Annotated in this window: 192 protein-coding genes, 1 pseudogene and 1 riboswitch (2 of these 194 only partly in view); of the genes and pseudogenes, 91 read left to right on the top strand and 102 right to left on the bottom strand. The window is 61.1% G+C overall.

Going from position 1 to position 230,686, the window contains the following annotated elements:
* Window positions 1-235: the final stretch of a hypothetical protein gene (locus tag ACPQ6D_RS11000; protein ID WP_423224372.1), read on the top strand. 266 nt of this gene lie to the left of the window's left edge; 235 of the gene's 501 nt are visible here — the last part of the coding sequence; the start codon falls outside the window, past its left edge; its stop codon occupies window positions 233-235.
* A 103-nt stretch (window positions 236-338) separates the two neighbouring features.
* Here the strand turns inward: ACPQ6D_RS11000 and ACPQ6D_RS10995 are convergent, their stop codons facing one another.
* From ACPQ6D_RS10995 to ACPQ6D_RS10960, 8 genes are all read right to left on the bottom strand, one after another.
* A complete protein-coding gene (locus ACPQ6D_RS10995; RefSeq protein WP_423224371.1) occupies window positions 339-1,223 on the bottom strand; it encodes an alpha/beta fold hydrolase in 885 nt (294 codons plus the stop codon).
* Window positions 1,224-1,252: 29 nt separating this feature from the next.
* The gene (locus tag ACPQ6D_RS10990; RefSeq protein WP_423224370.1) at window positions 1,253-1,957 is read right to left on the bottom strand and encodes a dioxygenase family protein; all 705 of its coding nucleotides are present in this window, start codon (window positions 1,955-1,957) and stop codon (window positions 1,253-1,255) included.
* Window positions 1,958-2,033: 76 nt separating this feature from the next.
* Window positions 2,034-4,733 (bottom strand): pyruvate, phosphate dikinase, encoded by a 2,700-nt coding sequence (ppdK, locus tag ACPQ6D_RS10985; protein WP_423224369.1) that lies wholly within the window; start codon window positions 4,731-4,733, stop codon window positions 2,034-2,036.
* 143 nt (window positions 4,734-4,876) lie between these two features.
* Window positions 4,877-5,506, bottom strand: coding sequence for a DUF624 domain-containing protein (locus ACPQ6D_RS10980; protein ID WP_423224368.1), 630 nt, complete (start codon window positions 5,504-5,506; stop codon window positions 4,877-4,879).
* A complete protein-coding gene (locus ACPQ6D_RS10975) occupies window positions 5,503-6,408 on the bottom strand; it encodes a phosphatase PAP2 family protein (protein WP_423224367.1) in 906 nt (301 codons plus the stop codon). The genes ACPQ6D_RS10980 and ACPQ6D_RS10975 overlap by 4 nt, the downstream gene beginning before the upstream one ends.
* Window positions 6,409-6,582: 174 nt before the next feature.
* Window positions 6,583-8,007 carry an aspartate ammonia-lyase gene (locus ACPQ6D_RS10970; protein WP_423224366.1) on the bottom strand — a complete coding sequence of 475 codons (1,425 nt, stop codon included), beginning with the start codon at window positions 8,005-8,007 and terminating at the stop codon, window positions 6,583-6,585.
* Window positions 8,008-8,080: 73 nt separating this feature from the next.
* On the bottom strand, window positions 8,081-8,788 hold the full coding sequence (locus ACPQ6D_RS10965) for a PIG-L deacetylase family protein (protein ID WP_423224365.1): 708 nt from the start codon (window positions 8,786-8,788) through the stop codon (window positions 8,081-8,083).
* Window positions 8,789-8,889: 101 nt separating this feature from the next.
* Window positions 8,890-9,156, bottom strand: a complete 267-nt coding sequence (locus tag ACPQ6D_RS10960) for a 4Fe-4S dicluster domain-containing protein (protein WP_423224364.1) — start codon at window positions 9,154-9,156, stop codon at window positions 8,890-8,892.
* Between the two features lie 829 nt (window positions 9,157-9,985).
* On the opposite strand from ACPQ6D_RS10960, the gene ACPQ6D_RS10955 reads away from it, so the two are divergent.
* The 11 genes from ACPQ6D_RS10955 (at window position 9,986) to ACPQ6D_RS10905 (ending at window position 18,537) form a co-directional block, all read left to right on the top strand.
* Window positions 9,986-11,593, top strand: coding sequence for a SagB/ThcOx family dehydrogenase (locus ACPQ6D_RS10955; RefSeq protein ID WP_423224363.1), 1,608 nt, complete (start codon window positions 9,986-9,988; stop codon window positions 11,591-11,593).
* A gap of 26 nt (window positions 11,594-11,619) precedes the next feature.
* Window positions 11,620-12,966 (top strand): PIG-L family deacetylase, encoded by a 1,347-nt coding sequence (locus ACPQ6D_RS10950; protein ID WP_423224362.1) that lies wholly within the window; start codon window positions 11,620-11,622, stop codon window positions 12,964-12,966.
* A gap of 340 nt (window positions 12,967-13,306) precedes the next feature.
* A complete protein-coding gene (locus ACPQ6D_RS10945) occupies window positions 13,307-13,708 on the top strand; it encodes a hypothetical protein (protein WP_423224361.1) in 402 nt (133 codons plus the stop codon).
* A gap of 16 nt (window positions 13,709-13,724) precedes the next feature.
* Window positions 13,725-14,126, top strand: coding sequence for a hypothetical protein (locus ACPQ6D_RS10940; RefSeq protein WP_423224360.1), 402 nt, complete (start codon window positions 13,725-13,727; stop codon window positions 14,124-14,126).
* Window positions 14,127-14,305: 179 nt separating this feature from the next.
* Complete coding sequence (locus ACPQ6D_RS10935; protein WP_423224359.1) at window positions 14,306-14,722, top strand: ester cyclase; 417 nt, start codon at window positions 14,306-14,308, stop codon at window positions 14,720-14,722.
* A 10-nt stretch (window positions 14,723-14,732) separates the two neighbouring features.
* Entirely contained in the window at window positions 14,733-15,119 is a 387-nt protein-coding gene (locus ACPQ6D_RS10930; protein WP_423224358.1) for a nuclear transport factor 2 family protein, read from the top strand.
* A 67-nt stretch (window positions 15,120-15,186) separates the two neighbouring features.
* The gene (locus tag ACPQ6D_RS10925) at window positions 15,187-15,471 is read left to right on the top strand and encodes an antibiotic biosynthesis monooxygenase (protein WP_423224357.1); all 285 of its coding nucleotides are present in this window, start codon (window positions 15,187-15,189) and stop codon (window positions 15,469-15,471) included.
* Between the two features lie 136 nt (window positions 15,472-15,607).
* Complete coding sequence (locus ACPQ6D_RS10920; protein WP_423224356.1) at window positions 15,608-16,252, top strand: hypothetical protein; 645 nt, start codon at window positions 15,608-15,610, stop codon at window positions 16,250-16,252.
* Window positions 16,253-16,290: 38 nt separating this feature from the next.
* Window positions 16,291-16,575, top strand: a complete 285-nt coding sequence (locus ACPQ6D_RS10915; RefSeq protein ID WP_423224355.1) for a putative quinol monooxygenase — start codon at window positions 16,291-16,293, stop codon at window positions 16,573-16,575.
* A 99-nt stretch (window positions 16,576-16,674) separates the two neighbouring features.
* The gene (locus ACPQ6D_RS10910; RefSeq protein ID WP_423224354.1) at window positions 16,675-17,274 is read left to right on the top strand and encodes a hypothetical protein; all 600 of its coding nucleotides are present in this window, start codon (window positions 16,675-16,677) and stop codon (window positions 17,272-17,274) included.
* Between the two features lie 18 nt (window positions 17,275-17,292).
* Entirely contained in the window at window positions 17,293-18,537 is a 1,245-nt protein-coding gene (locus ACPQ6D_RS10905; protein ID WP_423224353.1) for an NAD(P)-binding domain-containing protein, read from the top strand.
* Window positions 18,538-18,548: 11 nt separating this feature from the next.
* Here the strand turns inward: ACPQ6D_RS10905 and aroE are convergent, their stop codons facing one another.
* The 3 genes from aroE to ACPQ6D_RS10890 all read right to left on the bottom strand — a co-directional run bounded on the left by aroE (window position 18,549) and on the right by ACPQ6D_RS10890 (window position 23,209).
* Window positions 18,549-19,415, bottom strand: coding sequence for a shikimate dehydrogenase (gene aroE / locus ACPQ6D_RS10900; protein ID WP_423224352.1), 867 nt, complete (start codon window positions 19,413-19,415; stop codon window positions 18,549-18,551).
* Window positions 19,416-19,582: 167 nt separating this feature from the next.
* Entirely contained in the window at window positions 19,583-19,933 is a 351-nt protein-coding gene (locus ACPQ6D_RS10895) for an LIM domain-containing protein (RefSeq protein ID WP_423224351.1), read from the bottom strand.
* A 294-nt stretch (window positions 19,934-20,227) separates the two neighbouring features.
* Window positions 20,228-23,209 (bottom strand): ExeM/NucH family extracellular endonuclease, encoded by a 2,982-nt coding sequence (locus ACPQ6D_RS10890; RefSeq protein ID WP_423224350.1) that lies wholly within the window; start codon window positions 23,207-23,209, stop codon window positions 20,228-20,230.
* Window positions 23,210-23,388: 179 nt separating this feature from the next.
* On the opposite strand from ACPQ6D_RS10890, the gene ACPQ6D_RS10885 reads away from it, so the two are divergent.
* Window positions 23,389-24,180 carry a TrmB family transcriptional regulator gene (locus ACPQ6D_RS10885; RefSeq protein ID WP_423224349.1) on the top strand — a complete coding sequence of 264 codons (792 nt, stop codon included), beginning with the start codon at window positions 23,389-23,391 and terminating at the stop codon, window positions 24,178-24,180.
* A gap of 20 nt (window positions 24,181-24,200) precedes the next feature.
* Window positions 24,201-24,917 carry a VIT1/CCC1 transporter family protein gene (locus ACPQ6D_RS10880; RefSeq protein ID WP_423224348.1) on the top strand — a complete coding sequence of 239 codons (717 nt, stop codon included), beginning with the start codon at window positions 24,201-24,203 and terminating at the stop codon, window positions 24,915-24,917.
* Between the two features lie 142 nt (window positions 24,918-25,059).
* Here the strand turns inward: ACPQ6D_RS10880 and ACPQ6D_RS10875 are convergent, their stop codons facing one another.
* Entirely contained in the window at window positions 25,060-25,413 is a 354-nt protein-coding gene (locus ACPQ6D_RS10875; protein WP_423224347.1) for a gamma-butyrobetaine hydroxylase-like domain-containing protein, read from the bottom strand.
* Window positions 25,414-25,485: 72 nt separating this feature from the next.
* Here ACPQ6D_RS10875 and ACPQ6D_RS10870 point away from each other — a divergent pair, with 72 nt between their 5' ends.
* The gene (locus tag ACPQ6D_RS10870; protein ID WP_423224346.1) at window positions 25,486-26,538 is read left to right on the top strand and encodes a histone deacetylase family protein; all 1,053 of its coding nucleotides are present in this window, start codon (window positions 25,486-25,488) and stop codon (window positions 26,536-26,538) included.
* Here the strand turns inward: ACPQ6D_RS10870 and ACPQ6D_RS10865 are convergent.
* The 4 genes from ACPQ6D_RS10865 to ACPQ6D_RS10850 all read right to left on the bottom strand — a co-directional run bounded on the left by ACPQ6D_RS10865 (window position 26,529) and on the right by ACPQ6D_RS10850 (window position 29,885).
* Window positions 26,529-27,404, bottom strand: a complete 876-nt coding sequence (locus tag ACPQ6D_RS10865) for a DNA-3-methyladenine glycosylase family protein (RefSeq protein WP_423224345.1) — start codon at window positions 27,402-27,404, stop codon at window positions 26,529-26,531. The genes ACPQ6D_RS10870 and ACPQ6D_RS10865 overlap by 10 nt on opposite strands.
* Before the next feature lie 188 nt (window positions 27,405-27,592).
* A complete protein-coding gene (locus ACPQ6D_RS10860) occupies window positions 27,593-29,155 on the bottom strand; it encodes an amidase family protein (protein WP_423224344.1) in 1,563 nt (520 codons plus the stop codon).
* 98 nt (window positions 29,156-29,253) lie between these two features.
* Window positions 29,254-29,646 carry a type II toxin-antitoxin system death-on-curing family toxin gene (locus ACPQ6D_RS10855; protein WP_423224343.1) on the bottom strand — a complete coding sequence of 131 codons (393 nt, stop codon included), beginning with the start codon at window positions 29,644-29,646 and terminating at the stop codon, window positions 29,254-29,256.
* A complete protein-coding gene (locus ACPQ6D_RS10850; protein WP_423224342.1) occupies window positions 29,643-29,885 on the bottom strand; it encodes an AbrB/MazE/SpoVT family DNA-binding domain-containing protein in 243 nt (80 codons plus the stop codon). The genes ACPQ6D_RS10855 and ACPQ6D_RS10850 overlap by 4 nt, the downstream gene beginning before the upstream one ends.
* A gap of 206 nt (window positions 29,886-30,091) precedes the next feature.
* Between ACPQ6D_RS10850 and ACPQ6D_RS10845 the strand changes: the two genes are divergently transcribed.
* Complete coding sequence (locus tag ACPQ6D_RS10845) at window positions 30,092-32,386, top strand: AAA family ATPase (RefSeq protein WP_423224341.1); 2,295 nt, start codon at window positions 30,092-30,094, stop codon at window positions 32,384-32,386.
* A gap of 10 nt (window positions 32,387-32,396) precedes the next feature.
* Here ACPQ6D_RS10845 and ACPQ6D_RS10840 read toward each other — a convergent pair whose 3' ends face one another.
* The 16 genes from ACPQ6D_RS10840 to ACPQ6D_RS10765 all read right to left on the bottom strand — a co-directional run bounded on the left by ACPQ6D_RS10840 (window position 32,397) and on the right by ACPQ6D_RS10765 (window position 45,779).
* Window positions 32,397-32,804, bottom strand: a complete 408-nt coding sequence (locus ACPQ6D_RS10840) for a retroviral-like aspartic protease family protein (RefSeq protein ID WP_423224340.1) — start codon at window positions 32,802-32,804, stop codon at window positions 32,397-32,399.
* On the bottom strand, window positions 32,801-33,181 hold the full coding sequence (locus tag ACPQ6D_RS10835; protein ID WP_423224339.1) for a DUF5678 domain-containing protein: 381 nt from the start codon (window positions 33,179-33,181) through the stop codon (window positions 32,801-32,803). The genes ACPQ6D_RS10840 and ACPQ6D_RS10835 overlap by 4 nt, the downstream gene beginning before the upstream one ends.
* Window positions 33,182-33,478: 297 nt before the next feature.
* Window positions 33,479-33,844, bottom strand: a complete 366-nt coding sequence (locus ACPQ6D_RS10830; RefSeq protein ID WP_423224338.1) for a hypothetical protein — start codon at window positions 33,842-33,844, stop codon at window positions 33,479-33,481.
* Between the two features lie 483 nt (window positions 33,845-34,327).
* Window positions 34,328-35,083, bottom strand: a complete 756-nt coding sequence (istB, locus tag ACPQ6D_RS10825) for an IS21-like element helper ATPase IstB (RefSeq protein ID WP_423222637.1) — start codon at window positions 35,081-35,083, stop codon at window positions 34,328-34,330.
* Window positions 35,074-36,621: an IS21 family transposase gene (gene istA / locus ACPQ6D_RS10820; RefSeq protein WP_423224337.1), complete on the bottom strand. Its 1,548-nt coding sequence runs from the start codon at window positions 36,619-36,621 to the stop codon at window positions 35,074-35,076. The genes istB and istA overlap by 10 nt, the downstream gene beginning before the upstream one ends.
* Before the next feature lie 262 nt (window positions 36,622-36,883).
* The gene (locus ACPQ6D_RS10815) at window positions 36,884-37,648 is read right to left on the bottom strand and encodes a hypothetical protein (protein WP_423224336.1); all 765 of its coding nucleotides are present in this window, start codon (window positions 37,646-37,648) and stop codon (window positions 36,884-36,886) included.
* A gap of 143 nt (window positions 37,649-37,791) precedes the next feature.
* Window positions 37,792-38,007 (bottom strand): hypothetical protein, encoded by a 216-nt coding sequence (locus ACPQ6D_RS10810; protein WP_423224335.1) that lies wholly within the window; start codon window positions 38,005-38,007, stop codon window positions 37,792-37,794.
* A 300-nt stretch (window positions 38,008-38,307) separates the two neighbouring features.
* Window positions 38,308-38,799 carry a hypothetical protein gene (locus tag ACPQ6D_RS10805; protein ID WP_423224334.1) on the bottom strand — a complete coding sequence of 164 codons (492 nt, stop codon included), beginning with the start codon at window positions 38,797-38,799 and terminating at the stop codon, window positions 38,308-38,310.
* Window positions 38,800-38,857: 58 nt separating this feature from the next.
* Window positions 38,858-40,429 (bottom strand): hypothetical protein, encoded by a 1,572-nt coding sequence (locus ACPQ6D_RS10800; RefSeq protein WP_423224333.1) that lies wholly within the window; start codon window positions 40,427-40,429, stop codon window positions 38,858-38,860.
* A 156-nt stretch (window positions 40,430-40,585) separates the two neighbouring features.
* Entirely contained in the window at window positions 40,586-41,137 is a 552-nt protein-coding gene (thyX, locus tag ACPQ6D_RS10795; RefSeq protein WP_423224332.1) for an FAD-dependent thymidylate synthase, read from the bottom strand.
* On the bottom strand, window positions 41,134-41,598 hold the full coding sequence (locus ACPQ6D_RS10790; protein ID WP_423224331.1) for a hypothetical protein: 465 nt from the start codon (window positions 41,596-41,598) through the stop codon (window positions 41,134-41,136). The genes thyX and ACPQ6D_RS10790 overlap by 4 nt, the downstream gene beginning before the upstream one ends.
* A 93-nt stretch (window positions 41,599-41,691) precedes the next feature.
* On the bottom strand, window positions 41,692-42,336 hold the full coding sequence (locus ACPQ6D_RS10785) for a CBS domain-containing protein (protein ID WP_423224330.1): 645 nt from the start codon (window positions 42,334-42,336) through the stop codon (window positions 41,692-41,694).
* Window positions 42,337-42,578: 242 nt separating this feature from the next.
* The gene (locus ACPQ6D_RS10780) at window positions 42,579-43,469 is read right to left on the bottom strand and encodes a glycerophosphodiester phosphodiesterase family protein (protein ID WP_423224329.1); all 891 of its coding nucleotides are present in this window, start codon (window positions 43,467-43,469) and stop codon (window positions 42,579-42,581) included.
* Between the two features lie 89 nt (window positions 43,470-43,558).
* Complete coding sequence (era, locus tag ACPQ6D_RS10775; RefSeq protein ID WP_423224328.1) at window positions 43,559-44,539, bottom strand: GTPase Era; 981 nt, start codon at window positions 44,537-44,539, stop codon at window positions 43,559-43,561.
* A gap of 13 nt (window positions 44,540-44,552) precedes the next feature.
* The gene (locus ACPQ6D_RS10770) at window positions 44,553-45,254 is read right to left on the bottom strand and encodes a queuosine precursor transporter (protein ID WP_423224327.1); all 702 of its coding nucleotides are present in this window, start codon (window positions 45,252-45,254) and stop codon (window positions 44,553-44,555) included.
* Window positions 45,255-45,329: 75 nt separating this feature from the next.
* A complete protein-coding gene (locus ACPQ6D_RS10765; protein WP_423224326.1) occupies window positions 45,330-45,779 on the bottom strand; it encodes a phosphopantetheine adenylyltransferase in 450 nt (149 codons plus the stop codon).
* A 302-nt stretch (window positions 45,780-46,081) separates the two neighbouring features.
* On the opposite strand from ACPQ6D_RS10765, the gene ACPQ6D_RS10760 reads away from it, so the two are divergent.
* From ACPQ6D_RS10760 to mnhG, 8 genes are all read left to right on the top strand, one after another.
* Window positions 46,082-47,452 (top strand): endo-1,4-beta-xylanase, encoded by a 1,371-nt coding sequence (locus ACPQ6D_RS10760; protein ID WP_423224325.1) that lies wholly within the window; start codon window positions 46,082-46,084, stop codon window positions 47,450-47,452.
* 16 nt (window positions 47,453-47,468) lie between these two features.
* Window positions 47,469-48,041: a hypothetical protein gene (locus ACPQ6D_RS10755; RefSeq protein WP_423224324.1), complete on the top strand. Its 573-nt coding sequence runs from the start codon at window positions 47,469-47,471 to the stop codon at window positions 48,039-48,041.
* 51 nt (window positions 48,042-48,092) lie between these two features.
* Window positions 48,093-51,041, top strand: coding sequence for a hydrogen gas-evolving membrane-bound hydrogenase subunit E (gene mbhE, locus ACPQ6D_RS10750; protein ID WP_423224323.1), 2,949 nt, complete (start codon window positions 48,093-48,095; stop codon window positions 51,039-51,041).
* A gap of 405 nt (window positions 51,042-51,446) precedes the next feature.
* Complete coding sequence (locus ACPQ6D_RS10745; protein ID WP_423224322.1) at window positions 51,447-51,779, top strand: sodium:proton antiporter; 333 nt, start codon at window positions 51,447-51,449, stop codon at window positions 51,777-51,779.
* A gap of 88 nt (window positions 51,780-51,867) precedes the next feature.
* Complete coding sequence (locus tag ACPQ6D_RS10740) at window positions 51,868-53,367, top strand: complex I subunit 5 family protein (RefSeq protein WP_423224321.1); 1,500 nt, start codon at window positions 51,868-51,870, stop codon at window positions 53,365-53,367.
* 105 nt (window positions 53,368-53,472) lie between these two features.
* A complete protein-coding gene (locus ACPQ6D_RS10735) occupies window positions 53,473-53,952 on the top strand; it encodes a Na+/H+ antiporter subunit E (RefSeq protein ID WP_423224320.1) in 480 nt (159 codons plus the stop codon).
* Entirely contained in the window at window positions 53,949-54,224 is a 276-nt protein-coding gene (locus ACPQ6D_RS10730; RefSeq protein WP_423224319.1) for an MrpF/PhaF family protein, read from the top strand. The genes ACPQ6D_RS10735 and ACPQ6D_RS10730 overlap by 4 nt, the downstream gene beginning before the upstream one ends.
* A gap of 79 nt (window positions 54,225-54,303) precedes the next feature.
* On the top strand, window positions 54,304-54,669 hold the full coding sequence (mnhG, locus tag ACPQ6D_RS10725; protein WP_423224318.1) for a monovalent cation/H(+) antiporter subunit G: 366 nt from the start codon (window positions 54,304-54,306) through the stop codon (window positions 54,667-54,669).
* Between the two features lie 34 nt (window positions 54,670-54,703).
* Here the strand turns inward: mnhG and ACPQ6D_RS10720 are convergent, their stop codons facing one another.
* Window positions 54,704-58,525, bottom strand: coding sequence for a protein kinase domain-containing protein (locus tag ACPQ6D_RS10720; RefSeq protein ID WP_423224317.1), 3,822 nt, complete (start codon window positions 58,523-58,525; stop codon window positions 54,704-54,706).
* A 30-nt stretch (window positions 58,526-58,555) separates the two neighbouring features.
* Window positions 58,556-59,806: a PP2C family protein-serine/threonine phosphatase gene (locus tag ACPQ6D_RS10715; protein ID WP_423224316.1), complete on the bottom strand. Its 1,251-nt coding sequence runs from the start codon at window positions 59,804-59,806 to the stop codon at window positions 58,556-58,558.
* Window positions 59,807-59,994: 188 nt separating this feature from the next.
* On the opposite strand from ACPQ6D_RS10715, the gene ACPQ6D_RS10710 reads away from it, so the two are divergent.
* Window positions 59,995-62,346, top strand: coding sequence for a M28 family metallopeptidase (locus tag ACPQ6D_RS10710; protein WP_423224315.1), 2,352 nt, complete (start codon window positions 59,995-59,997; stop codon window positions 62,344-62,346).
* A gap of 2 nt (window positions 62,347-62,348) precedes the next feature.
* On the opposite strand, the gene ACPQ6D_RS10705 is transcribed toward ACPQ6D_RS10710, so the two are convergent.
* The 5 genes from ACPQ6D_RS10705 to ACPQ6D_RS10685 are packed head-to-tail and all read right to left on the bottom strand — an operon-like array spanning window position 62,349 to window position 64,484.
* Window positions 62,349-62,990, bottom strand: coding sequence for a nucleotidyl transferase AbiEii/AbiGii toxin family protein (locus ACPQ6D_RS10705; protein ID WP_423224314.1), 642 nt, complete (start codon window positions 62,988-62,990; stop codon window positions 62,349-62,351).
* 28 nt (window positions 62,991-63,018) lie between these two features.
* On the bottom strand, window positions 63,019-63,372 hold the full coding sequence (locus ACPQ6D_RS10700; protein WP_423224313.1) for a hypothetical protein: 354 nt from the start codon (window positions 63,370-63,372) through the stop codon (window positions 63,019-63,021).
* 12 nt (window positions 63,373-63,384) lie between these two features.
* Entirely contained in the window at window positions 63,385-63,858 is a 474-nt protein-coding gene (locus ACPQ6D_RS10695) for a PaaI family thioesterase (RefSeq protein ID WP_423224312.1), read from the bottom strand.
* Between the two features lie 27 nt (window positions 63,859-63,885).
* Complete coding sequence (locus ACPQ6D_RS10690; protein WP_423224311.1) at window positions 63,886-64,260, bottom strand: DUF5615 family PIN-like protein; 375 nt, start codon at window positions 64,258-64,260, stop codon at window positions 63,886-63,888.
* The gene (locus ACPQ6D_RS10685) at window positions 64,260-64,484 is read right to left on the bottom strand and encodes a DUF433 domain-containing protein (protein WP_423224310.1); all 225 of its coding nucleotides are present in this window, start codon (window positions 64,482-64,484) and stop codon (window positions 64,260-64,262) included. Before ACPQ6D_RS10685 ends, ACPQ6D_RS10690 begins: the two co-directional genes overlap by 1 nt.
* Window positions 64,485-64,641: 157 nt before the next feature.
* Between ACPQ6D_RS10685 and nadC the strand changes: the two genes are divergently transcribed.
* From nadC to ACPQ6D_RS10665, 4 genes are read left to right on the top strand one after another with little or no spacing between them, the layout of a single operon-like run.
* Window positions 64,642-65,514, top strand: coding sequence for a carboxylating nicotinate-nucleotide diphosphorylase (gene nadC, locus ACPQ6D_RS10680; RefSeq protein WP_423224309.1), 873 nt, complete (start codon window positions 64,642-64,644; stop codon window positions 65,512-65,514).
* Complete coding sequence (gene nadA, locus ACPQ6D_RS10675; RefSeq protein WP_423224308.1) at window positions 65,511-66,587, top strand: quinolinate synthase NadA; 1,077 nt, start codon at window positions 65,511-65,513, stop codon at window positions 66,585-66,587. The genes nadC and nadA overlap by 4 nt, the downstream gene beginning before the upstream one ends.
* Window positions 66,588-66,590: 3 nt before the next feature.
* Window positions 66,591-68,159, top strand: coding sequence for an L-aspartate oxidase (nadB, locus tag ACPQ6D_RS10670; RefSeq protein ID WP_423224307.1), 1,569 nt, complete (start codon window positions 66,591-66,593; stop codon window positions 68,157-68,159).
* A gap of 2 nt (window positions 68,160-68,161) precedes the next feature.
* Window positions 68,162-68,743, top strand: coding sequence for an MgtC/SapB family protein (locus ACPQ6D_RS10665; protein WP_423224306.1), 582 nt, complete (start codon window positions 68,162-68,164; stop codon window positions 68,741-68,743).
* A gap of 83 nt (window positions 68,744-68,826) precedes the next feature.
* On the opposite strand, the gene ACPQ6D_RS10660 is transcribed toward ACPQ6D_RS10665, so the two are convergent.
* The gene (locus ACPQ6D_RS10660) at window positions 68,827-74,451 is read right to left on the bottom strand and encodes a hypothetical protein (RefSeq protein ID WP_423224305.1); all 5,625 of its coding nucleotides are present in this window, start codon (window positions 74,449-74,451) and stop codon (window positions 68,827-68,829) included.
* Window positions 74,452-74,648: 197 nt separating this feature from the next.
* On the opposite strand from ACPQ6D_RS10660, the gene ACPQ6D_RS10655 reads away from it, so the two are divergent.
* Both ACPQ6D_RS10655 and ACPQ6D_RS10650 read left to right on the top strand, forming a co-directional pair.
* A complete protein-coding gene (locus ACPQ6D_RS10655; protein WP_423224304.1) occupies window positions 74,649-75,791 on the top strand; it encodes an AAA family ATPase in 1,143 nt (380 codons plus the stop codon).
* 1 nt (window position 75,792) lies between these two features.
* Window positions 75,793-76,422, top strand: a complete 630-nt coding sequence (locus tag ACPQ6D_RS10650) for a DUF3226 domain-containing protein (RefSeq protein WP_423224303.1) — start codon at window positions 75,793-75,795, stop codon at window positions 76,420-76,422.
* 70 nt (window positions 76,423-76,492) lie between these two features.
* Here ACPQ6D_RS10650 and ACPQ6D_RS10645 read toward each other — a convergent pair whose 3' ends face one another.
* The 4 genes from ACPQ6D_RS10645 to ACPQ6D_RS10630 all read right to left on the bottom strand — a co-directional run bounded on the left by ACPQ6D_RS10645 (window position 76,493) and on the right by ACPQ6D_RS10630 (window position 81,654).
* Entirely contained in the window at window positions 76,493-78,532 is a 2,040-nt protein-coding gene (locus tag ACPQ6D_RS10645; RefSeq protein ID WP_423224302.1) for a (Fe-S)-binding protein, read from the bottom strand.
* A 159-nt stretch (window positions 78,533-78,691) separates the two neighbouring features.
* Window positions 78,692-79,384, bottom strand: coding sequence for a TVP38/TMEM64 family protein (locus ACPQ6D_RS10640; RefSeq protein ID WP_423224301.1), 693 nt, complete (start codon window positions 79,382-79,384; stop codon window positions 78,692-78,694).
* Window positions 79,385-79,387: 3 nt separating this feature from the next.
* Window positions 79,388-80,566 (bottom strand): hypothetical protein, encoded by a 1,179-nt coding sequence (locus ACPQ6D_RS10635; protein WP_423224300.1) that lies wholly within the window; start codon window positions 80,564-80,566, stop codon window positions 79,388-79,390.
* 248 nt (window positions 80,567-80,814) lie between these two features.
* On the bottom strand, window positions 80,815-81,654 hold the full coding sequence (locus ACPQ6D_RS10630) for a hypothetical protein (protein WP_423224299.1): 840 nt from the start codon (window positions 81,652-81,654) through the stop codon (window positions 80,815-80,817).
* 176 nt (window positions 81,655-81,830) lie between these two features.
* Here ACPQ6D_RS10630 and ACPQ6D_RS10625 point away from each other — a divergent pair, with 176 nt between their 5' ends.
* The 11 genes from ACPQ6D_RS10625 (at window position 81,831) to ACPQ6D_RS10575 (ending at window position 92,327) form a co-directional block, all read left to right on the top strand.
* A complete protein-coding gene (locus tag ACPQ6D_RS10625; RefSeq protein WP_423224298.1) occupies window positions 81,831-82,136 on the top strand; it encodes a hypothetical protein in 306 nt (101 codons plus the stop codon).
* Entirely contained in the window at window positions 82,090-82,662 is a 573-nt protein-coding gene (locus tag ACPQ6D_RS10620) for a hypothetical protein (protein ID WP_423224297.1), read from the top strand. Before ACPQ6D_RS10625 ends, ACPQ6D_RS10620 begins: the two co-directional genes overlap by 47 nt.
* Window positions 82,663-82,696: 34 nt before the next feature.
* Window positions 82,697-83,389: a winged helix-turn-helix domain-containing protein gene (locus ACPQ6D_RS10615; protein ID WP_423224296.1), complete on the top strand. Its 693-nt coding sequence runs from the start codon at window positions 82,697-82,699 to the stop codon at window positions 83,387-83,389.
* 5 nt (window positions 83,390-83,394) lie between these two features.
* Window positions 83,395-84,621, top strand: a complete 1,227-nt coding sequence (locus ACPQ6D_RS10610) for a sensor histidine kinase (RefSeq protein WP_423224295.1) — start codon at window positions 83,395-83,397, stop codon at window positions 84,619-84,621.
* Window positions 84,622-85,460: 839 nt separating this feature from the next.
* Entirely contained in the window at window positions 85,461-86,459 is a 999-nt protein-coding gene (locus tag ACPQ6D_RS10605; RefSeq protein WP_423224294.1) for a PstS family phosphate ABC transporter substrate-binding protein, read from the top strand.
* 252 nt (window positions 86,460-86,711) lie between these two features.
* Window positions 86,712-87,665, top strand: a complete 954-nt coding sequence (pstC, locus tag ACPQ6D_RS10600) for a phosphate ABC transporter permease subunit PstC (protein WP_423224293.1) — start codon at window positions 86,712-86,714, stop codon at window positions 87,663-87,665.
* 47 nt (window positions 87,666-87,712) lie between these two features.
* Complete coding sequence (gene pstA, locus ACPQ6D_RS10595) at window positions 87,713-88,597, top strand: phosphate ABC transporter permease PstA (protein ID WP_423224292.1); 885 nt, start codon at window positions 87,713-87,715, stop codon at window positions 88,595-88,597.
* Window positions 88,598-88,623: 26 nt separating this feature from the next.
* Window positions 88,624-89,430, top strand: coding sequence for a phosphate ABC transporter ATP-binding protein PstB (gene pstB / locus ACPQ6D_RS10590; RefSeq protein ID WP_423224393.1), 807 nt, complete (start codon window positions 88,624-88,626; stop codon window positions 89,428-89,430).
* Between the two features lie 55 nt (window positions 89,431-89,485).
* Window positions 89,486-90,211 (top strand): phosphate signaling complex protein PhoU, encoded by a 726-nt coding sequence (gene phoU / locus ACPQ6D_RS10585; protein WP_423224291.1) that lies wholly within the window; start codon window positions 89,486-89,488, stop codon window positions 90,209-90,211.
* Window positions 90,212-90,226: 15 nt separating this feature from the next.
* Window positions 90,227-91,894, top strand: coding sequence for a CYTH and CHAD domain-containing protein (locus ACPQ6D_RS10580; RefSeq protein ID WP_423224290.1), 1,668 nt, complete (start codon window positions 90,227-90,229; stop codon window positions 91,892-91,894).
* Window positions 91,895-91,907: 13 nt separating this feature from the next.
* Entirely contained in the window at window positions 91,908-92,327 is a 420-nt protein-coding gene (locus ACPQ6D_RS10575; protein ID WP_423224289.1) for an arsenate reductase ArsC, read from the top strand.
* 35 nt (window positions 92,328-92,362) lie between these two features.
* Here ACPQ6D_RS10575 and ACPQ6D_RS10570 read toward each other — a convergent pair whose 3' ends face one another.
* Genes ACPQ6D_RS10570 through ACPQ6D_RS10560 form a run of 3 tightly spaced genes read right to left on the bottom strand, consistent with a single transcriptional unit; the run spans window position 92,363 to window position 96,900 of the window.
* The gene (locus tag ACPQ6D_RS10570) at window positions 92,363-93,514 is read right to left on the bottom strand and encodes a lipocalin-like domain-containing protein (RefSeq protein WP_423224288.1); all 1,152 of its coding nucleotides are present in this window, start codon (window positions 93,512-93,514) and stop codon (window positions 92,363-92,365) included.
* A gap of 36 nt (window positions 93,515-93,550) precedes the next feature.
* The gene (locus ACPQ6D_RS10565) at window positions 93,551-96,136 is read right to left on the bottom strand and encodes an FtsX-like permease family protein (protein ID WP_423224287.1); all 2,586 of its coding nucleotides are present in this window, start codon (window positions 96,134-96,136) and stop codon (window positions 93,551-93,553) included.
* On the bottom strand, window positions 96,133-96,900 hold the full coding sequence (locus ACPQ6D_RS10560; RefSeq protein WP_423224286.1) for an ABC transporter ATP-binding protein: 768 nt from the start codon (window positions 96,898-96,900) through the stop codon (window positions 96,133-96,135). The genes ACPQ6D_RS10565 and ACPQ6D_RS10560 overlap by 4 nt, the downstream gene beginning before the upstream one ends.
* A gap of 336 nt (window positions 96,901-97,236) precedes the next feature.
* Here ACPQ6D_RS10560 and ACPQ6D_RS10555 point away from each other — a divergent pair, with 336 nt between their 5' ends.
* The 4 genes from ACPQ6D_RS10555 (at window position 97,237) to ACPQ6D_RS10540 (ending at window position 99,010) form a co-directional block, all read left to right on the top strand.
* Window positions 97,237-97,569 carry a hypothetical protein gene (locus ACPQ6D_RS10555; RefSeq protein WP_423224285.1) on the top strand — a complete coding sequence of 111 codons (333 nt, stop codon included), beginning with the start codon at window positions 97,237-97,239 and terminating at the stop codon, window positions 97,567-97,569.
* Window positions 97,566-97,949, top strand: a complete 384-nt coding sequence (locus ACPQ6D_RS10550; protein ID WP_423224284.1) for a toxin-antitoxin system TumE family protein — start codon at window positions 97,566-97,568, stop codon at window positions 97,947-97,949. Before ACPQ6D_RS10555 ends, ACPQ6D_RS10550 begins: the two co-directional genes overlap by 4 nt.
* A gap of 315 nt (window positions 97,950-98,264) precedes the next feature.
* Window positions 98,265-98,657, top strand: coding sequence for a DUF433 domain-containing protein (locus ACPQ6D_RS10545; protein ID WP_423224283.1), 393 nt, complete (start codon window positions 98,265-98,267; stop codon window positions 98,655-98,657).
* A complete protein-coding gene (locus ACPQ6D_RS10540) occupies window positions 98,654-99,010 on the top strand; it encodes a DUF5615 family PIN-like protein (protein ID WP_423224282.1) in 357 nt (118 codons plus the stop codon). Before ACPQ6D_RS10545 ends, ACPQ6D_RS10540 begins: the two co-directional genes overlap by 4 nt.
* A gap of 191 nt (window positions 99,011-99,201) precedes the next feature.
* Here the strand turns inward: ACPQ6D_RS10540 and ACPQ6D_RS10535 are convergent, their stop codons facing one another.
* A complete protein-coding gene (locus ACPQ6D_RS10535) occupies window positions 99,202-102,873 on the bottom strand; it encodes a WD40 domain-containing protein (RefSeq protein WP_423224281.1) in 3,672 nt (1,223 codons plus the stop codon).
* 296 nt (window positions 102,874-103,169) lie between these two features.
* On the opposite strand from ACPQ6D_RS10535, the gene ACPQ6D_RS10530 reads away from it, so the two are divergent.
* The 5 genes from ACPQ6D_RS10530 to ACPQ6D_RS10510 all read left to right on the top strand — a co-directional run bounded on the left by ACPQ6D_RS10530 (window position 103,170) and on the right by ACPQ6D_RS10510 (window position 107,646).
* Window positions 103,170-103,724: a DUF1269 domain-containing protein gene (locus ACPQ6D_RS10530; protein ID WP_423224280.1), complete on the top strand. Its 555-nt coding sequence runs from the start codon at window positions 103,170-103,172 to the stop codon at window positions 103,722-103,724.
* A gap of 88 nt (window positions 103,725-103,812) precedes the next feature.
* A complete protein-coding gene (locus tag ACPQ6D_RS10525) occupies window positions 103,813-104,481 on the top strand; it encodes a GumC domain-containing protein (RefSeq protein WP_423224279.1) in 669 nt (222 codons plus the stop codon).
* A 104-nt stretch (window positions 104,482-104,585) separates the two neighbouring features.
* Window positions 104,586-105,131 carry an HdeD family acid-resistance protein gene (locus ACPQ6D_RS10520; protein WP_423224278.1) on the top strand — a complete coding sequence of 182 codons (546 nt, stop codon included), beginning with the start codon at window positions 104,586-104,588 and terminating at the stop codon, window positions 105,129-105,131.
* 81 nt (window positions 105,132-105,212) lie between these two features.
* Entirely contained in the window at window positions 105,213-105,800 is a 588-nt protein-coding gene (locus ACPQ6D_RS10515) for a hypothetical protein (protein ID WP_423224277.1), read from the top strand.
* 172 nt (window positions 105,801-105,972) lie between these two features.
* Window positions 105,973-107,646: an ABC1 kinase family protein gene (locus ACPQ6D_RS10510; RefSeq protein WP_423224276.1), complete on the top strand. Its 1,674-nt coding sequence runs from the start codon at window positions 105,973-105,975 to the stop codon at window positions 107,644-107,646.
* Window positions 107,647-107,855: 209 nt separating this feature from the next.
* Here the strand turns inward: ACPQ6D_RS10510 and ACPQ6D_RS10505 are convergent, their stop codons facing one another.
* The 3 genes from ACPQ6D_RS10505 to ACPQ6D_RS10495 form a co-directional block, all read right to left on the bottom strand.
* Window positions 107,856-108,284: a MaoC/PaaZ C-terminal domain-containing protein gene (locus ACPQ6D_RS10505; RefSeq protein ID WP_423224275.1), complete on the bottom strand. Its 429-nt coding sequence runs from the start codon at window positions 108,282-108,284 to the stop codon at window positions 107,856-107,858.
* Between the two features lie 27 nt (window positions 108,285-108,311).
* Window positions 108,312-108,761: a MaoC family dehydratase N-terminal domain-containing protein gene (locus ACPQ6D_RS10500; protein ID WP_423224274.1), complete on the bottom strand. Its 450-nt coding sequence runs from the start codon at window positions 108,759-108,761 to the stop codon at window positions 108,312-108,314.
* Window positions 108,762-109,326: 565 nt separating this feature from the next.
* Entirely contained in the window at window positions 109,327-112,044 is a 2,718-nt protein-coding gene (locus ACPQ6D_RS10495; RefSeq protein WP_423224273.1) for a dockerin type I domain-containing protein, read from the bottom strand.
* Window positions 112,045-112,112: 68 nt separating this feature from the next.
* Here ACPQ6D_RS10495 and ACPQ6D_RS10490 point away from each other — a divergent pair, with 68 nt between their 5' ends.
* A complete protein-coding gene (locus tag ACPQ6D_RS10490; protein ID WP_423224272.1) occupies window positions 112,113-114,821 on the top strand; it encodes a CHAT domain-containing protein in 2,709 nt (902 codons plus the stop codon).
* Here ACPQ6D_RS10490 and ACPQ6D_RS10485 read toward each other — a convergent pair.
* Complete coding sequence (locus ACPQ6D_RS10485; protein ID WP_423224271.1) at window positions 114,726-115,526, bottom strand: hypothetical protein; 801 nt, start codon at window positions 115,524-115,526, stop codon at window positions 114,726-114,728. The two genes, ACPQ6D_RS10490 and ACPQ6D_RS10485, sit on opposite strands and share 96 nt — an antisense overlap.
* Before the next feature lie 103 nt (window positions 115,527-115,629).
* A complete protein-coding gene (locus ACPQ6D_RS10480; RefSeq protein ID WP_423224270.1) occupies window positions 115,630-116,412 on the bottom strand; it encodes an RNA polymerase sigma factor in 783 nt (260 codons plus the stop codon).
* 99 nt (window positions 116,413-116,511) lie between these two features.
* On the opposite strand from ACPQ6D_RS10480, the gene ACPQ6D_RS10475 reads away from it, so the two are divergent.
* A complete protein-coding gene (locus ACPQ6D_RS10475; protein ID WP_423224269.1) occupies window positions 116,512-118,437 on the top strand; it encodes a molybdopterin biosynthesis protein in 1,926 nt (641 codons plus the stop codon).
* Window positions 118,438-118,445: 8 nt separating this feature from the next.
* On the opposite strand, the gene ACPQ6D_RS10470 is transcribed toward ACPQ6D_RS10475, so the two are convergent.
* Window positions 118,446-118,889, bottom strand: coding sequence for a glycoside hydrolase family 18 protein (locus tag ACPQ6D_RS10470; RefSeq protein ID WP_423224268.1), 444 nt, complete (start codon window positions 118,887-118,889; stop codon window positions 118,446-118,448).
* 249 nt (window positions 118,890-119,138) lie between these two features.
* Here ACPQ6D_RS10470 and ACPQ6D_RS10465 point away from each other — a divergent pair, with 249 nt between their 5' ends.
* Window positions 119,139-119,501 (top strand): LysM peptidoglycan-binding domain-containing protein, encoded by a 363-nt coding sequence (locus tag ACPQ6D_RS10465; protein WP_423224267.1) that lies wholly within the window; start codon window positions 119,139-119,141, stop codon window positions 119,499-119,501.
* Window positions 119,502-119,600: 99 nt separating this feature from the next.
* Here ACPQ6D_RS10465 and ACPQ6D_RS10460 read toward each other — a convergent pair whose 3' ends face one another.
* Both ACPQ6D_RS10460 and ACPQ6D_RS10455 read right to left on the bottom strand, forming a co-directional pair.
* Entirely contained in the window at window positions 119,601-120,539 is a 939-nt protein-coding gene (locus ACPQ6D_RS10460) for a patatin-like phospholipase family protein (protein ID WP_423224266.1), read from the bottom strand.
* A gap of 10 nt (window positions 120,540-120,549) precedes the next feature.
* Window positions 120,550-121,740: a TerB N-terminal domain-containing protein gene (locus ACPQ6D_RS10455; RefSeq protein WP_423224265.1), complete on the bottom strand. Its 1,191-nt coding sequence runs from the start codon at window positions 121,738-121,740 to the stop codon at window positions 120,550-120,552.
* A gap of 182 nt (window positions 121,741-121,922) precedes the next feature.
* Between ACPQ6D_RS10455 and ACPQ6D_RS10450 the strand changes: the two genes are divergently transcribed.
* Entirely contained in the window at window positions 121,923-122,540 is a 618-nt protein-coding gene (locus ACPQ6D_RS10450; RefSeq protein ID WP_423224264.1) for a CBS domain-containing protein, read from the top strand.
* Window positions 122,541-122,589: 49 nt separating this feature from the next.
* Here ACPQ6D_RS10450 and ACPQ6D_RS10445 read toward each other — a convergent pair whose 3' ends face one another.
* Together ACPQ6D_RS10445 and glgB are read right to left on the bottom strand one after the other, a co-directional pair.
* Window positions 122,590-122,991 (bottom strand): hypothetical protein, encoded by a 402-nt coding sequence (locus ACPQ6D_RS10445; RefSeq protein ID WP_423224263.1) that lies wholly within the window; start codon window positions 122,989-122,991, stop codon window positions 122,590-122,592.
* 57 nt (window positions 122,992-123,048) lie between these two features.
* Window positions 123,049-125,277, bottom strand: a complete 2,229-nt coding sequence (glgB, locus tag ACPQ6D_RS10440; RefSeq protein ID WP_423224262.1) for a 1,4-alpha-glucan branching protein GlgB — start codon at window positions 125,275-125,277, stop codon at window positions 123,049-123,051.
* 754 nt (window positions 125,278-126,031) lie between these two features.
* Between glgB and ACPQ6D_RS10435 the strand changes: the two genes are divergently transcribed.
* A complete protein-coding gene (locus tag ACPQ6D_RS10435; RefSeq protein ID WP_423224261.1) occupies window positions 126,032-127,474 on the top strand; it encodes a DUF2142 domain-containing protein in 1,443 nt (480 codons plus the stop codon).
* A 28-nt stretch (window positions 127,475-127,502) separates the two neighbouring features.
* On the opposite strand, the gene ACPQ6D_RS10430 is transcribed toward ACPQ6D_RS10435, so the two are convergent.
* From ACPQ6D_RS10430 to ACPQ6D_RS10420, 3 genes are read right to left on the bottom strand one after another with little or no spacing between them, the layout of a single operon-like run.
* Window positions 127,503-128,198, bottom strand: a complete 696-nt coding sequence (locus ACPQ6D_RS10430; protein ID WP_423224260.1) for an acyltransferase — start codon at window positions 128,196-128,198, stop codon at window positions 127,503-127,505.
* Window positions 128,199-128,240: 42 nt separating this feature from the next.
* Complete coding sequence (locus ACPQ6D_RS10425) at window positions 128,241-129,212, bottom strand: NAD-dependent epimerase/dehydratase family protein (RefSeq protein ID WP_423224259.1); 972 nt, start codon at window positions 129,210-129,212, stop codon at window positions 128,241-128,243.
* Between the two features lie 44 nt (window positions 129,213-129,256).
* A complete protein-coding gene (locus ACPQ6D_RS10420; RefSeq protein ID WP_423224258.1) occupies window positions 129,257-130,624 on the bottom strand; it encodes a B12-binding domain-containing radical SAM protein in 1,368 nt (455 codons plus the stop codon).
* 255 nt (window positions 130,625-130,879) lie between these two features.
* Here ACPQ6D_RS10420 and rpsO point away from each other — a divergent pair, with 255 nt between their 5' ends.
* The 3 genes from rpsO (at window position 130,880) to lepB (ending at window position 134,372) form a co-directional block, all read left to right on the top strand.
* Window positions 130,880-131,149: a 30S ribosomal protein S15 gene (gene rpsO, locus ACPQ6D_RS10415; RefSeq protein ID WP_423224257.1), complete on the top strand. Its 270-nt coding sequence runs from the start codon at window positions 130,880-130,882 to the stop codon at window positions 131,147-131,149.
* 292 nt (window positions 131,150-131,441) lie between these two features.
* On the top strand, window positions 131,442-133,715 hold the full coding sequence (locus tag ACPQ6D_RS10410) for a polyribonucleotide nucleotidyltransferase (protein WP_423224256.1): 2,274 nt from the start codon (window positions 131,442-131,444) through the stop codon (window positions 133,713-133,715).
* Between the two features lie 93 nt (window positions 133,716-133,808).
* On the top strand, window positions 133,809-134,372 hold the full coding sequence (gene lepB / locus ACPQ6D_RS10405) for a signal peptidase I (protein WP_423224255.1): 564 nt from the start codon (window positions 133,809-133,811) through the stop codon (window positions 134,370-134,372).
* Window positions 134,373-134,458: 86 nt separating this feature from the next.
* Here lepB and def read toward each other — a convergent pair whose 3' ends face one another.
* The 5 genes from def to ACPQ6D_RS10380 form a co-directional block, all read right to left on the bottom strand.
* Entirely contained in the window at window positions 134,459-135,043 is a 585-nt protein-coding gene (gene def, locus ACPQ6D_RS10400; protein WP_423224254.1) for a peptide deformylase, read from the bottom strand.
* Between the two features lie 515 nt (window positions 135,044-135,558).
* On the bottom strand, window positions 135,559-137,568 hold the full coding sequence (locus ACPQ6D_RS10395) for a cytochrome c3 family protein (RefSeq protein WP_423224253.1): 2,010 nt from the start codon (window positions 137,566-137,568) through the stop codon (window positions 135,559-135,561).
* A 261-nt stretch (window positions 137,569-137,829) separates the two neighbouring features.
* Window positions 137,830-140,097 carry a hypothetical protein gene (locus ACPQ6D_RS10390; protein WP_423224252.1) on the bottom strand — a complete coding sequence of 756 codons (2,268 nt, stop codon included), beginning with the start codon at window positions 140,095-140,097 and terminating at the stop codon, window positions 137,830-137,832.
* 292 nt (window positions 140,098-140,389) lie between these two features.
* Entirely contained in the window at window positions 140,390-141,598 is a 1,209-nt protein-coding gene (locus ACPQ6D_RS10385; protein ID WP_423224251.1) for a cytochrome b/b6 domain-containing protein, read from the bottom strand.
* Complete coding sequence (locus ACPQ6D_RS10380) at window positions 141,595-142,797, bottom strand: cytochrome C (RefSeq protein ID WP_423224250.1); 1,203 nt, start codon at window positions 142,795-142,797, stop codon at window positions 141,595-141,597. The genes ACPQ6D_RS10385 and ACPQ6D_RS10380 overlap by 4 nt, the downstream gene beginning before the upstream one ends.
* A gap of 360 nt (window positions 142,798-143,157) precedes the next feature.
* Between ACPQ6D_RS10380 and ACPQ6D_RS10375 the strand changes: the two genes are divergently transcribed.
* Genes ACPQ6D_RS10375 through ACPQ6D_RS10365 form a run of 3 tightly spaced genes read left to right on the top strand, consistent with a single transcriptional unit; the run spans window position 143,158 to window position 147,540 of the window.
* Complete coding sequence (locus ACPQ6D_RS10375; RefSeq protein ID WP_423224249.1) at window positions 143,158-145,002, top strand: O-antigen ligase family protein; 1,845 nt, start codon at window positions 143,158-143,160, stop codon at window positions 145,000-145,002.
* Window positions 144,986-146,113 carry a glycosyltransferase family 4 protein gene (locus ACPQ6D_RS10370; protein ID WP_423224248.1) on the top strand — a complete coding sequence of 376 codons (1,128 nt, stop codon included), beginning with the start codon at window positions 144,986-144,988 and terminating at the stop codon, window positions 146,111-146,113. The genes ACPQ6D_RS10375 and ACPQ6D_RS10370 overlap by 17 nt, the downstream gene beginning before the upstream one ends.
* On the top strand, window positions 146,110-147,540 hold the full coding sequence (locus ACPQ6D_RS10365) for an O-antigen ligase family protein (RefSeq protein ID WP_423224247.1): 1,431 nt from the start codon (window positions 146,110-146,112) through the stop codon (window positions 147,538-147,540). Before ACPQ6D_RS10370 ends, ACPQ6D_RS10365 begins: the two co-directional genes overlap by 4 nt.
* Here the strand turns inward: ACPQ6D_RS10365 and ACPQ6D_RS10360 are convergent.
* The 6 genes from ACPQ6D_RS10360 to ACPQ6D_RS10335 all read right to left on the bottom strand — a co-directional run bounded on the left by ACPQ6D_RS10360 (window position 147,537) and on the right by ACPQ6D_RS10335 (window position 154,243).
* On the bottom strand, window positions 147,537-148,316 hold the full coding sequence (locus ACPQ6D_RS10360) for a formylglycine-generating enzyme family protein (protein WP_423224246.1): 780 nt from the start codon (window positions 148,314-148,316) through the stop codon (window positions 147,537-147,539). The genes ACPQ6D_RS10365 and ACPQ6D_RS10360 overlap by 4 nt on opposite strands.
* 42 nt (window positions 148,317-148,358) lie before the next feature.
* Window positions 148,359-149,801, bottom strand: a complete 1,443-nt coding sequence (locus ACPQ6D_RS10355) for an SH3 domain-containing protein (RefSeq protein WP_423224245.1) — start codon at window positions 149,799-149,801, stop codon at window positions 148,359-148,361.
* A gap of 71 nt (window positions 149,802-149,872) precedes the next feature.
* Window positions 149,873-151,120 carry an ABC transporter permease gene (locus tag ACPQ6D_RS10350; protein ID WP_423224244.1) on the bottom strand — a complete coding sequence of 416 codons (1,248 nt, stop codon included), beginning with the start codon at window positions 151,118-151,120 and terminating at the stop codon, window positions 149,873-149,875.
* Window positions 151,121-151,162: 42 nt separating this feature from the next.
* Window positions 151,163-151,966 (bottom strand): ABC transporter ATP-binding protein, encoded by an 804-nt coding sequence (locus ACPQ6D_RS10345; protein ID WP_423224243.1) that lies wholly within the window; start codon window positions 151,964-151,966, stop codon window positions 151,163-151,165.
* A gap of 27 nt (window positions 151,967-151,993) precedes the next feature.
* The gene (locus ACPQ6D_RS10340) at window positions 151,994-153,454 is read right to left on the bottom strand and encodes an efflux RND transporter periplasmic adaptor subunit (protein WP_423224242.1); all 1,461 of its coding nucleotides are present in this window, start codon (window positions 153,452-153,454) and stop codon (window positions 151,994-151,996) included.
* A 33-nt stretch (window positions 153,455-153,487) separates the two neighbouring features.
* Complete coding sequence (locus ACPQ6D_RS10335; protein WP_423224241.1) at window positions 153,488-154,243, bottom strand: YIP1 family protein; 756 nt, start codon at window positions 154,241-154,243, stop codon at window positions 153,488-153,490.
* A 407-nt stretch (window positions 154,244-154,650) separates the two neighbouring features.
* Between ACPQ6D_RS10335 and ACPQ6D_RS10330 the strand changes: the two genes are divergently transcribed.
* From ACPQ6D_RS10330 to ACPQ6D_RS10280, 11 genes are all read left to right on the top strand, one after another.
* On the top strand, window positions 154,651-155,268 hold the full coding sequence (locus ACPQ6D_RS10330) for a redox-sensing transcriptional repressor Rex (RefSeq protein WP_423224240.1): 618 nt from the start codon (window positions 154,651-154,653) through the stop codon (window positions 155,266-155,268).
* 347 nt (window positions 155,269-155,615) lie between these two features.
* The gene (locus ACPQ6D_RS10325; RefSeq protein WP_423224239.1) at window positions 155,616-156,053 is read left to right on the top strand and encodes a CBS domain-containing protein; all 438 of its coding nucleotides are present in this window, start codon (window positions 155,616-155,618) and stop codon (window positions 156,051-156,053) included.
* Window positions 156,054-156,095: 42 nt separating this feature from the next.
* Complete coding sequence (locus ACPQ6D_RS10320) at window positions 156,096-156,347, top strand: 4Fe-4S dicluster domain-containing protein (RefSeq protein WP_423224238.1); 252 nt, start codon at window positions 156,096-156,098, stop codon at window positions 156,345-156,347.
* 37 nt (window positions 156,348-156,384) lie between these two features.
* Window positions 156,385-157,566, top strand: coding sequence for a 3-methyl-2-oxobutanoate dehydrogenase subunit VorB (locus ACPQ6D_RS10315; protein WP_423224237.1), 1,182 nt, complete (start codon window positions 156,385-156,387; stop codon window positions 157,564-157,566).
* 26 nt (window positions 157,567-157,592) lie between these two features.
* Window positions 157,593-158,348 (top strand): thiamine pyrophosphate-dependent enzyme, encoded by a 756-nt coding sequence (locus ACPQ6D_RS10310; RefSeq protein ID WP_423224392.1) that lies wholly within the window; start codon window positions 157,593-157,595, stop codon window positions 158,346-158,348.
* Between the two features lie 57 nt (window positions 158,349-158,405).
* Complete coding sequence (locus ACPQ6D_RS10305; protein ID WP_423224236.1) at window positions 158,406-158,954, top strand: 2-oxoacid:acceptor oxidoreductase family protein; 549 nt, start codon at window positions 158,406-158,408, stop codon at window positions 158,952-158,954.
* Window positions 158,955-158,988: 34 nt separating this feature from the next.
* Window positions 158,989-159,432, top strand: coding sequence for a universal stress protein (locus tag ACPQ6D_RS10300; RefSeq protein WP_423224235.1), 444 nt, complete (start codon window positions 158,989-158,991; stop codon window positions 159,430-159,432).
* A 68-nt stretch (window positions 159,433-159,500) separates the two neighbouring features.
* Complete coding sequence (locus ACPQ6D_RS10295; RefSeq protein WP_423224234.1) at window positions 159,501-160,790, top strand: aminotransferase-like domain-containing protein; 1,290 nt, start codon at window positions 159,501-159,503, stop codon at window positions 160,788-160,790.
* A 218-nt stretch (window positions 160,791-161,008) separates the two neighbouring features.
* Entirely contained in the window at window positions 161,009-161,428 is a 420-nt protein-coding gene (locus ACPQ6D_RS10290; RefSeq protein ID WP_423224233.1) for a CBS domain-containing protein, read from the top strand.
* A 68-nt stretch (window positions 161,429-161,496) separates the two neighbouring features.
* Window positions 161,497-162,591 carry an alanine dehydrogenase gene (gene ald, locus ACPQ6D_RS10285; RefSeq protein ID WP_423224232.1) on the top strand — a complete coding sequence of 365 codons (1,095 nt, stop codon included), beginning with the start codon at window positions 161,497-161,499 and terminating at the stop codon, window positions 162,589-162,591.
* Between the two features lie 21 nt (window positions 162,592-162,612).
* The gene (locus tag ACPQ6D_RS10280; protein ID WP_423224231.1) at window positions 162,613-163,917 is read left to right on the top strand and encodes an acetyl-CoA hydrolase/transferase family protein; all 1,305 of its coding nucleotides are present in this window, start codon (window positions 162,613-162,615) and stop codon (window positions 163,915-163,917) included.
* A gap of 63 nt (window positions 163,918-163,980) precedes the next feature.
* Here ACPQ6D_RS10280 and ACPQ6D_RS10275 read toward each other — a convergent pair whose 3' ends face one another.
* The 6 genes from ACPQ6D_RS10275 to ACPQ6D_RS10250 all read right to left on the bottom strand — a co-directional run bounded on the left by ACPQ6D_RS10275 (window position 163,981) and on the right by ACPQ6D_RS10250 (window position 170,053).
* Window positions 163,981-164,784: an SDR family oxidoreductase gene (locus ACPQ6D_RS10275; RefSeq protein ID WP_423224230.1), complete on the bottom strand. Its 804-nt coding sequence runs from the start codon at window positions 164,782-164,784 to the stop codon at window positions 163,981-163,983.
* 66 nt (window positions 164,785-164,850) lie between these two features.
* A complete protein-coding gene (locus ACPQ6D_RS10270) occupies window positions 164,851-165,822 on the bottom strand; it encodes an RHS repeat-associated core domain-containing protein (RefSeq protein WP_423224229.1) in 972 nt (323 codons plus the stop codon).
* A 168-nt stretch (window positions 165,823-165,990) separates the two neighbouring features.
* Window positions 165,991-166,467, bottom strand: coding sequence for a hypothetical protein (locus ACPQ6D_RS10265; protein ID WP_423224228.1), 477 nt, complete (start codon window positions 166,465-166,467; stop codon window positions 165,991-165,993).
* On the bottom strand, window positions 166,467-168,326 hold the full coding sequence (locus tag ACPQ6D_RS10260; RefSeq protein WP_423224227.1) for an RHS repeat-associated core domain-containing protein: 1,860 nt from the start codon (window positions 168,324-168,326) through the stop codon (window positions 166,467-166,469). Before ACPQ6D_RS10260 ends, ACPQ6D_RS10265 begins: the two co-directional genes overlap by 1 nt.
* Window positions 168,327-168,518: 192 nt before the next feature.
* A complete protein-coding gene (locus tag ACPQ6D_RS10255) occupies window positions 168,519-168,833 on the bottom strand; it encodes a hypothetical protein (protein ID WP_423224226.1) in 315 nt (104 codons plus the stop codon).
* A complete protein-coding gene (locus tag ACPQ6D_RS10250) occupies window positions 168,830-170,053 on the bottom strand; it encodes an RHS repeat-associated core domain-containing protein (RefSeq protein WP_423224225.1) in 1,224 nt (407 codons plus the stop codon). Before ACPQ6D_RS10250 ends, ACPQ6D_RS10255 begins: the two co-directional genes overlap by 4 nt.
* Window positions 170,054-170,147: 94 nt before the next feature.
* Between ACPQ6D_RS10250 and ACPQ6D_RS10245 the strand changes: the two genes are divergently transcribed.
* Window positions 170,148-171,176 carry an IS701 family transposase gene (locus tag ACPQ6D_RS10245; RefSeq protein WP_423224224.1) on the top strand — a complete coding sequence of 343 codons (1,029 nt, stop codon included), beginning with the start codon at window positions 170,148-170,150 and terminating at the stop codon, window positions 171,174-171,176.
* Between the two features lie 118 nt (window positions 171,177-171,294).
* On the opposite strand, the gene ACPQ6D_RS10240 is transcribed toward ACPQ6D_RS10245, so the two are convergent.
* Together ACPQ6D_RS10240 and ACPQ6D_RS10235 are read right to left on the bottom strand one after the other, a co-directional pair.
* Complete coding sequence (locus tag ACPQ6D_RS10240; protein ID WP_423224223.1) at window positions 171,295-171,801, bottom strand: HEAT repeat domain-containing protein; 507 nt, start codon at window positions 171,799-171,801, stop codon at window positions 171,295-171,297.
* A gap of 839 nt (window positions 171,802-172,640) precedes the next feature.
* Window positions 172,641-177,827 carry a hypothetical protein gene (locus ACPQ6D_RS10235; RefSeq protein WP_423224222.1) on the bottom strand — a complete coding sequence of 1,729 codons (5,187 nt, stop codon included), beginning with the start codon at window positions 177,825-177,827 and terminating at the stop codon, window positions 172,641-172,643.
* Window positions 177,828-178,204: 377 nt separating this feature from the next.
* On the opposite strand from ACPQ6D_RS10235, the gene ACPQ6D_RS10230 reads away from it, so the two are divergent.
* Window positions 178,205-178,960 (top strand): hypothetical protein, encoded by a 756-nt coding sequence (locus tag ACPQ6D_RS10230; protein ID WP_423224221.1) that lies wholly within the window; start codon window positions 178,205-178,207, stop codon window positions 178,958-178,960.
* Window positions 178,961-178,989: 29 nt separating this feature from the next.
* Here ACPQ6D_RS10230 and ACPQ6D_RS10225 read toward each other — a convergent pair whose 3' ends face one another.
* Window positions 178,990-180,135 carry a site-2 protease family protein gene (locus ACPQ6D_RS10225; protein WP_423224220.1) on the bottom strand — a complete coding sequence of 382 codons (1,146 nt, stop codon included), beginning with the start codon at window positions 180,133-180,135 and terminating at the stop codon, window positions 178,990-178,992.
* Between the two features lie 204 nt (window positions 180,136-180,339).
* Window positions 180,340-181,704: a PQQ-dependent sugar dehydrogenase gene (locus ACPQ6D_RS10220; RefSeq protein WP_423224219.1), complete on the bottom strand. Its 1,365-nt coding sequence runs from the start codon at window positions 181,702-181,704 to the stop codon at window positions 180,340-180,342.
* 196 nt (window positions 181,705-181,900) lie between these two features.
* Here ACPQ6D_RS10220 and ACPQ6D_RS10215 point away from each other — a divergent pair, with 196 nt between their 5' ends.
* From ACPQ6D_RS10215 to ACPQ6D_RS10200, 4 genes are all read left to right on the top strand, one after another.
* Window positions 181,901-185,230 carry a S41 family peptidase gene (locus tag ACPQ6D_RS10215; protein WP_423224218.1) on the top strand — a complete coding sequence of 1,110 codons (3,330 nt, stop codon included), beginning with the start codon at window positions 181,901-181,903 and terminating at the stop codon, window positions 185,228-185,230.
* A 163-nt stretch (window positions 185,231-185,393) separates the two neighbouring features.
* Entirely contained in the window at window positions 185,394-186,395 is a 1,002-nt protein-coding gene (locus ACPQ6D_RS10210; protein ID WP_423224217.1) for a MerR family transcriptional regulator, read from the top strand.
* A gap of 5 nt (window positions 186,396-186,400) precedes the next feature.
* Entirely contained in the window at window positions 186,401-187,978 is a 1,578-nt protein-coding gene (locus ACPQ6D_RS10205; RefSeq protein WP_423224216.1) for an FAD-dependent oxidoreductase, read from the top strand.
* Between the two features lie 423 nt (window positions 187,979-188,401).
* Window positions 188,402-189,064: a Crp/Fnr family transcriptional regulator gene (locus tag ACPQ6D_RS10200; protein ID WP_423224215.1), complete on the top strand. Its 663-nt coding sequence runs from the start codon at window positions 188,402-188,404 to the stop codon at window positions 189,062-189,064.
* Window positions 189,065-189,139: 75 nt separating this feature from the next.
* On the opposite strand, the gene ACPQ6D_RS10195 is transcribed toward ACPQ6D_RS10200, so the two are convergent.
* The 4 genes from ACPQ6D_RS10195 to ACPQ6D_RS10180 form a co-directional block, all read right to left on the bottom strand.
* Window positions 189,140-189,700 carry a CRISPR-associated protein Cas4 gene (locus tag ACPQ6D_RS10195; protein ID WP_423224214.1) on the bottom strand — a complete coding sequence of 187 codons (561 nt, stop codon included), beginning with the start codon at window positions 189,698-189,700 and terminating at the stop codon, window positions 189,140-189,142.
* Window positions 189,701-189,728: 28 nt separating this feature from the next.
* Window positions 189,729-190,517 carry a L,D-transpeptidase gene (locus ACPQ6D_RS10190; RefSeq protein ID WP_423224213.1) on the bottom strand — a complete coding sequence of 263 codons (789 nt, stop codon included), beginning with the start codon at window positions 190,515-190,517 and terminating at the stop codon, window positions 189,729-189,731.
* A 70-nt stretch (window positions 190,518-190,587) separates the two neighbouring features.
* Window positions 190,588-190,842, bottom strand: a complete 255-nt coding sequence (locus ACPQ6D_RS10185) for a hypothetical protein (protein WP_423224212.1) — start codon at window positions 190,840-190,842, stop codon at window positions 190,588-190,590.
* Entirely contained in the window at window positions 190,829-191,542 is a 714-nt protein-coding gene (locus tag ACPQ6D_RS10180) for a haloacid dehalogenase (protein ID WP_423224211.1), read from the bottom strand. Before ACPQ6D_RS10180 ends, ACPQ6D_RS10185 begins: the two co-directional genes overlap by 14 nt.
* A gap of 230 nt (window positions 191,543-191,772) precedes the next feature.
* Between ACPQ6D_RS10180 and ACPQ6D_RS10175 the strand changes: the two genes are divergently transcribed.
* From ACPQ6D_RS10175 to ACPQ6D_RS10165, 3 genes are read left to right on the top strand one after another with little or no spacing between them, the layout of a single operon-like run.
* Entirely contained in the window at window positions 191,773-195,300 is a 3,528-nt protein-coding gene (locus ACPQ6D_RS10175; RefSeq protein ID WP_423224210.1) for an ABC transporter permease subunit, read from the top strand.
* A gap of 1 nt (window position 195,301) precedes the next feature.
* Window positions 195,302-196,597 carry an MFS transporter gene (locus tag ACPQ6D_RS10170; RefSeq protein WP_423224209.1) on the top strand — a complete coding sequence of 432 codons (1,296 nt, stop codon included), beginning with the start codon at window positions 195,302-195,304 and terminating at the stop codon, window positions 196,595-196,597.
* A 12-nt stretch (window positions 196,598-196,609) separates the two neighbouring features.
* Window positions 196,610-199,318 carry a CBS domain-containing protein gene (locus tag ACPQ6D_RS10165; RefSeq protein ID WP_423224208.1) on the top strand — a complete coding sequence of 903 codons (2,709 nt, stop codon included), beginning with the start codon at window positions 196,610-196,612 and terminating at the stop codon, window positions 199,316-199,318.
* Between the two features lie 117 nt (window positions 199,319-199,435).
* On the opposite strand, the gene ACPQ6D_RS10160 is transcribed toward ACPQ6D_RS10165, so the two are convergent.
* Complete coding sequence (locus ACPQ6D_RS10160; protein ID WP_423224207.1) at window positions 199,436-199,915, bottom strand: OsmC family protein; 480 nt, start codon at window positions 199,913-199,915, stop codon at window positions 199,436-199,438.
* Window positions 199,916-200,126: 211 nt separating this feature from the next.
* Between ACPQ6D_RS10160 and ACPQ6D_RS10155 the strand changes: the two genes are divergently transcribed.
* Window positions 200,127-201,494 (top strand): DEAD/DEAH box helicase, encoded by a 1,368-nt coding sequence (locus ACPQ6D_RS10155; RefSeq protein WP_423224206.1) that lies wholly within the window; start codon window positions 200,127-200,129, stop codon window positions 201,492-201,494.
* Between the two features lie 101 nt (window positions 201,495-201,595).
* Here ACPQ6D_RS10155 and ACPQ6D_RS10150 read toward each other — a convergent pair whose 3' ends face one another.
* Window positions 201,596-202,993, bottom strand: coding sequence for a cation:proton antiporter domain-containing protein (locus ACPQ6D_RS10150; RefSeq protein WP_423224205.1), 1,398 nt, complete (start codon window positions 202,991-202,993; stop codon window positions 201,596-201,598).
* Window positions 202,994-203,047: 54 nt separating this feature from the next.
* Window positions 203,048-203,120: riboswitch (Fluoride riboswitch) on the top strand.
* 50 nt (window positions 203,121-203,170) lie between these two features.
* Here ACPQ6D_RS10150 and crcB point away from each other — a divergent pair.
* The 3 genes from crcB to ACPQ6D_RS10135 all read left to right on the top strand — a co-directional run bounded on the left by crcB (window position 203,171) and on the right by ACPQ6D_RS10135 (window position 205,632).
* Window positions 203,171-203,542 carry a fluoride efflux transporter CrcB gene (gene crcB / locus ACPQ6D_RS10145; RefSeq protein ID WP_423224204.1) on the top strand — a complete coding sequence of 124 codons (372 nt, stop codon included), beginning with the start codon at window positions 203,171-203,173 and terminating at the stop codon, window positions 203,540-203,542.
* Between the two features lie 18 nt (window positions 203,543-203,560).
* Window positions 203,561-204,838, top strand: coding sequence for a DUF190 domain-containing protein (locus tag ACPQ6D_RS10140; protein ID WP_423224203.1), 1,278 nt, complete (start codon window positions 203,561-203,563; stop codon window positions 204,836-204,838).
* A 452-nt stretch (window positions 204,839-205,290) separates the two neighbouring features.
* Window positions 205,291-205,632, top strand: coding sequence for a hypothetical protein (locus ACPQ6D_RS10135; RefSeq protein ID WP_423224202.1), 342 nt, complete (start codon window positions 205,291-205,293; stop codon window positions 205,630-205,632).
* 82 nt (window positions 205,633-205,714) lie between these two features.
* On the opposite strand, the gene ACPQ6D_RS10130 is transcribed toward ACPQ6D_RS10135, so the two are convergent.
* Window positions 205,715-206,410, bottom strand: a complete 696-nt coding sequence (locus ACPQ6D_RS10130) for a VIT1/CCC1 transporter family protein (RefSeq protein ID WP_423224201.1) — start codon at window positions 206,408-206,410, stop codon at window positions 205,715-205,717.
* 273 nt (window positions 206,411-206,683) lie between these two features.
* Here ACPQ6D_RS10130 and ACPQ6D_RS10125 point away from each other — a divergent pair, with 273 nt between their 5' ends.
* The 3 genes from ACPQ6D_RS10125 (at window position 206,684) to ACPQ6D_RS10115 (ending at window position 212,885) form a co-directional block, all read left to right on the top strand.
* Entirely contained in the window at window positions 206,684-208,834 is a 2,151-nt protein-coding gene (locus tag ACPQ6D_RS10125) for a hypothetical protein (RefSeq protein WP_423224200.1), read from the top strand.
* A gap of 80 nt (window positions 208,835-208,914) precedes the next feature.
* The gene (locus ACPQ6D_RS10120; RefSeq protein ID WP_423224199.1) at window positions 208,915-210,711 is read left to right on the top strand and encodes a hypothetical protein; all 1,797 of its coding nucleotides are present in this window, start codon (window positions 208,915-208,917) and stop codon (window positions 210,709-210,711) included.
* Window positions 210,708-212,885 (top strand): helicase-associated domain-containing protein, encoded by a 2,178-nt coding sequence (locus ACPQ6D_RS10115; protein ID WP_423224198.1) that lies wholly within the window; start codon window positions 210,708-210,710, stop codon window positions 212,883-212,885. The genes ACPQ6D_RS10120 and ACPQ6D_RS10115 overlap by 4 nt, the downstream gene beginning before the upstream one ends.
* Before the next feature lie 36 nt (window positions 212,886-212,921).
* Here ACPQ6D_RS10115 and ACPQ6D_RS10110 read toward each other — a convergent pair whose 3' ends face one another.
* The 6 genes from ACPQ6D_RS10110 to ACPQ6D_RS10085 form a co-directional block, all read right to left on the bottom strand.
* Window positions 212,922-214,172 (bottom strand): radical SAM/SPASM domain-containing protein, encoded by a 1,251-nt coding sequence (locus ACPQ6D_RS10110; protein ID WP_423224197.1) that lies wholly within the window; start codon window positions 214,170-214,172, stop codon window positions 212,922-212,924.
* On the bottom strand, window positions 214,169-214,399 hold the full coding sequence (locus ACPQ6D_RS10105; RefSeq protein WP_423224196.1) for a hypothetical protein: 231 nt from the start codon (window positions 214,397-214,399) through the stop codon (window positions 214,169-214,171). The genes ACPQ6D_RS10110 and ACPQ6D_RS10105 overlap by 4 nt, the downstream gene beginning before the upstream one ends.
* Window positions 214,392-217,442 (bottom strand): hypothetical protein, encoded by a 3,051-nt coding sequence (locus ACPQ6D_RS10100; RefSeq protein WP_423224195.1) that lies wholly within the window; start codon window positions 217,440-217,442, stop codon window positions 214,392-214,394. The genes ACPQ6D_RS10105 and ACPQ6D_RS10100 overlap by 8 nt, the downstream gene beginning before the upstream one ends.
* Before the next feature lie 14 nt (window positions 217,443-217,456).
* Complete coding sequence (locus tag ACPQ6D_RS10095) at window positions 217,457-219,034, bottom strand: P-loop domain-containing protein (RefSeq protein WP_423224194.1); 1,578 nt, start codon at window positions 219,032-219,034, stop codon at window positions 217,457-217,459.
* A gap of 109 nt (window positions 219,035-219,143) precedes the next feature.
* On the bottom strand, window positions 219,144-220,271 hold the full coding sequence (locus tag ACPQ6D_RS10090) for a hypothetical protein (protein WP_423224193.1): 1,128 nt from the start codon (window positions 220,269-220,271) through the stop codon (window positions 219,144-219,146).
* A 188-nt stretch (window positions 220,272-220,459) separates the two neighbouring features.
* Complete coding sequence (locus ACPQ6D_RS10085; RefSeq protein WP_423224192.1) at window positions 220,460-222,019, bottom strand: winged helix-turn-helix domain-containing protein; 1,560 nt, start codon at window positions 222,017-222,019, stop codon at window positions 220,460-220,462.
* 191 nt (window positions 222,020-222,210) lie between these two features.
* Between ACPQ6D_RS10085 and ACPQ6D_RS10080 the strand changes: the two genes are divergently transcribed.
* Window positions 222,211-222,576: a pyridoxamine 5'-phosphate oxidase family protein gene (locus ACPQ6D_RS10080; protein ID WP_423224191.1), complete on the top strand. Its 366-nt coding sequence runs from the start codon at window positions 222,211-222,213 to the stop codon at window positions 222,574-222,576.
* A 360-nt stretch (window positions 222,577-222,936) separates the two neighbouring features.
* Here the strand turns inward: ACPQ6D_RS10080 and ACPQ6D_RS10075 are convergent.
* From ACPQ6D_RS10075 to ACPQ6D_RS10060, 4 genes and pseudogenes are all read right to left on the bottom strand, one after another.
* Window positions 222,937-223,122 (bottom strand): annotated as a pseudogene (locus ACPQ6D_RS10075) (HNH endonuclease); the annotation flags it as partial.
* A gap of 5 nt (window positions 223,123-223,127) precedes the next feature.
* Window positions 223,128-223,550 carry a hypothetical protein gene (locus ACPQ6D_RS10070; RefSeq protein ID WP_423224190.1) on the bottom strand — a complete coding sequence of 141 codons (423 nt, stop codon included), beginning with the start codon at window positions 223,548-223,550 and terminating at the stop codon, window positions 223,128-223,130.
* Between the two features lie 79 nt (window positions 223,551-223,629).
* Window positions 223,630-224,808, bottom strand: a complete 1,179-nt coding sequence (locus tag ACPQ6D_RS10065) for a pyridoxal-phosphate-dependent aminotransferase family protein (RefSeq protein ID WP_423224189.1) — start codon at window positions 224,806-224,808, stop codon at window positions 223,630-223,632.
* A 345-nt stretch (window positions 224,809-225,153) separates the two neighbouring features.
* Window positions 225,154-226,500 (bottom strand): M16 family metallopeptidase, encoded by a 1,347-nt coding sequence (locus ACPQ6D_RS10060; RefSeq protein WP_423224188.1) that lies wholly within the window; start codon window positions 226,498-226,500, stop codon window positions 225,154-225,156.
* Between the two features lie 225 nt (window positions 226,501-226,725).
* On the opposite strand from ACPQ6D_RS10060, the gene ACPQ6D_RS10055 reads away from it, so the two are divergent.
* Window positions 226,726-227,994, top strand: coding sequence for an MFS transporter (locus ACPQ6D_RS10055; protein WP_423224187.1), 1,269 nt, complete (start codon window positions 226,726-226,728; stop codon window positions 227,992-227,994).
* Between the two features lie 193 nt (window positions 227,995-228,187).
* Here the strand turns inward: ACPQ6D_RS10055 and ACPQ6D_RS10050 are convergent, their stop codons facing one another.
* From ACPQ6D_RS10050 to ACPQ6D_RS10040, 3 genes are all read right to left on the bottom strand, one after another.
* Window positions 228,188-228,523, bottom strand: coding sequence for a hypothetical protein (locus ACPQ6D_RS10050; protein WP_423224186.1), 336 nt, complete (start codon window positions 228,521-228,523; stop codon window positions 228,188-228,190).
* A gap of 102 nt (window positions 228,524-228,625) precedes the next feature.
* The gene (locus ACPQ6D_RS10045; protein WP_423224185.1) at window positions 228,626-229,636 is read right to left on the bottom strand and encodes a c-type cytochrome; all 1,011 of its coding nucleotides are present in this window, start codon (window positions 229,634-229,636) and stop codon (window positions 228,626-228,628) included.
* A 37-nt stretch (window positions 229,637-229,673) separates the two neighbouring features.
* Window positions 229,674-230,686: the 3' portion of a 4Fe-4S binding protein gene (locus ACPQ6D_RS10040; protein ID WP_423224184.1), read on the bottom strand. The gene runs 349 nt beyond the window's last position; 1,013 of the gene's 1,362 nt are visible here — the last part of the coding sequence; its start codon lies beyond the right edge, outside the window — the gene reads right to left on this strand; its stop codon occupies window positions 229,674-229,676.

The raw sequence follows: 230,686 nt of genomic DNA, 5'->3' as shown, positions 1-230,686 counted from the left end.
CAATGAGCCAATCAGGATTCTGTGGCTGCCGCAGAATGACTTCCGGGGCATCATGCAGTTCAAGGCCGAGCGCTTCGGCGGCGGCGAGGTGCTGACGCAGGACCGTGAGGATTCCATGTCGCCGGACTATCCCGATTACCCATCTGGGTGGACCTTCCCGCAGACCGGCTGTTGGTTGGTGGAGGCCACGGCCGGCGACGCCACCGGCAGCGTGGCTGTCTGGGTGGGCGACTGAAGCGCGACGGAGCGATCTAGACGAAAAAACCGGAGGTGGATGTTGATCCACCTCCGGTTTTCTTTGCGGCGCTTTTCCTGTTGGGCATGTCCGCCCCTCGAACTTACCTTGCCTCTGCATGTTGTTCCCGTGGGATGAGCAAATCCGCGACGATTTCCTGCCAATGCGACAAGAAAAGAAGATGCCCCACCGCGGGCAGAATGCGCAGCGTCGAGTTCGGCATGGCCTGCGCCATTGCGCGCGCCATGCCGATGGGCGTGGAGTTGTCGTCTTCGCCATGCCACAGCGTGATCGGCGTGCGTATGTCCTCAAGTCGAAAACCCCAGGGCTGCGCAACGAGCTGCACCTCCCAGGCAAAGGAGTCCAGGCCCTGGCGCGTGGATTCCGCATAGCTCGCCAGGAACATCGCCCGCACAGCGGGGCGCGCCAGCAGAGCCTGGTCAGATGGCGGATTGTGGCGCGTGAAGTTGGCGAAGAATTTCTCGGGATCGCGCCGTGGGTCGCCGCGCCAGCGAATCGTCAGGCCGAAAAGCGCAGGCGCGTGGCGCGCAAGCCAGTATCCGATGCGGCGTTCGCGCGCGATCCCCGCGAGCGCGCCTGGCGCATCAATCGGCCCTGAACCGCCGAGGATGGCCGCGCGAGGTATTCTGTCCGCCAGCCTGTAGGCGCAGGCGGCCACAAAAGGCCCGCCGCCGGAGGCGCCCACGACGGCAAATTGCTGCAGCTTGAGTGCGTCGGCAAAGTCGGCGACATCGTCAGCCCAGTCCAGCAGCGACCGGCCTGGTTTCGGATCAGAGCGGCCGAAACCAGGCCGGTCAGCCACCAGGAGACGCACACCGAGCGCGCGGGAAAGCTCCGCATCCGGGTGCATCAACCGGCAGCTGGGAAGGCCATGAAAGAAGAGTACGGGATGGCCGTCGGGGTCGCCATACGAGGCATAGGCGAGCATTCGACCGTCGCGCAAACGCATCCAGATCGGTTCAGTCATGGAACAGTCCTTCAACATGTTCGTTCGCCCTATTTCGTCTTCACAACAAAATCGAAGGTCGCAGTCAAGCCGTCGCTGGTCTCTTGCACGGTCAGCAGCATTTTGGGGTCAAAAATGCCGTCTTCGCTGTTGTTAGGCACGCCTGGGAAGAAGAGCTGACTCGTGATGATCGGCCCGCCTGGCGCTTGCACCTTGAGGTGAATGTGCTCCGTGCGGCCAGGGTAAAGGCCAGGCACCACCGTGGTCAGTTGGTAATGACCGGCCGCATCGGTGTACTGATGCCCACGCAGCGTGTAACCCGTGTTGTCGTACTGCCCGTTGGCGTCCGCCTGCCAAAAGTCCAACAAGGCATGAGCAACCGGCTGGCAATCGGTCGTGAAGACAGAGCCGCTCAACACTAATTTAGTTCCGGCCGTGCCCGCCTCCAGTAGCGACGCGCGCTCAGGCGAATTGGCTTTGAAGTAAGGCCCTTCGGTCAGTTCCGGAGTCAAGGACGCGGGGCTTTTGCACGTGGACGCGGGCGCCTGCGTCGCCGATGTCGGCGTGGCCGCCGCGGGCATGGCGGTTGGGACGAGCGTTGCGGCGGGCGCCTGGGCCGCCGTTGTCGGCGTGGCTGCGGGTGATACGCCAGCCGCCGGCGTGGGGGCCTGGCTGTTGCACGCAGTGAGCCAAAGCAGGCTTGCCAGCGCGAGGGCGATAGGTGTCAATTTGAGGGGCGGCAAACGGTTTCTCATGGTTCTCTCTCCAATCATATAAAAGACCCTTCAGGTCACGGGACCTGAAGGGTCTTTTGCTTCAAGCGAACCTTGACTACTTGCCGTGCTTCAGGGCCGCATGCGCCGCCGCCAGGCGGGCAATCGGCACACGGAACGGTGAGCAGGACACGTAGTTCAGACCCAGGCGGTGACAGAGATCAATGCTCTGCGGATCGCCGCCGTGTTCGCCGCAGATACCCACATCGAGAGTGGGGCGAGTTGCGCGGCCGGCCTTAACAGCCATACCCATCAGCGCGCCCACGCCGTTCTCGTCAATCGTAGCGAAGGGATTCTCTGGCAGAATCTTCTTGTCAATGTACTCCAGCAGGAAGCCCTTCTCAGCGTCGTCGCGCGAGATGCCAAAGGTCATCTGCGTGAGGTCGTTGGTGCCGAAGGAGAAGAACTGCGCCATCTCCGCGATCTCGCCCGCGGTCAGCGCCGCGCGCGGGATTTCGATCATGGTGCCGAACTGGTAATCAATCTCCATCCCCTTCTCCGCCATCACGGCCTTGGCTTCGGCCTCCAGCGCCGACTGCTGCACCTTCAGCTCATTGATATGCGCGGTCAGCGGAATCATGATCTTGGGGTGTACGTCCACGCCGTCCTTCGCACAATCACAAGCCGCCTCGAAGATGGCGCGCACCTGCATGCGGGTCAGGCTGGGGAAGTGAATGCCCAGGCGCACGCCGCGCAGACCCAGCATGGGGTTGGCTTCGTGCATGGACTGCACGGCCGACAGCAGCGACTCCTTCTCAGCCAGCTCCGGCGAGCCAGGCTTGGTGAAGCGCAGTTCGGTGACCTCAACCAACAGATCTTCCTGCGAGGGCAGGAACTCGTGCATGGGCGGGTCAATCAAGCGAATGGTGACGGGCAGGCCGTCCATGGCGCGGAAGAGGCCATCGAAGTCCTCGCGCTGGAAGGGGAGCAGCTTAGCCAGGGCCTCGTCGCGCTCGGTTTCGCTCTTCGCCAGAATCATCTTCTGTACGGTGGGCAAGCGATTGGTCTCGAAGAACATGTGCTCGGTGCGGGTCAAACCGATGCCCTCAGCGCCGAAGCGGCGGGCGCGCTGTGCGTCGCGTGGGTAGTCGGCGTTGGCCCACACGCCCAGCGTGCGGAACTCATCGGCCCAACTAAGCAGCTTGATCAGATAGGGGTCCTCGATGTCAGGCTCTTTGGTGGCAATCTTGCCGGCGAAAATCTCGCCCGTGGTGCCATCGAGGGAAGCCCAATCGCCTTCACGATAGACCGTGTCCTTGACCCTAAAGACACGCTCTTCCATGTTTACGTCCATCGCGGCCACACCGACCACGGCGGGGATGCCGAATTGGCGAGCGACCAGGGCGGCGTGGCTGGTGCGGCCGCCGCGGCTGGTCAGGATGCCCTTAGCCGCTAACATGCCATGCACGTCGTTCGGGGTCGTCTCCGGGCGCACCATGATGACGGCCTTCTTCTCTTCCTTTGCCCAACGCTCGGCGGTGTCAGCATCGAAGGTGATCTGGCCGACGGCTGCACCAGGCGACACGTTCAAGCCGATCGCAATGAGCTCGCCGCGGCCGGTGGCTGCCTTCTTGGCGGCCGTATCGAACTGCGGATGCAGGTAGAAATCTACGTGTTCGGGCATGACGCGCATGACGGCCTCGGACTTGGAGATCAGTCCCTCATCAACCATGTCCACGGCGATGCGAATGGCAGCCTGAGCCGTGCGCTTCGCGTTGCGTGTCTGCAAGATCCACAGCTTGCCGCGCTCGACCGTGAATTCGATGTCCTGCGTCTCACGGTAGTACTTCTCCAACTGACGACAAATCGCGGTCAGCTCGTCGTACATCACCGGCATCAGCGTCTTCATGTCAGACATGTGCAGGGTCTGCCGGGTGCCAGAGACCACGTCCTCGCCCTGGGCATTGATGAGAAAATCGCCTTCAATTTCTGGGGTGCCGTCAGACACGTTGCGGGTGGTCAACACACCAGTGCCGCTGTCTTGGCCCATGTTGCCAAAGACCATGGTGACGATGTTGACTGCGGTTCCCAGGTCGTGAGGAATCTTGGAAGCGTTGCGGTAATCGAAGGCGCGCTTGCCGTTCCACGACTTGAAAACGGCCTCAGTCGCCAGGCTGAGCTGCGCATAGGGATCATCAGGAAACTCGCTGCCAGTCTTCTCCTTGACAATCTCCTTGAACTTGGCGGTGATGGCCTTCAGATCTTCAACGGCGAGGTCAGAATCGCTGGCGACGCCCCGCTGATGGCGGTATGCTTCCAGCACCTTCTCGAAGTCTTCTTTCGAGACGTTGAGCACGACGGAACCAAACATCTGCACCAGGCGGCGATAGGAGTCGTAGACGAACTTCTCGTTTCCGGTCAGCGCAATCATGCCAGCGACCGTGGCGTCGTTGAGGCCGATGTTGAGCACGGTATCCATCATACCGGGCATGGAGAATTTGGCGCCAGAGCGGCATGAAACCAACAGCGGATTCGCAGGATCACCGAAACGTTTGCCGGTTGCGATCTCGGTGGCATGCATGGCCGCAATCTCTTGCTCCCACATATCTGCGGGGAACTGCTCGCCGGCCGCAAGATAGGCGTTGCAGGCTTCGGTTGTCACGGTGAAACCGGGTGGGACGGGCAGCTTGCCGCGATTCATATCGGCCAGGCCAGAGCCCTTTCCGCCCAGGAGGGCGCGCACAGCATCCCATTTGCCGCCGACATACTTCTCGGCCTCGTCCACCTCACTGAACAGGTAGACCCATTTCTTACTCATGGTTTTCTTACTCCTTGTAAAAGCGTGCAGATCATTATCTGTATATTCCAGTCGTTGAAAAACGATTATACGACCGGTGGAATCAATTGGCAAGAAAACGGCTGTGTCTTCTGGTGGCGCCGCCGCGCCGCGTTACGTCGCGATCAGGAAGCGGCGTCAGCCTTGCCCCGGAAGTACGCCAGGCGATCCTGCAGCGCCACGCTGCTGATGACCGCGACTAAGCTAGGCGCGATCAAAAAAAACAGGATGGTGGTCAATCCGCACAAGAGCACAATCACCGCCAACGCCGCAAGTAGGACGCCGGTATAAACCGGGCTGGCAAAGGCCAGGTAAAGCGCGTTACGAAAGACCATCCACACACGCAGATTCTGCTCGATGAGCACAGGAAAGAGATAAATCTGCATGGCTAACCAGGCGATGAGGATATAGAGCATGACCACGGAAAGGGCTTGCATCCATTGCGGAAACTGCGCTGGCAAGCCAGTGTAGAAGAAAAGACTGCTGATGATGATTGCCAGCATGCCGAGACTAATTCCGCTGATGATCCAACTGCGCACGAAATAGCGGCGAAATCCCTCCTTGAACACGTCGAAGTTGACCCTGCGCTCGCTGGCAATTCGGTTGGCAACGCAGTAAAGCGCAGCCGTGGCCGGCGGTCCAGGGATGATGATCAGCCAGCAGGCGCAAACAAGCAGGCTGAGCAGCGCCAACAGAAGCATCTCCTCGTAGGATGCTATGATGCCTGACCAAACGATGCGCAATGGGCGTATCATGAGATGCTCCTAGATTCTCTTTCGCTGGAGGCCAGCCCCAGGCGTACAATCATCCATGGCGCCAGCCAGATCATGGCGATGCCGACGATAGCGTAGCGGACAAAGCGCATGATGTCGGTACGCGGCAATAGGGCGCTCAAGCCGAGGTAGAAGATCAACACCACGACAAAACCGACCACAAAGCGCGCAAGGCGCTGCCAGATTGACCCGCGCACGCTGAACCCGATGGTCTGCGCCTCCAAAGGCAAGGCAATGCCCGCCCCGCACAGGAGGCCGAGGGATCGCGCGCTGGTGTCCGAACGCGCCAGGAAGAAAATCAGCACAGGCAACAGCGCGCCAACCGCCATCTGCTGCAACCAGGGCCAGCGCGCCACGATCCGACTGACCTTTGGCTCCAGCCAGATGAACAAGGCGAGCACGAGCAGGCCGATCAGCAGGCCGCCTACTACGTCTTGCGGATAATGGATGCCGAGGTAGAGGCGCGAGAAGGAGATGAGCAAGATCAGAAGGCCGGCGGCCAACCAAAACCAGGTGCGACGCACTACGTACGCCAGGTAGCCCCAAAAGATGATGCTTCCCTGTGAATGACCGCTAGGAAAAGCCAAGCTGTTCTCGGTGACGAGGACTTCCAATCGTGGATCGGACGGCCGCGGGGTGTGGAAGAGATCTTTGAGAAAGCCGTTGCTGAAATCATAGCCAAAGAAAAAGAGATAGGCCAGGCGGGCGCCCCAGCGCTTGTCGAGACACCAATAGAGGAGTGGAAAGATAAAAAGGTAGAAATTGTCGCCGTGCAAATTGGTGACGAAACGAAAGAAGTCGTTTAGGAAAGGGGTGCGCATCTGCTGCAGCGCCAACAGTAATTGCATTCCCCAGTCATTCAGGCTTATAAGCCAGTCGGTCATTTCTCCTCCTCGGCCACGGCTTGTCTGAGCGGTATTGGGCCTGCGCTCCACGGGGAACAGCGAACAAGCATCATTCACCAGTTCACGCAGCGATATCCTGGGCTGGTTCAGCAGCCAGCCTCAGGATACCGCCGCGCGTCGAATGTTCAGGCGTCCGACAACGGGGCGCTGCGATCAACCACCGCCGCCGCCCGTGCCCTGGATGCCGCCTTCAGTCATCTTGCGCGCGTCCAACAGCTCGTCAGCCTGCTCCGCGGTCAACAGCCCCTTCTCAACCACCACGTCCTTGATCGGCCGATTGGTGGCCAACGATTCCTTGGCCACTGCGGCGCCGTTCAAGTAACCGATCACGGGGTTGAGCGCGGTGACCAGGATTGCGTTCTTCGCCAACCAGCCCACGGCCTTCTCGCGGTTGGCAGTGATGCCCACGACGCACTTGCTGGCAAAAGCGTTGACGGCGCCGATCATCACGTGCATCATCTCGAAGAGATTGTGCGCGATGATCGGCATCATCACGTTCAGTTCCAATTGGCCGGCCTGCGCCGCCAGGGTGATCGTCAAATCGCAGCCGAGCACATGGAACATAGACATGTCGAGCATCTCGGCCAGGACCGGGTTCACCTTACCGGGCATGATGCTCGAACCTGGCTGCACCGCGGGCAGGCGAATCTCGTCTAGCCCGGTGGTTGGGCCGGATGAGAGCAGCCGGAAATCATTGGCGATGCGAATCAAGTCCTGGGCCACGGTGCGCAGCGCGCCGCTGAAGAAGACATTGTCCCCCATGCTTTGCATGGACTCGAACAGGTCATCCGAGGTATAGAGGGGCTGGCCCAACAGATCACTGAGCGCAGCGACCATGCGTGCGTGGTATTCAGGATGGGCGTTAAGTCCGGTGCCGGTGGCAGTGCCGCCAATACCGAGGCGCCGCAGGGACTCGGCCGCGTGTACGATCTTCTCACGGCCGCGCTCTACCGCGCGCGCGTACGCGCCAAATTCCTGACCCATGCGCACCGGCACCGCGTCCTGCAAATGCGTGCGGCCAGACTTGACGATGTCATCGAACTCGGCCGACTTCTGGCGCAGCGCCGCGGCCAGGCCGTCCAACGCCTTGACCAACTCCGGTAGACGCCACAGCGCGCCCAAGCGAATCGAGGTGGGAATCGTGTCATTGGTGGACTGCGCCATGTTGACATGATCGTTCGGGTTGACCGGCTTCTTGGGGTCCGTCAGTTCGAAACCGAGCAATTGGTTGGCGCGATTGGCGAGCACCTCATTGATGTTCATGTTGTGCGAAGTGCCAGCGCCGGCCTGGAAGGGATCTACCACGAAATGCTCGTTCAGGCTGCCTGCCAGCGCCTCGTCGGCTGCCTGAATGATAACGCCAGCGCGCTCCGCATCCAGCAGGCCGAGTTCCCGATTGACGATCGCGGCCGATCGTTTGATCGCGACCATAGACCAGACAAACGCGGGATAGGGCCGCATGCCGCTGATGGGGAAGTTGAGCACAGCGCGCTGGGTTTGCGCGCCATACAGCGCCTGCGCCGGGACCTTCATCTCACCTAGTGAGTCTTTTTCGATTCGATACGCAACATCAGACATTGCTTGTCCTCCTCATTGAGAATGAAAAGTGAGCATAACCACGAGTGCATGGAGAAGCGAGTAGAGAAACGATCTACGTGAGCTTCATCCAGCGAAATGACTCGGCATAAATCTCAACACCGTCTGGCGTCACGGTGCGCGCCCGCTCACGAAGACGCGCCTCCAACGCTGCCGGATCAGCAATCTGACTCTTGTGCGCCAAAATGGCAGCTATCTTCAAGTCGAACACCTCGCTGATGTCCACTTGGTAATTACTGTCGTGAGGCCCAGCCACGAAAACATGATGGACGCTGTGCGGCGCCAGGCCATCGGCTTCATGCTGCGGAAAATTGAGCCGCCCCCGTGCGATGGGGAAGACAGCCGCAAGGGCCGCTTCACCGGCTGCGCGGTGGTCAGGGTGATTGATGCGAGAATCACCCACAAAGTAAGTGGTGGGGTCAGGCAGGATGACCGTGTCGGGGCGATGCAGGCGAATCTGCCGCACCAGGTCCTCACGCAGGCGCATGTCGGGATACAGCTCACCGTCGTGGTAACCGAGGAATACGACTTCTTCGACGCCCAACAGCGCCGCGGCTGCGCGTTGTTCGCCCATGCGCAGGTCGGTCAGGCGTTCAGGCGTCATGTCAGGCGCATCACTGCCTTTGTCGCCGCGCGTGATGACCACGTAGGTCACCGCGCAGCCGGCGCGCGCCCAAAGCGCAACCGTGCCGCCGCAAAAAAATTCTGGATCGTCAGGGTGCGCCATGATCACCAAGGCGCGCTGCGGTAAATGCTCGCTCATGATTCACCCCAAGAGAACCCCTGCGGTTCACCAAAAAAGAACCCCTGCGGACAGGCAGAGGTTCCCGATCTGATTTTCGGCCTCATCTCAAAGGATGAGCGTCACTTAGCGTTATAGCCAGGCCCATCGCTGAAGAACCTGGCGTTGATCTCCGTCGAGGCAAAATACTGCGGTTCCAGGTCCTCTTCTGGGCGAATGGCATCAACAGGGCACTCTGGCACACAAGCGCCGCAGTCAATGCAGGTGTCAGGGTCAATGTAGTACCAGGGCCACTCGTCCTCGGGCTGGCCGGGAACGATGCACTCCACCGGGCAGACTTCTGCACAGGCGCCGTCGCGTATACAGAGGTCAAAAATCACATGGGTCATGAATTGATTCTCCTTCTTGGACGTAGAGAATACAGCAATTTAGGGATTTGTCGTGGCTTGCCTTACACGCACCGTGTCTTAGCAAACGAAGCTGATGTCATTTTACCTGACTTCCGATAGGATGTCAATTGTACAAATCGCCGCAAGTACGTCACGAATCGCAACCCTTCGTTCCTTGGCAACAACAACCTTGTAAACGCCGCGGGGGTCTTAGGCAGCCGGCGCGTGCAGCACAAACAATTGGCAGCAAGATTGCGGAAGCAAGAGGCGGAGAAACCTATACTCTCCCTTCATGAATGCAAGTTGCATCATGAATGCGGACGCTGGATTCAGGCAAGGAAGGTGCAGAGAGAACGATGATAACGCTCAACTGGAGTGAATTTCAGGAACTCACCGCCAACGACGACCAAGACCGCGAGCGAATTTACATCCGCCCCATCCCAGACCGTGGCCGACATCAGCGCCGCTTGACCACCTGTCGTGGTTGCGATTGGGTGGTGGACGAAGCGTTCATGTCTCCACGCGGTCTTTGTCCACGCTGCGAACGTGCGGCGCGCTAGCGCACACTGACCCACCGTCGGCGCGTGCGTGCTCCGCTCATCTATCCCCGCCTCATCATCAAAGCCGATGAAAACCCACTGTCTATCCAGGCGCTGATATGCCGAGTGTTGTTTGGCATGTGCGAGTGCATGTGTGCTACAATCAAAATGGCAGTTTGCCGCTGCGCTGATGGCATGTCGTACGGGCACGGGACGCAACCCGGCGCCCTGCAATCCTCAGCGACAAACGCCCCTTGGCGCGTCAGTCAGCACTCTGGATGGAGGATTCTATGTGGCAAGACTGGTTCTTTCGCCGACGGCGCAAACCACCTTCGACCGCAGCGCAGGACAACGTTGAGCGTGCGCGCTCCGGCAGCCGCCAGCGTCTGACCCTGCGTTTTCACGCGGAGACTGCGCAAACGGCCAGCCGCATGCAAAGCTCGAGCGCTGACGTGGATTGGAGCCGCCAACCCTCTATCTACAAGGTCTACCCATCCACCGCCCGTCTCCCGTTGACCGAGCAAATTGATTGTACTTTTCCTGATACCCTGGACGTGTTGCAGCACTGGTGGCCCAGGCCCGCTGATACGCAGCCGCCTGCGGCCTGGAATGTGGAGACCCTTTCGCGCCTGTGCTACTATGCCTATGGCCCCACCGCACAGCAGACCCTGCCCGGCGCCACGTTGACCTTGCGCGCGGCGCCGTCGGCCGGCGCTCTCTACCCGGCGGAACTCTATGTCGCCGTGCGGGGTGCAACCGGCGCCCGCAATGGCATCTATCACTACGCGCCCGGTGAGCATGCGCTCGAACTCCTGCGGCCGGCCGATTGGCTGGCCTGGTTGGCCGACGCGGCTGCCGATTGGCCGGCCGTCGCCGAAGCTGACGCCGTTTTTGCCATCTCCAGCGTCTGGTGGCGCACGGCGTGGAAATACGGAGCACGCGCCTACCGCTACTGCTTGCAAGACTGTGGTCATTTAGCGGGTAACGTCGCGTTGGTAGCCGCAGCCCTTGGTCACACCGCGACGGTGGTGTACTATTTTGTGGACGAGCTGGTCAATCGCCTGGTCGGGCTGTCTTCACCCCAGGAGAGAGTCCAGGTTCTGGTGGCCGTCCACGGCGCGCCCAACCATCTCCCACTGCGGGGCGTGCTTGATCCACCGGCGCCGCTCATGCTGGAATCATCGCTGCCGATCGCGCAGAGCGCCGCGGTAGATGCCCTTCTGCCCGCCGCCAACGCCGCCGAATTGCACACGCGAGTGGAGGTGCAGACCCTGCGCGGCTGCGTCGCCCCGTCTGTGTCTGAAACCCCAGCCAGTGAACTGCCGCCGATGACGCCTTTGCCGCTGGTGAGACCAACCGCGCCTGTCTCCCTATGCCAATCGCTTCTGGGGCGCCGTTCGTCGCATCAGTTCAAACTAGCGCCCGTACCCAAAGAAACCTTCAGCGCCATTTTGCAGGCACTGCAGCTGGCGCACTTGAGCGACTGCGCCCAGGGCGCGCTTGAATTCTATGTGATCGTCAACCGAGTCGAAGGGGTGCCGGAAGGCGCTTATCGTTATGACCCTGTCGGCCCCGGCCTGGCCCTGGTGCGCGCAGGCAACCTGTCTGAGTGGGCCATGCACCTTTCGCTTGATCAGGCTTTTTGCGGCCAGGCCGGCGCTGTGATCTTCTTTGCAGCCAACTTGAACGACCTGGTTCAACAGTGCGGTGATCGCATGTACCGGCAGCTGCACCTGGAGGCCGGCCTGCGTGCAGAGGTCGCGTATCTGGCCGCGCACGCGCTGGGCGTTGGCTGCACCGGCATCGGCGCTTTCTATGACCTGGAAACGGTGCGCTTCTTCAATTTGTCTGACACAACCGCCATCATCTACGAGCTGGCAATTGGCGTGCCAGCCTGAAATCAACCAGAGCGAAAAGAGGACCGATGAATCAGATTGACACACACCCGCCCATTCCCAAACGGGCCATGATCGTCTACGCACACCCGGATGATCCCGATTTTAGCATCGGCGGCACGGCCGCCGCGTGGAGCCTGGCCGGCGCTGAGGTGATCTACGTCTTGATTACCAGCGGCAACTCCGGCAGTCACGTCGAAGGCATGACCAAAGAGCGCCTGGCAGCCATCCGTGAGGATGAGCAGCGCGCGGCCGCGCGCGAATGCGGCGTCAACCAGGTAGTGTTCCTGCGTTACGATGACGGCGCCCTGCAGCCGACCCTGGCGCTGCGCAAGGACCTGGTGCGCGTGATGCGCCAATACCGACCAGATGTGGTTGTGTGCGGCGACCCAACCGCCTTTTTCTATGGCAACTTCTACATCAACCACCCCGATCACCGCGCCGCGGCGGTTGCTACCCTGGAGGCAGTCTTCCCCGCTGTTTCCATGCCCCTGGCATTCCCTGATCTGACAGCCGAGGGCTATGAAGCGCATCGTGTGCGCGAGGTCTGGATTACGGACAGCAGCGTGACAGACACCCTGGTGGACATTGGCGCGACCCTAGCGCATAAAATTGCGGCCTTGCGGCAGCACAAAAGCCAGATGGAAGACTGGGACCCCACCGACATGGTGACCTCATGGGCCAAAGAAGCGGGCGAGAAGGGCGGCGTGGCCCTGGCCGAAGCTTTCCGGCGCATGATCCTGGTGCGCGACGACAATGATCAGCCAATCACCCCGGCGGTTGGCACGCCGGCCGATGGTCAGGGCGCGGACAAGGCGCCCACGACCGAGCGCCTGATGACCAGCTACGGCGAGGTCAACCTGGCGCATTGCGCGCCCATGCTGCGCGAGGAAATTGCGCTCCTGGGGCAGGCTGATCCGTTCGAGTCGCAGCGTCAGGCTGTCACGCGCTTGCGCGCCATCCTGGCTGGGCTTGACGAGGCGGCGCTGCGCTGGCGTCCTGCGCCGGCGGAATGGTCCATCAACGAGGTGCTGGCGCACCTGGTGCAGACGGAAATCGTCTATGGCTACCGTTACCGGGCCATCGTTGCCAACCCGCACGCGCCGATCGCCGGTTTTGACCAGGACGCCTGGGTTCGTGAGCTGCCCGAGGCCGATCAGCCGACCGAGCAACTGCTCGCCGCGTTGGCGGCGCTCAAGCAGGTCAACGTCGCGTTGCTGCAAGGGCTTAACCTGGAGCAGCGCGCGCGCTGGGGTCAGCACAGCGAGCGTGGGCCAGAATCGGTGGCCGCCCTGATCGGCGCCATCGCCGGGCATGATCTCATCCACCAGGCGCAGATCCAGGAAAACATCCGCCTGTGGCAGGCGCACAGTTGAGCCTGAGCGTCTCGCGACGCCGGCCGATCTTCTAGCCATGCCGCCGATCTTCTGCGGACAGACGCTGAGGATCACACAAACAAAGCAACAGCGGTGTTCAGGGGCTGCCTGAACACCGCTGTTGCTTTGTCTTGCGCCCAGGTTACATCGGCGAAGCGGCCGCGTTGCACTTATTCAGGAATCCCACACCACACAAGGGTGGGCGTGTGGGCGCGGCGCCCGGTTTCAACACAAAATGAACAATTTTCGGGCTGTCGAATGAACAGCGCGCGGCGCGATAGTCTGCTCATGCACGACGCCCCGGTCGTTACACCAGAAAGCACAGAAAGGACGATTTTCGATGGCACTTGACATCGCCCAGGCGAATCTTTATACGCTTTCCAACGCAGACACCTCGGTCACGTACACACCGCTCGGTTTTGGCGGCACGGCGCAGCTCAACTATCGCCGCGGCGAACAGGACATTGTCTTTCGCGGCGCCGATGTGCGCACGCTTGCCACGGAGATCGGCGCGCTGGTGACCGTTGACCTGGATTTCATTCCCGACCTGGAAACGACCACGTTCAGCCTGTTCATCCCCGCGGTGAATCTACGCAACGGCGCAACTGAGGCCGCGGTGGAAACCGTTGGCCTGCTGACGGCCGCTCGCACCAGCTTTGGCGGCCCGGCGCTGGTGCAGGGTCAACTCAAAACCTACCAGGCGCTTGTGCTGACAGGCGCGGCGCAGCTGGTTGATTTCTAGACACAAGGAGATAACGATGGCGCTTGTAGGCACACAACCTAACTTGTTCGATCTGCAGGATCGCAAAAACAGCATTAGCTACACCCCGGCCGGCATCGGCGGCGTTCCACGCTTGACCTTTGAGAGCGGCGGTGCATCCCGTGTCTTTACGGACGCCAGCATTACCGTGACCGAGACCCCGGCGGGCGCCCTGGTGTCGGTGCTGGTAGAGGTCTTTCCCGACGTGCGCACGAAGACCCTGAACCTCTTCGTCCCCATTGTCAACCTGCCGGAGGATGCCACGGAATTTCCGGTGGAAACCGTGGCGGTTCTGGCCACCAAACGCACGCCGCTCGGCGGCACGCGTCTCTACCGCGGCCAGGCGCAAACCTACGAAACCTTGAAACTCAAAGGGACGGCGCGCCTGGTAGACTTCTAAACGCAAAATGCTGTCTCAGCTAACAATTTGTCTAACAAAAGGGCGCTATGATTATGTCAATCGAAGTTCACAAGGCGATTTCTCGTCGCTTCTACGAGGAGATCTTCAGCCAGGGCAAACTCGACGTAGCAGACGAAATCTGCGCCGCCAACTATGTCAAAGAATAGGAGATCACCAGCATGTCAACTCGCGATCACAAGGACGTCGCACAGCAGTTTTTTATGGAGCAGGACAAGCGCAAAGGCCCTCTCGATCCTACGCTTGTCACGCCAGATTACGCAGCCCAAATTGCCGGCTATCCGCGCATGGATGTTGACGGCCACTCTGGATTCGCCGTGGTTTTCTACCAGGGCTTCCCGGACCTGTATCACACGATTGACGAGGTGTTCGCCGAAGACGACAAGGTTGCGGTGCGGTTCACGTTGCGCGGCCATCATACCGAAAACTTCATGGGGATTCCGGCCACCGGCAAGCCCATCGAAGTAGGGGCTATCGCCATGATGACCTTTGCCGGCGACAAAATTGCCCGGCTCTCAGCGCAGTTCGATCAACTGGGGCTGATGCAGCAAATCGGCGTCATTCCCGCTTTGGGGTAGGAGGCCCGTAATGACCGATCAAGACCGACGCTTCATCGCCGCCGCGCGGTCGCTGTACGGCGGCGACGCGGCTGAGCGGGCCGCTATCCTGCAGGACATTGTCTGGCACGTGCCGGGACACAACCCGGTTTCAGGCGACTATCACGGCTTCGAGGAATTCACGCAGCTGATGCCCAGCCGCATGGCGCCGCTCGATCGCTGGGATTTCGCCCTGACTCATGTGATGGTCAACGGCCATTTCATCGTGGCGACGTTTCGTCTGCACGGCGAACGCAAGGGCATGACCGTTGACATGGGCGGCGGTCATCTGCTGCGCATGAGCGACGATGGCAAGATCGCCGAGGGCTGGGGCTTTGCCGGCGATCAAGACGCGCTCGACGCCTTCTTCCAGGCTTAGGATCAAGTCATCAGGCTGAAAGGCAGCCTGACACGGTACTCAGTGACAATCGCAGTGGAGGTTCAGTATGTCGTACGTGATCGTTCATCACACGGTCGAGGACTTTGCCCGGTGGAAACCGTTTTTCGACGGGGATGCCGATGTGCGCCGGGCGCATGGGTCGCTAGGTTGCCAGCTCATGCGCGGCGCCGACAACCCGAACGAAGTGGTCATCGTTTTCAAGTGGGACAGCGTGGAAAACGCACGCCAGTTCACCCAAATGCCCGCCCTGCGCGAGATTATGCAGCAGGCCGGCGTCGTCACCATGCCCGATTTCTACTTCCTGGAAGAAGTGGACCAAGGCGCAGCCTGACGCCAGCGAGCGGCTGTGCGTCCATGGTGTGTTGGGCGAGAAGTGCGGCGGGCAGTCCTGCCGGCTTCTCGCCCAACACCCTGGAAAAGAAATAAGCTGGCGGTCGCCGCTCCATTGACTCAGCACGGGGCATCTGATGAAAACAACACCCTTTGATCGTTACGCCAGCCTGGCGGCCATCTCGGCCGCGATCGTTGGCCTGCTCTATTCGATTTCGTTTGTCGTCCTTCAAAACGGTCTGCTGAGCGCGCTCTGCCTGCTCCTGGGCGGCCTGCTTTCGCTGGCAGCGCTCGTGGGCCTCTTTCAGCACCTGGCGCCGGTGGATGCGCCATCCGCGACGTTAGGCCTGATCCTGGGTGCGGTCAGCGCGCTCGGCGCCGCGATACACGGCGGTTACGACCTGGCCAATGCCATCCACGCGCCCGGTGAGCTGAGCGGCGCCCTGGCCAATCTGCCCAATCCCATTGACCCGCGGGGCATGCTGACCTTTGGCGTGGCTGGCCTGGCTGTGCTGCTGGCTGGTCTGCTCATGCGCGGCAGTCCGCGCTTTGGCCGCGGCTTCACCACGCTGACCTTGACGCTGGGCGCGCTGTTGATCATCGTCTACCTGGGCCGGCTGATCGTCTTGACGCCCTCCAGTCCCCTGGTGCTGCTGCCCGCGGCCGTCACCGGTTTCATCATCAACCCAGCCTGGTACCTGTGGCTGGGGGTGCTGCTGCGCCGCGGCGTGGCCCCTGAGCCGAGACTGAGCCAAGTCGGTTTGGGCACGCAGGGCGGCTGAGCAACAAAGACTTGTTACCCTCAAATAATGGAGATGTCATGTACGGCACTATCGCACGGGTCAAGATTGACCCATCCAGGCTGGAGGAACTGACAGCCCTCAATCGGCGTATCGCCACTGCGCCTGGTCAGCTCGCGCGCTACATTTACCAGATGGACGCCGACCCCGGAGAGGTTTTCCTGGTAGCAGTCTTCGAGAGCAAAGAGGCCTACTGGACCAATGCCAACAGCCCAGAGCAGCATCAGCGTTTCCAGGAATTCCGGGCCCTAATGCTCGCAGACCCGGAATGGCACGACGGCGAGATCGTTGACGTGGCGCCGTGAATCGCTTGCAGTCGGCATCAGGAGTATACGGTGATTGACCGATGATCCGGGAGAAACCATGATCGCCGTTGTCACGCTATTCCTCTGGGAGACATCATCATGCAACGAGCCTTACTGCTGATCGGCCCGGCCTTGTTTCTGTTGGCCGAAATCATCCTGCCAGGCGGAAGCGCTGACCCCGCGACCCGCACGGCCATTGTTCAAGCACATGGCGCGGCCTGGGCATTGGGCCACCAGGTGATCGCAGTGGCGTTCACCTTCCTTGTACTCTGGCTAGGCGACCTCTACACTTTCGTGCGCGTCGGCAACGAGCTGACGACATTTTTCGGCGCTCTCCTCTCGGTCTTTGCGCTCATTGCCGATTATGCGGTGGCTATGCTACAATTGCTCACCCTTGACCTGGTGCGGACTGAACCTGCTGACCAAGTCGCGCCGGTGTTAGCCCTCGTGGGGCGCAGTTCGAACTTAATGGCCCTGGCTTTCTTGCCGACGCTGGGGTTCTGCCTTGGCTTTGGATTGCTGGCGATCGGTTTCTACCGCCGTACGCGGCAGGCCCTGCCCGCGGCCCTGTTGGCCGCGGCGGGGCTTCTGATCACAGTCGCTGGCGTCATGCAGGTCAAGTGGGGGTTTGTTCTTGGCGCGCTGGCGCTGGCCGTGTTCGCGCTGCTCTTTGCCAGCGTCGGGAAGCGCTTCGATTAGCCTAGCAGAGGAGAGTGTATGCCTGTTGAAAACATAGAGACCGTGATCGTCGGCGGCGGGCAGGCCGGGCTGGCAACCAGCTATTGGCTCAAGCAGCATGGCCGGGAGCACGTTGTGCTGGAAAAGGCCGATCGGCCTGGTCACGCCTGGCGCCAGCGCTGGGACAGCTTTACCCTGGTGACGCCCAATTGGTCGTTCAGGCTGCCGGGCGCAGAGTACGCCGGCGATGATCCCGACGGCTTCATGCCGCGCGACGAAATAGTCTCTACCTTCGAGCGCTATGTGGATGCCAACCGCCTGCCGGTGATCTTCGGCGTGGATGTCACGGCCGTGGAACTGCTGGCTGACCGGCCTGGCTACCGCGTGCGCACGGCTGATGGGGAATACCGAGCGAACAACGTCGTCCTGGCGACCGGCCTTTTTCAGCGCGCCAAGATTCCGGCCTTTGCAGCGGGATTGCCGGCGGACGTGCTGCAATTGCCCTCGGCGTCCTATCGTAATCCAGCCAACCTGCCCCCTGGCGCGGTGCTCGTTGTGGGCAGTGGTCAGTCGGGCTGCCAGATCGCGGAGGAGCTGCTCAAGGCCGGTCGTCGGGTGTTTCTGTGCGTGGGCACGGGGGGGCGCGCGCCGCGGCGCTATCGGGGCAAGGACACCTACCAGTGGCTGACCCTGGCTGGCTTCTTCGACCGCACGCCCGACATGCTGCCATCGCCCGCGGCCCGCTTTGCGGCCAATCCCCAGCTCTCCGGCGCCAGCGGCGGCCACGACCTCAACCTGCACCAGTTTGCGGCCGATGGCATGACCTTGCTGGGGCATTTGCGCGGGATTGAGGAGGGCCAGTTGGGCCTGGCCGCCGACCTGCACGCCAGCCTCGCCAAGACCGATCAGATCGAAGCGCAGCTGCTGGCCCTGATTGACGGCTATATTGCCCGCTGCAGGTTGGACGCGCCGGCGGAGCAGCGGCCTGTGCTGCGGGACGGCTTCGCGCAGCCGCAGATCACCGAGATGGACGTGCAGCAGGCCGGCATCGGTTCGGTCATTTGGGCTGCAGGCTACAGCTTCGACTTTGGCCTGGTCAAGCTGCCGGTGACCGACACCGATGGCTTTCCGGTGCAGCAGCGCGGCGTCACTGCCTACCCTGGCCTCTATTTCATGGGTTTGCCCTGGTTGCACACACAGAAGTCCGGCCTGCTGATGGGTGTGGGCGACGATGCCGCGTTCATTGCCGCGTCCATCGCAGGCGCGCACATGACCGCCTCATAGTCACAGCCGACTCACGCGCTGAAGACCTCCTCCAGCGCCTGACGCATCACCGCCAGCGGCGCGTCGCGGCCGGTCCACAGGCGGAAGGCAATCGCGCCCTGGTTTACCAGCATGCCCAGGCCATCGAGCGTGCGCGCGCCGCGCGCAGCGGCTGCGGCCAGAAAGGCCGTCTTGGGCGGGTTCGGAATGACGTCGCAGACCAGCAGCCCAGGGCGGATGCTGTCCAGGGCCACCGCGGGCGCGTCCTCTACGCGCGGGAACAAACCAATTGAGGTGGCGTTGACCAGGATATCTGTCTCAGCCGGAACGACGAAGGGGCCGTCCCACAGAGCGAATTCGGCCTGCGCCGGGGTCTGACGGCGCAGCAGGTCCACCAGCGGCTGGCCGCGGTCGGCCGTGCGGTTGACAATCGTGATGGACGCGGCGCCAGCCAGCGCCATCTCGACCGCCATCGCCCGCGCGGCGCCCCCTGCGCCCAGGAAGACGACGCGCTGCCCAGACGGATGGATGCCGGCGTCCTCCTGCACCGAGCGCACAAAGCCCTTGCCATCGGTGTTGTGACCGATCAGCCGCTCACCCTCGCGCACCACCGTGTTGACCGCGCCGATCAGCGCGGCCTCGGCCGAGAGACCATCCAGGTATGGGAGGACGGTCACCTTATGCGGGATGGTCAGGTTGATGCCTGCCATGTTGAACGCGCGCAGCCCGCGCATCGCGTCGGCCAGTTGTTCGGCGCGCACCTCGATGTTCAGGTAGCGCCAATGAAGGCCAAGCGCACGAAACGCGGCCTCCTGCATCACAATCGTCGGGTTCTCAGCCACGGGGCAGCCAAAGACGCCGACCAACTTGGCCTGGTAAGACGGGACCTGGTAGCTCATTGAGTCCTCTCCTTGCGTTACGGGAGTTCTCCAGCGCGCGGCCATTGTCTCGCTCACTGCCTCATCGTGGGCAGGTTGAGTTGACCCCCGACTGCGCAGCGATCAGGACCGTCGCTGCAGCCGAGCTGCGCTGGCCATAGGCGACCAGAGGACTCGGCGGCGTCCGATCAGGCGTCCAGCGAGCCGAGGTAGCGCTGATAAGCCTGGATGAGCGTCTGCTCGATCGTGGCGTGCAGCGGCGTTTGGACGGCGGGCTTGCGTTGGCCCGCGGCCAGCATCTGCCTGGCGCAACGTTCGCACAACAGGTAGCCGATCAACACACCGCGCGGGCGATAAATGAAAGCATTGAGCGACAACGTGTCTTCGCCCTTGTACTTCACGGCGCCGACGGCGCGTCCGCAGCCGGGACAACCATCACCAACGTAAAACCATTGGCTCTTGACCGCGCTGCCGAATTGGGCTTTGGCGATGGCAAACATTTTGGCCAAAGCAGCATGGGCATGATCTTCCGGGTTCATCGTGACTCCTGACCTCCCATCATGACCTCGATTTCCAGGAGGTGCGCCAGCGTGTCCGCAGACAGTGCGCCAGGCACAATAGACCGATCTACCAGCAAACTAGTAATTTTGTCAATAGGATGAAATTTTTTATGGCAAAAATGTCAATAACAAGCGCTGCGGCAGGTGAATCACCACCCGTCGGATGCGACGGGGTCTGGCCTTTCGTGGATAGGAACAAATCTGGGGCTGAGTACTGGGGAAACGAAAGGGGCAGTGTTCAGGACTCTCTGAACACCGCCCCCCTGTTCTATCTTACGGACAGGTTGCGCCGGCGAAGCGCCCGGCAACCGCCTGCACATCCAGGATGTTGACCATGCCGTCAGGCGAAGGATACGATCCGCCGCCGCCGGCTACGTCGTTGCGAGGCGCAAAGCCGCTGGTCTTGCCCCAGTCGTTGGCCGTGAAAATGATATCAGCCACGTTGCTGGCGCCGCCGCAGCTGCAGTTGGTGTCATACCAGGCGCAAGCCTTGATGCCCACCAACACTGGGTCATGGTCCGATGAGCGATAGGCGTCGGGGGCGTAAAGGCTGATGACCTGGCCAGGCGATTTGAACTCGACGTTGTAGTCGAGGGAACGCGGCTCGTCCGCGTTGATATGCCACTCGGCGACGCCTGCGATCGTGGCCGCCATGGGCGCCGAAGCCAGCGCATGGTCGAGATAGCCGCTCTGCCCGTCGAAGACGTAGGAGTAGGCATGGACGCCGATGGTGTTCTCAACCAGGTTGACGTAGCCGGCGCTCTTGATGGCTGTGATCGGATCTTCCTTCGTGTACGAGTTCAAGTCGCCGATGATGATGAAGTCCCGATCGCCGCTGCCAGTGGGGTCAGTGCCAAGCCAGGCGGTCAGCTCATTAGCGGCCATTGTGCGCGTGATGTTGCAGTTACCCTGGCCGTCGCCCGTGTCCGGGTCAGGCGGGAAGACGCCGGCCGCGGTATCGCAGGCAGAGCCTTTGGACTTGAGGTGATTGACGACTACAGTGAACTTCTCGCCGAACGTGGTATCGGCAAAAGTCTGCACCATCGGCTGGCGGTTACGCCGTACGGCCGGGCTTTGATCGAAAGCGCCCGTGTTTAGGGTGACCGCTGCGCCGACAGGCGTAGCTTTCGCAGGGCGATAGATGATCCCAACCGTGATCTCGTCGCCGCCAAAAGTGGAGCCGCCAGGATTGATGAAGGCAAAGGTGCCGGGCGCGGTCGCGGCGTTCAGCCCGTTGACCAGGTCCTGAATGGCGCTGGTGGCGCCGTAGCCGTCATTCTCCAACTCCATCAAACCGATGACATCGGCGTTCAGGCCCACAATGGCGCTGATCGTCTTCGCGCGCTGGCGGTTGAACTCCGCCAGCGTGTTGGCGCCGCGCGGGGTGGGGAAGCCGCCGCCCAAGCCGTCGCCGTTGAAGTAGTTCAACACGTTGAAGCTGGCTACGCTCACGTTGCCGCCCACGGCAGACGGCGCCGCCGTGCGCGGGTTGCTGTGCGTAACGCTGACCGGCGCAACCGGTTCAATCATGTACTGCGCTGCATAATAGAACAGGACTCCGGTCAACCCGGTTACCGTATCGCCTGTGCGCAGCGTGTTGGACGCACTCAAAGCCGGCGGCGGGTAGACAATGGGGTCGCGATTCTGTTGCAGGTTGCCATCATCCAGCCAAATGCGACTGCGGTCATTCAAGTTCTGCAGAAGATCGCGTGGGCTGCCAGGGCCGCCGGGCAGCACCAGCGCGGTCGGCTGGTACAAGCGATCGCTGACGGAAAGAGCCACCTGGCCATAGCGTCCCAGGTCGTAATGTTCGGTCACATACAACGCAGCGGGCAGTTGAATGGCCATTCCTTCGTACTGTTCCAAGTCGCTCGGGCTGCTGACCGGTAGGGTGACGATGCTCGGCGTGGCCGTGGGACTGCCTGGACAAGGGCTCACGGCGCTAATGAGGTTCAACTCCGTCAGATTATTGAACTCAGCCACGGTTCCAGTCACGCGTACGACCTGACCAACGCTGACATCCACGCCAAAGCCGTTGTCGTAGACGAAGATGCCCTCGGAGGTGGCTGGATTGCCGTCGCTCTCGCTGTCCTCTTCCTGCACGAAGAAGCCGCTCAATTCGGTCGTCGTAGACTGGAAATCGCCCTTGACGACGCCTTCGATGGTCTGCGTCGTTCCGACCAGGGGACTGGCCGCGCCGCTGCCCTGGATGGCGCTGATGAGCGTGGCCGACGCGCCGCAGACGGAGACGCTGCCGGTGGTAAAGCTCCAGACGTAGTTGCTCGCCAGGGCATTGTTGGACAGGTCCGTGATGCCGGTGGTGAGGGTGGCGGTGTAGAGCGTGGTTGGCGCCAGCAAGGCGCTCGGCGTGAAGGTGCGGTTGGCGCCTGTGCCGCTGATCGCGCCGGTCACGGGGCCGCCCGCGCTGACCACGGTGAGTGTGCTGGTAGTCACGTTGCTCACAGGCTCGCTGAACGTGACCTGCACCGTGCTGTTGAGCAGCACATTGGTGGCGTTACTGATGGGGATCGTGCTGAGTACGGTGGGCGGTGTCGTGTCCGGCCCGCAGGAGTTGGTCGGGGAACCGCTGTTGCGTGGACTGGGCGTACCGGCGGTGAAGTCAGCGCTGTTGTTATCTGTGTCGGTGCAGCCGCCGTTGCCGCGCAAGGCCGCGGTGGTGTTGCTCAGGACGGGCGCCGCAGCAGACCCTTCATAGCAATTGGCACTGCCGTAGCCCACCTTATCCACAATACCTGCGCTGGGGCAAGCTCCATTTAAGGCCGTGGTGTTGTTGACTAATGCCACTTTCCCGTTGGTCGCGCTCATGCTGAGAGCACCGGTATCATCCACAGGTGGCAGATCGGCGCCGAGGGTGCCACAGCCCTCTTGAATCAGGACGTACTTATTGGGTTGGACTGTTAGCGTCAGGGCTAAGGTATCCACGAGCCAGTTGCCCGTTCCCGTAGCCGATCCATACTGCACAGACCAGCCATTAAGTGATACAGCGGTCGTGCCGGCATTGAATAGCTCGATATAGTCGCACTTGTAGGAGGGTGAGCCAGATGTAGCACCGCCGCCCCCGTACACCTGGCTGATGCGTATGTCATTGGCGTTAGGAGCATCGGTGTTGGCGCTGGCAAAAGCCAGAATGGTGGAGGCAAGAATCAATAGGCTGGCGACAAGAACGCTGAGTAGAAGCAAGGCGCTCCCACTGATGGTGCGGCGTCCACGCGGTGTGAAGGCTCTGGGTTGCACGGTCGGTTCCTTTCTCTCAAGCTGCTACGTTGCTGCTTTGCAGGACAATGAAGGGGGACTATCATGCCAGGGGTGTTTCTATTTTACTACCAATTGCCTGGATTGCCAACAGTTGACAATTCGCTTAGCGTGTGCGATACTGATAGTAGTTTGATTATGAACTACTATCGAGTGAGTTAATGAACGAACGTCTTCTGCGTCAACTGTGCGCCTTGGGGTTTACCGAGTACGAGGCGCGTGTCTACCTGGCGCTGCTGCAAAACAATGCCGCCACCGGCTATCAACTAGGCAAAGCATCAGGGGTGCCGCGCAGCATGGTCTATGAAGCGCTCGGCCGCCTGGCGCAGCGCGGCGCCATTCTCACCTTGCCCGAAGATTCCAAGGGGGTGCGCTATGCCCCATTGCCGCCGCATGAGCTGGTGGCGCAGATGCGTCGCCAGTTCGAGACCACCGTCGAGGGCCTGGTCACGGACCTGGCGGCGCTGGCGGTCCCAGCCCCACCGGCCCAAATCTGGAATATCGTGGGCGATGAGCAGATCGTACAGCGGGCGCAGGCGATGATGAATGCGGCGGCGACCGAGCTCTACGTGGGTCTGCACGACCGCACGCTGGCCGCCCTGCGGGGCGCGCTGATCGCCGCACATCTGCGCGGCGTCGAGGTGCACACACTGTTGTTTGGGGACAGTACACTGGAAGCGGGTGAGGTGCGTCATCACCCCAGGGCCGAAACCGAGGTGCACCGCGTCGGTCGCGGCATCGTCATCGTGGTGGCCGATCGGCAGACTGCATTGATTGGCGGCACCACGGAGGCGACCAGCGCCGCGTGGACAACCAATCCCCACCTGGTGTTTGTGGCGCGCGAATACATCTGGCAAGAGCTATTCACCCAGCGTCTGGGCGAGCAAATGCCGCTCGACATGCTGGCGCGCCTGGCGCCGCTCGATCGCGCGGTGCTGGGGCGTGAGCTCTGACGGTACCTGAGGAGGCAGACATGGCAACAGCAGGCAGTACGCTGATCCCGGCCCGCGAGAGTCACGGGTTTGGCGCGCGGTTGAGCGAAATCATCTTGGGCGGGCAGGACGGCCTGGTCAATACGTTGGGAGTCATTCTGGGCATTGCGGCCGCATCGCAGGATATTCGGATCATCATTGCCGGCGGCCTGGCGGCCACCTTTGCCGAGTCCATTTCCATGGGCGCGGTCGCTTACACCTCATCATTGGCCGACGCGGATTTCTATCATGCGCAGATGGCCCGTGAGCGGCGCGAAATCAAGGAAATGCCAGACCTGGAGCGCCTGGAGATCCGTGAGATTTTCCAGGGTTGGAGCTTCGAGGGTGAACTGCTGGACAAAGTGGTAGATCATGTCAGCCAGCATGAAGAGCATTGGGTGGACATCATGATGGCGCATGAGCTTGAACTGCAGCCGGTGGACAATAACGGCCTGCTCAAGACCGCGCTCCTGGTCGGCTTCTCGGCCGTAATCGGGTCCATCATCCCGCTTTTTCCCTTCTTCTTCTTGCCGCCGGCGCAAGGCATGGTGGTCGCCCTGGTGCTGTCGGCTCTGGCGCTGTTCATCGTCGGTTATTTCAAAGCCCGCATCACCGTAGGCGTGCCTGCGCGCAGCGGTCTGCAAATGATGATCATCGGCATTGCGTCTGCCCTGGCCGGCTATCTCATCGGCGCGCTGTTTGGCGCGCCAGCGAATTGAACATCTTGGGTTTCCAAGCTCCTGAAATTAGACCGTTCACGCAGTACGCGGTTGCCTGAATGGGCGGGCGCCCAAAGCAACAAGCAAGAACGGGTCGAGTCTCTGATGAAACTCGACCCGTTTGCTTATGCCGCACGCTGACCTACGCGTCGCGGAAGGCGCGCTCACATTCCGGGCAGGGGCACAGGCCGCGCAACAATCCCCAGGTGTAGATGCCGGTGTTGTGACCGTCGGCCCAGGTGAAGCTGATGGCGTAGGCGCCCACGAATTCGGCGCCTTGAATTTCGCTGGAGCCGTTGGGCTGGGCAAACAACTGGCTGCGCGCGATCGGCTGCGCCATTTCGGCATGCCCGCCGCGGCACGAAACGCACGGGCAGACCGCGCGAATGCCGCTGAGCGGGTATTCGCTGTGATGACCCTCTTGCCATTCAATGATCAGCAGGCCTGCCTGCCGATTGACGGTGACGATGCGCGGTTTCTCAACAGATTGAACCATACGTGCTCCATTTTCCCTGCAATAGATAGTTGTGCTAAAGTTGGGCACCTTCTGCGAAACGGATGTGAGGCCATGCCATCAACCGCTTATTGTTACGATGCCCACGAACGCGATCACGATCAGCCCGGTCATCCAGAGAACCGCCGGCGCCTGGAGAGCACCCTACGCCTGCTCAAGCAGACTGGTCTGCTGCCTCAGTTACAGGCTGTGCCCTGCACACCGCTGAGCGATGAACGGCTGCTGCGCGTCCATCCCCGCCGGCACATCGAACGCATCGAAGGGCTGGCTGCCCGCGGCGGAGGATATCTGGACCCTGACACCTATGTCAGCCCCGGTTCTGCACAAGCCGCACGCCTGGCGGCCGGCGGGCTGGTCAATCTGACCCTGGCGGTGCTCGATGGCCAGGCCAGCAACGGCTTTGCCTTGATTCGACCGCCGGGGCATCATGCTACGGCTGACTCCGCCATGGGCTTCTGCCTCTTCAGCAACGTGGCCCTGGCCGCGCGCACCGCCCAGGCCGAACGCGGCGTGCAGCGGATTTTGATCGTAGACTACGATGTACATCATGGCAATGGCACCGAGGCCATTTTCTATGATGATCCTGGCGTGCTCTTCTTTTCGACGCACCAGTACCCGTATTACCCGGGCACCGGCGCCATCAACGACGCTGGCGCCGGCGCTGGCGTTGGCGCCACGATCAATGTGCCGCTGCCGCCCGGGGTCGGCGACCAGGGCTACGCCGCAATCTTCGAACACATTCTATGGCCGGCCGCGCGACGTTTCCAACCGCAGCTGATCCTGGTCTCGGCCGGTTACGATGCGCACTGGGACGATCCGCTGGCCGGCATGGCGTTATCGCTGACCGGCTACGCGCACCTGGTCAGCGAACTACTGGGCATGGCGGACGAATTGTGTGCGGGCAAGATCGTGTGTGCGCTCGAAGGCGGCTATAACCTGGATGTGCTGGCGTGCGGGGTGCTCAACACTCTCAGCTTGCTGCATGATCGTGGGGCGGTCATCCAAGACCCGTTTGGCCCCGCGCCGCGGCCCGAGCGCGACGCCAGTATGTTGATTCAGCGTGTGCGCGCGCTGCACGGTTTGCGACCGCGTGACGATCAGGCGTAATTCCAGAACCAGTAGGCAAGTCCCTTCCACGCGCCCCACGGCGCAAACGCGGCTTCCACCTCGGCGCGGCCGATGGGTTGGCCGTCGTGCCATTCCTTCGACACCACCTTCAGCGCCCACGAATCCACGGGAATAAAATCGTAGCGGCCGAGGATCATGAGCAGGTTAGCGGCCGCATAATCGCCGATGCCCTTGATGGCAAGCAGCTGCTTGCGCACCTCCAGCGTCGGCGCGGTGGACTCTTTGAGCGCTTCCAGATCCAAATCGCCGACGGCCACAGCCTGCGCCAGGCCCAAGACAAACGGCGCGCGAAAGCCCAGTTTGGCGTTGGCGCGCAAGTCCTGCTCGCTGGCCGCGGCCAGGCGCGCGGCCGTGGGAAAGGCGCGCTGCCCTGGCGCGTGCGCGTGCTCTGCGCCATAACCTTTCACCAGGCCGCGCACCATGCGCTTCGTCCCGGCCCAGGAGGTGTTGACCGTGCACAGCGTCTTGACCGCGTCCTCGAACAGCGTGGCCGAGCGCAGGATGCGCCCGCGGCCTTGCTCGGCCATGGACGCCAGCTTCGGTTCGGCGCGCGCCAGGTCATAGAACGGCGTCAGATCCTGGTCTAGCCCCAGCATCCAGGTCACGCGGCCGATGAGCTCCTCCGCCTCAGCCGGGTTCAAAGCCGCGGTCGTCTCCATCTGCACATCGCCGCCATCCGCCGGACGCACGCGCAGGTCAATCACCTGGCCGCTGCTCAGCTCCATCAGGTAGTCGAAGCCGTCCGATTCCTTATCATGGCTGAACGGCGCCAGTTGCACCCAGCCATGGGAATTGACCACAACGGACAAGTTGAACGGGCGACGCGCGGACAGTACAAAGTTCATCGGTTACTCGCCTTTCCAATCTCACCATCCCAAATCCCAAGCGTCGTCATCTACTACACCATCCCACCATGATCTCCGGTCTCCGGTCTCCGGTCTCCGGTCTCCGGTCTCCGGTCTCCGATCTCCAATCTCCGATCTCCAATCTACGGTCTCCAATCTACGGTCTCCAATCTACGGTCTCCAATCTCCTAATGCAGGCGTGCGCTGGGCAAGAACTGCGGCGGCCGCCGGGCCAGGGTGGCCTGCTCGAACGCGTAGGCCAGGCGAATCAAGGTTGCCTCCTGATACGCGCCGCCGAAGAACGACAGGCCGATCGGCAGGCCGGCGATCAAACCGGCTGGTACGCTGATGTGCGGATAACCGGTCACCGCGGCCGGCGATGTACAGCTGCCCTGGTAATGATCGCCGTTGACCGGGTCGGTCAGCCAGGGCAACGTGCAGGTGGCGGCGACGATGGCATCCAGCCGATGCGCGCGTAGCGTGGCGTCAATGCCTTCATCGCGCGCCAGGCGCCGGTTGGCTGCCAGGGCTTGGAGATAAGCTTGATCGGTCAACAGCCCCTGCGCCTGCGCTTTGAGCATCAAATCGTGTCCGAAAAAGGGCATTACTTGCTCAGCGTGGCGTTCGTTGAACTCGATGATGTCAGCCAGCGACTGCATGGGCTTGGTGTTAGCAGCCAGCGACTGCACGGGCAGGGTGTTAGCAGCCAGCGACTGCATGGGCGCTGCCGCGGCGCGCTGCGCAAGATAGGCGTCCAGACCTGCCTTGAACTCGGTCAGGAGCACCAGGGTTTCGCTCTCTGCAAACTGGCCGGCCGTCAACACCGGCGCGGGATCAATCACCTCCGCGCCCTGACGGCGCAGCACCTCCAGGCAGGTTTCCAGCAGCCGATCCACCTGTTCGTTGAAGCCAAAGAAGTTGCGCGCCACGCCGATGCGCGCGCCGGCCAGCCTCTGCGGATCAAGGAACGGCGTATAGTCCTGGTAGACCGGGCCGTCGCGGTCAATCATCGCAGCATCCTGTGCATCGGCCGCGGTCATGGCGCCCAAGAGGATGGCCGCGTCGGCCACGCTGCGCGCCATAGGACCGGCCGTGTCCTGGCTGTGCGCGATGGGAATGATGCCGCGGCGGCTGACCAGCCCCACTGTCGGTTTGAGGCCTACAATCCCGTTCACCGACGCCGGCGACGTGATCGAGCCGTCGGTTTCGGTGCCTACGGCTGCAGCGCACAGGTTGGCCGCCACGGCCACGGCCGATCCCGAACTGGAACCGGAGGGGTTGCGATCCAACGCGTAGGGATTGCGCGTTTGCCCGCCGCGGCTGCTCCAGCCGCTGGTGGAGTAGGACGAGCGGAAATTGGCCCATTCGCTCAGGTTGGTCTTGCCCAGGATGACCGCGCCAGCGCGGCGCAGTTGGCTGACGATGAAGGCATCGGTCGGTGCGGGTGATCCAACCAGCGCCAACGAGCCAGCCGTAGTCTGCATCTGATCGGCCGTATCAATGTTGTCCTTGAGCAAGATGGGGATGCCGTGCAGCGGGCCGCGAGCGCCGCTTTGGCCGCGTTCGGCATCCAGCGCCGCAGCGATGGCGATGGCGTCCGGGTTGATCTCGATGACGGCGTTGAGGGTTGGCCCTTGACGATCAATGGCGGCGATGCGCGCCAGGTACATCTCCACCAGCCCGCGGCTGGTGAGCGTTCCGGCGGTCATGCGCGCCTGTAGTTCTTGAATCGTCATCTCTGGGATAGTCATGCGCAGTCTCCCGCAACTGAAATGCGCCGCATGGGCGGCAGGCTATTGTAACACAGCGCCGCGCGGGATCGCAAACAAAGCCGATTGACGCCGGTTTCTCAGGCTTGGGCGATTGAAACGGTGTGGAAACGTAACCAGGCGCTGATTTGCGCAAAGGATACGGCCGACTGGGCCACAGCGAGGGTAAAGGCTTCTAACTCGTGGTTGGCCGCCGTCAGCCGCCATCCGTTACGGCGCAAGAAAAGGCCGGTCGCCGTGGTGCCGACGCGCTTGTTGCCATCCACAAAGGGGTAGTTGCGGATGATCGAATCCAGCAGCGCCGCGGCCTTGTGGAACAGATCGGGGTGCAGGTCCTCGCCGCCAAAGGTCGGCTGCGGGCGAGAGACCGCGGAGGCCAGCAGACCCAGGTCGCGCACGCCTGGGCTGCCGCCAGTCTCGGCAAGCAATCGCATATGGATGAAAAGAACCTGCTCCACGGTGAGATAGTTCACGCTTTGGCCAGCGCCTCCAAGGCAGGACGATACTGGGTAATGAAGTCGCTCAACTGCTGAGCGAACTGCTCGTCAACGCCGTTGAATGCGACCGGCGTCGGGGTAAGCTCGATCAGGCCCCTGGCCCGATCAAACTGCAAGTCCACTTCGGCGCCTTCGGTCAGGCGCAGGGCATCGAGCCACTCCTTGGGCAGCGACACAACGATGCTGTTGCCGGTTTTGAAAATCCTGCGTATCATGCCAAACACCTCACTATGAACGATTGCTGTATAGACGCTGTAAGCACGTTCATCATATCACGCACGAAGGCTTGGCGCAAATCTCAGCCAAAAGGCGCGTCGCGCCGCGCTCCGCTCGCCGCGTTGGCGCTTGGCGCGCAGCCAGGTTTGCGCTACAATGACTCGTGCCCCCTGGCATCTCGTTTGTATTTCGACCAGAGGCTGTCATGTCCGCATCAACCACCAGCACCACCCTGTTCGATCTGCGCCGCCAGCAGGCGACCGCTGACGAGGCGCCGCTGGCCGCGCGCATGCGCCCGCGCACGCTGGACGAGTTCATCGGCCAGGAACACATCGTTGGGCCGGGCCGTCTGCTGCGCCGCGCGATTCAAGCCGACCAGTTGTCGTCGGTCATCTTCTGGGGGCCGCCCGGCAGCGGCAAGACCACCCTGGCGCGCATCATCGCCAACACCACGTCCGCCCATTTCATCGCCATCAACGCCGTGCTGGCCGGGGTCAAGGACATCCGCGACGCCGTGGCGGTGGCGCAGGAGCGCCGCGGGCTGCACGGCCAGAAGACGATCCTCTTTGTGGATGAAGTCCACCGCTTCAACAAGGCGCAACAAGACGCGCTCCTGCCCTGGGTGGAGAACGGCACCGTCATCCTGATCGGCGCGACCACTGAAAATCCCTATTTCGAGGTCAACAAGGCGCTGGTCAGCCGCAGCCGCATCTTCCAGCTGCGCAGCCTGAGCGAGGACGACTTGCGCGCCGTGGCGCGCCAGGCCCTGGCCGATCCCGAACGCGGCTACGGCGCGCTGCCGGTCGTGCTCGATGAGGACGCGCTCGATCACCTGGTGAGCGTAGCCAACGGCGATGCGCGCAGTGTGCTCAACGCGCTGGAACTGGCTGTGGAGACCACGCAGCCCGGCGCCGAAGCGGCGCACAGCGCGAACCAGCCGCAGATCCACATCACGCGCGACGTCGCCGCCGAGTCCATTCAGCGCCGTGCGGTGCTCTACGACAAGGATGGCGACGCGCATTTCGACACGATCAGCGCGTTCATCAAGTCCTTGCGCGGATCAGACGCGGACGCTGCGCTCTACTGGATGGCGAAGATGGTCTATGCTGGCGAGGACCCGCGCTTCATCTTCCGGCGCATGCTGATCTTTGCCGGCGAAGATGTGGGCCTGGCCGATCCGCACGCCTTGCAGGTAGTGGTGGCCGCGGCGCAGGCGTTCGATTATGTGGGACTGCCGGAGGGGCGCTTTCACCTGGCGATGGCCTGCCTCTACCTGGCGACTGCGCCGAAGAGCAACAGCGCGTTCGCTTTCTTCGACGCGCTGGGCGTGGTGGAGAAGGAGCAGGAAGCCGAGGTGCCGAATCAGCTCAAGGATGCCAGCCGCGACGCGGAGGACATGGGGCACGGCAAGGGCTACCTCTACCCGCACGCCTACCGCGATCACTGGGTCGCGCAGCAGTACCTGCCGGCCAGCCTGCAAGGCCGCGTCTTCTACCAGCCAGGCAACCTGGGCTATGAGCGCCAGATTCGGGATGATGTCGCGCGCCGCCGCGAGGCGCAGTTGGCCGCCATGCTCGAGGGCGAGGAGGCCGCACCGGTGCCAGGGCGCGACACCTGGGGCGCGGATCGGCCTTACCAGGGGCCGCCCGCGTCCAACCTGTGGCTGCAGCGCACCCTGAGCAGCCTGGGCGAGCAGTTGACGCGGCTGCGTGAGCGCGTCATGGCGCTGGCGGGGATCGAACGGCACAGCCTGGTGTTGGATCTCAACGCGGGCAATGGCCTGCTCACCTGGGAGGCGGTGCGCCGTGCGCCGGTCGGCGGCGTGTGGGCGTTGGTCTCAACCGCGCGTGAGGCCCAGGCCTTGCAGCAGATGGCGGCGCAACTCGACCAGGTAGAGCGGCCGGTGATCCTGACTGGCGCTGTGAGCGAGCTGCCAGCGTTGGTGGCGACCGTGGACGCGGCCACGCGCTTCGACGTGATCGTGGGACGCAGCGCGCTGACCACGCAGCCGGACAAAGCCGCCGCGTTGCGCAGCCTGCGCGGCCTCTTGCGGCCCGGCGGCCGCCTGGCGCTGGCGCAGACGGTGCCCGCGGCCACGCAGCGCATCTACGCGCTGGTGGACCGCAGCAGCCTGCCGGAAGACCTGGCGCAGGCCTGGCAGACCGCGGAAGAAGCCATCTACACGGATGCGGACGATGCCATGGTCAACTGGCACATGGAGGATCTGCGGCACATGGCGCTGACGGCCGGTTTGCACGACGTGAGCGTGGAGACGGTGGCAGAAATGAGCGAAGTGCGCATCACCCCGGCGCTGTTGGCGCGCTGGTTTGCTGAAAACGAGGAGGGCGGGCGGCCGAGCTATCTGCAGCGCCTGGCGCAGCAGCTCGACGGCGACGCGCTGGCCTTTGTGCGCGCCCTGATCGAGCGGCAGTTGTTGGGGCAGACCGTGTCATGGGGCAGCGTGGTGGCTTATGTGAGAGGGGTGCGTGATCCGAACTGACGTTTCCCGATTAGCTTCTTCTGGGTAACATGGAGGCATCATTGAGAAGCAGCGTGTTGCCCAGCGGTCCATCCAACAGCATCTTGAGGCGATTGATGACATTGCGTCCCAAAACACACTCATTGCCTCGGTCATCACCCACGACATAGATACACGGGAGGTCGAAGTCGCCAATCTTCATGTCCGCAACGTAGAGATAAACCCGTCGTGGTTCGCCCCACTGGCTGCGTAAACGGGCTTCATGAGCGCGGCGGGCGCCGATTTTTCTCAATTGGGAAACCGGAATGATCGTGGCATCAGCCCCAGTATCAATGATTGCTGATAGCGTCAGTCTTAGTCCTGAAGAAGTCACGATCAAGGTTGTTTCACACACAGGTATTGCGGGCGAATAGCTGGTATCGTATGGAAAATCGTTCACGGGGTGTCTCCTTCCCGGTCAAGGCGTCCACCGCGCCACTGTAACTCCAATCGGGTGTTGCCTGTCACTGGTGCAATCAGAACGGGAAGGAAGCCATAGCGGTGACGAATTCGTTCTTCCAGGTGTGCGAGGTCTTGATCATGATCCACCACGCGGCCCTCGATCATCGCCACATGTTCTCCTGGGTATTGACCGCGCAGTTCATCAAGTTGGGCCAGGAAAATGCCGGTCTCGGCATGGATTGCTTCTTGTTCGAGCCAGTCGAAATAGGATTGCACAGCTGCTTCCAGAACGTTACTCGCTGGCCGCTTAGTTACAGCCGCCAGTTGTTCGATCTGCCGGATGAGCGTTGGCTCCTTGAGCTCGAGCGTGGTCATTTCACACCTCATTTGTGTCAATGCGTCCTCTATCCTGCGCAGCCGTTCTTGGCGTCCACGCAGACGGAAACTGCCTAAGCGCCTGAATCAGATGCTCTCCGGCAGTCCCATCGTCACTGTGGCTGTCATTAGACATTCCTCCATTTGGCTCTTACCCTGCGTATTCTAGCGCACATGACTGGAATTCACAAGCTACCACGGCAAATTGCCCTTCACGTTAAGCCAACTCTGCACGAGATGGGAATTGGCTTCGGTCAGTCGTCGTATCATTTACCCGATTCACGTCTGTCTCTTGGCTTATCTCTGATTTACCGACTCCAGGTGTAGGCTGTGCAGAATTCGATGGGCCAATGGCGCCACCATGATGCCGGCGATGGCCAGGAAGGCCATGCCGGCGAAAAGCGCATAAGCCGAGGCAAACAGCTTACCGCCCACGGTGTGCAGCTCGTTCACCGGGCCCATCCCGCCGAGGATCATGGACGCATTCAGGATCGCATCGAGCCACGAAAGCCCTTCCGTGAGGTAATAGCCCAGAACGCCGACGGCCAGAGACACGAACAGGAGCGAGAGCGCAACGAGACCGTGTCCAAGCATCCGGCGCAGAAACAACGGCCAAGACAACAAAGGCTGCGAGCGATGCTCGTAAATGGCGAGATTCTTCATCGTTCTCATGCTTTTCTGACCTCACTAATTCTCCGGCGGTGTTTGTTTAAGCCGCCGGGAGCTACGCGTCATGTCAACTCGCGGGGTATGAGAGCCACGCGTTCGCGGGCATATGGAGCCAGGGAGAGCGTCGAGAATACCTGGTTTCTCCAGTTGTTAGAGATCGACTTGGGCAGTCCCGAAACTGCAATCCGGGTGCCGGTGTCGGCTCAATTTGAGCGTTGTTTCATGGTGATCTAAAAGTCGTTGTTAACGAGTGCGCCCGGTGTCGGGCGCAGACGATCAAGTGAGCTGCTCGACTTGACATGGTGCTTGTCTTGCCTAAAATGGGAGTTACCCACCCAGAGAAGGCGAGAGGGTCAGGTCGCCGACCAGACCACCTCGTCTTTTCGTTATCTTTGGCCTGATAGGTGTCCAGTTGGATGGGCCACTCTGAACCAGTGTCACCGGCGGCGCCCTGGGCCTGGCTGAATAAAGCATGTATCACTCCTTGTGCGCCGCCAGGAAGTGGCGGTCACGTGCGCGATAGCTGGCGCCCGTGATGATCATGATCTGGGCGTTGTCCACGAGGCGATCGAGGGCGGCCGAGGCGATCAAAGGGTCTTGAAAGATCTCAGGCCATTCACTCGGTGCGCGATTGCTGGTTATCAGGATCGAGCCCCGTTCGTACCGTTCGAGGATGACGTCAAACATGTCCTCCGGCGCTGGGGGACGCATGGGCTTGAGGCCGAAATCGTCGATAATCAAGAGCGCAGGCCGCAGATAGGTCTGCAGACGCCGGTCGTAGGTTCCATCAGCGCGGCCGGCGTTGAGATGAGCGAGCATCTTGTGGGCGCTGACGAACAGAACGTCGTGGCCGCGGCGACACGCTTCGTGCCCCAACGCTTGAGCCAGATGACTTTTACCTACCCCGGTCGGCCCACAGATCAGGGTGTTGCGGTGTCGCTGGATGTAGGCACAGGTGGCGAGGTCAAGCACCTGCTGACGGTTGATCGTCGGGTTGAAGCCAAAGTCAAAGGCCTCCAGCGTCCTGTCGCTATGGAATGCGGCGCGGCGCAGTCGCAACTGGAGCTGCTTCTGGGTCCGCCGCTCCACTTCGTCCTGAATGAGCCGGTTCAGGAATTCGACGTAGGAGAGCTTGTCCTGGATGGCCTGCTGGTTGCGCAGTTCCAGCGTGTCAAGGATGCCTGACAACCGTAACCGCTTGAGATGGGTATTGAGTTGGTGCGTTAGTTCCATGACATGTCTCCCAGGCCGGGCAAGAGCTCGTGGGCCGAGCGACCGAAGCGCCGCGGCGTCAGTTCAACAACCAATGGGGGGAGTGCAGCCAAGTCCAGGCGCTTTTCCAGGATCTGGCGGATGGTGCGAGTCGTGCAATCCTCGAAGTGCAGCGCCCGCATACAGGCTCGTTCCAGCCGGGGTGCGCCGAACTCCTCGGCCAGGCGCAAGATGCGCCACACCATGCGCAAGCGGTCAAGCGGACGCTCGGCCAGCAGCCGTGCGACCACATCGGCGGTGTGGATGCCGATCTCGTCGGCGCGTTTTTGGCAGGCTTCACGGGTGTTGAGCAGACCGGCGGCCTTGTGAGTCGGCAGATGGTCCGGGTTCGTGAGCCGTTCGCCTGGCGCCTTGGCCGGTTGATGCGTGGCCACGAGGGTGTATTCGCTGAAGATCTGCACGGACTGCAGACCGCCACGCACCCAGACCTGTTGGCCGACCAAGCGAAACGGCGCCGAATAGTAGGCTTTTTCGAATACGACGTAGCAGTCGCGGTGCACCAGGACTTGCTTCCAAACCGCCAGATCGTAGCGGGTGGCAGGTAGAGGTTGCAACGCCATCTTCTCGATCCCCTCGAAACGGTCCGTCGGTTTGGCTTTCGTCGTGCCATGAATCCGTTGACTGGCTATCTTCTCGACCCAGGCCAGCGCCTTGACATTGGCCTCGGTCAGATCGGTGAAGGTTTGACCGGCGAGGAAGTTGCGCTTCACGTAGTGAACGCCGCTCTCCACTTTGCCCTTATGCTGGGGCGTCCGGGGCCGATTGGGTGCAATCAGGAACTCATAGTGTTCGGCAAGGTCTCGGTAGCTGCGCTGCACGACGGGATCTTCCAAAGAAGCTCGCACAATCCCGGCCTTGAGATTGTCCAACACGACTCGGCGGGGCGTGCCGTCAAAGTAGGTAAACGCATTGATGTGCAGCTTCAGCCAGGTCTCGACGGTCTGGTCGAAGACCAGTTCGGCGTACTGGTGTCGGCTCCAAGAAAGCGTCATGACGAACACCCAGGCCTTGCGCATCTCCCCGCTTTGCGGGTCGCGGATCAACCCAGCATAGCCAAAGTCGACCTGGGCCTCTTCGCCTGGCTTCGTTTCGATGCGGATCGTCACGTCGGGCGTCGCCGGTTCCATACGGCGCACGAAGCGCCAGACGCTCGAATAGGTGCCACGATACTGGTGCTGTTCCTGCAGCCGTTGGAAGATCACTTGGATTTCCAAACCCCGTGTTCGCCATTCCCGAATGACTTCCTGAAAGGGAACAATGGTCGAAGCCACTGTAGAGGTTCCGGTGTCTGGCATGGTTGATTGTAAAAGAGCGTGTATCTCGTCTGTCGGGGGAAGATCTCCCGCCAACAATCCCGCCTTATCGGCCCATTCGCGATATTTCTTGACCGTATGCCGGCCAACTGATAGCGCCTTGGCCGTGGCACGATCGCTTTCGCCAGCGCGCAGCCGACGCAAGATTTCGCGTACATCTAACACGTTCGTTCTCCTTCCACTCATCGTCATTCCTTTCTGTTCCGCAATAGCTGCTTGCAAACAGAAGGAATTATCACCGTCTCAGAAGGAGAAACCAAGTTCTCGATTCGCCTTAGTGGCGCCGCATCACGCGAACGACCGGCGTCATTGGCCGCGAATCGGTGGCTCCATATGCTCGCGAACGCATAGCTCCGTATCCTTGCGAACACATGGCTCCCTATGCTCGCGAATCACTGGCGCTCTATGCCCGCGAACAGGTGGCAACTTTACCACGCGAAATGACACGTCACGACGTGGAGATGATCCCGGCCGCCCAGCCGCTGTGCAATCCACCGCATCCAACATCAGTAGCAGGGCTCCATGAGGCCGAAACTGAACCATTGGTGTTACAAACAAGATTAAGCCCCACAGGAGTAGAGGGAGCAGAAATATCTCTATTAATATTCACCCAATTCGATGTATTTCCATAACGTCCGGATGCATTTATCCCTGCAACCCTGACACCGTATCCGCCTGTGGCCATGCCTGAATTAAAACTTGAAGTAAAAGAGGTAGTTGTCTGGATGCTTGTCCAATCCCAGTTTGTTCCTGTTCCTACTGTATGACGTTCAATATCATACGATACTGCGTTTGATACCGGTGACCATGCCCACGTGCTGTTACTATTGGTACAGATAGGCGGAGTCACGTTTACCACCGGAGTACCGGGAACACCGGGTGTGGGAGTGGGACAGGTATTAATCGCGACAGGCTGTTGAGTGCTGCACCCATAATTGATATTATTTTTATTACAGCAAACCTGAAAGTTATAGTTTCCCGGATTAAAATTAGGCGACGTTGTATTTGTTGCTGTATTTGCTAAAGGATTGGCAGGACTAAATCCGCTTTGCAACCAATTGCTGCCGTTATGATAAAAAGCTAACACATAAGAAGTCTCGATTGGACTGTTTACTGTCCAATGTAAATTAACCGTTGTAGCTCCGCAGGAATTATTTTTAGTTGCAGTAAAATTTGATATTGAGCAGACCGGGATTGGTGTGGGTGTAGGCACGGTTGGACAGTCTTGAAAACATGCACCGCATTCATGATCAATTTGACACCAGGGATCTGTACAGGGCGGAGGTGAATTCGGGCATTCATTACCGCCGCTACAACCTGGAATAGTATTGGGTCCACAACCTATAGTATGATTTCCTAGGTTATAGCTCCGGCAGCTGATCTTCCATGGACAAGAGGCGTTATCGCATCCCCAACCTTCAGGTACACAATAGTTACAACAGCTTGTTCCAGGTGTCGTGCATTTTTTACAATAACCATCATTTGTATCACAGGTTCCGTCTCCACATCCCCTGCTTCGGCAATCATACGAACCTGCCACAGTACCGCACACTTGTCCACTACAGTTGGCATGACATGTGTTTCCACCGGCAGGAGGAGGGGTTGGAGTTGGTACTCCAGGAGGAGGTGTTACTCCGCCTGGCGGGGGTTGTGGAACTGATGTCGGAGGTATTACAGGAATTGAAGTCGGACACGGGTTGCCCACGCCAGGGCGGCAATAATTGTCGCCTGAACATACATATCCGCATTGACAATTCAAATTAGAATCACAATCTTCAGGAGGATAATATGCAAGAGCAAAGTGAATTCTGTTAACCAACAGCAAACTTATCAGGATAAAAAAGAGACTCACTCTGATTTTCTTCCAGTTTGTCATAGTTTTCGGGTAATAGTAAGCGGAATTATTCGTCCATTGACAACATTATGTTGCCTCCATGTAACCAATAACCGCATTGTATCAACAAGAGGAAACGGAATATTCTCCTGGATGGTGCTTGAAAAACCATTTTGAAAAATAGTTCTGGAATAAAATTTCGTATTGGAATCTGTTTGCATCGTGGCTGTTTGATGGTCTATGAAGCGAACGGTACACAAAGAAGAAGATGTACCGGTTTTTTCCACAGTCACTATCGCTGCATCAATTTGGCCTTTGACATCGGGATAAGAATGTATTTCGGACAAAAGCCACTCTTTTTGTTTGAACGGATCTGTTTGGGGTGTACTGGTTATATTTCTTTTTTGCTCTTGGACAACAGGATTTTTTGGGACATTCTTTTGTTTTTGAGTGGATAAGGTATAAAACCATAGTTCTCCGCCAATAACACAAATCAGTAAAACTAAAATAAAAGGTAAGGCTTTTATCATACGTATACATTATGAAAGAAAATATAGCTTGTGTCAAGCAAGATTATGGATAATTGGGTCACCAACCTCTTCGTTTTGCTTCATCGTTGAATTGACGTTGATAAATGTTAACAATTTGTTCTATTTCATTTCTGGTATGATTGTTTGAAATCAATCGACTACCGTCAGCTTTTTCTGCATTAAGGAGATCTCGCAGTACAACAACGTACATTGTCATTGATGCAACATCTGCATAATGACTATCTTTATTAAAACTGGGCGAATATTCAGTCATCCATTCGTTTGACATAGCTTCTTTCATCACACCTGCAATCTGTTTATACCACTGGACTTCATTCATATTAGCACGTCTGATAAAATCAGATCGACTTTCACCGGGCAATTGCCCCATACCAAATAAAATGTCTAACTTGACTGCACCAGGTTCATCTCCATCTCCAGACCAAATACCTTTTCCTGGATTATTGATAATTCTTTTTGCATTTTCCAAAAATCTGAGTGGAAAATCAGGAGAAAATGGAGCATGAAACCAGGGGAATATATTTTCTATTTGTTCGTTTTTTTTCGGTGTAACATATTTGAGCGCATCAAAATACTGAAGCAACTTCTTTTTTTCTTGTGGTGTATATCCAACTATGTTTCCCGGAGCCTCAATTTTCTGCCGCCATTCAGTCAGAATCTGCTCCGATGTTTTAAGCTGGGCTTTTGGTTCAAGCGGAGATACCGTCGTCCACGTATTAGTTCCCTCATTATATATGTGCGAAATCAATATATCATTTTCATCCGATACCACAACTGTCCCCCATGCTTCACTCCACCATATTTTTGGGAACCTGATTCCAAATTGCTCAAGTTGCTTCTTGCTAATTGATTGGCTGCTGTCCGACCGAACCATCTTTGGAGCCGTAGTAACGACAAGTTGCGCATCACGATATACATAGACTGCCTGTTTTCCCACAATCACTACTTTTCCTTGCCCCAATGGAGTGTATTCATTTGACTTAATTACTCCTGATTTGACGTTTGCTATGTCTGCGTACTTTTCCAACCAGGCCAATTGCTGAGAAACATCACCGCCTGATGGCAGCACAAATATTGTTCCATTTTCGTCTTGAAAAACACGGCCTGTAAACAATTCCGGACCATGTGTTCCTACAAAACCTGCATAAGGCGCTCCAAATTTTCCATCAAAACTGACATAGGGCGCTATTGTATTAGAAATAGCACTATTATTTTCTATACTAACTTGTCGTAATGTAAATGCACCTGCTTTTATTTCAACTACCGGAGTAGGAGAAGGGATCTGCGTTTCATCCGGAACTGGAGTATCTGTTGCGGGAGGAGTTGCAGTATCGGTTGAAGGAGGAGTTGCGCCTGGAGTTGGGATTACCTCCGTCGCTGTTGCGGCCGGGCTTGGAGAAACCTTTGCTGTTGGTGAGCCTGGTGATGGTGGAGGTTCAGTGGATGGAACGACGGTCGCAGGCGAAGTCGAGGTTTCCGGCCCGGCCGCCGGGGTGACGGTTTCAGCCGCGCGGTCGGCGGTGGGCGCTGCTGACTGACACGCGCTCAGGAGGAGCAGCGCGCAGACAGCCAGAGAGGCTGTGCATAGCAAATGACGCCGCATCTTCATCGTTGGCCTCCGCCATCGGCTGCGTCCGCGCGGCGAGCGCCGATTCTTAGCTATCCCGGCCACATCTCCGGCGGCCAAACAGCAAACACAATATCCATGCGACCAACAGCTGGCCGTCAGCGTACCAAGCTGGCGCGAGCATGGCTGACTGAGCCTTCAGCTGCGCGATGCTGGCGGCTGCTCGCCTGGCAGAAAGTAGTCCATCAAATCTTGGAATACAGCCGGCGCCAGGCGATGAAGGGTGCGTAGAATTTCCTCGGCGGCCTGCCGAATCTCCCACTGCGCGGCCTTGTCGCAGCGCAGCCAGCAGAAGTGACGCCAGGCGCCAAAATCCATCGTGACCACGATGCGCGTGACCGCGGCATTGGGCAGCAAGAAGCGGCTGTCTTCCTTGCGAATGCCCAACGCGCGCAGTTCCCCGTACGCTTGCTCCAGGTCGCGCATGGCCTGCTCGAAGCGCGCGCGCGCCTCCGGGTTCTGCGCGATGGCCGGCGGAATCACGGTCAGCTCGACGCCAGACTGCGCAATTTTGCCCAGGTCAACATAGCGCTGACTTTCCTGGCTGAAAGAGGCGAGCCGATGGCGCACCAGTTGGTGACTGGCCGCGCGCGAGATGCCATCGAGCAAGAAGGTCGCCGCGCCGTGATGCTGCAGCTCGTCTGCGGACAGGGCAGCAGGCACGAGGCTGCCGAGCAAGAGCACGTTCATGCTTTCTCTCCTGCCAGGTCCGCGTACAGCATCGGCCATTCCTGCGCGGCCGCGGCCAAGAGATGACGCGCCAGCTCAGAATTGGCGTTCTTGATGATATCGCGCAGCGTGCGCGCGTTCATGCTGAGCAGAACCGACTCAGAACGCCGCGTGAAGCGCAGGCCATGCGCCGCCTGGAAGGCCTGCAAAATGTCCGTCTCCGGCGCGTCCCACGCCTCGAAGACCATCTGCAGATGTTCGATAATGTCCTCATGCCCTTCACGGACGCGGGCGCTGATGAAACTCGGCGCCGTTCCCATCTTGTCGGTGGAACGGTAGCAGACGCGGCCCGCGTACTCGATGAGGGCCGATCCGAACGATTGCGGCCCCTGGGCGACCAGGTATCGCACATCACTTGTCTCTAGGTCTTGCGTCAACAAATCGGGGTTGATCTGGGTTGCCGCCAGCAACGTCACACGCATGATAAATTCGGCCTCCAAGCCTTCCGAAGTCTCGCAGGCTTCGGAAGGCTGCCACCGCAGTCTAGCTGACCTCGGAAGTCTGCTAACGGATGTTTATGCTTCGCGAATGTCAATGATCTCGCCGACTAAGCGCCCCAGGGTTTCCTGCACGGTAGCCAGGTCGAGATCGGAGACTTTGAGCATGACCTCGAAGGTGCCGGGCTTGATGCCCTCCAGCGTGCTCAGGGCCACGATGTTGCCGCCCTTCAGGGTAATGGCCGAGGTCATAGCCGCCAGCTGACCTTTGACATCCGGCACGATCAGGGTGGAACGTACGCCCCGCCGCCGCGCGCCGAGCAGATCCACGAAAATCTTGAACAGATCGGATTCGGTGATGATGCCAACCATGTTGTCGCCGTCTACCACGGGCAGGCCGCCGATTTTCTTGTCCGCCATGATGCGGGCTGCTTCTTCCAGCGGCGCTTTGGGCGTGACGGTGATGACCGGCGTGGACATGATCTTCTCAACGACCAGGCGCGAGAGAAGATAGCGCAGTTCAAAGATGTCAAGCGATGTAGCTGGTGAGGGAGAAGCCAGGTAGAGATCTTTGTCTGACACAATACCCACCAGTTTACCGTTCTTGTCCATCACAGGCAGGCGACGGACATTTTTGTCGCGCATTAGGCGCAGGGCGTCATCAACGCCCGTGTCGCGGGTGATCACGATGGGGTTCTTACTCATGCGCTCGCCAACTAACATAGGTTCCTCCTTCGTAACTTGGTGGTAACTATTCAGGCGTCGCGCCGTGGCAAGCGAGCGATTGAAATCGCGCCTGATGGGCGTTCCGCCAGGCGTCCACCTGAGTGGACGCGGCGCCGGTCGGCTCCGGCCGACCTGGCGGCGGCACGCCCTTGCGGCCCGAATTCATTCGGCGGCTGCAGTCGGCGCAGGATGCCTGAATAGTTACCTTTGGTGTACACATGCAGAAAAAGCGCCACTGGCTAGGGCGCCTTACGTCCCAGCACCTCCAGCGCCAGGTCGGGGCGATCGGTGATGATGCCATCTATGCCGATGTCAAGCAAGCGGCGCATGGATTCAACATCGTTGATGGTCCACGCGTGAACCGCGACGTCACGCGCATGGGCGGCCTGCACAAAGTGCGGTGATAGAACTTGGATATTACCAAAATTCTCAGGCACTTGCAGCGCATCGGCTGTTGGGCGATAGAGGGCGGAGACGCGCAGGGTTTGCGCGTAGAAGAAACTGCGCACTTCACTTTCGGACGCGCCAGTTGCCACCTCAGGCATCAAGGCCCGGAAGCGCTCGATGACATCGCTGTTGCTCGCCACCACCAGCACCCGTTCTTGCGCGCCCGCCTGCTGGATCAGGTCGGCCACCGCCTGTTCCATGGGTGGATCAGCCTGTTTGATTTCGATGTTGATGCGTAAAGTCGGAAACGCAGCCAGCACTTCCTGCAAAGTAGGAATCGTGACGCCCTGACCACGGAAGGGAAAGGTTTGGCCATTATCAGTGCTGAACTGATACCCGGCATCCAGCTTCTGGAGATCGCTCAACGCCAGATCGTGCACGCGGCCCGTACCGTTGGTCGTGCGATCCACAGTCGCGTCATGGATGACAACCACGACGCCGTCCTTTGTCGTGTGCACGTCTAGCTCTAGCACATCAACGCCCATCTGCGCCGCGTTGCGGAATGCAGCCATCGTGTTGCTGGGCGCGAGATCCGCGCCGCCTTGATGAGCCATCACGAGGGGTCGCGATGTCTGCACATAAGCCTTGTAGGGTCGCGGCTTGATCGTAATCAAACGATAGATGGCGAAGAACACCGCCACTACGAGCAACGTCAAGGCAATGCGACCGATGATGCGCTTCATGTTTACCTCTTACCCTTACTGCCCTCGCCCACGCGGGCCGTTCGGCAAGGTCTTCTGACCGCAGTCGGATGGTCGCGACCGCGCGCAGCTTAGCGATCCGCAGCGTAGCCGAATCGCCGCAGGTAGGCCAGATCGCGCCGCCAGTGCGGCACCACTTTGACCCACAACTCCAAGTAGACTTTGGTCTCAAGCATCTCTTCGATGCCCACGCGGGCCTGCTGACCGATTTGTTTCAACATGCGGCCGCCCTGGCCGAGCACGATCGCCTTTTGCGACTCCCGTTCCACGTAGACGGTGGCTGAGATGTAGGTCATGTCAGGCCCACGCGTCTTGAACTCCTCCACGACCACGGCCACCGCATGGGGCACTTCCTCGCGCAAGTGATGAATCACCGCTTCGCGCACCAACTCCGCAGCAATGAAACGTTCCTGCACATCGGTCACTTGATCGGCCGGATAGTAGGCCGGGCTTAGCGGCAGCAGCGGCTGCAAGCTGGCGGCCAGGTTGTCAACGCCCTGGCCTGTCGCCGCGGCCAGTTCCAGCATCAACGCCGGCTTGATCAGCGCGGTGAACATGGCCTGACGTTTCTGCAGCGTGGCCTTGTCCACCAGATCAATCTTGTTGCAGCCGATGACGACAGGCCGCGCCTCGGCTTTTTGAATCAGCAGGCTCGCAATCTGTTCATCTTCGGCAAAGGGCGGCTCTGAGATGTCCACGAGCCACAGAATGACATCCGCATCGGGCAGCGCCATGACCGCCTGGTCTACCATGTACTCGCCCAGCTTATGACGTGGACGATGGATGCCAGGGGTATCCACAAAGACGATCTGAGCCTGCGGCAGGGTCAGAATGCCAAGCAGACGGTTGCGCGTCGTTTGCGGCTTTGACGCGGTGATGGCGATCTTCTGTCCCAAAAGGGCATTCAGCAGCGTGGACTTACCCACATTCGGGCGGCCAATAATGGCCACAAATCCAGCATGATGGTCATGGTCAGTCAGCGACGCCGGTTGCGCCGCGCTCTGGGCGATCTCAGCCGCGGGCGCTTCGACGGCAGGACTCTCTTGGGTCACAGATCACTTCCCCTCATCGAGACTGCGTTTCAAGGTGAAATGGATTGAAATCGGTATGGATGTCGTAATAATCCTCGTTTTCCAGGCGTTTGAGCAAGCCTACGATCTGGTAGGTGAGCGGGGTAAAGGCCACTTCGATGCCAACTTTGAAAATGTAGTTGGCGACGATCAAGGTGAGGGCAATTTCCCACGGAAAAACCCCGGTCAGGCAGGCAACGATCACAAAAAGGACGGAGTCAATTCCTTCACCCACCAGCGTTGAGCCAATCGTGCGCAGCCACAGCCAGCGCCCGCGCGTCGCCACCTTGAGCCGCGCCAGCGTGTAGGAATTGGAAAACTCGCCGGCAAAATAGGCCGCCAAACTGGCAATGATGAGGCCGCCGCGGCTCACGCCGCCGAGCACCGCGTCATAGGCGGTCTGGCCCACACTCTGCTGCCAGGTGGCTTCACCAGGCATTCGCCCCACCAGCCACAGGGTTACGCTCATCAACGCCGCCGCGCCGAAGCCTACCCAGATGACGCGCCGTGAGCGGCGATAGCCATAGACTTCCGTCAGCACGTCGCCAAAAATGTAAGAAATCGGAAAGAGCAGCGTCCCCGCGTCGAAGGCGAGGGGCAAGCCGCCCAGCCACCGCGGCAGCGACACGCCCCAATCCACAATTTTGGCCGAAGACGCGATGTTGCTGACCAGCAGAACAGTCACAAAAAGCGCCATGACCAGGTCCAAAAAACGGTAAGCGCGAGATGAGGCTGCGGATGTCATGCAGGAAATGTCAACCCCAGGCCCAGCTTATCTGGACAAATGCCCATGTTCGTCAATTTCTCCGGCCCAGATGCGCGTACTGCTGATAGGATTGCCATCATCGGCCAGAACCCAGGCGATTTCTGCAATACGCAAGGGCGCTTTTCCTGCCTCGCGGCGCTTCTCGTTGATACGCAGCGCGCCAGCCAGGGTCTCTGGCGATACGACGAGCAGGTCGTAATCTTCACTCACGGTGTGACCATAGGTGTCATGCAGGGGAGCAATGATCACCGGCAAATCTGGGGACAAGGTGCGCACATAATCCAGGACGCCCGCGACGCGTGCATCGAAGGGCGCAATCGGGTGCTCTTTGTTCTGCACCATACTGTTGACGGTCACGCCCACAATCAGCTCGCTGGCCTGACTGGCGGCGTAACGCAGCAGCGCCCGATGGCCGTCATGAAGTGGGGAAAAAGTCCCGCCGAGAACCACGCGCATCGGTTATCTCGCCTCTCGTGGGCAATCACAGGTCATGGCGGCTGCGGCCCTTTCGCTCAAAGTGATTTTGCGCTGCATCCTAAAATGTTCCGAACACAGCGATTTTACTCGATGTGATGGCAAATGACAAAGTGCAGGTTCGGTCTCCTGGCCGCACCATGTGACCTGGCGGCGCTGTGACTGACAGAAGTCGTTTGTGTGGCGCGCGACCGCCGGCATTTGCTGGTTTTTGGGGTTGAAGTGCTAAAATGGCGCACCGCAAGCGTTGGCTGTTGGGGAGAGGGAGGGAGGCAAGGATCAGCATGCATCTGTCGAAACGCGCCGCGATCATCGGTCTATGGGTCATGGCCCTGTTGCTTAGCAGCGTCTCGAGTGAATCGGTGCAGGCATGGCCGGCCGCGGCCTGCCCTGATGAGAAGTCGCCAGCGGCCGCGCCTTGCTTGCCTTCCGCCGATGGAATGCCCCTGGTGCGGCCGGCCGCGTGGCCGGCCGCACCGCTGTCGCGCGCATTCTTTGGCATGCACATTCATCGCCCGCACACTATCTGGCCGTCGTTGAACGGCAGCCTGGGCGCGGTGCGCATTTGGGACACAGCCGCACAATGGGCTGATGTCAATCCAGCCAAAGGCGTCTTCCAGTGGGCTGTCCTGGATTATCACGTCAGCCGCGCGCGCGCCCATGGCGCAGATGTCATCATGACCCTGGGGCGCACGCCGCGCTGGGCCAGCGCGCGGCCGACTGAACCGAGCGCGTATGGTCCGGGCCAGGCGGCCGAACCAGCGCTCGACCAGTACTGGCAGGATTGGGTGCGCGCGGTTGCCACGCGCTACCAGGGCAAAATTCGCTACTGGGAAATCTGGAATGAACCAAACGACCCGGCGTTCTTTTCTGGCAGCGCCGAAAAACTGGTAGACCTTTCCCGCCAGGCCTACACGATTCTGAAGACGAGCGATCCACAGAACCAGGTTCTCAGCCCCAGCCCCTACGAGATCAGCTATCTCGATTACTACCTGTCCCTGGGAGGCGGCGCAGTCGCCGATGTGATTGGCTATCATTTCTACCTCGATGAGGCGCCGGAAGCGCTGGCAAACTGGTACATCCCCAGGGTATGGGCCGTTCTGGAGGCCCACGGGCAGGCGGCCAAGCCGCTGTGGAACACCGAGGGAGGCTACCTGCGGCCAGTCATCCCCGGGCCGAAAACCCTCAGCGACGATTTGGGCGCAGCGTATCTCGCGCGAACCTACCTGCTCAATTGGGCCGGCGGCGTCAGTCGTTTCTACTTCTACGCGTGGGATAATCACACGACCACCAATATCGAGTTGACCGCAGCCGATGATGTCGCCTTGACCACCGCGGGCGTGGCTTACCGCGAATTGGCCGGTTGGCTGCTGGGCGCACGCCTGACCGATCTGAGCGTGGACGAAAACGGCGTCTGGATTGTCTCGTTCGACCAGGCGACGGGCGACCGCGCGCACATCGTTTGGCGCACCTCGACGACCGTCACGTTTGCCCCGCCCCCAGCATGGAATGTGCAATCGGCGCGCATGCTGACTGGCGCGCGACGCAGCCTGGCCGGCCGCACACAACTGGCCGTGGGTCTCAGTCCGCTGCTCTTGGAATCAACGCCAGTGAACAGCCTTTTCTTGCCGCTGGTCAGCGGATGGCCGCATTGAAGGAGGCGCTTTCAAGATGACCATCGAGGCGTACACCAAATTTCTGAAAGCGGCATTGGTCGTCTGTGGACCGCTGCTCTTGCTGGCCTTACCCTGGGTATTGACTGCCTGCCAGGCGTCGCCGGCGCAGGCCGTCATCACCGCAACGCCGCGCCGGCCAGACGCGCAGATCGAGGTGACGCAGACGCCCACGCAGACGCTGCTGACGGTGGTCAGCCAGGGCGGCATCGGCGAGGCAGACGTCAGCTTGACGCCGGGCGCCAAGCCCGCGCGCCTCATCTTTCGCCTGCACTTGCGCGGCCTGGAACAATTCCGCCTGATCTACGGCGACACGCTCATCACGGCAGCGGTGGCGAGCGCAGGCCAGCCCATCGTCAGGCAGCAGCGCAGCCTGCTCAGCGCACCGGGTACCGAAGAATCACTGACAGCTGCCAGCCGCTTTTGGCTGCCGCTGCGCCTGGTAACGGACACGGCGGGGGAGGCACGGATTCCGCTGGAAAACGGCTTCTTTGAATTGGAAGCCCCGCCCGATCTGCTAGCTGGAGACGCTCGCGCCTTTCGCTTCGAGTGGATAGACTTCTTTCGCTAATACGGGCGAAAAAGTCGCATTTTTTGCCCACCTCTGGTATAGTATCGCGCCATGACGGACATGCGTTTGGCCCTCCCCCTTCTGCTTACCCTGACTGGCGCAGCCCTGGCCGCAGCCTACGGCCATCCCGCGCTCAATCGTCGTCTGACGATGACGCAGGCCGCCTGGCTGCTGGCCCTCTTCCCGCTCGCGGCGTTCGTCTTCATTTTGGGCCGCCTGCCCGCCATTGCGAACGGCAGCGCGCTCACCGTGGCCGTGGATTGGATGCCCTCGCTCGGTGTGACGGCCAGCCTCTATCTCGACAGCCTCAGCGCGCTCTTCCTGCTGCTGGTAACGGGCATCGGCACGCTGGTCGTAGTCTACACCGGCTACTACTTCAAGGGCGACCACAGCGCGTGGCGCTTCCTGGCTTACCTGTTCCTCTTTATGACGATGATGCTCGGCGTGCTGCTGGCCGGCGACGTGATCACCCTGTTCGTCTTCTGGGAAGGCACCAGCCTCACGTCGTTCCTGCTGATCGCATACAAGTATAAAGATGAGGCGGCGCGGCGGGGCGCGTTCAAGTCGCTCTTCATCACCGGCGGCGGCGGGATCGCGCTGCTGGCCGGGCTGATCTTCGTCGGCTCGACCGCGGGCGGCATGGACTACGCCACGATTCTCCGCAGCGGCGATGTGCTGCGCAGCAGCCCGCTTTACGGCGTGATGCTCGGGCTGGTGGCGTTCGGCGCGTTCACCAAGAGCGCGCAGGTGCCCGCGCACATCTGGCTGCCCGACGCCATGACCGCGCCCACGCCCGCCAGCGCGTACCTGCATTCGGCGACGATGGTCAAGGCCGGCGTCTACCTGCTGGCGCGCATGAACCCGGCCTTGGGCCTGACCGACGCCTGGTTCTGGCTGCTCACCAGTTTCGGGCTGGTGACGATGCTGACCGGCGCCTACCTGGGCTTGAAGCAGCACGATCTCAAGGCGCTGCTGGCCTATTCCACCATCAGCCAGCTTGGCGTGTTGGTGATGCTCATCGGCGGCGACACCTCGGCCGCGTTCAAGGCGCTGGTGATCAGCGTGGTGGCGCACGCGCTTTACAAGTCGGCCCTCTTCCTGATCGCCGGCATCGTGGATCACGAGGCGGGGACGCGCGATCTGCGCCGGCTGGGTGGGCTGCGCCAGGCGATGCCGCTGACCTTTGCCGTGGGCACGGTCGCCGCGCTCTCGATGGCCGGGCTGCCGCCGATGTTCGGCTTCCTGGCCAAAGAGACGCTGCTCGCCTCGGTGACGCATCCGAGCATCCCGCTCCTGGGCAGCGCGTTTCTCTCAGCGGCCGTCGTGGCCGCGGGCGCGCTGATCCTGGCCCAGGCCGGCCTGTTGATTTGGGACACCTTCCTCGGCCGGCCGCGCGATCCGCACGTGCAGGCGCACGAAGCGCCGCGCTGGATGATCGCGATGCCGTTCGTCCCGGCGCTGCTGTCGTTCGCGCTCGGCCTGCTGCCCGAACCGGAGCGCCTGGCCGCCTTCTTCGCCAACGCGGCCGCGGCCGCCTACGGCGACAAGGTCAAGGTGTCGCTGGCGCTGTGGGCCGGCATCACCCCCCCGCTGATCTTGAGCATCGTGGCCGTGTCGTTGGGGCTGATCCTCTGGCTGTTCCGTGCCCGCGTGCGAACACTGCAAAGCCGCGTGCCTGAGCGCTTCAGCTTCAACGCCCTGCACACCGGCGCCTTGCGGATGCTGGATGGCGGCGCCTACCTGGCGACGCGCACCCAAGCGGGCCAACTGCGCCGCTACCTGGCGGTCATGCTGGTGAGCCTGGTCGTGCTCATGCTGCTGTTCGGCCGGCTGCCCCTGCCGACCGCGTTGCCGCCATTTGTGCTGGACGAGCTGGCGATCCTACGCGTCTTCGTGTTGGGCCTGGCGACGGCCGCGGCGGGCCTCAGCATTTTCCTGCGCCGCGACTTCAACGCGATCCTGGCGCTGGGCGCATCGGGCCTGAGCGTGGCCGTGATGATGGTGCTGGAGCCTGCGCCCGACGTCGCGTTGGTGCAGGTGGTGGTAGACATCCTCAGCGTGGTTATTTTGGTGTTGGCGCTGAGCAGCCTGCCGCGCGAGCAGCGCCGCCGCGCCTGGGAGCTGACCTTCAAGCAGAGCCGCTGGGGGCTGGTGCGGGATGTCGCCATCGCGGCCGCGGCCGGCTCTGCCGTGATGCTCCTGACCTTCTTCGCACTGACCTCACGGCCGCGACTGAGCATCGTCACGCCGTTTTACGAAGCCAACGCCAAGCCGCTCACCGGCGCGGCCGACATCGTGGGCGCGGTGGTGGTGGACTTCCGCGGCTTCGACACACTGATCGAGATCGCCGTCTTCGGCCTGGCCGGGCTGGGGGTATACACGCTGCTGCGGTATGCGGCGCGTGGGGAATGGGCAAATCAGCGAATCGGCGAATCACGAATCACGAATCACGCAGCGCCCGGTACGCCCCACGAATACGGTCTCGGCGATGAGCATCACGACGAGGCGATTATGGGCATCGGCGGGACGCGGCCGTCGCCGTTGGTGCGCGCCCTGGCGCAGATCTTGCTGCCGGTGATGCTGGTGCTCGGCGCGGTGCAAATGATGTACGGTCACGATCAGGCCGGCGACGGCTTCACCGCGGGCGTGATCGTCAGCCTGGCGATCGCGTTCTGGTACATCGTGTTTGGCTACAATGAGACGCGGCGCCGGCTGCCGTGGCTGCGGCCCTTCAGCCTGATCGGCGCGGGGCTGCTGCTGGTGATCCTGGATGCGGTCCTCTCGGCCGCGCTGACCGGCGCCTTTTTCGCGCACCTGGACTACGGCAAGCTGCTGGGGCTGACGCTGCCGAAGGGCTTCGGCCTGACCACCTCGTTCATCTTCGAGATCGCCATCTGCCTGACGGTGCTGGGCGGCGCGTCCATGACGCTGGCCGCGCTCGGGCATCCGAAAGAGGATTTCTCACACGGAGACACAAAGACACCAAGAAAAAAAGGCTGAAAATCTCTGTGTCTTCGTGTCTTTGTGTGCGCAAGGAGAAGAACTAAAGAGGATTTCTCACACGGAGACACAAAGACACCAAGAAAAAAAGGCTGAAAATCTCTGTGTCTTCGTGTCTTTGTGTGCGCAAGGAGAAGAACTAAAGAGGATTTCTCACACGGAGACACAAAGACACCAAGAGAAAAACTAAAGATATCTTTGTGCCTCCGTGTCTTTGTGTGAGAATGAGTAAGAAGCTCACACGGAGACACAAAGACACCAAGAGAAAAACTAAAGATATCTTTGTGCGTCCGTGTCTTTGTGTGAGAATGAGTAAGTAGCTCACACGGAGACACAAAGACACCAAGAGAAAAACTAAAGATATCTTTGTGCCTCCGTGTCTTTGTGTGAGAATCAAGAGGAAGTATGAACCTGCTCAAAGCACTTACCATCGGCGCGATGTTCGGGATCGGCGTATTCCAGATGCTGCGCCGCAACGTGATCCGCTCGACTATCGGGCTGATCATCATCGCTAACGCGGTGAACCTGTTCCTGCTGTCCACCGGTGCGTACCAGGGCGCGGTCGCGGCGTATGTCAACGCGACCGGCCAACGCAGCGATGCGCTGCCCCAGGCGCTGGTGCTCACCGCCATCGTGATCAGCATGGCCGGCTTCTCGCTGGTGCTGGGGCTGCTCTACGTGCTCTCGACGCGCTACCACACGGCGGATGCGGATGAGATTGCCGAGCTGAAGCACTGAAATCTCACACAGAGACACAAAGGCACAAAGGATTTTCTGGTTCTTGGTATCTTCGTGTCTTTGTGTGAGCCAAACAAGGTTCCAATCAGTGAACACACACCTGGTTTTGCTTCCCATCCTCATCCCGCTGACCGGCGCGGCGGTCGGGCTGCTGCTGTGGCGCGCGCCGCGGGTGCAGCGGGCGTGGTCGTTCGGCGCGCTGCTCACGTCGGCGACGGCAAGCGCGGCGCTGCTGTGGGCCGTGTGGACGCGCGGGCCGGTCGTCTTCCAGCTCGGCGGCTGGGCCGCGCCGTTCGGTATCAGCCTGGTGGGCGACCTGCTGGGTGCGACGATGGTCATCATGGCGCAGGGGGTGCTGGTGGCAGGGATGATCTACGCGCTGGGCTGCCGCGACAAGTGTGCGACGTACCCAGCCTTCTTCCCGCTCTTTCTGACCCTGACGACCGGGCTGACGGGCACCTTCCTGACCGGCGACATCTTCACGCTGTTCGTCTTCGCCGAGCTGCTGGTGTCATCGGGCGCGGTGCTGACAGCCATTTCAGACGACCGCACTGGCGCAGAGGCGGCGTACAAGTACTTCTTCATCAGCCTGTTCGCCGGCATTTTCCTGCTGAGCGCGGTCGGCGGGCTGTACGTCTCCTACGGTACGCTGAACATGGCTGATCTGGCTGCTCGCATCCTGAGCCTGTCGAAGGATGCGGGTGGGGCGCCGCCGCTGCACTACATGGCGATGGTGCTGATGTTTGTCTTTTTCATGGTGAAGAGCGCGGTGGCGCCGTTTCACTTCTGGCAGCCCGACTTCCACACGGCCGCGCCCACGGCGGTCAGTGCGATGCTGTCGTCGGTGGTGGTGAAGGTGGGGGTGTACGGCTTTCTGCGCATGACCACGCTGCTCTTCGTACCGCAGGCCGCGACGCTGCGAGGTCTGCTGGTCGTCCTGGGGGTCGGCGGCGTGATCTTCGGCGGGTTGGCCGCGCTGGGCACGCACAACGCCAAGCGCATGCTGGCCTACTCGACCCTGGCGCAGATCGGTTTCATCCTGGTCGGCATCGGCTGGGGCACGCCGGTCGCGCTGGCCGCCGCGATCGTGCTGACGGTGAACCACAGCCTGATCAAGGCCGCGCTGCTGATGCTGGCCGGCGCCACCGCCAGCCGGGCGCCGATCAAGTCGGCCGCATTCGCCAATATCACCGGCCTGGGCAAGTCGCTGCCGGGCATGGGCGCGCTCTTCCTGCTCGGTGGGCTGGCGCTGGCCGGCATCCCGCCCACCAACGGCTTCATCGGCAAGTTGGCGCTCTTCCGCGGGGGCGTGCTGGCCGGCCAGTACCCGGCGCTGGCCGCGATCGGCGTCGCCAGCATCATCACGCTGGTCTACGTGGTGCGCGCGTTCCAGCTCATCTGGTGGACGCCGCCCGCTGAAGGCGTCAAGGCCAAGCCGGGCGGAGACAACCTCCTGGCTCCCGCGCTGCTGATCGGCCTGTGCCTGCTGCTGGGCTTCTGGGCCGAGCCGCTGCTGCGCCTGGCGAACGACGTGGCCGCGTGGCTGGGGGATCCGGGACTCTATATCGCGGCGGTGCTGGGGAGATAAGAGAGGTTTCACACGAAAACACAAAGGCACAAAGAGATGAAAAAAGAAACCTTAGTGTCTTCGTGTCTTTGTGTGAGATACTCTCCCGTTCTTGGAGGCTATGCGGTGCACCATCTTCGAACAATTCTCATTCTGTTGGTCATCTACCTGGCGCTGACTGGCAACTGGCAGCCAAGCAACATCCTCTTGGGCGGGTTGGTTGCCGGAGGTGCAACGTTGCTGTTGCGGCCGCAAGGCGGGCAGATGGATCTGCGCCGGCTGCCGGCGGCGGCGTGGGCAGTTGTCCGCTACATTGCCATCCTGGCCGCCGACGTGGTCAAGAGCGGCATCGGCGTGGCGCGCATCGTGCTCGACCCGGCGCTGCCGATCCGGCCGGGCATTGTCGCCATTGATTCCGGGTGTGACAGCGAATGGGGCGCGGCGCTCAGCGCACATGCCATCTCCATCACACCCGGCGAGCTGGTAATTGGCATCAGCCAGGATGGCATCCTGTACACGCACTGCCTGGACGCTACCCACTCGGCCGAGTATGCCGCGGAGGCGCAGACGATGCGCCGCGATCTATTGAGCAAGATTGTCGTATGAGCCAAATCCTTGCCATCGTCTTGAACATCGCCCTGGCGATCCACATCGCGCTGATCGCGGTCTGCGTGTGGCGGGTGTGGCGCGGGGAAAACGTCATTGACCGGCTGATCGGCGCCGACCTGGTGGGCACGCTGATGTTGGCGGTGCTGGTACTGATCGCCCTGATCCTGGTCAATGCAACCACCATTGACGTGGCCCTGGGCCTGGCCGCGTTGGGCTTCGTGAGCACGATTGCGCTGGCAAAGTATATCGCGGATCAACAGATGTTTTGAGTGATGACGTGATTGCGTGAATCGTGATTGCATGTTCACGCATCACGTGTCACGTATCACGCAGCAGAGACCCAATCCCATGCAAACAATCGTTGAACTAATCGCCATCCTCGCAGTCGTGACCGGCACGACTTTTTCGGTGTTGGGCGTGCTTGGCTACATTCGTATGCCCGATGTCTATACACGGCTGCACGCAACAGGCAAGGTCAGCGTGTTCGGCGTCGTGCTACTTCTGCTGGCGACGGTCGCGCTGACGCCGCTCGATTTCGGCAAAGGGCTTGTCCTGATCGCGCTGCTGGTGATCGGCGGCCCCGCGACCTCTCACGCCATTGGCTCCGCGGCCCATCGCATCGGCATCCCGCTGAAACAGGCGATCCGAGATGATCTGGCCCAGCTCGAAGCGGACCATGCCCAGGGAGACAACGGACAGGCGCGGCCTATTTGAGGGGAGGTGTTCGTGAACTGCGGACCTTCGATGCTCAAGCGTTTCCAGATGAATGGCCTGACGCTAGAAAGGGAGATGGTGGCTGATCGGTTGTTGCTGACATACTGATCAGATGGGCCGCGGCGATGGCTCGCTGGGTCGGCGCGTTGAGCCAGGATTGGCGCAGGGCCGGAGACTGCGTCTCCGCGGCCACGGTCTGGCAGCGCTCGTAGGCGCACTGCAGATAGTCCTGCGCAGCCGCCATGTTGCCTTGCGCCTGCGCCACGCGGCTGCAGGTGAAAAGCACGGCTTCTTGCCACATCAGCGAGGGCGCCGCTTCGAGCGTTTTCAGCGCCTGCTGCGCGTCGCGCCAGGCTTCATCGAGCTGGCCGGCCAGCAGATGCAGCTCGGCGGCCGCGTGAATCGCCATCATGTACCCCAGGTCATCCACGGCGGCCGGCAGCTGCACCAGGGCCGCGCGCGCATCGCTCAATGCCGCGGCGATCCGCCCTGGATCGCCGGCGCGCCAGCCAAGCCGTGCGCGCAGGGCACCCAGAGCGGCGCCTGCATCTTGACGACCGTCGGCGGCCAGCAGCCCTTGGGCCTGCGCCATGAGCGCGTCAGCCTGCTCCACCTCGCCTAACTCCCCGCGTATCAGCGCCCGGCTGGCCAGGTGTTCGTACCGGTAAAGCCCGGGGTACAGGGCTTCCGACATCTGCATCCTGCGTTCGTTCGTCTGCAACGCGGCTTCAAACGCCCCAAGAAAAATCAGCAGCAGTTCTTGATATTTCAGGCACAGCACGTGCAACATGTCGTTGTGCAGCTGCCTGGCAACCTTGATCCGTTCGCTGATGAAGTTCAGGCCAGCCTCGTAACGGGCGCCCGGCAGGTAGTAAAACCACATCCACTGCGTCACCGCCGTGTTGATCGCCATGCTGGTGCCGATGGCGTCGGCCACCTCTAACGCCTGGCGCAGGTAGTGCTCGACATCGTCAGGTCGGCGCAGGTGGCAGAGAATTTCGCCCAGGTTGCCCAGGGCGTAACTCTCGCTCGTGCGATCACCCAGTGCGCGGTGCAGCCTGAGCGCCTCCTCCGTCAGGCGCAAGGCTTCGTCGTAACGCCGCTGGTAGTTGTACACCGCGGCCAGGCGGCGTACGCTGATCGCCTCTTGCCAGCGATCGTTAACCTGGCGGCTGACCGCCAGGGCTTCTTCCGCCGTGCGTTCGGCCGCGGCCAGATCGCGCAGGTTGATGAAGGTCATTGCCAGGTTGTGCAGGCATTGGGCAACCTTGTCGAGCCGTCCTGCTTCACGGAAGCGGGCTACAGCCATCTCCAGCTCCTGGCGTCCCTGCTCAAGATCGGTCATCCGGCTGTCAAAACTGAGGCATGCCAGCGCGTGGCCTTCGCGCTGCGGATCGCCCAAACGTTGGGCAATCTGCAGCGCGCGCGTGGCCGGTTCGCGCACTTCGCGTAGATTGATCTGCAGGCTGTAGTCGGCCTCGGCCAGCAGCGCGTCGCACAGCCGGGCTTCGTCATGCAGATGCTCCACCAGGGCCAACATCGCCTGGACATCCTGCGCCTGCGCATCCGGCCGCGCCATCACATTGTAAACCTGGGCGCGCGCCTTGAGGACATCGAAACGCTGCACATCTACCTCCGGCAGCAGGTGCAGGGCTTCCGTGTAGAACCGCGCGGCCTCTTCGTTGGCATACACGCGGGTGGCGCGGTCGGCTGCGCGCACATAGTTCGCCAGGGCGTGCGCTTCATCACCGCCCTGTTCATAGTGGTAAGCCAGCGCCTCGAAGTCGTCCGGTCGCAGTGTTTCAATGGCCGCGGCCACACGTCGGTGCAAACGGTGACGGCGCAGGCTGCTGATGCTTTCGCGCAACGTCAACGGGATGAAGGCATGAGCAAAGACAAAAACCTCGCGCGCGGCCTCGCGGCGGCGTTGACTGCGCACCTCTTCGATCAATTGGGCGCGCACGGCCTGTTCCAGGGCCTCGATCAACGCATCCTCATTCGCTTCGCTGGCCGCGCGCAGCGTGTCGAAGGCGAACTCGCGGCCAATAATGGATGCCAGCAGCAGGATGTCCTGCGTGGCCGCGGGCAGATTGCGTAAACGGGCCTGCACGGCCATGCGCACATTTTGCGGAATATGCAGCGCTTCGTCCGTATTGCGCCGCCAGCGTCCGGCGTCGCAGATCAACTTGCCCTCTTCCACCAGGCTCTTGCACACCTCTTCGATGAAGAAGGGATTGCCCTCAGTCTCGTTGAAGAGGTCGTCGAGGAATGAGGCTGAAACGTCGCCCCCAAACATCACGTGCAGCAGATCAGCCGTCTGGTCACGCGTCAAGCGGCTCAACTTGATGCGCGTCGCCAGCCGCTCGCGCGCCAAATCCAGCAGCACGCCATCCAGACAGCATGTCTCGGCAATAGCTTCTTCGCGGTAAGTAAGCAGTATCAACAGCCTGAGCGACCGCGCGCGTCGCGCCAGGTGGCGCAGCAGGAACAAGCTGCCGCCATCGGCCCAATGACCATCTTCGATGATGAGGAGCAGCGGCCCGCGTTGGCTCAGCGCAGCGCACAGCGCGACAACGCTTTCGAACAGTCGTTGCTGTTCGCCCTGAGGATCGAGCGGCGGATTGGCGGCAATCTCTGGGTAGCTTGCGCGCAGGTCAGGCGCCAGTGTGAGCAGATCGGCCAACACCAATGCAGGCAGCAGGTCCGCAGCGCGGCCGCTGGCGGCGGTCGTTTGGCTCGATTGCCGCATGAGCGCCAAACCGGCACGAATGATGCGTGCTATCGGCGTGTAGGGCGCCGTCCCTTCGGCATAACATTCGCCGGTCAGCACCACGCCGCCGGTCACTTCGGCGTAGGTGGCTAGTTCACGCGCCAGCCGCGTCTTGCCAATGCCGGGTTCACCGCTCAGCAGCAGCACTGGCTCTGCGCCCTGCCCTGCCATCGTGCGCTGCCAAATCAACTTCGCATCGTGCAGTTCACGCGCGCGGCCCACCAGGCGCCCTAGCACCAGTTGGTTGAGCGTAGACAACTCGACCGCTGGTTCGCCGCCTGGCGCGGCCTGTAGATCAAGCTGTTCCAGGGCCTGACGCGCAGCCGTGGCATTGGCGGGGCGCTGATGCGGGTCCTTGCTCATCAACTGCACGATCAGGGCATCCAAGCCCGGCGACACAGACGCGTTGTAGGTGCTGGGCGGCACCACGGGCGCGTGCAGATGCTGTGAAACGACCGCCAGGGCGTCATCGCCGCTGAAGGGCAAGCGCCCCGCCACCCATTCGTACAGCATGACGCCGAGTGCATAGAGGTCAGTCCGGCCATCCAGCGGTTGTCCCAAGGCTTGCTCCGGCGCCAGGTAAAAGACGGTGCCCACCAGCGCGCCTTCGGCCGTCAGCCGCGAGGCCATGCTGTGCGCCAGGCCAAAGTCCACCAACTTGATCACCCCGCTGCTGGTCAGGAGCACGTTTTCCGGTTTGAGATCGCGATGGATCAAGCCATGCGCATGAGCATGCGCCAACGCTTCACACACTTGCACGGCAGCCGAGACCGCCTCGGCCGTGGAGGCTGGCGGCTGTTCGTGCAAAGAAACGCCTTGAATATATTCCATGACGATGAACGGTGCACCGTTGGCTTCGCCGGCGTCAAAAATGGTCACGATGTTGGGGTGATTGAGCTGCGCCGTCGCGCGCGCTTCTTGAATCAAACGCGCACGGCCCTCCGTGCCCAGGTTGGCGGCCGACAGGATCTTGACCGCGACCTCGCGCTCAAGGAATGTGTCGTAAGCCCGGTAGACGGCGCCCATGCCGCCCTGTCCCAACTCAGACACAAGGCGGTAGCGGTCGTTGAGAGTGGTTGCCAGCATAAGCTCTCCCTGGCCGAACGGATCAGCGCGTCAACTCGCCGGTGTGCGGCGCACAATGACTAAAGTGATATCATCCGCAGCTGGCGCATCTCCCGTGAATTCCTGCAACGCTGCGGCCAACGTCGCGGCCAACGCAGGCGCGGCGGCCCGGCGCTGGTCGTGGATGAAGGTGGACAGCCGTTCCTTGCCAAATTCGGCGCCCTCCGCATTCATCGCGTCGGTGGCGCCATCTGTGTAGAAGACGATGAAATCGCCTGGCGCCAGGCTCACCTGGCGCTGCGTGTAGGCGGCATCTTCAAACAGCCCCAAAGCGGCCCCGGTGCGGCGCAGTTCAACCAGCCCCTCCGCTGTGACCAGGATCGGCGGATTGTGGCCGGCATTGACATAGGTCACCGCGCCGTTGGAATCCATCTCCGCGCAAAACAGAGTAACGAACATGCCATTGGCGGCGTCAGCCGCCAGCAGGCGATTGACGTTGGCAATCCTTTCGGCCAGGCTGCCTGCGCCGGAGAGACACGCGCGCACGGTGCTGCGCGTCAGCGCCATCAGCAGCGCCGCGGGCATTCCCTTATCGGAGACGTCGGCAATGACGACGGCCAGGCGTTCTGAGTCGGTTTTCAGGTAGTCGTAGTAGTCGCCGCTGACCTCGCGCGCCGGCAGCCACCAGGCGCCGATCTCAAAGCCGGGCAGGGACGGGGTTTGCTGCGGCAGCAGGCTGCGCTGCACCTCGCGCGCCACCTGCAGCTCGCGCTCCAGGCGTCCCTTTTCCACCGCCACCTGGTAGAGCCGCGCGTTCTCGATGGCAATGGCGGCGCTGGCGGCGATGGAAACCAGGAGATCAAGGTCATCGCGGCTGAAGATACCCGCTTGCAGGTGGTTATCCACATAAATCACGCCCAACGTGGTGTGCTTGATCTGCAGTGGCACGCACAGAATCGAGCGCAATCCCAGACCGATAATGCTGGCGCGGCCGCCGAGCCAGGCGTCGCTCTGCGCGTTGCTGGTGAGTAGGGGGACGCCGTCACGGCCGACGCGCTCAACCACACTGCGCGAGACCTGAAACTCTGGCGCTTCGATGGTCTGCTGATCCAGGCCGCGCGCGGAACGGAAGGTCAGCCGTTGTGGCGCGTCGTAGAGCATGAGGAAGCCGCGCTCCGCGTGGACAGCCGCAACCACCTCATCCATCACGCGGTTGAGCACTTCGGCCATGTCGAGAGATGAACTGAACACCTGCGCAATCCGATAGAGCAGCGCCAGGCGTTCTGCAGATGGCTGACTCATCGTTCCTCCCACTGCGCTTGGTCTGCAAGCGTTGCCTTCAGGCGATTGGAACGTCTATTGCTTTGGAATGGCCTGGCTCTGCATGCAGCAGATGAGCCGCGGTGGTTCCTGCAACCAACTATACTCCAAGACCCCTGCTTCCGGCAAGTTAGGCCGGCCGCGTGAGCACATAGCGGGAGGACCTTTTGATGAAACACAACCTGACCGGGCCGCGCTGGACTGCATTGGCCTTGATTGTCATCCTTCTGGGAACGGCGTGCCTGCCCCGGCTGCCCGCGCTGGCGGCAAACGCACGGCTGGACGGCGCGCTTGGCCCTCAGCTCTTTCACATCAAGACCGCCCCTGCTCAGCAATTCGCACTGGCGGCGGCCGGCGTCGTCGCACATACGCGACTGGCCGACGACTCCATTCTCGCCAGCGGCCCGTCCACAGCCGCAGCCGCTCTGCAGGCCGCGGGACTTGCCTTCGATCTGCTCGCGGCCGACACCGGTGGTCAGGTCTACTACCTGGTGGATGCGCAGGCGCCAGACGCCGCGCCGCTGGCGGCAAGCTTGGGAAGCATCCTTTACCAGGACGCGCTCGACCTGTTGGTGGCCGTGCCGCTTACGTCCGAACAGGCGTTTGTGGAGATGCTGCCCAGCCGGGGCGTGGCCATCGCGTTGGTGCCAAATTCCGCGCTGCTGAGCGAGGAATCCGCGGCGCCTTTCGTACCGCCGGCCAGCGCCGACCCGGTCATCGTGGCCTTGCTGAATCAACTGACCAGCGCGGCGCTGTCAAACCGCATTGCAGACCTCAGCGGCGTGCGGCCGGTTGCGATTGGCGGCAGCAGCGTGACGTTGACCACGCGCTACACTTTCGCCAGCCGCATCCGCGACGCGGAAGCCTATCTGCTGCAGGCCTACCAGCAAATGGGGCTGCCTGCCAGCTATGCCAGTTGGACTTACGGTTCCTACAGCGGCCGCAACGTCATTGCCGATCTCCGCGGCGTCACGCATCCGGAGCGCCTATGGCTGGTGGGTGGGCATTTTGACAGCATCTCTGAGATTCCCTATACCACCGCGCCGGGCGCGGATGACAATGGTTCGGGCAGCGCGGCTACGCTGGCGCTGGCGAATCTCCTGCGCGGCTATCAGTTCAGCGACACCATTCGCTTCGTTCACTTTTCGGGCGAGGAGCAGGGGCATTGGGGCAGTCTGGTCTACGCCGCGGCGCTGCGCAGCGCCGGCGCGCAGGTCATGGGCTATCTCGACCTGGATATGATCGGCTATGATGGCAATGACGACCGCGTCATCGAACTGCACAGCGGCACCGGCAGCAGTTCCATCAACCTGGCCAACGCATTCATCTCAGCCAACACTCGCTACGGCCAGGGTCTGACCGTGGAACTCAAAACGACCAGCGCCAGCCGGTTTTCGGATCATTCGTCGTTTTGGGACAAGGGCTATGCTGCGTACCTGGCGATTGAGAACTTCTTCGATGACAGCCGCCCACGGGATCGCAACCCCTGGTATCACAACACCGGCGACACCCTGAGCCGGGTGGATTTGGATTACGTGCTGCGCTACGCACGCACCGCGCTGGCCTCGCTGGCCGAATTGGCCGGCATCATCAGCGGCCCCACGTCCACGCCCACGGCCACGCGCACCCTGACGCCAACCCCCACGCGCACGCTGACGCCGACGGCGACGCCGACCACGACGCCCATTCCCGGCGGCTGCACCAATTTGCTAGTCAACGGCGACTTCGAGGCCAGCAGCGGCTGGACCTTTGGCGCCACCGCGCGGCCCGCGGCCTACGTCAGCGCGCCGGTTTACAGCGGCAGCCGCGCCCTGCGCCTGGGGATTGCTCCTGGGACCGCTAACGCCGCCGCGCACTCATCGGCCTATCAGACCGTGGTGATTCCAGCCTGGCCCACCGGCGTCTTCCTGCGCTTTTGGCAGCGCCCCGGCGGCGGCGAATCGGCTGATTACCGCGAAGTGCTCCTGCTCAACACCAGCTACGGCCTGGTTGCCACCATCGAGCGCAGTTCTGCCGCGGGCAATGACCAATGGCAGGAGAAGACCTTCGACCTGACCGCGTACCGCAACCGCACACTGGTGCTTTACTTCAACGTTTACAACAATGGCAGCGGCAATCTCACCTGGAATTACCTGGACGAGGCCGCCCTGCTGGCCTGCGCACCCACGCCCACGCCGACCCTGACGCCAACCGCAACGCCGACGCTGACGCCGACAGCTACACCCACGCCGACGGCGACACCGAGCAGCACGCCGACCCCGACGTCAACGCCGAGCGGCGGCCCTACCCCGACGCCCACGGCAAGCGACACACCTACCCCGACGCCCACAGCAAGTGACACACCTACCCCGACGCCCACGGCCACAGAGATGCCGACAGCCACACCGACGCCGACAGCGACCGAAACGTCGGCGCTCACGGAGACCCCAACACCTACGCCGGGTGAGGCGACCCCGACGCCGACGCCCACAGAAACCCCGCTCGCACTGCCGCCGCGTCAATTCCTGCCGCTGATTATGTGACTCTAGATCAAGATCAGGCTTTCACCTAAACGGATTACCTCAGCCAGGTATTCATCGGGATCAGGCGGGGACTTCCACATCACATCCTGCCAATCTCGACGCGTGACTTGACAGAGACGGCGTGCGACATCGGCAGGGTATTGGCCAGCGGCCTTACTCTTCGCGTCGGTAATTGCCGTTACCAGTGACAATCCCAAATGTGTGCACAAGCCCCAAACGTCAGCGATGTCGCGTGGCTCATCTCGGTCCATCAGGGCTGTTACTTTGTTGGCCAAGATGTTCTCCGGGCTGTCAAGCAAGCCCAAAACCGCATGCTGATGCAAATCACCGATGTGGGAAGGCACGTCATTGACACACTCGACCTTCAGCGTCACATCACCTCGGCTAACGAAAAGGCGCAAGAAATACTGACCGCGCCGTTGCACGTCCACATGCCACTGTGGCACTGCATTGAGAACCGCAACAATGAGGCTGCACCAATGAGAAAAGTTGGGACTGAGGTTCGTGAAGAGATCAAGATCTTCTGAAAAGCGATGATCCAAGTAACCACGTGACAACGCGGTACCGCCAGTCAAGTAAAAACCCGTCTGTTGCTGGGCGATTATATGAAGCACCTCATCCTGCATAGGATAGAGTTTCGTCAAGAAAAACTCGTGACTGGCAGCAATCCGATTAGTTCGTGAATCTGTTGTCATTCAGCAACTCCGGATGGCGTTGGGAAAGCCACTCCACCAGGAAATCGAGCCCGCGCTGGACTTCTGCCATACGTACGTTGGCGCGCCACCGTGGCCATCCTTCAACGATCGCCTTGTAGCCAAGTAGGTGAATCATCTCATCATATGAGGCATATTCGATTAAACGTACAGCGGCCCAATCGCGGTTCAGACGCCCAAATTCAAACGTGCCATTGAGAATGCCCTGAAATTCCTCAAAGGTAATGTTGTGATCCCAGAGGTAGGGAGGGCGCTGGCGTCGTGATGTGAATCGCTCATCCATACGCTGTGGTTCTTCTGCCGAAGGCGCCATGGTTACCATCCCTCAACCTGCGCTCGCCATTTCGTCGGGCATCTGCACGGCGACCACTTCGCCGCGCACGCACAGTTGGCCGGCCGCGTACAGTTGGACGCTGACGACGGTCTTGCGCCCCTTGATTTCCTTGACCTGCGCGCGCAGGGTCAATGGGCCAGCCAGGGGCGTGGGACGCAGGTAATCCACGTGCAGCGAGCCGGTGACGTAACGAAAGGCTGGCTCGGTGTCCATGGCGCGCCCCGCCGCGCGGTACGCCGCGGCGGCCGCGGTACCGGTGGCGTGGCAGTCCACCAACGAGGCCAACAGGCCGCCATAGACGTATCCGGGCACGGCCGTGTGCTCCGGTCGCGGTTGGAACGTACACACCGTTTCATCGCCATCCCAGTAGCTTTTGATCTGCAGGCCGGTCTTGTTCAGCCGCCCGCAGCCGTAGCAGTAGCTGGTGTGGTCAGGATAGTAATCTTGAAAGGCTTTGTCTGGCATGAGTTGCTTCATCGATAGGCCTGTATGTCAGTCTTGTGTTAGGAGCGGCAAACGACGCATGCGAACGCGATTATCCTGAACAGTCAAGACTGCTCCAAGTTCAAGTTCTTCATCCCAATCACGTACAAGCCTTTCAAGTAATGCAGCCAAAGCCTGTCCTCGTAACCCCTCGATTCGAATGCGGATCACTGAAGGGTAAACTGCGTCTGACAAGGCAAGCTGGGCATGAAAATCGGCATCAAGTGTGACGACGACACGTTTTTCTTGCCGGCCTCGTTCGAGAATACTCGCATCTGTGGCAGTTGCATATCCGATCTCGCCGACGTGAATCGCGTCAATGCCGGCTTGGCGCAACAAAGACGCACTTGAACGCGGTAAGCCTTGATCTAACAGCAGTTTCATTATGCAGCAAGTTCCACAATGCGGTCTTCCAAATGGGTCGCGGCATAGACGAGCGCCTGGCGTATATCTTCGTCATCGAGTTCGGGGTATTCTTGACGTAGTTCGGAACGATCAGTGTAGACGGCTAAGGCCTCAAGGACGCGTCGCACCGTCAGGCGCATGTTACGAATACAGGGCTGTCCGTTCATGCGGGACGGACTGATTGTGATGCGGTCTAATTTCATGATGCCCTCCGGTTCGCGGTTTTCCAACTGAACACTATTTTACCCTGAAATGGGCGACTACGTCAATAGCGTGGGACGCGTGACTTTGGCCTTGCGGGCGGAACGGTGGTAAACTGGCCGTTAGCCCGGCGCAGAACACGAGGGAGAAGCACGATCAATGACACGCGAACCTTTCGATTACACATCAGACGCGGTGCAGGCGCAGATCGGCCAGATCATTGCCAACGCCCTGGCCGAGGACATCGGCGATGGTGATGTGACCACGCTGCTGACGATCCCCGAAACCGCGATGGTGGATGGGGATTTCATCGCCAAGGAGGCGGGCGTGGCGGCCGGACTCGCCGTGGTGGCCCAGGTCTTCCGGCAACTGAGCGACCAAGTGCAGGTGACGCCCCTGGCGGCCGATGGCGAGCGCGTCGCCGCGCGCCAGGTCATGGCCACGATTCATGGGCCCGGCCGCGCCATCCTGACCGGCGAACGCGTGGCGCTGAACTTCTTGCAGCGCATGTCGGGCATTGCCACCCTCACACGGCGCTATGTGGATGCCGTGCAGGGCACGCACGCCGTCATTCTCGATACGCGCAAGACCGCGCCTGGACTGCGCGTGCTGGACAAATGGGCGGTGCGGTTGGGCGGCGGGCAGAATCACCGTTTTGGCCTCTACGATATGGCGATGATCAAGGATAATCACCTTGCCGCGGTGGGCAGCCTGGCCGCGGCCGTGCAGCGCGTGCGCCAGGGCGACCCGCGCCAGCGGCCCATCGAAGTGGAAGTGACGAACCTGGAACAGCTCCGCGACGCGCTGCAGCAGCCCGTAGATCGCATCATGCTGGACAACATGTCTCTGGCGCAAATGACCGACGCCGTGCGCATGACGGCCGGTCGCATCCCCCTGGAGGCGTCGGGCAATGTGAACCTAAACACGGTGGCAGCCATTGCGGCCACGGGTGTGGATTTCATCTCCGCTGGCGCGTTGACCCATTCGGTCAAAGCCCTCGATATTAGCCTGGATTTGAGGAGTCGCACATGACCACGTTACAGAGTGTTGATCGCTCCCGCATGACGGTGGACGATATTTTTGCGGATCTACAGGCCAAAATCGGCGACTACACGCCGGCGTTCGAGCTGCGCCTGCAAGCAGAGCTGGCCTATGAGATCAATCAGCTCAAGCAGGCGCGCAACGCCGTCATCCTGGGACACAACTACATGGAGCCGGCGCTGTTTCATTCGGTGCCTGACTTCGTGGGCGATTCGCTGGATCTGAGCCGGAAGGCCGCGCAGACCGACAAGGATATGATTGTTTTCTGCGGCGTCAAGTTCATGGCCGAGACGGCCAAAATCCTCAACCCCACGCGCACCGTGCTGATTCCCTCGCTCAAGGCCGGCTGCTCGCTGGCGGCCAGCATCACGGCGGCGGATGTGCGCGCGCTCAGGGCGCGCTTCCCTGGCGTGCCGGTAGTGACCTATGTCAATACCTATGCCGATGTCAAGGCCGAAAGCGACATCTGCTGCACCTCGGGCAACGCCGCTGCCGTCGTCGCGTCGCTGGGCGTGGACACAGTCATCTTCCTGCCCGATGAATACCTGGCCCGCAACGTGGCGCGCGACACGGGCAAGCACATCATCGTGCCCACACGGCTTCCCACCGGCAGCATCACGTTCCAAGATACAGACGTGGATTTCCAGATGGTCGGCTGGAACGGCCGCTGCGAAGTGCACGAACAGTTCACCGTGGGCGATATCAACACGGTGCGCGCCCAGTTCCCCGATGTGGTCATCCTGGCGCACCCAGAATGTAGTCCCGAGGTAGTCGCGGCCTCTGATTTTTCTGGCAGCACCAATGCCATGATTCGTTACGTCGAGCGCACCAAGGCCCCGCGCTATCTCCTGCTCACCGAGTGCTCCATGGGCGAAAATGTGGCCGCGGCCAATCCCGACAAGGAGATGCTGCGGCTGTGCATGGTGCGCTGTCCCCACATGAACCAAATCTCGCTGCAGATGACCCGCGATGCGCTGCGCGATGTCCAGTACGTGATTGACGTGCCTGAAGAGATCCGTGTGCGCGCCGCCCAGGCTGTACAGCGGATGATTGCGATTGGATAAACCATGAGCGAATACCTGGAAACCGACGTTCTGATTCTTGGCAGTGGTATTGCCGGCGCCACGGCCGCCCTGGAACTGGCCGATGCCGGCGTGGGTGTGATGGTGGTGACGCGCGCGGCGCAGCCTGAAGACTCGAACACGCTTTGGGCGCAGGGCGGCATCATCTACCAGGGCGAACACGATGCGCCTGAAAATCTGGCGGCCGATATCCTACGCGCCGGCGCCGGGCACAGTTACCCCAAGGCGGCGCAGCTCCTGGCCGCGGAAGGGCCGCCCATCCTCAAGCGCGTCTTGCTGGAACGGGTGGGTGTACAGTTCGACCGCCAGGAGAACGGCGCGCTGTCGCTGGCGCTGGAAGGCGGTCATTCTATGCCGCGCATCCTGCACGTGGCCGATCACACCGGCAAAGCGATTGAGCTGGCATTGATGCAGGCGCTGGCTGCCCATCCACGGGTGACGATGCTGACCGGCCATACGGCCGTGGACTTGTTGACGCCTTCCCACCATTCGCTGAACCGCCTCGCGCTTTATGAACGCCGCGCCTGCGTGGGCGCGTATCTCTTCGAGCAGGCGACCGGCCAGGTCAAGCGCTGCCTGGCGCGGGAAACCATCCTGGCAACCGGCGGCCTGGGCCAGATTTTCCTGCGCACCACGAACCCCGCTGGCGCGCGCGGAGACGGCGTGGCGATGGCCCAGCGCGCGCAGGCGCGGGTGATCAACATGGAGTTCGTCCAGTTTCACCCGACAACGTTCTATGACGTGGCCGCGCCCAATTTGTTGATTTCGGAAGCGGTGCGAGGCGCAGGCGCGCGGCTGGTGGACGCCAACGGCGAGCCGTTCATGCAGCGCTACGCGCCAGAGTGGAAGGATTTGGCCCCGCGTGACGTCGTGGCGCGCAGCATCCACCAGGAAATGTTGGCGCGTGATGTGACGCACGTCTACCTCGATCTGCGCTCGTACATCGGCCGGCCGCAGATTATGGAGCATTTCCCCACCATTCGCGAGAGCCTGTTGCCCTATGGCGTGGACATTGCCACGGACCTGGTGCCGGTGGTGCCGGCTGCGCACTACCAGTGCGGCGGCGTGTGGGTGGACGAATGGGGCAAGACCACCATCCGTCACCTCTACGCCGTGGGCGAGGTATCGTGCACGGGAGTGCATGGCGCGAACCGGCTGGCCAGCACCTCGCTGCTGGAAGGGCTTGTGTGGGGCAGCCGGGCTGCGCGTCACATTGCTGCGCACCTCCCTGCGGGCCTGCTCATCCCCGGAGACGACATCCCGCCCTGGCGGGACGATGGCCTGGACGAGCCTGACCCGGCGCTGATCAGCCAGGATATGAGCGCAATCAAGCATATGATGTGGAATTACGTGGGACTGGCGCGCACCACGCGGCGGCTCGACCGCGCGCTGAGCGAGTTGTATCACCTGGAGACCGAGATCGAGAGCTTCTATCGCACCTCGCGTCTGACCGACGGCTTGATCGGCCTGCGCAATGCCGTGCGCACCGCCATTCTCGTCGCCTCGGCCGCCTGGCAGAACAAACGCAGCATGGGCGCTCATTACCGGGAATAAGCATGAACCCACATCTTGGTTTTGCGGCGCAGTTCAGCAGCCTGGGTCCTGTGGCGTTCAAGGTCACGCTGGCTGCCTTGCTCGGCAGCCTGATTGGGCTGGAACGCATCTGGAATCGGCATCCGGCCGGGCTGCGCACCAACATGGTGATCTCCCTGGCGTCGTGCCTCTTCACGATTCTGTCGGTGGACGGTTTTCCGATGGAAGGCACCACGCGAGACACCGCGCGCGTCGCCGCGCAGATCGTCACCGGCGTCGGTTTCCTGGGCGCGGGCGCACTGCTACAAACGAAGAGCAGCATTCGCGGCCTCACCACCGCAGCCACGATCTGGCTGGTAGCCGCGGTCGGCATGGCGGTAGGCGTGGGCGCGTTTGCCCTGGCTATCTTCACCACCGTGCTGACCATTGTCAGCCTGGTGGCTTTGGCGCCCGTCAGTTTTCACCTGGAAGAGCGAGCCAAAGAACGCCAGCGCCTGCGCCTCCTGAATAGAAAGAATGGTAAGCTGCCCGCGGGCAGCCCGTGGGCGTGGCACGAAGAGGACGAAGAGGATGATGAGCTAGGCGAGGCCGACCGCCATCCTTAGCAGAACAAGAAGACTTCCGAAGTCGTGTAGACTTCGGAAGTCTCCGATCTCCGATCTCCGATCTCCGATCTCCGGTCTCTGATCTACCAGCCCGGCAACCAGTTCGGCGCGTAGTCGAAATCCACCTCGTTGAATGTCAGCAGCGCCAGGCCGCTGCCGTTGGCTTCGATGCGAAACACCTCGCTGTAGCCGCTGCCCGCCCGGTAACCGCTGAAGACGATCGTTTCGCCGACAAAGCCCCAGGCTGGCGCATTCGGCCGCAGCGCCTGCGGCGCCAGCAAGACGATGTTGCTGCCATCGGCCCGCATCGTGTAGAGCGCCTGCTGCTCCCGTGTGCCCCAGAACACCAAACGATCGGCCGACGGGGACCAGCTGGGGTCGGCGTCGCCGTTGAGATTGGTCGTGAGGCGCCGGACATCGCTGCCATCGGCTGCCATTGTGTAGATTTCTGGATTGACGCCGCCGCGATTCGATTGAAACGCCAAGCGGCCGTTGAGGTGCGACCAGTCGGGGCTGAGGTCGGCCGCCGGGTTGTTGGTCAGTCTGGTCACGACGCCATCCGCCACGCGCACCGTGTAGATTTCCCAATTGCCATCGCGTTCGCTGCTAAACGCCACACGGCTGCTGTCCGCCGACCAGGTGGGATCCTGATCGGAGGCGTCGCCAAAGGTCAGTTGGCGGGCGTTCCGGCCGTCGCGACTCATGAGCCACAGATGACCAGGCGCATTCGTTTCTGCGCGCACCATCGCAATCCAGCGCCCATTGGGCGAGCCGACCGGCGAGGTTTCAAAAGCCGCAGCGGTGAAAGTCAACCGCCGTTGTTCGCGGCCATCCGGCAGCATACGATAGATTTCGCTGTTGCCGTCACGATTGCTGGCAAAGACCACCTGCGCCGGGCCTTGATCCTGAATCACGGTGATGGCATCGCCATCGCCGCTGGCGACGTAGACTTTGTCGCGCGCCGAATCGAGAGCAATGCCTTCTTCCGCGCCAGCCGGCGCCGCAATGCTGGTCACCAGGCTCCAATCATCGGTGCGGTACACTTTCACCTCATCGCCACACGTGACAAAAAGATGCCCGCTGTCCGGATTGATCGCCAGGGTGAACGGCTCCTTGCCCGTGCCAATCGTGGCAATTACGCCCGCGGTCCGCGTATCGAGCACCGTGACCGTCTGGGCGCTGCCGCGATTGGCCACAAACAGATAGCGGCTGATCGGATCAAAGGCCAGGCCGTAGGGGCTGATGACGCCAGTGTAGCGCCCCACGGTAAAACCGTCATGCAGGCGTGCAATTTCATTGGCGCCGTGGGCCGAAAGATAGACATCCCCCGTCACCGGATCGGCAGCAAACAGGCTCGGCTCATCTCCGACATCATTCAGCGTGCGGACAACGCTCAAGGTTGCAGGGTCAAAAACCGTTACCGAATCGCTGCCAAAATTTGCGGCATAGCCGTAGTTGCCTTGCACGACGATGCCGTTGGGCATCAGGTCCGTGGCCAGGGTGTTTACGACAGTGTTGGCATTGACATCCACGATCTTGATGTTGTTTGTCTGGCGATTGGTGACGCCGACCAGCCCTCCCTGGTTGATAAGGGCCACATCATTTGGCCCGGTGGCCTCATTGGCCAGGTTGATTTGGGCCTGCAAAGCCAAGGGCGATGTGTTGACCACGCCGAGTGTGCGCCCACTGTGCTCATTGCCGTGAAAAGCCACATAGAGGCGCAGACCATCGGCGCTGAGAGTCAAGCCGTGTGGGTGCGCGCCCGCGGGTAGATTCAGGCGGCCAGCCCAATAAGGCGTTGGCTGCGGCCCAGGCGTCGCCGTGGGTATCGTCGTGGCTGTGCGTGTGGGCGTAGCAGTCGCAGGCGCCGTAGTCGGGGTCGGCGTGCGCGTGGGCGTAGCGGTCGGGGTCGGCGTGCGCGTGCGTGTAGGCGTAGCGGTCGCGCTGGGCGTGCGCGTGACCGTTGCGGGTACGGCCGTCGGGGTCGGCGTGCGCGTGCGCGTGGGCGTAGGCGTAATCGTCGCGCATCCGCCGGGCACCGGAACGCTGCCGGTGGGGCAGGCCGTTGGTGTCGGAGTTGGAGTCGGCGTAGATACGGGCGCGGGTAGGCTGTGCAGATCGTAGATAAAGACGCCCGCCGGGGTCGTCACGTACAGGTCGTTGGGTGCGCCGTCCATCACCAGGAGGTCGCTCACCGCCAAATCGTCAAACGGGGTACCGGTCACGTGCACCCACTCGGCCGCCGTGGGCATGAAGACGTATAGCCCATGCGTTGAGCCGAGGAGATAGCGATGTGACGGGGCGGCTGGCATTTGGGCCAGAGAGAGCAGTCCGCCTGGCAGCAGGCTGCTCAGGCCAGTTGACAACGTGTTCCAGGTTGTTCCATTGTTGGTCGTGCGCCACACGCCGTTGGCGGTTGCAGCCAGAACATGGCCGGCCGACCAACGATCTACCATCAGATCGCCGAACCAACCCATGTCAAGCTCCGGCGGTGTGGACTGCGTCCAGGTGGCGCCGCCGTTGGTGCTGACGATCACGGCGCCGCCGCCGCCCTCGCTCACGCCGCCAACCCACACGGTGGTCCAGGCCGGCTCTACGGGCGCGATGACTTTGACATCATACAGGCCAAACAGCGGGCTCGGCTGATGCGTAAACGTATCGCCGGCATTGGTGCTCAGGTACGGCCCATCGCAGCCAGCCGCGTACAGACGCTGATTCAGCGAATTGGCTGCCAGCGGTTTCAGGTTGAGGCCGTTCAGCAGTTGATACCAGGCGACGCCGCCGTTGGTCGTGCGCCACATGGGTGTGGGGTCGCCGCCCGCGTAACAGGGATAGCCATCGCCCGCGTACAAAATGTCTGGAAAGGCGCTGCTGATCGTGTGTTCCGCCAGCGCCACGCCCATCTCTGACCAGATTGCGCCGGCATCGGTGGAGCGATAGAGCAGGCGGTTGGGGCTGGACGGCACATCGGCCTGGATAATGCTGCTCCAGGGATAACCAAAGACGCGCGCGGCCGGGCCGTCGGGCAGAATCAGCTGCTGGTAAGGCGGAATGTCCAGCCGCGCCCAGACGGCGCCGTGATCGTCGCTGCGCAGAGTTCGCCCGCGGCCAGTGACAAAATCATAGAGTGAGGCGTACAGCGTATTGCCATTGGGCCCGCTGCCTACGGCCATCGGCAAAGCGCGGAAGGGCGCGACGAAATCGTGCACAAAATCCCAGGTGATGGCGCTGCGGTCTGGGAGATAGGCGTTATGGCTGACGAAGAGCACATCATCGTTGCCCACGTACAGGCCGCGCGACTCGCCATCGAGCATCAGGCCAAAGCCAGGCCCACCGCTCAGTGGGAACCCGAGCGGCGCGGTCGGCAGCGGCTCCCACATGGCCGCCGTGGCGCGATAGAGCGTTGCGCCGCCGCGCGGCCCCGTGTTCGTGATGAGGAACATAACATTGTGCGCCTGTGGGTCAATCAAGATGGGGCTGGTCACGTCGCCATTCAGACCCATGCCTGCGTCGGCCCAGGTCAAGCCGCCGTCGGTGCTGGTGACGAGCGCTGTTTGCATGCTCGACCAGGGCACGCCGGCCCACAGTTGATCTGGATTGTCCAGGCTAACGGTGACCGGTCCGGCCTGAATGTCGCTGCGTTTGGCCCAGGTCATGCCTGCGTCGGTGCTGCGCCACAACCCTTGAGTGCTGGCGCCAATATAGAGCGTCTGCGGGTGATTGTAGTCCATGCCGATGTAGCCGCGGCTGCGCAGCGGTGCGCCGCTGATGAGCGCCGGCAGCGGCAGGTAATTCCAGTTCGCGCCGCGATTGATACTCTTGACCAGATAGCCTTCATTGGTCAGACCGTAGAGCGGCCCATTCTCGCCAGGAGCGGCTGCCAACGAGCGTAAGTATCGCGCCTGCAAGAGGTCTGGCGGCACGGTCGGCGTTGGGGTAGCCGTAGGCGCAGGGTTGAGCACAAACTGTTTGGGCGCGAACGGCAAACGGCTGCGGCTGCGGCTGGCGCCCGGCGCGCACGCGATGAGCGAGGCGTCATCCACGTACATCGCCGTGCTGCGGCCATCGCCGTCGTTGAACGCGCCAAAGTGCACCTGCACCGTGCGGCCAGCAAACTCGCTCAGGTCAGCATCAAGTCGCTGCCAGCTACGAGCATTGCTGCGCGTCCACAGCAGTGTGCGCAGGATCGCGCCGCTGCTGTCTAGAATCAGCACGTATTGGCGGTCGCCGGCCAGGGGTTTTTCCCACGCCTGGGATGCAGCGCCAGGGGTCGGAGCATCGCCAGGCGTCTCCAGATTGACCTCGGCCGAAACCGGGTACCACCACAGGGTCAGCGTCACGTTGGCGGCGCCAGCCGGCAGAACAACGGTCTGCGATGCGCTGGAGTAGCTGTAGACATCGCGGCCCTGGTCAATGCCGCTGCGGCCGCTGCGCTGACCGCTGCGCACGACGCGCATGCTGTAAGCAGCCGGATAGGGCGTGAGTGGAAAGCGCCAGGCCGCGTCATACTCGAAGCCGCCGTTGACCAGCCGCTCCTCGCACAACCCGCCGTAGTGCCAGACGCCGGCCGAGGTGGCGACATGAGCCATCAAGCCATCCGGTGCTGTGGAAGTAACAGCCAGGGCATGGACATCTGGATTTCCAGGCGCGGAGCCAAGGTCAATCCAACTGCTGCCGCCGTCCAGGCTGCGAAACAGGCTGCGGGAGAGGCCGGCAACCAACTGGCCGCTGAGCGCCGTGAAGAGCGTGTGATCGTTGGCGTACGCAGGCGACACGGCCAGCGCACGCGGGAACGGCTCATACACACCGGGCAAGCCTGCCGCCGTCAGCGCCCACGAACCGCCGCGGTTGGTGGTGCGCTGCACCGCGCTCTCCGGCCGACCATCGCCAGGCGACTCAATGAAACGGTAGGTGGTCCAGACCGTGTCGTCCTGAGCGTAGAGCGGCGACACGACAACGCCAAAGCCTGGGGCATAACCGCCCACGCTGGCCCAAGTCAATCCGCCATCGGTGCTGCGGCGGGTTGCGCCATAGCCGGTGGCGAACAGGGTGTGATCGCTGGCAAACGCGGGTGAAACCGCCAGGTTGAAGACGTCATAGCTGTCACCGGGCGGCGCCAGGCGGTAGGCCGACCAGGCGGCTCCGCCATCGGTAGACTTGAAGACCTCATCGCCCCTGGCCGTCCACAGCGTGGCGTCGGTCAGGTAGGCGGGCGACAGGGCCAGCGCACGCATCTCGCCCTGGCTCGTGTCGAAGGTCCAGGTCTGGCCGCGGTCGGTGGACTTGACCAGGCCGGCGGTCCAGGTGGCGCCGTTGACAAAGGTGGCAAACACAGTGCCATCGGTGGCATAGCCGGGCGACAGGCGCACATGTGTGGCCTGGGCATGGTCGTCACGCGCTGGCAGCGGCAGGGCAACCTGCCAGGAAGTCCCGCGGTCCGTGGTGCGATAGACGCCGCTTTGCCCGGCGGCGAACAGGGTGCCATCCGTGGCGTAAGCCGGCGATGCGGCCACGTCGCCCATGGCAATGGGCTGTTGATACGCGTCGAAAGGGCCGCCGCTGCGCCAGGCAGGTTGTGCTGCCGGCGTGAATCCGGCAGGCGCGTCGGTCAAGGGCAACGCGGCGTCGGTCGGGTGCGAACGGCTGATGAGCAGGAACGATGTGAGGAGCAATGTGACGACGAGCGGGATCGAAAGTGAGCGTTTCATGGTCAACCTCCCGGGCTCCATGACAAACCGACGCGCAGCCTCATTGCATGCGCGGCGCATCTAACATGACGTTGGGAAAGGCCTAGTGGTTGCGCTCGCCTTGCCACATGACAGGGCTGTTTGGGGCATCGTTGGAGATGAGGGTATAATGAAAAGACTAAGTTGGACTCATGCGGACCATTCTAAGGAGTAGTATTATGGAACCAAGAATCGGGACCTTGACTATCGAGCGATTTCGAGCGTTTCGGCATCTCAAGATCGAAGGCCTCGGACGGGTTAATCTGATCACAGGGCGGAACAATACCGGGAAATCGTCGGTGTTGGAAGCCCTTCGCATTCTGGCCTCCGACGCGTCGCCTTCTGTTATCTATGACATCATCCGCTTTCGAGAGGAGGATCTGAGAGAGACGGAGGACCCGCCGCGGCCAGCAGACGCAGACAGTTTGTTTGCACTATCGAGCCTATTTCACGGCTTTCCGGAGTTTTCTACCAAACCTCAACCGTTGGTGATCGCGGCGAATGGCGGTCAACGGCCAATGAGATTGACTATGGAAGCCGGGTGGTTCTCTGAAGAACGGGCAGCAGATGGATCGAGGAGACGGATTCTTCAGCAACTCAACCTTTTCGGCCAACAGACCTTATTCGGTGAGGGAGAGGTTTTGCCGGCCTTGGTGGTGGAGGCGAGCGGTGTGCAGCGTTTACTGCCGTTGGACTCTTTGAGCCGATACTACCGCGGGCGTCTACCTACGTCAGTGTTCCAAAATGAACCTCGAGTGTCATGTGTGTTTGTGAGCCCCTACGGCGGCGAACGGACGGCTACCCTGGGGCCTCTGTGGGACATGGTCGCGCTTTCAGATCGCGAAGAAGATGTTGTCAGGGCGCTGCGTATTATTGAACCCGGTATATCGGCCGTTTCCATGGTCGGTGGAGAGGGGACACGGCAGCCACGTACTGCAATCGTTAGATCCAAGGGCATGCCACGCCCCGTAAACCTCCGCTCCTTTGGTGACGGTCTCAACCGTCTTTTTGGCATTGTGCTCTCACTGGTCAACGCCAAAGACGGGCTCTTGTTGATAGACGAGTTTGAAAATGGCATGCACTATTCGATTCAGCTTGATGTATGGCGAGCCTTGTTCGGACTTGCCCGACGCCTTGATGTACAGGTTGTGGCTACCTCTCACAGTTGGGACGCCATTGAGGCGTTCCAGAAGGCTGCAAGCGAAGACCCAGACGAAGGGGTCCTAATTCGCCTATCGCGCAAAGGGGAAGACATCATTCCGACTCTGTTCCGCGAAGACGAACTCGCTGTTGCCACTCGCGACCGCATTGAGGTGCGCTGACATGGCTGCAAAGAGAATCCTTCTGGTCGAGGGCGATGACGATGAGCACGTCCTTAAGCACTTGTGCGGGAATCGAGGAGTGCCGCAACTTGATGAGATCAAACCACTCAAAGGCATCAACCGACTGCTGGATAGTATTTCTACTCGCCTGAGAGCAAGCGAGGATGGCGATATTGTCGGAGTGGTCATTGACGCTGACATTGACCTGAGTTCACGTTGGCACTCACTGCGGAATCGGCTTATTAGTGTCGGGTATCGAGGTGTGCCGGAGGACCCATTACCAGATGGTACCATTCTTGATCCACCTGACGATCAATTGCTGCCGCGCGTGGGCATTTGGATCATGCCGGATAACCAAACTACGGGCATCCTGGAGGACTTCTTGCGGTTTCTCGTGCCGATAGAATCTCCCCTGTTCAAGCATGTCCTATCGAGTGTGGCGGCGATCCCGGAAGGCGAAAGACGTTTTACGCAACTTGCAGAACCTAAGGCTATCATCCACACGTGGCTGGCCTGGCAAGTAGAACCCGGCAAACCTCTGGGTACAGCCATCACGGCGCGGTATCTCGATCCTGACGTTGCGCAGGTTGACATTCTGGTGTCCTGGCTGAAACGGTTATATTTCCCATGAGCCAACACCGCTGAAACCACAAAGGGGCAGGTTGTTTAACCTGCCCCTTTATGGTTAAGTTAGACGGCGCTTAGCCCCCGTGGCCGTTGGTGCTGGGTAAGCCCGCGGCCACCAGTTCCACGATGTCCTTGACCTGTACGCCCTGGTCGGCCTGTTTGCTGGCATCGGTCAGCATGGTCAGGCAGAAGGGGCAGCCCACGGCGATCGTCTTGGCGCCGGTGCCGGCCGCCTCGGTGTAGCGGTTCATGTTGACCGCCTCCGTGCCGTGCTCTTCTTCCTTCCACATTTGCGCGCCGCCCGCGCCGCAGCAGAAGGACTGGTTGCGGTTACGTCCCATTTCCACCAGGTTGACCTGCGACTGCGTCAGAACTGCGCGCGGCGCATCCAGAATGCCATTGTGGCGCCCCAGGTAACATGGATCGTGATAGGTCACCGGCCCGACGGCAGCCAGATTTGGCTTGAGCTTGCCGGCGGCGATCAATTCGGCGATCAACTCGGTGTGATGCACCACGGTGAAGTTGCCGCCGTACTGTGGATACTCCTTGCCCAGGGTGTGCAGGCAGTGCGGGCAGGTCGCAACGATGCGCTTGGGCTTGAATTCGTTCAAGGTTTCGATGTTGGCCTGCGCCAACTCAAAGAAGAGCGCTTCATTGCCCGCGCGGCGGGCGCTGTCGCCAGTGCAGTTTTCCATCTCGCCCAGGACAGCGAAGTTGACGCCCGCGGCCTTGAGAACTTTGGCAAAGTCACGCGCGGTCTTCTGCGCGCGGCTGTCATAGGAAGGGGCGCAGCCCACCCACCAGAGAATATCGAAGTCCGGGTTGTCTTCCACGGTCGGAATGTCGAGGTCGGCCGCCCAGGCCATGCGATCGCCGCGGGCCAGGTTCCAGGGGTTGCCGGAGCGCTCCATGCCCTTGAACGCGGGCTGCAGCTGCTCTGGGAATTCGCTTTCCATCAACACCTGGTTGCGGCGCATGTAGAGGATGTCGAACATCGGCTCATTGCCCACCGGGCAGACTTCGATGCACGCGCCGCACGCCGTACAGGCCCACACCGCCGATTCGCTGATGGCAAAGTCGAGCATACGATCGGGCGATTCCTTGCCTGCGGCCAGCAGATCAACGTGTTCATTGATGTAGTAGCGCTTGTTCACTTCCAGCGCGGAGGGCGACAGCTCCTTGCCGGTGGTATATGCCGGGCACACATCCTGGCAGCGGTTGCACATGATGCAGGCGTAGGCATCCACCAGGTGCGTCCACGGCAGCTGCTCCAGACGCGCGACGCCGAACTGCTCGATGGACTCATCCTCGAAGTTGATCGGCTCCAGCGCCCCGCGCGACGTGCGCTTGGGCTTGGTCAGGAAATTGACGCCGGCCATGATGAGGTGGATGTGCTTGGTGCGTGGGAAATAAGGGATGAAGGCCAGAATCAGACCTAGCGCCACCCACCAGCACACGTGACGCATGACATCAATCGTGCCGGCGCTCATGCCGCCCCACAGCCCGCTGACCAGGTTGGCAAACGGCTGGCCGGCGTCCCCGACGCCTGTCGCCAGGCGCTCACCCGCCAGGGTGAAGGTTTCGCCCAGGAAGCGGAAGCCGACGTGGAACAGGATGAAAAAGCCGACGATCATCGAGTCACGGCGCACGCCGCCTTGCTTGATACGGTCCATCAGCTTGATGTTACTGTGATACTTGAGCGCCGGTGTATCCACGATAAAACGCCGGACCAAGAAGTAGATCATGCCGACCAGGACGGAGACGCTGAAGATATCGGCCAGGAAGCGATAGACATTGCCGATCGCACCTGTGCCCAGAAACGTGATGGGAAAATAGCCTTGCAAGACATCGCCGAAGTTGACCAGGAAATAGAAAGTAAAACCCCAGGCGATCATGGCGTGAAAGACGCTAGAGACTTTGCGCGCCCGCCAGGTGGGCAGCAAGGCCACCCAATTGATAGCAGCGTCAATCAGTTGGGCAACGAACTTCTTTACGTCAAGCTCGCCCTGCCCGCGGCGAATCACCAAATAGAGCTTCTTGAAGCCCAGGTAGCCATAGTAAACTGCTGCTGCGACACAAAGGATGAAGAGGATTTTTTCAACCAGCGTGAGCATATCGTGAATGCCTTTCTACAGGTTTGCAGGAAAAATGGATTTTGCACGGGGCTTGTCTATTTTACCACAAGTACCGTGCAGGATAGGCTGATGTAAATCACATTGAAGCAGCAGATTTTAGACTTCGGAGGCTTTCGAAGTCTGCGAAGGTTCGGAAGTCTAGGCGACGCGGCGCAGGAGCGTGTGATCCACCCATCGCTCGAAGCGGTCATGGTAACGATGAGCCAGGAGAGCGGCGATCACAAGCAGGGCGCCGAACGCAAGCCACAAAACTGGTGGAATGTTGATCACGCCCGCGCCGACCGCAGCCGCGACGAAGACGGAAGGGCCGCGCACCAGCAGAGCAATGACGAGGATTTTCCAAATAGAGACGCGGGTCAGGCCGGCAATGTAGTAGGGAACGTCGCCCACCGGTCCGAGCAGGAGCAGAAACCAGGGCCAGATCGAGTCGCTGTGAATGACGCCTTCCCAGCGCTGCAGCCGTTCTGACCCGGCCAGGCGCGCAACCAGGGGACGCCCATACCACCGCGCCAGGTTCATCGCCAGCGCGCCGCCCAGAAGCATACCAATGGCGCCGTAGATGCCGCCGGCCAATACGCCAAAGAGATAACCAGCCGCGGCCTGTACGAAATAGCCAGGGATGGGCGCAAAGACGATTTGGATGGTGTTGAGGGCAATCAGCGCCAGCGGGGCCCAGGGGCCAAGCGCCCGCAGCCAGGCTTCGACGCGGGCGCGGTCGCTGACCAGGTCAACCAAGGCCGGGCCGTATATGGCGCCCAGGGTTACCAGGCTGAGCAAGACGAACGTCAGCGCCAGGGCGCGCCGGGTGATTTTGGGTGATCGAGAGAACATGAGCTAGGCGCGTCGCGGAAAGACGCAGGCCACGGTGGTGCCGTTCTGCGCCTGGTGGCTGATGCAGATCATGCCGCCGACCGCTTCGACCCGTTGGCGCAGCGCTTTCATGCGGCTCTCACTCGTGCGGTTGGCTGCTTCTGCGCCGTTGTGATGACCATAGATGCTCAGCGCGACATGGCTGCCGCTGCATTTCAAGGAAATGCTGGCATGCGCATCCGGCTGCGCCGCCAGTCTGGCGAGGCTTTCCTCTACAATGTGAAACGCGGCCGCCGCTTGTTCTGGATCGAGGCTGTCTGGCATCAACTGCATGTGCAGCGCCACGCTGGCGCCGGTGCGCTCACGGAATGTCGCCACGTGATGGCGCACGGCTTCCTCCAGCCCCAAACGGCAGGCGCAGGCCGAATCGGCCAGGTTGACCAGAGCCTGCGCCTGGGAAATGTCCAGGCGCGCATCGGCCAGCGCGTGCCGGAGCGGCGCGCCGGCATCGTCGAGCAGATCTTCCATGCCTTCCAGGTGTGCATCCACATTCAGCAGCACCTGGGCGAGACGACGGCGCAGATCATCCGTGGAGAGCTTTTCGGCGGGCACAGAAGCTGCGCCCAACGGCCGCGTGGATGGGGATGGGGTGCGCTGCTCGGTTGACTTCAGCCGCGGCTCCTGCAGCCAGATGGGGGTTAGCCCCGCCGCAGCCAGGATGAAGCCGCGGGCGGCTAACCCCAGGAAGTTGAGCTGCGCCAGGCCATCGAACCAGACAACCGCCAGCATGTGCATCGAAGAAGAAGCTACAACCGCTAAGAAGGCCCCGATCAAGCCGTACTGCCAGGCGGCCAGCATAACCAGCGCCACCAGGAACAGAAACGGTTCAACCGCGCCGAAGTTGGTCAACAGGTTTTGTGCGTGTGAGAGCGGCGTAAGTCCCCATTCGAGCGCCTGCAAAGGAATTGCCAACCCCAACGCAACGGCCAGGGCGCTGACGCCCAGACGCGCCTCCAACCAGTTGGCGCCAAAGAGAATGAGCATCAGGATAGCCAGGAACATGGCAAGGCTCAAATGCTGCTGCGCGGTTCGGTCGCCCACGGCTAATGCCACGAGGAGACTGGCCAAGATGGTAATCACCTTGACGAAGAGCACGACTCGAAATACGCGTAATGGGGTCAATGGCCCGAAAAAAGTCATCAATGGTGATCCGCTTCTTGCTCGTCATAACGATCACAGCGTGTGCGAGACTAATCGCAAGGCGATGCGACAAACGGGCGCGCATGCAGCCTATTCACACTTGCTCAATCATTATCGCCGTATCCCAAGGCCACGTCTGTAAACTGTTTTACAACCTGCTTCTCAATCAGCACGTACGTGGCCAATGCAAAGGGCACGGAGATTATCTCCGTGCCCTTTGCAGCTCCAATCAACCGTCGTTTCAAACAGTGTTAGGCCGCGGCTTTGGCGGCGCCCTTGAACTCGGTTGCGGGGGCGTAATCGAACACCGTGTAGCGTTCGGCGCTGTTGGTCAATTTGACCGTCTGCATGAGGTGCTGGCGTAGATTGCGCACCAGGCCCGGGTCTACATCGTATTGCGCGGCCGCGCGTGCGCTGCTCAGGCTGTGGCCGTTGAGCACCCCGATCACATGCTGGACGGTGGCCGCCCAAGCAAGAATGGCGGTCGTGTCCAGCTTGCCTTCTTCGTGCTGAAAATCACGCCACAGCAGCAAGGCGCAAACCTGTTCAGGCAGGCTGAAATGCGTTTTGGGCATTTCCTCGATCAAGCGCGCCTCCACCGGATCCAGGCTGGCCTGGCGCCGCGGTTTCATGTACAGACGACCGGTCAACAGCTTGAGCACGAGCGTATCGCCCTCGCCAGCAATCAGGCTCTGTTCGCATTCTGCCCGATCAAGCATGGCATCCAGAGACAAGGGTCGAACGTCCACCGCCAGCCAGGGCTGGCGGCCATGCCGGCGCAGGTGCAGCGACACATGGGCAAAAGTAGATTCGAGAGGGGCCTCCATATCGCGACAGCGGCCAAGTTCGAGCAGCGCCTCACTGCTGCTGAGCGTTGCGAAGCGACGAGGATAATGTCCGCCGCCCGAGACGTGCGCGTAGAAAAGAGGCACCAGTGCGCCGATGCCATATACATCGAGCAGCGTATCGAGGCGGCTGCGCAGAGCCACCTGCCGCTGGGCGCTGCGCTGATCCATGCGATTGACAGCATCTACCAGGGCTGTGGCGGTGCGCCACACTTCAACATACACTTGCTGCTGGGTCTGATTCATGTTGACACCTGCTTGTGATTACTCGGATTGACTTGGCCCCATTATAGCATCAAGCGCGTGCTAAGTCAACGGTTTCAGTCAACCAACCGCTAGTCGTAGGTCAGCTGACATTGCATGATCGCTATTCCTGTGTTAGGATAGGATCGTTAGGGTCAGTTGTCATAAGGAGACTAATCATGATTACCTTGCATGATGCTAACGACATCCTCAAACTCGGTCATCCCTCGCCATCTCGACCGGGCGAGGAGCCTACAACACTCTCACAGTTTCCCTTCGCTCGCCAATTGGAACTCTTGTGGACGAGCGACAAGAGATACCCCCAACATGGACCTGCAGTTCTCGAAGCAATGAACAATATCTTGGCCGGAAACCTCGAAGAGGTACTTCGCGGCGACCACGGTGAAGAACACGTCCAACAACTTCAAGATGCAATTTTTGAGGTTCAACGTTTGTTTAGAGGTTGGGGCGCCAGAACCAATTGATCATTGCGCCAAAAATCGAGAGCATCTCGATGATTATGTAATCAAAGAGGCTAGTTCGATTGCCCTTGTGCAAGAACGCATCCGCCGTTTGCTTCAGGAGGCCAGCCGGGAATGGGATACGCGCCGTAGGAGCCTAAACAACATGGTGCTCATAAACGACGCGTTTGCCACCGTTTTTGCCACGAGTACAACCCAAGACGAATTTGCTCTTCAATTCACTCACATCTGTAAATTGGACTATGGCAAGCGCTTCTTTGTGAGATTGATTGAATACTGCGAAAGAGAACACAAAGACGACATTGACGTGATCTATAGTATCCTCGGCATTCTGAAGCGGATCACCATCACCTATGCCGCGATGATGCGCACTGAGAGTGGGCGGAAACACCTGATTGGTGTTGAACTCAACGCGCTTGCCCCCATTGACTTTCCCGAAAAAACAGCGCGCATCGTTGAATTGATCATCAGAAGCCATTATCCTGGTTTGACGTGGATGATGAGTGATGTCCCAGCCTGGTATTTTTAGCGATGGATTGACGTGAGAGAAGGGAGAAGATGGTGTGGAGGAGACGCAGACAATCCTGGTCGTGGAAGATGAAGTCACCTTACGTGAGGCGCTGGTCTATAACCTGAACAAGGAAGGCTACACGGTCTTGCAGGCAGGCACCGGGCTAGATGCCTTGGCGCTGGCCCGCGCGGAGGCGCCGGACGTTGTGATTCTGGACTTGATGCTGCCTGAACTCGATGGGCTGTCTGTCTGCCGCAGTTTGCGTCGCGATCCCGCGACGGCCGCCAGCGGCATCCTCATGCTGACCGCGCGTAGCGGCGAACTGGATAAAATCGTGGGGCTGGAAAGCGGCGCGGATGATTACCTGACCAAGCCGTTCAGCCTGGGAGAGCTGTTGGCCCGCGTGCGCGCGCTCTTGCGCCGCGCACGCAGCACCGCACCGCGCGACACCCTGGAAGCCGGCAACCTGGTTCTTGACCTCATTGCGCGCCGGGCCACGCGCAACGGCGTTGACCTGCCGCTGAAGCCCAAAGAATTCAGCCTGCTGGCCGAGTTGATGCGTCACCGCGGCGCGGTGCTCTCGCGCGATCTGTTGCTGAACCATGTCTGGGGCCAAGATTTCTTTGGCGACGATCGCACCGTGGATGTACACGTACGCTGGCTGCGTGAAAAGATCGAAGATGATCCCGCACACCCTGCCCATATCCAGACCGTACGCGGCTTGGGCTACCGCTTCGAGGCCTAAGCGTCATGAACATGATGGAATTTGGCTGGTTGGTGGTGGTGTTGCTCAGCGTGGGCTTGGCCTGGTGGGCTCAACGCCTGCACACTGGCCGCGCGGCATCTGAATACCAACTTGCGCGCCAACAGCGCACCATCGGCGAGATCAACGGGGCGCTCTCTGCACATGAGGCCCAACGTCAGGCGCTGGGGGTGGTGGCAACCTGCGGCTTGGTGATCCTGGATCAGGAGCGCCGCCTGCGGTGGTTCAACGAGCAGGTGCAGGAGATCATCCGGCCGGACGCGGCGCCCGGCAGGCTGCTAATCGAAGCGCTGCCGAGTTACGAAATCAACCAGGCGGTGCAAGACGCGCTGGAACGACAGATTTCTGTTGAACGGCAAGTCGCGTTCAAGGCGCGCCTCTGGCGCGTGCGCGCGGCCCCGGTGCAGCAGCAAGGCGCGGTGCTGGCTCTGGAGGATATTACGGAATTGCAACGCCTCGGTCGCGCGCGGCGTGAATTTGTCGCCAATATCTCCCATGACCTGCGCACCCCCATTGCCGCCATTCAGTTGACGCTGGAAACGCTGCGCATGGGCGCGCTGGATGACGCCCAGGTGGCGCGCCGCTTGTTGGAAAATATGAGCACACAAGCCGACGCCTTGCAGCAGCTGGCAAGCGAGCTTTTTGATCTCAGCCAAATCGAGTCCGGGCAGGTCTTGCTGAAACTACTGCCAACGCCAGCCGCGGCCATCATCGAACCGGTGGTAGAGCGTTTGCGGCCGCAGGCTGAACGCAAACAGGTGCAGATGCACCTGGCGCTGGCTGTGGCCGAACCCGTGCTGGCAGATCCAGAACAGGTGCAGAAGGTGGCAGCCAATCTCTTGCACAACGCGATCAAATTCAGCCCGGTCGGCGGCCGCGTAGGCATCGCGGCGACGACGGTTGTTTGCGAAAGCGGCAGCCTTCATGCAGGCGCAGATGTTCCTCCCGTGGCGCCGCCCGACGGCTGGACTGACGGGCATTGGGCAGTCTTCACGGTGTGGGATGAAGGTCCTGGAATCGCGAGCAGCGAGCTGCCGCGCATTTTTGAACGCTTCTACAAGAGCGATCGCGCCCGCTCGCGCGGCAGCGAAACCGGCGCCGGGCTGGGACTTTCCATCGCCCGCCATATTGTGTTAGGACATGGCGGCCAAATCTGGGTTGAAAGCAGCCTGGGTCATGGCGCGCGCTTCTTCTTCACGCTCCCCATCGCCTAACCCCCCTCGCAGGGCTGTGGCAAGATGACGCGCTCAGAGGCACGCGACGTTCTCATAAGTCAACGCTGTGATGTCCAGTGACCCCTGCGAGGGTTGCCTACCGAAACATCGCCCAACCTTGCGCAGGCCCGCCGGGTAAGGCGCCTTCGCTGTCGAGAACGTTGCCGGCTTGCCCGACGCTGGATGGCGCAGCCAGCCTGCGCAAGGGGATCCCCTCCCCCTCGCAGGGCTGTGGCAAGATGACGCGCTCAGAGGCACGCGACGTTCTCATAAGTCAACGCTGTGATGTCCAGTGACCCCTGCGAGGGTTGCCTACCGAAACATCGCCCAACCTTGCGCAGGCCCGCCGGGTAAGGCGCCTTCGCTGTCGAGAACGTTGCCGGCTTGCCCGACGCTGGATGGCGCAGCCAGCCTGCGCAAGGGGATCCCCTCCCCCTCGCAGGGCTGTGGCAAGATGACGCGCTCAGAGGCACGCGACGTTCTCATAAGTCAACGCTGTGATGTCCAGTGACCCCTGCGAGGGTTGCCTGCCGAAACATCGCCCAACCTTGCGCAGGCCCGCCGGGTAAGGCGCCTTCGCTGTCGAGAACGTTGCCGGCTTGCCCGACGCTGGATGGCGCAGCCAGCCTGCGCAAGGGGATAGTTAGCGATATTATCAATTCTTAATCTGCAGATTGTCAAGCATTAACTGCGTCATAAGACCTGGTTAAATCAAATCGGTTATCCTCAGCCTGCGGACTGGGGTCTACGTGCGTATGACTCGCGAGCGAGTTACGCGCACGTCAGTGACTCTTGCCGCAAGACGTAAACTTGTGAAGATAACACAGAGGAGATTTTTCATGCGTACGAGATTCGTGACTGCCATCACCCTGCTGATGATCTTGATGGTAGCGCTCAGCGCGTGCGGCGCACCGGCCGCCACGTCGGCGCCGACCGCGGCCGTTGAGCCTACAAAGGCAGCCGTTGAGCCTACAAAGGCGCCGCCCGCAATGGAGTTGAGCGGCGACGTAGCCATTGATGGCTCTTCCACCGTCTATCCGATCACCGAGGCCGTGGCAGAAGAGTTTGGCGCCGTGCATCCGAAGGTCAAGGTGGCGGTAGGCATCTCAGGCACTGGCGGTGGTTTCAAGAAGTTCTGCAACGGGGAAACAGACATCTCCAATGCCTCGCGCGCGATCAAGGATTCTGAAAAGACCGCGTGCGCGGACAAGCAGATCGAGTACACCGAGTTTCTCATTGGCCTCGACGGCTTGACCGTGGTGGTCAACCCCAAGAACACGTTTGCTCAGTGCCTCACCGTGGCGCAGTTGAAGACCATTTGGGACGCGGGCAGTGTGGTCAAGAACTGGAAGGATGTAGACCCCAGCTTCCCGGATCAGCCCCTGACGCTCTACGGCCCTGGCACCGACTCTGGCACCTTCGACTTCTTCACCGAGGTCATCAATGGCAAGGCCAAGCAGTCACGTTCGGACTTCACCGCCAGCGAGGACGACAACGTGTTGGTGCAAGGAATCGAAGGCGACGCCAATGCGCTCGGCTACTTTGGCCTGGCCTATTACATCGAAAATAAGGACAAGCTGCGGGCTGTGCAGATTGACAACGGCAAGGGCTGTGTGGCGCCGAGCTTCGACACGGTAAACACAGGCGCCTATACGCCTCTCTCGCGGCCGCTCTTCTTCTATGCGAAGAACAGCGCGCTGAGCCGGCCGGAGGTGTTTGAGTTTGCCAAGTTCTACATTGACAACGCGCCTAAGGTGGTAGACGAAGTCGGTTACGTGGCTGTGCCGCAAGCGCGCTACGATGAAGACAAGGCTGCCCTGGCGAAGTTTGCCAAGTAGACTCTGACATGGTTTGTCTTCCAGCCTTGCGCGGCTGGTGCATCCCTTGCGCGGCTGGAATCGTATCCTTCGCCTTCAGCCGCTCACCGGTTTGACGCAGGATTGTCTTGTGCAATGCCAGCCCGGTTTATCCTACACCGGACTGGCATTGCTCTGTTTCAAAAGTGGCGTAGAATCCTAACTTAGCATAGAATAATGCTGAATCATAAACCCGTTCAACTGACTCGCCAGGGAGGCCGGCAGCAAGAAGCCATGGACAAACAACAGGCGCAAAAGGCCGCACCAGATCTCGTCCCTGTTTCTGACGCCCCGCTTGTAGGCAACCGTTGGCGCTCCGCGCGCGAGAGACTCATCGGCGCCGCGCTCTTTGCCTGCGCGGCGGTTTCTATTTTGACCACGGCGGGCATTGTGGGCGTCCTGATCTTCGAAGCGATTGAATTTCTGCGCGTGGTGCCCTTGTTTGAGTTCCTCACGGGCGTGCAGTGGACGCCGCTCTTCAGCCCACCCAGCTTCGGCGTGCTGCCGCTCGTGGCAGGCACCACGGTCATCTCGTTGATCGCCATGCTGATTGCGCTGCCCATCGGGCTGTTGGCCGCCATCTACCTAAGCGAATACGCCAGCACGCGCATACGCCGCGTACTGAAACCCCTGTTAGAGATTCTGGCTGGCATCCCCACCGTCGTCTATGGCTATTTTGCCCTCACCTTCATCACGCCTTTGCTGCGCCAATTCCTGCCCCAAATGGAGGTCTTCAACGCGCTCAGCGCAGGCATCGTGATGGGGATTATGATTATCCCCCTGGTCTCGTCGCTCAGCGAAGACGCAATGACCGCGGTGCCGCGCTCGTTGCGCGAAGCGGCCTATGGCTTGGGCGCCACCAAACTGGAAGTGACGCTGCGCACGGTCGTGCCTTCGGCCCTGTCTGGCATTGCGGCTGCCTTCATCCTGGCTATTTCACGCGCCATTGGCGAAACGATGATCGTCTTGATTGCTTCTGGGCAGAGCACGATCATGCAGCTTAATCCGCTCAAAGCGATGGAAACCATGACCGCCTTCATTGCCCGCGTCAGCCTGGGCGACAATCCACAGCAGAGCATTGAATTCAAGACTATTTTTGCCGTCGGCATGCTGCTTTTTGTCATGACCTTTGCGCTCAACCTGATCAGTCAACGCATCCTGGCCCGCTATCGCCAGGTTTATCAGTAAACGAGTCATATCGGTCGCAACCCGCCGGATTACGATGAGGGAAACAGATGGACGTTGAACCCAATTCCGACCTGGAGTTTCGCCAGCGACTCGCGCGGCGCAAGCGCGCAGGCCGCTTCTTCGCCGCCGTGGCGTTCGCGGCTACCCTTGTGGGCTTGATCGTGTTGGCCATCCTGCTGGTGGATGTGCTCACTAAGAGCCAGGGGTGGCTCACTTGGCAATTCCTGACGAGCTTTCCTTCCCGGTTTCCGCAGAAGGCCGGCATTCTCTCGGCCTTCGTTGGCTCCCTCTGGCTTGTGGGACTGACCGCGATCATTGCCTTTCCCATCGGCGTGGCCGCAGCCATCTACCTGGAGGAATACGCGCCGCAGAATTGGATCACCAATCTGATCCAGATCAACATCTCGAACCTGGCCGGCGTCCCTTCCATCGTCTATGGCTTGCTGGGATTAGGCATCTTCGTGCGCGGCTTGATGCTGGGCCGCAGCCTGCTGGCCGGCGCCTTGACCATGAGCCTGCTCATCTTGCCGACGATCATCATCGCCTCGCGTGAAGCGATCCGGGCCGTACCGGTTTCCCTGCGCCATGCCTCGCTCGCCTTGGGCGGCACGCGCTGGCAAACGGTGTGGTATACGGTGCTGCCTATGTCTTTTCCTGGCATCCTGACCGGCACCATCCTCGCGCTCTCCCGCGCCGTGGGTGAAACCGCGCCGCTCATCACCATCGGCGCACTCACCTACATCGCCTTCTTGCCGGAGAACATCTTCAGTCAGTTCACCGTGCTGCCAATCCAAATTTTCAATTGGACCTCGCGCCCCCAGGCCGATTTCCGTCTGCTGGCCGCAGCCGGCATCGTCGTCCTGTTAGCCGTCCTATTAACCGCCAATGCCATCGCCATTATTTTGCGCGATCGCCTGCAAAAGCGTTTCTAACGAGTGATCCTATGCAACTTGATTCGATGATTCTTTCATCAAGCACGACGAATCCTGATTCCAACCATCAGAGCGCTTTCAGCATTGAAGGTCTGAACTTTTGGTATGGGGCCAGCCACGCGCTCAAAGACCTCACCCTGGAAGTCCCCGCGCGCAAAATCATGGCCATCATTGGCCCCTCCGGCTGCGGCAAGAGCACTTTCTTACGTTGTTTCAACCGTATGAACGACTTGATCCCCGCCACCCGCGTCGCCGGCAAGGTTTGGTTTCATGGCCAGGACCTCTACGCGCCGGCGGTGGACCCGGTCGAAGTGCGCAAACGCATCGGCATGGTTTTTCAGAAACCCAACCCATTCCCCCAGTCCATTTTCGATAACGTGGCCTACGGCCCACGCGTCAACGGCTTTCGGGGCAACATGCAAGACATCGTCGAACGCTCCTTGCGCCAGGCCGCCTTGTGGGATGAAGTCAAGGATAAGCTGCGCGCCAGCGCCTACGCCCTGTCCGGCGGGCAACAGCAGCGCCTGTGCATTGCTCGCGCCCTGGCCGTGGAACCAGAAGTCATCCTGATGGATGAGCCTTGTTCGGCGCTCGATCCGATTGCCACGCTCAAGATCGAAGAGCTGATGGTGGAACTGGCCGCGCAGTATACGATCATCATTGTGACGCACAACATGCAGCAGGCCGCGCGCGTCTCCGACATCACCGCGATGATGATGCTGGATGACAATCGCAAATCGGGCACGGTGATCGAAGTTGGCCCCACGCGCGCGATGTTCACGTCGCCGCGCGACAAACGCACCGAGGATTACGTCACCGGTCGTTTTGGTTAAGCAGCGCCATGCGCGGAATCGAATGTGCAGGCCGGCAGGCTTGCAGGAGCGGACTATGTCCATTCGTCAACATTTTGAACGTGAACTGCAAAAGCTGCAGGCCGATGTTCTTCTGTTAGGCTCCATGGTGGAAAAAGCTATCCTGGATTCAGTAGACATCTTGCAGCGCCGTGAACTGGAAGCCGCGCGACAGTTGATCGCGGACGACCGGTTGATCAACGAAAGGCGGCTCGCCCTCGAGGACAATTGCCTGGCGCTGATTGCCACGCAGCAGCCGATGGCGAGCGATCTGCGCACGCTGGCATCCATCCTGGAAATTGCCACCGAGTTGGAGCGCATGGGGGATTACGGCAAAGGCATTGCCCGCATCACCCTCATGCTGGCCGACGAACCGTTGATTTTTCCATTGTCCAGCATCGAGCTGATGGCCAGCAAGGCCTGCGACATGCTGCGCCGCGCGCTCGACGCCTTCCAGCGCCGCGACGATCAAACCGCGCGCGCGCTGCCCGCCGAAGACGATGAAGTGGATGCGCTTTACGTGCGCACGCAACGTCAACTGATTGACCTCATCGTGGCTGATGCGCGCAACATTGACCAGGCCATGCGCTTGCTGTGGGTCGCGCACAACCTGGAGCGCGCCGCCGATCGTGTCACCAATATCTGCGAGCGCACCGTCTACACCATTACGGGCCGCATGACCGAATTGGATGTCTTGGATTCCGCCCAGACAACTCCCGGCGCGTTGCCACGCGATCCGTTGGCCGCGCAAGAACGGGATTGACCATGAGGTGAAGCCATGTCAACTGACAGTGCTGCCCCGGCCCAGGAAATCGAACTGAAGTTTCATGTTCCTGGCGAAGATGTGTTCAACCGTTTGTTGGCGCTCGATCGCGTGGGTGATTTTGTGCTGCGCGACCAGGGTGTACAACGCGGGGAAGATGTCTACTTCGACACGGCGGAGCACAACTTCTTGCATGCAGGCTTTGCCTGCCGCTTGCGCCCGCGTCCCAACGGCGCCTGGTTGGCCACGTTGAAGGGTCTGCACAGCGGCGGCAACCAGGCGCGCGGCTTGCATGAGCGCGCCGAAGTCGAAGTGACCCTGAACGCCCCTGGGCCGCCTGAAACCTGGCCTGAAGGTCCGGCGCGCACCCTGGCGCAGTCGCTGGCCGCGGGCGACGCGTTGGAAGAACTGGTTCACATTCAACAGACGCGCTACGTGCGCCAGGCGCTGACGGCCAACCGCGTGATCGCAGAGATGACCCTGGATGCCGTCCTCTTCAACGCCGCGGATGAGCCGGTGTGGTTGGTGGAAATTGAGCTGAGCCACGACGGCAGCCCGGCTGAGTTGGAAGCCTGCGGCGACGCGCTGCAAGCCGCTTTTCCCGAGCTGCAGCCCGAACCGCGCTCCAAGCTGGCGATCGCGCTCGCCTTGGCTGGCGCGGCCGACGCCGAGCTGGCGTTGGCGACCGCCGAAGCCGCCGGCGCTCCCGACCTGACCCTCGGCGACAAGGGCGGCCGCGCGGCTGGCGTACGCAGCGATGACCGCATGAGCGAGGCGGGACGCAAAATCCTCTATTTTCATTTCCGCCGCATGCTGCGCCAGGAAAAGGGTGCACGCAAGGGCGAAGATATCGAGGCCCTGCACGATATGCGGGTAGCCACCCGCCGCATGCGCGCGGCGCTCAAGATTTTCGAACCCTATTTTGAGAAGGACGACATCGCTTCGTTTGGGCGCAACCTGCGGCGCACTGGCCGCGCCTTGGGCCAGGTGCGCGACCTGGATGTGCTGCTGGACAAGCTGCAGCGCTACGCGGCGGGTTTGCCAGACACCGAACGCGCCGGTTTGGAAAGGCTGCGCCTGGCCTGGGAAGCGCAGCGCGACGCCGCGCGACGCGCTATGCTGGCTTTTTTGGAAAGCGATCGCTATCGCCAGTTCAAGCGGGATTTCGAGACTTTTCTCACCGCGCCAGGCGCTGGCGCACGACCGCTCAGCCGCAACGAGCCGCAGCGCGTGCTGGTTTGTCACGTCGTCGGGAGTACAGTCTGGCTTGATTTCGAGTGCATCCGCGCCTACGAGTGGGTGCTGGACCGCGCGACCCTGGAGACCCTGCACCAACTGCGCATCGAGATCAAGGGGCTACGCTATCTGCTGGAGTTCTTGCGCGAGGTGTTAGGTCGCGACGCCGATGGGGTCATTGCCGAGCTGGTGCAAACGCAAGATTTATTGGGCGATTTGCACGACGCGGATGTGGCCGTGCACCTGCTCAGCGATTTTCTGGCGCACCAGACTGGTTTGCCAGAGACGCGGGCGCGGAAGCAGCCCGAGTTGAAGGGGGTTGTCTCCTATTTGACCGCCCAGGAGGGGCAGTTGCGCAAGCTGCAGCGCAGGGTACCCGCGGCGTGGAAACGACTCAATGCGCCCAAACTGCGGCGCCAATTGGCGCTGGCCGTAGCGAATTTGTAACCAGGGGGATGCTGTGAAGCGTAACGTTCTTTTCTTGTGTACGGGCAATTCCTGCCGCTCACAGTTGGCTGAAGCCATTGTCAACGCGCGTCTGGGCGATGCCTGGGCCGCGGTATCGGCCGGCACCCAGCCTGCGGGCTACGTCCACCCGCTGGCGCTGCAAGTCCTGGCCGAGATCGGCATCGTCCCCGCGCATGCCCGCTCCAAGTCCACGGACGAGTTCCGATCCACACCCTTCGACCTGGTAGTCACCGTGTGCGATGACGCCGCAGAGAATTGCCCGGTCTGGCTGGGCCAAGGGCGCCGCGTGCATCTTGGCTTTCCCGATCCTGCCAAAGCCCAGGGCAGCGCCGCGGAAGTCCTGGCCGCGTTCCGCCAGGTGCGCGACGACATTGCAGAGCAGGTGACCGCCTTGTTGACAAGGGACGCATGAAGGTCAAGCATCCTCAGACATAGCCTGCCGGGGCCTTACAACTGCCCTCGCAGCGTGCCCACATACCCGGTCAATTCGACGTAGCCCTGACCGCTGAGAGGCTGGCCGTGGCTGTCGCCTTCGATGGCCACGGCGCCTTCCCAATAGGTTTGCGCCAGGCGCAGCTCTTGATCGGCCTGGCGCGGGGTAACGGTGAGTGTTAGCCCGTAGGCGGGAATGGTGATTCGCCAACGGGCCGGGTAACGACCGCCGCTGGCTGCGCTTTGCCAGGTGTCAAGCACGTCAATGCGCACCTCGCTCCCGGTCAGGTGCTGCACGCGGCCGTCGGCTTCAATCAGGCTGCCGCTCGACTGCGGCTCGATCGTGCCATCGTCACGCCGAATCTGGTAGACCATCAGCTCTCGTCCATCGTCAAGTTGCAGCGCAAACCAGTCCCAGCCAATCGCGCGCGCGCCCAGAGCTGTCGTACCGAACTCGTGATCCATCCAGCCGCTGCCGGTCACCGCAAACGCCTGACCGTTGACCGTAATCGCGCCTTGCAGCGGCAAGCGCGTCAGCGAGTAGTACATCGAGGCATTGCCCATTTCAGGCCCCTTCTGATGCAGACCGGCCTCGCCATGCAGGGCTGGCGGCTTGCCCCAGGTCAACGTCAGATCAAGCGCCAGGTCATTTTGTTGCGCGCGCAGCCGTTCCGTCTGCGGGCCAATGCCTTCTACCGACCAATCTTCCAGCCAGACCCGGTACGGCTCTGCCTGCGCGCCAGCCAGCCCGGCCGCGCCGCGGCTGTAGCGGTCAAAGGCATGGAACTGCTGACCGCCGATGTCGCTCAAGGCAAAGTGCGCCATGTAGACCTGGTTGCTGGCCCAATCCGACGTGCGGGCAGCCGCTTCTGGAGTCAGCGCGCGGCGGAAAAAGGTCAACTGAAAGCCAAAACGACGACCGTCCGCGCTTTCCAGGTTGCCGACATAGTACCACCACTCGGTGAGATAGGCCGGATGCGGGCCGTGATCACGCGGGAACTCGATGCTCACCGGGGTGGTGACCTGCGCAAACCCAGCCGTGGAGGCGACGGCCGCGTCCACAATCTGCCCGCTGACCTGGCTTGGCGGCTGTGGCCGTCCCCACCACCAACCGCCGCCCACCAGCAGCGCCACCACGACCAAACCCAAAAGTATGCGACGAGTCATGCGATCTCCAATCTCTGGTCTCCGGTCTCCATTTCCTTACTCTCCGCGCAGCGCATCTGCGATGACAATGCGCGCCTGGCGCCAGGCCGGATAGATACCGGCCAACAGGGCGGCCAACAGCGCGACGCCCAACGCCTGCAGGAAAGCCGCAGGGCTGACTTGCAGCAGCAGGGTCCAGCCAAATGAGCGCAGGTTAATGACATAGATCAGCACCAGCGCCAGCGCCAGACCGGCCGGCAAGGCCAACAGGCCCGCAGTCCCGCCCATCAACCCGGTCTCCAGCAAGGTCAGGCCCCAGAGCTGCCGGCGCGTCAAGCCACTGGCCGCCAGAATGCCCAGCTCACGCGTGCGCTCCAACTGCAGCGACAGCAGCGCGCTCAGGACGCCAATGAAAGCCACGACTGTCGCCAGCAGTTGCAGCGCGATCGTGATAGCAAAGGCGCGGTCGAAAACATCTAGTACGGCGCGGCGCAGCCCGGCATTGGGGTTGATGACTAACGCCTCTTCCCCGGCAAAACGGCTGCGCAGGGTTTCCACGACGGCATCCACATCACGCCCTGGCTGCACATAGATCGCAATCGAGGTGACGGCGCGATCATTCCATAAGCGGCGATACACGGCATCGTCCATGATGACCGTCCCGGCGCCGGCGGCATAGTCATAGTAAACGCCAGCGACAGGGAACTCAGCCAGACCGTGGTCGCTCAGCAAGCGCAGGGTCGCGCCGCGCCCCTGGTTGGGTAACTTGCGCAGGTTTACGAACGGCTCGGAAACGATCACCGCGCCTTGACGCACCTGCTGCCAAAGGGCGGCCGCGTCAGGCGCAGCCGACCAGAGGTAGCGGCGATGCCCATCCGACACATCGCCTGTTGCGGCCACCACGGCCACGCTGCCCAGATCGGGCGAGCTAACGGTGACGCTGCGCGCGGTCTCCACGCGGCGCAGCTCCGGTTCGCGCGCCAGCGCCGTGGCCAACCCATCCGGCAGGGCTGTGGTGACACGCGTGGCGGTCAGGGAAGGTGGGGAGATAAAAATGTCCGCCTGTAAGGTGGCGGCCAGCCAATCCTCAACGGTGCTGCGAAAACTGCCAATCATCAGGCTGACGCCAATGATGACCGAGACAGAGACCATGAGCGCGGCAATGGCGACCGAGGTGCGACTGAGTGAGCGGCTAATGGTGCGTGGGGCCAGGCGCCCCAGGTAGCCAAAGAGGCGGCTGGTCAGCGGTGTGACCACGGTCATCAGCGCAAGGGTCACGCCAGGGGTGAGCAGGGCAAACGCAAGCACCAGCATAAAAAGGCCCGCAAAGTTGAGCACGAGTGAATTTTGCGGCAGCCATAAGAGCAGAACACTGAGGCCGATCAACCCTACGCCAGCCAGGGTTAGCGACGGCAAGTAGCGCCGAATCTGGCTCTCGATGACCGATCGGCGGAACGCGTTGACTGGCGGGACGTTGGTGGCTTCGAGGGCCGGCGCGGCTGCGGCCAGAAGCGCTGCGCTGAGACCAATGACCAGCCCCTTGAGCAGGCTGAAGAAGGGCACGTCTACGCTGCGCACGTTGACGACAAAATAGAGATCCGTAATCGTTTGTGTCACCAGGGTGACAGCGGCGCGGCCAAGAATCACGCCCAGCGCCAGGCCGAGCAGGGATCCAATCAGGCCAAGAGCCGCGGCTTCGAACAGGACAATGGCAAAAATCTCGCGGCGCGTCATGCCCAGCGCGCGCAGGGTGCCTAACACCGGACGTCGTTGAATCACGGAAAACGAGACCGTGTTGTAGATCAGGAACATGCCCACAACCAGCGCCAGCAGGCTGAGCGCAGTCAAGTTGAGCTCAAAGGCAGAGGTCATCTGCTCCAGAACGCCGGCGCGCGCGGCGGCCGCTTCGATGGTTGCCCCAAGCGGCAGGATGGCGCGAATCTGGTCCAGGGTCGCCGTGTCACCCGCAGGGATGATGAGATCAATGTGGCTCAGGCGACCGCGCATGTCCAACAGTTCCTGCGCGGTGGCAATATCGGTCAAGATCAGGCCGTCGAGCCCGCGACGACTGATGTCATCGGCAGCCCGAATCAGGCCGACCACCTGCACGGTTGTGGTCTGCGCGCCGACACGCAAGCTGAGGGTGTCATTGCGCTGCAGACCAAAGCGCTGAGCCAGGCTTTCGGACAGCAGCACCGTGTTGGGGCGGGTGAGCAGCGCGGTGAGACTGTCAAGGGGCACACGATCAGATTGGCTGGTCAAGTATGAGCGAAAGGGCGCTTCGGCAAAGGGGTCCACGCCGAGGAGGCGCAGCGGCTGGTTGTCAAGCGTGGGTACGCTGACATACCCTTCAACCACGGGCGCGCTGTTCCGTTGGTGCAGATCCACGCGCGCCCGGCGGTAGACAGACTCGTCGAGGCCAGCCGGTCCTCCAAACACCTGGTGCGTTGCCTTGCCGGCCACCGTCTCTGTGGAGAGGCGAAACGCGCGGCTGGCGCTGCCGTTGGCCAGGTCAATGGCGACCATCATGGCGACGCCCAAGGCTACGCCCATGATGAAAAGCACGCTTTGCCAGCGTCGCCGCGCCACATGGCGCAGGCTGACGCGCAGCAGATAGCGCGGAGCGCTGAATTTTATCCTCATTCTCTGCGGCCTCGCATCGCTGCAGGCAGTTCCGGCGCGGGGATCAATTGCCCATGCACAATCCGAAAAACTCGATCGGCCTGGCTGGCAACTTCCATCGAATGGGTCGCCATGATGAGGGTGCGGCCAGCCTGGCGCGTCAGTTCCAGCAGCAGGCCCAGCACGCTGCGGCCAGTATCCTCGTCCAGGTTCCCAGTCGGCTCATCGGCCAGGATGAGCGTCGGATTCGCAGCCAGGGCGCGCGCAATCGCCACGCGCTGCTGTTCGCCGCCGGAAAGGCGGTCGGGGTAGGTGTCCGCGCGGTTAGCCAGGCCTACGCGCGTCATCAGGTCACGCACGCGCGCCAGCGCCCGGCCGGCCGGCCAGTTGTTGAGTTCCAACGTCAAAAGGATGTTTTCTTGCACGGTTAGCGTGGGAATCAGGTTGAAAAACTGAAAAACAAAGCCAATATGCTGGCGGCGGAACAGGGTTCTCTGCTGTTCGGGGAGTCGGGTGACTGGGATGTCGTTGAACCAGATTTCACCCTGGCTAGGGTCGTCAATCCCGCTGATCAAGTTGAGCAAGGTGCTCTTGCCCGAACCAGACCTGCCCAACAGCACGGTGAACTCACCTGCTTGCAGATCGAGGTTGACATCGTGCAGGATGACATGGCGTTCCCCTGCTTCCGTATAATCCTTGCCCACGCCTTGCAGGCGGACAATAGGATTGGTGGCCAGGGTTCCGTCGGCCTGGGCGGGCGAGGGGATAGACGTTTTCAACAGCATGAGCAACCTCCGGTTGGCGCCTGCGGGCGAGTTTCGCATTGACAGCAGGCTTATTGCTTGGACGCTGTGGTTTGCCGCGCGGTCACGAAAGCGGGTTTACGCCCACCGCAAGTGGCCGCGTGCACGACCGGCCATTCCAAAAGTGCTGCGGCTCATCGCCCGGGGGCTGTCGAACCAGGAGTTCAGGCAGCGGCTTTTTCTGGCGCTCGACATGGTCAAGGGGACAACTGCCGCAACTTCGACAAACTTCTGGTTTGCCTCACACGACAAACTGGGGTAAAGTAGGACTGCAATAGCAACTGTGCTGTTGATGGTTGCTGACTATGAGGTGAGCATATGTCTCCAGAACTGACTGCGGTTGTCGAACCCTTCGTGCGGCGTGGGCTGTTTCCCAATGCCGAAATGGCGATCAGCGAGATCGCCCGCGACTACGTGCTGCGCCAGATCGAACGCTACCGCGCCATCGAAGCAGACTTCCAGACGCGCCACGGCATGACCTATGAGCAGTTCGACGAGTATCTGCGCGCCCGGTCGAAAACGCTGAGCGAAGCGCCCAGCCCAATGCTCAACAAAGCGGTGATGGTCGAAGAAGACGACGCTTTGGAGTGGAAAATCGCGCGCGACATGGTGCGAAGCTGGCTAGGCTTACAGGGCGAGGTCGCGCAGTGAACACGCTGGCGGATCTGTTGAGCTACGTCGTGACGGCGCTGCAGCGATCCGGTCGTTGCAGCGCCGTGCGCGTCCTTGACACGCAGTCGTTCTCTGCACGCCAGTACGCCATCAAGGTGCGCGCCGAATCGCTCAACGGAGACGTGCTTCAAATTCGCATTTATGATCATAGCGGGCATGTGGACTACTCCTATCAGTTGCTTCGCGCTGGCGAACCGCTCATGCGCTGGGACAACAAGGAGCACTTCCCCGAAATTGCCTCGTATCCCCACCACTTTCATAGCCCCTCGGGCGAAGTTCGCCTGTCGCCGTTGACCGGTGATGTGACAACAGATTTGCCTTTGGTGCTCACCATACTTGACCCATCCGGCCAGGCTTAAGTCAAGCCGCCGCGAGCAAGTTGACGTGCATCTGGATGCACACGGTCGTTAATCAGTGGACAGCGCTTCTCCCGCGCGGCGCCGTGACCGGCCACGCGCCGAAGTCGTCCAGCGCCAGCAGGCCCACCCTGCGCACGCTGTTGCTGCGGTCGTCGAAGCGATTCCTCCCGTTGGCCCACGTCCGCAGCCGCTGAGCGAGCGCGAGCTGGCTGATGCTCTGTGACGATGCGTTTTGATGAGGATGGAAACGGCTTGACGGAGTAGCAGGTTCGGGGTACACTGCGGGTGGACAGCACGTCGAGCGAGGAATAGGCGATGACTATTGAGTTGGATGTACAGAAGATCTACAGCGAATTGAACCAGGTGCGCCGAGAACTGGGCTCGCTTAGGAGCTCGGTTGATCAACTGGGCCAGGTGATCCGTCCCCAGACGGCCACTGCGCACGCACATATCATTCGCATTCCAGGCGTGCATGGCGGCCGTCCCGTGGTGCGCGGCACGGGTGTGAGCGTGCAGACCATCGCGGAACAGTCACAGTTGGGGCGCTCCCCACAGCAGATCGTCGAGGATTTCGAGGATGTGTTGACCCTGGCCCAGGTCTACGACGCGCTCAGCTACTACTACGAACACCAGGTTGAGATTGATCGCTCCATCGTCCAGAACCGCGAGGCGCTATGGCAGGGACCGCCGCTAACGGCATCTTTGTGAGGCTGTACATTGACGCAGACATCAGCTACAAGCTGGCGCAGGCATTGCGCGGCCGCGGGTTCGATGCAATGGCGGCCCACGAGGTTGGCATGGCCGAGGCATCGGACGACGAGCAGATGGCCTACGCCGCAGCCGAAGGCCGCGCCATCCTGACCTGCAACGCGCAGGACTTCACTCCCATCTTTCGGGACTATTGGCGCAATCAACGCAGCCACAACGGAGTTATCGTTTCAGAGCAGCTTGGGTTAGGCGAAATGCTGCGGAGGGTGATCAAGTTCCTGAACTCGGTGGCTGCCGACGAGATGATCAACAACTGGAAGAACCTGGCTGAGTTTGCAACGCGGGCTGAGTAGGTGGCTTCGCAGATCTCCGCCATCCTCCCAGTGGTCCAGGCTGAACTCCCGCTCTGTCCAGTTGGGCGTGACCACGGCGGGGCAGGTTGTTGTTATCTGCATGCACCCGATCATTGACCAGTTGACAACGCCTCTCCCGCGCCCAAAGAGTCGGGGAAGTGCGGGAGGAAACGACTACATCTTGTGGCGGTTCACTCTCCATCGCTGAGGCCCTCCACCGCCCCCATCAGCTGCAGCGCCAGTTTCTGTGCATCGGTCACGCCCTGGATGCCGGTAATGTCGAGCCGTTCATAGGGGCGGTCGCGGCGCAAGGTCGTGACAGAGTCGCCGTTCTCCATCTGCCAAATTCGGATCGCGCCATCGTCGCCGCAACTGGCGAGGAGGCGACCGTCCGGGCTGGCGCGCAGCGATTGCACCGGCCCGTCGTGTCCCGGGCGCGCGAGCACGCATTGCCCGCTGTGCGCATTCCACCAGCGCAGCACGCCGTCGTTGCCCGCGCTGACCAGGCGCTCGCCATCCGCGCTCCAGGCGACGCCGTTGACCAACTCGCTCGGATCGTCCAGCGCGGCCATCGGCGTCCAGCGCTCGGTGTCCCAAATCCACAGGTGGTCCCTGCCGTGTCCCCAACTGCCCGAGGCCAGGCGCGTGCCGTCGGCGCTCCAGGCCAGGGCGGTCACCATGCCGCGCTGGCCGTGCAGCGTGGCGCGCAGCGAATAATCCTCGCAGTCGCAGACCAGAATCAACCCGCCCTCGCCTGAAGCGGCCAGATACCTGCCGTCCGGGCTCCATGCCACGCAGCGGAGTCTGGGCGGCGCAGCGGCGTTCCCCACACGCTGCAAAGTTCGTGCGCGCCGGTCGTAAACCAGCACGCCCTGGCGGTGCGTTGCCACCGCCAGGCGCTCGCCGTCCGGGCTCCAGGCCGTGGCGAAGAGCTGCGCGTCCACCAGCGCGGCGTCCGTCACGACCCGCTCGCCGGCGGCTCTGGCGGCGTCCCAGATGCGGATCGTGTTGTCCTCGCTGCAGCTCGCCAGCCAGCGGCCATCGGGACTCCATGACACACCCCAGATGATCGCCTTGTGGCCGCGCAGCAGGTGCAGCGGGACAAGCTGGGCGGCATCCCAGATCGTCACCAGCCCATCGTTGCCGCCGGCGGCAATCTGCGCGCTGTCCGGACTCCAGGCCACATCGGACACGGCGCGCGCGAAGCCCTGCCACTTGCTGATGCACTGCCCCGTGACCATGTCCCAGACCTGCATACTGTCATCTTCGTGCGCAGTGTCCAACGTGCGGCTGTCGGGCGAAAAGGCCAGCGCGCGCACCGGCGTCATCGTTCCGGTGAACGCCATGCGCTGCTTGCGCTGCTCCACGTCCCAGACCCAGAAGGCGCGGTCCAGCTCGCCCAACGCCAGATAGCGGCCATCGGAACTCCACGCCAGCCCCATCAGGCGCGCGGAGACGGGTATGGTCTCCTTGACCGCGCCGCCCGCGGTGTCCCAGAGCTTGACCGTTCCATCCCACGCTGCGCTGGCCAGCGTGCGGCCATCGGGGGCGAACGCCAGTCCGCGCACCGGGCCGCTGTGCCCGTCGAGGGTCTGGGCTGGTGTGAGCTGGAGCCTCGGCGCGTCGGCTTCCGCCGCCGCCCACAGGCGGATGCGGCCGTCATGGCCCGCGGTGACGAGAAACTCGCTATCAGGACTCCAAACAACACAGAACACCGGGCCTGTGTGTTCGTCCAGCGTTTGCAGCAAGGCGCCGCTGACCCCATCCCACAGACGAACTTGACCTTCGGTTCCGCCGCTGACCAGGGCGCGGCCGTCGGGTGAAAAGGCCACGGCCATGACGGCATCCACCGGGGGACTGGTCCAGAGCAGGCCGCCGCTGGCTGCATCCCACAGCTTGACGACGCCGTCCCAGCTGCCCGTGGCCAGGCGCTGTTCGTCCGGGCTGAAGGCGACGGCGGCCACCGTGCTGTGATGCGCTCGCCAGGTGCGCAGCAAGCGGCGTTGCGAGTACAGCCATTGCTGGACTTGCCCCTGCCGATTGCCGCCCGCCCAATACGTTCCCTTGCGGCTGAAAGCCATCGCCCAAATCGTGTCCGTCGCCTGCGTAAAGACTGCGTCGCGCAGGGTTGCCTCGGCCAGACTCGCGTCGCGCAGGTGGACGCCGCGCAGATAGACGTTGCGCAGCGAGAGCTGATGCAGGTCCAGCCCGGACAGATCGCCGCGCGCCGTGCGCAGCAGCGCCAGCAGGTTGGCCGGCGCATACCCCTGAATCTCGTCCCTCTGCCCCCGCAACGGCTCCAGCAGCGCCAGCAAGCGCGCCTCCAGGGCCGCGGGCTGTGGCAGCGCGGCGCGCAGGCGGGCCAGCAGCGGGGTCACCAGCAAGCGAATCTGCGCCTCGCGAATGAACTCCTTGCCGCTGGCCAGCTCCAGCCCGTGATCGCTCAAGAGATTCAAGCGCCCGCGCTCGATCTCGCTGGCCGCTGCGGCGATGAGGCGCGTCGTGGCGTAGTCCAGCACGACCGATTGCAGGGTGAAGCTGCCCTTCACCTGGCCGCGCTCGATCAACGAGCGGCCGCGCAGCGTGTCCAGCGCCTCCAGGACCTGCGCGCCGGGCAGCGGCTGGACCAGCACGTTGGCGAGCTGGGGCACGGTCACCGGCTCGCGCAGAATGGCCAGCCACAGCATGATGCTCTCTTCCAAGGGCGAAAGGCGCGCAAACTGCTCTTGCAGCAGGTAGCGCACACCGCCAAAGATCAGCTCGCCGTGCTCCAGGAACGCGGCAATCTCGCCGCCGAACAGCCCCGCGATCGTCGGCGCCACGATCTTCAACGCCAGGGGGTTGCCGCCATAGCGCTCGATCAAACGGGCGCGCTCGGCCGCGCTGCCCGTCACGTCCAGCTCTTGCAGCAGCCGCTCACAGGCGCCGGCGTCGAGCTGGCGCAGGCGCAGCGAGCGAACCGGAGACCGACTGCCTTCCAGCGGCGCCAGTTCGCTGGGTTTTTCGCGACTGGTAAGCAGCAGGCAGCTCATGTGCTTGGTCTCAGCCGCGCGGCGCAGAAGGCGGCCATAGCCTTCATAACCGGCCAGCATGCGGCCGCTGCCTTCTGCCTCCTCCATGATGCTTTCCAGGTTGTCCAGCACCAGCAGCACACGCCGTGTCCGCAAGTACTCGAACAAGAGCGTGAGCCGTCGTTCGAGGCTGTCCAGCACGGTGGGCAGCGGCTCGCCCGCCAGGACGCGCAGCAGGTCGTCGAGCAAGGGTTGGCAGGGCGGGGCGTCCCGCAGCGAGCGCCACAGGACGGCGTCGAATTGATCCGCGACCTGGTGCATGAGCGTGACGGCCAGCGCGGACTTGCCCATGCCGCCCATACCCAGAACGCTAACCACCCGGCAGCGCTCTTCCAGCAGCCAATCGCGGAGGAGCGCCAGCTCGTCCTGGCGTCCGTAGAAGGTCGCCGCCTCTGGCGCATCGCCCCAATCGGTGAGGCGACCCGGCTGTGGACCATCTGGGGCAACGGGTGGGGAGCGCAGCGCAGGAGCTGGCGCAGCCGCTGGCTCATGCAGCTCTGCCAGCAAGCGGGTCAGCCAAGTTTCATCCAGCGGCACGCGGACACGCGAGCTCTGCCACAAGGCGCGGATTTCCTCGGCTTCCTGGCCGCTGTGAAAGGCGTGGTGCTGGTAACAGAGCTCAATGAGGTGCTTGAGATGCTGCGGGGAGGGATAGCTGGCGCCGGCCTCCCAACCGACTACGGCCTGGCGCGAGACGCCAAGAACGTCCGCAAGCCCCGACTGGGTCAGATTGGCTCCCGTGCGCAGCGCGAGGATTTGCTGACCGAAATCATAGTCGCGATCGTGATACATAGAGCGGCGCATTGTCACCTGCGTCTTTCTACTCCGCTCAGCGCATCGAGATGACAAGCGATGACAAGTGGGCTGACAAGTCTTGCAGAGTGACTTTCAGGTTTGTCCTCTCTATAATGGCTCTTGAAGAATGCGCCCAAGCGAGTTCACAGTGGTTCAGATAGCCAAGTGAAAGAAGGGCCACCAGCGGGCGGCGCGGGTTCATGATAGCACACAGAACACGCCGAGACAAAATTGGGTTTAGGATGCACACAGGAAACTGTGAAATAACGCAGCGTGATGAAAGGAAAATGACAATGTCAACACTGATCGTCGTTGGATTCAAGAAAGATATGTTCCGGGCCTCAGCCGTGCTGAACGAGCTCGTGGACATGAACTACGACTGGACGATTGATCTGCACGATGCCGTCGCGGCCTATCGCGACTACAACGGCAAACTGCGGATTGATGCCAGTTACCAGATGACACCGGGCGAAGGCGCTGCCTTCGGCGGCTTGTTCGGCTCGTTGATCGGACTCACCCTGGGCGCGATGGCTGCGCCGGTGACGGCGGGCGCCAGCGCCGCCGCGGCCGTCGCCGCCGCTGGGGCCGCGGGTGGCGCGCTCGGCGCTGCGGGCGGCGCCCTGGATGCGAAGTGGTGGAAAGACGACTTTGGCATCCCGCAGGATTTTGTCGAGGATGTGGGCGCGCAGGTCCAGCCTGGCGACTCGGCGATCTTCGCGCTGCTGCGGTCGTCAGATCCAGTCTTGGTCGCCGCGGAGTTCAGCAACTATGGCGGCACGGTGCTGTCAACCACGCTTACGCCGGCGCAGGCGCAAAGCGTGCAGGAGGTTCTGAATGGCAAGAACTGATTAACACGCTGCACGTTTCGTGCAAAGCAACCGTTAGGCTCGATAACTATAGATCAAACGATCAAATCAATCACAAGGAGAAACAATCATGAAGACCTGGACAGAGATGGAAGCAGAGATCGAACCGGAACTGCGCAAGGCAGCGCAAGAACTCGATCAGATGGAAACGGAAGAAGCTGTCACGGCAGCAGAATTTGACGCCAAGATCAAGGCCGCCGCGGTGGAAGCCAGGGCCAAACTTGAGGCGGAAAAAACCAAGATGCACGGCAACTACGAAGCCAAGCGCGCCAAGCTGCAGCAAGACCTGGGCGAGATGGATCGCAAGCTGGATGCGGCGGCAGCCCGCCTGGATACGGACATGGCGAAGGCGGACAACAAGGTCAAGACCGATCTGCAAGCGCAGCGCGCCAGGCTGGATGCAACCCGCGCAAGGGTGAACGCACAGCTCAAGGCAACCTACGAAGCGCAGGTCAAGCACATCAAGAGCCAGATTGCTGAAATGCAGGCTTGGGTGAAGACCGCAGACGGGAAGATTCGCGCCAAGATCATGGCCGATCTCGAAGCCATGCCCCAGAAAGTGACTGACGTCGAGCAGCAGATCCAGAAGCTGCACGCCGAACGCGTAGCCACGTGGAATGTGGATAAGGGCAAAGTGGAACGTGCGATCGCAGCCCTTAGGGCCGGGCGCGAAAAGGCGAGCGCGGACATCAAGGAAGGCAGCGAAAAGGCCAAGGCCGAGTTCAAGAAGGCCGCCTAATCCGGTAGGCGCGGCTGGACTGAGAACCGATTGCAGGAAAGAAACTTTGGGCGGGATGCGATTGGCATCCCGCCGGACAAATTACAATTTTACGGAGGTCTCGTATGTTGGACGTATTGACTCAGAAGTGGTGGGCGGTGGCGTTGCGCGGTATTCTCGCCATCCTGTTTGGCATCGTGGCGTTGGCGTACCCCGGCATGACGCTGGTCTCACTGGCGTTGATCATTGGCGCTTACGCCTTTGTGGATGGCGTGTTCGCCATCGTGAGCGCATTTGGACACCCTGGACGCGAAGCCGTCTGGTATGTGCTCGACGGCATCCTGGGGATGGCCGTCGGCCTGGCGACCTTCTTCTTCCCCGGCATTACCGCCCAGGCGTTGATCTTTCTCGTCGGCATGTGGGCAATCATGACGGGCGTCTTCGAGGTGATTGCTGGCTTCGAACTGCCCATCAAGCGGGACTGGATGTTGGTGATCGCCGGCATTGCCTCGATCATCTTTGGGGTGCTCGTGTTTGTCTATCCGGCCACCGGCGCACTGGCAATCGTGGGGTTGATTGGGATCTATGCCCTGGTGTTTGGCATCAGCATGCTCGTGTTCGGCATCCGCCTGCGCGGTCTGCGCAGCAGCCTGGCGGCCCAACCGGCATGATGTTATCTGAGTGAGTGACAGAACAAATCAAATTAAGGAGATACGAAAATGGCTACGATATTCGAGAAGATGGAGGAGCAGATGCTCCTGGATCAGGCGGCGTTCGACGTGGATATGAAGCACCTGCAGGAAGACTGGGCGCAGGCGAGCGAGGAAACCAAGGCCGCACTGAAAGCGAAGAAGGAAGAACAGAAGGCGAAGGCCCAGGCAGCCCAGGCCAAGGCCAAGGCCGAAATGGAACGCTTGCACAACGAGACCGATGCCAAGATCAGCGCGCTGAAGGATCAGTTGAAGCAGGCCAGCGACAGCCGCAAGGCCGAGATCGAGAAGCACATCGCCGAAATCAAGGTCGCCCACGAAACGCACATGGCCGAGCTTGACAAGCGTCTCGCCGAGCTAGAGGCGCAGGAGCAAGCGTGGTTGGCCCAAATCGAGAAGGGTCTCGCCAAGCTCGAGGCCGAGGACCAGGCGTGGATGGCCGAGCTTGAGGCCGAGGGCGCAGCCTACGACGCGGAGATCGAGAAGCGCGCCGCCGAGTTGAAGGCCGAGCGGGAAGCGCGGCGGGCAGAGAATCAGAAGCGCATCGCCGAGCGCAAGGCCGAGCAAGAAGCGCGCAAGGCCAAGCTGGCGCAGGCCGGCTCCCTCATCAAAGAAGCGCTGCGGCCCTAAGGTCTGAAGGCGCAGCAGCGTCGGCGGGCATGACGAACCCTTTGAGCTTCCAAGCCGCCTGGGTTCCCGTGCCCGCCGTTGCTCTGTAGCATGGGTGAGCGGCGCCGCAGTCAGCCAGAATACCATCGTCTGCGCCGGATCCACGCCATCCTGAACTAGCCCTGGAGGTTTCATGAACACAAATCCGTTACAGCGCTCCGTGCGCCATCGCCAGCGTTACCAACAGATTGTCGGGGTGTTTCTTCGCCACGGTTTTGGCTATCTGTTCGAACGCCTCGGACCCGAATGGGCGCCACAGCGACGATCCACCCAGTCGCCCGACCAACCTGCTGCGCCGGTGACGGAGCAGGATCTGCCGTCGCATTTCAGGCAGGCGCTGGAAGAGCTGGGACCAACGTTCGTAAAGCTTGGACAGGTGCTGTCAACACGCCCCGACTTGCTGCCCCCGTCTTACGTCGCCGAGCTGAGCAAGCTGCAAGATGCCGTGCCGCCCGTGCCCTGGGACGCGATCCACGATGTGATCACCCAAGAGCTGGGGCGCTCGCCGGAGGAGGTTTTTGCGTCTATCACTCCCGAACCACTCGGAGCCGCCTCTCTGGGCCAGGTGCATGCTGCCACGCTGGCCGATGGCACAGAGGTAGTGATCAAAGTACAGCGGCCCAATATCCAGGCCACAATTGCGACTGACCTTGAAATCATGCAGGCGCTGGCGCCAGCCGCCCAGCGCACGCCTGAGGGGCAGATCCACGACTTCGTCGCTGAGGCCGACGACTTTGCGTATACGTTGAATAACGAGCTGGACTATCGCCTGGAAGGGCGGAACGCCGACCGCTTCCGGGCTAACTTCGCCGATGAGCCACTCCTCCATGTGCCGCACGTTTACTGGGAATACACCACCTCGCGCGTGCTCGTGCTCGAGCGCATCCAGGGCGTCAAAATAGATGACGTTGCGGCCGTGGAAGGAGCCGGCTACGATCGTCACCAGGTGGCCGTGAACGCCGCGCGCATGCTCGTCAAGGAAGTGCTGGAAGATGGCTTTTTCCACGCCGATGTCCACCCCGGCAACTTCGTGGTGATGCCGGGCGAGGTGATCGGCGTCATGGACTTCGGCAAAATGGGCTACCTGCGAGATGAAGACCGTTCCGACGCCATCGGCTTCTACGCGGCCGTCGTGTCCCTGGATCCTGATGGCATCGTTGACCTGCTCATCCGCATGAAGGCTGCCGGCGGCGAGGTGGACCGCAAGGCACTGTCGCGGGATATCGAGCGCCTATTGTACAAGTATTACAACGTGGCGATAGGAGACATCCACATCCAGGGATTGTACGACGTAGCCATGCCGATTATCAACCGCTATCACTTGCGCCTGCCGTCCAATTTCGGGCTGCTGCTGCAGACGTTGGGCATGATGCAGGGCATTGCACTCACCCTAGACCCCGGTTTTGATGTGTGGGGTTTTTCCGAGCCTTATGTGCGGCAGGTGACCTGGCGCCTGGCGCTGCCGCAGCGCGGCTGGGCCCAAAGCCTGCTGCGTCAGGGACGGGAGTGGGGCGACTTGATCTCCAATCTGCCCCGCACCGGGAACCGTCTGCTCGAAAGGGCTGAACGAGGCGAGCTGCTGCAGATCGGGCTGAAAGACACCGCTCCCCTCATGAAGCAGGTGGATCGCCTCACGACCCGGCTGGCGCTGAGCCTGCTGCTTGCCGCGCTCACCATCAGCCTTGCACTGGTTGTGCCGGCGGCAACGGCAGGCAGCTCGCTGCAGTCGCTGGTGACGATTGGCTTTGCCGTGGCGGTCGGACTGATCGTATGGCTGTTCGTTTCGATCCTGGCAGGCACGCGCTGAGGCTTGGGTCGCTACGAAAAGCACCCAAAAGGCCCCAGTTTCTTGGAGAAACCGGGGCCTTCTCTGCCATCAGCTAAGCCGGAGCCAAATGCTTCAACGCAAGGGCGCCACGGTGCAAGGGCGCCCAAAAAGCGCCTTGCGGCTTTGAGACTTTGCGGCTGCGCGTTAGAATTTCCTGCTCGCTGTATCAGAATTTCACTGACAAGAGACTAAGCGGGCCGGCGAGGGAGGGCGGCGACGAACTCGCCCTTGACCTTGGCCTGACCGTTCTGATCCACGGCTTCGATTTCCCCACGCACGCGGGCTTCGCCGTCCGATTCGAATTTTTCGGCCACCTGGCCGCGGCAAGTGATCACATCACCAGCGCGGCTGATGGCGGTAAAACGAACCGCCATCTTGCGCACCTGGCGCGGTTCGACCCAATTTGTCACCACGCGGCCAAGCAAACCAGCGATCAACATGCCGTGGGCAATGACGCCGTTGTTTCCCGCCTCGATGCCGGCCTGTTCCACGGTGTGAATGGGGTTGAAATCACCGGACGCGCCCGAATAACGCACGAACTGAATCTGGGTCAGCGGCTCATTCACGACGGTGGGCAGGGCATCGCCAATTTGAACATCGTCGAAGTAAATGGTCATTTTCGCCTCTTTTCCTCTGCATGCCCACTACCGACGCAGCACCATAGTGGCTCGCGCAATGACAACCACCTGGTCGTCCTGGTTGCGGTAGGTGGCGCGTGTCTTGACGAAATCCATGATGCCTGAGCGCCCTTCCTTGGTTTCGACGCTTACGATTTCGAGGCGCCCCGTAATGTCGTCGCCGGCCTGGAGCACGCCCAGGTATTCGTATTCCTCCTCGCCGTGCAGCAGGCGCATGATGTTGCCGCCCATCTGCGCCAGGATGCCGCGGGTTTCCGTGCCGCCCCAGAAGCGAAACAGGGTGGGGAAAGTGATTGGCGCCACCAGGTCGCGATAGCCGGCCGCGCGTGCGGCCTCCACGTCGTGAAAGAGCGGGTTTGGATCACCCAACGCCGTCGCCAGTTCACGAATCTTGCTGCGATCCACCTGGTAGCGAATCAGCGGTAATTCTTTGCCAATATAGCTGGTATCGAGCATGAAGCTCCTCCCTGAATGTGAATTGCGGTCGTCGGCTGGCCGACGCGTCCGGCAGGTGCACAGAGCGTTCGACTTCATGATAACACAGGCGAGGCAAAAATCGTAATTCCAGGCGGCGTCGTTGCGCAGCGCGTCATGGACGCGGCGCCCCCCGCGCGGGCCAGGGTGCATTTCAATTTCGGGGCGTAGCCCCAGAGGGGCTTGCACCTCGTAGCCGGATGGCCTTTGGCCTCCGGCGGGGTTGCTCGCCCCATAGCGTGCGCGCAACCAACGCCGCCCGACCGTGAACGGATCGGGCTACAAGGTGGAAGGCCCTATCGGGCCTGACGGCGCGCGAGGGGTTTGTATTTCGTGGCGGGCGCGTTTCAATTGCGCGGTGCAGCTCGCGCAGGCGAACTTTGCAGGCGTTGCAGCGATTTCAATCGCCCGACCCGCCCCCAAACTGAAATGCACCCCCAAGCGTGTTTGACCTTCACTCCCCTGCTATGTTATGATGAGCGCGTGGATTTCCGTGGCACTGGCTCGCTGAGTTACCCCGTCTGCCCCAATCGTCACGGCCCCTGCTTTACCACACCCACCCCCAAGCGGCCGCCATGGTCTGAATGTCCAACACCGTGACGCGTCCATCACGATCCAGATCATAGTAAGCCTGGGGGCCGCCATTGACCACGGCCGCGTTCCAAGCCTCGGCTGCGGCGACGATGTCCATGATGTTGATGGCACCGTCGCAGTTGATGTCCAGGCGGTGACAGGTGCGAAAGACGGCTGGCGTCGAAACCAGGGTGGCGCCCATGACCTGCGCCTGAGCTTGATTGGCGATAGCCTGGTTCAGCGCCGTGCCGCTGCGCAGCGTGGTCACGATCGTGATTACCAGCAGGGTGTGGGGCGGCACATTGCCGTACCAACTGGCAGTCTGGCCGTTGAAGCTGCCCGAACCGGGCAGATTGCTGCTGATGGTCAAAGGCTGCAACTGACTCGGCAGCTGATCTATGACGAGCGCATTGGGCTGCCATGGGTCGGTGGGGTTATCCAGGCCAATCGTGTAGGTGACCACGGCGCCGATGATCGGATTGGGCGCATCCACGCGCTTGTAGAGACAGGCTCCCTCGCGCCGCACCAACGCAAACGCGCCTGTGCGCATCACAGGAAGTGAGACGACATGTTCTGGCAGCTCATCGACCAGCCCAAGCGGCATCCACTCCTGGCTGTTCATTGCCGCGTGACTGAGAATGAGACAGCTCGGGCGGCCGCCAGGCAATTCATCAGGGCGTACGTTGAGCCACAGCGCCAACGGCCGTTCCAGATCAGCGGCGGCCTCAGCCAGGGCACCCGCGCCAGCTACATTGACGCCCGTACGCGCACCGATCAGTTGTTCACCAGGCGGCGCGGGAGGCTGCCCCCGGCTATCCCAGAAGATCGCTGGCTGCTGTGCGGCCGGGCCGGTGCGCGCCAGGTGCGCATCGGCGCGGGGCGAATGGGCAGTGTCGTGTACGCTGGGCGCGCCCGCGCTCAGCGCAAAGGGCGCCACGGTCTCCCGTCCACCCGCAGCATGAAAATAAAGGAAGCCGGCAAAATCAGGCAGCGGCGCGCTGAAGACCGTCTGCGAAATGCCGCCCACACTGCTCAATGTCAGAGTCTGTGGCGCATTCGCGCCGCCACGTTCGAAAAGCGAAACGCCCAGCCCCGCTAGATTGCCAACGCCGGCCAGGCTGACCGAAACCTGCTGTGAAGCCAGCGGCGTCAGCAGCAGCTTGGGCGACCATCCAGGTTGCGTGACGGTCACGGTCATGGCGGTGTTGGAGCCAGGGACAACGGTGCGCGTATAGACGAGCCCTTCAGGGTCTATGATCAGCAGCTCATCACCGCCGTACACGCCCAGCAGATGCAAATTGTTGCTGGGAGTGATGACGCCTTGACTGACCAGGCGCGGCCCGCCAGGATGACCTGGTCCGGCGAATTGATAGACCTGGAGTTCGCTGACGCCGGCGGGAACTCCCACCACGGCGAGTGTACGGGTCGGCGGCGCGTTTGCGCTGGGTGTGATCTGGATGGAGGTGATGCCAGGCGGTGTGGTTTCTGGGCCGGGGTTGGGTCCGCTGACCGGCAGTTGAATTTGCCAGCGCAGAGGCGCGTTGGCGTCTGCAAAACCGGCCGCCAGGGTTTCCCAATCCGATTGGCTGTACATCTGGAATTGGATCGTTTGGAGGCAGCGCGCGGCCCACTGCATCACGTTATTGGCGCCGCGCAAGGCAAGTTCGTTGGCTTTGTACTGATATGACATCAGCGTGGCCCACTGTTCGCCATAGGCCGGATCGCTCGGCGACACGGTGCAAAAAGAAGGGAAATCGGCCCCATCGGGCGCCAGGCCCAGGTATTCATCGAACAACGCCAGGCCATAATGCCCGAATTCGTGCAGCAGGGTGAGGGCGCCGGTACGCTGGTTCCAGGGGCCCTGGTTGGCGCTGTTGCCATCCCACGCACGCCCCACGCGCAAATGCCCAGGACGAAAGCCAACTCCGTTGGTCAACTGCGTGGGCGCGGCTACGATCCCGCCCACATCAGCGTTGGGCCAGACGTCGTTGGCCGCCATGATCTGAAAATCGGCGTCGCGCCAGTGACTGGCGCCAGCCACAATTTGCGCCTGCCCCACGGCCATCTGGCCGTTGCTGGCGTCGAACAGATGCCCGCTGAAGGCATCTAGTGCGGAAGTGAAGACATTGGTTTCGCTCGCCTCATGCACGTCCCATTCCAGGGAGACCAGCAGGTTGAAGAGGACCAGCGGCGCGTTGACGCGCGTCGTGAGCTGGAGAGGGGCGCCAGGGCTGCTGACGGTGGGGGAGATGATCGTTCCATCCGCTTGCACGGTCCAATTCGTGGTCACCACGGCATAGGCGATGTTGCCGGTGGCGCCGAAGGGCGCAAAGAGGGGAAATGCGTGGAACGCTTTGGTGGTTGTCACGAAATGCTGCGGCGCCAGCGCCAGGAGACAATCGCCTTGCGCCAGATCGAGCAGGACGGGGTAGGACGCGATGTTGGCGACGGTAACGAGCGACGGATCATGGCACTGATTGCGCAGGGCGACAATCACCGCGGGCTGCAACGCGCCGCTTTCGTTGCGCACGGTAATCGGGGTCAGGGCGGCAGGCGCCGCATCGTGCGCCAGGGCTGGATGCGAATCTACCAACAGCAGCCAGAGCGCGGCCATCAACAAGAGAGACAAACCTGTCGCCATCAGCAAGCGGCCGATCCGGCTCCAAAGTCTGCTTGGTTCATAGGTGGTCATCACGGTTACTCCTGAACTGCATATTCGGCACATGGCATGGCCGCAAGGTGGGTGAGGTTGATGCATTCATGAATGATTTATGGCTGGCCGCGCTGCCCCGTTGGCTCGATGCGTCGCTGTGGCGCGCCGTCTGCCGTACGCTTGACTTAGGGGCGACCGCGCGCGACTGGCCCGACTTGCTCCCTGATTTGAACTTGTTATCCGCGGGGCGTTGGCAGTTGGCGCAGAGGCCGGCGTATCTATCCGCGGCGCGCGCCGCGGACCCGGCCGCGTGCCAACAATGGCACTTGATTTTCTTTCAGGCGCTGCTTGAGCGCCAGGAAGTGAGCGAGGCGGTTTACCACTTTGAGCAGGCCGGCAACCTGTGCCTGGCGCGCCTGGCCTATGACGAGCTAGGACAGCTCATCGCGGCCGCCGATGCGCAGCAAGTTCTCCTGCCCCGTTTTGTGCACCTGCTGGCCTACTACCAGGCCGTGCTGGCGGTGGAACGTCACGACTGGGCCGCGGCCGCCGAGCTGCTGACGGATCTGCGCAGCCTGTCCAACCTGGACCCTGACCTGTACGCGCGCTGCACCAACACCCTGGGTGTACAGGCCTATCATCAGGCGCAATACGATACCAGCTTTCACTACTACCAGGAAGCCTATCAGGCTTTTCAACAGTTGGCGGATGGCCTGGGCCAACTGCGCGCGCTGATCAATATGGCGATAGTGCACAACTTGCTCGGCCAGTTTGATGACGCCATCGCCTGCCTGCAGGACGCGCGCGCCTGGTCGCACAGCCTGCACGAGGCGGTCTGGGAAAGCTGGATTCTCAATGAGCTTGGCATCAACTACAAGGATTTGGGACAGTGGGATAGCGCCCAGGCCCATTTGGAGCAGGCGCTTGCCATGTCGCGCACACTCAATCGCCAGCGCGGCGTTGCAACAGCGCTGGCTAACCTGGGCGAACTCTTCCTGCTCCTGGGTCAAACTGCAGCCGCCGAGCAGCACTACCAGGAGGCGCTGCAGCTCGCCGGTTCACCCTTCATGACCATCGAAGTCCTGGGTAATCTCGGCCTGCTGCGTCAGCTGCAGGGTCAGTATGCCGCCGCCGATGACCTCTTTCGTCAAGCCCTGGCGCATGCCGCCGGTATCCACAGCGTATCGTACCAGGCGCTCATTCATTATCGTCTGGGCACCCTGGCCTGGCAGCAAGGTGACTTAGCCGCCGCGCGCATGTCATTTGAACAGTCCATTCACCTTATCGAGGGCTTACGCAGCCAGATTCAAACCGAAGATGTGCGCATTCATCTCTTCGGCGGCTGGCAGCAGGTTTACAGCGCGCTCTTCCTGTTGACCCTTGCCCAGGGCGATGCGGCGGCTGCGCTGACCTATGCTGAGCGGGCACGCGCGCGCGCGTTTCTTGATCTGCTCAGCGGCCGCGGGCCAAACCACGTGCTGTTGGGCGAGCCTTTGAGCGCAAACGCCATCCAGGCGCAGATGCCGGCCGACATGCTGCTCTTGGTGTACTTCAATACAAATCCGCCGACGCGCTTCCAGCCGGTGGCCGATTGGCTGCTGCATCACCATGCGACATTGCGCGAACTCCTGTTTCCACCTGACCGCACCGTCATGCTGGCCGTCACATCGCAAACCATCGAGGCCTTTCCGCTGGCGTTGGATGCTGCCGCCGCGCTGCGTCGTGCATTTGCCGCCGATCGGCGCGCACTGGCCGGCTTGACGCCCGGCGCAGATGGCCGCTTGACACAGCCCTGGGTGCTGCGCAGCCTGGGAACGCTGCTGCTCGGCCCTGTGCTGTCACGGCTGGCAGAAACTGAGCGTATTGCCATCGTTCCCCATGGCCCGCTGCACTACGTGCCGTTCTCCGCGTTGCAGAGCGCAACTGGCGCAGCTTGCTTTGCGTCTACGGCAACGATTCTCTTCGCGCCCAGCGCCACCGTTCTGCTGACCCATGGTCGTCAGCAGCCGTCAGAGCTCGGAAGCCCCATCCCGTCTCCCTGGCCCCTGGTCATCGGCTTTGCGCCCGATCTGCGCCACGCCGAAGCCGAAGCCCAATCGGTGGCTTCTTTGCTAGGCGGTCGTTTGCTGTTGGGCCACCAGGCCACCCAGGACGCGTTTTTGCTGGCTGCGCCCAACGCCTCACTGATCCATCTCTCCTGCCACGGCACCTTCAACGCACAGGCGCCGCTGCAATCTGGCCTATTTCTGGCCGATGGGCTGCTCACGGCAGCCGCTCTGCTCAACCGGCCTGCGTTCCTGCAAGCCGACCTGGTTACATTGAGCGCATGCGAAAGCGGGCGCAGCGGCGTCCTGAGTGGCGACGAGTTGTTGGGATTGGTGAGGGCGTTCTTGGCAGCGGGCGCGCCGGTTGCGCTGGTTAGTCTGTGGGCCGTAGATGAGCTTTCGACGCGATTGTTGATGCGTTTCTTCTACACGGCCCTGGCCCAGGGAGTTTCCGCGGCTGCCGCACTGCGCCAGGCGCAACAAGCCCTCACCAGATTGTCGGCCTCCGCTCTCAGCGAAATCCTCGCCGCGGGCGGATTCTCTCCAGCGCAGATTGCCCATGAGCTGGCTCGCTTAGACGATGCTTGTGAGGTTTTGCCTGATCATCAGCATCTCTTGAGCCATCCTTACTATTGGGCAGGGTTCGTCCTCATTGGCGGCGCCCCGCTGGCCCGTTCAACCGCGCGCGCTGAGTTGGATGTCCGCCAGGCTGCGCCGCGGGATTCCACTGAAGCGGACGCGGCCGTCGCTGTCGGTCATCGCCCGTCGTGATTCTCCCGGCGCATAGAGGGTGACCGTCGCGCCGGCAAAGCCGTCGAGAAAACGGCTGGGGCGGCGCACGATGACTTCAACCTGAACCTGGTCGCCGTTGTTCGCGTCAGGCCAAGCCACGAGATCCAGATTCAAGTCTGGCTCTGGAGTCAACGCCACCTGCAGCAAAGGCCGCGCCTCCGTTGGGGCCCCTTTTATCGCGACGGGGCTGAGGACCGGCTGCCATTGCATGACCAGCTGCAAATTCAGCCACACGGCGCCGCTGCGATCCACCAGCCAGTACGCGCCCTGCTGAACAGCCTGTTCCATCTGCTGGCGCCAGCGCGGCAGCGAGAGAGACGATTTTTTGAGGAAGGCCAGGTCAGGCGACGGCGCATCAGGCGGGGTTGCCAGCCTATCCTGCGCCAGGGCGCGCGGCAGGGTGCGGAGTTCAACGGCGGTTTGCTGGCAGAATGGGCAGTCGCTGAGATGTTGGCGCACCGCGGGGGTGAGCGCAAAGGCGCCGTCGCTCTCCAGCCAGGCCAGCAGCGCAGGCTCAGCATCCGCGCAACTGAGGTGGTCAGGCGGATGCAAGGATATGCTGCGCAAACGAGCCAGGCGCTCCCGGCAGGTCTGACAGTGGGTTAGATGGATGCCCAATTCCGATCGGTTATCCGCATCGCTCAAGAAAGCCATCAATTCTGTACTATCGGTTGGGCACTTCATAAGCTCACTCGCTTCAATGACTCAGCTGTTATGGGAAGCTTGTGACAAAAAAGAACAAGCGCGGCGGATGTTCTTGCATGGAAGATAGAGGCCATGCAGCGTCTCATCCCGGCGGCATTTGGAGCGTACGGCGCAGACAGGCTTCTAGCTTCTTCAGCCCGCGACTGCGCAGCACATGCACATTGGCGACGGTTGTACCCAGGCGTTCGGCAATCGTGGCATCGTCCAGTTCATCGAAGTATTTGAGAATGAGCGCCTTGATCTGTTCGGACGCACGCGGTTGGTGGCGCCACAGTTTCTGCAGGCAGTCGCGCACCGACGCGGCTTCATCGCTGTGCAAAGCGGCTTCTTCAGGCAGTGGGGGTTTCTGAAAAATGGGGATTAGCGATGATGTTTCCTCGGCGCCAGCGTCCAACCAGGATGCCAGCGATTGCACCCGGCTGAGGCGCGCCGGGCGCACCCGATTCATGGCATGGCGCAGGCGGAAGTAGGCAAACTTGAGGAACGTTTCCGGCTGTTGACAGGTGTCCAGTTTCTCATACACCAAGCGCAGCGTCTCCTGCGCGACATCGGCCACATCAGCTTCCGGAACCCGATTGTAGGCCAACTTATACACATAGCGATAGAGTTCGTGATAACCCGCTTCGCGCTGCGAACTTCCGGCGCAGGCCGCAAACAGCAGACGTGAATAGACTGTTTGGCAGGCGGTCACCGCCTGCACAAGGCTCACCTCGGCGACAGGACTCAGATGCTGAACAGCTTGCGCCGCCAAGGCATCGGCCGACACCAGCGACCAGCCGAAGTCAGCAAGCAGATGCTCGGCGGCCCGCCGGAACACGATGGGCGGCGTTTCCGTAGTTGTCTCGTGCAGAACATGGGAAATCATGCGTAGATTCTAACACACGACCACCGCGTGTGCAAGCAGAAATTCCAGCCTTATGGTAGAATAGTGGAGATACTCGCACCGATGGAAAGGATGCCACCCTTGTCACGCAATATCTACCTGGAAGACATTGGCCTGGATGAGGCGGTTGAACGCTGGTGGCGCGCGCTGGCCGCCATAGACCTTGATCAACCGCTGCCTGGCGAATGGATCGCCGTGGCGCAGGCCCGCGGTCGCGTGACCGCCGAACCGGTCTGGGCTTTAACGTCGTCGCCGCACTACCACGCGGCCGCCATGGATGGCTATGCCGTGCGCGCGGCTGAGACCCTGGGCGCGCTGGAAACCGACCCGCTGCGCCTGGCCGTGCCCACGCAAGCCGTTTACGTGGATACAGGTCACGCCATCCCTCCCGGCTTCGATGCGGTCGTGATGATCGAGAATGTACACGTTCTGGCGGAGGGTGCAGCCATCGAGATTCTGGCGGCTGTTGCGCCCTGGCAGCATGTGCGGCCTTTGGGCGAGGACATGGTGACGGGAGAACTGGTGCTGCCCGCCAATCACGTCTTGCGGCCGCAAGACCTGGGCGCGGCGGCCGGTTGCGGTCACACCCAGCTCTTGGTCCGCCGGCGGCCGCGGGTAGCAATTCAGCCCACCGGCGCCGAGTTGGTGCGGCCCGGCAGCAGTCTCAAACCCGGCGATATCGTCGAGTACAATTCACTCATGTTGGCCGCCCTGGTGGAAGAGTGGGGCGGTGAGGCCACCCGTCTGCCGCCCGCGCCTGATGACCCTGAACAGATCAAAGCAGCGGTGCTGGCTGCCCTGGTCGAGCACGATCTGGTGGTGGTCAATGCCGGTTCATCGGCCGGCTCGCATGATTTCACCGCCGACGTCTTCCGCGCGATCGGCAGCATACAGGTGCACGGTATTGCCATGCGCCCCGGTCATCCGGTCATTTTGGGCGTGGCCGCGGGTAAGGCCCTGGCCGGCATCCCTGGCTACCCTGCCAGCGCGCTCATGACCTTTGATCTGTTAGTTAAGCCACTGCTTGCACGTTGGCTAGGCCAGCTGCCGCCCCAGCGCCCCACGTTGAACGCCAGCCTGACGCGTAAAGTGCTCTCGCCGCTGGGCGAAGACGAGTTCATGCGCGTCATGGTGGGCAAAGTTGGCGACCGCTTCGTGGCAACGCCGATGGCGCGCGGCGCCGGGGTCATCATGTCGCTCGTCAAGGCAGATGGCATCGTGCGGGTGCCGCGTTTTAGCGAAGGTTTTCCGGCCGGCGCAGAGGTCACGGTAGAGCTGCTGCGCACGCGCGCTGCGGTGGAAAACACGATGGTTGCCATCGGCAGTCATGACTTGACATTGGATGTGCTGGCTGACTACTTGCGCCGTCGCTATCCCCACTTGACGCTGTCATCGTCGAATGTCGGCTCTTACGGCGGGCTGTTGGCCCTCGCGCGCGGCGAAGCGCACCTGGCAGGCTCTCACCTACTCGATGAGGCGACCGGCGAGTACAACGTCAGTTACATTCGGGCGCTGCTGCCGGAAACGCCCGTGGTCTTATTGGGCTTCGTGCAGCGCACGCAGGGCCTGATCGTGCCGCCGGGCAACCCGAAGCGCATCACCACGCTGTCAGACTTGACCAGGTCGGACGTTGTTTTCATCAATCGGCAGCGCGGTTCGGGCACGCGCGTCCTCTTCGATTATCGGCTGAAGCAGGCGGGCATCGAGCCGCAGCAAATTCAGGGCTATGATCGCCAGGAGTTCACACATCTGGCCGTGGCCGCGGCTGTCAAGAGCGGCGCGGCCGACTGTGCGCTGGGCATCGCGGCGGCCGCGCGCGCGCTCGATCTTGATTTCTTGCCCCTCGGCGAGGAGCGTTACGACCTGGTCATTCCGCAGACTACCTACGAAAGCCCGCTTCTGCAACCCCTGCTGACGGTCATTCGCAGTGACGAATTTCGCGCCGCGGTGACCCGGCTAGGCGGCTATCACACGCCAGACCTGGGGCATGTCTTGGCGGCGTATTAAAGTTATGTCTAGCCAGGGCGGTCTTGCAGGATGAAGAGCAGCGCTCTCGCATAGGCGTCGCTGGCGCCAAAGGCTTCGAATTCCAGGGTTTGAGCCTTTGAATCGGTATCCAGCCAGCTCAGGGTCACGCGATAGCCATCAGGTATCGTGTTCAAACACAGCGCCGGCTGCGCCATGATGGCTAACTGCTCTTCCACCATTTCTCGCAACTGTTCCTCGCTGGGCATCCAGACGGCTTCCCCAGTCAGGACATAATCAAGGGCCCATTCAGATGCGCCGTCGAAGGAGATGAGTTGTTCCCCGCGCAAACGCTCGATGGTCACCAAGATGTCCCCGATCACGAACAACCGGTCATCTAAACTACGGTCTGGAATTGCAAAAAAGTCGTGCAGGCGCGGCGTCCAGGCCAGGCCTGCGGCCTTGAGCTCCAGCGCCAATGGGATTGAGATCATGTTTCTTCTTTCTCTTGTCGTTAGCTTTCAACCCGCCGCCCCTATCGAGCGGCGCGGCCCTGAATTGACTGTGTAAGCCTGTAATACAACTGTAAGGCGAATGCACTTGAAATCCATGCTCGTTGTGCTATACTAAGATTAGCTCGAGTATATGGCCGCGCTTGCTGCAGAATCAAGTCTCATTGGTTCGCCCCCAAGAAACGCTTCATCGCTATTCAACGGTTTTTGTTCATCTGTAGGAGGACTCCAATGAAGTCCACCCGATTTCGCATGTTGCCATGGTTGGTCGCCGTTATGATTGTCGGTATGCTCATGGCATGGCATACCAGTCCGGTAAAAGCAAGCTCAGCCTCTGCAGGTTCTGGGCCTGCCTTTTATATTGTCAAAAAAGGTGATAGCGTCTCGAGTATCGCGCAGCGATTTGGAGTGACGATCAAAGCGCTCATGGATGCCAACCGTATCCCAAAGGCCAACAGAATCTATGTCGGCCAGAAGCTGCGTATTCCCGCGAAAGCCTCCGCAGCGACTGCGACGCCGCCGCCACCTGTGTCCAAGCTGCCCACGGCAACCCCGACTCCTTCCATCTTGCCGACTGGGCGGCCCAATGATTGATTTGATCGCTCCCCATTCCTTAGTGTTTGAGTAAGCCCGTTCCATCCAGGGGAACGGGCTTATTGATGGCTGCCCCACTCAACGACCCCGCGATGATGGTCACGTTTTGCGCCCAGGCTGTTGCCATGACATCTGCTGTCGCCATGCGCGCCACCGCGCTGACGCAGAAAATCGCGATGGAGTGGCGTTCATCTGCCAATCTGCCAGCGCACGCCGTGTGATGGTGTAGCCATCGGTCATGAGAGAATCGGTCTGACTGAAGTCCCAGAGGTAGGGCTGCATTGCGGACACCAGTCGGACATGACGCACCGGCACCCCACGAGCGACGGCCAGGGCGAGTTCCATCTCCGTTTCTCGTATCTGCGTCGTGGTCGTGAGCTTCCAAAGGAACCCACCCAACCCGCTGGGATCCGTCGCCAACCCGCGCGGGTCATGTAAGTCAAGGGCCACAATATCCGTCGCGCCCCGCGCCATGGCCGGCTCCAGCGGCAAGTTGCTCACGGCGCCGCCGTCCATCAGGCTCATGCCGCCGCGTTCGATGGGGAGAACCCAGGGCGGCAGCGCCGCCGATGCTTCGACTGCATCCAGCACGCGTTCATTGGCGTCATCTCCGTAAACCAGGGTGCGACCACCATGGAGGTCGGTGACAACGACATAGACCGGCATCTGCATGGCATCAAAGCGCATTTCTGGCCTAAGGCCGTGGGCAATCAGGAACGCGCGAATGGGATTCTGGCGCTCGCGACCGGTCAGGTTGAAGACAGTGCGCATGGTCAGCCAGACGGTGCGTGCTGGCAGCAGTTCAGAGGACGCGGCGATGCGCCAGGTTTCCTGCAGAGCTTCAACGGTCGCCAAACTCCAACCACGCAACCCCATGAACGCGGCGTTGATGGCCCCAATGGATGTGCCGACCAAGAAATCGGGGCGGATGCCTTCCTCGATCAACGCGCGTAACGCGCCGACCTGCAAGGCGCCGCGTGCGCCGCCGCCGCTCAACACCAGGGCAAGGGCCTGTCGTTGAAACCACCGTTTTGGCATCTTTCTTACCTCACTCCAGCTCTGGAGCCCCAGGCCACAGTTCGTCTGTTCTGACTGCATTGCCGTTGATGAAGACACGCGTGCTCTTCCAATTGCGCACGCGTTCGAATAGGGTCCAGAACCTGCTCAAATCTCGATGCCGATACACATTGCGGTAGACGATCTCGCGGTTCTCATCCAGAAGCCTAATGAAGCCGGGATGACGACGGGCAATGGCTACGACGCGATCGAGTTTTTCGGACGATGACTCGCCAAACTCCAAGATCAGGTACCATCCACGATCCACCCACTGGGTAGGCTTTGCAGTCGCGGCGAAGGATCGCGACGTGAAATGGCCGCCTAGCTGCGCGCTGCGCGCTGAGCTTTCGAGCAAATCCTTGATCGCGCGCTGAAAGGCTGGGCTGTTCCACACGTCAACCGCTTGCACCAAAAAACGAATCCCGGGATTGACCAGCTGAACTTGCGCCGTGCGTTGCTCAGCGCGCAGCGCGTCCACTTGTTGGCTCAAAATGCTCTGGCCAGCGGTCGCCAATTCTGCCACCACAGCCTGTTCCACTTCACGCTCATGCTGCTTCGCCCACGCGCTCCAACTGTGGCGAAAGAACTGGCCCAGGCGTATCACCTGCACCGCGCTCAAGGGTACGCCCAGGTCGTTCTGCAGCGAAAGCAGCACTTCCAGGTTCCATGATCCTGACCCAACCTGGTTGATGATCCAGGCATACAAATCAGGTTGACGATGGAGCCAGGCGCCAACAGCCATTGCATGCGCGGTGGATTCACGCACAGAGAGCGCGCGATGATGACTGAACAGCCAACGCATTTCTGCCAGCGCCGCCTCGGCGTGGGCGTCGAACAGGGCCGCTTCGAGATGTTGAAGATAGAGAATGGCGTAGCCAACCGGTACGTTGTCCTCGTGGGTGCGCAGCCAATTCCAAAAAACCCAGCGCTGCTCAGCCGAAAGGGTGGAAAACGCTGGCCGGTAACCTGGATCTGGTGCGCCCTGTGCGTTGCCCGGCTCTTGCAAAGGCAAAGCAGGATCAATCATGGTTTGATCGGGCGCGTTGTAATCGAGCGGTGTAATCGCAAAAGACTGTTCGCGGCAGGCATGGCGCACTTGCTGGGCCGCGGGCAGGTTGCGACCCCGGATGCGCAAGAAAGGGAGTGCAAGCTCATCCCACCGCGTGCGAATGTCGTTTGGCATACGGTGAGTATAGCATGACCCGCGGTCAGTGGCAAGGGTTTGTTTCGTCGCAAAGGGTTTTGCCAACTGGTCAATCGGCAGACTGTATGTCGCGATGCGACATGCCAGCTTGACACCGGGGGCGGAGGGACGTATCATAAAACTGTGACGTCTTGAACAGTATGCCTGAGGGAGGAAAAATCATGTACGTGCGTAATCTGATGAGCCAACCGGTCATCTCGGTGACGACAGACATGGGCGCGGGTGTTGCACTGCAAACGATGCGTGAAAAAATCATCCGTCGTCTGCCGATTGTGGACCATGAGGGCCGCCTGGTCGGCATCGTAAACGACCGCAGTTTGCTGCGGCTGCTGGCAGAGCCACGCCGTCATCGCAGCGACCCCATGCCAACGGTCGGTCGCGTGATGTCAACACCCGTGACCACGGTGCCGCCGGATTTGCCTTTGGAAGAAGCCGCCTCGCTCATGGCTGACAAGCGCGTCGGCGCCTTATTGGTGGTAGAGAACGAGAAACCAGTTGGTATTTTGACTGACCGCGACCTCTACCGCGTTTTCTTTGATTTGCTGGGCGGGCGCGACGCCGGTTTGCGCGTCACCCTGCGTGCTCCGGCCAATGTAGACATCCTGGCGGACGTCGCGATTGCAATTTCCAATGCGGGCGGCGCACTGCGCAGTTTTGGCAGCATCACCCATGAGGACGAGTCGCTCATGGTGTTGAAGGTCAAATACATCAATGAGGATGAGCTGCAGCTTCTGCTGCGTGATTTCTCCGTAGAAATCGAGTCTATTCGCCAGGTTTAGCTGAACATAAGAGGGGACGTTGACAACGTCCCCTCTTATGTTGACTGGCCTACTCTTCGTCTATCTGTCCTGGCATGTCGACGCGTACGATGTCGCCATGCAGGTTGATGATGATCCGAAAGCCGAGCATGCCGAGCCACGATTTGGCTTCGTCGGGCAGGCTTTGATCCACGACCTGGTCCATATTCTTGATCGAAGCATCCACCGCGGCTTTGGTGAACAGGTCGTCGCGGCCCAACATCTGCAGTGCACTGTTCACGGCGAGATCGCGATGGGCTTCGATCTCACCGCGTAGGATGCGCAGCACCTGCTGATCTACTTGTCGCGCGGCGATGTGGCGTCGGAAACCGGCGTCGGGCACGACATAGAACGCCTCCTCGCCAACGACGACTACCTCGACGGCATGGCCTTCTTCATCCTGCACCAATCCTGCAAAAAATGCATGAGGCATCTACTGAGTTCCTCTACCCTTCTGCGCACCGCGCCCGCATTCCTGGTTACTGCGCCATTACTGGTTCGCGTCTTCAGGTGCGGGCGCTTTGAAGATGACCACGCCCAGCGGGGGCAGTGTGATCAAGATCGAATGGGGGCGCTTGTCCCACGGAATCGGGTCCGAAGGCAGGCCGCCGCTGTTGCCCACGTTGCTGCCGCCATACGCGGCGGCGTCTGAGTTCATGACCTCCGTGTAGAAACCGGCAAAGGGGACGCCAACCCGATAACCGCTGCGAGGAATCGGCGTGAAATTGCAGATCACCACCAGGCGTTGTGTGGAGTCTGCAGCTCGCCGCTCGAACGCAATGATGGATTTGTCCACATCCCGGAAGTTGATCCATTCGAAGCCTTCCCATGAAAAATCAACCTGGTGCATGGCTGGTTCGGTCTGATACAGATGATTCAGATCGGTCACAAACTGCTGCAGCTGTTTGTGAAAATCGTACTCGGTCAGATGCCAGTCCAGGCTGCGATCTTGATCCCACTCGTGCCACTGACCGAACTCGCCGCCCATGAAGAGCAGTTTTTTGCCGGGATGAGTGTACATGTAGCCATACAGCGCACGCAGACCGGCAAATTTCTGCCAATCGTCGCCTGGCATCTTAGTGATCATGGCCTTCTTGAGATGCACGACTTCATCATGCGAGAAAGGCAGGATGAAATTCTCGCTGAACGCGTACATGAGCGAGAAGGTGATGCTGTTATGATGGAAGCGCCGGAAAATCGAGTCCATCTCCATGTAGTCGAGCATGTCGTGCATCCAGCCCATGTTCCACTTGAGATCGAACCCGAGGCCGCCCACGTAACCAGGCCGGGTGACGAGCGGCCACGAGGTAGACTCCTCCGCCATGGTGAGTACGTCGGGAAATTCTTTGTGCACCTGGTCGTTGAAGCGGCGGATGAAATCAACCGCATCCAGGTTCTCACGTCCGCCGTACTGGTTGGGCAGCCAGTCGCCGCCCTCGCGGCCGTAATCCAGGTACAGCATAGAGGCCACGGCATCCACGCGCAGCCCATCAATGTGGTACTTCTCTAGCCAGAAGAGTGCGTTGGAGATGAGGAAATTACGCACTTCGTTGCGCCCAAAATTGAAGATCTTGGTGCCCCACTGCGCATGTTCGCCGCGGCGCGGATCCGCATGTTCATAGAGATGCGTTCCGTCGAAGAAGCCAAGACCATGCGCATCGCTGGGAAAGTGCGCGGGCACCCAGTCCAAAATTACGCCGATGCCATGTTGATGCAGCCGATCCACAAAATACATGAAGTCGCTTGGCGTGCCAAAACGACTGGTTGGCGCAAAATAGCCAACCACCTGGTAGCCCCATGATCCGTCAAACGGATGTTCGGCCACGGGCAGCAGTTCAACGTGGGTATAGCCGAGCTTCTTGACATAGTCCGCCAGGTCATCGGCCAAATCACGGTAGTTCAAAAAGCCGTTGGTCTCTGGCGCACGCTTCCATGATCCCAGGTGTACCTCATAAATCGCCATGGGCGCGTTCAGCCCATTGTGCTTCTTGCGACTGGCGACCCAGTCGGTATCACGCCAATCATAATGATCAATGTCGAAAACAATCGAGCCAGTGTTGGGGCGCATTTCGGCATAGAAGCCATACGGATCAGACTTGTCGCCCACATACCCCATGTAGCGCGATTTGACTTCGTACTTGTAAACTTCTCCCTGCACCAGGCCAGGGATGAACAGTTCCCACACGCCTACCTGGGACCGCAGCTGCATCGGGTGCGTTCGTCCGTCCCATTGATTGAAATTGCCTTTGATGCTGACCCGCTCGGCGTTCGGCGCCCATACGGCAAAATGCACCCCCGACATGCCGTTGACCTCAACCAAATGAGCGCCCAGTTTTTCATACGTGCGGAAATGAGTCCCTTCACCCAGTAGGTGCAGATCGAAATCGGTCAACTGCAAGGGATAGGCATAGGGGTCTTCGATGTCCACTTCGCTGCCATCACGACCAACAAGGTGTAAATGATAGGCGAAAACTTCGTCTACATCCTCAAACACCGCTTCGAAGAATCCGACCGCGTTGAGATTTTCCATGGCCGTACGCTGCGCAGGATCATGCTTGGCAACGACGTACACCTCGGCGTCCAGCGGGCGGAACGTACGAATCGCCACGGCCTTGCGTCCATCGGCCAATTCCTTCACGTGTGGGCCTAACACGTCCATGGGCGCGCCGTGATACGCAAATACAATGGCGTCTATTTCACCGTCCAAAACAGTTCTCATGGTCTTCTGGTTCCTTCCTTTGTCACCCCTTTTGGGCCGCGGTGCCCCGTTCTCTACATATCTATTTTACTCGATATTGACTTCCACTTCAACTCAGCCGTTGACGCCAGGTGCATTTCAAACTGGGGGCGAGTCGGGCGATTGAGGCTTCGTCGTGAGCGACTCGACCGAGCGTTCGACAGGCTCACCGCACGGTTCGACAGGCTCACCGCACGGTTCGACAGGCTCACCGCACGGTTCGACAGGCTCACCGCACGGTTCGACAGGCTCACCGCACGGGGCCTGAGCTTGTCGAAGGCCGCTGCAACCACCTCCAAGCCCAACCGAAGCCGGCTACGCAACGGAACTGAAATGCGCCCGCCACGAAATACAAACCCCTCGCGCGCCGTCAGGCCCGACAGGGCCTTCGACCTCGTAGCCCGATCCGTTCACGGTCGGGCGGCGTTGGTTGCGCGCACGCCATCCGGTGCAACCCCGCCGGAGGCCAAAGGCCATCCGGCTACGAGGTGCAAGCCCCTCTGGGGCTAGGGCCCGAAATTGAAACGCACCCGTTGACGCCTTTGCCCCGTGCACGCGCCTGTGTTATACTGCGAAAACGTCGGGCGCGTGCGCTGCCCCGCTGCACAGCGGTCGCCAGCGCACTGTCCGGCAAGCCCACCCCCGCCTCGGCCGGCAAAGGTTGGTTGGGCGCCAGCCGCTGCGGCTTCAACCGCCAGGCGACGATGCAAGCAAACGGGAGCGTTAGAGGAACCGCTTGAAAATTCAGACAGTGCATTGGCACAGAGCCATCCTGGCGACGTACCTGGTTATTGGCGTTCTGTTTGCGGTCAACACTCCCGCGTGGCAAGCGCCGGATGAACCGGCTCACTACAATTATGTACATTTCGTTGCCGTACACGGTGCGCTGCCGGTTTTGCAGCCGGGAGACTACGACCAGATCCAGCAGATGCAGGCGATTGATGCCCGCTTTGGCCCCGGTTCCTCTATCGCAGCCTTTCGTTACGAGTTCCACCAACCACCGCTTTATTATGTGCTGGCCGCGCCGATCTTCCGCTTGACCGCGGGCGCCCTGCTCCCGCTGCGTCTTTTTTCCGTCTTTTTGGGCGCCTTGCTCCTCTTGGTGATCTATCGCGCCGCCGCGCTGATCGTGCGGCCCGCGCTGGCCCTTGGCGCCATGGCCTTCGTCGCCTTCTTACCCATGCACGTTGCCATGCTCAGCGCGGTCAACAACGACAGCCTGGCTGAACTGCTCATGGCCGTGATGCTGTGGCAGTGCCTTCACCTGCTGCTGCACCCACCCCGTCAGTCGCTGCGGTCGTGGTTCGGCCTCGGCGCGGTCGCTGGCCTGGGGTTGATCACCAAAAGCACGGTCTATGGCCTGCTGCCCATGCTGGGCGTCACGTTGATCGTGGCCTGGAGGGATCGGCTACGCCAGGCTGGAGACAGGCGCCGCGATGCCAGCATCTTTCTGGCGGTGTTGGCGCCGCTGCTCGTGCTGGCGCTGCCCTGGTGGCTGCGCAACCTGGCCGTCTACGGTGGAACCGATTTTCTCGGTCTCAACCGCCACGATGATATCGTTCTCGGGCAATTGCGCACAGCCGAGTTTCTCGCGCAGCAAGGCTGGATCAGCCTGGTCGCACGCTTCACCACCTGGACATTCCGCTCCTTTTGGGGTCAGTTCGGCTGGATGAGCGTGCTGCTCGATGGCCGCATCTACACCGCACTGCTTATCCTCAGCGCGGCGACGGCTGTGGGCGCGCTGGCGGAGCTACGGCGCGTTTGGCGCGAAGGCCGCGACACGGTCCGGAGCGCACTTTTGATCTTGAGCCTGGCGGCGCTGGGCGCGGTGGGTGGTTACCTCTGGTATAATCTCGGTTTTGTGCAGCACCAGGGTCGCTATCTGTTTCCCACGCTCTTGGCCTTTGCCGTGGGTTGGGCCGTTGGCTTGGCCGCGCTCGCGCGGCCGGGCGTCAGCCGCGCCGCGGCCCTCATGGCCGTGGGCGGCGGCCTCGTGACGCTGATCCTTGCGCCTGGCCGCTGGAGTCTTTTCTTGTGGATCGTGGCGGCAGCGCTATTCTATTTGCTGCCCCGCCTGCAACGATGGCATGGGATTCTTTACGCAGCCGTGTTCGCAGGGCTAGCCGGCCTGGACCTCATCAGCCTCTTCTGGTTCATCGTTCCCCAACTGCGCCCCTGATCACTGCGCCCTGTCTTGGCCCCGGCCGTTACGCAGTGCGAGCGCCGACGACCCGCGCCGGTACGCCCACCGCGATAGCGTAAGGCGGGACATTGCTGGTCACCACCGCGCCGGCGCCGATCACCGCGCCGCGGCCGATGGTCACGCCGTCCAGCACAATCACGCCCAGGCCCAGCCAGGCATCATCTTCGATCACAATCGGCCCTTTGCTTGCCAGTGGCTGGTTTTTGATCGGCTGCGTTCGATCGGCAAAGGTATGTTCGTAGGGACTGAACGCACACTGGGGGGCGATTTGAACCTGGTTGCCAATGCGCAGGTCGGCCACAAAACCCTTCAGGTTGCACGCGCTCTGAATATGGCTGTCAGCGCCGATGATCACGCTGCCGCCCGCGCCAATCTCCACGATGGTGCCGCGGTGCAGCGAAGAAAAATCGCCCACCTCGACGCGGCCCCCGTCATGGTGCGCGTAGATCGTGACGTAATCGTCAATGAACGCGTGCTGTCCCAGGCGCAGGTCGGCGCAGCGGATTTGGGCGCATGGCGAGATGAACGGGCGCGGCGTGAGATTGGCCAACAGCTTGCGATCCTTGTAAACGCCGCCCAACAGCCAGACGGCGACTCGCGTCGCCAGGCGACCGCTGCCGCTTGGGCCAGAAGCCATCATCAGTGTTCGCAGCAGCGGTTGTTTGATGCGCCAGGGTAGCACGTGTTCGATGCCCTCCATCTCGTTGCGCCGCGGGGGTCTCCTGCCCACGGCAGCAGTGGCCTAAATCATCCTGTGGTCGCGATACCAGGCCACAGCGGTTTGAAATGCAGCCAGCAGGGGCGCCGGCGTCCACACTAACTCACGCACCGCACGCGCGGGGCTGCATGTCAAGGCTGCGGGCCGCGTATCGGTCGTTGGGGCGCGCGCGGGCGCCGCCGGCCGCGGCAGCCACGCTCCCAGGCGCACGCGCCAGCCCAGCGTTGACCGCGGCGCGGGCCGTCCACTGGCGGCTTGCATCAAAGCCAGGAAGCTGGCCAGGTCAAGATTCCCGGCCGGATGCCCCAGGATGTAGCGCGCGCCGATCTGGCCATGCGCGGCTGCCAACAAATGCCCGCGCGCCACGTCATCTACGCCGCAAAAGTTGATCCCGCCAGCCAGGTAGCTGGGCATCTCACCGCGCAAATAGGCCAGGATGCGCGCGCCGGTTGCGGTCGGCCGCCAATCGCCGATGCCGACCGGCGCGGTTGGATTGACGACAACGACTGGCGCTTTGCCTTGCGCCGCCCACGCCAGGGCGAGTTGTTCGCCCTGGCGCTTGGAGAGGACGTAGGCGCTGGCGCGATCTTCCAGGTTGAACGGCGTATCTTCTGTGGGCAACTGCTGCGGATCGGCTGGTCGGCCAATGGCGCCGATCGTGCTGGTGTGCACGAAACGCTCGACGCCGGCGGCTGCCGCGGCCTGCAACAGGTTCTGTGTCCCATCCACGTTGATGGCGTAGAGCAAAGCGGCGTCGGCCGGGTTGGCGCTGTAAAATGCCGCCACATGATAAACCTGGATACAGCTATCCACGGCGCGCATGACCGCATCGGCGTCGCGCAGATCGCCCTCAACGGTCTCAACCGCCAGCCCGACCAGGTTACGCCGGTCGCTGCCTGGTCGCAAGAAAACGCGCACCGTGACGCCGGCATGCAGAAGCGCCCGCACAACCGCCGCGCCGACAAATCCATTGCCCCCGGTGACCAAAGCCAGCATCTGAGTTCCGTTCGTGCGCTGAGAAATGGCGCCGCGCCCTGCGTTCAGGAGAGCCGGCGACCACGCCGCGCCGACACTTGAAATGAACGGCCCCTGTTCCAGCCCAGCAGTGAGGCCAGCTTGCTGCCGATGCCCTGCGGGGGAGGCGCTTCGCCCTGGAGACCGTGCCATTCACGCTGCAGCTCCAGCAGCTCACTGCGCGTCAAGGGGCGCGCGCCCACGCGCGCGTTGAGCGTGGCGCCCAATTCACCCTGTTCCAGGCGCACACCCGCATAGGGCCGATACGCTTTGACGCTGAGCAGCGGCGGCCGCACGGCCGCCAGGAACTCCCGCGTCTGCGCACGCGCGGCGTAGGTCTCCCCAGGCAGGCCCACCATGACGAAGACGCGGCAGTTGATGTTTGTCTGCGCGCAGGCGTCCATCACATCCAGGACTCGCTCGCGATAGTCATCCGCAGACTGGTGCGGATGCAGGCGTCCCATGAGGTCAAGCATTTCGTCGTCAACCGTCTCCAGCCCGATCTTGATGGTTGTGCAGCCCGCGCGTGACATTTGCCGCAGCAGCGCCAGGTCGAAATGCTCTGGCCTTGATTCGCACTCCCAGTTGACCTTGAGCCGGCGCGTGGTGACGGCCGCGCAAAAGGCTTCGACCCAGGCTCGATCCGCAGCAAAGACGATATCGCGGAAGAGGTAGCGTGGCTTGGGAAAGGTTTGCAGCAGCCAGGCCAGTTCGTCAGCGACAGCATCGGCCGGCCGCACCTGGCGCGTGCGGCCTTCCACGGCCACGTAGGGGCAGTAGGCGCAATCATCAGCACATCCGCGACCGGCGCGCAGGGTCAGGAAAGGGTAACGATCGTGCGGCAGCAGATCCCAGGCGGGGCGCGGTAGGTCTGCGAGGTCGGTCGAGGTCGCTGAGGGCCCGGCGACCCATTCGTCGTTGGAGTCGTCATCGGTTGGCGAGGCTAACGCCTGTACAGTGCGCAAGACCGCGGTTTCTGGCTCGCCCAGGGCAACCGCTGCCACATTGCACTGCTCCATGACGGTCTGCCCAACGAATCGCATGGCGGGGCCAAACGCAATCACGTTGGCGTCAACGTCCGCCAACAGGTGATTGCAGAAATCAATGTCGCTGGTCAGCGTGGCCTGGCTCATCAGCACACCGATCAGCAAATCGGATGCGTGGGGCGGCACACGCGCCAGGGTGGCCGCCAGATCGAGCTTTTCGCCTACCGCGTCCACGCAGGTGACCGCGTGGCCTGCGTTGCGCAGCACCGCGGCCACCGTGGCAATGACCTGGGGCGGATAGCAGAAGTCGTCCGCCTGTGCACTGATCACACCCATTCCGGCTGAGCCTTCGCGGTTGGCTGTCTTGCCAGCAGGACTGGGTGGATTGATCAAGAGGATTTGGGACATGGAAGACCCTTTCCAAAAGCAATGAGTAAGGCGTAGGCACACGGTGCGCGCCATGATGCAACTGTGCTCATTTTACCACAAGAAAAAAGCCTGGCGAAAAGCACACCCATGACGCTCTTGGGCAAAACGATTTGCTACGACTTCCCGCCTATGCTATAATCTGTAACTGCGGTTGCGAAGGCATACGTCACTGGTATTCCAGCGGTGCTTTGGCTTCACGCGATGAGATTGGACCATACGAAAGGGAGCAAAACTGTGTCACTGTCAAAAGAAGACAAATCAGTAGTCATCCAGGAATATCACAAGCACGAAACGGATACCGGGTCGCCGGAAGTGCAGGTTGCCTTGCTGACAAAGCGCATCAACGCCCTGGTTGAGCATTTGAAGGCGCATGCACATGATGAAAACTCTCGCCGCGGCCTGCTCAAGTTGGTCGGCAAGCGCCGTCGTCACTTGAACTATCTGAATCATACCAACTACGACCGCTACGTAGAGTTGGTTGGTCGTCTGGGCTTGCGCAAGTAGGCTTGTTCCGTTTCTACGGCGATACAGTAGAGATCTAGTGCGTCGTCGTAGAAACGGATGATCTTGCATTCCGACCGAAGGAACAGGTATTGGGGAAAGGAGAGAAAGGTTCTTCGTCTCTTTGTCTCTTTTCCCCAGTTCCTGACCTTTCGGTCCGGCTAATGAACGCGGCGCTGGTCATGCCAGGCGCCATGCATTGGTGTATCACACGGAGTGATACGCCTCATTTGTTTCCCCAACGTGAAAGGGGGATACACTCGTGCCTGGTCAGACAGGCATGAAAGGACCGAATATGATACAGAAGCATCGTTTTAGTGCCCGGCTGGGCAATCATGAGATTGCCATCGAGACCGGCACGCTGGCCCAACAGGCCGGTGGCGCAGTGACGATTCACATCGGCGACACCGTACTCCTGGCTACCGCCACGGGCGCCAAGAACATCCGCCCAGGCATTGACTTTTTCCCACTCACCGTTGATTTCGAAGAACGATTGTATGCCGCCGGTAAGATTCCGGGCAGCTTCTTCCGCCGTGAAGGCCGCCCCAGCGAGTCGGCCATTCTTCTTTGCCGCCTGGTAGATCGCCCGCTGCGCCCTCTCTTCCCCAAAGGCTTCCGCAACGACGTTCAAATCATTCTCACGGCGCTCTCTGCAGACCCAGATCATTACCTGGACACGCTGGCGATTATTGCCGCTTCCGCCGCGCTGATGATCTCTGACATCCCCTTTGCCGAGCCGGTCGGCGCGGTGCGCATCGGCTACGTAGATGGCGGATTCATCGTCAACCCCACCGCCAGCGAGATGGAAAACAGCACCCTGGACTTGCGCGTGGCCGGCACCAAGGACGCCATCCTGATGGTGGAAGCCGGCGCGGACGAGATTCCTGAGGATACGATGGTGGAGGCGCTGCGCTTGGCGCACGATTCCATCCAGGACATCATCCGCATGCAGCTCGACATGGCCGCGCAGGTTGGCAAGCCCAAGATGACGTTCAAGGCCTACCTGCCCAAGTCCGAAATCGTCGAATCTGTGACAGAACAAATCCAGAGCAAAATCGCCGATATCGTGGCCAGCGGCATGGGCAAGAGCGAACGTAATGATGCGTTGGACATCCTACGCAGTGAAGTGGTGGACGAAGAAGATACGATTGACGACACCCAAGAGCGCATTGCGGTTTTTGATAGCCTGGTGAAAAAACAGGTGCGCGACCGCATTCTGAACGAAGGCATCCGCCCCGATGGTCGGCGCACGACCGAAATCCGACCGATCAGCTGCGCGGTCGGCGTTTTGCCGCGCACCCATGGCTGTGGTCTGTTCACCCGCGGCGAAACCCAGGTGCTCTCCATTGCCACGCTCGGCACGCCGCGCGAGGCGCAGACGCTCGATACGCTGATGCCAGAAGATTCGAAGCGCTACATGCACCACTACAACTTCCCGCCTTACTCGACGGGCGAAGTTTACCCCATGCGCGGCCCCAAGCGTCGCGAGATCGGGCACGGCGCCCTGGCCGAGCGCGCCCTGCAGTCTATGATCCCGGCTGTGGACAAGTTCCCGTACACGCTGCGGGTTGTGTCCGAAGTGCTGTCGTCCAACGGCTCTACCTCCATGGCCTCCGTCTGCGGCAGCACCCTGGCGTTGATGGATGCTGGTGTGCCGATTGTGGCGCCCGTGGCCGGCATCGCCATGGGCCTCATCACCGAAGCCGCGAGTGATCGCTTTGCGATCTTGAGCGACATCCAGGGTATGGAAGACGCGCTGGGCGACATGGATTTCAAGGTCGCGGGCACGAAAGATGGCATTACCGCCCTGCAAATGGACATCAAGATCAAGGGTCTGCGCATGGACATCATGGAGCAGGCGCTGGAGCAGGCGCGGCAGGGACGTTTGTTCATTCTGGACAAGATGCTGGCTGTTATCTCAACCCCGCGGCCGGACTTGTCAGCCCTGGCCCCGCGCATCCTGACCATTCACGTGGATCCGGAGAAGATCGGGAAGATCATTGGCCCTGGCGGCAAGCAGATTCGCGCCATGCAAGAGAAGTATGGCGTCAAGATTGATATCGAAGATGACGGTTCGGTCTACATCGCGGCGGCTGATGGCCCCAGCGCGCAGTCGGCCGTACGCGAAATCGAATCGCTGACTGAAACGGTCGAGGTCGGCAAGACGTATGTTGGTACGGTTGTGCGCACCGAGAGCTACGGCGCCTTCGTTGAAATTCTGCCTGGGGTGGATGGCATGGTGCATATCTCCCAGTTGGCCGATTACCGCGCGCCCTCTGTCGAAGATGTGGTGCATGTGGGCGACGAAGTCATGGTCATGGTAACCGATGTGGACGATCAGGGCAAGATTCGCCTGAGCCGCCAGGCTGTCCTGGAAGGCTGGACCGTAGACGAGGCTCGCTCACGCGACCGTCGTTCACCGGGCGGCGACCGGGCCGGCGACCGCGGGGGCGACCGCGGGGGCGACCGCGGCGGCGACCGCGGTCGTGGCGGCGACCGCAGCGGCGATCGTGGTCGCGGCGGCTACCGCGGCGGCGACCGCGGCAGTGACCGCGGCGGGCGTCGCTAAGCTGCAATGAAGAACAAACCCGTTTTCTGCGAGAAAACGGGTTTGTCGTTGCGCCAAACAGCCGAATTGCTTCCTCATGCACACACAACGAAGATGAACTACGATGATGACATGCTGCTGATGCCCGTCGCGACGTCATACACGCCAAGTCGGGCCAGGCATTACATCCAAGCGCTTTTGCAGACCGTGGCGCCAGCCCTGGTGATTGCCCTGTTGATTCACGTCTTCTTGGCGCAGGCCATGCGGGTCAACGGCCAGAGCATGGAGCCGAGTCTCCATACCGGCCAACGGCTCATTGTGGAGAAAATCTCCTATCTCTTGCATGCTCCCCGCCGCGGCGACATTGTGGTGGTTCGGATGCCGTCTCGCGACGATGAGCTGCTGGTGAAGCGCGTGGTTGCGCTGGCTGGTGAAGTGGTTGAGATCAAAGCCGGGCAGGTCTACGTAGATGGCACGCCACTCGATGAGCCGTATGCGCTGGCAGAGACGTCCGGTAATCAGCGCTGGGTTGTGGGGCCATTGCAGGTCTTTGTCATGGGTGATAACCGCAATGCATCCAAAGACTCTCGCTCTTTCGGCCCGGTGAAGCTCAGTCACATCGTCGGTCACGCACTTTTTTCCTACTGGCCGCTCAATCAAATCGGCAACCTGGAATAGAACGCCAGTCAGCAGATCAAAAAAAGAGACTCAACTGCCAGCGCAGTTGGGTCTCTTTGTGAATCTGCCGGAAAGCGTCTGAACGCTTAGCCCAGGGTGAGCGTATGTTCGTGCACAACCGGTGTGGTCGAATGTGGCGTGGGCGTTGCGCTGCCATTCAATGGCACAGCGACGATCCCGTCTTCCGTGCGCACCAGGCGGCGGATTTCTGTCGCCATGTCCACGAACAGGCGGCCGTTCAGATGATCAATCTCGTGTTGGAAGGCGCGCGCCAGCCAGTCTGTCGCTTTGATGCGTATTTCTTTGCCTTCGACATCCAGGCCCTTCACAGTCAGCCACTGCGCGCGCCAGACATCGCCTACCAGGTTTGGAATCGAGAGGCATCCCTCCTCGCCCAGCACCTCGTCGCGCGAGGCTTTCACAATTTCCGGATTGATGAGCGTGTATAGTCTTCCGCTGCCCGGAATCTTCTCATCTTCCGGGATTTCGACCACAATCACCCGTTCTGGCACACCAATCTGCGGCGCAGCCAGGCCAATGCCGGGCGCGGCGCGCATGGTCTCGACCATATCATCAATCAGCGTCTTGAGGCCGCTGCCAAAGCGGTTGACTTTCGCCGCACGTTGGCGCAGCACGGGTTGCCCAATTTTTACAATATCACGAATCGCCATTCCATCTTCGCCCCCTAGAGGTTCAATGGGATTATAGCCAGTTCACACACGGCTGTCAAACCTCTTTTGGACGTAGGGTGCATTTCAAACTGGGGGCGGGTCCAACGTCGAGCAATTGAAATCGCTGCAACCACCTCCAAGCCCAACCGAAGCCGGCTACGCAGCGGAACTGAAATGCGCCCGCCACGAAATACAAACCCGTCGCGCGCCGTCAGGCCCGATAGGGCCTTCCACCTTGTAGCCCGATCCATTCACGGTCGGGCGGCGTTGGTTGCGCACACGCTATCGGGCCAGCAACCCCGCCGGAGGCCAAAGGTCATCCGGCTACGAGGTGCAAGCCCCTCTGGGGCTACGCCCCGAAATTGAAATGCACCCTCGAACGTCGGTCGGCTGCATCGCGCCGGCCGGACGAAGCGCTGCGGCGGTGGCTGGCAGACATCTCGCTTCAGCAAACGAAAGGGGAGTCAAGCGCGGGATGCTTGCTCCCCTCATCTTTCGATCAGCCTGTCATCAACTTAGCTTTGCGGTTTGTGGCAAGCCGTGCACGATTCGGCTGTGCGGCCGGCATGATTCTCCGGGTAGGGTTTGACGCTGCCGATGGCATGACATACCAGGCATTGGCCTTCGCGGCCTTCGAGCGGGTGGGGGATTGGCGGAGGCCCGCCCGCGGACTGCGTGGGCGTGACCGTCACTGTGAGCGCGGGTTGCGTAGGCGTGACGGTCACGGTTGTCGCCGGTTCGGTGGGCGTGACAGTCACAGTGAGCGCCGGTTCAAGGGTAGCGGTTGCGGTCGGTGTGGCGCCGCTGTCGGCTGCGGTCTTGTGGCACGCCAGGCAGGTATCAGTTGCGCGGCCCTTGTGATTGGCCGGGTACGGTTTGAAGCCAGTTTCACCGTGGCAAGTCAAACACTGGTCGCGTCGCCCTTCCAGTGAATGTGGAATCAAGGGTGGGGTAGTCGCAGCGGGTGCGTTCGGCTGACCGCTGGCGTCGCTGCTGGCAGACTGATGGCACTGCGTGCACACCGAGCGGTCAAAGGCCGCGTGATTTTCAGGGAACGGACGCACCGTGGCTTTGAGACCATGGCACAGCATGCAATCCGTGCGCTCGCCGATCGGATGGGGCACCGGTCGGGGCTGGCCAGACCCAGGCACTGGCGGAGGCGCCACCAACTGCCGCACGGCTGGGGCGTTCAAGCCAACGAACTTCCATTCCGATGCATGGCAGGCGCTGTTGGAACAAAAGCTGCTGTTGTCCGTGCCGCCAGGGTTGGTGACGTTGTGGCAGCCGGCGCAGGTCTCGTCAAACACAAAGCGATGGCGGGCGATCCAGTTGGAGTCTTTGTGCGACTCTGGCTCGCCTGGCTTGTCTACACTGAGGACCGGCGCCGCATCGTCGCTGGCTACGACTTCGGGGATGGAGTGGCACAGATTACATTCGAGGCGCACCGTTTGGCCCTGGGGAGAAACGTGTTTGCCGTCATGGCAGCGGAAACAACCAGGGAATTCGCGATGCCCCGCATTGTCGGGATGCGTCTGCCAGCCCACCTTGAGATTGGGGAAAACCGTCTGGCTGAAGATACCCTTAATCTCAATGACGGCTTGCTGCACCTTCTGTGTGTTGGCCGCGTAATAGTCAGGTTCGTTGGTCTTGTACCAGCCCTCCAGGTCCTCAACCGCCTTCATCCCCGCATCCAGGCTTGGATACTCCTGGCTCAGAATCTTCGTCCCTTCGGCTTTGATGTATGGCATAGAACTGTCGAGCAGACCGCGGGCCAACGCCTCATCCATGGCGTTGCTGGGTGAGCGGAAGAGGTGCGAGATGCGGGTATGGCAATCAATGCAATCCATCCGGTGCAACTGACTTTCGACCTGTTTGCCAAAATCGGGCGGCAGCCCTGCTTCCGTATCGAAGAATTCTGTAACCTTGCCGTCTGGCGCTACTTCTTTGACATAGGGAATCGTCTGCTTGAGACGATCATCGGTGTAATAGTAGACTTGGCTCTCGATATGCCAGTGAATGCCGCGCCCGAGCCCCTCGCGCAGCGACCCGCCGCCGGTCTTGATGACCATGTAGTTGCGCGTGTGCGTATTCAGTTCATCGCTGGCATAGCGCTTGATCTCGACGAAGGTGTCAGATGAGAATTTGTCGGGATTGTGGCACTGCTCGCATGTATCGCGCGCAGGCCGCAAATTTTTGACATAGATGGGCGGTTCGTACGACTTGGTCAGCGCATTGACCACGTGACTCATCTCACGCGCTTTGCGCGGCACGGTGAGCAGAATGGAGTCCTGCCCCAGGTGACAATCCACACACGCCACACGCGCATGCGGGGAAACCTGGTAGGCGAGGTATTCCGGAGGCATGGTGTGGCAGGTGGTGCCACAGAACTGAGGGCTGTTGGTATACTCCCACGCCGTGGCGCTGACCGTGACCGTGGCGAGCACAATCAGAATCGTGAGCAACCCGCCTACAATCCACGGCCAGGGGCGACGCAATGACCGGATCCAGGCAACGAAACGTTTCATTTGAGGTACCTGCCTTTTCGGAGCCTCTAAAGACTACGCTGGCTCGGCTGACGATGCTTTATCTATAAGCATAATTACTATATCCCCATGACTGTTTGTTGTCAAATCATAAATGCCTTGCGTTTGGAGAGTTAGTTAACATGGAATAGTGGATTTAGGGCAATGGAGTTTGACAACAGGAAAACCCAAAAAAGAGATCGGACGCTCAAGCTGTCGCCTGGGCGTCCGATCATCGTCAGCGGGGGCAATTGAGGCAATACACTATGGCCGGGTCATGCCCGCCATATCCACCTTCACGCCGCCCTTGCTCAGATCCTCCATTGCATCGTACAGGATTTGCGCGGCGTACTTGGGATTGTGCGCAAACACGCCCGGATCCTTCTGGACGTATTGGTAATTGTAAGCCGCACGCAGCAGGCGCGGCGTCCAATCGGTGTAGGCTTTCTCGTCCTTATCGGCTGCGCCGTTGCCATTGGCATCCGCGTAGAAGTACGGATAGGCGGTGGGGCTGTACGCGATAGCGACCTTGGCCACATCTTTGGCGTAGGTCTGCAGAGCGGCGAAGAGCTTCTCTTCCATCGTCGCAATCTCGCCCGCGACACCTTCCTTCACATCCTTGTCGCCGTCATAGTCGCCGGCCGCCATGCGGATTTCTTGGGGCGATTTGACGCCCGCATGGCAGGCAACGCATTTGTCGAAGTTGAGTCCCAGCTCATGGGTGTTGTGGCAAGACGTGCAGGTATCCATGCCTGGCGCATGAGCATTTCGACCAACGTACTCTTTGTCGGCATACTGATACGCAACCTGGGCGTCATTGCCAAACAGGGTGGCGCCCGCGGCGAAGTAGTGCACGTTGAGGAAGCTCAGTTTCTTTTCCGGCACGGCGTCGTCGGCCAGACCCTTGAGGCGGTTGTTGACGGCAGCCGTGGACTGGCGGCCCTGATGGCACTCGATGCACAGATTGGCAGGCACCGGCTTCAGGTTGCCATTGTCATCTTTCTCCGTGCTGAAGGTCACGCTCTTGCCGCTGGGGAAGGGCACGCTGGTGACGGCACGCACCGAGAACTTGGTCAGATCATCGTGGCAGGTGGAGCAGGCGAAGCCGTTGGACGGCTCTGCGCCGACGACGCCGGTTGTCACAATCGTGCCGTTGCCGGTGACAGCCACTGTGCCGCCATTGGCAAGGAACTGGGGTAGGCCCGTGGCCGAGTGACACTTGGCGCAGCCCGCCGGCACCATGCCCTCAGCATCCCAGTCGCGGAACGGCATGGCCGTGCCGTCGAAGTGACCGGCATCGTTGCGCACAGCCTTCGACATATCCACCGGTGAGGCCAGTTTGGTGTTCAGGTCGGCGATGGAATCGTGCAGCAGCTGGATGATGTACTTGGCATTGTGCGCGAACTTGCCTGGGTCCTTACTCGCAACCTGGTAGTTGTAAGCCGCCTTGAGCAGGCGCGCGGTCCACGCCGAGAAAGGCTTCTCGTCGGTATCCAGCTTGCCATTGGCGTTGGCGTCGCCAAAGAAGTAAGGATAGGTGGCCGCATCGTAGCCGATGTCTTTCTTAGCCACTTCTTTGGCATACGCCTGGATCGCTGTAAACAGCTTTTCTTGCAGACCTGCAACCTCGGCCGATACGCCTTCCTTGGCATTGCCATCGCCGTCATAGTCCATCAGCGAGCCGTTCATGCGGATATTCAGCAGATCAGCCTTCGCCTTGACGTCCTTGTGGCATGCGGCGCATTCTTCGATCTTCACTTCCAGGGTGTGCGGATTGTGGCAGCTCTTGCAGGTGTTGTAACCGTCCACATGGCGGAATTTGCCATCATAGATCATGCCGTCATATTCATAGCCACCCTTGACCAGCGTGCCGTACTGTGTGGCAGCCGCGGCGAAGTAGTGAACATTGCGGAAGCCGAAGGTCTGCGTGACGCCCTTGGTGTCTACAAACGGAGGGACGATCGCATCCATGTCTGTGACCTTGAAGGTGTCCGTGATCTGTTTGTCCACGCTGAGCTTGGACTCACGACCCTGGTGGCATTCCATGCAGCGAGATTCGTCGCCTAGGCCCTTGATTTCGATGCCAGACGGGAAAACAACGCTCGTCTTATTGATAGTGACGTTGTTATGACAAGCCACACACTGCACCGTGGTGCCGACAGGGGCTGCCTTATCCACCTTGCCGGCGGCGCTGCCATCGGTGCCGAGGAAATCGAGGTAGCCCGGCGTGCTGTGGCATTTGGCGCAAGTCGTTGGAATCTCGACCGGGTTGGCGGCGTCCCAGTGTTTGAACGCCTCTGCGGTCTTGTCATTGTGCGGTGAACCAGTCCAGGCCGCTTCGAATGGCACTTCGACAGCCGGTTTGGCTTCAGGGCACTGCGTTGGCTCGGGGCAAGCAGTGCAGGTGGGACAGGGCACAGGCGTTGGCGCCGGCGCCGCTGTGGGCGGTGGGGGCGTTCCTGCACACGCGGCCAACAACAGGGCCAGGGCCGCGACCACAAGAACGCCAAATAATCCATACTTTACCTTCATGGAACCCTTCCTTTCCCGTAACGATCTCTCCCCCGGCCACGCGGTCTGGGGTGTTCGGATGTGGCGTAAGGCTCCTCGTCTGTTTGGAATTGAGCCAGTAGAGCCAGGGGGCTACCTGGCAAATCCATCTCACGGCGAGCGGGCGTGACGAAAACGAAAAAATACTTCGGCAAGATGGAAGTCTATCTGCGATGACAGTCCTTGACAATGACGGGCGTCATAGCCATGCGGGCGAAAACGATCATCGTCATTGTTTATGGCGGCGCAACGGCAACGCCTCTCCGCGTCAGGACTATTTTTCGAGCGCGCCAGCGTCTATCCATGCCCTGATCTGAGCCAATTCAGCGTCGCTCAGCTTGATGGGATGGGTTCCGCCGGTCAACACCTTCAGAACCAGGCTTTCACTTGAGTTCCCCGCCACGAAGATAGGACCTGATTTACCTCCTTTCTGGGCATCCGCATAGGTCGCCAATGATAGGTTGCCGATGGCGCCATGGCATGCAGCGCACTTTTGGGCAAAGAGCGGGCCAACAAATCCGTCCCAGGTGACCGTTGCGGCCGCTGGCGACGAATCTGGCGCCGGCGTAGATGCGTCTGGCGCTGGCGTAGGCGTCGACGCGACCGGTGCTGGCGTGGGTGTCGGTGGAATTGGCGTTGGGGTTTGCGGCGCAAACACCACCACCGTGGCCCGCACGGGCAGCGTCGTGATAGCCGTCTGTTCAAAAGAGACGAACTTGTAGAGGCCAATCAACAACGCAACCGACAAAACGCCGGCCAGCGGGTAAAACAACCGTTGTCGGCGTCGCATCAGAACCGGATCCACGGCACGCGTCGCGGTGCCCATCTTGATGGCGGCCAACTCGCGTGGGTGTTCGTGCAGCATCTCAGCTTCGGTCAGCACGCCGGTGAACATGCTCTTGTTCAACTTGCGCACGTGTACGTGGTACATGTGCCACACAATGATGGCCAAGACGGCTAGCAGGGCCTCGCCGCCGTGCGCGGCTTTTGCGGCGGGAATGAACTGCCCCGGCAGGAAGCGCGTGGTGGAGATGGGGTTCCACAGCATGAACCCTGTCAGAATCATGATCAGGGTTCCCCACACCAGCGACCAGTATTCGACCTTTTCATCGAACGCGTAGCGGCCCATGGCCGGCTGTTCTTCTCGCCGCCCCACAAGATACAACACCAGGCCCCAGAAGTCGCGGACATCCTGCAGCCCAGGCAGCATGGTCATGGACGTACGGCGGACGTAGACCTTGTAGCTGACAGACACCAGGTGATAGACGGTTTCTAACATCAGGGTCGTGGCGGCCACCCGGTGAATGATGCGCGTTGTCTCGATGCCGCCAAGGAGTCCAATCATGCCTTCAGCCCAGGGCTGGCCGATGAATTTCTGCGGCAACCCCGTGAGGGCCAGGATGACAAACGCGGCAAGCATCAGGATGTGCTCGACGCGCTGGGATAGAGAAAAACGCTGATATGTTGTCGTCGTGGCTGTCATGCTTTTTTCTCTCCCGTTGAGGGCCGGCGTCGCTTGTTCAGAAAACGGCGTCCAGTATCTCCGGCCACAAAAACGATCATGCCGCCGATGACCGTGGGGATGACAATCTGATAGAACAGATTCACATAGTAAACGACCGGGTATTTTTCACGATCGGGTGTGTAATGGCTTAGCCAGGCTTCAGAAAAATTCGCGCTGGCGTCAGGGTGGCAGCTCTTGCATTTAGCCAGGAGGTTTGCGCGCACCTGCAATCCTTTTTGTGGGTCGCTGGCTTTCTTGATATCATGGAAACCATGGCAGTCAATGCAAACCGGTTTATTGGTCACCTGATCTGGCGCTTGCTTCTCGAACAGCGTGACCGTTGAGCCATGGAAATCGGCCAGGTACGTGTTCAGCACATCGGTAGAGATGCCATACTTTGCCATCATGGCGGCATCGGTATGGCATTTGGCGCAGATCGCGGGCGAGTTCAAGCGAAAGGCGGCCGAGGTAGGGTCGGCAATCTTGTGCACGCCGTGGCAGTCAATGCACGTCGGCACATCGGGGTTCTGGGCATTCACCAACGCCGCACCGTGGACGCTCTGCTTATACTGATCATAGATGGCGCTGTGGCACCGGGCGCAGGTCTGTGGAATTTCCAAGTGGGCGCTCGGCAGCGTTTGCTTGGTGTTCTGGTCCAAAATACGCTGCTGCGTATGCGGATTGTGGCAGTCAGAGCACACGGCTGCCTGGCGATTGCCAGCCCGCAAGGCTTTTTGGTGCGTGCTGTCCATGCTGAGTTCATACTTGTCAGCATGGCATGTCTTGCACAACTCATAACTCGCAATCGCCACCTCGCGCAGGTCTTGCGCCTGCAATGGCGGGTGCGGGTAGGACGAGATGGTGGTGTGGCATTGAGTGCACAGCTGGCCAGCGCTGCCATGCACTGAACTGGCATAGTGATCGGGATTGATGCCCAGGTACAGATCTTCGCCGCTGGGCAGCTTGATCGAAGAGGCTCTGACATGGCAGGCAAGACAAGTCTCATTGCTCACCATGACCGGCGTAACCACGGGAGTAGGCGTTGTTTCCTGCACAGGGGGCGCCGCATGCGCGGGCGCAATAGACCCTGCCAGTCCAGCCAGCCAGAGCATCGCGCCGATACAGAGGCTGATACCCAACCAGCCAACGCCCCTTGACCAACGGTGCGCATCTATCATTAGATACTCCTCACCTCACGAGAGATATGATATACCGGGCTGTTTAGGGCCAGTCCGATACGGATGCCGGTCTGCATTGATCAGCAGATATCACTCATACAATTTGTACTGTCACAGCGAGCGCAAAGGGGTAGATCTTCCTCATCGAACACCCAGGCCAGAGGAGGGCGTAAGACAAGGGCTGCAGACCGGCAAGCGGCGAGAGTGTTGCTCTGTCTGCAGCATTGCGTAATCGGTCACGAACAGGATGAATCATACATCAAATTCGGTTTCAACGCAAGGTTTTACACTTTGCCTGACCGGCTCTATAATGGGCCAACAGCGCGCCGGCCGCTGCACTTTTCCCCACACTCGTTGAGCATGACAACTATCACATCGGTCATTCAGCGCCTCGCCTGGCTTGCCGTTTTGGGCCTGGCGATCAGCCTGCCTTTCGAACTGGTGCAGCCCTGGGTAAACATTGGCCCCCTGGTATTCACCAACCTGGAACTCGCGGCTGCCCTCACGATGCTCGTCTGGGCGTGCCGCTGCGCGCTGCTGCGCCGCGTCCCACATTGGCCGTCCTGGTTGTGGCGACCGCTCCTTGCGTGGGGATTGGTGCTCATAGCGTCGGCCCTGCTGGCGCCGGCCGAACGGGCCGCGGCGGTCAAGTTTGCGCTGCGCAGCCTGGCCGGAGTCGCCAGCGGGCTGATGGTGCACGATCTGCTCCTGAATGCAGGCCCCACGCGCTTCGCAGCGCGCATGCGATCGCTCGCCTGGGCCTTCGCGCTCGGCGCCGCCGCTGCGGCGCTCTTGGGCTGCGCCGAGGTTCTTTGGCCGACCCTCACCGCTCCCTGGCTGAGCGCATTCAAGCTGCAGACCACGCGCGTGGCCGGCGCCATTCGCGCCAGTGGCTCGTTTGGCTACGCCAATATCGCCGCGCAGGCGTGGGAAGCAGCCCTGGTGCTGCTCATCACCCTGTGGGCGACGACGCGGCCGCGTCGCCTCCAGGTCCTGATCGGCTTCGCCATTGTGATCATCAGCGGCGCGTTGGTCTTGACAGCCAGCCGCGGCGGACTGATCGCCATTCTGGCAACGACCGGCTGGCTTCTGATCGCCGGTGGGTGGATTCAGCGCCGCATGCGCCAACGGCCGCCTGGCCTGCCTCAGCCCAGGTCTCTGTCTTTGCCGCGCGCCGCAGGCGCCACTTTCATGACGGTCTTCCTGTTGGGGGGTATCCAGCTTGCGCTCAGTCCGGTGCAGCAGGCGCGCTTGCAACGCGAAGTGGAAACCGGGGTGATGCAGGCCGAGTACGCCGCGCCAGCCTATCTCACCCTGGTTGCTGGTCAACGCACACAGGCGCCGGTGCGCATTACGAACCGTGGGCAGCTGCCCTGGCGCGCCAGCGGCGCAGAGCCGATCTTGCTCAGCTACCATTGGCTGGACGCGGCCCAAGAGACGATCCTGTGGTTCGAAGGCGACCGCACCGTTCTGCCCGGCGACGTGCCTCCCGACGCATCCATCGTGGTATCAGCCTATGTCTTGGCGCCGGCGCAGCCCGGACGCTACGTCTTGGCTTGGGACTTGCTGCAAAATCATGTCGCCTGGTTTTCCACGCGGGGAGTCGCCCTGGGGCATACCGAGGTCGAGGTCATGGCGGACGCTGAACCGCTGCCCGTGCAGCCCCTGCCGCCCCCGCTCCCGGCCAGCGCGCTGACGGCAGCCCAAAACCGCGGCCAGGTGGCGCGTATGACCTTGTGGAAGGCTGCCTGGCAGCTTTGGCGCCAACATCCCTGGCTCGGCGTTGGCCCAGACAATTTCCGCTTCCTATGGGGCGACGCCCTGGGCTTGGTGGATTGGCGCCCGGTGGGGCAGCCGCCCGTCCTGCACAGCAACAGCCTCTACGTGGAAATCCTGGCGACGTTGGGCCTCGCGGGCGTGATCGCTTTTGCCTGGCTGCTCCTGAGCCTGGCGCGTCGCGCCTTCAACCTGCTGGCGCGTCCGCCGGCCGGCACAGCCAATCGTGAGGCAATGGCTTATGCTGAACACGAGCTGACCTGGCTGCTCGGTCTCTCGGCGACGGTGATGGTTTTTCTCATACACGGAATCTTCGATTATTTCCTGGAGTTCACGCCGACCTACCTGCTGTGGTGGCTGGCAATCGGCAGCCTGGCGGCCTGTATCACGGAGACAGAGGAACGGCTTACTGATGCACATCGGCTATGATGTCACCACCCTGGAAGGTCAGATGACCGGCGTTGGTTACTATTCCACGCATCTCCTGGCCCATCTTGTGCAGCGTATGGACCCCTGGCATTATGAGCTGTTGAGCAATCGCCAGCCATCGCACTTGTGGCCGGCCCTGCATGGCGCGGTGGCGCGCACACGAGGCCCGCGCGGCCCTTTCATGCCGCTGCGTCCCCTATGGCTGCAGATTGCCTTGCCGTTCTGGTTGCGCCGCCTCAATCTCGACCTTTGCCATTTCACCAATTCTCTCCTCCCGCTGGCGGCTGGCGGCCGTTTGATCGTGACCATTCATGATATGTCGCTCTTCCTGTTGCCACACTACCACCGGCCGCGCAGCTTGCTCCTGGCGCGTCCTTTGATCCAACCATCCGCACGCCGGGCGCAAGCCATCATCACCGTCAGCGCCAGCGCCAAAGCGGACATCCTGCGCGTGTTAGGCGTGCCGGCTGCGTCTGTCCACGTGATCTATGAAGCCGCGGCGCCGCAGTTTCGTCAACTCTACGACGCGGGCGCGCTGGCATCGGCGCGGGCACGTTATGCGCTGCCCGATACCTTCCTGCTCTACGCGGGCACGGTTGAGCCGCGTAAGAACCTGGTGCGCCTGGTGGAGGCCCTGGCTGCGGTGCACAGCCGGGGCGTGCGCGTCCCGCTTCTGATCGCTGGTCAGTGGGGGCCGTTGCCTTACCATGCCTTGATGGCGGCCATCGAACGCGTGGGGATGCAGCAAGCGGTGCGCTTTATTGGCTACGTGCCTACCGCGGACCTGGCCGCGCTCCTCAACCTGGCGACCGTTTTCGTATTTCCATCCCTCTATGAGGGCTTCGGTTTGCCGATTGTCGAGGCCATGGCGTGCGGCGCACCCGTGCTGACTTCTAACTGCTCCGCGCCGGCCGAAATTGCCGGCGGCGCCGCCACCCTGATCAACCCGCTCGAAAGCCAGGCGCTGGCGGATGGGCTGTACACCCTGCTGACCGATGCCGATCTGCGCGCGTCGCAGCGGCAGCGCGGCCTCGCGCGCGCGGCTGAATTCTCCTGGCCGCGCGCGGCGGCCGAAACCGCCGCTCTCTACCGCCAGGTCATGGCAGCATGAGTATCGAGGCGTCATCCACTCATGTTCTACCAACGCCAGCCGCGCCCGTGAGCCTGGTCGCTCGCCGCCAGACGCCGGCGCGGCTTCTGGCGGCAGCCGATATCCTGTTGGCGCTCTTTCTGGTGCTGACCTTTCTCGCGCCGGCCTGGCGCCTGGGACCATTCACCTGGTGGCCAATCGTCGTCGCCAACCTGGCGGGGCGGCCGGCGCAGGTGGGCGTCCTGGCGCTCCTCCCCGTGCTGGCAGTATTGCTGCGGGTGGCCGCGTGGATGAAGCGCGCGGCGCCGCGCGATCAATCCGGGGGCCTGGCCTGGCGCGACGTCTGGCGGGTGCTGCTGCCGGTCATCGGCCTGGGCGCGGTGACGCTGGTGCGTCTGCGTCCAGCCGCAGCGCCCGGCGTTGCCCTGATCATCGTTATCGGCATTGGCTTTTTCTGGCTGCTGACGTTCTGGCTGGCCCACGCGCCGGCCGCGCATGTGATGCGCTGGCTCTCGCTGCTCTTTGCCCTCATCGTCCTGGTTCAAGGCGCTGTCGGCGTCGTGCAGTTTGTGCGCCAAGATTCAGCCCATCTCGCTTTCTTGGGCGAGATGGCGCTCGATCCGCGCGTCGAAGCCACCAGCGTGGTTGGCCCGGAAGGCCAACATCGCTTGCGCGCCTATGGCCTCACCGCACATCCCAATGTGCTGGGGGGTCTGCTCAGCATTGGCCTGCTGTGGATCATGGCCGGATGGCTGGCAGGCGCACCCTGGCCGCGCGTATCGCCGACAGTCAGCCGCGCGGCCTGGCTGGTCGTGGGCGCGGTCGGGTTGATGGGGCTGCTGGTTAGTTTTTCACGCGCGGCCTGGCTAGGCTTTGTAATCGGCGCGGCCTGGCTCTGTTGGCGGCGGCGCCAGGCCTGGCATCGCAGCCGCTGGCTGCTGTTGGGGATGCTGATGGCCGTGCTCTTCTTCGCATGGCGTCAGCCCGATCTGCTCTGGGCGCGTTTCTTTGATCTAACCAGTCCGCTCGAAGCCCGTTCCATTAGCGAACGGGTGAGCGGGCTGATCGTGGCGACGGGTCTGATTCGTGAGCACTGGCTGCTGGGCGTGGGCAGTGGCTTGTATGCGGTCATGCTGGCGCCTGGTTCAGCCGCGCCGGTCGTCCACAGCGCGCCGCTGTTGGCCGCCGCCGAACTGGGCGTGAGCGGCGGGCTGTTGTGGCTGTGGCTCAACGGGGCCTGGTTGGTCGGCCTCAGGCGGTCGCCTTCGATGCAGGACGCCTGGGCGTCGCTCTTGTTCGATACAACCGGCGCCTGCTGGCTGGCGCTGTTCGTGTGCGGCCTGTTCGACAACTATCCCTGGCTCACCAGCTCATGGCGCGCAGCGCTGCTGCTCGGCATTTTGGCCGGCGCGTTGGCTGCCAGTCAACGCCGCGCAACGCCCCGTTAGCGGACCGGGCCGCCATCGGCAGCCAACCGAAAGCCGATGTTGCTGGCCCGCGACCCGGGCAGGAAACGGCCGCGTTTGGTGGCCCGGCTCTCCTGCCAACGGTCGAACCAGGAGCCGCCGCGCATGACGCGAGCAAAACGACCCTGGAGGTCTTCGCGGCCGTCCGTGGCCGCGTAGGGATAATGATACTCCAGGCTCTGCCAGGCGCGGCCCCAGCGGCTCACGGTCCATTCCCACACATTGCCGGCCATGTCGAGGAGACCATCGGGCGTCGCGCCCTGCGGAAAAGCCATCACGGCGTTGGTCGCGCCCAGGCCGCCGTCTGCGACGTTGGCGCGCGTCACGTCGAATTGATTGCCCCACGGCCACAGCCGCTCATCCCCGCCGCGCGCCGCTTTTTCCCATTCTGCTTCGCTGGGCAAGCGCCACGGCTGACCGGTTTCTGCGGCCAACCACGCCGCAAAGGCCATGGCCTCGTACCAGGTGACGCCGACGACTGGCTGCTCAGGTCGGCCAAAGTGGGGATGACCCCAGAAAGCGGGCGCACGAATCTGCTTCTGCTGTATCCACTGCCAGCCGTCGGGCAACCAGAAATCCTCCTGACGGTAGGCGTCAGCCGCCAAGAAGGCCAAAAAATCCTGGTTCGTCACCGGTGTGCGCCCCAGGCAGAACGTCTCCACGTGCACGACATGCGCAGGACGCTCTTCGGGCGCGCCTTGATTCCACCCCATCACAAATGGCCCGCCGGGGATGCAGATTGTCTCAAGCTCTATCACGCGCGCGGTCTCCAGTTCAAACCTGCCCCCAACAGCCTCCGCTCAGCGCCCCCAGTCAAACATACGCTCAGCGGCAAAATCGTAGCGGAACGCGATCTGGCCGAACACGGCGGGCAGGAAGAGGCGCGGGTTCGACCCATCCGCTTCCATGACATACACCTGCCAGGAGCCGGCGCGATCGCTCAAAAAGATTACCTGGCGCCCATCAGGCGACCAGGCTGGCGCAACATTGTTGGGCGCGCGGTCGGCCAGCGGATCATTGGCCGTCAGGCGCGCGATGGTGTGACCGTCGCGATCCAGCACAAAAATGTCGCGATGATCGTGTAGGCGCACCTGCACCAGTAACCGCTGACCGTCCGGACTCCAGGCTGGAGATTCCTGGAAGGCGCTCGTTGTCAGCACATCTTCACGCGCGTCCGCGCTACCTGGCGCGGTTGATTTCAGGCCCTGCTTGCCCCGGTAAACGATGCGCTTGCCGCTTGGCTCCCACGTTGGCGACTGAACCGTCTGGCTGGCCGGCAGGTCGCGCAGAACCTTTTCATCCACACGCACAACCGCCAAGCCGTTGTAGTCTTCAGGCGGAATGTCAAAACAGAAACCGCCAATGCAGACCTGGCGGCCCGGAATGGTCTTGCGCCACCACGAGAAAGCCAGCTCGCTGCTGTCAGGCGACCATGTCGGGGCGCGTGCGCCGTTGGCATGCACCACCAGGTACTCTTCGTTCGTCCGCAGGTCGTAAATCCAAATCCCACGCGGCTCGTTCCAGCGTGTAAATGCCACACGCTGTCCATCGGGCGCCAGCGCCGGGTCAAAGCCGTCGGTCAATCGGCGCAGGCCGCTGCCATCGGCGTTGACCAGGTAGATGGAGCCGCCGTTGCTCTCTTGAAAGACGATCTTGCCGGGCGCCGCACGCGCAGGCTGCGGTCGAGCCGTTGGCGCAGGCGCAGCGTTGACTACGGGCAGCGCCGCTGGATCGCCGGTCAGGCGCACCAGGCTGGCAGATGCCCAGCCTCGGCGGCCGTCCGGCAGCATAATCTGCCACCAGGTCATTTTGTCATCACGGCCGCTGACGATTGCCGGGGCCGCGGGCAGCAGCCGGCCCACAATCGGGTAGGCCGTACTGGGACCGCTGCGTACGTTGATGGCAGCCTTGCCGATCACCACAACGGCCGGCGTCGCGGGGCTAGGAGGTGCGGTCGCCACATTCGCGACGGTTGGCGCTGGGCTCGGCATGGCCGTTGGCGCCGCGCTCGGCGTGGCCGTTGGCGTCGTGAGCGGCGTACCCGTGGCCGTTGGCATTGGGGTCGCGCCTGGTATGGGCGCAGTCGCCGGCGCGATGGTCATCGTGACCGCGCTGCCCGCGAGTGGCACGATGGTGGGCGTGGACGTCGCCGGCGGCGCCGCGCACGCGGTCAATCCGACGAGCAGCGCCAGGCCAATCGCCAACGGCCGCCAATTCTGATCTCGCGACAGGAAACTTAGCACATCATACTCCATTTTGGGTGAGGCAAAGCCTGCTGCCTGCCCGCGCTCGCAGCCATAGGGGTCGCGTCGGTTTATTCGTAGCGCAGCGCATCAATTGGGTTGAGGCGTGCGGCGCGCGTGGCTGGATAGATGCCGAAGAAAAGTCCAACCGCCGCCGAGAAGCCGGTCGCCAGCAGCACGGAGTCGAGCGTGACGAAGGTCTGGAAATCGCTCTGCAGCCGCGAGACAAGGGCTGCGCCTCCCGCGCCCAGGCCAATGCCGACAAAGCCGCCGATGAGCGACAAGACAACGGCTTCCAGGAGGAATTGGGCCAGCACGTCGCGCCGCTTGGCGCCAACCGCCTTACGAATACCGATCTCTCGTGTACGCTCAGTCACCGACACCAGCATGATGTTCATGATGCCGATGCCGCCCACGAGCAGCGAGATGGCGGCGATGGCGCCCAGGAACAACGTCAAGACGCCGGTAATCTGGCCGAAGATGCTGATGAGGTCCGCCTGGCTGACAACGCTAAAATCATCGTCGTTGCTGTAGGTAATGCCGTGCGTTTCACGCAGCACCTCGGTGATCTGGCTGGCGGCAGCATCCATGCGGTCTTCGGCGGTAGCCTGCAAGTAGATGACCGATACGCGATAGTCGCCGCTGGTGGTGCGACTGGGAAAAAGGCGCGTTTGCGCCGTGGTAATCGGTACAAAGATCTGATTGTCCTCATCACCGAAGCCGCTGCCGCCGCGCTTCTGCAGTACGCCCACAATGCGGAAGGAAACGTTGTTGATTTCAATGGTGCGGTTCGCCAGGTTGTCTTCGTCCGGGAAAAGACGCGTCACCACCGATTGACCGATGACTGCGACGCGCGCGTGCGCAGTCACATCTTCCTGGGTAATGAAGCGTCCAGCTTCAACAGTCCAGTTGCGCACCGCGGCGTACTCTGGCTCCACGCCGCCTATCTGCGGCGTGATCTCGCGCTTGCCCGCCGTCACAGAGCCGACGCGGGTGATTTCTGGCGCGACGGCCACCACATCAGGCGCGCGCAGGGGATCGCGCAGCGCGATCACATCGCGCATCGTGAGGCTTGATCCCGTGTTGGCGCGCATGCGCGGCGGTCCGCCGCTGGTCAACTGACCGGGCACGGCGAAAAGCAGGTTGGAACCGATACTCTGGAACTGATTAGTCACATAACGTTCCACCCCGCGTCCGACCGAAAGCAGGGTGATGACCGCGCCCACGCCGATGATAATGCCCAGCATCGTGAGCAACGAACGTAATTTATTGGCCGAAAGCGCGCGCAAAGCAATGCGCAAAGCTTCATTTAGATTCACCGCTGACTCCTGCTGGCCCTGTTCGGCCATGCGGATAGATTCCTAAATTCCGGCAGCGACAGCATCTGTTTCTTCGCTGCTTCGCACCAGGTCACTCGTACGCCGCGTGTAGGCGCGCGCGCCGGCGCGGCGTTGATGCGCCACCAGGTTATCCGACTCAACCTGACCGTCCATGATGCGAACGATGCGTTTGGTGTGTTCGGCAATGTCCGGCTCATGGGTGACAAACACAATCGTGATGCCGCGATCCTCGTTCAGATGTTGGAAGATCGCCATAATCTCCGCGCCAGACTTGGAATCGAGGTTACCCGTTGGCTCGTCCGCCAGAATGATAGCCGGATCGTTGATGAGCGCGCGCGCAATCGCCACGCGTTGTTGTTGGCCGCCCGAAAGCTCATTCGGCCGGTGATGCAGGCGCTCGCCCAATCCGACCGATTCGAGCGCAGCCACGGCTTTCTGCCGCCGCTGCCGGGTGCCGGCGTAAATCAGCGGAAGCTCCACATTCTGCAGAGCCTCGGTGCGTGACAACAAGTTGAAGCTCTGAAAGACAAAGCCGATCTTACGATTACGGATCTCCGCCAATTGGTTATCGTTCAACTTCGAAACATCCGCGCCGTCAAGAAAAAAGGTGCCGCTGGTTGGTTGATCCAGGCAGCCGATGATATTCATCAACGTTGACTTGCCCGAACCGGACGGCCCCATGATGGCAACCATCTCGCCCGGCATCACGGTCAACGACACGCCGCTCAACGCATGCACTTCGACATCGCCCATCCGATAGACTTTGCGCATATCTCGGATATCAATCACTGGTTGATTGCTGCCCGCCATTGTTCCGCCTTTCATTTTCCTGCCACTCGATATCTCTATCCGCTAAAAACCAAACGTGCGGCGCAGTTGTTCGCCCGCGCTGGTATTGGGGATGATAATGACATCGTTTTCGCTTACGCCCTGGCTGATCTGGGTCTGGCCTTCGTTACGCATGCCGATTTTGACTTCCACGCGCTGCGGCACGTCATCCACCAGTTTCTCAACATAGGTCTTGTCAGACGTGCGATCGCGCTGGATGGCGCGATTAGGCAACACCAACACGTTTTCGACCTCGGCGGTCGTGATATTGGCCGTGGCGCTCAAACCCGCGCGCAGCGGCGCCGTCGTCGGATCCAGAACCACCGTGACCAGGTACGAAACGACGCCTGTGTTCACAGCGGCGGTCGGCGCAATCTGGCTGATGCGCCCTGTGACCTTGGCATCCGGCAATGATTCCAGGGTGATCTCCGCGCGCTGCCCTTCCTGAATCTGTCCAATGTCAATCTCATCCACGCTGATATCAATGTGAAAGCGATCTACGTTGACCACCACAATCGCGGCGCGAGCCGCATTGGGAAATTCACCGGGGGTGATGTTGACTTGGGCCACGACGCCCGCGATCGGGCTGCGCAGCGTGGCGTTGTCTTGGTTCAGATGCGCCTGGGCCAGGACGGCTTCAGCCTGTTTTACCTGCGCCTGCGCGCCGGCCGTCTGCTCTGGCGTTGCGCCTTCTTGCAACTTCACCAGCGACGATTTGGCCTGTGCGACTTGGGCGCGCGCATTGGCCACGGCGGCTTCAGCCTGTGCAATGGCCGCCACCGATTGCGCGCGCTGCGCGGCGTCGGCCCCGGCCGTGGCAATCTGATACTGAGCTTTCGCTTGTTCGTAGTCAATGGTCGCCCGCTGTAAGTTCAGCGACTGCGGCAGAAGGCCGACGTTGGGTAGATTCGCCACCTGGTCGTAGGCGGACTGGGCCTGCTGCAGCGCGGCTTGCGCGCGTTCCAGGTTCGCGGCGGCCACCTTCTTGTCGTTCTCACTGGCGCCGGCCAGCAGCTTGCTGTACGTCGCACGGGCGCTGGCCAGGTTGGCCTCTGCGCTTTTGACATTGGCCTGCGCGCTGTCGAGCGAAGCCTGCGCAGCCTCCAGGTCCTCGGCGCGCGCTTTACGCGTCAACTGCGCCAGGTTGGCCTGCGCGCTGGCCAGGCCGGCCTCGGCTTGCGCCACCGACAAAGCCACATCCTGGCTGTCGAGCGTGGCTAGAACCTGACCAGGCTCCACGCGATCCGTGGCCTTCACTTTGACTTCGGCCACGCGGCCAACCCCCTTGAAGGTCAACGACACCTGCGCCTCCGGCTCGATGCTGCCCGTAGCGCTGACGAGTGAGCGCAGCGTACTGCGGGTAGGCGTCACCGTTTCGTATTTGGGCGTCTGCGGCGCTTGGGCCTGCACGAGCCTTTGCCAGAGCAGCAAACTGCCGCCAACGATAAGGACCAATACTACCACGATCGTTAAAATTCGTCGCATGTTTTCTTTAGTTCCTCTTGAAGCAGCCCGAGTTTAGCCAGGGAGCAGAGCGCCGCTGACGAAACCCGGAATGATGCGCAGCGCGATGCTGAGCACAGCATAGATGACAGTCAACCAGAACGCCTTGCTGCGTTCCAGCGAGGCGCCGCCGCGCAGGGCGGCATAGATCAACACCAGGTGCCAGGCAGTGAAAAGATCAATGTGCGCCAAAATTTGATACACCGGGTTGGCCGCGTTGGCTCGCATATTGGCCTGGGCCACCAGGGGCGAAAGGCCTGGATTGACGAGCAAAGAGCCAGTGATGGCAGCAAACACTCCCTGCGCCATATCGCGCAAGGCAAAGGGCAACCAGGCCCACGGAACCGTGGCAAAAAGCCCGCCGAAAGTCAGATCCGCGCCGACGATCAAACCAGAAAAATACAGGATGGCTGCTGCCAACACCCATGCCAGCCCCAGAGCCAGCAGGCGGCCCAGAGCGGAAGCGCCGAGTATGAAGATAGGCTGCGTGAACCGCGCCACTTGCGCGCGGGCGGCCTCTGCCTGTTCAGCCGGGACTTGACTCAGCTGGCTTTGCAGCTGCTCGTTCATCTGCTTTACAGCCTCTTTGACCTGCAAAGGTCCGCTTAGCGCGATGGACAAGGCCAAGCCGGCCAAAATCACAACAAGGGGCAGCACCCAGCGCCAACGTGGATGTGCGGCTACCTGGGACATGGTTTTTGCCGGCTCGTCAACGATTCCCGGCAGCAGCGCTAACGAACTGCGACGCGCAACCGACAGCGATTCACTCATGTGGAAGCCATTCCTTTGATGCACAAACGTGTAGTGTGTCCAAACCTTGCACAAACCTACTCTACCACGCTAAGCGCACCACGTCAAGCAACTTGAACCGCTCCTCAACGTTTGCTGCACATTCATCGCGCTATATGACGGCTGTCATATGGCGCCAGTCACTCGCCCCGCGATCGCTGGCGCGCTGCATCTTCGCGCGTGCCTGTGTGAAGTTGCGCAAATAGGCGCTTGTGAAGTTGCGCAAAATGATGGAGTGTGTTATGATTATGTACACGGTTTCACAAGAGTCACACAAGCCATTTCGGAGTTCACCATTCCCAGGTTGGGCAACACAAAGACGGGCTTACCGCTTTGATTTGCATCACTACGGCTGAATGGTGGGATGCGAGAAAAAGGAACACTATCCGATGTCAATGACGACTATTCCGGACATCGTCGTAGGTCGCCTGCCCATCTATTTGCGTGCGCTCAACTTTCTCGCCGCTGAGGGCCGTGAGATTACATCCTCGCAAGAGTTGGGCGACCGGCTCGGCATCAGTTCAGCCCAAATCCGTAAGGATTTGTCCCATTTTGGCGAGTTCGGCAAACAAGGCACGGGGTACGACATTGCTTTTCTGCGTGAGCAGCTGCAGCGTATTTTGCAGATTGACCGCACGTGGGAAGTCGCGTTGGTCGGCGCCGGCGATCTGGGCCACGCGTTGGCGCATTACGGCGGCTTTACGGGGCGTGGATTTACGATCGTCGCCGTATTCGACAATGATCCAAACAAGGTGGGGCAGCCCCTCGCCCACCTCATGATTCAAGACAGCAGCCATTTGGGGAACATCGTGCGCCAGCAGGGCATTCGCGTGGCGATCATTGCGACACCCGCCAACGGCGCACAATCCACAGCCGACATTCTCGTGAATTCGGGCGTTAAGGCCATTTTGAACTATGCCCCCATCACCTTGACCGTTCCACACGGCGTCCGGGTGCAGTACATTGATCCCGTGGCGCATTTGCAGCGCATGACCTTCTATCTGTAATCCACATCCTATCCGATCCATTCATGGCTCAGGCCGGACTGCGTCGCTGCAGCCCGGCGCTTCTTTTTGTGCCCGGCGGTGCTGTCAGCCGGTGCGACCTGCGCCTAACTCTGCGGCCGCAACCTGTTCCTTCGGCGAAAAGGTGATGTCTGGTCTCGCTTGCCGTAGGGATATTCTGTCGGCGTCCCCGCCAAAGGCCACGGTCAACCGCGACTAGGCCATAAGGTATGATAGGTATCATGTTGAAAACGCGCGCCAGGGGTTACAATAGACTGGCAGTCCAGGCATGCTTGATGGCACTGATGCACCAATCTGTGTGAGCACAACCTTCTCATAGAGGAAAACGGATGACTCGTGTTGCTGAAATCATGACAGAAAACCCTGTCACGGTTCAACCCTCGCAATCCATTGATACGGCCATCACGCTGATGCGTCAAGGCAACTTTCGCCGTTTGCCAGTTGTCGAAAACGGACGCTTGGTTGGTATCGTGACTGATCGCGATATGCGCCGTGCGACCAACTCTCCCATCCTGTTGCATGAAAAATGGTACGATAACTTTCTTCTGGAGCACATCGAAGTGGGCGCTTGCATGACGCCCAACCCGGTGACGATTTCGCCGGATGCCGATGTGCTCGAAGCCGCCGTCACCATGCGCAGCCGGAAAGTGGGCGGTATTCCAGTTTTGCGCGCAGGCGTGCTGGTTGGAATCATCACCGAAACTGACTTGCTCGACCATTTGATCGAGCTACTTGAGGCCGAACAAAGTAATCAGGCGCCAACCTGAGACACCGTCAACGATGACGGCATTTCCAAAGGAGGAACACGTATGGCAAGAGGTACTGTTGTAGTTGCGGCGAATCGCTGCAAAGGCTGTGAACTATGCACCACTGTCTGCCCACAAGAGGTGTTGCACATGTCAGCCGCCCTCAACGCAAAAGGGTATCACCCGGTTGAACTGATAGACCCACAGGACAAATGCACAGGCTGTGCTTTATGCGCTGTCATTTGCCCTGATGTCGTGTTCAAGGTCTATCGCTATCAGGCAAAGACGCCGCAGCGGGCTGCCTTGGCGGCCTAGTTTTGGAAAATTGAACACAGATCAAAGGAGATTAACCATGGCAAAGGAGCTATGGAAGGGCAACGAAGCAATCGCCGAAGCTGCCATCCGTGCCGGCGTAGAAGCCTACTTTGGCTACCCGATTACCCCCCAGACCGAATTATTGGAGTATATGGCCGCCCAAATGCCTGCACTTGGGCGAGTTTTTTTGCAGGCCGAAAGCGAGCTAGGCGCCATCAACATGGTGTACGGCGCGGCCTGCGGCGGCTCACGTGTCATGACCTCATCGTCAAGCCCTGGCGTCAGCCTGATGCAAGAAGGCTTGTCTTACATTGCCGGGTCCGAAGTGCCCTGCGTGATGGTTGACATCATGCGCGGGGGACCTGGTTTGGGCAACATCCAGCCTTCGCAGTCAGATTACTTTCAGATGGTGAAGTCAGCCGGGCACGGCGACTACAACAACATCGTGCTGGCGCCTGCCACCGTGCAAGAAGCGGTTGACATGACCTATGAGGCTTTCGATCTAGCCGATCGTTATCGCACCACGGTCGTTATCCTGGCTGATGGCACCATCGGGCAAATGATGGAGCCGGCCGAGATGCCGCCCAGCAAGCCTCTACGCACCGAAAAGCCAGACTGGGCGCTGTGCGGGGCCGTTGGTCGGCCGCATCGTTCGATCACGTCGCTCAACCTGACGGCTGAGGGGCTGGAGAAGCACAATCTGCATTTGCAGGCCAAACTGGCAGAGATCAAGGCGCATGAAGTGCGCAGCAAAGAGTTCATGACCGAGGATGCCGAGTATCTGATTGTGGCCTTTGGCACGATGGGGCGGGTAGCCACTTCGGCCATCCGACAGGCGCGGGCGCAGGGCATTCGTGTAGGTCTATTGCGCCCAGTCACGCTTTGGCCTTACCCAGAGGATCGCCTGCGCGAGTTAGCGGCCGGCAAGAAAGCAATCCTGGTGGTCGAAATGAACGCTGGCCAGATGCTCAACGACGTCAAAGCCATTGTAGAGGGACGGGCGCCGGTGCACTTCTATGGCCGTATGGGCGGTTCGATCCCCCTGCCTGACGAAATTCTGAATTCACTGCACACCCTGGTTTCACTCTACAGCACGGTGAAGTCGAACGGACACACCAACGGCTTCAAGCATAACGGCAGTGGTCAGCCGGGCGCGGCGCTGCGCCAGATGACCACGGCGAATGCCCTGACTACGAACCCGGCGGAGGTGACGTCATGACAACACAGACTCTGGCGCTTGACGATATGGTAGTCGTTTATCAGCGCCCCGATTCACTCACTGACGTGCTGACGCACTACTGCCCAGGGTGCACGCACGGCATCATTCACCGCCTGGTGGCTGAAGTCCTGGACGAGCTGGGCGTGCGTGAGCGCACCATTGGCGTCGCACCAGTCGGCTGCGCTGTCTTTGCCTACAACTACTTCAACGTGGACATGGCCGAAGCGGCCCATGGCCGCGCGCCAGCCATGGCGACCGGACTGAAGCGCACGCAACCCGACAAGGTCGTTTTCACCTACCAGGGCGACGGTGACCTGGCGGCCATTGGCACCAATGAGATTATCCATGCGGCGGCGCGTGGCGAGAAGATTACGGTCATCTTCGTCAACAACGCGGTCTATGGCATGACCAGCGGCCAGATGGCGCCGACCACGCTTCCAGGCCAAATCACCACCTCGTCGCCCAGTGGTCGCGATGTCACCCTGGCCGGCTATCCCTTGCGCGTGGCTGAGCTGATCGCAGGGCTGCCGGGCACGTCGTATGTGGTGAGGCGCTCAACGCACAATGTACGCGAGATCAACCGCACGAAGAAGGCCATTCGCACGGCTTTCCAGGCGCAGTTAGCCGGGCAGGGACTCTCCTTCGTGGAGGTTCTGTCGTCCTGCCCCACCAACAATCACACCACGGCGGCCGAAGCGCTGACTTGGATCGAGAAACAGATGGTGCCTTACTATCCGCTGGGCGACTACAAGGTGATAGATGCCGTTGCCCGTCTGAACTAGGCAGGGAACCTACGCATTCGGACTTCACACAGAGATATTCACAAAGGAGTGAATCAGATGGAATTCTCGATCATTTTCTCTGGCTTTGGCGGGCAGGGTGCTCTGTTCGCCGGCCAGTTGATGGCCTACGCCAGCATGGATGAAGGCAAAGCGGTGACCTGGATCCCGTCCTATGGCCCAGAAATGCGCGGCGGTACAGCGCACTGCATTGTGGTCGTGGGGGATGAAGAAGTTGGCGCCCCCCTGGTGCGGACTCCTGACGCCGTGATCGCTCTCAATCTGCCGTCCGTGGATAAGTATGAATCGTTGGTCAAACCGGGCGGCTTCCTGATCTACAACAGTTCGTTGGTGCCGCGTGCCGTGACGCGTGCGGACATCCACGTGATCCCCGTGCCGGGCAACGAGATTGCCACAGCGCTGGGAAATGTAAAATTGACGAATGTCATTATGCTAGGCGCCCTGCTGCAGGCCACCAACCTGCTGCCGCTCGAAGCCCTGGATCGAGCGTTGCTGGCCCACCTGCCAGAGCGCAACCGGCGCTTCCTGGAGCCAAACAAGGTGGCCCTGCGCCGCGGCGCGGAGTATGCCATGCCACTGCACGCATGACGGCCTGGCGATTGTGATAACAGGAGACAAGATAATGTATCAGAACATTCTCGTACCGCTGGATGGTTCAGCGCTGGCCGAAGCCGCGCTTCACCACGCGGAGGCCCTGGCGCTGGAGTTCAAGAGCAACATGATCCTTCTGCGCGTGGTCATTTCGCCCTACCAGTTGATTGCGCCTGACTTGGTCCTTTCCGGCGCAGTGACTGAACTGCCCGGGCTGCGTGACCAGGCCGCGCAATACTTGCAGGGTGTATCCGGCGAGCTGCGCGAAAAGGGTATCTCGTACCAGACTGCCATTTTGGATGGCCCCGTGCCCGACGCCATCACTGATTTTGCCAAATCTGAACATGTAGACTTGATTGTCATGTCCACACATGGCCGAGGTGGGATCAGCCGCTGGGTGTACGGCAGCGTCGCCGAGAAAGTGCTGCAGGCTGCGCCTTGTCCCGTCTTGCTCATTCGTGCGCGTGGCAAATGACGCTTTTTATCTATGGGGTGGCCGCCGCCGCCCCACATGCCGTGTGATAGACACAAAGGAGTGTAACTATGACAACGCCGTGGCAACGACGATATGCACAGCGCAATCAACGGATGAGCAGTTCCATCATTCGTGAACTGCTCAAGTTTACGCAGCAGCCAGATATTATCTCGTTTGCGGGTGGGTTGCCCGCGCCCGAGTTTTTCCCGGTCGAGGCTTTCCGTGCCGCGGCCGATAAGGTTCTTGCCCAGTCGGGCAGACAGGCATTACAATACAGCGCGACGGAGGGCTACGGGCCATTACGCTCGCTGATTGTGGATAAGATGGCGCATTATGGCATCCATGCCAAAGAAGACAATGTCCTCATCACCTCCGGCTCGCAGCAGGCCCTTGACCTGATCGGCAAGCTGCTGATCAATCCCGGCGATACGATCCTGGTCGAGCGACCAACGTACCTGGGCGCGCTGCAGGCCTGGAATGCTTACCAGGCAGAGTACATTGAGGTGCCCATTGACCGGGACGGGATGCAGGTGGATCTGCTCGAAGAAGCGCTGCGCGCCGGCGTCAAGTTTATGTATGTGCTTCCCAACTTCCATAATCCCGGCGGCGTAACCCTATCCTTGGAACGGCGGCAGGAAGTGGTGGAACTGGCGGATCGTTACGGCATCCCTATTATTGAGGATGATCCCTATGGCGAGCTGCTCTATGAGGGCGAACATTTACCTAGCCTGGTGCAGTTGGACTGTGAACATCTCGAGTCGCGAGCGTGTGATGGTCACGGCTACTTCAAGGGCAATATCATCTACCTGAGCACGTTCTCCAAGACGCTGGCGCCCGGCCTGCGCCTCGGTTGGATTGTGGCGCCAGTGGAGGTCATTCAAAAGTGCGTGCAAGCCAAGCAGGGCATGGACCTGCACAGCAGCATTTTTGATCAAATGGTGGCGTACGAGGTGGCCAAGGACGGCTTCCTGGAAAAGCATGTACGCACCTTGCGTAAGGTCTACGGTGAACGCCGGGATGTGATGCTGGCGGCCATGGCGCGCTACTTCCCGCCAGGCGTGCAGTGGACACACCCGCGCGGCGGCTTGTTCTTGTGGGTTGAATTGCCGCCGGAGATCAATGCAGAAGAGCTGCTGCAAGATGCCGTGCAAGAGAAGGTGGCGTTTGTGCCTGGGCATGCGTTCTATGCCGCGGGCCGCAGCGGCGGGCATCTCAACACCATGCGCCTCAACTTCTCCAATGCGGAGCCAGCCATGCTCGAAGAAGGAATTCGACGCCTGGCGCGCGCCATTGAGCGGCGTATGACCGGCCAAACGACGCTGGTGGCTGCACCGGCGCCTGCTTTGAGCATGAACTAAGCGCAGTTCAACTCGTTTGCCCGGGCCGCGTGCATCGGCGCATGGCCTGTGGCGCATAAAAACACGAAGGACGAAAGATCAGTGTGGATGACCGTTCGTCCTTCGTATTATCCTCGCAGGAAATCCGGTTGTTGGCGCTGTTGTCAGAAGCGCCGCGTAGCGCCCAAGACCGGGTTTTGGGTAGACCTGGCTGTGGACCGCTTCAAAGGAGACGAACAGTGCCAACCTATTTTGTGCGCGACATTATGAGTTCTCCGGCCCTCACGATTCATTATGAGGCCGACCTGGATGAGGCGGCAGCCACGTTGGAAAGCCAGAAAATCCGTCGTTTGCCGGTGTTGGATGACGATGGGCAACTGGTGGGTATTCTGACCCAGGGCGATGTACGCGTGGCCTCGATGGCGACGGCTGTAGACCCCTATGACCCCAGGTCAGCCACCTGGTTGACCGTAGGCGACGCCATGACGCGTGACGTCTATACCGTGGCGCCAGACGCCCCAGTCGTGGAAGTGGTTGAAATGCTGTTGGCGCACAAAATCGGCGGCCTGCCAGTCGTAGATGGCGATGGCGCTGTGATCGGGATGGTGACAGAGACAGATATTTTTCGACTGCTCGTACGTGAGTGGAAAGAAACTTGACCGATTTTGCCAAGCGACGTGGCTAACGGTTGCTTGCGGATGGAAAACAGCAAAGCGAAGGAGATCATATGGATATCGGAGTCCCGCGTGAACGCAGGGCCAGCGAGTATCGGGTGGGCATCACGCCGGCAAATGTGCAGATTTTGCACGACGAGGGGCATCGCATCTACGTAGAGCAAGGCGCCGGTGTTGGCAGCGGCTACAGCGATGAGGATTACCGTCGCGCGGGCGCAATCTTGGTCTATGCCACCGAAGAGGCGTTTGCCCGCGCCGAGCTCGTACTCAAAGTGGCTCGTCCTACGCCCGAAGAAACCATCTGGCTGCGCAGCGACCAGGTCGTCTGTGGCTTCTTGTATCTGCCGGCCGCGCGCAAAAGCCGTGTGCAGCACTTCCTGAACAACCATGTCACGGCCATCGGCTATGAGACCATTCAAGAGGACGATGGCTCGCTGCCTGTGCTGCAGCCAATCAGTGAAATCACCGGCCGCATGTGCGCCCAAGTGGCCGCGCGTCTACTGGAGAACACCAGCGGCGGCAAGGGTATTCTGTTGGGCGGCGTGCCTGGGGTGGCGCCGGCTGAAGTCGTCATTCTGGGCGGTGGCATGGTAGGCGTCAACGCCGCGCGCGTTTTCCTCGGCCTGGGCGCCAACGTGTACCTCCTGGATCAGGACATCAAGCGCCTGCATTTTATTGATAACCTGTTCATGGGGCGTGTGGTCACGCTGATGTCCAATCCACTCAATGTGGACAAGATGGTGCGCTTTGCCGATGTCGTTGTCGGCGCTATTCAGGTGCCAGGCGCGCGCTCACCGATTCTGATCAGCCGCGAATTGGTGCGCAGTATGAAGCGTCGCTCCATCATTATGGATGTGGCGGTGACGACGGGCGGCTGTGTGGAAACCACGCGACCCACCACGCACACATCCCCCACCTACATCGAAGAAGGCATAATCCACTACTGCGTCCCGAATATGACCGGCATTGTGGCGCGCACGGCCACGCACGCTTTCAACAACGCAGCCTGGCCCTATATCCATAGTATTGCGTCCGAGGGTTTGGATGCGGCCATCGAGAAGTCACCATCACTGGCGCGCGGCGTAAATATCCGGGCAGGCAAGATCCTGCTGCCTGGCCTGACTGCCGCCTACAGTATGAGCTCATAAAGAATGTGGGATGATTGAGCTATGAATAACTGGATGATGCGCTGCTGGAACAAAATCGTTCTAGCCGATCAAGCGGTACAGGCCGTCAAGTCAGGGGACCGTCTTTTCTTGACAGGGAATTGCAGCGTTCCCCAACAACTCCTCAACGCGCTGGTCAACCGGGCCGCAGCCGGCAACCTTGAGAATGTGGAGATTGTGCAGGTTCTAACGATCGGGGATGCCAAGTATGTAGCGCCAGAAATGGCGGGCAAGATTCGCGTCAATGCCCTCTTCATCAGCCACAATGTACGCGGCGCGGTGAACGATGGCCGCGCCGACTTTACGCCGGTCTTTTTGTCGGAGATTCCGGGCTTGTTCCGCAATGGGCAGCTGCCGCTTGACGCTGCTTTGATTCACTGCTCCCCGCCCGATGAGCACGGCTATCTGTCATTTGGCGTGGAGGTTGGCCTGACCAAGCCGGCCGCACAAAATGCGAAGATCGTCATCGCGGAAGTCAACGAATTCATGCCGCGGGCCCTGGGGGACAGCTTCATCCATATCAGCAAGGTGGACTACATGGTGCCGGTCAGCTACCGGCTGCCGGAAGTGCCGCAAGGTACGCCCGGCGAGCTGGAGAAGAAAATTGCCGAGCACATTGTGGACCTGATTCCTGACGGGGCCACCATGCAGATGGGAATTGGCGCCATTCCCGACGCCGTGCTGCATTTCCTCAACAGCAAGCGCGACCTGGGCATTCACACCGAGCTTTTTTCTGACGGCGTCATTCCCCTCGTGGAAGCTGGGGTCATCAACAACGAACGCAAGACGCTGCATCCTGGCAAAATCGTCGCCGGGTTCATCCTGGGCAGCCAAAACCTGTATGAATTTGTGGACAACAACCCGATCGTGGAGTTCCACCCGCAAGATTATGTCAATGACCCGTTCATCATCGCGCAGAATGACAACATGGTTTGCATCAATTCTGCCATCGAGGTGGATGTGACAGGCCAGGTGTGTGCAGATTCGATCGGCACCAAGTTCTACAGCGGGGTTGGCGGGCAGTTGGACTTCATCTACGGCGCCTCCCGCAGCAAGGGCGGTCGGCCCATTATCGCCCTGCCCAGCACCACCAAGAATGACACGGTCTCACGCATTGTTCCCATGCTGCAGCCTGGCGCGGGCGTCACCACGAGCCGCAACCATGTCCATTACGTCGTGACAGAGTACGGCGTCGCCGAGTTGTATGGCAAGACGATTCGTCAGCGCTGTCTCAACTTGATTCGTATCGCGCATCCGAAGTTCCGTGACGAGCTGACTGCCTGGGCCAAAGAGCAGCACTACCTCTAGCGCCCCTGTCTCGTTACCTGCGCAGAAGCCCGATTTCGCCATGAAATCGGGCTTCTGCATCATTCACCTCACCAACTCTTCACTAATCTCCCATAACCGGCGGCGCACAGCCACATCGCGACTGTGCGGAGCGGAGGGCACCGCGCGCTGGTTGTCGAAGTAGGCGCCGGTGACCGTCTCCACCTCAGGCGAGGAGGCCAGGTAGACCGAGGTGCGTGCGCCTGCATCCGGGGTGGCGCCGCCGATGCCAAATCCGGTCTGCAGCAGCTTGGTGCCAATAACGCCGGGGTGCAGGCAGTTGGCGGTCACGCGGGCGTCGGCCGTGCGTGCGGCCAGCTCATAGGTAAAGAGCACATTGGCCAGCTTGGACTGCGCATAGGCCTTGTAGCCGCCAAAGGCGCGCGCGCCTTGCAGGTCGTTGAAATCAATCTGTCCACGCTGGTGCGCCACCGAGCTGACGGTGATGATGCGCGCGGGCGCGCTCTGTTTGATCTTGTCAAGCAAGAGGTTGGTTAGCAGGAAAGGCGCCAGGTGATTGACCGCGAACGTCATCTCAAAGCCGTCCTCGGTGACCTGGCGTTCGTTCATGAAAACGCCGGCGTTATTGATGAGCACGTGCAGCTGCGGATAACGCGTCTGCACCGCGGCCGCTAGTTCACGCACCTGGCGCATGGATGAAAGGTCCGCTGGAATGAAATCAACTCGCTCATGGCCGGCCGCTTGACGCAGCTCAGCCACGGCTTCCTGCCCACGGGCGATGTTGCGACCGTGCAGGATCACCGTATGGCCCTGCACAGCCAGCGCCCGCGCCGTGGCCTTGCCGATGCCATCCGTGGCGCCGGTGATCAGGATCGTTTTCGGATTCATGGTTCGTGTTGTGCCTTTCTTTGGGCTTTGCTTTGGATTGATTGGACTGCCAATGCTCACGGGGAGTCACAGGTAATCTGCCGTTTTGATGACCGGTTCTGGGAATGGGACGAACACAGCGGTTCGCCCAGCCGCGCGTGCGGTCACTGGAGTGAATTTGGAAACTACCTGCGGCAATTCATTGTAAGCTGCCACAATCGCCCAATACACGGATGGGCGATTGATGCGCTGCGACGGCGGTACATACGGATGTGGTGTCGAGGTTGGCGTCCAGGGGCCTCCTGGCCCCACCCATGCTCCCGCATATGGGGTTGCCGTTGGAGCAACCCATTGCGGGTCTGGAGTTCCAGGCATCATCATTGCGGGCGCATGAGTGGAAGTTGGCAAACACACGACGCTGATACAAGGCCCGCGGTAAGCCGGCGGCGCGGCTGGCAGCGCAGGATCAGGCCCGTTGCAGTGGCTGGCTCCCTCACATTCTCGGTGACCCGAAGGATCCACGAAGCGCAGAGGATTATTGGCCGCATAGCTGTACCGATTCAAGCTCTGCGGATTGCCCGGCTGCGGCACGATCGTATCCGCGCTGATGAACCGCCCGATGACTGGATCATACCAGCGTGCCCCATAATACAGCAACCTCGATCCGCTGTCCCGCCGCTGACCGGTGAAATTGAAAGTCGTCGGCGTTGCGCCGGCCGTGTAACGCGGCGCGCCGTAGGGGTAGTACCGAATCTCGGTGTTGGTGTTCAGCCGATTCCCCGCGCTGTCCAGGGTCACCGCCGTCGAGCCGAGATGATCGCCCAGCAGGTAGTAGAGCGCGCCGCCGCTGTTCTCCGCCACGCGCACGGAACCGGCGTAATAGTACTTCTTGACCGCCCCGTTGTCTATTGCGTACGTGTTGCCGACAAAGACCCGCGTGACGCCAGCGATGGTCTCTTTGACCCGGTTACCGTCGCCGTCATAGACGTAGCTCGCCGTGATGCCGCCGGTCATCGCGGTCAGCCGGTTCTCGGCGTCGTAGGTGCTCGTAGAAACCATTCCGGGCCTGATAGGTCTTGGAAACCTGTAAGGCCCGGCCCGTCGCGGTCATAGCCCGCTGACGCACGGAATGTTGGACAGCAAGACCCTATGGGGAGTCGAGATCATCGCGCCCTCACCCTAACTATGCGCGCGTCGCGGTTATTCCGGTCACCATACGAAGACGATTCACCTCTCATCTTGGGGGATATCCGACCGTGCGTAGTACCACTTGGACCCCGGTCCGACAACAAGCACTTTGTCCTCCGGGGTAAACAACTTCCAACTTTCGATCTCAGTCGTATCTACTGCAAACAGCCGCAAATACAAGCCGCCCTCAAACTCGAAGGTTGCATCAATGGCAGGGGAGGATAGAGACACAGATTGCATTTTGCGTCCTTCTAGTTCTTGTACTGCGGTTTTGAGCCGCTCTCGGGAATCCTCCCCAGCAATAACGATTTGATCCTGCCGATCTATGCGCCATTCGCACCCGCAGAGCCATAGATACCATTCTCCATACGATCGGCCAAACTTGTTGGGCGCCAACTGCCTGCCGAACTCCAGTGTAACAAAATTGCCAATCCCCAGGCGGACATTCCGAGCTTCTTTGCCAACCAATGGCGCCACCAACTCGCTTACGGCGTCTAGATCAGGCTGTGTCACCATTATTTTCCTCCAAACAGATCGCGAGCCAAGTTGACGATATCGTCGAATCCAGGGTTCTCAAGTTCATGTAATGCTTCATGAAGTTCCTGTATTTCGTCGGGCGACAACTTCCGTCCCAACTCCTGCTCCAATTCTCGCTGAGCCGATCGAACAGCTCCCCTGAATTGCTTGTTTTGCGCAGTATTACTTCCCGGTCTACCATGCTTCTGAACATCTCCCATTCTCTCGACCGGGTGGCTCTTGGCATACAACAACACCCCAGCGCCATGGCCGGCCAACGCGCCGCCGCCTGCAACCATGGCGCCTTCGGCGACCAAAGCTCCCCCTGCTGGCAATGCACATACGCCTGCAGTGGCAAGAGTACACACCCCGCCACCCCCCAACGTCGGCGCGATGGCAGCAGTCCCAGCAGCAGCCATGCCAATTCCCGTGGCGATTTCAAACTTAGCCTGGGCATCGCTCAGTATCGCTCCCAGTTCACGCCCTTGCTGGTAGCTGTCGCTTTCAACCGACGACAGATCGCCGTGCACAGCAAGCGCCGCAAATGCGCCGAGTGACAGATTATTCAGGTACTGAGACACTGCACCCATGGTATAGCTGAAGGCATTGTTCACCCATTCAGGCCAGTGACCTGTGCCATCTACCGCCCCAAGAGGGTTATTCAGTACATAGCTGTACCGATTCAAGCTCTGCGGATTGCCGGGCTCGGGTACGATCGTATCGGCGCTGATGAACCGCCCGATGACCGGATCATACCAGCGGGCGTTGTAGAACAGCAAACCACTGCCGCTGTCCCGCCGCTGACCGGTGAAGTTGAAGGTCGTCGGCGTCGTGCCTGCCGTGTAACGCGGCGCGCCGTAAGGGTAGTACCGAATCTCGGTGTTAGCGTCCAGCCGATTGCCCGCGCTGTCCAGGGTCAATGCGGTGGAGCCGAGGTGATCAGTCAGCAGGTAGTAGAGCGCGCCGCCGCTGTTCTCCGCCACGCGCACGGAACCGGCGTAATAGTACTTCTTGACCGCCCCGTTGTCTACTTCGTACGTGTTGCCGACAAAGACCCGCGTGACGCCAGCGATGGTCTCCTTGACCCGCTGGCCGTCGCCGTCGTACACGTAACTCGCGGTGACGCCGCCAGCCATCGCGGTCAGCCGGTTTTCGGCGTCGTAGGTCAGCGTGACATCTTGACTGCCGCTGATACGCCGCGTGGCGTTGCCATTCTGGTCGTACCAGTATTTCTGATAACTGGCCGTCGTTCCCCCGACGTGGGTCACGGCATGCTTATGCGCGCTATCCTGGTAATAGAGGTTCGTGCCTGCGCCCTCGAAAGTGGTGAGGTTGCCCGCATTGCTGTAGGCATAACTGCGTTGAGTGTAGCCACCGTAGGTGGTGGAGCCGCTGGCCTGGGCTGTGCTCAGGCGATCCAGGGTGTCGTAGGCGAAGGTCTGCGCCTGGCTCCCACCGTATGCCGCGGCATCCGTGATCATCAGCACGTTGCCCGCATCGTCGTAGGTGTAGGCGATGTTCTGCCGGTTGTCGTTGGTCGGACTCGTGCCTGCCTTTAAGCTCACCAGGCGGAAGTTCTCGGCCGCACTGTAGGCGTACAGTTGCTTCACGATGCCCGTTGTACTGCCCAGCCAGCGCTCCCCCACCTGCCCACGCACGTTGTGCTGCGTCTTGCCGACGTAATACACGCCGCCGTTGCTCTGCACCGTGTCGAGCAGCCCCTGCGTGGTGTATGCGTAGTTCACCTGCTCGCCAATCTGTCCCGCACTGCCGCCAGGGTATTTCATCCACACCGGCCGATCGGCCGAGTCATAACTCCACTGCGTCACGAACGTGCCGCCGCCGGTTCCGTTGATCACCCGGCTCTCCGCCGTCACCCGGCAGCGAGCGTCGTACGTCCAGGCGATGCGATTGTCGAGCGCTCCACCCGCCGTATGCCGTCTCCGACTGTTGGCTCCCAGACCAGTTCTCAGCAAAATCAAAGAATGAACTGATCATCGGCGCCGCAATTCAGTATGGCAAATCGCTCAGGAGTTGTCTTGAAGTGACCATCACATTCCGCTACGCGGCGAACCAAGCGCAATGAGTAGAGCCGTCAAGAACATCAAGAAGGCAATGATTCCTGAAACTCTTATCATTAGCAGCTGATACCAAAATCGTCTTGCATATTCCCTTGGATTTTCATCAATAAGTCGCATGGCTTCTCGGGCCAAGGGGCGAATCTCTTCATCTCGGAATAGCTTCGGAAAGATGAACTTGGGCCAGCGCATGACGGTTTGGATGACAGTCATTGGCGAGAACAAACACACAACACCAACCGCCAAGAGCACAACGAGGAAGACTGCTTGGACTGTACTGATCATCATGGCTGTTGTTTCTCCCATAGCCTTTTGAGTGCTTCAAGGAGGTTTGTGGGGCCAAAAATCAGCCAGTCATGCTCAAAGGTTGCATGAAGTTCACCCGGCCATGGCCCCTCCAGCGCTGCTCCTCCAGCGATGTTTAAGCCGAAATAGGCTTTTTCGCCATCAGAGAACAAAACGCCCTCTGCACCAATAGACGCAACTTCTCCGAGTTGGCCACCGAGTTGAACAGAGAAGCCCTTCAACTTGTCCACAGTAGGCGCTGTTGTGATCATGAGATTCGGGCCTAGGCTATTGAAGCCGACCGCACTATAACCACCCGCACCGCCTCCAGCAAGTACTGCAACGTTTCCTTGTCCATCCAATGCGATGGTGGCTCCGCCCCGCAGCCCAAGCGCCGCAAAAATGGCACCGCCCAAACCTATGGAGATCGTCCAATGGCCTGTTGGATCGATGTAGCGGAGGGTGTTGTTGCGAGCGTAAGAATAGCGATTGGAGTTTTGAGGATCAGTGGGACCGAAATGGTTCAATTGGGTTCCATACGAGAGGCACGAATTTTCCGCTTCCTTGACTCGAACAATGGGCGTCGCCTCTTGGAACCACTGCACGACGCCAAGTCCACACGGACTATCGTTACGATTCTCCCGATTGAGCTCTGCAAGGATGTCGTAGTAAGAGAAATCAACCGTCAGGCTAGAGATCGTTGTAGCTGTGGTGTCCGGCACGATCGTATCCGCACTGATGAACCGTCCCAACGCCGGGTCGTAGTATCTCGCGTTGTAGAAGTACAGACCGATGCTCGCATCCTCGCGTTGACCCGTGAACCGGTACGTCGTTGGCGTCGCGCCGAAGGGCGTGCCGCGTGACTCGCCCCAGGGTTTGTACCACAGTTCCGCGGTGCGCACCCCGCTGACGCCGTCCACGGTGACTGTGGTGCTGCCCAGGTGATCGCTCAGCAGCCAGGAGAACGTCCCCGCCACACGCAGCGCAATGCGCCGGTCGCCGAAGGTGTAGTATTTCGTGTGCGTCGTCGTGCTGCCGACCACCTTCTTCTCGTACAAGCTGCCGACGTAGGTGATCGTCTCGCCGTTCAGCACGCTCTTGATGCGATTGCCATCGGCGTCATAGGCGAAGCTGGCCGTCGCCGCGCCGCTAATGTTGACGAGCCGATTCTCGGCATCGTAGGTCAGGGTGTATGTGCTGCCGCCAACCGTGCGCCGCCGCATGTTGCCATTCTGGTCATAGCAGTAACTGTTACTATTAGGACTTACGCAAGACAGCGAATTTGACGTGTAAGCGGTCAGCGGTTAAGGTAGCCGCATGAAAGCTAACACAGAACGCGTTACGCGTCTCGACTACTGTCAATATCTGCTCGTGAGCCAGATCAACTACACGCTTACGAACTACGCTGAGCACACCGAGCAGTTCAGCCACGATATGGCGAACCGGTATTTGGCTGACGATGCGCTGCGCCCGCACCTGGTCTGGGAGAACACCCGGGATCATGTGGTGCAAACGCCGTACGGGTTCCTGGTGTTTGACGACACCATTGTGGACAAGAACTTCTCGCACAAGATCGAGTTAGTGCGCCGGCAGTACAGCGGGAATGCTCACGGCGTCATCAAAGGGATCGGCGTGGTGACTTGTGTCTACGTCAATCCCGAGACCGATCAGTTTTGGATCATTGACTATCGGATCTACGATCCGGCCGGCGATGGCAAGACAAAACTCGACCATGTGGCGGAGATGCTGCGCAACTGTGTCTATCAAAAGCAGTTGGCCCTGTGGGCGGTTTTGATGGACACCTGGTATGCGACGAAAGACCTCCTGTTACAGATCGAAGACTATGGCAAAATCTACTATTGCCCGCTGAAAGACAACCGACTGGTGGACGATTCAGGGGGCACGCGGCCCTATCGCCGTCTGGATAGCCTGTCCTGGAGTTCCGCCGAACAACAGCATGGCAAAATGATCAAAATCAGGGGCTTTCCGGCCCAGCACAAGGTGAAAGTTTTCCGAGTGGTGCTGTCTACCCAGCGCACGGACTATGTCGTCACCAACGAGATAGCGCAAGACAACGTGGAGGTCGTCCAAGATGTGTGCGGCTTCCGCTGGAAGGTCGAGCAATTTCACCGCGAAACTAAGCAATTGACCGGTCTGGAAAGCTGCCAGTGCCGCAAGGCCCGCATTGTCCGCAATCATATCGGCTGCGCCATCTTGGTTTGGGGGCGCCTCAAGCAAGTTGCCTACGAAACGCAGCGCACGATCTATCAGGTCAAGCATGGCCTGTTGGATGACTACCTGCGCCAGCAGCTCAAAGCGCCTGCAATCAAAATGTGTCTTGCGTAAGTCCTAACTATTTCTGATCACGGGTAGCTGGCAACATGCCGTCCATCAAGTCATGACTTGAGAAATTCTGAGTCTGTTGGTATTCGGCATCCAGAACACACTGATTGGTCCCCCCAAATTACCTTCGGTCCGGCTCTCGAGAATCCTCACCCATCTCGACTAATAGCTTTGAAGCCGTTTCTCTGACCGATTTTGCTTCCTCCTGGAGCAGGTGTCTCAGGCATCTTGCTACCTCATTTGGGTAGAATCTGCGCAAGACTGTGGCGGCCTCTAGCCGGATGTAAGTCCATTTGTCATCGAGAAGTGGTACGGCCATGCGAACTGCGTCGTCGTCGCCCAACACTTCAATGATCGCTAACGCCGTATCGCGATCATCTGGGTTCGGGCTGGAGACCAAACGCTTCAGGATACTCCGGCCCTCAGTCGAATTATGATCAATGAACTCTAAGCCCGCTCGAGTTCGTGTGTCAACATATCCGTTGTATTCCTCGAATACCCATCGAATAATTGCTTCTCGTTCCGTCGCAAACGAACTTAACAGTCCCTCAACGACTTCCCACTCGGCTGCTGGAGAACCACGATCGTAGGCAAGATTTGCCTTGATGTCACGCAGAATGTCGCTCATATCAATGTACTCCAGGTTCTACACGCCATTCCTCATAGGAATCACAACATACGATGCTCTGAACGGAAGAATCCTTCCATGCCCCATCGAACTTGACGCCCCAAATCACTTTGGCGATCTCAAGAACGCATCGATTAGGTCAGCGTATTGTGGCAGAATGTATCCATCCGGCCCGATAGCATCGATGAATAATGAGTAGTGTCCTACTCCACCGTACTGTGGGGTGTACACTGCGGCTTTACTCGGATCCAATCCAATCTTCTGTGCATAGGCTTGCAGGTCTTCTACTGTATGCCCCCAGAACTTGGGAGGTAGATTATTCCCACAGCCTTCACACCACGCGGAAACACCGTCCTTCCCGATGTCAGCAGGGTTTTCCACGTGCTGCCTGGTCGCAATACCTCCCTTGCCGCGCCGGACTTTGGGATTTGAAGCCCCGCATGAAGGACAAGTAGTGTTTGCCTGGACAAACAAGTCCCCCAGCATTTGGCCTTCCATGACTGCACCAGCACCCGCAACACCAAGGCCGTGCGCCGCGACTGCTGCGCCGGCCACCATTGCAGTCGCGCCAGCTGGGCAGAGTACCCCTGTCCCGCAGGCCACAGCACCACCCCCGATCAGGCCTACGCCCCCGGTCATCTCCGTCACTCCCTGGACCACAGTGGCTACGTTGCCAAGGTGCCGGCCAACGGTCATAGGGACAGGCTCATTCGGTTGAACTGACAAGGCTTCCTGAGCCTGCGGGACCATCCAGGTATTGACAGAAGCCCATTGCGCTGCAAATCCCAGCAGGAAGTTGACGGCATCCACCCAGTCATGGCCCGATGGGTCGCCATATCTTAAGGGATTATTGGCCGCATAGCTATACCTATTGAGACTCTGCGGATTCCCCGGCTGGGGGACAATCGTATCCGCCTGCGCGAACCGCCCCAGCGAGCTGTCATAGTATCTCGCGTTGTAGAAGTAGAGACCGATGCTCGCATCCTCGCGTTGACCCGTGACCGGTACGTCGTTGGTGTCGCGCCGAAAGGCGTGCCGCGTGACTCGCCCCAGGATTTGTACCACAGTTCCGCGGTGCGCGCCCCGCTGACGCCGTCCGCGGTGACTGCGGTGCTGCCCAGGTGATCGCTCAGCAGCCAGGAGAGCGTCCCCGCCACACGCACTGCGATGCGCCGGTCGCCGAAGGTGTAGTATTTCGTGTGCGTCGTCGTGCTGCCAACCACTTTCTTTTCGTACAAGCTACCGACGTAGGTGATCGTCTCGCCGTTCAGCACGCTCTTGATGCGATTGCCATCGGCGTCATAGGCGAAGCTGGCTGTCGCCGCGCCGCTGATGCTGACGAGCCGACTCTCGGCATCGTAGGTCAGGGTGTACGTGCTGCCGCCCACTGTGCGCCGCCGCATGTTGCCATTCTGGTCATAGCAGTAACTGCTGCTGCCCGCGGTCACCGCCGCATGCGGCTTGCTCAACGCACCCTCTGGGCAACTGCTCGCCTGCACACCGTAGCTGTACGCGCCCACCCCAGTTTTGGTGGTCAGGTTGCCGTTGGGAGCGAAGCCATAGGTCTCAGTTGGGTAGACGCCATTCGCACCACCGCTCGCCACGGCGTTGACCAACCGGTTCAGCCGGTCAACCGTGAAGTCCTGCATCTGCGGACTGCCAGCCTTCCAGTCCTTGATCCAATCCACGTTGCCGACCGCATCATAGGCATAGGTCAGGTTCTGCAAGCTGCTGAGGTTCCCCGGTATCCCAGACGTCAGCTGCTGCAAGCGCCCTTGCCCGGTGATGGTCGTCCAGGGGTAGTAGCTGAACCCCACCTGCACCACCGGATCGCTGTTGCTGCTTTGCTTGCCTAACTTCAGCTGTGTCAACCGCCCGGCCACATCATACACTGCATTGCCGCTTTGCACATAATCCACACTACTGTACAGGCGCCCCGGCAACCCCTGCGCCGTATAGGCCAGGTTCACCGTTTCCGCGCTCTGCGCGGGGTAGCTCAGGCTCAAGGGCCGATCGGCGGAATCATACGTGAAGCCCAGGGCATACGCCGCCCCGTCAATCGTGTGGGTTTCCGCCGTCACCCGGCCGCGGATGTCGTACGTCCAGGCGATGCGATTGTCGAGCGCACCGCCTGCCGTGTACACATCGGCCTGCGTGCGTCGCCCTTTGCCGTTCGCACCGCCGTCGTACAGGTATTCCACGCTCAACGCGTTTGCTCCGTAGGTTGTCGGCTTTGCCCCGGGGCAGTTCGCATCGCTGCGATAGTGCTTGCCCGCCAGGCGGTTGTGCCCATCGTAGTAGAAGCAAATCTGCTGCCCGCGGCCATCAGCCTGCCGCTTCAGGTTGCCGGCCGCATCGTAGGCGTAATTCCACACCCCCATGTCGGGGTCGCTCATGCTCGTCTTGCGCCCCAGCAGGTCATACCCGATGGCGGTTATCGCCCCATCCGCACCGGTCATCTGCGCCAGCCGGTCCGCCACATCGTAGCTGTAGCTGGCCTGCCCGTAGACCGTCGCTCCCCAGTTCGGTGTAGCCCCCGCCGCCAGCGTCAGATCGTACTGCTTGACGCTGACCAGCCGGCCCCAAGCATCGTATTCCGAAATTGTCTGATGGTTCACCGCATCAATCACGGCCGTCTGCCGGTTCTGGTAGTAGGTGCGCACCGTCGCGCCATCAGGCTGCGTCACCTGCCGGATACGCCCCAGGCGGTCGTAGGCTGACAAGGTGGCTGCCAGGCCATTCCAATTCACCGCCTGATACGCCACGCCGCTGACCGTCCCCGTGTACGGGGCCGACACGGCTGCTTGATTGCCCAGCTCATCGTAACGCTGACTCACCAGACTCCACTGGCTGCCATCGTACTCCTTCTGCGTCTGCCGCGCACGCCCCAGCCCGTCGTAAAACGTGCGCTCTTCCAGGTAGGTCGCACTCGCGCTGGCGTCGCCATTGCCGTCATCGCGCAGCAAATGTCGCTGCACGTACAATCCCTGGTCGGTCGTGTAGACAATCTGCTCCGTGGCCGGATTGCTGAACCCCGCACCGGGCTTGCGCACCTCTGTCAGCCGGCCAAATGTATCGTAGGTGTAGCGCGTGACCGCCAGGTTGGCATCGGTTTCGCTTTGCACCTGCCCCACCAACCCGTTGCCCCCCGCTGCCGCATTGATGCCGTAACGTGTGTAAGTCGTCGTCAGCGTCGCGCCGCCCAACTGGCTGTCCGGCTGTATGCTCACGCTCATCGCATAGGCATGAAACGTGCTATCGAAGACGGTTGTCACGGTGCGACCGTTGGCGGCGGTTTCTTTCGTGCGGTTGCCCCACGCATCGTAGTCGTAGGCTGCCGATCGCACCCAGTTGGTATTACATGCCGTTCCCCCTTGCCCCGCCTCCCACACCTCCTTCAATTGTCCATTGGTCGGCGCCTGGTTATACGCCGCATAGCCGCTGTTGTTGTCGTAGACGTAACGGCTCTGACCCCGACATATCCCGGCCTCGCTTCCCTCCCACAGCTTCTCCTCCGCTACCTGGTTGACGATGTAAGCCGTGGCGTCGTTGCGTGGGAAATAGACCCGCTCGTTGGTGCGATACGGTGTCGTGGGCGCCGCTTCGCTGTACAGCCTGCTCAGTCGCAGGTTGCCATACGCAGGATCATAGACATACACGGTCTTGGTGTAACGTGTCGGCGGGTCCGTGCCGTTGGGGTCCACGACGTATTCGGTCTTGTCTTGCAGATAAACGAAGGTCATCCCACCCGGTGTGCCCACGTTGGTCTCGTTCCAGGTCTGCAGTGTACGCGCCAGCAAGTTGTTCGTGACGCCCGAGCCTGCCCGGGTTTCTGCCTTGTACAACTTACCCTTCCAACGCCGCAGGTTGGTCGTGGTGTGGAACCACTGCCGTATACGCGTGTCCGGCTGGCCGCTGCCGATCAAGGCGCCGCTCCCTACCAGCGTCATTTCCGCTTCGGCAAAGCCCCCCGCCTCGCTGTCCCAGGTCGTCGTGTACCAGTATTGCGTCACGATGTCAGGATCGCTCCCGCCTCCGCGCCGCCGCTCCTGCTGCACTACCATTCCGCCGTTCGAGCTGATATAGGCAATCTCCACGCGCCCATGGTAGCCGTTATCTACCGCCGCCATGAATCCATCCGTCGTGCCGCTGCCATAGGTGTAGGTCGTTGGCGGCAAGGTGCTGTTGTCTGCGCCATAGCGCGTGATCGTGCTCAGATAGAGCCGGCTCTGCGACGGCGCGGCCGGGTTCGTGAACGCGGTCATGCCCAGCCCCACCTTGTGCAGCAGCGTATTGTTGGCGCGCACTTCGACCTGTTGCAGGTATTTCCGTGTCCAGAAGACCTGGTACCCGGTCTCGTCGAAGTGCTCAGCCCGATCCTCTCGGTTCAGGTAGGCAAGCTGCACCTTGAAGATGCCGCCTGGCCCATAGCTGATCTCCTTCACCCGCGCCGCGCGCACCTGGATGCGCGCATCGCTGGTGTAATCATTGGGACACACTGGCACATTGACTGCCAGCAGCGTGCCTTCGTAGTCATAGCTGAAAGTCACACGATTGGCTGTGGCCGGCGTCGTATCGCGCACTTCGGTCAACATCCACTTCGTGAAACGGTGCACCACGCGCTGTTCCGTCGAGGGCGTCCAATCCCCGCCGCTGCAGTCGCGCACGTACAGCATCGGCTCGAAGTGATACGTGACGCCCCCCTCGGTCGTCACCTCCCACACCTGGTTGTCCCGGTTGTACTGGCCGGGCGTTTGGGGCAAGTCAATCGTCTTGAAGGGGTTGGCTGGTGTACTGGGGTCGAAATACTCCATGACGGGATAGTCCGGATTGGAAGCGGTCGGCCGGCGGATCTTGAGGAAGGGGTCTTGCACGCTGTAGAAGTACCCGCCGTGTTCTTCCAGTTCATGCGTCATGCCGTCGAGGGTCAGGCTGTACTTGCCTGTGCTCAGGTCGCGCAGGACGTAGCTCAACCCGCCCAAGTCCCAGCCCCAGCCGGCCAACTGATGATGTCCGCCGCCCGCCAGGCTGCGACTGCTATACTCCAGGCTCAGCCCAGGCGCAAGCCCACCCGGCCCCGGCGGCGCCTCGATCGGGTAGCTGACGGTCCAGGCGCCGTTGTACAACTGCGACTGCATCCCCTTGATTCCCGGCGCCGGTTCCGGCACAATGCTGTTACCTGCCGCAAACAGCGTGAAGTGCGTCAGGGTGGTGGTCAGTTCTCTCTGCTCCTGATCCACGCTTGTTGGCAAGACGACCCAGCGCCCGTCGGCCGTGTCCTGGTAGAACAGCGCAGCCCCCGGCGGCCAGGGCGTCCCTTCATCGCCTGCCGTCGGGTCGCGATAGTTCAGCGTCAGCGGCGTGAGAAATTGTGTGATCTCAACACCAGATAGTTCTGTGGCAATCAGTTCAAACTGGAAACTGAGATTTGTCGGCTGATCGGGGACCGCAGCATGTGATACATAGCGTACCAGGGTCGGCGCGCTGACCGCACCGGCCGGAATGGCGAGGACAACCCGTCCATCGCGGCTGTGCAAGCGGCTCTCCTGGTCTGGCATCACCCACACCTCATCCACACCCCCAGGGGGCGGCGTGACGGTGGGCGTCGGCGTCTGCGCCCAGGTTGCGGTGCTTGTGGGCGATACATCCGTTGCTGTAGCCGTCGGCGTCGGCGTGCAGTCCGATCCCAGGCAGGGCGGCGCCGCGCGTGTGGCCGTCGCTGTTGGCGTGGCGGTTGGCGTTGGCGTGCAGTCTGACCCCAGGCAAGGCGGCGCTCCAACCGTTGGCGTGGCTGCCAGCGGGGCTGCGATGGGATTTGAGCCGTGGGCAGGGGACAACCTATTAGTAGTGGTATTTATTTGCGGGTGGGGGTAGCCGCAGTCGCCGCTGAGGTCAGCAGGCTGCAGACAACCAGCAGATGGACGACCAGCCGCGGACGCGCCGCCAGCCGCGGGACAGGAAGGCGCCCTGAAGAGCGATGGAACGATGAGGAAGGCCAACGGGTCATGACAACAGACTCCTTTCATGCAGCGAACGAAACGGGGCGGGGTCAGGGAGATTTCCTGACTGCCAAAGGATGTCTCAGGCGGGAGGGACCTGCGCCATACGCTTCCGAAGTTAGCAGACTTCGGAAGCCGGGAGACGAGCTTAGACCTGGCAAGAGCATAGCACAGTCTTGTGGCATTGTCAATCGGAAATCAACATGATTACACGGACTGAAAACCTCCAAATACGCATGCACTGGATGTTACGTCGTGGAATTACCGCGCTGCGTTTTGTAGCTGACGTGACGTCCATGGGTGGGCTTAGCTTGCACGGAAAAGATCGCGCCGATGGTGTTTGCACGAAACACGCTCTTGACCTACAATCTGGCCGCCATCCACTATGCAAGACGAGGTAGATCATGTGGCAATATGCGATGGGCTGGCGCGAGATTTTCACCCGCATCCTGGGCGATTTCGCGGTGGAAGAAAACGTCACACCGCCCTGGTTACGTAATCCAAACACCAAACGACTCCTCAAGCTCGACCTGTATTACCCCGACGTTGGGGTGGCGGTGCGCCTGCAAGGCCTGCAAGGCCAACGCAAGGTGCGCAAGAGCGACCAGGAAGAGATCGAAGAGGCGCAGCGTGATGAGCTGCGCGAAGAATTGTGCCGCCAACACGGCGTCCGCCTCATCAACGTGGATTTGGGCGCCGGCGAACCGCGCGCTGTTTTCAACGAACTGAGCCGCGCGCTGGCGACGGCCTCGCGTGTGGTGGCGCAGGGCGACAGCGGCCGTGTAGACAAAGGACGCTTGATGCCTGACCTGGCGCAGGCCCGCCAGACCCTGGAACGTGTGCGGATGCAGGTGCGCCGTGCGGAGGATGTTGCGCTGTACGCCGATGCCTGGCGCGACCGCGAAATGGCCGCGATTGCCGCCGCGCAGGCCGAGGCCAAGCCAGCCCACACGCCGGGCGGCGCATCGTTCAAATCAGGTCGCATCATCGCCACGGTCTACAAGCCCGGCGCGGAGGTCAAGCACGAACGTTTCGGCCGCGGCACGGTGGTCGCCACACAGCTCGACGGCGATGACATGGCGATTACCATTTCCTTCGTCACCGCGGGCGAGCGCAAGTTCCTGGTCAGCCTGGTGCAAGACAAGCTCACGCTCATGTAAAGTTGGCGCGGCGTTCTTCTTCCACGGCCTTAGGGAATGGGCGCCAGTGGAATCGGCGTAAAAATCAGGATGAAGATGAGAATGGCGACTCCGGCCAGCACGCGCCGCGCGGGATCGAGCCTGGTGATCTCGTTCAGCGGCGCGGGATGTTCCAGCCCGGTGACAAAGAAGATCAATGCCGCCCACACGTACCAACCGCTCCAGGCCACCGCGCCCAGCACCAGCAGCACACCCAACACGCCATAACCGACCCAGCGCGAAGTGATGCCCAGGGCGTACAGGATGTGCCCACCGTCCAGTTGACCGACCGGCAGCAGGTTGAAGGCGGTCACGAGCAGGCCAAACCAGGCCGCAAAGGCCATCGAGCTCAGGTTGACATCCACGCCGCTGCCAGGCAGCCACTGGCCGTAGATCAGCAGCTTGAGCAGCGCGTACAGCAGCGAATTGCCCTCTTGCACGCCCACGCCGCCGCTGATGATCGGTTTGACCGGCGAGGCGAGCAGGCCAATGACCAGCAGCGGCAACGCCACCACCAGGCCGGCCAGCGGTCCAGCCACGGCGACGTCGAACAATGCGCGCCGATTCTCCACGGGCGATTTCATCTTGATGAACGCGCCGAACGTGCCCAGGCCAAACGGCACTGGAATGAAATAGGGCAGGGTCACATCCACCTTGTGCCAGCGCGCCATGAAATAGTGCCCCAACTCATGTGTGCCCAAGATCGCGAGTAGGGTGAAAGAAAAGGGAACCCCGCGCAGCCAATCGGCCAGGGAGCGCGGCAAACCGTTGACTTCACTGCTGGCGCCGATGAAGAGCGTGGTCAGCAGCGTCAGCAGAAAAAGCACGCCGTTGATCCACGCCCGCGAAGGCTTGGCTTGGACGACGCCGGGCATCGCCAACACAATATCCTCATCACCGGCGCGGCGCAAGACCAGGGTGTAGCCGTGACGCTGAAAGCGCTCCTTGATGATCGGAAAGGCCTGTTCGGCGGCGCTGAGCAAACGGCCGCCAAAGCGAATCGGCTGCTCAGGGCTGACCGGGTAGGTCATCTGCCAGATGGTAAATTGATCCTGCAGTTCGTTGCGCAAAACCCAGGCGGCGGTTTCAACAGCGCTGGCGGTTCCAAGCGCCGGTTCTACGGAAACAACCGTGGGTGAAGAAGCAGAAGCGGTCATGAACACCTGCGGCGCGGCATGAATTAGAGGTCGCGAACCATGTCGAGGCTTCCAAGCCAAACGCCGGACGCATTATCGCGCGGGCGAACGGCTTTTTCGGGAATCGCTGGTACAATGCCAGCATGGGAGGCGAGGCGCAGCCGAACCGCGGTTATGATACAACCGCGTGCGCGGTTTGATGGGCAGGCGTCGCGGCCCGGCTCACTAATCGCCCGCGCGGCTAGGGCACGTATCGCCCCAGTGGTCTGCGGTCTCTTGCACATCCAGCACGTCGTTAGCGCCGTCGAAATTGTTGTCCATGCTCACGAGGTAACCGTCCTCCGGCCAGGTGTTGCCCCACTGATCGGCCGCCTGCTGCACATCCAGCACGTCCACGACCTGGTTTTGGTCAAAGTCCCAGGGCAAGAGGCACCCCTGGTTGGTCAGGACGCTGACGGAGCCAAATTCAAGGTAATAGAGGCGACCATCTGGGCCGATCTCAAGGTCGGTAGGGCAGGTCACACCGTCTACAGGCACGGCGCTGCCTGGCGTGAGTGAATCGAAGCTGGCGGCGACGAACGGCGCATGATACATCGTGTAATCGCGGTTGCCGCACCACACAAGATGGTGACGCCAGGCGGGAATGGTCGTGCTGTTGAAAAGCGTAATGCCAACCATCCCAATCGGCGCGGGAAAGACGTAGATCGGCTCTTCGTAAGGCCGGGGAAGGGCCACACAGTCGTAGTAGCTGGTGGCGCTGCGCGGCCAGCCGTAATTGCGCCCGCCTAACATCCAGTTGATCTCGTCGTTGCAGCCAGGACCGTTTTCAGTGGCAAACATGAAATTGGTCACGCTGTCAATGGTAAAATCCCAACTGTTGCGCAAACCGCACGCCCACACCCGCGGATCAACCACGTGGCCAGGTTGCGCGACATAACAGAGCGGATTGTTGGCCGCGCGGGCGGCATTGGGTTCAGCGAGGAAGGGTGGACGCACGTCCAAACGCAGCATTTTGCCTTTGGGAGTTGCCAGGTTCTGGCTGTTTCCACCATCGCAACCGTAGTCGCCGATGGTGACGTACAAGAAGCCGTCTGGCCCGAAGTGTAGATTGCCGCCGTGATGCCAGGCGCAATTGACATCGAGCCCAGTGCGCGGAACGTCGAGCAGGACGAGGGGATCCTGCGCCGCGCCGTTGACTTCGGTATAGCGCACGAGGCGATTGCTAATGACGCTGTTGGTCTCGACGGTGTAGTAAAGGTAGACAAACGGCTGCGTGGCAAAGAACGGATCGAACGCAACGCCGATGAGGCCATGCTCGACGGATGAGACCACGACCGCGGAGAGATCGAGCCAGACAGTCGCTGCGCCGCCCCCCACGGGCACCTGGTACACCTGGCCTTCCTTGGCGTTGACGAACAGTCGTCCGTCAGGCGCCCAGGCCATCGCCGTGGGATAGCCGGCGGCCCATGTGCCGTAGGTTTCAATGATGACATTCGGCGGCAGAGGCTCAGCGTAGATCGGCGCCGTCATCCAAGAAGATGCACCCAGGAGCAATCCCGCCAACCACACCGCTCGCCACATACGCGCCATTCTCGCCTCACAAAATCAGGGCGCCCCTGGCATCAGGAAGGTATGTGCCACGGAGCACGAACATTGTAACATGACGCAGCGCGATAGCGAAATTACCAGCGCGCGTCGTTTTTTGCGCCATACCAAAGCATGGTATGATAGCCTTCGTCCAATTCTCTGATTGCTGCTGTGATTCTTCACCTTTGAAAGGTAAGCTATGACCAACGCCGGATACTATCGCTTTCCTACTCTGCATCGCGATACAGTGGTTTTTGTCTGCGAGGATGACCTCTGGATGACGCCCGCGGCTGGGGGCGCCGCGCGACGCCTGACCTCCAACCCAGGTCAGATAGCCATGCCCGCGCTATCGCCGACCGGCGAATGGGTTGCTTTTACCGGTCGTGACGAAGGGCACCCCGAAGTCTACGTGATGCCGGCCGCGGGCGGCCCCGCGCGACGCCTGACTTTTCTAGGCGCAGAAACGCGAGTCGTCGGTTGGACTCCCGACGGCGAGGCAGTCATTTTCGCCAGCGACGCCGGTCAGCCTTTTGCGCGTTTCTCTTTCCTCTACACGGTCGCGCGGCAGGGAGGCGAGCCGCAGCGCCTGCCCACCGGCCCCGCCATGAGCATCTCGTATGGTCCCACTGGAGGCATGGTGATCGGTCGTAATGTCACCGACCTGGCGCGCTGGAAACGTTACCGCGGCGGTCTGACTGGCGATCTGTGGATTGACCCAGCCGGCCAGGGCGAATGGCGCCGCTTGCTCCAGGTGCAAGGCAATGTCGCCTTGCCGCTCTGGGTTGGCGAGCGCATCTACTTCGTGTCTGATCACGAAGGCATCGGCAATCTTTACTCTTGCCTGCCAAGCGGCGAAAATGTGCGGCGGCACACACACCACGGCGACTATTACGTGCGCTATCCGGCCACCGATGGCCAGCGCATCGTCTATCAGGCCGGGTCTGAGCTGTACATCTTTGATCCGGCGCTGGATCAAACGCAGCCCATCCCCATTGTCTTCAACAGTTCACGGGCACAGCGCAATCGTAAGTTCGTGGATGCGGCCGACTATCTACAGGAGTACAACATCCATCCCAACGGCTGGGCGGTTGCCATCACGACGCGCGGCAAGCCGTTCGTGATGGCGCTTTGGGAGGGCGCAGTCATCCAATACGGCCAGCTCAACGGCGTGCGCTTTCGCATGGCATCCTGGTTGGCAGACGGGGAGCGCCTGGTGGTGGTCAGCGATGCAACGGGCGAGGATGCACTGGAAATCTACAAAGCCGACAGCGCCGATGCCCCTGAAGCGCGCCTGGATGGCCTGGATATCGGGCGGCCGTTATACCTGGCAACCTCTCCGCACAAGAACCTGGTCGCGTTAGCCAATCATCGCAACGAACTGATTGTGGTGGACCTGGATGAGCGCGCCCTGCGCGTCGTTGATCGCAGCCATCATCGCCCGATTCGGGGCGTGGCCTGGTCGCCGGACGGACGGTGGTTGGCATACGGTTTTTCTGACACACAGCAAACCTCCATCATCAAGCTCACGCTGCTTGAAACGGGTGAAACATGGCCGGCCACGCAGCCTATCCTGCGCGATGTCGGTCCCGCCTTTGACCCAGAAGGGCGCTACCTCTACTTTCTCTCCTACCGGGAATTCGACCCGGTCTATGATAACTTGCACTTTGATCTCAACTTCACCTGGGGCATGAAGCCCTATCTGATCACCCTGCAGGCTGGGCTGCCATCGCCGTTTACGCCTCTGCCACGGGCGCCGGGCGAAAAGACAGAGCATCCAACGACCCCGGAACCGCCTCCCCCGCCGCCGGCTGATGGTGAAACGACCCCGGCTGGTTCCACCTCTGCGGAGACACCAACGTCTTCCCCGGACTCAGCTCCCGCGGTCAAACCGGAAAAGGAAGAACCGCCGCGTGTGCAGATTGACCTGGACGGCATCGCCGAGCGCGTGATTGCGCTGCCGGTGCCGATGGGGCGTTACAGCCAGGTGCGCGGCATCAAAGGCAAAATCCTCTTCTCCTCCTTTCCAGCCGAAGGCGAGCTGAGCAACGACGGCGGCTACACGACCGCGCCCGCAGCCAAGGGGCGCCTGGAGGCCTATGACCTGGAAGAGCAGCGGATGGATGTCATCGTTGAAGGCATCACCGATTTCGAGATCTCACACGATGGCAAGACATTGATCTACCAGGCTGGTAGTCGTCTGCGTGTGCTCAAAGCGGGCGAAAAACCGGATGCGAACTCCGGCGCGGCCAGTCGGCGCAGCGGCTGGTTGGACCTGGATCGCATTCGCTTGTCGGTGGAGCCGCAGGCAGAGTGGGAGCAGATGTACCGTGAAGCATGGCGCTTGCAGCGCGATCATTTCTGGACCGAGGACATGTCTGGTGTGGATTGGCGCGCCGTCTATGCGCGGTATCTTCCCCTTTTGCAGCGCGTGGCCACGCGCAGTGAGTTTTCCGACTTAATGTGGGAAATGCAGGGTGAGTTGGGCACGTCCCATGCCTATGAATACGGCGGCGATTACCCGCCGCAGCCATCCTACGCGCAAGGCTTTTTGGGCGCTGATTTTCGCTACGATGACGCAACCGACAGTTACGAGCTGACGCATATCGTCAACGGCGATGTGTGGGATCACGAAAACAGCGCGCCCCTCCAGCGTTTGGGGATCAACCTGAAGGTTGGCGACCGGCTGATCGCGATCAATGGGCGGAAAGTGGGGCGCGATAAGCCCTTGGGCGAGATGCTCGTTCACCAGGCGGGCAATGAGGTCTTTGTGACCTTTGCATGCCAGGGCGCAGAGGCGCCCAACATGTTCCCGGTGAAAACCCTCCGCTCCGAATTTCCCGCGCGTTACCGTGAATGGGTAGAGACCAATCGGCGCCGCGTGCATGAAGCATCGGAGGGACGCGTGGGTTATGTCCACATTCCCGACATGCAGGCCCGCGGCTATGCCGAATTTCATCGCGGCTACCTGGCTGAAGTGGACCGCGCTGGGCTGATTGTGGATGTGCGTTTCAACGGCGGCGGCCATGTCTCGCAGCTGATTTTGGAGAAGCTGGCGCGCCGCCGCCTGGGCTACGATGTGTCGCGTTGGGGCGCGCCTGTGCCTTACCCGATTGAGTCGGTCATGGGGCCAATGGTCGCGATTGCCAATGAGCAGGCTGGCTCAGATGGCGACATGTTCAGCCACGCCTTCAAGCTGCTCAAGCTCGGCCTGCTGGTCGGCAAACGCACGTGGGGCGGAGTCATCGGCCTGGCCTACCGTGACTCCTTGGTGGATGGCGGCGTCACAACACAGCCGGAGTTCTCTTTCTGGTTCGAGGATGTGGCCTGGGGCGTGGAAAACTATGGCACCGATCCAGACATCGAAGTGGAAATGCGGCCGCAGGATTACCTGGAAGGACGCGACCCGCAACTGGAACGGGCCGTTCAGGAAATTATGCGCACGCTCAGCATAAACCCGCCCAACCTGCCTGATTTTGGGAAGCGACCCAAGCTGTCGCTGCCCACGCTCTCGCCGCTCAGTGCAACCTGAGAAAAGCAATTCTCACGTTGGCGCCAGAAACCGGGTTCCGATAAGGTAGCCCGGTTTTTTGTTACAAGGATTGCAGATTAACATTAGACAAAGATTTGACAAAGTATATAGTTTGTGTTATCATCGTGACGTTGACATTATTCGGTTTTTTACGAGGTGCCGCATGACAGAGATTTTTCGCGCCGAAGATTACCAGGATCACCCACTTTATAATATCAAAGCGGTTGAACAGGCCACTGGCCTATCGGCCGCCACCTTGCGCGCCTGGGAGCGGCGCTACGGCGTTTGCGAGCCACAGCGCAGCGAAAGCGGTTACCGCCTCTACTCCGACCGTGATCTGGCCGCGCTGCGCTGGCTCAAACGCCGACTGGAGGAAGGGTTGGCGATCAGCCAAGCGGTGACCCTCCTGCAAAGGCGGACGGGGTCAAGCAATGGCGCGGCCGAGCCCAAGGCCGAGCGGCCCGCGCCAGTGATAAGCGCGGAGCGTTTCTCCCTGGTGGATCTGCGCCATCAGTTGACTGAAGCCCTGCTCAGCTTCGACGAGCAGCGCGCGGACATGCTGCTCAGCGAAGCGTTTGCCATGTACGGCGTCGAATCGGCATGCGAGCTGATCTTAGCGCCGGCGATGGTGGACATCGGCGATCGCTGGCACCGCGGTCAAATCACAGTGGTGGCCGAACATTTTGCCTCCCATTACGTGCGGCGCAAGCTGGAGTCTCTGCTCAATGTCACCCCCGTGCATGAACGGGGCTTGACGATTGTGCTTGGCTGCGCTCCAGGCGACTGGCATGAGGTAGGACTGATCTTGATGGCCTTTTTCTTGCGCCGCCAGGGTTACCATGTGATTTACCTGGGGCAAAACGTGCCGTTGGAGCATCTGGTGGCTGAATTAGCGCGTCTGCTGCCGTCCATGGTCATCATGTCGGCGACCACGGATGAAGCGGCCGCGGCCTTGACGGAGGTGTCACAGGTCGTGGCCGCGATGCCCGAACCCCGACCGATCTTTGGTTTTGGCGGTCGCGCGTTCAACCGTGACCACAGCTTGCATGAGGCTGTACGCGGGCATTTCTTGGGCGAAAGCGCGGTGCGCGCGGTCAACCAGGTGCATACGCTGCTCAGCCGCGCGGCCCCAGGTCGCGCCATTGACACTAGTCATCTCGGATGAGCCCCATGCCCAAGCGCAAAATTGTCGTCATTGGCGCTGGCATTGGCGGCTTGACGGCTGCCAGCCTCTTGGCCAAGGCCGGTCACGACGTCACGGTGCTGGAGGCCCATGTTGATCCGGGCGGCTGCGCCGCCACTTTTTTTCACAAAGGCTATCGCTTCGATGCTGGCGCTACCTTAGTCGGCGGCTTTCAGCCAGGCGGGCCGCATTGGTTGGCCGGCCAGGCGCTCGGCATTGAATGGCCCGTGCAGCGTACGGAACCAGCCATGCAGGTTTGGCTGCCCGATCAATCCATCACGCGCTTTGGAGAGCCGGCGCGCTGGCAGGAAGAGCGCCGCCGTGTTTTTCCGGGCGCAGCAGCCGAGCGTTTCTGGCGCGCCCAAGAGCGCGTGGCAAACCAGGTTTGGCAATTTGCATCAGGCGCGCCGCCTTTCCCGCCTGTCAACGCCGCCGAGGTCATGCGCCTGGCGGCCTCGATCAAACCATCATATATCAGCTTGCTGCCCTACGCTCTGCAATCGGTCGGCGCATGGGCTGACCGATTGGGCGCGACTCACCCGACGCTGCGCACCTTCTTGGATGGACAGCTTCTCATCAGCGCGCAAACGCCGGCCGCTGGCGCCAATGCGCTGTACGGCGCTACAGCCCTCGATCTGGCTCGCCAGGGCGTTTTCCATGTGCAGGGGGGTGTCGGGCAGATTGCCGAAACCCTTGCAGTCGCGCTGCAGCGGCATGGCGGGACCATCGTTTATCGTCAAGAAGTGCAGCAAATCGAAATGGAGCACGGCCGCGCCGTGGCCGTACGCACGCGCAAGCAGGAGCGCTGGGCGGCTGACGCCGTCATTGCCAACCTGACGCCGTGGAACCTGGAAAGCCTGCTGACGGGTGCGCCGCCGCCCGCCGCGGCCGCCATGCGGCCAGACTCGATGTGGGGCGCGTTCATGCTTTACCTGGGAGTTGACGCGACAGCCATTCCGGCTGGCCTGGCAAGCGATCACCATCAGATCATCATGGATCCAAGCCAGCCTTTAGGCGAAGGCAACAGCGTCTTCGTTTCTCTTTCGCCCGCATGGGACTCCACACGCGCCCCCGCCGGCAAGCGCGCCATCACGGTCTCAACCCACACCGCCATCGCGCCTTGGTGGGAACTACGCAACCAACCGGGAGGTCAGGCCCAGTATGAGGCGCGGCAGGCCGTGTATCGTGAACGTCTGCTGCAGGCAGTGGCGCAGGTTTTGCCAGCGATTCGCCAACATGTAACCCTGGAGATGCCCGGGACCCCCGTCACTTTCCAAGCCTTCACTCGTCGCCATTTAGGGATGGTCGGCGGCTTTGCGCAGCGCAGCTTGTTGAGCGCCCGTGGGCCGGCGACACGCGTCCCCAACGTTTGGCTGGTCGGTGACAGCATCTTCCCCGGCCAAAGCACCGCCGGCGTCACCCTGGGCGGCCTACGCGTGAGCGCCAGCCTCCAAGAAACCTGGCAACAGCCACGGCCGTTGCTCTGGAAAGGGGCATCACATCGCCATGCAAGATTTGATCATTCAGATCCTGCTCGACAACGCGCCCTGGGCAACACCCGATGAGAAGCACCGCAATCACGCGGGCATGCCGGCGTGGGTGGTGCCAAACGGCCTGCTCATTCGTCACCCAGACGGCGGACTGATCTTTCTGCCAACCACGGAACTCTTGCAGATGCGGCAAGACCATGAAACAGCGTGGCCCGCGTCGACGACAACCATGTGATGTCGTCTGTTCCCTGCCAGGATCGTCGCTCTTACACATTAAGATTTGATGAGAGTTCGAGAAAAGAGGGATACAAAAGGCGTTGGCGTGCGTATTATGGGGTGAAAACATCATATAGGCGAATGGCAATGGTCGCTAATTTGCGCCATTTGATGTATAATACGATCAAGAGATGTATTTAAGAATACAGTCAGGTGCACCATTCACAACCGACGGCCGCTGGCATGCCGATGTGATGGGAAAAGACAGGAGTCCGCATCCTTATGATAAAAAATGTAAAACAGCCATCCCTGGCGCAGGTGCTCGCTCACCTACCCGACGAAGACCCATCATTTGGTCAGGTCATCACGATTGCCAGTTACCGGCGCCACGATGTCATTGCGGCGCCTCGCGATTTGGATCAGAAACTGCACATCTTGATGGATGGGCGCGCCCAACTGGTGTGCACCAATTCTGAAGGCCGGCGCTTGGTGCTGGCAACGCTCGAAGCAGGTTCCATCTTTGGCGAAGGCGCGCTGATTGACGGCGCGGCGCCAGAGGCTTTTGCCGAAGCCATGAGCGACTGCACGGTTTGGATTCTACCGCGCGCCGATGCGCGCCTCATGACCGAGCGTTACCCTATTTTGGGTTGGGGCTTGCTGCAAACCTTTGGCAAACGCCTGATGCAAGTAGAATCGCACCTGGAGGATGTGGCGTACAAGAAGCTGCCCGAACGTCTGGCCGCGCTGCTTCTGGAACTGGCCGAAAAGAATGACACCATCACCGGCACCAGCCACCAGGCTTTGGCCGACCGCCTCGGCACCTATCGCGAGACCGTCAGCGCTATCCTGCGCACCTTCAAACGTGAGGGTTGGGTTGACCTGGGCTACCGCCGCATTCGCTTGCTGGATGTAGCTGCGCTAGAAGTCGCGGCAAATAGCTTCTGAACTATGACGGATGTCACCTCAAAGCGTCGCACGAGCTCGGCGGGTTGCAGAACCCCAGGCTCGTGCGACGTTTTTTTAACTTAGTTTCTCATCACAGGCGTGAGCCAGCCCACAATGCTGGCAGCGCACCGCATCGTCGTGTGAACGGGCCACACGGTTCGCGTGGCGGTCGGCGCGCATCGCCGCCAGTGTTTCTAACAGTTGGGCTTTCAGGTGCGGCGTGTAGGCAATACGCACGGTTGTGGGGGCGCCCGCTTGTCCAGGCGCCGCGCCGGCGTTGCCAGCATAGTGCAGCAGGCCAAAGGCCGGCGGAACGCGCCAGGTTTCTTCAACCAGCAAACAATAGGCGGCCAACTGCATGATGTGCCCTGCATAGGGCTGCGCCGGCCGCCGCCCGGATTTGACCTCCACGGGCACGGGCGCGCCGTGGCCGGTCTCCACCAGGTAGTCTGGCTTGCCCACCAAACCAAATTCGCGGCTGATGAGCGGCTGTTCCTGTTTCTGCCAGGCGCCCGTGTCGATGTAGATCACTTCGCCGCGAGGCAATCCGCTGCCGGCCAGGCTCCGGCTGCCCAAGCGGAAGAGCCACCAACCGACCACCACGGCCGCCGCAAGGGCAATCAGGATCAGGAACACGACGGCCCCTCACGACTCCGCACGCCGATCACAATTGCAGACCGCCGCCGCCGAATGGCAAAATGATCACCGGCACGCCTTCGGGTTTCCAGGCGCTGAACCAGGCGCTGTCCTCAGGCTTGAGCCGAATGCAGCCGCGTGAAGCAGGATAGGCGCCGATGGACTCAACCTGTTGATAGACCTTGTTGCCGTTGCTATCACGCACATAGGGCGCGCCGTGAATCAGGATCGAGCCGTTGCTGCGGAAGAGAAACCAGCCTTCGTCAGCAAACACCCCAAACGATGAAAAAGTGCCCCAGTAGGCGCCCACATAGCCGTTCCATGCCGGTGTGCGTGTGCGCTTTTCAGGATCGCCTGTGCTCACCGGTAACAGATGGATCTTTCCTGGCTCTGCGACGATCATCTGCTGCAGATCTTGATCTACGACGATGAAACGACCAGTCGGGTCATAGCCATAACCGCGCACCAGGTTCGCCAGCCCCGCCGTGACGGTTGGCACGTGCGCAACCGCCGTAGGCGCAGGGGTCGGCGTTGCCGTGGCGACTGGGGTGTCCGTCGGCAGCGGCGATGTGGCGGTTGCCGTCGCGGTGAATTCAGGCGCGACGGTCGGCGTCTTGGTGGGGGTGGGCGGCAAGGGGGTGGCGCGCCCCAACAAAGCAGTCAGCAGGCCCTGGCCGGCGGTCCCAGGCCCGCTCGCGCCCACGTTGATCGCCAGTGCGCCAAAAAAGAAAACGGCAGCCAGGAGCAGAAGCAATCCTCTTTTGTTAGCAGGACGCCGGTCTGGCGCCGTGGCTGGGTTGATGTCAGTTACGTTCATGATCCTCGCAGCAGTCTTTTCGCAATGTACTGGTGCTGGTATTGACTGGTGGGGTTGATATCAGTTGCGTTCATGATCCTCGTATTAATAACCACAGGGTCGTGAGCAGCAGCAGCAGGGCCACGGCCAACAGGGCCATGCCAGCCTGGCGTGCACGGGCGGCCCAGATGACGCGCCGCCCATGCTGGCGATGCGCCGCGGCGCCGGCCTTCATCTCTCCCACATTGGTTGAGGGAACATTCATCACGCGCGCCAGCCACCAGGCGCGCTGACAAAAAACATACTGTCCAATTTCGCTGGCCCGAATCAGTCTATCCTGGCTCATCCGTCCCAGCGCCCTCCGCCGCAGTGTCCCCGTCCGCGCCAAAATCCGCGCCGTCGAAGGCCGCCGCCAGGTTGCTGATGCCCAGGCGCTGCTCAAAGCTGTGCAGCGCGGCGCGCATCTGGTCTTGGCGCACGGCCACGGTCAAATCGCCGCGCGTGCGTTCCAGGACGCCGCGCACCGTGTCGGTGTGCCGACGCAGGCCGCCGGTGATTGCATCGGGATAATCCATCGCTATCAGATGCGCATAGACATCATCCATGATGTCAAGATAGCGCTCCGCCTGGGCCACATCCCCGCGGCGCACCAAATCGAGCGCAAAGCGGCGCAGCTCGGTCGTGGCCTCGGCCAGGCCGCGCAGGTACGTAGCGCCCACCACGTGCAAATCCTGGGGGCCAGGCAGCGGCGTGGCGGTGACAAACGCCACCACCAGGAACGCTTCTGTTACTTCTTTGAGTGCATCTTGGGTGTAGCCGGCGTAGTACAGGTCCTGATGCGGGGCGAGGTCGGCCACCATCTCTGCGGCGGCCGCCTGCGCCGTTTGCAGCAGGCGCTGCGCCTCGTCGAATTCATGACGGTGAGCGGCGCGGATCGCGTGCGCGCAGTAGCGAATCAATTCGCGCGAGCGCCGCAGCGTCAGATCGCGCACTTCGTTCTTTAGCGTAAGCTCAGCCTCTATGGCTGCAATCGTGTCTACCAGCATGAAAGCAATGCCTTGACCTGTTCCGCCGACATAGGCCGTCGCGTTTTGGCGACCGCAGGCCTGATTATAGCCGGATTGGGAGTCTCGTGCAAACGAGGGGAACGAGCTATCCCCACATTCAGGGCGTTTGGTCAGGCCTGCGTTTGAAATTCTCCCTGTCCGGTTTGACGATGCATCCGCTCTGACGTATCATACCTACCCCGGCATCTTCATCCGTGAACCGGAATTGCATGTCCATTCAAGATTTGCGCCACGCACTGCGCGCTTTGGGGCGCCGACTGCTCACCACGCTGGTCATCGTGCTTGTCATTGCTTATCTGACCCAACTGGGCCTGCTGATGGCCGAGCGTGGGCGCCAGGGTGTGCCGGCCGCACTCTGGAGCGCCGCCGGGCAGGCGCTTGTGGCCACTTTCGATTACCTGTTTCACCACCCCGCCACCTACTATTGGCAAAAGGCCTATCAGCCAGCCTTTGGCCTGGTGTGGACCTTTTTCTCGCGCAGCGCAGGGCTTCTCCTGGTCTCCCTGCTACTGGCAACACTGATCGGCGTGCCGGTTGGCTTGCGCGTGGCGCGCAGCGGCAGCAGCCGCAATCGCTCCCTGGTGCTGCTGACTTCCATTCTCGGCGTCTCCGTGCCCAGCTTCATCCTGGCGATGCTCCTCTGGATTCTCAACATCAAGGTGTACCGCGCCTTCGACATCACCGTGCTCCCACAGACCGGCTTTGGTTGGGATGCGCATCTGCTCATGCCAGCGCTCGTCTTGGCGGCGCGGCCGTTGGCGCAAATCGTACAGGTGACCTATCTCACCCTCGCTGATGTGCTTGGGCAGGATTACATTCGCGTCGCCTACAGCAAGGGCCTCAGCGACCGCCGTGTCCTCCTGCGCCACGCGCTGCGCAACGTCTGGATTCCGGTGTTGACCACCCTGGGCGCTTCCCTCCGCTTCTCGCTTGCCAGCTTGCCGGTGGTCGAATCGTTCTTCGTTTGGCCGGGCGTGGGGCAAACACTGCTGCAAACCATTGATGGCGGTAATCGTGCGCTCGTCACTGACCTGGTGGTGACGTTGGGCATCCTCTTCCTGCTGATCAATCTGGCCCTGGAAATGCTCTTTCCCCTGCTCGATCCACGCCTGCGCGCCGCGCCCATCCGTGACCTCATCGAGAAACGCCAAACGTGGCAGCGTTGGCTGGCCGAGATGCTCGGCTCTCTGCGTGAAGCCTGGGTTGACCTGCGCCACCTGCTGCCCGGCCGCCGCCATGATGACCTGCCATCCCTGGCCGCAGCTGGCAGCCAGGCGGGCGAGGCCGCAGCCGAGATGCCGCCATCCCACGGCGCGCGGCGCGTGCTGCGCAGCACGATCACCAACCCAGCGCTGATCGTGGGCACGCTGCTCGTGGCCGGCCTGATCGGTCTGGTCGTGGCCGGCGATCGGCTGGCAGCCGCCAATCCCTATGAAACCCACGGCGTGCTGATGATCGAGGGCAAGATCGGCGCGCCGCCCTACGCGCCTTCCATGACCTTTCCCTGGGGCACCGACCCGGTGGGGCGCGACATTCAGGCATTGGTGTTGAGCGGCGCACGGCGCACGTTGGCCCTGGCCTTCTTCGCCACCCTCGCCCGCATGGTCATCGGCGCCTTGCTCGGCGCAGTGGCTGGCTGGTGGCGCGGCGGGTGGTTCGACCGCCTGGTGCAGGGAGCCATTGCCGTCTGGGCTGCGTTCCCGGTGACCCTCTTTGCGCTGATCCTGATCCTGGCGTTGGGCATTCAGCAAGGCATGAGCGTCTTCATCATCGGCGTCTCGGTAGTGGGCTGGGGCGAAATTGCGCAGTTCGTGCGCGGCCAGGTGATTGGCCTCAAACCACAGCCGTACATCGAAGCGGCCCGCGCCACCGGCGCACGCACCGTGCACCTGCTTTCACGCCACGTGCTCAGCCTCCTGCTGCCCTCGCTGCTGATCCTCTCCATTTTGGAGATGGGCGGCGTGCTCATGCTCCTGGCCGAGCTTGGCTTCCTCAATATCTTCATGGGCGGCGGTTTTCGCGCCGCGATTGGCGAAACGGGCCAGATGCAGCCGGTTGTCTACTTCTTCTCCGATGTGCCCGAATGGGGCGCGCTGCTGGCCAATGTGCGCAACTGGTGGCGTTCCTACCCGTGGATGGGCTGGTATCCGGGCCTGGCCTTCTTTCTGTCCATCCTCACCTTCAACCTCTGGGGGCAGGGACTGCGGCGCTTCTTGGACGATACCCGCGCCAATGTCAGCCGTCTCTTCAACCGCTACACCGTGAGTGTGGGCGTCGGGGCGATCGTCGGCTTGATCCTGCTGCTGCGCGCCACATCGCCGCTTGGCATCTATCGCAGCCAGGCGCTGAGCTTCGACGCCGGCCGCGCGCAGCAAGATATTCAACAACTAGCTGGCCCCGCCTTTGCCGGACGGGAAACTGGTACGCCAGGCGCCGACAAAGCGGCCGCCTACATCGCCAGCCGCATGGCGGAGATCGGCCTTCTGCCCGCCGGTGAGAAGGTCGAGGGCCAGGAAACCTTCATTGTGAGCAATTCCACCCCGCGCGGCCACTTGATCCACACACCCAGCCTGGAAATCCTGGACAACCAGGGCAACGTCACCCAGGCGCTGGCCTATCGCCAGGATTTTGTGGAATACGTGGGACGCAGCGCCGCCTTTGCGCGGCGCGACAGCGTTGGCCACGCGCAGGGTGTGGTCATGGGCCTGGTCAGCGGCCCGGATCCAGAGACAAGCGCTTCCGATCGTTACGGCTTGAGCCAAATGGAATTGCGAGACAAAATTCTGATCGTGCGACCCCAGGACGCGGCGCGCATCAACACGACCGCGGCCGCCGGCTTCCTGGTGGTCTCTGATGATCCATCGCTCATGCAGCGCAAGATGCTCTACGGCGGCAATGGGGGCCGTGTGCCCATGATGTTCGTGACCACGGCTGTCGCCGATCGCCTGCTGGCGTCAACCGGGCGCAGCGTGGCGCAACTGGAGACCGCCGCGGCCAGTCTCAAGGCCGGGCAAGTAACGCTGACGCCGGCTGGCGCGCAGGTGCGCATGGCGATCGAAGTCGAGCTTTCCTCTGACCTGAGCGAAAAATACTACCACGTTGTCGGCTTCATTCCTGGGCAGGCGGCCGAACAGGGGTTGGACGCGCAAGTCATCATGGTCACCGCGTACTACGACGGCCTGGGCGTTGGCCCGGACGGCACGTTGTATCCCGGCGCCAACGACAATGCCAGCGGCGTGGCCGCCATGCTCGAGTTGGCACGGGCGCTCAAGCAAAGCCCTTACCGGCCCAATAAAACGGTGGTGTTCGTGGCCTGGGCTGGCGGCGAACGCAACGAAAGTCTGAGCATCTTCAACGTCATGGCGGCCAAGATCGGTTTCAGCTCGCTGCACACGGAGGCCGTGATCGAAATGCAGGGCGTCGGCGGCGGCCGCGGCCAGGCCTTGGCGTTGGGCCAGGGCAGCAGTTTCCGCCTGGTGCAGTTGTTCCAAGACGCGGCCAGCCGCCTGGGCGTCGCCACAACGACCCGCGGTCGCGATCCGCACTTCGGTCAACCCGCGCCGCCCGGATTCGGCGGTCGCAGCGCGCTGACGATCTACCTGAGTTGGGATGGCTCGGACGCGCAGGCAGACACGCCGCGCGACGCGCCCGACGCCATCGAACTGCCCAAGCTGGAGCAAGCTGGTCGCACCGTGCTGCTCGCCCTGCATACCCTCAGCCGTGAGGTCAATTACTGACATGGCGGCCCAGCCTTCGGCGCTGCGCTTTGCGGCTCTCTACCACCGTGATTTCCGCCTGCTGTGGGCGGGCACGCTGATCTCCACGATCGGCTCGCAGATGCAGCTCACGGCCGTCAATTGGCACGTGTACGAACTGCTCAAAGGCAGCACGACCACGCTACACCTCTTGGGGCGCGACGTGACGCTGAGCAGTCCGGCGCTGGGACTCGGCGCCCTGGGTCTGATGCGCGTGATTCCCATCATTCTCTTCGCGCTCATCGGCGGCGTGCTGGCCGACACCCTCGACCGCCGGCGGCTCCTGCTGATGACGCAGAGCGCCGCTACGCTCTTCGCGGCCATTCTGACCTATTTGAGCCTGCGCGGTGAAGCCAGCGTCGCCGCCATTTTCCTGTTGACGGCGGCGGGCGCGGCCGCGGCCGCGTTCGATAATCCGGCGCGCCAGTCGCTGGTGCCGAACCTGGTGCCGCGCGAACATCTCACCAACGCCGTCAGCCTCAACACGCTGGTCTGGCAAGTTGCCAGCGTGATTGGCCCGGCGCTGGCTGGGTTGATGGTGGCCGGCATCAACATCAGTTGGGTGTACGCCGCCAATGCCCTTTCATTTGGCGCGGTTATCCTGGCGCTCTTGCTGATGCATTACCGGGGCCGCACCGCCGCCAGCAGCGCCGGCCTAGGCTGGCCGGCCATGGTCGAAGGGCTGCGCTTCACCTACAACCAACGCATCATCTGGGGGACGATGCTGCTTGACTTCATGGCAACCTTCTTTGCCTCGGCGCGCATGATGCTGCCGCTCATTGCCGCGGATGTGGTGCATGTCGGCGTGCAGGGCTACGGCCTGCTCTCCACGGCCCAATCCGTAGGCGCCATCGTCGCTGGCGCTATCACATCCTACCGGGGCGAAATCAAACGCCAGGGTCATGTTCTCTTAATCAGCGTCGCCCTGTACGGCGTCTCCACGCTCTTCTTCGGTTTGGCCACCAACTTCTATCTCTCCTACTTCCTCTTCGCGCTGTCCGGCGCCGCAGACACGGTCTCTACGGTCATCCGCGGCACGATTCGCCAACTGCTCACGCCCGATCAGTTGCGCGGGCGTATGACCGGCGTCAACATGATTTTCTTCATGGGCGGCCCACAGCTCGGCGAGATGGAAGCCGGGCTGGTCGCCAGCGCGTTTGGCGTCCCCTTTGCCGTGGTCAGCGGCGGGTTAGCCACCGTCCTCATCACCGGCTGGGTGGCATGGCGCTATCCCAAATTACGGACCTATGAAGCGCCGCATGGTATAATAGCGCCATAGGAGTACGATGACGTGACTACCGGTCTCACGGTCATTTTGACCCACGAGCACGCCGATTTCGACGCCTTGGCCTCGATGCTGGCGGCCTGGAAGCTGAATCCCCAGGCATTGCCCATCTTGCCGCGCCAACTCAACCGCAACGTGCGTGAGTTCTTGACGCTCTACCGCAGCGCGCTGCCCTTTGTGGCTGCCAGCGACGCGCCGCCGCGCCGCGTGACCCATGCCCTGGTGGTGGACACGCAGAGCTTCGCGCCGGTGCGCCGCATGTCCGCGCAAACCACCGGTGAAATCATTGACCATCATGAACTGCAGACGAACCTGCAGCCGGGATGGAGCTACGCCGGCGACAAGGTGGGCGCCACGACGACGCTGCTGGTGGAACGCCTGCAAAACGAAACCATATCGTTGACCATGATTGAGGCCACCTGCCTGCTGCTCGGCATCTACGAAGACACCGGGGCGCTGACCTACAGCGCCACCACGGCGCGCGACGCCGCGTGTGTGGCCTGGCTGCTGCAGCCTCCGCAGGCCGCCAACCTGGAGGTAGTGAACCGTTTCCTGCACCACGCGCTCAGCAGCGAACAGCAAGACTTGCTCGATCAGCTCATTGCCAACAGCGAGCCGTTCGAGTTCGGCAGTCAGCCCATTATCATCGCCTCGGCCACGTTGCCTTCGTTCAACGATGAAATCTCGACCCTGGCCCACCGTGTACGTGATTTCTACGAGCCGGCGGCCGTTTTCCTCCTGGTTGACCTGGGCGACCGCATTCAGATCGTGGCGCGCAGCAGCAGCGACGCGGTGGATGTCGGCGTCATTGCGTCAGAATTGGGCGGCGGGGGGCATCGTCGCGCTGCCGCCGCGCTCGTGCGCGGGCGCGGCCTACGCGAGGTGCGCACAACCCTGGTGGATCTGCTGCAACAGCACGTGCGCCCCTCCGTCACGGTCAGCGAGATCATGTCGCGCGGCCTGCAGACCTTGACGCCCGACATGACTCTGGCCGAGGCCGCCGCACGCATGCAGCGTTTTGGCTTCGAGGGTTTTCCGGTGGCCGATTTGAGCCAGGTGGTCGGCATGTTGACCCGCGGCCAGGTGGATCGCGCCCTGCGCCACGGCCTGGCGCAAGCGCCTGTCGCCCAAGTGATGAGCAAGGGCAGCATCAGCGTGGCGCCGGAGGATGGCATCGAGGTCTTGCAGCGCCGCATGATCGAAAGCGGCTGGGGCCAGGTGCCGGTGGTCAGCCGCCAGACCGGCGCGCTGATAGGCATCGTCACGCGCACCGACTTGATCAAGCTGTGGGGCGCGCCGCTGCCGACGCGCCTGGCGCCCGATATGAGCACGCGCATGGAAACCTTGCTGCCGCCCGCGCTGGTCAACCTGCTGCGCCGCGCGGGCGAGGTCGCCGCCGATCTGAACTATCCGATGTATGCGGTTGGCGGCTTCGTGCGCGACCTCTTGCTCAACGTGCCCAATTTTGATATTGACCTGGTGGTCGAAGGTGATGCCATCAGCCTGGCGCGGCGCCTGGCGGTCTTGTATGGCGGCCGCGTGCGCTCGCACAAACGTTTTGGCACAGCCAAATGGATCCTCAGCGCGGAAAGTAAGCCGGAGCCAGGCGATGCGGGGGAGCAGGGCAGCGAGGACGAAGAGGAGGAGTTCCGGCCGGTGCAGATCAGCGGCATTGAAAGCGCCGCGCCGCCGGTAACGAGCCTCGATTTCGTCGCCGCGCGCACTGAATTCTATGAGCACCCCACGGCCTTGCCCACCGTGGAGCGTTCCTCGATCAAGCTCGACCTGCACCGCCGCGATTTCACCATCAACACCCTGGCGATTCACCTGGATCCGCAGCGTTGGGGCGAGCTGCTCGATTTCTACGACGGCGTGGAAGACCTGAACAACGGCGTCATCCGCGTGCTGCACAGCCTGAGTTTCATCGAAGACCCCACGCGCATCTTGCGCGCAGTGCGTTTCGAGCAGCGCTTTCAATTTCAGATCGAAGCGCGCACCGAGCAGTTGATTGCCGATGCGCTCGATCTGCTGCCCAAGGTCAGCCCGGCGCGGGTGCGGCATGAACTGGAGTTGATCTTGGAAGAGGCCGAGCCAGAGCTGGCCCTGGCGCGGTTACAGCAGATGCAGGTGCTCACGCGCCTCGATGTGCACCTGGTCTATGACCGCTGGCTGGCTGACCGCTTTGTTGATCTGCGGCATGTGCGGATGGACCGTCAGTTGATGGGCGATGCGCAGGCCGCGCCCGAACAGGAATTGCCGCGCCTCTACCTGGCGCTGATGCTATTTCGCCAGCCCGTCGAGGCTGATCAGCACGTGCATAAGCGATTGCGCCTGCGCCATGACACCATGCGTCTGCTCAGCGATATGCGCGCGTTGCAGCGCCATCTGCCGGATCTGGCCCGTCCCGCGCTGCGCATCAGTGAGATTGATGAGATTTTGCGTCCAATTGACGCGGCGGCGCGGCTGGTGGTGCGGGTGGCGAGCGAATCATGGTTGGTGCAGCAGCGAATGGACCTTTACGAGCGCAGCCTCAAGCATGTGACGGTGGAGCTGGATGGTCATCGGCTGCGCCAGCTCGGACTGCCGCCCGGGCCGATCTACCGCCAGATTCTGCTGGCGGTCCGCGCCGCGCGTCTCGACGGCGAGGTGCATAACCTGGCCGAGGAGATGGATCTGGCGCGGCGGCTGGCGGATAGAGGGAGCGCTGAAAGCTGAATGAGGAACGCTGAATGAGGAATTCTCACACAAAGGCACAAAGACATGAAACAATCGGTTTGCGTCTCTGTGCCTTTGTGTCTTCGTGTGAGCTACTTGATTCAAGACCTGTCCAGGTTAGGGATTTGCGACGACGATCGTCGGCTCGCATGTCACGGGGAAGTTGACGGAGTTGGCGATGAAACACAGCTCGTGTGCGCGCGTGTGCAGGTGCGCCGCGAGCGCCGGGTCTGCGCCAGGTAGAATTGTCACCGTGGGCCGCAGCACGACCGACGTGAAGCGACCGCCGCCGGCCGCGGTCTCCACCATGACGCCGCGGGCCTGATCTGCATAATCCATCACCACCACGCCAGCCTCGGCCGCCAGGTGCAAATACCACAGCATGTGACAGGCCGATAAGGACGCCACCAGCAGATCCTCGGGATTGTAACGCATGCGGTCGCCGCGAAAGGCGGGGTCAGCCGAACCGGGAATCGCTGGCCTGCCAGCCGCGCTGATCTCATGCGCACGGGCGTAGGCGCGATAGCTGCTGGTGCCCTGGCCCAGGTTGCCGGTCCAGGTCACTTGAATGCTGTAAGTGTGTTCGTGGTCGTTCATGATTTCCACCCGGTTGCAGGCCAGGCCGCGGATGCAAAGACTCTTTGTGCAGCCTGACTCTCAATTGGCTATTTTCTCTCAAGTGTGTTATAAGTATCACTGTTGTTTTGATTGGCGCCGGACGACATATGACTGCCGTGACGGCGCCATCGTTTGTATTTGGGCTGAGAGTGCGACTTGGCTCACATGTGAAGTCAGGAAGGACTCTCAGTTGACTTTTTCTCGTTTCAATCTTAGCCCGCACCTTGCGGCGGGCGTCCACGCGCTCGGTTATCAAGAACCGACGCCGATCCAACAACTATCCATTCCGCCGATCATGGCGGGCCGTGATGTCATGGGCCTGGCCCAAACCGGCACCGGTAAGACGGCCGCCTTTGCACTTCCCATTCTGCAGCGGCTCGAACAAGGCCCGCGCCACCGCGTGCGTGCGTTAATTGTCGCGCCCACGCGTGAATTGGCCGAACAGATCAACGTCGCTTTTGCCGATCTGGGTCGGCAGACCGGGCTGCGCTGCATTGCCATCTATGGCGGCGTGGGCGTTGGCAATCAACTGCAGGCGCTGCGCGCCGGCCCTGAAATCGTCGTGGCCTGCCCCGGCCGGCTGCTCGACCATATCCGCCAGGGGACGATCAATCTCTCCGCGGTTGAAGTGCTGGTGCTGGATGAGTCTGACCGCATGTTCGATATGGGCTTTCTGCCCGACGTGCGGCGCATCATCCGCGCGGTGCCCTCGCAGCGCCAAACCCTCCTCTTCTCCGCCACCATGCCGGATGACATCCGCGTGCTGGCGCGTGAGGTCTTGCGCGATCCACTGACCGTGCAAGTGGGCGAAGTGGCGCCGGCGGAGACTGTCTCCCATGCGCTCTACCCCGTGGCGTCACATCTGAAGACCGCGCTGCTGAGCGAAATGCTGCGCGCAACCGGCCCTGGGTCGGTGCTTGTCTTCACACGCACCAAGCACCGCGCCAAGCGCATTGCGCAGCAGTTACAGAAGGCCGGCTTCCCAGCCACCGCTTTGCAGGGCAACTTGTCGCAGAATCAACGTCAGGCCGCGCTGGACGGCTTCCGCAGCGGCAATTTCCGCATCATGGTGGCCACCGACATTGCCGCGCGTGGCATTGACGTCCTCAGCATCTCGCACGTCATCAACTACGATATGCCGGACACCACCGACGCGTACACCCATCGCATCGGTCGCACCGGCCGGGCCGAACGCACCGGCGAAGCCTTCACCCTGGTGACGCCTGAGGACAACGAAGCGATCCGTGCCGTCGAGCGCGTGCTCGGACGCCGATTGGAGCGCCGCACGCTGGCCGGCTTCAATTACCAGGCCGCCGCGCCGACGCAGGATCACGAGTTTGCCCGTGAGCCGCGCCCGCCGTCACGCGCCGCGCCGCGCAGCACCCACGCCGCCCCCCGCGGCACGACTCCCGCCTTGACAACCGGCCGCTCGAGCTATGCCGATCTCCCGCGCCGGCCAAGCGCCAGCGCAACCACCGCTGCAGTCAGCAGTCGGGCCGCGGCGCCCACTCAGCGCCCAGAAAGCGCCAGTCGGCAGGTCAACCGCCGCGCGCGCTAAAACCTGGCCGACGCTGCTCAGTAATCTGCGAGCCTATCCGAACAAGACGCCGTGGGGTGGTCTAGCGACCGCCCCGATCGGCGTCTCGGATAGGTTCTTTTTTACTGCTCAGCCATCGTCTGCAGCTTGAGGATGCGCAGCACCGGCGAGGTCAGCATCGTCGTCACCAGGGCCATCAACACCATCATGGCAAAGAGCGTTGAGGAAATCACCCCGAGCTCCAGCCCAACGTTGAGCACGATCAGTTCCATGAGGCCGCGCGTATTCATGAGCGCGCCCAGCAAGGCGGCCTCGCGCCAGCGCAGGCCCGTCAGGCGTGCGGCCACCAGGGTGCCTCCGAACTTGCCCGCAATGGCCGTCAGGATAATGAGGCCGCACAGCAGCCACAGAGCCGGCGCAGAGAGCAGGTCAACACGGGTGCGCATCCCGGTGAATGCGAAGAAAGCGGGCAGCAGCAGAATGCTGACCAGATGCTGCAGCTGCTGGGTGAAGGCGCGCGCCAGCGCGCTATCGTGCGGAACTACCACGCCGAGTAAGAACGCCCCGAAAATGGCGTGAATGCCGATCGCCTCGGCCATGAGCGCGGACAAGAGCAGGGCGACAAAGACCACCGTCATCAGTCCGACTGAAGGCTGTTGCGTTTCCCAGCGCAGGGCCACCCAGCGCAGCGCGGGCCGTGCGACGAGCAGAATCAAGGCGATGAAGATCAGCGCGCCGACGATGACAAAAAGCCCCTGGCCGACCTGGGCCTTGGCCACACCCACGACAAACGCCAATAAACACCAGGCCGTGACGTCATCTACAGCTGCGCAGCTCAGCGCAATCACCCCCAGATGGGTGCGGGTCAGCCCATAGTCGGTCAGGATGCGCGCCAGCACCGGGAACGCGGTGATGGACATGGCGACGCCGAGGAACAGGGCAAAGCTGGTAAACGGCACACTGCGATCGGAAAGCTGCGGATACAGCAGCAGCGCCAGCAGCGCGCCCAGCATGAAGGGCACGAGGATGCTGGCATGCGAGGTGGCAATCGTGGCATGGGTGCGATCTCTGAGCCGCGCCGGATTGAGTTCCAGGCCGACGAGGAACATGTACAGAACCACGCCGAGCTGCGCGATCAAGCCCAAATAGGGACCGACGGACGGCGGCAGGATCAACGCGGAAAGCTGCGGCCCCAGCAGGGATGGGCCAAGCAGGATGCCCGCCACCACTTCGCCGATCACGGCGGGTTGCCCCAGGCGCGCAAAGAGCCGCGCCAACACTTGCCCCGTGATGATGATGGCCGTGAGCGCCACCAGCACGTGCAAAAAGATATCCGGCGTAGGGGCCGTGACCAGGGATGGTTCCGCACCGTGCGCCGCCGGCGCCAGCAGCGTTTCACCCTGCCTGCGGATGAGCAGAAAGCCGCCGACGGCAGCGGTAACCATCAAAACATACCCGATTGCTGCACGCAGCGGCGACCGGGCGCGCAAGGACGTTGGCTTGGTGAAGTCGGATTCCATTGGGTTATCATACCGTATGCAGTAATATCTGCCAAGTTGTGTTATAATGGCAGTAAAGCAGTAGGGGATGGGGCTCCCCAGGATGCAGCATCCGAAATGTCGCAAGACTGATAGCTTCTACCGGTGCGATAACGCTACGGTAGGGGCTATTTTTTGTTGATATAGAGGTATCGTACGATGAAGAATCTCTGGATCGGCGCAGGCGCATTCCTGGGCGCCAACCTGCGCTTTATCCTCCAAACCTGGACTGCCAATCGCTTGGGTTCAGATTTCCCCTATGGCACCCTGATCATCAACATTTCCGGCAGCCTGATTCTGGGCTTCTTCGTCACGTTGGTAACGCAGCGGTTGACGGTCTCGCCCGAATGGCGTGCATTCGTCGCCGTGGGGTTGTTGGGCGGATTTACGACCTTTTCCTCTTTCAGTGTCGAGACGTTGAACCTGTTGCAGATGGGGCGCTGGCCCTGGGCGGCATTCTACCTGGCCGGCAATGTGCTCCTGGGGTTGTTCGGCGCCTACCTGGGTATTATCCTGGCGCGCGTCATATGAGGTGAGCGGAGGTGAACGATGGAAATCGTTGGTACAGCCACGAAAGTAACGATCTATATCGGCGAGAGCGATCGCTGGAGCCAGAAACCACTCTACATGGCGATTCTCGAAATGCTCAAGTCCGAAGATTGCGCCGGGGCCACCGTGCTGCGCGGCCTGGCCGGCTTTGGCGCGCATAGTCGCATCCACACGGCGACGATCGTTGACTTGTCTGCCGATTTACCGCTTGTCATCGTCTGGGTGGATGATCCCGCTCGGGTGTCGCGCGTGATGCCGCGCCTGACCGAGATGGTCGTTGAGGGCCTGGTAACGCGCGAGGACATCGAGGTCGTGACTTACGGCCATCGCGCCTTGCGCGCGCTGCGCGCGGCCGCTCCGGTGCGCGACCTGATGAGCCGCGAACTGCGAACGGTGACGCCAGAAACACCGGCTGAGGAAGCCGTGGAAATCCTGATCAAGCAGGCGTATCGCAGCCTGCCCGTTGTCAACGGTGAACGTCAGATCGTAGGTATTCTGACCGATGGCGACGTGCTGGCGCGCTTGGGGTTGCCCGGCGCTGGCGTACAGTCGGCGTTGACGGCCGCCGAACTGGGGCGCGAGATGGAGGCATTGCGGCGCAGCGGGCTGAGCGTAGCTGATCTCATGGTCAGCCCCGTTGTCACCATCACCGAAGATGCGGCCATTGCGGATGCGGTGCGTGTGATGACCGAGCGCGGAATCAAGCGCGTGCCAGTCGTAGATCGAGTTGGTCGAGTCGTCGGCATCGTCAGCCGCGTGGACGTACTGCGCGCCCTGGCGCAGCCCATGGCGCGCGAAGCATCAGAACGCGTGCTGCCGCCAGGAGAGCATGTCAAGGTCAAGGATGTGATGGTGGTGGATGTACCGACCGTTCAAGGCACGACGCCGTTGAATATCGTGGTTGACCTGCTGGTGAACGCAACGCAACGACGGATCGTGGTGGTGGATGCCCAACGTCACGTGTTGGGGATCATCACCGATGGCGATCTGCTCAAGCGCGCGGGCGCCGCCGAACGCGTCGGCCTGCTGCAAGCCTTTGCCCGACGGTTCGGCGGCGGGGGCGCCACAATCGAACTGACCAAGCGCACGGCGGATGAGGTGATGACCGCGAATCCTATCACGGTCACCCCGGAGACGCCGCTGCTCGATGCTCTGCGTCTGCTCCTGCAGCACAAGATCAAACGCTTGCCCGTGGTAGACACGGAAGGGCGCATGGTCGGCCTCGTCGGCCGCGGCGCGATCATGCAAGCCCTGGCGACCGATTTCCCTGGCGGCTGATCTCTCCCATTGGGTCAGCTGACTTGGGTGCATTTCAAATTGGGGGCGTAGCCCCGGAGGGGCTTGCACCTCGTAGCCGGATGGCCTTTGGCCTCCGGCGGGGTTGGAGGCCATATGGCGTGCGCGCAACCAACGCCGCCCGACCGTGAACGGATCGGGCTACAAGGTGAAAGGCCCTACCGGGCCTGACAGCCTGGCAGGGGCTTGCATCTCGTACCGGACGCATTTCAGGCTCGCATCGCAGCTCCCGGCGCTTTGGCTACTGCCAAAGTCGCCAGGGTGAGCTATGCAGGGGTTGCAGCGATTTCAATCGCCCGACGCGTCCCCATTCTGAAATGCACCCAGCCGACATTTAGCCCTTGTGACACGCGAGCATTGATGGTATACTCACCCCAGTTGAATGAGATCACATGCACCCCCGTTTCGGCTTCACCAGCCAATGGAGTCAACTCATGTCCAGCGTTCACGTGGGTACGACATTTCAACCGGACGAGCGGCCTTACTTCTTTTGGGAATACGAAATAACTGATAACCAAGTAGCTAATAATTGGCTCACGCCGTTACAGGTTGCTTTTCTGAATGGTTTCTTCTCCACTGAGGCCGGCCAGCGTTTCTTCCTCACCGAAGGGACATCTCTGGCTGCGTTCCATGCAGGGGCGTTACTCGAGGTGCGCAGACTGTCTCGCCTACCGGTTACTACGCCTCCGTTGGCCCTGGTAGATCTGCAATCCTTTATGCTTGCGTTGGCCGACCGTTTGCTTGATCAGATTCGTCCGCCAGAGGATTCGGGCTGAGATCCGCTGGCCTAACACAGCGCGGCTGCGTGACGAACGAACCCAGGAAGCGCCCGGCAATTTGTCAGAGACAGCGCGTCGCTCAGCCGATCGCGCGGGCGATGAGGAACGCGGCCGCGGCCGCCACCCCGCCAATCAGCATGGTTTGGATGGCGCTCTGGATCGGTTTGGCGCCGGTGAAGGTGCCTTTGACGTAACCAAAGATCAGCAGCGCCAGCAGAGTAAATACGACCGAGACCGGCAGGGCGCGCTGCGCCGAACCGAGAAGAATGTACGGCAGTAGGGGCACGATGCCGCCGGCGATGTAGGCCAGCGCAATGGTCAAGGCGCTGCGCAGCGCACGCTTGGGATCTGGCTCCTCCAGGCCCAGCTCGAAGCGCATCATGAAATCCACCCACGACCGGGGATTGGCGCGCAGCGCTTCCACGACTGGCGCGGCCTGCTGCTCGTTCAGGCCGTAGCTGCGGAAAATCCCGGTGACCTCGGCCACTTCGGCGTCAGTCTTCTCGATAATCTCACGCTCTTCGCGCCTTTTTTCGCTGGCATAGTGTTCAGCGTCGCTGCGCGCGGCCAGAAAGCCGCCAAGCCCCATCGCAATGGAGCCGGCGGCAATTTCCGCCAGGCCGGCCGTGACGATGATAGCCGCCGAATCAACGGCGCCGGATAAGCCGGCCGCCAGGGCAAAAGGCACGGTCAAGCCATCGGACATGCCGATGACGATGTCGCGCACGCTTTCGCTCGACGTAAAATGGCGTTCGATGTGTGGTGTTTGTGGCATGGTAAACTTCTTTCTCCTCTGCGGTTGCTTGCTTATCTTCGACCTCTTCCCGTTCATGAACCCGGGCGGCACCGCTCATGACCGCGACGGGCCGCGATGACGGGCTTGTGCTGCTATCATACTCGCGCCAGGCGCCAACCGCCATGACGCCGCGCAGGTTACGCTGGGCGAGAATGAGCTGCGGCCAATGATTGACACAACCTGGCCTGGAATGTAGAATAGGCCGCTAACGTGGAAGGCTGATGATTGCGATACTGACGATGGGGAATCCGTGTGACTGAACCAATGCAACGTCTGCTGCAACTGAATCAGGATGAGCGCACCCTCCTGTCCCTGCTGGTGGCCGCACACCAAATGGGATCGCGCGTCTCGCGCCAGACGGCGCCGCGCTATGCTGACATGGACCCTGGCGTGACCCGTCGCGTGCTCGACAACCTGGTTGCCAGCGGTATTCTGTCCGCGTCCCAGGGAAAGTCGGGTAACAGCGCCTATACCATCACGTCAACCTACCGGGATGCGGCCATTGCCCTGGTGACGCAAAACCCGCTTCCATTGACGTCAGAGACAGTACGTTCGGACCCGACTGCCCCTCGGTTTTCTAGCTGGCTGAGTTTCTTGCGCAGCCTGCAGCAGGCGCCTCAGCCGTGGATCAGCCAGCCAGCCGTATCCAGGCCGGGCGCAGCCGTCCCGATTCAGCAAACCTGGCATCTGATGTCCTTCTGGTCGGGATTGGCGGCGACAGAAGTTCGCAGAATCGCGCCCACGTCGCGCCTGGCGCCCTTCCTGGCGCAAGCGCCGCGCGAGCAAATTGCCCAGCTCCTCTGGGTCTGGCAGCAGAGCGATCCGCGTTCCGTCAACCTGCTGCTCAATCTATGCCGTCAGACGCAGCCCTCGGTTTGGTACAACCTGTCAGACATCAAGCGCCTGCAGCAGTTCTATCTGAAAGATTGGTCGCAGTGGAATTCTAACGATGTGAGCCTGCTCAAGAACAGCCTGGCCTGGCCGCTCGATCTGGGATTGTTGCTGCTGGCGAGAACGGGCAGCGGTTCTGAGGTGCTTGGCTTGAGCGACACGCTGTTCGACTGGTACCAGGCAGGCGCGCCGCTGCAACCGCCGCTGGCCCATCAGAACCGCAGCCAACTGTTTACGCTGATGCTGCAGCGCCGGTTGAATTGGACCGATCTGGAGACGCGCTGGGGTCTGAACATCCCGGTTGATCGCAACCCTGGTGAACGGATCGCCGCGTTACTGCAGGCTATGTGCGATCGCGAGCTTTTGACCAGCCAGTTTCTGGAGCTGTCGTTTGACGGCCGCAACCTGCTGCGTCGTATCCTGGACAGCCGGGGGCATACCGTGGATGAGGTCGCCGCACAGGAGACTGAATCCCTGACCAAACTGCTTGTCCATGGGCTGGCATTCGCGGCGCCCGACGGTCAAGGGTGGTGCATCGCGGATGAGATGGCGGCGCATCTTCGGGCAATCTTCGATGCCCGCGCGGCCTCCGAGGCGCGAGCGTTGTTTGTTGAGGAGACGCCGTGGATTCGTCACGATGACCTCGCGATCCACAGCGATTTGCTCGCCTATCTGCTAACCCTTCTTCCCGACCAAGATCAAGCTGCTCGTCTGTCTGGCAGCTACCTCGGCTATCAAAGAGTCGTCAGCCCCTGGTACCTGGTGCCAGAGTCGGGTTCAGATGCGAACCGTCGCCCATGGCTTCAACAACTGGCGACCGCGCGTCAGCTCGTGCAGGATCAATACCCCTTTGCTGGATTTGTCAGGCTCCGCCCGCTCTTGGCCTTTTTCCAGCGCCCCTGGAAGATGCGGCATTTTGATCTCTTGCAGGCCGCCAACGCGTCTACCCCCTACGGCCAGATGCCCCTGACACCCATTGTGGACACCCTGCTTCAGCGCCCGCCCGCGACCTGGGTGCGCCTGAGCTGGCTATATCAACTCTTGTTTGATAACCAGGAGGCGTTCAGGCGCCAGATCGCTGGCTATTACTGGTCGAAAGCGTCCCTGGAGGAGATGACGCAAAGTGTCAACGGCTCCCTGTTTGGCTCGCTCTTGTGGCTGGGACTCATCGAGGTCGCGGCGCAGGAAAGTGGGCCGGTGGCCGTACGCGTGACGCCGCTGGGACAAGAACTGCTGCCGCGGCTGGAGAAGAAATCAGATCCGGCGCCGGGCCATGATGTCAGCGTTCGGGTCGTGCGCCGCGCGCCCGGCATTCTCAGTATCGAAAATCATCCTGCAGTCAGCGAGCTGATCTACCGCGCGGCGCGCCTGGGCCGCGTGGTTGACGTCGGCCGCACCTGGGAGATCGAATTGAGACGCCAGGAGATCGAACGCGCCGGTGCTAACGACGTGACTCAGTTGCAGCAACGTCTTCATCCGCACGGCATCGCCTTGACAACGATTGCGGCCTGACTCAGCCGCGCCTCTGCCGCGGGTGTTTCCCAACCAACACAAGGGAGCACCCACTGCATCAGCAAGATAGGATTCGCAGCGTGGGCACTCAACAGAAACCTGACCCGATCAAACTAGAACTCGACCAGTACACCGTGGCTGAACTGCGCGAGATAGCCAAACGGCGCGGGGTCAAGCTGCCGATCAGCCCCAAACAGGCGGTTGTTGACACTCTGGCCGCGGATCTCAAGAACCCCACGGCGAACCGCGCGGTGATCCAGCGGTTGTCTCTGGAGCTGCGTCAGGCGCTTGACCTTCTCGCCTGGTATGACAAGATCGAGCAAAGCAGCAGTGCACGTTTGTTGACGACATGGGGCCTCACGCGCACCCCTTCCGAATTGTGGCGGCAGCTGGAACAATTGAGGGGTTACGGCCTCGCGTTTGGGCGCTACAGCGTAACCATCTCGATCTCGCCGGCGATCATCAACCTGGCGCCGGCCACGCTGCCGCCGCCCGTGCCGCCGCAGACGCCGCCTGCACGTAGCGACCAGCTGGCCCCCTTGACGCTGGACGCGCTGGTCATCATCCTCACCGCCTATGCCATGACGCACCCAACGCGCCTGGCGATTGCTTCCCAATGGCGCGATGCGTCGCTGGCCCAAGGCAAGGAGTTCGCCCTGGCTCGCCTCACCCCCGATTTGCCGGCCGAGCTGCTCAGCGCCTATGACGAAATACCCCCAGCGATCTGGGAGTTGGCGCTGGCCTTAATGGAAAATCTGCGCCTGACGACAACGAGCGCGTATAGCGCGGTGGACAAGGAGCGCCTGCTGGAGTTCGCCAGCCAGGCGCCTACGGCCCGTCTCAGCCGTCTCTATGCAGCCTGGCTTTCGCTCTCCTCTTGGAGCGAATGGCGCCTGCTGAGCCAGCAGCAAGCGGTAGATGTGGTCTATCGGCCGGCCTTTGGGCGGCAGGCGGATCCCGCGGTCCTAGACAGCGGCTGTCGGCCGGCGCGCGGCCATCTGCTGCGCCTGCTGAAACGCCTGACGCCAGGCCAGTGGTATCGCAGCCTGGATGTAACGCGCGCGGAGTATCAACTCAACCCAGGTCTGCTGCCGAACTACACCGAGGCACAGGTCTGGGGTTTCACCTGGCCTGGCAAATTCAAGCTGCTGCGCTATCACCACGAGGAAGAATGGCTGGCAGCCCTGGGCGCTTTTGTCGAGCAATGGCTGCGCGGCCCGCTGACCTGGCTGGGTGGGTTGGCCTGGCGCGACGAGTGCTTCAGTCTGACCCCGCTGGGCGCCTGGCTGCTGGGCAGTGAGGCCGTTGAGCCCAGCGCGCTGCTGGCCCAACCGCCCTCGTCGCCAGCGCTGCGGGTCAGCCCCGATGGCGCGATTACCGTTGATGCGGATCACACCGATCAAGCCGTCTGGAACGCCTTGTTCCAACTAGCTTCCCTGGAGCCTGCGCGCCAACGCCCAGAACCATCGCGCCTGTCCTTCTACGTGCGCCCGGCTCTGCTGGCTGCCAGCCTGGACGCCGGCTATGCGCCGGATGATCTTTTGGCTCCTCTGCAAGTGGCGATTGAAGAATCGGCCGCGGCCAAGCGCCCGCTGCAGATGATCCAGCAGTGGCTTCGTTCCTACGGCCGCATTCGCATCTTCACCGATGTCGCGCGCCTTGATCTGGCTGACGACTTTGCGCTGCGTGAAATTCAGGCTGGCGGCATCGCCGCGGCGCTGCGGCCGCTGACCGCGCAGCTGGCCGTTGTGCCCGATGACGCCTTCTACGCGGTGCGCGACAGCCTGGTGATGCAAGGCCACACCCCCACGGTCGTGGATCAATTGCCTGGCGGCCAGATGCTGCCGGGCGACAAAGCGAAAGATCGCCCCAGATGAGCACCACCTTACTTGACCTCTTGTCGTTAGTCAACCCTGATGTTTTGGCGGCTGTCCGTCACACGCGCCAGGTGACAGGGGCGGCCTTGCTGGCCCTGGCGCAGCAGTTGGCAGATGCAGCGGCCATCCAGGAGGCCTATCGTGCCCTGCCCGCGGCCGAAAAAGCGTTCATGGATCGGCTCTTGCTGCGCGGCAGCGACTGGGCGGCCGGTCTGCAGATCGAGCTGGTGGGATTGGAGCTGGCCGAGCCGGATACACCGCCTGCGCTGTCCGACCAGTTTCGTTATCTCCCGTCTCTGACGCGAGCCAACTCGCGGCGCTTTGGCGATATCTACGCCCGTTTGTTGGCGGCCGGCCTGGTCTTTACCATCGAACCGTCATACTTCAGTCCGCAGCCGCTCGATTTCAGCCCCGGGCGCATGTTGTGCGTGCCTGCGGAGGTTCAACGCGCCCTGCCGCGCCCCGATTTGGACCTGAAATTGATCGAAGACAGCGCCATCAGCGGCCGCCGGCTTGCTCGCGCCGAGTTCTCCTGCCTGCGTTTCTTTGCCTTGTGGGAACAGGTCAGTCGCCAGCCGATCCGCAGAACAGTCCAGGGCAGCTTGCGCCGTGTGGACGTGCGCAAAGCCGGCCGTGCGCTGGTCATGGGCGGCCAGGCATGGAATGACCAGGAAATTGTCGAGCTGACCGAGTTCTACGTCACCGTGGCAGCGCACCTGGGCATCTTGGACGACGGCCCTGACCTTCTCAACAGTCACCCCGCGCCCGCCGTTTTCAAGCTATCACAGCCAGCCTTGCTCCAAGCGGCTCTGGCTGTCCGTTTCCAGGCCCAGCCGCCAGGCCCAGATGGTTCGATAATTGAAGCAGGCGCGCAGAGCCTGGCGGCGCAGAAGGTGCAGACCGAGCTGCTGCGATTTTTACAGACCTTACCGCAGAACGCCTGGATCAGCTTCGATTCGTTTTCACAAAGCGTCCGCCGCCTGGCGCCGGAACTGCTGCGGACGCGGGCGCAGCAGGCAATGGGCGCGGGGTGGAACATCCACGAACAGCCGTTGATCGCCGACTTCATTCGCGGCGCGCTGCACTGGCTGGCCGCGTGCGATGTTGCTCTCGACAGCAGCGGCGACCTGGTGGCCTTCCGCCTGCTGCCTGAGGGCCTGGCCGCGCTGCTGGCCGATCAGGCGCCGACGCGTCCGGAGCCAGGTTTGATTGTGGTGCAGCCGACCTTCCAGATTATTGCCTTGCCGCCCCTGGCTCTCGACATGTTATGTCAATTAAGCGATTTTGCCAACCTGACCCGGCTGGCCGAAGCGCCGGAGTTCAAGTTGACCAAAGAGAGTCTCTACCGCGCCGCGCAGGCTGGCTACTCACTCGATCAGGTCATTGAAACGCTGCAGAGGTGGAGTCGCAGCGCGCTGCCTGGCAATGTGCAGCGAGAGATGGAAGAATGGGCCGGCCGGCACGCGCGCATCACCTTGCGGCGTTCCGCGCCGCTGCTGCAGGCCGCAAGCGAGGCCCTGCTCGATGAGCTGCTGGCCGACCGGGCGTTGGCGCCTTTCTTTGGCGAGCGCCTGGCGCCAACCGTGGTTGAGCTGACGACGGACGAAGCGCATCGTCCAGCGCAGCTTTGGCAGACGTTGGTCAACCGCGGGGAATTAGCCATGCAGATGGATGCCGAGGCGCCGACTGGCGGATGGCGTGTGACCGCGGAGGGCGAAGTGCGGTCGGTGGCAGCGCTGCCCGACCCGTTGTGGCTGCCGGTGCTGCAGAAGGTGGCCGCGCCGGCCGCAGACGCCAACGCGCCGCCGGGCACGGTCTGGACGATCACGCCGGAAAAGGTGCGAGCGCTGGCCGACAAGAACTCGTCGGCGGCGCCCTACCTGGTGCAACTGCAAAAACTGGTACGTTCCCCCTTGCCCGCCGACCTCATCCAGCGCATCGAACGGTGGGCGCGGCCGCCGGAGACGGCGCAAATCGGCCAGGTGATTCTGCTGCGAGTCAGCGTGGCCGAAACTGCAACGAACCTGCTGGCCGACCGCAGCCTGCGCGGCGCGCTCAGGCCGCTGCCGGGGGCCGATGGCAGCTGGCTGGTGGTCAAGGAAGAGGCGCTGCCCCGCGTGCGCGCCCGCCTGGCCGCATGGGAAGTGACCGTGACAGAAGGGACGTGGGGGTGAGAGCCACAGAAGGCGAGAATACAGACCGAACACGCCTCATAGAGGCAGCGCCAATAGCCCCTTCTGATACAACGCTCCAACCAGGCTAAGCGCCGACTGGCCGAAGTCGTGTGCCAGTTGACCTAAGGTGGTGCTGCCGTTGAAGGCATCGAGCAGTGGTTGCGCATCGGGACGCACCGATACTACGGCATTGCCGCGCAACAGCACGAATCCAAACTCCTCCACGCGCAAGCGGTAGCGCGGTTCGGGCTTCATATCGGGATGCAATTTCAGCGTGGCTGGCATGTGCGGCGCCGCGTGCAGCGGAATGGCGGCGCCCACGAGTGGATCCTTTGCCAGGCCCAGTTCCATGGCCACAGCTCGACAGCCGCCGTGACAGGCGCCGAAGACGCCACAGGCGTGGCATTGATCAGGTACGGCCTCGCGAAAGACCTGCATGGCATGTGATTGCCAGACTTCGACTAATGACTGCCCTAGTAGATTGCCGGCCAAAAGGTAGGAATGATTACACGGCCGCAGATTACCCCACGGGTCAATTGTGGCATACGCCACGCCAGCCAGGCAACCGCTCGATGAGTTTGGCGTCAGGCACTGCGGCACGCAAACGCCAAACTGCACTGGCCGCCCGGCGGCTTTCAGGCGGTCTATGGCATTGACGGCGCGGATCAGTTCGACCTTCGACATCTTGACGCCGGGCAGGGGCGCGCCGAGATAGCGGTTGAAGATTACATGGCGGGCGCCAAGTGTCAGCGCCAAATTCACAATCGCTTCAAGCGCGTCCTGATTGGCCTGTGTCAACACCGTGCTGGTGGTAACAGGGATGCCGCGGCTGACAGCCAAGCGGATATTGGCGACGGTTTCAGCAAAGGAGCCGGCCACGCCACTGAACAACTCATGCGTCGCCGCATTGTGACCATGCAGCGAGATTACAAGGCCGGTCAACTGCGGCGTCAACGCCAAGAAATCGAGTAGAACTTCCGGCTGCGTCCACCGTGCGTTGGTGAAGAGCGAGAACTCAATGTCCCGCTCAGCCACCTCCCGCACGATCGCCGCAAAGTCTGGGTGCAGCGTGGCTTCCCCGCCGGTCAGCTTGAAGCGGCTCGCGTGGGGCGCGATTTTGTCAAGCACCAGCGCCCACTGCGCCGCGCTTAGCGGTCGGTGGCGGAGTTGACCCCGACGGGTATTCTTATCGTCAATAAAGACGTTGTAACACCCCGCACAGCGATTATTGCAGGCCGGAGTCAACTCCAAGGCATAGAGCACAGGCGCCGAAAGCGTATGAATCACGTGGCTGGGTCTCCCATGTCGGGGACGACGATGACATCCGAGTCGCTCCCGCAAGCGCCGCAGTTGGAATCGAACGCTGGGTGCGACAGATCGAGCCGCGGCGTGGGCGTCGTTTCATCCAACTCAACCTGTGGTAACGGCGTTTTGGCGCCGGAATCGAACAGCTCGATTGTCAGCCTCAAGGCGAGGAGAGCAGAAACCGGCTCCCGTTCGGACATGCTACCCATGGGCACCTTCCCCCTCGCGCAAACCAGCCACGTCATCAATGACAAGTAAGAGACGATCCGGCTTGACGCCGTGCTTGCTGCAAACCACCTTCACCACGTCACGCATTTGGTCAAGTCGCTCGCCTTTCAATGACCGGATACGACGATGGACAGCCGCTAGGGTCTCACGGAGGCGTGGAGCGACATCTGAGAATTTCTCAAAATAGGCGACCGAGAACACAAAATCGGTCATCATGTTCTCAAGCAAGCGATCCTTTTCTGATCCCGTCACCGGCGTCCCCAGCTGTTTGGCTGTCCAAATGGCTTTTTGGAGATGCAACTTGCCCAAGGCCAACCAGTATTCATCAATAGGCTCGACAATATCTCGAAAACCACCAGGCTGCAATCTATACTCCGGTGGGATCGTGCTTTCAACGCGCGCTAGCCAATTTTGCGCCGTAGACAGGTCTCCACTGTCGGCGTAGGTTTGGGCCAGGTCATCGTACGTGTCGAGCGCCTGCCGCTCCAGTTTGAACCTGACAGCAATGTCTGCGGCCTGTCGCTGAAACTCAATTGCCCGTATGCGTTTCGCCTGCGCTTCATCTTGTGACTTGGCGATGCTCTCAAGAGCGAAAGCCCAGTCAGTATAGGTGTCAGCCAGTTCATTCAGCGCCTGCCAGCAACGCAGCGGCTCCTCGACTTGATCGTCACGCGGATTGACGGTCACAAATATCTTGCGCGCCTCTTCGAGCGCCCCCTCAGCTTTGGCGAATAACTCATTCGCGCTCTTGATGTCATATGATCCGCGCTTGGCGCGATCACCTTGCATTCGATAGGCTTGACCGAGAGTCAGCATGACAAGCCCCTTGGCCCGCGGGTTCCCCAATTCATTCGCGATCCTGCGAGCTTCCTCGGCCGGGTGAATGGCTTCGTCTGGCCGTCCCAAAAGGGCGTGGATAGCGGCCTGGGTTGTCAGACTCATGGCGAGAGGAAAGCGTAGATTCAACTCACGGCGTAGGTTCAGAGCATCTTCGATCAACGAGTCGGCGTTGTATTGGCGTCCCATCACGGCGTACAGATAGGCTTCATTGTTGATCGTGTCAGCCAATTCATCTTTCAGATCAGCCTGCCGAAGGTAGCGCACGGCATGGCGGTAATCAGCCAGGGCTGTGTTGTAACGCCCGCTTACCCAATGGGCATAGGCTCGATCATTGTACGCCCGCCCCAAAATGCGTTGGCGCCACCAAGTCTGGTGCTCATCCGCCGGCGCTTTCGCCGTCAGCAACGTGATAGCGTTACTTAGCTCTTGTTGACCTAGAGACTCATTGCCGCTATAAATCAAAGCCTCCGCGTAATAAGTAATTAGGTGTGCCCAAAAATAGACGTCGCCGGTGGCGAATATCGTTCTCGCCTTGGCAGCCAGTGCGGGTTCGAGTGGAGACGCTGACTGCGCGAATGTGGAACTCACGCGGATTGTAGTGGGCGCAAACTGCAAAATAGCCTCTGCAATCTGCGCCGCTTTTTGATTGTCGCCGCGAATGATGTGGCGTTTGATCCAGCGAACGGCGCTGTCACGATCTACCATTGATTGGCTTAGCCCATCATGCTCCGCGCGCCGGGTGGCGTCTGGTTGCTGAAAAAAGCGCAAGAACTCATCGCGCAGGCGCATGTCGAAGCCGACCAGTGCGGCCTTGATCGCCTCTTCGTCCCAACGCGAAAAGTAAACTTCGAAGCCGCGCCGAGGATCTGCGCGTAATCTGTAGTGCAACACATCTATCTTGAGGTTTTGCTGCGCTTCCTCATCTACCGTACCTCTCAACTGGTCCTGATAGAAATGGGCGATCTGCTGCCATTTGCTGACACGATCAGCAATTGGCATAAACCCCATTTTGGGATCGTCGAGTAGATCATACATTTCGTCATGCAGATAGATACGCGGCCAGTCCGGTCGCGACTTCACAAAAGTGAAGTGTCTCATCCCGTTGAGGCGTTGTTGGCATTGGTCCAATGACCAGCCTGGCTCGAGCGCGTGCAGCAGTTCAGCGTCGAGACCTTGCCGCGTAAGCGCCATGTAGCGCAAGGTGTCATACATCGGGTAGCCCGTCTCCAGTTTCTGGATGCGAGCAATAACACGCGGAGCAATGTCCTGCCAACCCTTGCCGGTGGGATGATCCGGCAATTCAACACTAAACAGATCGCCAATGTCTGCACCACTGTAAACGGCCAGGTCAATCAAGAGGGCCAGGCGAATAGGACGCCCGTCGGTGTAGGCATACAACTTGGCCGGCTCGATCTCGATCGTTTGGTGTGTTCGATCTTCGCGTTTTGCCAGCGCTATGATCTCTTGGAAGTAGCGCGCCGTCTCTGCTTCGTTGAAACCAGCGAGTTCATAGGCTGCGTAGCGTCGGCGCCGCTTATCGGCAAATGCTGCGCCAAGGTCAGCATCCAGTCTGTTGTTCTTGGGGCGGCCAGCAAAAACAATCACGGTGTTATTGAGCTGCGGCAGGGTTTCGAGCAGCCAAGCCTTTACCGCAATCGCTTCGGCTGGCACCTGGCAGATCATTTGGATGATATCGTTTTCGTATTGAACCAACTCGACCGTGTCAAAGGTGAGTACAACGCGCACCTTCTCAGTCAGTGCATTGAAGGCCTTGACAAACTCGGCTGTGAGTTGAACGCGCAGCATTTCGAGGCGCTGTGCATCAATGTGTTCATGGCGCAGATGTTCGAAGCTCGTGCGTAGATTCCAGTAATGGGCGAAATAGTCCTGATCTGGATCAACTGCGGTATAGATCGCCTTCTCGATGCCACTATTGCTGTGGGTGACCGACAAATAGAGATCAATGATTTTGCTCCAACGAATGGGGTGCTCGTGAGTGTCGAATTGTTCCGCAATTTCGCCAATTCGCTCAAGCAGGCGAGTCTTGCCGATACCGCCCGGCCCATAGAAGTAGAGGACATGCGTCTGTCCCCAGTTTGCGAGTGCATCCTGAACAACGCGCACTTCTGCATCTCGTCCGATAATGGTCGGCGTGCGTAAGGCGTAATGCGTAGAATTGGTCATGAGTCACCTCCGTGTCAAGCTGCAGCTACTCCGTTGGTGTTATGTTGGCTAATCTCAGAGATTAGGGAATCAACGCGCTTGAGCAAATCCTGATGGATATCACCGATGACCTCTTGCAATTCATCGTCGCGTTTGAGTTCTTCGGCCAGGGTCAGAGCGCCTTCCAAATCAAGGCAAGTGCTCTGTGGATCAAGATACTGAGCGACGGTCAATTCGATCTCTTCGCGCAGATTGCCGCCGCATTGACCACGGGTGCGCATTGCATCGTGATAGATCGCCTCGATGATGTTATGGGCAGCATAGAGTGGATTCTCAGCTATCCAGCTGACGTAAAGCTGTTTGGCGATCTCATGCCGGTGCGTATGTTCCGCTGCATCTGTCAGAAAAAGCCAACGGTTGATGATTTTGCGCACAGTCTGGTCAATCACGTAGCCGTGCTGAGATTGGCTCCAATACGTAAGATCAGTGCTTAACATGGACCTGATGATGTCTTGAAAGTAAGAATCTGGTTTCAGCTTGAGAGACTCGTTACTCTCGGTTTCTGCCAAGAACAATTGAATGGCGCGGATATGGAAATGGCGCAAGGTGGCCACTGCAAGCAAGCGTCGGCGCACCTCCATGTTGACATGATTGAGCCACCATTCGATGACGGTTCTCAGGAGATCAGCGAAATCCTTCTCGTATTGTCGCGCCGCATGTTCATCAATTACCTGTGTGGAAGGAGTCAAGGATGCCAGTCCTTCACCCAGACGCCAGGTGGCATAAGGATGACCAAAAGAGTATGGGTAGAGAATGTTACCCACGAGAATCGCATCCCTAACTCTGCGCTCCTGCTGGAGTTGCGCAGCCACTTCATCCGCTTTGAATGGAATCACCTCCCAGCGCTTGAGCCGTCGTCGTACTTCGAACTGTTGAAAGCGTTTCATTTCTTTGCGCGCCGCAAACACGAGCAACATTCTTGGGTCGCGTCCAATAGGAACCCAGAGATATTCTTCAAACCAGGCAAACCAATCGAAATGAGTGTCTTCCAGAATGTCAAGTGAATCAAAGAGGCAGATAGGAACGAAACTGTCGCTCAATCGTTGGAGCAAACGCACGGTCTCGCTGGCTAAGGTTTCAGGCGAACGGCTGGTGGCAATGGCTTCGTTGATGCGGGTTACTTCCAGCCTCTCATTATCAACGAGTTGATCCTGCATACCTTCAGCAATTTCCTGCACGCGCTTCGCAAAGGCCCAAAGCAGTTCCTCAGCCGTCCTACATTGCTGGCTCTGATCGTTAGCAAAGTCGAAAACTACGGCGCAGCTACCTTTCCGTTTGCCGCGCGGTATGTCGTGTCCAAGTTCATGCGCCAGGTGACGGATGATCCAGGTTTTGCCTAGGCCGCTGACCCCCCAAAGCATGATGATATGACGCTGAGGCTCCCCTTGTTCGATCGTCTCAAGTATTTGCCGAAAGTCTTGCAGAAGCTCCACTCTCGCGACAAACTTGTCGGTCTCGTAGGCAGGAGGAGGGACGTAGGCGACGCCAGCAGTGTGACTATGGGAGGGCTGAAGTTGCACCTGGGCAGGCGCAACGCCTCTTGCTTGTGTCATAATCTCCCCCTTCGAAATTCACAGTTGTGGTCTGAGTTCCTTTTGAACTCCTACGTTGACCAGATAACAATAAAAAACGCCAATATCCCGCAATTGGGCATTGACGTCGTTAACCTGAGTTTCGACCCTGTTTGGTTGGGTAATTGACGCTTGCGCCAATCTCAGCACAGGCGTCGTCTAGATCGCGCAACGTGAGCCGATATTCCGTTTCAAATCTGTCATGCCTGACGCGTGCGGCGATCATATGCTGAACCAGGCGCAATAAGGCGCGTGGCGGGCCTGATTGCTGAAGGGCTCGCTCAACCAAAGCCTCTTCTAGCGCAAACGGCATTCCCTCTTCATTACTACTGATTTCATCTAAAGAGACAGTACTTGTTACGAGATTAAGCCGCGTATGCAGCATCTCCAACAAGGCATTCGCTGTCCAAGACAAGCTGAATGATTTGAGTCTATCGGTATCAAATCGGCGTTTTAGGTCAGGCAAGGCCCCGATGATTCTGCATTGCGCGTCCTCGGGTAGAAATATCTTCAGGAATAGCCCCGGTATGTCCAGTAAGCCTGGCGTCAAGAAAGGTTTGATTCGTTGGTATGCTGTTTCCACCATATCAGCTTGATCATCAAGGCTGACGTCTAAATTGTCAATAAGAATGAAGACGGGTCGGTGTGTAAACGCTGCGATCCCACTCACCAGGGTAATCAAAGATGCGATTGGGTCACTATGCGTTGCCAAGAGAACAGCCGGAGGCAGATTCATTTCATCCATTAAAGGCAAAGCCGCTCTCATAATCAATCCTATCATTCTGTCTACATACTGATCCGGTCGGCTCTTAACAATCAAGCTACCTCGATATTCTGTTACCACGGTACCTTGACCCGCGGTCGCCGCCTTCAGTATCAATTTTGTCGCTGACTTGCCTGCTCCCATGTGCCCCCACACCAGGGCGTGGGTGTTGGCTGACAAATCATCAAAATAGTCCAGATCGTCGTCTTCGAGATTCTTTGAATCAGCGGGGGAACGCCAGGAGCTCGGTATGACCGGGCATTTTCCAGAATACCAGCGGCTCGAGTCAGCGTTCTCGTCTTCGGCTTGGGTAAGTGGTTCATTCCAGGTACCATATTTCGCGAATGGGTTGAACTGCCAACCTACGACTTCTAGCCAGCGCTTGATTCGCTCCTCAGTACGATTGGCTGGTGCACACAACTTCCCGGATTGTTCAAGCGGCAATGGCAGAAGCATGGAGACAATCCTGTCTTCTCATTTTGGGGCATCGTTTGGCTAGAATCACCCGGTGCAAAAATAAAACTATGGTCATCATCTCAGGTTTGTTGGGCCGCGCCTGAAGTTCCTCTGACCCAGAGCCATTCTAGTCTATCCCTTTGACGCCAACCTGACATCTACTTAACAAATCTGTGCAGCCCATTGGGTCAGCGCTTGGCTACGTTGTTTAGCTGCACGCCGCGTCCCCGCAGGGTAACTAAGTAGATTGGCGTCTCAGCTTCAGGCGGTTCGATCTCGTCGCGCAGGCGGCTCAGCGCGCGGCGCAAGGCAGCATCACTATCAAAAATATCAATCAGTTCTTCGTTCTCAACAACTTCGTTTGCGTTGTCCCAGAGCACACAGAATAGTTCCAACAGTCGGCCCGTTAGCACGATTTCACGCGCGCCGATACGAATCCGGCCGCTTGCTTTGTCGAAACGTAGGGGGGATACGCCAGCCATGCCCGCTGCTCGTGGACTTGACTGAGACTCACTGCGCACAGTCTCCCATTCCTGCCAGGTCAACAAGGGCTGCGAAGCGTGGAGACGTGCATGTCTGACAATGAGGCTGTCGCCCAGTTCGAGTAGTTTGCGCGGCACGCCCATCGCGGTTTTGATCAGATTAGAGTGCAGTACCGCAGCGCAATCAGGTTCACATAGTTCTTCGAAATCGGATACTTTCGCGTCACTAAACACGACAAGGCGTTGGCGCAGAAGATCGGCCAGCGATTCATGATTCCAGACAATGCTACGGGTGGGCAAGCGGTCCATGCGCACGCCGCGTTGGCGTTGCAGTTCGTTCTGTAATTCGATTGGTAGAAAGAGTTTGAATGCCGTGTCGTCAGCTTCCATGATGTCTAGGTCGGCAAGCAACGGAGCGAGAAAATCGGCTATGAAATCAGGGTTACCGGCGAGGGGCGGACGTTCATCAACCTCATCAATGAGGACACAGACATCGGTCAAGCCAACCTGACGCACCAGGCGCATGAATGACTGCCACAGAAAGAGCGGAGAATGGAGGTTTTCCGCAATGGGCGTCGGTGGCGCATCCGCCAGCGCGATCCAAAAACGACCCGCCGGCTTCCACTGCGGAGATTGGCCCGCAAACAGATTGGTCAACTGTCGGCTCGCGTAGGCTTGATCAAATGCTCGCCAATCGTACATCAATGGCATACCCGTTGCCGCACGCAATTGCTCGGTAAACCAAATGATATCCCTGGCATCTGGGCAAAACACGTCCCAAAACCAGCGCAGGCGCTGTAGGCCCTCAACGGAAAGATGGGCGGTCAGTTCCACATCATTGGCAATCGTCTCGATCAATGCGTGAACGGCGCCCCCCAAGACTAGATAGGTATGGTCACTCGCAGTGAGAGGCCGTCCGTTTTTGACTAGCTCTGCCAGGTTACCGAACGACGTATACTGAACCCCAAGGGTGGTGGATGATGGATTATAGGGTCGGCAGTCGCGCGCAACCATGATGCGGTGCGCGCTCTTGCCACAACCCTGATCCGCGTAGACGATCAGAGTCTGGGCTTCGCGAATCTCATCGTAGTAGGGCGTAGAAATGAAATAGGTATGAAGATACGGTTCGCGCTTCGTTTCGTGTTCGGCCACACGTACGTCAAATGGATTCGCGCGAAACTCATGCGAGGCCAGCCAATCGCGTAGGCCCTGCTTCTCAGCCGGAGTGAGAATTGGTTTGGAACTGGAGCCTGTTGATTTACTCATGGTCGGGGGTCTCCTATCGCTCCCGACAATAACGAAACCAGGCGCAAATCAACTTACACTTCTATCATTCTATCATGAGTTTTCACTGACAGCAACATTTTCTGATGCGACGCGCAACCGGTCGTTTGACAACGTGCGTCGCGCAGCGTACACTCCCCCGCACACCTTAACCACAACGGAGACACGACACTATGCTCAGTGACACAGCCCGCCAACGCCTGCAATCAGACGCCAATCTGTGGCTGGCCACCGTACGCGCAGATGGGCGCCCGCACCTGGTTCCGATCTGGTTTGTTTTCCACGCGGAGCGCCTCTACATCTGCACGATGCCCGACAGCGTGAAGAGCCGTAATCTGCGGCAGAATCCCAACGTGACGGTCGCGCTGGAGAATGGCAACAGCCCGGTCATTGCAGAAGGAACGGCGGCGCTGGTGCCGCCCCCCTGGCCGGACGAGATCAACGCCGCCTTTCAGTCCAAATATGATTGGTACCTCAACCAAGACACGGACTATCGCGCGCTCTTCGAGATCACCCCACGCAAGTGGCTAACCTGGTGAGGGCGTTCATACTGCCACTGTGCAGCAGACAGACCTGACGCTATCTCTGCTTCGACAAGTAGGATGTCACCCGCCGCATACTAATACCACCAGGCATGACGGGTCAGGGCGATCAAAATCGAATCAAGTCCCCGTCGGCGGATGCCAGCCAGCGCTTACCCAGCGGCGACGCGCCCTGACGATCGCCGGGTTGTTCATCTGCAGCGTCACGATGGTGGCGCGCCCGGTGGGCGTAAGTCCCATGATAGAGGCGCCTGTCTGGTCCCAAACAAAGTGGTCAGACCATCGCTGTTGCAGAGGATGGAAGAGCGGCACTGTGAAACCAGTAAGCGGATCGGTTCCCACTTGGCGCGCGTGTTTGTGAACATTGCACGAGACACACGCTTGGCAGAGATTGTCTGCTGCCGTCGGTCCACCGTGGGATACCGGGATAATGTGATCAATGTGCAGTTTCAGACCGCTGTTAGTTTCACTGGTAAGGCAATACGCGCAACGATTCCCGTCGCGTTGGGCAACCTGGGATCGCAGAGTGGCAACGATAGGCATCTCGGCTAATTTTCCGACGTTGGCTCTGCGAAGACTGAGTATCCTCGACGCGCGAGTAAATGGAAGGCTTCGGCTCGACGTAACATGCTGTACTCAGCCTCCTCCATGAGGCGCACAAGCGCGTCCTGTTCCGCGGAGGTCAGCGCGCGTTCTTTTTGCAGTTCCGCCAGTGTCTCCAATTCGGCTTGCTGTTGCTCATCCATGGTGCTGCCAGCCAGACTCCATAAGGCCGCATCACTCAAGGATTGCATCCGGCTTAGTTCTCGACGCCAACTTGGCGGTAAGTCAGATTCCAAAGGGGGCATGGTGAGAGCAATGGTCTGGGTCAGCAACTGTTCGACCGAGATGTGGTTTACCTCAGCGACTTCTGTCACGCGTTCGAAAATAGGTTGTGGCAACGTCACTGTAATCGTTTTGGCGAGCATCATTCTCTCCTTTGCGCAGAGACTGGGCTGCTGTCCATGTCTGAATAAACGCTGGATATCGCACAAACAGCGGATAGCAGGTTTAGCCTTCGATCACCCGCTGCGCGGCCGCCAGTCCGCTGCCGGCATCAAACTGATACCCGACATCGCGCAAGCCTTGTTCGATGGCGCTTACGGCGGCGAGGATGTCGGCGCCGCTGACCGCGCCCATGTGGCCGATGCGGAAGTAACGCGCACGTATGGCCGGGTGCAGACCGCCAGCCAGGACAACCCCGGCCGCGTTGATTTTGGCGAGCAAGGCCGCGCCGTCCACACCTTCGGGGAAATAGGGCGCGCTCAGGGTGTGCGCAGCCACGGCCGGCCGCGCCGGCGCCTGCCCCAGCCCCAGGGCGGTCAGGGCGGCCTTGACCGCTTCGCTCAGGCGGATGTGGCGCGCGACCCGTGCGTCCATGCCCTCGGCAATGATCTGCGCCAGGCTGACATCAAGCGCCAGCACCAGGTTGACGGGAGGGGTGCCGAAATAGGCAGGCTTGCGCGACTGATACGCCTGCATGATCGGCAGCCAGTTGCTCCAATCGGCGTAGTAGCTGGCGACCGGCTGCGTGCGACCCTGGAAAAGCGCCAGCGCGCGCGGCCGCGCCATGACGATCGCCAGGCCCGGCGGCACGCCCAGCGCCTTCTGCGACGCGGTCAGCGCCACATCCACGTCCCACTCCGCCATGGGCAGCGCTTCGCCGCCGACAGAGCAGACGCCATCTACCACGCTCAGCGTGTGGGCCGATCGGGCCATCTGCGCCAGCGTCTGCACGTCGGTCAACACCCCGGTGGAGGTGTCCACGTGCGTGATGGTCATCAGCGTGTAGTGATCCTGCTGCAGCGCCATCTGGATTTCTTCCAGCGCGGGGACATCGCCAATCGCCGGCGCGCGCACCTGCGTGATGATCGCGCCGGAGCGTTCGCAGATCGCGGCCATGCGGTCGCTGAAGTAGCCGGTGTTGATCTGCAGCACGCGGTCGCCCGCCTCGAGCAGATTGGCCACGGCCGCTTCCATCGCCAGGGTGCCAGAGCCAGCCAAGACGAACGGCTGACCGTCCGGCGCCTGAAAGACGGTGCGCAGGTTGTCCAGCACCCGGCCAAAAACCTCGATGAAATCCGGCGCGACGTGGCTGGGGGTTGGTTCCGCCAGGGCCGCAAGCACGGCCGGCTCGAACTCGATCGGGCCGGGGATCATGAGCAGTTTATGTGATTTCTGGGTCGTCATCGCTTTCCTTCCTTATGCGGGCAATCTGGAGCCAAATGGTTCACCCAAAGGCGCAAAGAACGCTGATAAAACAAATCATGACGTTCTAGAGTAGAACGCAGATGCACGCAGAAAAACGCAGATTGGACCAAAAAAGCCCTCAACCCCGCGCGTGCTGCCACAATTGTCCCAGGAGTTACATTGGCTGCCCAGCAAAATCGCCAAATCTGCGTGCGCAGCCAGCGTTGATCTGCGTCCTGTCTATTCCTCTGAATGCTTACCTATGGATGTCAGTCCGCCGGGGCCAAGCCCCTTCGGGCCTCCCGCTTAGCCCCGCAGGGGTTTCTAAGTCGTAGCCAGACGGCTTCAGCCTCTGGCTTCCTGCTTGCGCCGCAGACGTGTATAGACCACGGGGGCCAAGGCCAGCAGTCCGCCGCCGACCGCGATCGCCGCGTCGCGGAAGGTGAAGGCCGGCCGCGAGAGCGCCAGGTAGCTGTTATCCGGCGTGAAGTAGGTGGTGGCTACGCGCTGCAGATCAGGCAATGTGACGGCCTCGATCTCGGCAAAAAAATCGGGCAGCGACTCGCCGGGGCGCAGGGTCAGCGCTGGCCCGGTGAAAACTTCGGCCAGGCGATCATTGCTATCCATGGCCAGGACATTGCGCCCACGAATGGCGCGCTTGGCGTAATCCAGATCGGTCTCTTCCAGCTTGCCGTTCTTGACATCGCCCAGAACCTGGTCAATGTAATCCAGGATGGCCGTCACATTCGCGCCGTCGGCATCGGTCTCGATGCTAAAGTAGCCGACATCGGTCATGGTGTTGTTGGCCGCGCCTAGCCAATAGACCAGGCCGCGGCGCTCGCGCATCTCCTCGCGCAGACGGTCGCCGATGATCCAACTGAGGATGAGGATGGACGCCTGGTCTGGGTGATTGAGGCCCACGGTGCGCGCACCATACCACAGGTACGCGCGATCAATCCAGTCGGGCCACTGCGTGCGCACCTCCACAAAATGGGACGGGCTGGATCGCGCCCGCGGCAGCGCCGGCGGCGTTGGCCCGGCTTTGAACTCGCCAAACCAGCGGGCCGTTTCGGCAAAGGCCGTCGGCGCCTCGACATCGCCGACGATGAGCAAAACCATGTTGTTCGGAACATAGAAGCGCCGGTAGAAGGCCAACAGCTCGGCGCGGGTGATGCGCTGCAGCGTGCGTTCGTAGCCGGTCACTTCACGCTCCAGGGCGGCGCCGGGGAACAACTGGCGCATGAGGCTCTTGTACAAATCGTAGTCAATGTGCAGCCGGTCAGCCAGGTCTTCCAGCCAGTTGAAAAAGGCGCCCATGCGGCCGCCGCGTTCCTGGAAGATGACCCCTTTTTCCTTGCGCACCTGTTCATCGCTCAGGTTGCTGCGGAAGACGATCTCCGCCAGCCAGTCCAACGCCAGGTTGAGGTGTTCGGCCAGGACTTCGACCTCGTAGATGGTGCCTTCGTGGCCGGTATAGCCGTTGAAGCTGCCGCCAACGCGCTCGATCACCTGGCGAATTTCCTTCTCTTGCCAGCGCGCGGTGCCGTCGAAGATCAGATGCTCGAGAAAATGGGCGATGCCGTCTTGCCCGTCGGCTTCGTGGCGTGCGCCTACGCGCACCACCAGCCGTAAGACAACCGAGCCGGTGCCTGGGCGTTCCTTACACCACACCGCCAGCCCATTGGGTAGCATGGTTTGTTCGATTTGTAATAATGGATGGATCAGATTACTCAATGGTGCCTGCTTGACTCCTGGTCTGAATTTCGTCGTGAAGGCTGATTATATCGCAAGACATGCCCGCTGTCTACAATTGGTTCTTGCCCACTTTTGCCGTCTGTGCTACGATGAGCGCTCGAAGAACCGGCCCGGCTGTCCAGTCAGGCCGGTTTCGCGTGCGAAGTTTATGGGAGAGATTGTATGGGCCTTATTCAATCGCTCGCCGCGGCCGCGCGGCGGCGTGATTTCAACTTGGGCGTGGTCAACGGCGTTTTGTTTGCCGGTGTAGACACCCTGCTCGATCCCAGCCTGGTGCTGGTGACGTTTGCCAGCTTCCTGACCGATTCGCATATCCTGCTCGGCCTCGTCTACCCGTTGAGCCAGGCGGGTTGGTATTTACCGCAACTGTGGGTGTCGGGTTGGTTTCAGAGCAGGCCAAAAGCGCTGCCGATTTACCGCGCTATGGCGGTCATCCGCATGATTTGCCTGATCTTGCTGGCGCTGACCGCCTATGCCGTCAAGGACAAAGGCTGGCAGCTGCTCCTCTTCTTCAGCCTGCTCATGGCCAATCAATTGGCCTCTGGCTTCGGCGGTCTTTCCTTTATGGATGTGGTGGCGAAGGTGGTGCCGCCCGGCCAGCGCGGGCTGTTCTTTTCCTGGCGTTTGTCGCTGGGCAGCCTGCTCGGCGTTGGCGCGGGCGTCTGGGTGCGCAATCTGCTCAGCGACGCCAGCCCCATCCGTTTTCCCGACAACTTCGCGCTGATGTTTGCCGTGGCGAGCGTGCTGGCCGCGGTCGCGATGGCGGCCTTTGCCGCGGTGCGCGAGCCGGCCAACGCCGCTTTGGTTGACCGCGCCGGCCTGCTGACCCAGTTAGGTCGCGCGCGCGCCGCGCTGCAGGCCGACCCGAACTTCCGCCATTTCCTGGGGCTGCGCCTGGCCTTGATTGCGGGCAGCATGGCGACGCCTTTTTTCACCATTTTTGCGGCGCAGCGGCTGCAGGTGGCGGCGGGCGCGGTTGGCATCTTCCTGTCCGCCAACATCGCGGCCAGCCTGGCGGCCTATGTTGTTTGGGGCCAGCTTTCGGCCCGGCGCGGCAATCGCCTGGTCCTGCGCTTCGGCACCGGGATGGGCGTTCTTGTCTTGATGATCGTGCTTGCGGTCTGGCCGTTGAGCCGCCTCCTGGGTGCGCAGACGCTCTTTGTGCTGATTTTCATCCTGGTGGGCGTTCGTGATGCGGCCGTAGGTGTTTCGCTTGGCCCGCTGCTGCTAGACATGTCGCCGCCGGCGGCGCGCTCGCTCTACATCGGCTTCACCAACACCCTGGTCGGCATCACCGTTCTGCTGACCGGCATCGGCGGCTTCATCGTGGATGGCGCGGGTTTCCCTGCGCTTTTCGTCATCTCCCTGCTGGCCTACGCCGCCGCCACCTGGGCCATCTGGCGTTTCCGTGAGCAGCCGCTGCCAGCCTGACCCGCGTTCCTGATCAGTTTCCCCAATTCGACAACACGACCAGTTCCTTCATCGGATCGGTTGGATCGTTCGTCTGCAGCTTAACTCGAAAATCATGCAGACCTTCCATGCCTTTGTGCATCATGAATTGCATCGAGAGCTCTGTGCTTTGCCCGGGCTGGATGGTCGTCGAACCGACGACCGCCTTGGGTGGTCAGCAGCCCTGTTTGACTTCGACGACCGGCTGGCTCACGATCTGCAAGGGTTGGTCGCCGACGTTGCTGAGCTTGAAGGTAGCTTTGACCGGCACGTCAAGCGGCACCTTACCGAAATCAATCTGTTCGCGGTCAACAGCCAGTTTCGGCTGGTCGCTGACCTGCGCCGGGCGGCTTGTACTAGACACGCCGCGCCCGATGTTCGACAGCAACACGACACCAATGACAATGACGAGCAACGCGCCGCCGGCCAGATAGAGCGGCAGGCGGCTGCGTTTTGGGGGCGGGGTCTTGACCTTACGGCCCTGTGGGACTTGATTGGCCTTCGTAGACATCTATTCCTCCCTTGAAAATGATTTGTCGTCAGCGAGCCATTTTCATCCGCAGCGGTGAGCCGTGGCTCATAGACAACTCCTTACTAGTCATCAGTTGGGGCATTATTTCGCGAACAGGAACGTTCGGAGATAGGCAATCATCGTCCACTGTTCTTCGTCCGTATACAGCGATCCGAACTCCGGCATGCCGGTGCCCATGCCGCCGCGCAACAGCTTACCCTGGAGCAGAACGTCGCTGGCCGCCAGCATGTGGGCGGGATCGGTGAAGTCGGCCGGCCCTGGCGGCATGGCGGGATCCATTTTCTGCATGCCGGGCAGATTGAGACCGGCCGGGCCTTTCCCCTTGCCATCCGGGCCGTGGCAGGCCGCGCAATCGCGAGCGTAAAGGGTCTCGGCACGCGCCAGCGCGGTAGGCGAAACATCCTTCATCCATGCCCACGCCAGCAGGTTCCAAATATCGGCATCGCTCAGCGCGGCATTGGCAGGATCGGTCCTCAGGTCATCGAACGCGCCCGCGGGCGTAAGCGTACGGCGTGTGGCCGGGTCGGTCAAATCCTGCGGCAGCTTCGCGTTTAACGCCGCACCCGCATCGGTCGACGGCTTGGCGCTGGGCGTGGCTTGCGCCTCGTGCGGCGTGGCGTCAAGGTCAATGCCGAGCTGCTGGAACAGAGGCGGCTCTGTCGTCGCCATCACCAGCGACGAACCTCCCGTGACCTCGATCACGCCGCGCATGCGCCAGTGGTTCACGCTGCACCAGCGCGTGCAGGCAAAGGCATAACGCCCCGGCTTATCCGGCGTCACGTCCACCTCAACCACCTTGCCGGGGTAGATCTCGTCTACGTTCACGCCCAGGCCGGGGATGGTAAGCCCATGCACGACGTCTGGCGAGCTGAGCCGCAGCCGCACCGGCTCGCCAACCTGGAGGCTCAGCCGATCCGGGCTGAATCCGCCCTGCTCCGGCGCACGGGCCACGATCTCCACGATCTTGACGCCGGCCGAAGCCGCCCGCCATGCCTGGTAGCCGAAGAGGCCGGCCGGGAAGGCCACCAACACGACCAGGACGACCCCCAGGGCGAACAGCTCCTCCTTGATGCGTGATCGTGCGCGTTTCATCGTTTTCATTGTTCCCCTGATTTCCCGTTCTCGAAACTCAGGCCAGGAACAAGCCCAACAGCCCCAGCGTCGCCGCGGTGCAGAAGACCGTCACCGGCGCCGCGGCCCAGGGCGATTGGCCGTGTTGGCGGGCCGTGCGCAGCGCCAGCGCGATCGCGGCGGTCAGGCCGATCAACAGCACCGGCACTTGCAGGTAGGGTACGAGACCTGGGATGTAGGGCGTCCATTTCAGGCCCACCGTGCCGAGCAGGTTCCATCCCCAGCCGAGCGGGTCCGACAGCACCGACCAGGCATACGAAAAGTTCACCAAGACGAACGACAGTGAGAACGCAATCCAGGCGGTCAGGCCCAGCGGCACCAGGATGGCCGCGTAATCAGAGAAGAGCTTACGCATGGTCGTCTTCGCCGGTTGACTGATCCACTGGCCGCCGCGCACGGCCAGCCAGAACAAACCAGGCAGGATCGCCAGGTTCAATGCCAGGAAGATGCCAGCGTAGGCGAACCAGCCCGGGGTGCCCACCGCGCGTGCGGTCTCCTTCAGCACGCCCCATGGCCCGATCAGCACTGTGGAGTAGATGAAGGCGCAGGCCAGCATGATCAAGCCCTTGTAGGCCTCGTCGAGCTTGTGACCGGCGGTCTTCAGGAGATCGGCGCCGGGCTGGCGCACGAAGAGGGCGATGTTGTCGCGCGTGCAGGTCTTCAGACATTCGGTGCACAGCCCGCAGGACGTGTTGTTCGTCAGGCCGCCGGGGAAGACCAGCCAGGGGCAGCCATAGCCTTCATCGCTGCCGGTATAGCAGGTCTTTTCGGTATGGCTTGCGCAGATCGAGGTATCCTTCACCCGCAGCTCGATCGGCGCGACCTGGCTGTAAAGCCCGATGAAACCGCCGACCGGGCAGAGGTAGCGGCAGAAGGTGCGCCGCTCGAAAACCAGGCTGGTCCCGATGGCGACGATCATGAAACCAAGCAGCACCAGCGCGGTGGCCAGGGGCGTCGTCAGGATGACAGTGGAAAAGAGCGCGACGCCCAGGAAGCCCACGTTTTGCAGCC

The organism is Candidatus Amarolinea aalborgensis (genome assembly GCF_900491745.1).
Lineage (GTDB): Bacteria > Chloroflexota > Anaerolineae > SSC4 > Amarolineaceae > Amarolinea > Amarolinea aalborgensis.
The sequence above is the reverse complement of the archived record's forward strand: the minus strand, read 5'-3'. Positions and strand labels throughout refer to the sequence as shown.

Excerpts from the sequence above, each read along its gene's own strand:
- ACPQ6D_RS10995 (WP_423224371.1), bottom strand. The coding sequence starts at position 1,223 with ATGACTGAACCGATCTGGATGCGTTTGCGCGACGGTCGAATGCTCGCC.
- ACPQ6D_RS10990 (WP_423224370.1), bottom strand. The coding sequence starts at position 1,957 with ATGAGAAACCGTTTGCCGCCCCTCAAATTGACACCTATCGCCCTCGCG.
- ppdK (WP_423224369.1), bottom strand. The coding sequence starts at position 4,733 with ATGAGTAAGAAATGGGTCTACCTGTTCAGTGAGGTGGACGAGGCCGAG.
- ACPQ6D_RS10980 (WP_423224368.1), bottom strand. The coding sequence starts at position 5,506 with ATGATACGCCCATTGCGCATCGTTTGGTCAGGCATCATAGCATCCTAC.
- ACPQ6D_RS10975 (WP_423224367.1), bottom strand. The coding sequence starts at position 6,408 with ATGACCGACTGGCTTATAAGCCTGAATGACTGGGGAATGCAATTACTG.
- ACPQ6D_RS10970 (WP_423224366.1), bottom strand. The coding sequence starts at position 8,007 with ATGTCTGATGTTGCGTATCGAATCGAAAAAGACTCACTAGGTGAGATG.
- ACPQ6D_RS10965 (WP_423224365.1), bottom strand. The coding sequence starts at position 8,788 with ATGAGCGAGCATTTACCGCAGCGCGCCTTGGTGATCATGGCGCACCCT.
- ACPQ6D_RS10960 (WP_423224364.1), bottom strand. The coding sequence starts at position 9,156 with ATGACCCATGTGATTTTTGACCTCTGTATACGCGACGGCGCCTGTGCA.
- ACPQ6D_RS10955 (WP_423224363.1), top strand. The coding sequence starts at position 9,986 with ATGTGGCAAGACTGGTTCTTTCGCCGACGGCGCAAACCACCTTCGACC.
- ACPQ6D_RS10950 (WP_423224362.1), top strand. The coding sequence starts at position 11,620 with ATGAATCAGATTGACACACACCCGCCCATTCCCAAACGGGCCATGATC.
- ACPQ6D_RS10945 (WP_423224361.1), top strand. The coding sequence starts at position 13,307 with ATGGCACTTGACATCGCCCAGGCGAATCTTTATACGCTTTCCAACGCA.
- ACPQ6D_RS10940 (WP_423224360.1), top strand. The coding sequence starts at position 13,725 with ATGGCGCTTGTAGGCACACAACCTAACTTGTTCGATCTGCAGGATCGC.
- ACPQ6D_RS10935 (WP_423224359.1), top strand. The coding sequence starts at position 14,306 with ATGTCAACTCGCGATCACAAGGACGTCGCACAGCAGTTTTTTATGGAG.
- ACPQ6D_RS10930 (WP_423224358.1), top strand. The coding sequence starts at position 14,733 with ATGACCGATCAAGACCGACGCTTCATCGCCGCCGCGCGGTCGCTGTAC.
- ACPQ6D_RS10925 (WP_423224357.1), top strand. The coding sequence starts at position 15,187 with ATGTCGTACGTGATCGTTCATCACACGGTCGAGGACTTTGCCCGGTGG.
- ACPQ6D_RS10920 (WP_423224356.1), top strand. The coding sequence starts at position 15,608 with ATGAAAACAACACCCTTTGATCGTTACGCCAGCCTGGCGGCCATCTCG.
- ACPQ6D_RS10915 (WP_423224355.1), top strand. The coding sequence starts at position 16,291 with ATGTACGGCACTATCGCACGGGTCAAGATTGACCCATCCAGGCTGGAG.
- ACPQ6D_RS10910 (WP_423224354.1), top strand. The coding sequence starts at position 16,675 with ATGCAACGAGCCTTACTGCTGATCGGCCCGGCCTTGTTTCTGTTGGCC.
- ACPQ6D_RS10905 (WP_423224353.1), top strand. The coding sequence starts at position 17,293 with ATGCCTGTTGAAAACATAGAGACCGTGATCGTCGGCGGCGGGCAGGCC.
- aroE (WP_423224352.1), bottom strand. The coding sequence starts at position 19,415 with ATGAGCTACCAGGTCCCGTCTTACCAGGCCAAGTTGGTCGGCGTCTTT.
- ACPQ6D_RS10895 (WP_423224351.1), bottom strand. The coding sequence starts at position 19,933 with ATGAACCCGGAAGATCATGCCCATGCTGCTTTGGCCAAAATGTTTGCC.
- ACPQ6D_RS10885 (WP_423224349.1), top strand. The coding sequence starts at position 23,389 with ATGAACGAACGTCTTCTGCGTCAACTGTGCGCCTTGGGGTTTACCGAG.
- ACPQ6D_RS10880 (WP_423224348.1), top strand. The coding sequence starts at position 24,201 with ATGGCAACAGCAGGCAGTACGCTGATCCCGGCCCGCGAGAGTCACGGG.
- ACPQ6D_RS10875 (WP_423224347.1), bottom strand. The coding sequence starts at position 25,413 with ATGGTTCAATCTGTTGAGAAACCGCGCATCGTCACCGTCAATCGGCAG.
- ACPQ6D_RS10870 (WP_423224346.1), top strand. The coding sequence starts at position 25,486 with ATGCCATCAACCGCTTATTGTTACGATGCCCACGAACGCGATCACGAT.
- ACPQ6D_RS10865 (WP_423224345.1), bottom strand. The coding sequence starts at position 27,404 with ATGAACTTTGTACTGTCCGCGCGTCGCCCGTTCAACTTGTCCGTTGTG.
- ACPQ6D_RS10860 (WP_423224344.1), bottom strand. The coding sequence starts at position 29,155 with ATGACTATCCCAGAGATGACGATTCAAGAACTACAGGCGCGCATGACC.
- ACPQ6D_RS10850 (WP_423224342.1), bottom strand. The coding sequence starts at position 29,885 with ATGATACGCAGGATTTTCAAAACCGGCAACAGCATCGTTGTGTCGCTG.
- ACPQ6D_RS10845 (WP_423224341.1), top strand. The coding sequence starts at position 30,092 with ATGTCCGCATCAACCACCAGCACCACCCTGTTCGATCTGCGCCGCCAG.
- ACPQ6D_RS10835 (WP_423224339.1), bottom strand. The coding sequence starts at position 33,181 with ATGACCACGCTCGAGCTCAAGGAGCCAACGCTCATCCGGCAGATCGAA.
- ACPQ6D_RS10830 (WP_423224338.1), bottom strand. The coding sequence starts at position 33,844 with ATGAAGAATCTCGCCATTTACGAGCATCGCTCGCAGCCTTTGTTGTCT.
- istB (WP_423222637.1), bottom strand. The coding sequence starts at position 35,083 with ATGGAACTAACGCACCAACTCAATACCCATCTCAAGCGGTTACGGTTG.
- istA (WP_423224337.1), bottom strand. The coding sequence starts at position 36,621 with ATGAGTGGAAGGAGAACGAACGTGTTAGATGTACGCGAAATCTTGCGT.
- ACPQ6D_RS10810 (WP_423224335.1), bottom strand. The coding sequence starts at position 38,007 with ATGCCAACTGTAGTGGACAAGTGTGCGGTACTGTGGCAGGTTCGTATG.
- ACPQ6D_RS10805 (WP_423224334.1), bottom strand. The coding sequence starts at position 38,799 with ATGATAAAAGCCTTACCTTTTATTTTAGTTTTACTGATTTGTGTTATT.
- ACPQ6D_RS10800 (WP_423224333.1), bottom strand. The coding sequence starts at position 40,429 with ATGAAGATGCGGCGTCATTTGCTATGCACAGCCTCTCTGGCTGTCTGC.
- thyX (WP_423224332.1), bottom strand. The coding sequence starts at position 41,137 with ATGAACGTGCTCTTGCTCGGCAGCCTCGTGCCTGCTGCCCTGTCCGCA.
- ACPQ6D_RS10790 (WP_423224331.1), bottom strand. The coding sequence starts at position 41,598 with ATGCGTGTGACGTTGCTGGCGGCAACCCAGATCAACCCCGATTTGTTG.
- ACPQ6D_RS10785 (WP_423224330.1), bottom strand. The coding sequence starts at position 42,336 with ATGTTAGTTGGCGAGCGCATGAGTAAGAACCCCATCGTGATCACCCGC.
- ACPQ6D_RS10780 (WP_423224329.1), bottom strand. The coding sequence starts at position 43,469 with ATGAAGCGCATCATCGGTCGCATTGCCTTGACGTTGCTCGTAGTGGCG.
- ACPQ6D_RS10770 (WP_423224327.1), bottom strand. The coding sequence starts at position 45,254 with ATGGCGCTTTTTGTGACTGTTCTGCTGGTCAGCAACATCGCGTCTTCG.
- ACPQ6D_RS10765 (WP_423224326.1), bottom strand. The coding sequence starts at position 45,779 with ATGCGCGTGGTTCTCGGCGGGACTTTTTCCCCACTTCATGACGGCCAT.
- ACPQ6D_RS10760 (WP_423224325.1), top strand. The coding sequence starts at position 46,082 with ATGCATCTGTCGAAACGCGCCGCGATCATCGGTCTATGGGTCATGGCC.
- ACPQ6D_RS10755 (WP_423224324.1), top strand. The coding sequence starts at position 47,469 with ATGACCATCGAGGCGTACACCAAATTTCTGAAAGCGGCATTGGTCGTC.
- mbhE (WP_423224323.1), top strand. The coding sequence starts at position 48,093 with ATGACGGACATGCGTTTGGCCCTCCCCCTTCTGCTTACCCTGACTGGC.
- ACPQ6D_RS10745 (WP_423224322.1), top strand. The coding sequence starts at position 51,447 with ATGAACCTGCTCAAAGCACTTACCATCGGCGCGATGTTCGGGATCGGC.
- ACPQ6D_RS10730 (WP_423224319.1), top strand. The coding sequence starts at position 53,949 with ATGAGCCAAATCCTTGCCATCGTCTTGAACATCGCCCTGGCGATCCAC.
- mnhG (WP_423224318.1), top strand. The coding sequence starts at position 54,304 with ATGCAAACAATCGTTGAACTAATCGCCATCCTCGCAGTCGTGACCGGC.
- ACPQ6D_RS10720 (WP_423224317.1), bottom strand. The coding sequence starts at position 58,525 with ATGCTGGCAACCACTCTCAACGACCGCTACCGCCTTGTGTCTGAGTTG.
- ACPQ6D_RS10715 (WP_423224316.1), bottom strand. The coding sequence starts at position 59,806 with ATGAGTCAGCCATCTGCAGAACGCCTGGCGCTGCTCTATCGGATTGCG.
- ACPQ6D_RS10710 (WP_423224315.1), top strand. The coding sequence starts at position 59,995 with ATGAAACACAACCTGACCGGGCCGCGCTGGACTGCATTGGCCTTGATT.
- ACPQ6D_RS10700 (WP_423224313.1), bottom strand. The coding sequence starts at position 63,372 with ATGGCGCCTTCGGCAGAAGAACCACAGCGTATGGATGAGCGATTCACA.
- ACPQ6D_RS10695 (WP_423224312.1), bottom strand. The coding sequence starts at position 63,858 with ATGCCAGACAAAGCCTTTCAAGATTACTATCCTGACCACACCAGCTAC.
- ACPQ6D_RS10690 (WP_423224311.1), bottom strand. The coding sequence starts at position 64,260 with ATGAAACTGCTGTTAGATCAAGGCTTACCGCGTTCAAGTGCGTCTTTG.
- ACPQ6D_RS10685 (WP_423224310.1), bottom strand. The coding sequence starts at position 64,484 with ATGAAATTAGACCGCATCACAATCAGTCCGTCCCGCATGAACGGACAG.
- nadC (WP_423224309.1), top strand. The coding sequence starts at position 64,642 with ATGACACGCGAACCTTTCGATTACACATCAGACGCGGTGCAGGCGCAG.
- nadA (WP_423224308.1), top strand. The coding sequence starts at position 65,511 with ATGACCACGTTACAGAGTGTTGATCGCTCCCGCATGACGGTGGACGAT.
- nadB (WP_423224307.1), top strand. The coding sequence starts at position 66,591 with ATGAGCGAATACCTGGAAACCGACGTTCTGATTCTTGGCAGTGGTATT.
- ACPQ6D_RS10665 (WP_423224306.1), top strand. The coding sequence starts at position 68,162 with ATGAACCCACATCTTGGTTTTGCGGCGCAGTTCAGCAGCCTGGGTCCT.
- ACPQ6D_RS10660 (WP_423224305.1), bottom strand. The coding sequence starts at position 74,451 with ATGAAACGCTCACTTTCGATCCCGCTCGTCGTCACATTGCTCCTCACA.
- ACPQ6D_RS10655 (WP_423224304.1), top strand. The coding sequence starts at position 74,649 with ATGGAACCAAGAATCGGGACCTTGACTATCGAGCGATTTCGAGCGTTT.
- ACPQ6D_RS10650 (WP_423224303.1), top strand. The coding sequence starts at position 75,793 with ATGGCTGCAAAGAGAATCCTTCTGGTCGAGGGCGATGACGATGAGCAC.
- ACPQ6D_RS10645 (WP_423224302.1), bottom strand. The coding sequence starts at position 78,532 with ATGCTCACGCTGGTTGAAAAAATCCTCTTCATCCTTTGTGTCGCAGCA.
- ACPQ6D_RS10640 (WP_423224301.1), bottom strand. The coding sequence starts at position 79,384 with ATGTTCTCTCGATCACCCAAAATCACCCGGCGCGCCCTGGCGCTGACG.
- ACPQ6D_RS10630 (WP_423224299.1), bottom strand. The coding sequence starts at position 81,654 with ATGAATCAGACCCAGCAGCAAGTGTATGTTGAAGTGTGGCGCACCGCC.
- ACPQ6D_RS10625 (WP_423224298.1), top strand. The coding sequence starts at position 81,831 with ATGATTACCTTGCATGATGCTAACGACATCCTCAAACTCGGTCATCCC.
- ACPQ6D_RS10610 (WP_423224295.1), top strand. The coding sequence starts at position 83,395 with ATGAACATGATGGAATTTGGCTGGTTGGTGGTGGTGTTGCTCAGCGTG.
- ACPQ6D_RS10605 (WP_423224294.1), top strand. The coding sequence starts at position 85,461 with ATGCGTACGAGATTCGTGACTGCCATCACCCTGCTGATGATCTTGATG.
- pstC (WP_423224293.1), top strand. The coding sequence starts at position 86,712 with ATGGACAAACAACAGGCGCAAAAGGCCGCACCAGATCTCGTCCCTGTT.
- pstA (WP_423224292.1), top strand. The coding sequence starts at position 87,713 with ATGGACGTTGAACCCAATTCCGACCTGGAGTTTCGCCAGCGACTCGCG.
- pstB (WP_423224393.1), top strand. The coding sequence starts at position 88,624 with ATGATTCTTTCATCAAGCACGACGAATCCTGATTCCAACCATCAGAGC.
- phoU (WP_423224291.1), top strand. The coding sequence starts at position 89,486 with ATGTCCATTCGTCAACATTTTGAACGTGAACTGCAAAAGCTGCAGGCC.
- ACPQ6D_RS10580 (WP_423224290.1), top strand. The coding sequence starts at position 90,227 with ATGTCAACTGACAGTGCTGCCCCGGCCCAGGAAATCGAACTGAAGTTT.
- ACPQ6D_RS10570 (WP_423224288.1), bottom strand. The coding sequence starts at position 93,514 with ATGACTCGTCGCATACTTTTGGGTTTGGTCGTGGTGGCGCTGCTGGTG.
- ACPQ6D_RS10565 (WP_423224287.1), bottom strand. The coding sequence starts at position 96,136 with ATGAGGATAAAATTCAGCGCTCCGCGCTATCTGCTGCGCGTCAGCCTG.
- ACPQ6D_RS10560 (WP_423224286.1), bottom strand. The coding sequence starts at position 96,900 with ATGCTGTTGAAAACGTCTATCCCCTCGCCCGCCCAGGCCGACGGAACC.
- ACPQ6D_RS10555 (WP_423224285.1), top strand. The coding sequence starts at position 97,237 with ATGTCTCCAGAACTGACTGCGGTTGTCGAACCCTTCGTGCGGCGTGGG.
- ACPQ6D_RS10545 (WP_423224283.1), top strand. The coding sequence starts at position 98,265 with ATGACTATTGAGTTGGATGTACAGAAGATCTACAGCGAATTGAACCAG.
- ACPQ6D_RS10535 (WP_423224281.1), bottom strand. The coding sequence starts at position 102,873 with ATGTATCACGATCGCGACTATGATTTCGGTCAGCAAATCCTCGCGCTG.
- ACPQ6D_RS10530 (WP_423224280.1), top strand. The coding sequence starts at position 103,170 with ATGTCAACACTGATCGTCGTTGGATTCAAGAAAGATATGTTCCGGGCC.
- ACPQ6D_RS10525 (WP_423224279.1), top strand. The coding sequence starts at position 103,813 with ATGAAGACCTGGACAGAGATGGAAGCAGAGATCGAACCGGAACTGCGC.
- ACPQ6D_RS10520 (WP_423224278.1), top strand. The coding sequence starts at position 104,586 with ATGTTGGACGTATTGACTCAGAAGTGGTGGGCGGTGGCGTTGCGCGGT.
- ACPQ6D_RS10515 (WP_423224277.1), top strand. The coding sequence starts at position 105,213 with ATGCTCCTGGATCAGGCGGCGTTCGACGTGGATATGAAGCACCTGCAG.
- ACPQ6D_RS10510 (WP_423224276.1), top strand. The coding sequence starts at position 105,973 with ATGAACACAAATCCGTTACAGCGCTCCGTGCGCCATCGCCAGCGTTAC.
- ACPQ6D_RS10505 (WP_423224275.1), bottom strand. The coding sequence starts at position 108,284 with ATGACCATTTACTTCGACGATGTTCAAATTGGCGATGCCCTGCCCACC.
- ACPQ6D_RS10500 (WP_423224274.1), bottom strand. The coding sequence starts at position 108,761 with ATGCTCGATACCAGCTATATTGGCAAAGAATTACCGCTGATTCGCTAC.
- ACPQ6D_RS10495 (WP_423224273.1), bottom strand. The coding sequence starts at position 112,044 with ATGACCACCTATGAACCAAGCAGACTTTGGAGCCGGATCGGCCGCTTG.
- ACPQ6D_RS10490 (WP_423224272.1), top strand. The coding sequence starts at position 112,113 with ATGAATGATTTATGGCTGGCCGCGCTGCCCCGTTGGCTCGATGCGTCG.
- ACPQ6D_RS10485 (WP_423224271.1), bottom strand. The coding sequence starts at position 115,526 with ATGAAGTGCCCAACCGATAGTACAGAATTGATGGCTTTCTTGAGCGAT.
- ACPQ6D_RS10480 (WP_423224270.1), bottom strand. The coding sequence starts at position 116,412 with ATGATTTCCCATGTTCTGCACGAGACAACTACGGAAACGCCGCCCATC.
- ACPQ6D_RS10470 (WP_423224268.1), bottom strand. The coding sequence starts at position 118,889 with ATGATCTCAATCCCATTGGCGCTGGAGCTCAAGGCCGCAGGCCTGGCC.
- ACPQ6D_RS10465 (WP_423224267.1), top strand. The coding sequence starts at position 119,139 with ATGAAGTCCACCCGATTTCGCATGTTGCCATGGTTGGTCGCCGTTATG.
- ACPQ6D_RS10460 (WP_423224266.1), bottom strand. The coding sequence starts at position 120,539 with ATGCCAAAACGGTGGTTTCAACGACAGGCCCTTGCCCTGGTGTTGAGC.
- ACPQ6D_RS10455 (WP_423224265.1), bottom strand. The coding sequence starts at position 121,740 with ATGCCAAACGACATTCGCACGCGGTGGGATGAGCTTGCACTCCCTTTC.
- ACPQ6D_RS10450 (WP_423224264.1), top strand. The coding sequence starts at position 121,923 with ATGTACGTGCGTAATCTGATGAGCCAACCGGTCATCTCGGTGACGACA.
- ACPQ6D_RS10445 (WP_423224263.1), bottom strand. The coding sequence starts at position 122,991 with ATGCCTCATGCATTTTTTGCAGGATTGGTGCAGGATGAAGAAGGCCAT.
- glgB (WP_423224262.1), bottom strand. The coding sequence starts at position 125,277 with ATGAGAACTGTTTTGGACGGTGAAATAGACGCCATTGTATTTGCGTAT.
- ACPQ6D_RS10430 (WP_423224260.1), bottom strand. The coding sequence starts at position 128,198 with ATGGAGGGCATCGAACACGTGCTACCCTGGCGCATCAAACAACCGCTG.
- ACPQ6D_RS10425 (WP_423224259.1), bottom strand. The coding sequence starts at position 129,212 with ATGCTGGCTTTGGTCACCGGGGGCAATGGATTTGTCGGCGCGGCGGTT.
- ACPQ6D_RS10420 (WP_423224258.1), bottom strand. The coding sequence starts at position 130,624 with ATGTCCCAAATCCTCTTGATCAATCCACCCAGTCCTGCTGGCAAGACA.
- ACPQ6D_RS10410 (WP_423224256.1), top strand. The coding sequence starts at position 131,442 with ATGATACAGAAGCATCGTTTTAGTGCCCGGCTGGGCAATCATGAGATT.
- lepB (WP_423224255.1), top strand. The coding sequence starts at position 133,809 with ATGAACTACGATGATGACATGCTGCTGATGCCCGTCGCGACGTCATAC.
- def (WP_423224254.1), bottom strand. The coding sequence starts at position 135,043 with ATGGCGATTCGTGATATTGTAAAAATTGGGCAACCCGTGCTGCGCCAA.
- ACPQ6D_RS10395 (WP_423224253.1), bottom strand. The coding sequence starts at position 137,568 with ATGAAACGTTTCGTTGCCTGGATCCGGTCATTGCGTCGCCCCTGGCCG.
- ACPQ6D_RS10390 (WP_423224252.1), bottom strand. The coding sequence starts at position 140,097 with ATGAAGGTAAAGTATGGATTATTTGGCGTTCTTGTGGTCGCGGCCCTG.
- ACPQ6D_RS10385 (WP_423224251.1), bottom strand. The coding sequence starts at position 141,598 with ATGACAGCCACGACGACAACATATCAGCGTTTTTCTCTATCCCAGCGC.
- ACPQ6D_RS10380 (WP_423224250.1), bottom strand. The coding sequence starts at position 142,797 with ATGATAGATGCGCACCGTTGGTCAAGGGGCGTTGGCTGGTTGGGTATC.
- ACPQ6D_RS10375 (WP_423224249.1), top strand. The coding sequence starts at position 143,158 with ATGACAACTATCACATCGGTCATTCAGCGCCTCGCCTGGCTTGCCGTT.
- ACPQ6D_RS10370 (WP_423224248.1), top strand. The coding sequence starts at position 144,986 with ATGCACATCGGCTATGATGTCACCACCCTGGAAGGTCAGATGACCGGC.
- ACPQ6D_RS10365 (WP_423224247.1), top strand. The coding sequence starts at position 146,110 with ATGAGTATCGAGGCGTCATCCACTCATGTTCTACCAACGCCAGCCGCG.
- ACPQ6D_RS10345 (WP_423224243.1), bottom strand. The coding sequence starts at position 151,966 with ATGAAAGGCGGAACAATGGCGGGCAGCAATCAACCAGTGATTGATATC.
- ACPQ6D_RS10340 (WP_423224242.1), bottom strand. The coding sequence starts at position 153,454 with ATGCGACGAATTTTAACGATCGTGGTAGTATTGGTCCTTATCGTTGGC.
- ACPQ6D_RS10335 (WP_423224241.1), bottom strand. The coding sequence starts at position 154,243 with ATGAGTGAATCGCTGTCGGTTGCGCGTCGCAGTTCGTTAGCGCTGCTG.
- ACPQ6D_RS10330 (WP_423224240.1), top strand. The coding sequence starts at position 154,651 with ATGTCAATGACGACTATTCCGGACATCGTCGTAGGTCGCCTGCCCATC.
- ACPQ6D_RS10325 (WP_423224239.1), top strand. The coding sequence starts at position 155,616 with ATGACTCGTGTTGCTGAAATCATGACAGAAAACCCTGTCACGGTTCAA.
- ACPQ6D_RS10320 (WP_423224238.1), top strand. The coding sequence starts at position 156,096 with ATGGCAAGAGGTACTGTTGTAGTTGCGGCGAATCGCTGCAAAGGCTGT.
- ACPQ6D_RS10315 (WP_423224237.1), top strand. The coding sequence starts at position 156,385 with ATGGCAAAGGAGCTATGGAAGGGCAACGAAGCAATCGCCGAAGCTGCC.
- ACPQ6D_RS10310 (WP_423224392.1), top strand. The coding sequence starts at position 157,593 with ATGGTAGTCGTTTATCAGCGCCCCGATTCACTCACTGACGTGCTGACG.
- ACPQ6D_RS10305 (WP_423224236.1), top strand. The coding sequence starts at position 158,406 with ATGGAATTCTCGATCATTTTCTCTGGCTTTGGCGGGCAGGGTGCTCTG.
- ACPQ6D_RS10300 (WP_423224235.1), top strand. The coding sequence starts at position 158,989 with ATGTATCAGAACATTCTCGTACCGCTGGATGGTTCAGCGCTGGCCGAA.
- ACPQ6D_RS10295 (WP_423224234.1), top strand. The coding sequence starts at position 159,501 with ATGACAACGCCGTGGCAACGACGATATGCACAGCGCAATCAACGGATG.
- ald (WP_423224232.1), top strand. The coding sequence starts at position 161,497 with ATGGATATCGGAGTCCCGCGTGAACGCAGGGCCAGCGAGTATCGGGTG.
- ACPQ6D_RS10280 (WP_423224231.1), top strand. The coding sequence starts at position 162,613 with ATGAATAACTGGATGATGCGCTGCTGGAACAAAATCGTTCTAGCCGAT.
- ACPQ6D_RS10275 (WP_423224230.1), bottom strand. The coding sequence starts at position 164,784 with ATGAATCCGAAAACGATCCTGATCACCGGCGCCACGGATGGCATCGGC.
- ACPQ6D_RS10270 (WP_423224229.1), bottom strand. The coding sequence starts at position 165,822 with ATGGTTTCTACGAGCACCTACGACGCCGAGAACCGGCTGACCGCGATG.
- ACPQ6D_RS10265 (WP_423224228.1), bottom strand. The coding sequence starts at position 166,467 with ATGGTGACACAGCCTGATCTAGACGCCGTAAGCGAGTTGGTGGCGCCA.
- ACPQ6D_RS10255 (WP_423224226.1), bottom strand. The coding sequence starts at position 168,833 with ATGATGATCAGTACAGTCCAAGCAGTCTTCCTCGTTGTGCTCTTGGCG.
- ACPQ6D_RS10250 (WP_423224225.1), bottom strand. The coding sequence starts at position 170,053 with ATGCGGCGGCGCACGGTTGGCGGCAGCACATACACCCTGACCTACGAT.
- ACPQ6D_RS10245 (WP_423224224.1), top strand. The coding sequence starts at position 170,148 with ATGAAAGCTAACACAGAACGCGTTACGCGTCTCGACTACTGTCAATAT.
- ACPQ6D_RS10240 (WP_423224223.1), bottom strand. The coding sequence starts at position 171,801 with ATGAGCGACATTCTGCGTGACATCAAGGCAAATCTTGCCTACGATCGT.
- ACPQ6D_RS10235 (WP_423224222.1), bottom strand. The coding sequence starts at position 177,827 with ATGAAAGGAGTCTGTTGTCATGACCCGTTGGCCTTCCTCATCGTTCCA.
- ACPQ6D_RS10230 (WP_423224221.1), top strand. The coding sequence starts at position 178,205 with ATGTGGCAATATGCGATGGGCTGGCGCGAGATTTTCACCCGCATCCTG.
- ACPQ6D_RS10225 (WP_423224220.1), bottom strand. The coding sequence starts at position 180,135 with ATGACCGCTTCTGCTTCTTCACCCACGGTTGTTTCCGTAGAACCGGCG.
- ACPQ6D_RS10220 (WP_423224219.1), bottom strand. The coding sequence starts at position 181,704 with ATGGCGCGTATGTGGCGAGCGGTGTGGTTGGCGGGATTGCTCCTGGGT.
- ACPQ6D_RS10215 (WP_423224218.1), top strand. The coding sequence starts at position 181,901 with ATGACCAACGCCGGATACTATCGCTTTCCTACTCTGCATCGCGATACA.
- ACPQ6D_RS10210 (WP_423224217.1), top strand. The coding sequence starts at position 185,394 with ATGACAGAGATTTTTCGCGCCGAAGATTACCAGGATCACCCACTTTAT.
- ACPQ6D_RS10205 (WP_423224216.1), top strand. The coding sequence starts at position 186,401 with ATGCCCAAGCGCAAAATTGTCGTCATTGGCGCTGGCATTGGCGGCTTG.
- ACPQ6D_RS10200 (WP_423224215.1), top strand. The coding sequence starts at position 188,402 with ATGATAAAAAATGTAAAACAGCCATCCCTGGCGCAGGTGCTCGCTCAC.
- ACPQ6D_RS10190 (WP_423224213.1), bottom strand. The coding sequence starts at position 190,517 with ATGAACGTAACTGACATCAACCCAGCCACGGCGCCAGACCGGCGTCCT.
- ACPQ6D_RS10185 (WP_423224212.1), bottom strand. The coding sequence starts at position 190,842 with ATGAGCCAGGATAGACTGATTCGGGCCAGCGAAATTGGACAGTATGTT.
- ACPQ6D_RS10180 (WP_423224211.1), bottom strand. The coding sequence starts at position 191,542 with ATGCTGGTAGACACGATTGCAGCCATAGAGGCTGAGCTTACGCTAAAG.
- ACPQ6D_RS10175 (WP_423224210.1), top strand. The coding sequence starts at position 191,773 with ATGTCCATTCAAGATTTGCGCCACGCACTGCGCGCTTTGGGGCGCCGA.
- ACPQ6D_RS10170 (WP_423224209.1), top strand. The coding sequence starts at position 195,302 with ATGGCGGCCCAGCCTTCGGCGCTGCGCTTTGCGGCTCTCTACCACCGT.
- ACPQ6D_RS10160 (WP_423224207.1), bottom strand. The coding sequence starts at position 199,915 with ATGAACGACCACGAACACACTTACAGCATTCAAGTGACCTGGACCGGC.
- ACPQ6D_RS10150 (WP_423224205.1), bottom strand. The coding sequence starts at position 202,993 with ATGGAATCCGACTTCACCAAGCCAACGTCCTTGCGCGCCCGGTCGCCG.
- crcB (WP_423224204.1), top strand. The coding sequence starts at position 203,171 with ATGAAGAATCTCTGGATCGGCGCAGGCGCATTCCTGGGCGCCAACCTG.
- ACPQ6D_RS10140 (WP_423224203.1), top strand. The coding sequence starts at position 203,561 with ATGGAAATCGTTGGTACAGCCACGAAAGTAACGATCTATATCGGCGAG.
- ACPQ6D_RS10135 (WP_423224202.1), top strand. The coding sequence starts at position 205,291 with ATGTCCAGCGTTCACGTGGGTACGACATTTCAACCGGACGAGCGGCCT.
- ACPQ6D_RS10130 (WP_423224201.1), bottom strand. The coding sequence starts at position 206,410 with ATGCCACAAACACCACACATCGAACGCCATTTTACGTCGAGCGAAAGC.
- ACPQ6D_RS10115 (WP_423224198.1), top strand. The coding sequence starts at position 210,708 with ATGAGCACCACCTTACTTGACCTCTTGTCGTTAGTCAACCCTGATGTT.
- ACPQ6D_RS10105 (WP_423224196.1), bottom strand. The coding sequence starts at position 214,399 with ATGGGTAGCATGTCCGAACGGGAGCCGGTTTCTGCTCTCCTCGCCTTG.
- ACPQ6D_RS10100 (WP_423224195.1), bottom strand. The coding sequence starts at position 217,442 with ATGACCAATTCTACGCATTACGCCTTACGCACGCCGACCATTATCGGA.
- ACPQ6D_RS10095 (WP_423224194.1), bottom strand. The coding sequence starts at position 219,034 with ATGACACAAGCAAGAGGCGTTGCGCCTGCCCAGGTGCAACTTCAGCCC.
- ACPQ6D_RS10090 (WP_423224193.1), bottom strand. The coding sequence starts at position 220,271 with ATGCTTCTGCCATTGCCGCTTGAACAATCCGGGAAGTTGTGTGCACCA.
- ACPQ6D_RS10085 (WP_423224192.1), bottom strand. The coding sequence starts at position 222,019 with ATGAGTAAATCAACAGGCTCCAGTTCCAAACCAATTCTCACTCCGGCT.
- ACPQ6D_RS10080 (WP_423224191.1), top strand. The coding sequence starts at position 222,211 with ATGCTCAGTGACACAGCCCGCCAACGCCTGCAATCAGACGCCAATCTG.
- ACPQ6D_RS10070 (WP_423224190.1), bottom strand. The coding sequence starts at position 223,550 with ATGATGCTCGCCAAAACGATTACAGTGACGTTGCCACAACCTATTTTC.
- ACPQ6D_RS10065 (WP_423224189.1), bottom strand. The coding sequence starts at position 224,808 with ATGACGACCCAGAAATCACATAAACTGCTCATGATCCCCGGCCCGATC.
- ACPQ6D_RS10060 (WP_423224188.1), bottom strand. The coding sequence starts at position 226,500 with ATGCTACCCAATGGGCTGGCGGTGTGGTGTAAGGAACGCCCAGGCACC.
- ACPQ6D_RS10055 (WP_423224187.1), top strand. The coding sequence starts at position 226,726 with ATGGGCCTTATTCAATCGCTCGCCGCGGCCGCGCGGCGGCGTGATTTC.
- ACPQ6D_RS10050 (WP_423224186.1), bottom strand. The coding sequence starts at position 228,523 with ATGTCTACGAAGGCCAATCAAGTCCCACAGGGCCGTAAGGTCAAGACC.
- ACPQ6D_RS10045 (WP_423224185.1), bottom strand. The coding sequence starts at position 229,636 with ATGAAACGCGCACGATCACGCATCAAGGAGGAGCTGTTCGCCCTGGGG.